This window comes from Pseudomonas poae RE*1-1-14, assembly GCF_000336465.1.
Classification (GTDB): Bacteria; Pseudomonadota; Gammaproteobacteria; order Pseudomonadales; family Pseudomonadaceae; genus Aquipseudomonas; species Aquipseudomonas poae.
Map to the genome: position 1 here is coordinate 3,271,852 of NC_020209.1, position 226,818 is coordinate 3,498,669.

Genomic DNA, 226,818 nt, shown 5'->3' on the forward strand with positions numbered 1-226,818 from the left:
CTATTCAGCCACGTCCCCAAGCGCGGGGGGATTTGATGGGAAGGTGTATGGCAACAAACATGACCTGCACCTGTTGTTCCGTCATAACAATGAGCCATGGCCTATAAAGGGGCTGCTGCTTACAGCGGCCTCCGGCGAGCTTTACGACCTGGTGCAGACCGCCCAAGTCATCAACGGCAGGGTCTACCCGGTCGTTAGCGATGCTGACACCTATCGGGCCCTAGTGGATTGCGCACAGGTGGCGTTGGAAGAACACGACTTTGAAAGCTACCAGAAGGCCCGGCCGCTGCTGGTATCCGCCAGATTCACTAAGTGCAGTGCCTGTCTTGATCGCTTTGAGCGGAGGGAGGATTGCCCAACATGCGCGGGCAGTGGCTTTGTCGCCAAAGAGGTCAATCAGCCAGCTGGTGCAGCACCTGCCCAATGACTGGTTGAACCCGGCAACGCTCAACGAGCGTGCCGAGCAGATAGTGCGGTATCAAGGCAAACCGGCGTTAAAAAAGTCCGCCAAAAGCGTTCGGCTCCCAGTTCATGATCACCAATTCGCCGCTGACTTCGGCTTTCGCCTGTCGTTGATTCGTCGTGCTGTATCGAATGTCCACCGTTTCGAAGTGAAACCCCTCAAACACACGTCGGATATCAGGGTGGTCATTGATACTCACCATCACCTTGCCCTTGCAACGCCGCATAAACTCGGCCATCCGTTCATAGTTTTCAAAGGGGAAGTCCACGCCATAACCTGCAGTTTGCCAGTACGGCGGATCCATGTAGTGGAAGGTATGCGGCCGGTCGTAGCGCTCGGCACATTCAAGCCACCCCAAATTCTCGACGTACGTGCCGGACAGGCGCTGCCAGGCGGCTGACAGGTTCTCCTCGATTCGTAGCAGGTTGATTGCCGGCCCCGTGGTAGCAGTCCCGAATGTCTGTCCGCTGACCTTCCCGGCAAAAGCGTGGTGCTGCAGGTAGAAGAATCGTGCCGCTCTCTGGATATCGGTCAGCGTTTCCGGCCTGGTCATCTTCTGCCATTCGAACACCTGACGTGAGCTGAGCGCCCACTTGAACTGTCGCACGAACTCTTCCAGGTGGTTCTGAACCACTCGATACAGAGTCACCAGGTCGCCGTTGATGTCGTTGAGAACTTCGACCGGAGCGGCCTGGGGCCGCATGAAGTAAAGCGCGGCGCCGCCGGCAAACACCTCGACATAGCATTCGTGGGGTGGGAAAAGCGGGATTAAGCGATCTGCCAGGCGGCGCTTGCCGCCCATCCAGGGGATTATTGGTGTGCTCATAAGTGATCCTTGTTTTGGAAATTGGATTCGCTTAGGCTTCGCACCCCCTGCGCAGTGGGGCGAGGCCTTGGTTGGAGCACTCGGCGTGTTCGAGTGATTCAGCGTCGAGCGGGTGTTAGCGCACCAGCTCGTCGCCTCGTTTGCTGCGCGGGGGTACTACTTCCCCCCCGTCGGAAGCTCAAATTCTTTGAAGCTGACGACTTCTTCACCAAGCCATTCATTGACCTGGGCCAGCCGAGCCTGAAGTGGCTCAAGTTCGTTCACAGCCCAAACCTCAGCGGCCTCCCGCAACGACCCGAATCCGCCCGCGTTCTGCGGCACGATGCCCATCAACTGCGGCGGAATGCGCAATGCCGCGAGCAGATCGTCGCGGCTGATGTTCTTGATTGAGCTGAATTCGTCTTTGGCAGCTACCTCACTGACCGGGATAAGCTGAATGCCATCCTTCTTCCCGGCCGGCGCGTAGACGAACAGGTTGCGGAAGTTGCCCGGCCCTTTCGAATTCTTCAGCGCGGTGCGCAGTGAGTCGATGTCTTCTTCCTTCTGCGCCGCGTCAGTCATGTACAGAATGAAACCGGCATGGCTGCCGTTGTTGTAGTACTTGCGGCGAAACAGGGTGGCGCTCTCGTTGAGCAACGCGCTCTGCAGGGCTGCCAGCCACTCGGGCAACCCGTATATTTCCTGGTTGATGTCAGCTTCGCGCAGGTGGCAGATCGAGCCTGGCGCAAACTCGTGTTCGTCCTTCCAGCCCCGCACTTGGTAATAGGTCTCCATGTCCACGCCTCGGCGTATGTACTTCGCCAGGGGTGGCAGCAAACCCATCGTGTTGCGCAGCATGTTGTTGCGCTTTTCCAGGTAGCAGTTGCCGCACCAGAGCCAATCGAGGGCGAACTGCTCGAAGGCCTGGCGGTTCAACAGCCGGTGGGGGACGAACGTGCGGGCCAGCATGTTGCGCTTGAAGTTGAGTCCGGACTGCAGGTACACGCTAGCGCGCGTTGTTTTCGCCAGGCCATCCATAGACATGGGCGTTTCGAACCAACGCCCATTGGCCCAGCATTCCAGGTAGTCAAGGATCTCGCGGCTGTCCAGCACTGGTGCGGGATCACCAAAGGTGAAGGCCTCAACAGGCCCGGACTCAGGTGGCAACAAGTCACCCTCGATCGGAGGGGGAGCGACGTTCAGTTGGGTTCCGCGCTTACGCTTGCTCATCAATAGGACTCCATAAATCCGGTATTCGCCGTGGTCTGCCCCTCAAGAGGCTCGTTGTGCAGGGCGTGGAAGGTCGCCCACGCCAAGTCGGCGTGGCCTGTCTCGTCGGTGCGACCCGCCGTATAAGTGAACTGACGCCCGGAGGCGGTGACTGTTTTGCGGATAGCCATCAACGATTGGGCCATGTCTGTCCAACCGGCATCGAACTCCAAACGACCGTTCTTGATTACGTCGTAGGCCTTCAGCACCAGGCGCGTTTTGACCTCGGGCGAGTAACTGAACGTGGTGATGTTCGGGAAGAACTGTTTCACCAGCTGCGCAACGCCGGACCCCATACCCGTGATGTCAATACCGATGTAAGTCACCCAGTAGCGTCTGGTGACCTGGCGGATCGATTCCGCCTGGGCGGCGAAGTCCATCCCCCGGAATTGGTGTCTCTCCAGCACGCGGAATTTGCCGCCGGCAACAGTCGGTGGAGCAATTACCACCAAAGCGGCGCTGTCGCCGCTTTCGGCCGGGTCGTAGCCAACCCAAACCTGACGATCCCCAAACGGACGCGCGGCAAAAGGTTTGTAGTCCTCGGCCCATAGATCCCAGCTGTCCACCATGCACGGCTGCAGCATCGCAAGCGGGAAAATGCTGGCCCCGTCGTCGATGAACTGGCACATCAGCAAGTTCTGGAAAGCCTCGGCATCGTATTCTTGGCGCAACTCGTCCAGGTCGAACAGGTCGCAGCCACGGTCTTCAGCATCGAGAATGGTGACGATCTGCCGCCAAACCCGGTCCTCGCAAAGCCGGCCCTGTTGCAAAGCATCGTGAGAGACGTCGATTTTGACCCGTTGCGCCGCAGGCTTGCCCTTGTTGAACCGCTCGCCGGTCCAGAACGTGTAGGCCTCGTGCGCCATGCTGGATGGCGTCGAAAAGTAGGTTCGGCGGTATTGCTTCTGCATCGCCATGCCGCTGGCGACCTTGTTCAGTTCCTTGAATTTGAAAGTCCAGAAGAATTCGTCGAAGTAGAAATTGCCGTGATAGCCCTGGGCAGTGCGAGCGTTGGTGCCGAGGAAGTGCAACTCAGCACCATTGCCCAGTATAATTGGGTCTCCCGTGAGCTCGACGCCAACCACCTCACGGGCGAAGGCCTGGATGTACGCTTTAAAGATATGTGCCTGGTTTTTCGAGGCCGACAGGAAGATTTGGTTACGGCCTGTTGTCAGCGCGTCAATCAACGCCTCACGGGCGAAATAGTAGGTCGCGCCGATCTGTCGTGACTTGAGAATCGCACGGGTCCGCTGACTGCCCGCCTTGTACCAATCCAGCTGATAGCCAAAGCACCCGTCAATGAACGCCTCAGTCAGCTTTTCAATGTGTTCTTCTTCGAACACGTTGCGTTTGGGCGCCTTCTTCGGCCCCTCATTGCGCTTGGAAAGGTTGGGATTTAGCTCGGTTTCGGTGCCGCCCTCGTTGAACCGCTGGATGCGAGCTTGCCGCTCCAGCTGCCGGTGCAACAGGTCAATTTCCTTGTAGTCGGACCCTGACTTGGGGTCTTTCAGGATCAACTGCACCAGGCGGGCTTCGGTCGCCGCCTGGATTCGCTCCAGCGGTGTCGCGCGGTCCCATTCGTCGCGGGCCTTCCAGCTGTGGAGCGTTTTCTCTTTCTCCCCGATCAGCTCAGCGATCTCGCACACACGATAGCCCTGCCAATACAGGTGCTTGGCGTGGCGGCGGTGATCGGTAGGTAGTTCGACGATGGCATTCATGGCGCAGATGCTGCCGCCCGCGCGCGAACAGTTCCCGCGCCGCCCCTTGTAAGCGCCCGCTCTACAAGAGCGCCTCGTTGCCCGTCGCGCCCGCGCTCAACAACATGCGCTCATCGCCAAGGCAGACTGCCACCGCACTGAGGGATCCACGCATGGCCGGCAAAACCGACAACCCAGCCAAGAAACAACGTTCCAAGTTTTTCCGTGTCGCCGTTGAAGGTGCCACTACCGATGGTCGCCAGATCGAACGCCAATGGCTGGTCGACGCTGCCGAAACCTATAGCCAAAACACGTACGGCGCACGGGTCTGGATTGAGCACATGCGCAGCCTAATGCCCGATAGCCCTTTCCGCGCCTACGGTGACGTGGTGGCGCTGAAGACTGAAGAAGTTGAAATTGCCGGCGCAAAAAAACTGGCCTTGTTCGCCCAAATCGAGCCGACCGCCGACCTGGTAGCGATGAACAAAGCACGGCAAAAAATGTTCACCAGCATCGAGATCCGGCCGAAGTTCGCCGACACCGGGCGCGCCTATCTGGACGGCATCGCGGTCACTGACACGCCCGCCAGCCTCGGCACCGAGATGCTGACGTTCAGTGCCCAGCACCCGGATATGAACCCGCTAGCCAACCGTAAACGCGATCCCGCCAACCTCTTTTCCGAGGCCATCGAGATCGAACTTGAATTCGAAGAAGTTGAGGACGAAAGCGGCAAGGTCGCAGGCCTGTTCAGCCGCGTTCTCGACCTCCTCGGCAAGAGCAAGGACAAGGAAGGCAAGGACGCCGCTCTTTTCACTGAACTCGGCGAGGCTGTTGAAGCCATGGCCGAGCACGTCGCCGGTCAGGGTGAGGCCTTTACCGCCGAAAAAACTGCACGCGAAAAGCTGCAGACCGCTCACGAAAAGCTGTCTGCCGACTTCACTGCGTTGGTTCAACAACTCGAAAAAACCCCGGACACCACCGGCCAGAAACCGCAGTACTCCGTTCGCCCGCCGGCTACGGGCGGTGACGGCGCACTCGTCACCGACTGCTAATCCAGATCACGGACAACACCCAGCCAAGGAACATCGGAGAACACCATGCGTAACGATACTCGCGTTCTTTTCAACGCTTACCTGCAACAACTCGCCCAATTACACGGCGTGAGCGACGTCACCACCAAATTCACAGCCGCTCCATCCGTTGCACAGACGTTGGAAACCCGGATGCAGGAGTCGAGCGCGTTTCTCAGCTCGATCAACGTCTACGGCGTGGCTGAGCAGTCGGGCGAAAAAATCGGCATCGGTATCGACGGTACTATTGCCGGCACCACCGATACCACCCAGCAAGACCGCGAGCCACGCGACCCTACCGGCCTCGACAACCGTAGTTACACCTGCACCCAAACCAACTTCGATACGGGCCTGCGTTACCAGAAGCTGGATCAATGGGCCAAGTTCAAAGACTTCCAGGCGCGTATCCGTGACGCCATCATCCGGGCCCAGGCGCTCAACCGGATCATGATTGGCTGGAACGGTACCAGCCGTGCGGCGACCTCTAAACCGGACATCAACAAGCTGCTGCAGGACGTTAACGTCGGATGGCTGCAAAAGATGCGCCTGGAGAACCCTGCACGCGTTATGAAAGAAGTGGTCGATGGCAGCGGCAAGATCCAGATCGGCGCGGGCAAAGACTTCGAAAACATCGACGCCCTGGTCGTCAGCATGGTCAACGAGTTCATCGAACCTTGGTACCAGGAAGACACTGACCTGGTGGTGATCTGCGGGCGCCAGCTGCTGGCCGACAAGTACTTCCCGATCATCAACAAGACCCAAGCGCCGACCGAAATGCTCGCGGCCGATATCGTCACTAGCCAGAAGCGCATCGGCAACCTGCCAGCGGTGCGAGTGCCTCACTTCCCGCCGAACGGCCTGCTGGTTACCCGCCTCGACAACCTGTCGATCTACTGGCAGGAAGGCACCCGCCGCCGCACGGTGGTGGATAACGCCAAACGCGACCGTATTGAAAATTACGAGTCAGTCAATGAAGCCTACGTGATCGAAGACCTTGGCTGCGCAGCCATGGCCGAAAACATCACCCTGAGCTAAGGCGAGCAACCATGACCAACCCTTGCCGTCGTCACTTCCAGCGCGTCACAGCAGCCGTTGCAGCGGCTGCTGTGGCCGGCCCAGCCATGACCATGGAAGGTTCCACTGTTTACGAACTGCACCTGGCGAAGCTCCAGCAGGACTACTTGCGCTTGAAACAGGTGCAGTCCACCGAGGGCAAAGCGGAACTGAAGAAGCAACTGCTGCCTGAGTACGTCCCGTACGTGGAAGGTGTTCTCGCCGAGGGCAAAGGCGCGCAGGACCAAGTGCTGACCACCTTGATGGTTTGGCGGATGGATGCCGGCGATTTTACCGGCGCCCTGGACATTGCCGAGTACGTCATTGCGCACTCATTGCTGATGCCTGACCGCTTCGAACGCACCACCGGCACCATTGTTGCCGAAGAAATTGCCGAAGTTGCCCTGAAGACGCAGAAGGCTGGCGGCACGTTCGATCTGTTGCTACTGCAACGCACCGAGGAAATCGCGGGCAGTGAGGACATGCCTGATCAGGCCAAAGCCAAGCTGCATTTGGCCCTGGGCAAAGCCTATGCCGAGAAGGTCTCTGACGATGACACCTCTGAAATCAAGACGGTTGCTCTGGTGATGTTGGAAGCAGCCAGAACTCACCTGGCCCGTGCCATTGAATTGCACACCAACTGCGGTGGCAAAAAGGATCTGGAGCGCGTCGAGCGTCTCCTCAAAAAATACGCTGCTCCAGCAGCTAACTGAGCGTCCCCACGCACCCCGCCGGCTCGGGGCGGATCGGCCAGGCCGCTCCTCCTGACCGTGAAGCCCCGACCACCGGCGATCTATTTTCGAGTGCAGTCATGAACACCGCCTTTGCCAACCTCTACCAGAGTGCTTTCACTCCTACGGAATCCGAACGGCGCATGTCTGCAGCAGCTGAACAGTACGTCGTAGAAACAGAAGCGTATGACCGCAGCGTCTGCACGGGCCCCGTCATACGCGGCGCCATCATGCCGGCCAACGCGCACCAACAGCGCCTTGTGAATCGCAACTCGATGCGGGCGTTTGACTACCTCTGCACGCAGCACCCTGAATTCGCTAGGCAGCACATCCGGCGTGAGATTTCCCGCACGGAAAGCCGGAGCCCTTCCCTATGAGCGCATTCGTAGCCAGCGGCACCGCACCTGGCGGCCACATCAACACTGACCCATTTTGGCCTTCGATCGATCTGGATGCCGTGCGCGCCACCCTTCGCATCGACTCCAGCGTCACCCAAGCCCGCCTGGAAACCGCCGTGATCTCCGCCGCTATCAACCTCAACCGCGAGCTGAGTGACTGGCGAGCAGCTCAACAGGCAGCTGGCTATGCCACGTTGGAAGCCGTACCAGGCGACCGGATCAAGGACGTCTCGGTAAAGGCTCACCTCTACCGCCGCGCGATCGAGGCCGGTACCGGCGCCGAGGTGTGTGAGCGTTTTCGCGACTACAGCGCCACCAACACCGGCAACAACAAGGCCGAAGAGGTTGCACCCACCATCGACGACTACCGCCGCGACCTGCGGTGGGCAGTGCGTGATTTTCTCGGCAAAAGCCGCACCACCGTGGAGCTGATCTGATGCCTGTGCAGATCCGCACCAATCAAAACGAAACCGTCGATGCCCTGTGCTGGCGGTTTTACGGCCGCACCGCAGGCGTCACAGAGGCCGTGCTCGAGGCTAACCCCGGCCTGGCCGATCACGGCCCGATTCTGCCGCAAGGCCTCACTGTCAGCATGCCCGAAGCCAAAACCAGCGCGCCCCAACGGCAGATGGTGAACCTATGGGACTGATCCTCTGCAACCAAGGAAATCCACACCATGGCTGATCCGACTTCCAGCGTTGTGACTGGCCTTCTTATTGGCTTGGGCCTGTCCACCGTTACGCCTGTTATCGACGACGGGGCGCTGTTCGGCGCCATCCTCGGTGCCTGGCTGGTGACCAGTCTTAAGCGCGACCTCAAGGTCTGGCAGCGCCTGGGCTCACTGTTCCTGTCCGCAGGGGTGGGCTACCTGTTCGCGCCTATCGCTTTGCAAGCAATCCCGTTCATCACCAGCGGTGGCAGCGCCTTTATCTGCGCCCTGGTGGTCATCCCGATCAGCATCAAACTGATGATGTGGGTGGAAAAAGCGGATATCTGGGACATCTGGCGTCGCATCAGAGGGGGCACCTGATATGCCGAACATGGAACTGGCCGTGCAGTTGATCGCGGCAATCGCCTACCTGCTGAGCGCCCTGCGCCTGGCCTGCTACACCCGAGGCGAAGCGCGGTACCGGCGCAGCATCTCGCTGCTTGCAAGCCTGTTTGGGGCTGTCCTGTGCATCTGCGGTCTGGAAATTCTTCTGGAGCGACAGCCCACCAGCCTCGGGCAGGCCGCGTCCATCGTGCTGCTCTGCATCCTGATTTTCCGTTCACGCGGCAATGTCGCCGCCCTATTGAGGCCCAGCGCATGACCACCACCCTTCGCCACGGCGACCGCTCGCAGGCAGTGCTTATCCTGCAGAAGAATCTCAACAGGCATGGTGCCACGCTGGTACCGGACGGCCACTACGGTGACGCTACCGAAGCGGCCGTGCGTGCGTACCAGGTGAAAGCCGGCCTGGTAGCCGATGGCATTGCCGGTGCCAAGACCCAGGCCAGTCTGGCGGGTGGTGACTGCGCGCAGCTGCTGCGCAATAACGATCTGGTGGTCGCTGCCCAGCGCCTCGACGTGCCGCTGGCCAGCATCTACGCGGTCAACGAAGTGGAGTCCAAGGGTAAAGGCTTCCTCGATAACGGCAAGCCGGTGATCCTGTTCGAACGGCACATCATGTTCCGCCAGCTCGCCAAAGTTCAACGCGTAGGCGATGACCCTGCGGAGCTCAAGCGCCACGCCGATGAATTGGCAGCGACCAACCCGGCCCTGGTCAACCCGAAGGCCGGCGGCTACATCGGCGGCACCGCCGAGCACCAGCGCCTGGCGATGGCCCGCTTGATTGATGACACGGCCGCACTGGAGTCTGCGTCCTGGGGCGCATTCCAGATCATGGGCTTCCACTGGCAACGCCTCGGCTACGCCAGCGTGCAGGAATTCGTCGCGGCAATGAGTGCCGGCGAATCCCAGCAATTCGACGCCTTCACCCGCTTCATCGAAACCGACCCGGTACTGCACAAGGCCCTGAAAGCCCGCAAATGGGCCGAGTTTGCCCGGCTCTATAACGGGCCGGACTACCTGCGCAACCTCTACGACACCAAGCTGCAGCGCGCGTACGAACGGCATGCCGGCTGCGAGTGTGGGCAAGGGGTGGCGGCATGATCGACTTCAAAGCGGTGAAGAAGCTGAAGGTGCAGGACGGCGATCTGCTGGTGGTGCCGGAATCGACTGAGCAGGACGACATGCTGCAGCTGGCCGAGTGCATCCAGTTGATGAACAACGCCAGAGCCGTAATCGTACGTGGGCCCATCCAACAGCTCGACACCGCGGCCATGAACAAGCTCGGCTGGTACCGGGCATGAGCACCGTGCGCCAGATCCTATTCGGCCTCGCCCTGCTCGGTGCCTTGGCGCTGCTGATATGGGCTCAGGAAACACGCATTGACGTCGCTAAAAGCAAAGCCGAGAGCGCCACTGCTGCAGCCAAAACGGCTCGCGCTGACGCTGACCGCAACCTGAACACCGCCAATACGCTCACCGAAACCCTCAAACAGGAACGCGAGGCGCAAAGCACCCTCCGCCTTCAGAAGGATCAACTGCGCCAGATCCTGGCAAACCGCGAACGAACCGTCGAGGAACTGAAACGTGAAAACGCCGAACTACGTGACTGGGCTGCTCAGCTTTTGCCTGACGCTGCTCGCAGGCTGCGGGACCGCCCCGCCATCACCGGCGCCGCCGCTTATCGTGACTGGCTGTCCGGCCGTGGTTCCGTGCCACCTGCCGGCGACCGGCCCGCTCAGCAACGGTGACCTGCTGACCGACCAAGACCGCGCCGAGGCCGCTTGGGCCGACTGCGCCAATCAGGTCGACATTGTCTACAAACACCAGCAGGCCACACCATGAACAAAGCAGAAAGTCTGCGCGCGCACCTGCTGGCCACCGTCGCCGAATTCAAGCACGACCCCGATCGGCTGCTGATCTTCATCGACAACGGCAAGGTACGGTGCACCGCCGCTCACACCCTGTCGTTTGAATACAGCTTTGATCTGCAGATCATCCTCACCGCGTTCGCCGGCCATCCTGATAGCGTGTTTCTCCCGATATTGGGTTGGCTCAGCGTCAACCAATCCGAACTGCTGGAAAACCTCGACAACGTGAAGAACGGCATTCAGTTCGAAGCCGACATCCTGGACAAGGACAAGGTCGACCTGAGCGTGACACTCCCACTGACAGAGCGGGTGGTCGTCGGCACCGATGATCAGGGGAATACCACCGTGAAGCACCCACACGAACCGCAGTACGTCGCAAGTTTCCTCGACCCGAACTGGAAGCCCGGAGTTCACGGCAATATCGGTGAGTGGAGGGTACCTGATGGCGAATAACCTTGAAGCGCTTGAGACCTGGGCATCGGTGCTGCTGGAGCGCCTGGAGCCAGGTGAACGCGTCAAGCTGGCCCGGAGCATTGGGCAGGAACTGCGCCGGAGCCAGCAAAAGCGGGTCATGGCCCAAGAAAACCCGGACGGGAGCAAGTATGCGCCCCGGAAAAAGCGTGACCTGCGCGGCAAGCAGGGCCGTATTCGCCGGCGGCTGGACATGTTCAAGAAGTTGCGGACCGCGTCCTATCTGAAGATTCGTGGCGACAGCAACGCCGTAACCGTGGGGTTCACCGGTCGCATAGCCAGGATTGCAAGGGTGCATCAATACGGTTTGAAAGACCGGGCAGAACGCGGGGCTCCCGACGTTCATTACGATCAACGGGAGTTGCTGGGCTACGACGAAGCGGATCTTAAATTGATCCGCGACGGGCTATTAAATTACTTAACCAAGTAATCTACTTTGATTTCGGAGCATCCCGATCAGTGATCGCCTCAAGCAGATTACTCGGCAACGAGTCGTATACTTCTTGAACATGCTTAGGATCGGAAATTGTTTTATCAACAATTAAATTAACAAGCCTAAACAATGACTCAGCGGTTGCGCGATCATCACGCATGTCAATTTTCCCGGGATGCACCGCGTAATTTCCGATTACTCGAACCACATCTAGCGACTGCTGCACACGCTTATCTAAACCTGCCGCAACAAGCGCCTTAATATCAGTATTGATATTTTCACCAGGCTGCCCAAGTTCTTTACAGAGTTTCTGTATGGCTAGCCTCAAAAGAGCAGCGGCACCTCTGGGAGACTGATTCAATATAGAGCCAGCCTCATTATAATCACGCTTGATATCTTCAGGCATATCTGCGTTAGCCGCAACGACATCACCGACCACCGGATACATTAACTTATTGTATACCCATATAGCAGTTTGATCACAGTTATAGCAACGACTAATATTGCAATTCATAAGCTGACTATTTAAGTATTTTGTTTCACTGCGCTTCTCTATCAGAGGATAACCCTGAATCATTTTGTTCAGCCAATCTACTGTACTTTTAACCTCAGGCGACCGAGCATCCTGACCAGCACAAAAATTATCTATATCCTCTTGAGTATAAATACCTGGCAAAGGGCTTTCATCACTATGCGGAGATAAATAAAGTGAATGCCAAAACTGTTTGGCAAGCGCTCCGCAGTGCGGGCAATTAAACGCTGTTTCCTTTACCGATGGCGGCACGTATTTCATAGCATTCCCTTGACTTGAGGTTGGTAAAAAGGGCGGCAATTTATGACCTGCGATCCAAGTATGTACTCTACTGAACTGTAAACCAGCCCGCTACAAGGTAAAGGAGCTGCGCCACCACGCGCGTGGCGCCACCATCGGCGCCATGAACGAATTCGCCGCCCTCTCCCGCATGCTGGAAAACCTCATCCGCTTCGGCGTCATCGCCGCAGTACAGATGGAGCCCCCGCGCGTGCAGGTTAAAACCGGCGCACTGACCACCGCCTGGCTGCCCTGGCTGACCCTGCGCGCGGGAGCTGACCGTGAGTGGGATCCGCCCACCGTCGACGAGCAAGTGATCCTGTTCAGCCCGTCTGGGCAGCTCGCCAACGGCGTCGTGATCACCGGGCTGCCCAGCGATCACATCCCGGCCAACGGCAACCGTCCGGGCCTGCACCGCCGCACCTATGCCGACGGCGCGGTGATCGAGTACGACAGTGTCGCTCATCACTTGAACGCCATCCTGCCCGACGGCGGCACCACCAACCTGGTCAGCAAGGGCGGTATCAATCTCGTCGGTGATATCACCCACCAGGGCGACTACATCCAAAAAGGCAACCAGACGATCTCCGGCAAAGTCTCCGTCTCGATTGACGTGGTTGCGGACGGCGTCAGTTTGGTCAAACACCCGCACACCGGCGTTAAATCCGGCGGAGATCAATCTGGGGGGCCTGTTCCAGCATGAACCGAGAAACTGGCGGCGCGATCGACAACCTCGCCCATATCAACCAATGCGTAGCCGACATCCTAAGCACTCGCATCGGCACACGCGTGATGCGCCGTGAATACGGCAGCCTGTTACCCGAGTTGGTGGACCATCCCTTCAACGACGTAACCCGGCTCCGCGTGTACGCGGCCACCGTCATGGCGCTGATGCGTTGGGAACCAAGGATCAGCCTTAGCCGCGTGCAATTCACTGGCGCGAACCTGCTGGGCCAAGCTTTGCTGGATCTGGAAGGCAGTGTGGTCGACACCAACCAGCCGCTGAGTCTCAGCGTACCGCTGCAACTGGGAGGTAGCGTATGAACAGCTTCGCGCCCATCGACCTCAGCCAGCTCCCGGCGCCGCAGATCGTCGAGCAGATCGACTTCGAAGTGATATTGGCAGAACGCCGGGCCTACATGATCAGCCTCTGGCCGGTCGATAAACAAGCGGAAATAGCTACCCGCCTCGGCATGGAATCTGAGCCGCTGACCAAGCTGCTGCAAGAGAACGCCTACCGCGAAACGGTCTGGCGGCAGCGGGTCAACGAAGCGTCTCTGGCCAACCTGCTCGCCACCGCACGCGGCACGGACCTGGAGCAGTTGGCCGCCAACTATAACGTCAAGCGTCTGGTCATTCAGGAAGGCAGGCCAACGGCGGTGCCACCTGTTCCAAAGTTGATGGAGAGCGACGACAGTTTACGTGAGCGGGCACAGATGGCCTGGGAGGGTCTGAGCACCGCCGGCCCACGAAACAGCTACATCTTTCACGCACGGGCAGCTGATGGCCGGGTGGCTGACGCGACAGCTGAAAGCCCATCCCCCGCAGTGGCAGTCGTCACCGTTCAATCATTACTCGGCGACGGCACCGCCCCGGACGACTTGCTCGCCACCGTCAAAACCTACCTCAGCGATGAAGATCGCCGGCCGGTGGGCGATCGCTTAACCGTCCAAGGTGCCGAAATTGTCCGGTACCAGGTCAAAGCCAAACTCTACCTGCTGTCCAGTGGACCTGAGTCCGAACCCATTCTTGCTGCAGCTGAGAGTCGCCTGCGAGCCTACGTCATCCAACGACGCCGCCTGGGTATGGAAGTTTCAGAGTCAGCCCTGCATGCGGCGCTGCACGTTGAGGGCGTGCGCAAAGTCGAGCTGGAAGGCTGGATGGACATTGTCGCCACAAAGGCCCAGGCCCCGTACTGCACCAATGTCACGGTGACCCGAGGTGTCGAGTAATGGGTGCCCAGCAGTTGCTGCCCGGGAATGCCACGCCGCTGGAGCGTCAGGCTGCTCAGGCGCTTGCGCAAATCCAACGTGTGCCAATCCCGCTCCGACAGCTTTGTAACCCCACCACATGCCCCCTAAATGTATTGCCATACCTGGCCTGGGCCTTTTCGGTTGACCGCTGGGACAGCAACTGGACCGAAGCCACGAAGCGAGCAGCCATTCGCTCATCCCATTACATCCACTCTCGTAAAGGCACCATCGGCGCACTGCGCCGAGTGGTCGAGCCGCTGGGGTACCTGATCGAGGTGCTGGAGTGGTGGCAGACGGTGCCGGAAGGCGTACCCGGAACATTCGCGTTGAAAGTAGGCGTGCTGGAAACCGGTATCACCGAAGAGATGTACCAGGAACTCACCTGGTTGATCGACGACGCCAAGCCCCTCACCCGCCACCTGACCGGCCTGGCCATCGGCCTGGAAAGTACCGGAACAGTGTTTATCGGGGTTAGCGTTTACGAAGGCGACGAACTCAGTGTTTATCCACCGACTCAGCGCGACATCGATGTCAGCGGCTACCTTGCCGTCGGTGGCCGCGACCATCACATCGACACAATGGACATCTACCCATGACCGACCAAAACAGCCAATTCTTCGCGATCCTGACCGCAGTCGGAGAGGCAAAGCAAGCCAACGCCGATGCGTTGGGTGTGCCGTGGACTTTTGCCCAGATGGCTGTCGGTGACGCCAATGGTGCAGACCCTATTCCCAGCCGTACGCAAACTAAGCTAATCAATGAGCGCCGACGTGCACCACTCAACCAGGTGAAGGTCGACCCGAAGAACGCCAGCGTCATCATCGCCGAGCAGATCATCCCCGAAAGCATCGGTGGCTGGTGGATTCGCGAAATCGGCCTTTACGATGCCGCTGGCGATCTGGTCGCCATCGCTAACTGCGCACCCACATTCAAACCCCTGCTGACCCAGGGTTCAGGACGCACCCAGGTGATTCGGATCAACCTGATCGTCAGCAGCACGTCGAACATTGAGCTGAAAATTGACCCCTCGGTTGTCCTGGCAACGCGTGAATATGTGGATAGCTGGTTTCTCAATGTACTGCCAGACACCCGCAAAGCGGGCCGATACACGCGGGTCGAAATCAACAAACGCGGCATCGTCGTTAGCGGCGATAGCCCTTCGACGTTTCAAGAGATGGGCCTCAATGGCGGGACCCTGGTGGATTCCATCAATATGGCCGATGCCAGGGCCATCTACATTCAGCAAGCAGATAAACAGTACTGGGTAACCGGGCTGATTGCTGGCAACAACGGCGGCGAAAAAGGCGGCGTAGGCTTTACCGGCAGTTACAGTGCTATCAACTCAGCGTTTATGGGGCTGGGCTCTGCGCCTTGGGCGACTGGTAACGGCGTTCGGGTCACATCCGACGGGGTGGACATTACCGGCCCTATCTCCGGCGTCGGCTCGGGTCTGACTGGGCTCAGGTTCTCGGCCTTAACGGGAACACCCAACTCATTGGCAGGATACGGTGTTCCGTTCGCCAGTCAGGTTGAGGCCGAAACCGGGGCTGACACGAACAAGCCGATGAGTGCTTTGCGAGTCTTTCAGGCCATTGCGGCAAAGGTCATTCAAGCCACCGAAAGCGCAATAGGCCTGGCACGTATTGCTCCGCTGAATTTGGTCAATGCCGGCGACGACGACAGCACCATAGTGACGCCAAAGAAACAACGCTGGGGATTCAGGATATTGATTGGTCGTGTCGGCTATATCGTATTTCCGACATGGCTGAAAGGCTGGATTGTTCAATGGAATGTGGGCTTGACGCTGAAGGGTTCGAGTATCAATACGACTTACTTTCCAATCCCATTCCCCAACGATGTTGGGGCTGTAGTCATTGGAGCCTATAACAACGATCCCTCAGGCGATTACAGCGTCCGTATTAGCGATGGCGTGCGCGGCACTACCGGTGCGGTGTTCCCCGACCACTTCACCACCTACAACAACGGTGTCACGGGGTCAGCAGGGTTGTCTTTTATCGCGGTAGGCACTTGAGGAAGAAGCATGAATTACGCAACGTTTCACCCTGACGGAACCCTTCACCTGCGCCTGATCAAAGGCACCCACCAAATTCCCAACGGAGCAGTCGAAGTCGATGACGCTCTATGGCTAAGGCTCGTGCGGGAAAACGACGGCGTTTGGTCTATCGATGCTGAAGGGAAGATCACCAAGCAATCGTTTCCCACAGTCCCTCAGACTCGTGAAGACGTCGAACGCTTGCGGCTTGCGGCTTATGCCGAGCCTGTGGTTGGATCTGACCGTTACTTCGCCGAAGCCAACCGCATGCAGGTCATGGGCGAGAACGGCTGGGAGGCGGTGAGGGACGCCGGCATTGCCCGCTTCAACGAAATCCAAACGCTCTATCCGTGGCCTGAAGATCCGGCCCCTAACTGACTTCCTCGCCTTGTATAGCCAAGTCCTACAATTGCCCGCGCTCGCTCAATCGGCGCGCGCGCGGCAGCCTGTGCACTGTCATTCCATCACAGCGCAGGCAACCACCCATGGCCGGTTCAGACTATCTCCACGGCGTGCGGGTCATCGAACTCAACGACGGCACCCGCCCCATTCGCACCATCGCTACCGCAGTCATCGGGCTGGTTTGTACGGCTGACGATGCAGACCCACTCGCTTTCCCGCTGGACACCCCCGTCCTACTGACCAACGTGCAAAGCGCCATCGCCAAGGCCGGCATCAAGGGCACCCTGGCGAGCAGCCTGCAGGCGATCGCAGACCAGACCAAGCCGTACGTCATCGTGGTGCGGGTCAAGGAAGGCGCGGACGCAGCCGCTACCACCACCGCGTTGATCGGCACTACCACCGCAACCGGCCAATACACCGGCATGAAAGCCCTACTCGCTGCCAAGGCCCGCGTGGGCATGACGCCGCGCATTCTCGGCGTGCCTGGCCTCGACAGCCAGCCGGTAGCTACGGCGCTGGTATCGATCGCTCAAAACCTGCGTGCCTTTGCTTACGTCAGTGCCTGGGACTGTAAAACCAAGGAAGAGGTGGTTGCTTACCGCGAGAACTTCGGCGCCCGCGAAGTCATGGTGATCTGGCCGGAGTTCCAGAACTGGGACACCGTCACCAGCAAGACCGTCACCGCGTCGGCCGTAGCCCGCGCCCTCGGCCTGCGAGCCAAAATCGACCAGGAAACCGGCTGGCACAAAACTCTCTCCAACGTCGCCGTCAACGGCGTCACCGGCATCAGCGCAGACGTGTTCTGGGATCTACAGAACCCGGCCACCGACGCCAACTACCTCAACAGCAACGAGATCACCACGCTGATCAATGAGGGAGGCTTCCGCTTTTGGGGCAGCCGCACCTGCAGCGAAGATCCGCTGTTCGCCTTCGAGAACTACACCCGCACCGCGCAGATCCTCGCCGACACTATGGCCGAGGCCCATATGTGGGCCGTGGACAAGCCCATGCACGCATCCCTGGTGCGGGACATCATCGAAGGCATCAACGCCAAGTTTCGCGAGCTGATTGCCCAGGGCTATCTGATCGGCGGCAAGTGCTGGTATCCCGAAGATATCAATGACAAAGACACCCTGAAGGCCGGCAAGCTGACGATCGATTACGACTACACGCCTGTGCCGCCCCTGGAAGATTTGACCCTGCGCCAGCGCATCACCGACAGCTACCTGATGCAGTTCGCCAGCCAGATCAATAGCTGAACCGGGCCTCCCCGCAAGGGGACCTAACCCCCTGTTAAACACCCGGAGAACGCCGCCATGGCAATGCCACGCAAACTCAAGAACCTCATGTTGTTCAACGACGCCAACATCTACAGGGGTGTCGTCAAGTCCGTCACCCTGCCCGCCCTCGGTCGCAAGATGGAAGCCTATCGCGGCGGCGGCATGAACGGCCCGGTCAAGGCTGATCTGGGCATGTCGGACGACGGCATCCAGCTGGAATGGAAAACCGGCGGGCTGGACCTGGTCAGCCTGAAGCAATTTGGCATGGTCAACGCGTCCGGCGTTGCCATGCGCTTTGCCGGTGCCTACGAACAGGACGACACCGGTGAAGTCAGCGCGGTGGAAATTGTCGTGCGCGGCCGTCACGAAACCATCGAAATGGGCGAAGCCAAGCCTGGTGAAGACACCGAGCATTCGATGAAAACCACCTGCACCTACTACAAGTTGACCGTCGACAACGAAGAAATCATCGAAATCGACCTGCTCAACTTCATCGAGAAGGTCGGAGGCGTCGACATGCTTGAAAAACAGCGTAACGCCCTGGGCTTCTGACCCTTTCCCCACCACGTAAACCGTTGACCCACAACCTGGAGCATTAACATGAACACCACCGATACCGACCAATCCGCCGCCACCGAAAAACCCGACATGCTGCAGTTGGTCGACGACAACAAGGTCGTGCTCGACACCCCGATCCGCCGTGGCGCCAGCACGATCGACGCCATCACCCTGCGCAAACCCAATTCGGGTGAACTGCGGGGCGTGAGTCTGTCCGAGCTGCTGCAAATGGACGTCAACAGCCTGGTGAAAGTGGTGCCGCGCATCTGCAGCCCTACCCTCACCGCCGTAGAGATCACTTCAATGGATCCCGCTGACCTGTTCGCGATCGGCGCCAAGGTGTCTGGTTTTTTGCTACAGAAGTCGATGAAGACGGACGCATCCCTCGTTGCGTAGAGGACGCCATGGCCGACCTGGCCGTGGTTTTTCACTGGGCACCAGCTGACATGGATCAGTTGGGCCTGCAAGACCTGATGGCATGGCGCGAGCGCGCCAGGGTGCGGAGCTCCACCGATGGCGAATGATCTGAGACTTCAGGTGCTGCTCGAGGCCCAGGCGCGTGCGGGCATTCAGGGCAAGGAAAACCTGCTGAACATGGCGAAGGTGTCAGCTACCGCTGCCGTGGCGTTCGATCTGCCGGCCGAACAGGTCGGTGAGGACATGGGCCGAATTGCCGGTTTGTACAAAGTGCCTATCAAAAATATCGCCGAATTGGGCGACGCGCTGAACTATCTGGATGACAACACCCGATCGAAGGGTGGCGACATCATCGAGACCTTGACGCGAATGAGCGACGTCGCGGACAAGCTGGATTACCGCAAGGCGGCGGCGCTGGGCAGCACCTTCCTATCGCTGGGGTCGGCACCAGAAGTTGCCGCCAGCGCGGCTCGGGCAATGGTGCGAGAGCTGGCGATTGCGAACATGCAGGGCAAGAAATTTCGGGAAGGCATGAAGATGGTGAAACTCGACCCCGCAGCTGTGCAGAAGGGTATGAGTAAAAACGCCATGGGCACAATGATGGGATTGCTTGAGCGCATTAAGAAGCTCACGCCCGAACAGCAGACTGAAGTATCGACGCGAATTTTCGGGAAGGAGTTCGGCAAGGATGCCGGCAAGCTGGTCAACAATCTGGAGGAGTTGCGCCGTCAGCTAAAACTGGTCGACGACGCCGCTGCAGCTGGCTCTATGCAGCGCGAAATGGATGTTCGGGCCGATGCGATCGCAGGGCGCTGGCAGGTCGTGCAGAACAAACTGTTCAACACCAAAAGCGGCGCGGGCGAAGCAGTTCGGGCCACCATGGTCGATGTTATGGATGCGATCGGCGGCGTACTTGATAAGGTCAATGGTTGGGTGAAGGCCAACCCCACATTGACGGCCAGCCTGCTGAAGATCGTAGCGAGCGTCGCATTAATGTCAGCCGTATTCGGCGGGCTTGCGCTCACGCTCGCAGGCATTCTGGGTCCGTTTCTCTTCTTGCGCTTCGGCCTGGCCATGTTTGGCATCCGCCTGCCGGGCATCATCGGAATATTCAAAGTGTTCGGAACGGTCCTGCGAGGGCTCGGCGCCATTCTCATAGGCCCGGTCGTTACTGCGCTTCGTACCGTTGGCATTGCGCTATGGGGCCTATCCGCAAACCCGATTGTGCTTATCATCGCAGCAGTCGTCGCCGCGCTCGCGCTAGGGGCCTATCTGATCTACCAAAACTGGGATGCGGTGAAAAGCTACTTTTCGAATGCATGGACCGAAATCAAAGCGGGCTTCGATGGCGGAATTGGCGGCATTACAGCCACCCTTATTAACTTCAGTCCCCTAGGCCTGCTGTACCAAGCCTTTGCCGGCGTCCTCAATTACTTGGGCATTGACCTGCCCAGCCGCTTCACCGAGTTCGGAGGGATGATCGTCGATGGCTTGGTCAATGGCCTCAAAGCAGGTCTCGGCTCCGTCAAAGACACCATCACCTCGATCGGCGACAGCAGCATTGGATGGTTCAAGGAAAAGCTAGGGATCCATAGCCCGTCGCGGGTGTTCGCAGAACTGGGTGGGTTCACGATGGCAGGTCTCACTCAAGGCCTGGAAGATGGACAGAAAGGTCCGCTCAGCGCACTCGCCGGCATGACAAAGCAGCTGACAGCAGCAAGCACGCTTGCCCTGGGCGTCACCGCCACGCCGACCTTCGCTGTGGATACCACGCCGCCAATAAGTAGCGCGCGCCAAGGGCCTGTCTATGATAGCCACGACACCTATGAACTGAGCATTACGGCGGGGCCTGGCACCGACCTGCAAAGCCTTGAAAAGACAGTGCGCGCCCTGATGGCCCGTATAGAAAACGAAAAGAAGGCGCGTCAGCGCAGCAAACTTTCTGATCAGGAATAACAACCATGATGATGGCCCTCGGCATGTTCGTGTTTAGCCTCAGCACCGCCGCCTACCAGGAACTGCAGCGACAAACCGATTGGCGTCATGCCAGCAACAACAGAGTAGGCGCCGCACCCGCGCGGCAGTTCGTTGGTCGTGGTGAAGACACCATTACCCTGCCCGGCATTATCTTTCCCGAACTGGCCGGCAGCGCCCTCAGCCTGGACGCGATACGGCTGATGGCAAACACCGGCAAGGCCTGGCCGATGGTTGAAGGCAGCGGCAGGATCTACGGCCTTTGGGTAATCGATAGCCTCAACGAGAACAAGACGATCTTTTTCGACGACGGTACGGCGCGGCGTATCGAATTCACACTCAGCCTCAAGCGCATCGACGATGACCGTATCGATCTGATCGGCGCCGGTACCAGCATGGGCGTCAACATTCTGCGAGGGCTGCTGTGATCGAATCAGTCATATCCAAGGTCACTGGCTATCTGCGGAGCACGGCAGAAGGGTACGCGCGGGACGCTGCCTATCCCGTTCCTGCCTTCCGTCTCACTGTTGATGGGCTCGATATCGCGTACATGGTGAGCCCTCGGCTGATGAGCTTGGCGCTGACCGACAACAGGGGTGTCGAGGCCGACCAGCTCAGTATCACGCTCAGTGACCATGATGGCCTTTTGTCGATCCCACCCAAGGGGGCGGTGCTTCGATTGTGGCTTGGGTGGAGCGATACAGGCCTGGTGGACAAAGGCACATACACCGTCGACGAGACCGAGCACAGTGGTGCGCCGGACGTGCTCAGCATTCGCGCTCGATCAGCAGACCTGCGTAAGGGCCTAAAAACCAAGCGTGAGCGCAGCTGGAGCAACACCACGCTGGGCAAAGTCATTGGCGATATCGCTATGGGTAACAACCTGACGTCGACCGTGGCGGGAGCACTGGGCGCACTGCCAATTCTGCAGCTCGACCAGGCCAATGAGTCTGATGCCAACCTGATCAGCCGACTGGGGGAAGAGTTCGATGCTGTGGCCAGCGTAAAAGCCGGTTGCCTGTTGTGCATGCCAGCAGGCGGCGGCAAGACCGCCAGCGGGCTGAATCTACCCCATATCACCCTAACCCGTGCAGACGGCGACCAGCACCGTTACCTGCAGGCCGACCGCGACAGCTACGACGGCGTGCGCGCCTACTATTACGACGTGAACAGCGCCAAGAAACAGAAGGCAATTGCCGGCGGCGGCGATAACCTCAAAGACCTGCGGCACACCTATAGCGACCAGCAGTCAGCGCTACGCGCTGCCAGATCGGAATTTCGGCGCCTGCAACGTGGTAGCGCGACGCTTAGCTATACCCTGGCAATGGGTCGGGCGGATTTGATCCCGGAGCTGACATACACGCTGCAGGGCGTGAAGGAGGAAATCGACGAGATCATTTGGTACGGGGGCAATGTGCAGCACAGCCTGACTGCGGATGGTGGATATACGGTCAGCCTGGAGCTGGAAAGCAAGCTGCCGGAGGACAATATCGAAGACCTGGCAGAAGAGAGCAACGGAAACTACACGGGGATCATCGCGTACTACCGCGATCAAAAAACCGGGAAGGAAAAGACAATAACGGCGGGTGATCAGACGAAGCCGAGGCGGTTGCGATGGCTCTACGCCAGTGAGAAAACGGCCAAGCGCGCCGTAGATCGGGAGTGGAAAAGGGCTCAGGCAGAAAAGTCGTGATAAACCCCGGAACGTGTCCGGGGCCTGCAGGATTACTGCTCTGATGCGTAAGCGAAAACCTCCAACATACGCAATACATCTCGTTGCCGCTGGGCGCTGATGGCCCTGAAAATTGAAAGCAACTTCAGTTCCTGATCGCTAAGGCAGTTCGCATCTACGACTGACACTTGGTTTTCTGACACACCGCTGTTCTCCATCATGCGAATACTCCTTTCACACGCAACGGGGACTCGTTGCCTACATGGCGCCGTTAAAGTTTCCCCGGGGAACAGCTAATTTCCACCACGTTTTGCTGTGTCATCGGGCCACATTGAAAAAATATGTGTGCCGTTACGTCACTGCGCTGGCTTGAAAGGAGGCAGCGTCATGTAAACACCGTTCTCACCCCAGCCTTGCAAGTTGCCGCTGGCATCAACGACGTAATACTCGTTGAAGCTGGTTTCTGGATCATCCAGGCGCAACCCACCATCCGGCAGCTTTTTGCCTACATAGAAGTCAGTATTCTTCCCACCGCTTGGGAAGATAGAGTCGATCACATACTTGTCGTTTAGCTTGAACAGCACCATCACATGACCCAGCGCACCGTCCCGCAGCCAGCTTCCGATTCTGTTGGGGTAGGCTTTCAGATCAAGGGCCGCAAGTGCTTGGTAATCCTTTGCACCCAGGCCGATCAATGAGGATCTGTAGTCAGGATCGAAACTAGCGCTGGCCCAATAAGCCTTATCGGTTTGCCCTGCAACACGAAAGCCGATAAAGGTTTTTTCGGCATCAAATTTCGTGTCGGCGCGGATGGCTTTTGAAACTTCAGCCAGCTCAGTGTCACTGAGACGCTTTGGCAGCGTGACCTCAACCTTGCGAGGCCTGCCTTCACGAAAATCGTCTTTCGTAATGGAATATGCAGAGGGGACAGCAGCATCTGATGAAGCTTTCTGTGCGACCTTCTGGACGTGTTTTTCCTTACTACCCCCCGAACACATCGACACGGTCACAACGATGATGACCAGCAGAATTACAAATCCGAAAACCTGCTGGATCACAGTAACGCCAGGGTTCTTTACACCACAGCTAGGGCAAACTTTCGCAGTGCTGTCCACTTCGTGCTTACAGGATTTACAAGGCTTCAGCGCCATTCTTTTACTCCATTAACTTCCATAAAAAACCGACCTTCATGGTCGGCTTGCTGTATCCATCCGCCTATAGCTACTTCGCTCAGTTGCCGCCTTTCGCAGCGATTGAAACCGCGACGCTGGCGAATGCTGAAGCCATCCGCAGCAGTACCTGACGATCGGGCTCACCCACAGCCTCATACAGCTTGAGTAACTCCATAGCATCGCCACCGATGCTATCAGTTGCCTGTGGCTTACGTTCCCCAGTCACCACATAAAGAATGTCCACGCCTTTCTCCGCTACCGCTGCGAGATAGTTTGCGTCCGGGCTTCGATCACCTTTTTCGTAGTTGTACTGGCTGTTTTTGGAGGCCCCAGCAACGGCCGAAAACTCAGTCTGGCTGAACCCCAAGCGCTCCCTTTCCTCTTTGAGGCGGTCACCAATGCCCACATTTGTCTCCATCAATACTTGACGATCACACGAACATGGGAAATACTCCGCACGTCATCACACGAAACCACACGAAACGAGACTATGCCGAACGCATCCCCCATCGAGCAAGCATGCCAACAGGCCCGTGACCGTCTCGCCCGTCTCGGGATATCCGCCAAAGACTGGGCTGAAGAACACGAATTCAACCCGTCGACGGTCTACGCGGTTTTGAACGGGCAGAAAAAGTGCCTGCGCGGCGAAGCTCACCGCGCCGCTGTATTGCTCGGAATCAAAGACGGCCAGATCACAAATTAGGGCCTCTGGCTCCAGGGGAAAACCAGAAGATGAAGCGCCCAGTTCTAGACAGCAGAAAGAGCGTCGTTATGGCCGTCATCGGCGCCTACCCAGGCGGTCGGATGTACGCCTCGGCAGACCTCGGAATGCCCCTCAAGAAGTTCGACAACCATGCCTACGAGAGCGCAGGCAGCCGTCCCCTGACCGATGAACACATTTATCGCTTGGAGCAGGTAGCCGGCACCACGTTCCTGCCGGACTACATCGCTTCGATGTACGGCGGCATGTTCGTACCACTGAGCCTCCCGGAGACGCTGGATAACGTCGAGCTGTACAGCCGCTCGCTCAAAGCCTCGGCCCAGCGCGGCATGGTCGACCAGATCATGTCTGCCGCCCTGGACGACGGCGTTATCGAAAAGCGTGAAGCGGACGCCATCACCACCGCGTTGATCGCCTATATGTCGGCCCGCTACGCCGAGGTGTTCGCGACCATCCAGCTTTACAGTCAAGGGGCCGTCCTGTGAGTACCTACAAGCTGGTGTGCCCTTGCTGCAACAACTCCATGCGCATCCGTACCTCGGAAGGCCAGACGCCCTGTTTCCGCTCGATGTACGCCGAATGCACCAACCTGCTGTGCGGCGCCACCTTCTCCGGCTCGTTGGTTTGGGAATATCAGCTCAGCCCCTCGGGCATCGAGCGCCCCCTCACGGTTTTGCCCATTGCGCCTACGAAAGTCCGGCTCCTTGCACGTCAGAACCTGATGCCGAAAAACAATCAACCCGACCTGCTGGAACAACTGGAAATGGAGCGCGCGTGATGAACCTCGATCAACAGACTCATGACTACCGCAGCAGCATGCAACAAGCTGCTTTCGCCTACCTGCAACGCCATGAGGCAGAACACCTTGTGGACTCCGATCTGCTGTTTGATCGCTGCATCCGCCACCTGACACTTGCACTTGAAGTGCCGGTGTTCATGGCGCCGCAGTTAGTCCACAACGCCTGGACGGAACTGCAGGTGATTAAAAAACGCCGCTGGATCGGCGTCGACTGGGCCAGCGGGTCGGACCGGGTTCACCTGGTCGACATACTCGCTGATCAACGCTTCCCCGTACCTGACCGGCGGGCACTACGGGGTGGTGGAGTACAACACTCCAGCCGGCGCCGTTTCCGCCAGCGCGTGTCATGACAACGGGCGATGGTCGGTTGCAGACCAGCGCATGCCGGCGCCCAACGACCGGATGACCTGCATGATCACCAGCCTGGACGGCACCTGGCATCGGCCGTTCACCACGCTGGAGCTGGCCGCGCTGCAATCGCTATTTGACCCGGAGGATCACTGGTCAGCAGATCCACAAACCGCCCATGAGATCGAGCGTATGCAGCGGGTTCGGAAGATCGAACAGGCGGGGGTATTCCGGCTCGACGGCATCAACGATGGCAACCACCGGGAACGGATCGGCAATGCTGTGCCCCGCGCGGCGGCAAGGGCTATGGCCGACGTGTTCGGCATGACGCTGCTGCTATCCGAGGCCGGTGAGACGTTCATGCTCAGCAACGTTTCGATTTGGGTACAGCCGGTGGCGATTGCGTTGAGCGTTGCTCAGCAGGAGGTCGGCGCGTGAGCGTATCCCTTCTGCTTTACCTCTGCGTAGACGCGACCCGGACCGATTGCCAGGTGGTGAAGGTTGATAGCTGGAGCGGATCGGGTGCCTACGAGCAGTGCATTGGCGTCGTCCCAAGCCTCACTGCAGAGCTGACTGCGCCCAACCGCAAGCTGCACCGGTTCGTCTGCGAGATCCAAGGCGAGGACGCAAAGCCCGCAGAACATAAGGCTCAGCCCGTGTTCATTCATCAGTCGTTTCGGATGTGATAGGACTTTCCAATGAATGCTGCAATTGAACGACAAATTTTTTTCACCGGCGCCATGGTGCGCGCAATCCTCTCCGGCCAGAAGACTGTCACGCGCCGCGAGGTGAAACGCGACTGGATTCAGTCGGCGCAAACACCTATTGAAACCTGCCCTGGCATTTTCCATTTCTGGTGCAGCGGGGAGCATGCCTGCCCTCATGGTCGCCGCGGTGACCGGCTGTGGGTCCGCGAGGCTTGGCAAGCTGACGCTCAAGTGAATGCAGTCGCACCGCGAGACCTGAGCCAAGGGGAGCCGATTCAGTACCTGGCGGATGGTGCTGTGCGGCAGACCGGATGTTCGATGATTACGCTAGGGAAAACGCGACCATCCATCCACATGCCTCGCTGGGCCAGCCGCATCCTGCTGGAGATTACCCATGTGCGTGTCGAGCGCCTGCAGGACATCAGCAACGAGCAAGCTCTTGCGGAAGGTGTGAAAAGCGCCGAGAGCGATATCGATCCTGACGGCAATGATTATTCGCCCTGCGAATTGTTCGGTGGATTGTGGACGATGATCAACGGAATGGATTCGTGGAATGCCAACCCGTGGGTTTGGGTGATCGAGTTCAAGCAGGTCACGCAAGGCCAACCAGCTGAGGGTGGTGGCGATGACGCATAAATGCTACCGACTCCAGCCAGACGTGCGTGCCGTCACTGATCTTGTGACCGATGAGCAGATGCAGGGCTCGTTCCAAGGTACCAACTTCGGGCACACCGACTTCCGGGGGCTTCTGGCCCAGGGCTGTATCAAGGCGTTGGCCGGATGGCACCAGGGCCACACGTTGACAACGATCCTCGACGAACTGCGCCTGATCAGTTGGAACAAGCAGACCGGCAAGATCAAGGTAACCGCCAAAGGTCGCCACTACATTTGGCTTGCCTTCAAAAACCGCCCCGGGGTGTAACCATGAACAACGGCAAATCCTTCCCCTGGAACCTGGACCTCACGGGCGTCTGTGACCAATGCAACAGATCCCGTGCCCACGGCAACCACCAGAAGTGCAGCAAGGCGCGCCAGGCAGCCAACGCCAAGCGCCGAGCCGAGGAGGCACAAGCCGGAATCACACCGGCACCTAGAAAAAGTGCCAGCCTGTTCTGGTTACTTCGTCAGCAGTGATCGGCAACACTTAAACCGCAATACATCAGGCCCGGCGACGGGCCTTTTTTCTTCCTACTGGGAGAATCTTTCGATACATCGCGTGGGGACGCATATGGCAGATGGCGTAGAGGCCCGTGGCAATTCGGTGCGGGTCTATTTTCGTTTCAATGGCGAGCTGTGCCGGGAGCTGGTGCCCGGTGGCAACACACCGGAAAACCGGGAACACGCAAAGCGCCTGGTCACGGTGATCGAGTATGAGATCCAAGCCGGCACCTTCGATTACCGCAGGCATTTTCCCGAGTCGACGAAGCTGGCCGAGAACACGTTCGGTCACTACCTGGATCTGTGGCTGACCATAAAGAGCAACAGCGTGGCAGCGACCTCATTCCGTGGGTACAAGAACAAGGCCGAGGTTCATGTGCGGCCACGATGGGGAGACGTTCAGATTGATCAGATCGACCACCTGGACCTGCAGGAGTGGATTCAGGGGCCGCTGTCGAAGCGGCTGAAGAACAAAACCATACGCGACATCATCAGCAATGTGCGCCAGGTGTTCAGGCTCTACCGCACCCGGAAGAAGGTCGCACACGACCCGACCGAGGGGTTATTCGTTCGTCTGCCCGATCCAGAGGCGCCGGACCCGTTCACCAGGGCGGAAATCAAGCAGATCCTTGGAACACACACCAGCCGCACCCAGGAACTGCTGATGGTGCAGTTCATGATTTGGGCAGGCCCTCGGGTGTCAGAGACCATCGCGCTGGCCTGGGAGGACGTCGATCTAAAACAGGGGACGGTCACTTTTCGCCGCTCCAAGGTTCGCGGGGCCTATCGCGTGACTAAAACCCGGCGCTCTACACGCAAGGTGCGTCTGCTGGAGCCGGCGTGGGATGCGTTGCGCAAACTGGACGCCATCAACCAGCTCAAGACTGTGGACACGGTCGACGTGGTCGAGCGGGACAACAAGACCATCCGCAAGCACAAGCTGCACTTTGTATTTCTGAACACCAAGAGTGGCCTGCCACACGTCAGCGACTTCGTCGTCAGGGACAGGTTCTTCAAAGCGCACTTGAAAGCGGCCGGCGTTCGTTATCGCGGTCCTGGCCAGTGCCGACACACGTACGCCAGCCAACTGCTTACCACCGGCGTGGCGTCGGTCGACTGGATCGCCGAACAGATGGGCCACACCAGCGCGAATATGATCCGCCAGCACTACGGCATGTGGATCAACGAGGACGGCCCGGACGTCATCGGCATGCTGCAGCACGCCCTGGGCATTCAGCCACCAGGTGGTGAAAAAGCCCCATAAATCGGGGTTCGAACGGATGCGCACCAGCAGCCCGTGTTCCCATGGATGTTCCCATATGGGCCTTTTTTGACCCTCTGAAAACACAAAACCCCTGAAAACTTTAACGTTTTCAGGGGTTTAGTCGTTTCGAATTTGGCGGTGAAGGAGAGATTCGAACTCTCGATACAATTTCTTGTATACACACTTTCCAGGCGTGCTCCTTAAGCCACTCGGACACTTCACCGTATCTCGGCAAACCAGTTCAGTCTGTCGAGGCGCGCTAATGTAGTCGAAAGCCTTTCTGATGGCAAAGGTTTTTTTCAGAATTTTCATGCGGTTAGACCGCTCCGCCAGCACACACCCGACGGGGGGTGGTGATTGTGCCATTCTCGGGCACTGACGGCGTGCGTCTGACTCGATTGTCACGCCCTGCTCCGGGCCGTCTACCCTTGCAGGTGCGGGGAAAAGCCTGACTGGGTAGTCAGTCACGGCGCTTTACCGGGGCGGGCGTGGTGGGTAACGTCTGCTGCATTCTTCTATAACAAGTCCTGCAAGGAAACGCGTCATGAGTGAGTTGATTGCCTACCACTGCGAAGAAGGTATCGCGACCCTGACCTTGAGCAACGGCAAGGTGAATGCCATTTCTCCGGCGGTGGTCAGCGCCTTTAATGAGGCGCTGGATCAGGCCGAGAAGGATCGGGCGGTGGTGGTCATCACCGGGACGCCGGGGATTCTGTCGGGTGGTTATGATTTGAAGGTGATGACCTCAGGCCCCCGCGAGGCCATCGGCCTGGTGACTTCCGGGTCGACACTGGCGCGGCGCCTGTTGTCGCATCCGTTCCCGGTGATTGTGGCGTGCCCCGGGCATGCGGTGGCCAAAGGCGCGTTCCTGCTGCTGTCGGCGGATTATCGGATCGGCGTGGAGGGCCCGTTCAGCATTGGCCTGAACGAAGTGGCGATCGGCATGACCATGCACCACGCAGGCATCGAGTTGGCGCGCGATCGCCTGCGCAAATCGGCATTCCACCGCTCGGTGATCAACGCCGAGATGTTTGACCCGCAGGGCGCGCTGCAAGCGGGCTTCCTCGACAAGGTGGTGGCACCGGAGGAACTGCACGCAGCGGCTCTGGAAGCGGCGCGGCAGTTGAAAAAGATCAATATGGCTGCGCACAAGCAGACCAAATTGAAGGTGCGCAAGGCACTGCTGGAGGCATTGGATGACGCAATCATCCAGGATCAGAGCCATGGCCTCAGTTAAGCTCCTGCACCGCGCCCACCGAAGTCCGACCTAGTGTCGGGCTTTTTCTTACAAGAAAATCCGAAACTTTACTGGCCGCTCTAGACAGGGTTTGTCAGCGCTTGTTGAAACATGCGCTTAAACATCGGCCATCTCCTACGTCCTTAGGGTCAATTGCCGAATACAGTGCACATCCGTACACTGCGCCACCTTTTGTCTCGATGGGCCGTGTCGATGCTGTTTCTGTTGCGTATGTTGTTGATGGGTCTGCACTTTATGGTCGCCGGCGTGCTGGGCGTGCTGTTGGGTATTTGCCGGCCGTTCAATCCGGACAACAGTCGCTTGTGTGCCCGCCTGTACGCAGTGCCGGCGATGTGGATTTTGCGCCTGAACGTGAAGGCCGATGTCGACTCGCTGCGTGATAAGCCGGGGACCTGCGTGATGATCGCCAATCACCAGTCAAACTATGACCTGTTTGTGCTGGGCACCGTGGTGCCCCACCGCACCGTGTGTATCGCCAAGAAAAGCCTGAAATGGGTGCCGCTGTTCGGCCAGCTGTTCTGGCTGGCGGGCAATGTGCTGATCGACCGGGGCAATGCGCACAAGGCGCGCCGCGCGATGCTGACCACTACGCGTACCCTGCAGCATGAAGACACGTCGATCTGGGTGTTCCCGGAGGGCACGCGAAATCTGGGCAAGGGCTTGTTGCCATTCAAGAAAGGCGCGTTTCATATGGCGATTGCGGCGGGTGTGCCCATCGTGCAGGTGTGTGTCAGCAATTACGTGACGCATATGCAGCTTAATCGCTGGAACAGTGGCGATGTGCTCATACGGTCGTTGGCGCCGATTCCGACGGCGGGCCTGACGGCGGATGACATTCCAGCGTTGATGCAAGTGTGCCAGGCGCAGATGGATGAATGCATCACCGCCTTGGACCGTGAAATTGCCGGAGCAACAACGGAACGTCAATCAGGCTAAGCTGCCCAACTCCTGTCCTCCCGACTAGAAGTGATCAGCATCATGGGTAGAGTTGTTGCGGCAGCCGTTTACAGCGATGGCAAGAAAGTCACGGATATCACCCTTGATGAAGGCGCGGCCTGGGCCGCCAAACCGAATCATTTTGTCTGGATCGGGCTGGAAGAGCCCAGCACCCTGGAGCTGACCAACCTGCAGCGCCAGTTCAATCTGCACGAACTGGCAATCGAAGACGCCATGGAAAAGCACAGCCGCCCGAAGCTCGAGACCTTCGGCGACGCGCTGTTTATCGTCACCTACTCGCCGGTGCGCGAGAACGGCAAGCTGGAGTTTATCGAAACCCATATCTTTGCCGGCAACGGCTACATCATCACCGCACGCAACGGTCACTCGGCGTCCTACGGCTTTGTGCGTCAGCGCTGTGAGGCACGGCCACTGTTACTGGAGCATGGGGAAGATTTCGTACTCTATGCGCTGCTGGATTTCGTCACCGAGAACTATCAGCCGGTGAGTGAAGCGATCCATGCCGAGATCGATGAGCTGGAGCGCAATGTGCTGTGCAGCTCGCTGAGCGAACGCGATATCCAGAAGATCCACGGCCTGCGCCGCGATGTGCTGCGGCTCAAGCGCCATGTGGCGCCGATGGTGGAGATCAGCCAGGAACTGCAGAAGCTGAGCTTCCCGTTTATCGACAAGAACATGCGCCCTTACTTCCGTGATGTGCAGATCCACGTGACGCGGCAGATGGAAGACCTCACCACTCTGCGCGATATCGCCAGCCAGACCATCGAGATCGGCGTCTTGCTGGAGGCGTCACGGCAGAGCGTGGTGCAGCGCAAGTTCGCCGCGTGGGCAGCGATCCTGGCATTCCCCACGGCGGTGGCGGGGATTTACGGGATGAATTTCCAGAACATGCCCGAGCTGCAATGGCACTACGGCTACTTCGCGGTGCTCGGGTTGATTGCCACCGGCTGCATCAGCCTGTGGGCCAGCTTCAAGCGGTCGGGCTGGCTTTAAGCCGACTCGGGTTTGTGCGCCACGAAGCGCATCATCCATTCCGCCACGGTGGCGCCGTGGTGGTCTCGCTCCAGGCTTGCGACGCCATGGGTGTAGACCTTTTCCCCAAGGGTTGTCTGAAGAATTTCCAGCAGCTCGCGGGAGTAATCAGCGACGAATTCAGGATGGCCCTGGAAGCACAATACTTGATCACCGATGTGGTAGGCGGCGATGGGGCAGAATTCACTCGAGGCGATAACCGTGGCGTTGGCCGGCAAGGTGGTGACCTGGTCCTGATGACTGATCAGCAGCGTCAGCTCCGGTACCTCCGGGCTCATCCACGGGGCCTTGGCATCAAGCGTGTAATCGTGAGTGCCCATGCCCCAGCCCTGGCTCGCGCGTTCGGTCTTGCCGCCGAGCAGCAATGCCAATAACTGGTGTCCGAAACAAATACCGAGCAATTTGTCGCCGCGCGCGTAACGCTCCATCACATACGTCTTGAGGGTCTGGATCCAGGGGTCGGTTCCAAAGGAGTCGGCCTTGCTGCCGGTGATCAGGTACGCATCGAAAGCTTCGTCATCCGGCGGGTATTCGCCCTGCACGACGTTGTAGACGACAAACTCGGCGGCAATCGGCTGCCGGGAAAACAGACGCTTGAACATCTGTCCGTAGCCTTGGTATTGATCAATCAAGCCAGGGCGCAGGATATCGGTTTCCAGAATGCAGACGCGTAGCGACATAAAAAATACCTGACACGGCGATGGGAATAATGAACACCCAGAGCCTGCCTTGAAACATGCCCATAACGCAAGCGCAGAACTGCTCGTTCACCCTCTAAGCCTTTATCCAGGCCCGATTGACACGGTTTCAATAACGGATGCGCTCGCCGCTTTGACCCCCTGCGCCCGGACGAACGGTAGGCATCTGAGGGAATGACCTGATTAATCGTTTTAGCTGTCTAGCCAAGGCATTGGCGCCAATATGGAGTTATGCCTCATGCCTTTTTAAGCTCGAATCACGCTTAGCTGATATGAAATGAATCTAAGCGTGCAAGAACGAGGGCTCTAAGGTTGAACTCAGTAAGAGGTTGCTGCCGGGTTTTGCTGGAGCAGCTGTAAGAAAGATGTCACGCCAGATCGCGATACTGGATTCAACGGCACGCATTTGACGCTCAGGAATAACAACAAAAGGCAGTCAGCCATGTTCAAGCATTCGAAAGTACGTCAGGCGGGACTTATTCTGTTCGCCACCACATTGATTTTGATCCTGCCCAATTTAACCAAGGTTATTGGGTAAGGATCCGATCCACTCGTTCTGTGCATCCAGCGCATCAGAATTGCAGTTTTTGACAGCACCTGCGAGGTATTGCGCATAGCGATCCCGTTGCAGGGGCTGTCTTTTTACAAGCTGATTTCCGCTATCTTGAAGGTCATTGCGACTTGAAAACGGGCTCACTGTTGAAAACATTCCTTGCGTTGTTCGCCCTGCTGCTCAGCGTGCCGGCCGGCGCCGCGCAATTGACTATCGAACTGGACCACACCAGCAGGACCTGGCAGACCGCCGACTTGCTCAAGCACCCGGATGCGCAGACGGTGCACATCGTTGATGACGTTTCCTACAAGCGCGATATGACGTATCGCGCAGTGCCGCTGGCGGTGCTGTTGCCGGGGCTTGCACCGCAGAGTCATCTGCAGGCGGTCGCCCTGGATGGGTTTGCGGCCGAACTCAACGCCGCGCCCTTGCTGGAAAAAACCGGTGCTCGCGCCTGGCTGGCAGTGGAGGACCCGGCCCACCCCTGGCCGTCCCTGACGCTTGGCAAACCAAGCGCCGGGCCGTTTTATCTGGTGTGGACCGACCCGCAGGCGGGGCCGATCAGCCCGGAGCAGTGGCCGTTTCAGGTTTCCCGAATCAAACAGCTAAAGACCGTGGCCGAGCGTTTTCCGGCGTTATTGCCCGCCCCTGAGCTGGCGGCGAATGATCCGGTCAACCAGGGCTTTGCACTGTTCCAGAAGAACTGTCTGGCCTGCCACCGGCTCAATGGCGCCGGGGATGCAGAGGTGGGGCCTGACCTGAATATCCCCTACAGCCCCACCGAGTATTTCAGCGGCGATTTTCTCAAGCGGTATATTCGCGACCCGCAGAACGTGCGGCACTGGCCACAGGCCAAGATGCCCGCGTTTGCCGCCAGTGTATTGCCCGACAGCGAACTGGATTTGCTGGTGGGGTATTTGAAGCACATGGCCGGGCGCAAAGCCCAACCGTGAGTCTTATGCTGCAGGAGCGGCGCAATCATTGCTGCTGCACCTCGATCACCGGTGTCGGCATCACCAACACTTTCGCGTGCATCTGCTCATGCCCGCCGCCCCGGCGCATGCCGCGCACGGGGCAGGCGTCGAGGTAGTCCAGGCCCACCGCCAACTTGAGGTGCCGCTGCGGCCGCGCCATCTGGTTGGTCACGTCAAAGCTGTACCACGCGTCCTCCAGCCAGGCTTCGGCCCAGGCGTGACTGGCCAGGTGCGTGCTGTCTTCGCTGTATAAATACCCCGACACATAGCGCGCCGGAATCCCCAGGCTTCGCGCGCAGGCAAGAAACGCATGGGTGTGATCCTGGCACACGCCCGCTCCGCCGGCGAAGGCCTGGGCCGCGCAGGTATCGACCTCGGTGGCTCCAGGCGTGTAGACCATGCTCTGGTTGAGCGCGTGCATCAGGTCGATCAACGCATTGCGGTCACGGCGTTGCTGACAGTGCTGGTCGGCAAAGCCGCGCAGCGCTTCGTCCGGCTCGGTCAGGCGGGTGCAGCGCAGAAAGGGAAACGCCGACTGGCCCTCATGCTCGGCTTCGCGCAGCTCGTCGATATCCACCTGGCCGCGAGCGCGGATAACGATTGCATCGTGGGGTTCATCCAGGGTCAGCACATGCAGGATGTTGCCGAACGGGTCCACTTGGGCGCGCACCGGACGTGGCAGATCGAGTTGCCAACTGATGACCTGCTGGCGTTCGCTGTCGTGGGGAGTGAGGCGCAGGTACTGGATGCTGGCGCGCACCGGGTCTTCGTAGTGGTATGTGGTTTCGTGACTGATAGAGAGTCTCATGGGGCCTCCGCGCAGGAACCGTGGATGGTGTCGCCCAACGTGCGCACCACGTAGATGAAGGAAGTTCGACTCAACATGGCCTCAATCCTCCACCACCCAAGTGTCCTTGGTGCCCCCACCCTGGGACGAGTTGACCACCAGCGAGCCTTCGCGCAGCGCCACACGCGTCAAACCGCCGGGCACCACGCGGGTTTCCTTGCCGGACAACACGAACGGGCGCAGGTCGATATGGCGCGGTGCAATGCCGTTGTCGACGAAAGTCGGGCACGTGGATAAACACAGGGTCGGTTGGGCGATATAAGCGTGGGGTTTGGCTTTGACGCGCGCGCGAAAGGCTTCGATTTCGGCTGCGCTGGATGCCGGCCCGACCAGCATGCCGTAGCCGCCGGAGCCCTGGGTTTCCTTGACCACCAGGTGCGGCAGGTTGGCCAGCACGTGGGACAATTCATCAGGCTTGCGGCACTGAAAGGTCGGTACGTTCTTCAGGATCGGTTCTTCGTCCAGGTAAAAGCGGATCATCTCGGTGACGAAGGGGTACACCGACTTGTCATCCGCCACGCCGGTGCCAATCGCATTCGCCAGCACTACATTGCCGCAGCGATAAGCCGCCAGCAGGCCGGGCACACCGAGCATGGAATCGGGGTTGAACGCCAACGGGTCGAGGAACGCGTCATCGAGGCGACGGTAGATCACATCCACGGCCTTGGGTCCGTCAGTGGTACGCATGAATACGTGGTCATCGCGCACGAACAGGTCGGCGCCTTCCACCAGCTCCACACCCATTTCTCTGGCCAGGAACGCGTGCTCGAAGAAGGCGCTGTTGAAGCGTCCCGGCGTCAATACCACGACGCAGGGGTTGTCGATGGGGCTGGCGCTCTTGAGGGTGTCGAGCAGCAGGCTGGGGTAGTGATCGATCGGCGCGATGCGCTGGGCGGCAAACAGTTCAGGGAACAGGCGCATCATCATTTTGCGGTCTTCGAGCATGTAGCTGACACCGCTGGGTGTACGCAGGTTGTCTTCCAGTACGTAGTAAGTGCCATCGCCATCGCGTACGAGATCGATCCCGGAGATGTGGGAATACAGGTTGCGGTGCAAATCCAGGCCCTGCATGGCCAGTTGGTATTGCTCGTTGGCCAGCACCTGCTCGGCGGGAATGATGCCCGCCTTGATGATGCGCTGTTCGTGATACAGGTCGGCAAGAAACAGGTTCAGCGCCTTGACCCGCTGAATGCAGCCGCGCTCGACAATCTGCCATTCACTGAGCGGTATGCTGCGGGGGATAATGTCGAAGGGAATCAGGCGTTCAGTGTCTTGCTCGTCGCCGTAGAGGGTGAAGGTGATACCCGCTCGGTGAAACAGCAAATCGGCCTCGCGCCTGCGCTGGGCCAGCAGTTCGGGCGGGGTCTGCGCCAACCAGCGGGCGAATTCACGGTAATGGGGACGAACCTGCCCTGCCCCGTCGTACATTTCGTCGAAACAAGTGCGGATCATGCCGAACTCCTTGTCACCCGGACATACGGACCTTCGCAAGGCCCGTACCATCGGCATAAACACTTAAAAATCAGTGAGTTGAATAACTACCCGGATATGTCCACACCGTCCTGGTGCGCATAACTCCCGGCGCATTGCTCGCCTGCGTCATCGCAAGGCGGCGTTTTACTATCAACAGCATAGTCAGACTTGATTTCACTGCGCAGCTGAAGCTGCGGATAATCGCCAACATCTGCTGAACAGGACGCGTCCTACAGTTTCAGCGCAACGATCTTCCCTTTAGGCCACCCAACTTGGGTGGCTTTTTTTTGCTGTCGAAAGATCCGCGCAGTGTTTTCCCACAGCACAAACAAAATCGGCCGACCCAAAGGTCAGCCGATACGCAGCGTTTGTGCAGACGGCTACATGGGTAACCCACGCACCTGATGCTTGACGCCCCACCCTTCAATGATCCCGCCCAACGGCTCGACCACCGCTTCAAAGTCTTGCTCGAAGTCTCCTATGCCGTCGTAGGTGGCTGACATGATCTTGCTCAATTCCAGGTACCAGGCGCCATCATCGCGTGCGCTGACCTGGGCATTCAGGGACTCCCCGCGAAACTCACCCGCAGCCCTGCGCGCCCGTTCTTCATCCGGGAAAATCGCGTAGAACTCGATGGGGTGAAACCGTGAAAAATCAAAACCGCCTTCTTTCATGCGGCGTAGAACGTGGGTGCTGATGTCTTCTTGATAGGCTGTGCTCATGAAACGTCCTCCTCAAACTGATGGATAGACTTTCCGTGCCTCCCGAAGCCCGCGCGCTGTTGGCGCGAGCACCACGGCAATGACTGCACCGCAGGGAAAACAAGCATGTAGCTGACAAGACCAGTACCTAGCGAATCATTCGCTGATCTCGCTTGCAGAGTAGCGCGAAGCTATCACCTCCACCAGAGGGGCTGCGCTGGCAAACAAGGAATGTTCAGGCGGCGGGCGAAATGTCGAGGATCTGGATACTGTTCTGATCCTTGAGGATCTTGACCGTAGGCTCGGGCTTGCGGCCTTCAAGGTCATTGAGGTCGAGTTCTGCGGCGACCGGCACGAGTTTGTTGCGAATCATGTGCGCCGCATCTTCGAGGCTGGGCTTGTGCTCGCAGTCGAACTGCTCCACGGACTGCACACCGTGATCGTCAACGAAGGTAATTTGCCACATTTGCATCGGTGCCTCCTCGATAAAACCCATGTGTGGGCTCACATCCATCTGGACCTTGAGGGCTCGTCAAACGTTCCGCTCAAGGCCGCAGGCACCTGATCGAGAGCAATTATTTCTCGGCGTGTTCCTTGAGGGCTTTCAAGGTGTTGAACGGCGCATCGACCACGAACTTGTTGGCCAGCCAGGACGGCACGCTGCCGCCAGGCTCCGTGTGTACCTGATAGGTGACCTCGGTCTGGTTATCACCCTTGGGCACCAGCTTCCAGAATCCTTCGACCTGCGCCACGCGTACGTAGCCTTTTTCTTCCGGCTTGTAGGTCGGCACGCCCTGCAATGTACGCGTTATGCCGCCATCGGCATTTTTGGTGGTGGTGATGTGGGTGTAGGAATCGCGATCAGTCACCGGGAAAGGTGCGTTGAACTGGGTGTAGGTCCAGGCTTCATTGCCCTTCTTGTCCACCAGCTTCTGGGATTTGCATTCGTGAATCCATGAACAGGCAGCGGCGACATCTTCCTGCAGCGCCTGAATCTTCGCCACGGGCGCCTTGATCAAGGTGACACCGCGATAGGCCTTGTACTTGGAGCCGGCAACCTCGCTCAGGGACACCTTGATGCCGTCTTCGTCCTTGGCCACCTGCCAGTCCTCGGCCTGCGCGGTGGCCGCAAACAACATCGTGAAACCGCACAACACAGCCATTCGTTTCAGCGAACCCATCGTTGTATTCCTTATTGTTGAAGTTCCTAGAGTAAAGCCCATCAAGCCGCCGTCATCTGCTCCCACCAGCCGATCAGCCGAATGGCATCAGCCTGGTCGGTGCCGCATACCTCCAGGTCCGCCTTGAAGTCACTGCACACAGCCGGCCGCTCGGGCTTGCCGAACAGCTGGCATAGCTGTTCGACCGACAGGTGCAGGCAGCGCTCGCCCGCCGGCTTGCCCTGGGGCATACCGGGTAACGGCGAACTGATGGAGGGGGCAATGCAGCAAGCGCCACAGCCTTCACGGCATTTCATGACCAACAGGTCCTCGACGACTCAATGGGATGGCGGGGCTAGGGTACGCCCTTGAACAACCGTTTTAAAATGGTCCAACAAGGGTTTTTCACGCAAAAAAACAAGTGACTGACCAGTCCGCGACAGATGGTCGAGCCAGGGCGTCACTTGCTCACAATAGTTATTGCTTGAATTCGAAATCCAGCGCGGCGCCTTCCACATCACGACGTTCTTCATTGCGCAGTTGCAGCTTCATCTCGTTGCTGAGCAAACGGCCGTTGATCTGGAACGCGCTGTTGTCGCTGGGCTTGTCGCCGAACATCGGCGGTAGCAGCGGCACGCTTTTGGGTTTGGGCATGGTACCGATCGGCTGTAAATGCCTGACCATGTCCGAAGGCAGTGACAGGTCCAGTTGTGCTGGTGGCAGTTTAGTCTGGGCGACCTCACGGGCTGACTTGGATTTTTTTCTGGCCGAGGCGCGCTTTTTCTTCGCGACCGTGGCTTTCTTCGCCTGCGCCGTTTTCTTGGTGGAGGCCGCCTGCGCGGCGCTTGCCGCAGATTTGGCGTCCGACACGGGCGCGGCCGCCATTGCGACGCCGACGTTGCACAGCGTTAACAGGCCAATCATTCCTACAACGCGAAAAATCGAATTCATATCGCCAACAGCATTAACGGCAGAAGGCCATATGCTCGCTTGTTGTGCGCGGCATGACAAGCACGACACGCACAGCCCTGTAGGAATTGTCCCGGTTCCGCACCTCAAAGGCCGGCGCTTGTCTCCTGACACAACTGGCTGGCCAGCATCCCCAGCGTCATCAGCGCCCGCTCTGCCTCGCGGTTCCACGGCGTGCCACAGTTGAGCCGAATGCAGTGGTTGAACTGCTCTGTATTGCTGAAAATCAGCCCCGGCGCAATGCTGATGCCCTGTTGCAGGGCACGCACATGCAACTCCTGCGTATTGACGCGCCCCGGCAAGCTGACCCACAGGATAAAACCGCCGGTGGGCCGGGTCATCTGCGTGCCTTCGGGGAAGTACTGCTGCACCGCCAGTTGGAAAGCGCTGAGGTTCTTGCGGTATTCCTGGCGAATGTAACGCAGGTGGCGATCATAGCCACCGTTCTCCAGGTAGGCAGCAACGCCCATCTGCGTCACGCTGCACGCCGAATGGGTGCTGAACATCTGCAGGCGCTGGATCTCCTGTTGATATTTGCCGGCGATCATCCAGCCAATGCGCACACCGGGCGACAGCGTCTTGGAGAAGCTCGAGCAGTAAATCACCCGATCCAGGCGGTCGTAGGCTTTCAGCGCCTTGGTGCGGCCCAGTTCGAACATCAGCTCGCCATAGATATCGTCTTCGACAATCTGGATATCGAAATCCGAGGCCAGACGCAGCAACTGCTTCTGCCGCTCTTCGGGCATGGTGCCGCCCAGCGGGTTGCTCAAGCGTGTGGTCAGCACCAGCGCCTTGATCGACCATTGGTTGGCCGCCAGCTGCAACGCTTCCAGGCTCATGCCGGTGGAGGGGTCGCTGGGAATCTCGATCACTTTGAGGCCGAGCAGGTCGGCCAGTTGCAGCAAACCGTAATAGGTCGGCGACTCGGCGGCGATCAGGTCGCCGGGGCGGGTCAGTACGCGCAGGGACATCTGCAACGCGTCGACGCAGCCGTGGGTGATCACCACTTCGGATGGATCGACCACCACGCCGGCATCACGCATGCGGATCGCCACCTGGCGGCGCAGCGGCTCGAAGCCGGGGCTGAACATATAGCTGAAGGCCCGAGGGCTCTGAAAGCGCGTAACCTTGGCCAACTGCTGATGCAGCGCCCGCACCGGCAGGTAGTCGACACTCGGCACAGCGGCGCCCAGTGGAAACACGCCTTCGCGGCGCGATTCGCCCAATACCTGTTGAATGATGCTGCTGCGGGTCACCAACCCCGGGCGCTCTACCCGAGCTATATCCGGCGTGGGCGCGGTGAGCGCGGGCGTCTGGTGCACGTAATAGCCGGACTGCGGCCGCGCCCGGATCAACCCCTGGTCTTCCAGGTTAGCGTAGGCTTGCAAAACCGTGGCGTGACTCACATTGAGCTGAGAGCTCATCTTGCGCACCGAAGGCACGCGCTCCCCCGGTTGATAGACACCGCGCCGGATGTCCTCAGCCAGTTGCTGGGCAATACGTTGGTAAAGCAACAGATTGGTCATGACGCAGCACTCGATTTCACGGGCGTTTTATTTTTGTGTGAAACATACCGGCACAGTTTAGAAGTGTACGGGGACAGTTGCCACAATAGTCGAGGGCGCGCGGCAGTGACAGCAAAAACTGTAACGGTTGCAGATAGCGTTTCCAGCGGTACAGAAACACATGTGGGAGGGGGCTTGCTCCAGATAGCGGAGTGTCAGTCAATGATGTTGTGACTGATCCACCGCTATCGGAAGCAACCCCCCTCCCACAGTTTGACCTGCGCCAGGCTCCTAGCGGGCGGCGCCCAGCTGGCCCTTGGCGTCGGAGAAGACGATTTCAACCCGGCGATTCTGCGCCCTGCCCCGCTCGGAAGCATTGGCCTCCACCGGGTACTGGTCGCCATACCCTTCAACTTGCACGCGCTTTTCGTCGATACCCAGGTCCACCAGCACATCGGCCACCGATTGCGCACGGTCGCGGGACAGCCTGAGGTTTTCCTGCTCGCCGCCGGTGTTGTCCGCATAACCCTCAATACGCACCACGCGCTTGGGGTTCAGTTGCAGGAACTGCACGATTTTCAGCACTGTGCGGTTGGCCGAGTTTTTAAGCTCAGCGTCCCCCGTGTCGAACAGCACGTCACCCAGGGTCATCACCAAACCGCGGTCGGTCTGAGTGGCGAGGCTGGTGATTTGCTCTTCGAGCCACTTGCCCTGCTGTTGCACGCTCGACAGCTTGCTTTCGCGCAGGGCCAGTTGCAGCCTCTGGCGCTCCAGTTCCAGCTTGGCGCCGCGTTCTGCATTGAGCCCCTGCTCGGTATGTTCACGGGCAATCGCGCTGTAGCGACGGCTCAGGTAGGCGTAATGCTCCACATCGGCACCGCTGCCCCAGTAACTGGACAGGCGGTCGGCACGGGCCAGTGACTCACCGGCGCGGATCACATCCTTGGGCGCGAAGCGCAGCACATTGGCGTCTTCCTTGACCTTCTGGAAATCGCCGCCCGCCTGCTGCAGAGCCAGCTCGCTGTTTGGATGGGTGGCGCAGCCGCCCAGCATGGCGCCGGCCAATAGCAAGGCGCTCACCCCATGAATCAGCCGGCTCATTGGGCTTCTCCCAACTGCAGTTGCTTGCGCAAGCGGGTGATGCGGGTGTTGAGCACGTTCAACTGCTCCTGGCTCTTGCGGGTCAGTACCTGGGCTTCGGCCAGGCGGGCATCCAGTTCGGCCTGCTCAGCCTGCATGCGCGCGCCCTTGTAGGACTGCTCGGCCATGTCGGCCTCGGCCCGGGCGAATTTGTCTTCGGCCCATTTCAATTCGGCCGACTCTTCGGCGACGGCACCGACCGCATTGGCTTGCTCAAGCGCTTGCCGGGTCAGGCGCAGCTGTTCATTCGGCGCAGGATCGGCTGCACATCCCGCCAGCGCGACAACGGCGAGGGCCGCTAAAAGAGGTCGAAAAGTCACTGAAAATCCCTACTGTGTTGAGGTGCCGACGGGTTGCTGCAATTGCGCCTTCCAGCGTTCCAGATTGCGCTGCAACGCAGCTTGCGCCACATCGGACGCGGGCAATTCTGTCATCTTTTTCGCCAGCTGTCCGCGCAGCCACGGATCATTGCAGGCCGAGTTGTGGGAAATGGCCAGGTACAGGCCGGGCTGATCGATGGGCACCTCGCGAGCCACCAGGTCGTTGCTCATGCCCAGGCTCTGGGCCATGGCCATGCCGGAATAGCGACTGGCGAGCACGTAGTCCACTTCCCCCAGCAACAGTTTCTGGAAGGCCGGGGTCAGCGTGGGCAGGCGTTGCAGGCTGAGCTGCTGACTGGCGAAGGTGTCGAAATCCGCACTCAAGCGTGCCCGCTCCGACACCGCGCCTGGGTGGCCGTGCAGATCGGCCGCAGTGCTGTAGACCAGGGCGGAATCCTTGCGGGTCCAGACGAGGTAGTCGAGTTGCATCAGCGCCGGGTGAATGTAGTCCAGAGTTTGCAACTCGCCGAGGTTCAGCGGCGCGTCGGCGAGGATGTCCATGCGCCCGCTGCGCACTTCATCCAGGGCGGCGGCGCGTTTGCCGCCGTAGAGCAGGTCGATTTTCAGACCGAGGTCCTTGGCCACCTGCTGCAGCACATCGGCGGTGGCGCCGATCAGGTGCGTGGGGTCTTGCGGGTCGCGCCAGAGCAGCGGCGGTGCATCCGGGCTGCCGGTGATGACCAGGCGATCACATTTGCCGGCGGCTTGCGCCAGGGTTGGCAGCAGCGTGAGGCCCAGCAATACGGTCCAGGGGCGCAATTGCATGGCGAAGCTCTCCGAAAGTCAAAAAAAAGCCCGGTCACAAGACCGGGCTCTTTATAAGTGAAGCGACTGGATTAGACCAGCTTCTCCAACTCGGGTACGGCTTCGAACAAGTCCGCCACCAGGCCATAATCAGCCACCTGGAAGATCGGAGCTTCTTCGTCCTTGTTGATCGCAACGATCACTTTGGAGTCCTTCATGCCAGCCAGATGCTGGATCGCGCCGGAGATACCGACGGCGATGTACAGCTGTGGCGCAACGATTTTGCCGGTCTGACCGACCTGCATGTCGTTGGGCACGAAACCCGCGTCGACGGCAGCGCGGGAGGCGCCGACCGCAGCGCCCAGCTTGTCGGCCAGGGCGTATAGGTGCTTGAAGTTGTCGCCATTCTGCATGCCACGCCCGCCGGAAACGACGATCTTGGCAGCGGTCAGCTCAGGGCGATCCGACTTGGCCAGCTCTTCGCCAACAAAGCTGGAAGTGCCCGCATTGTGGGCGGCGGAGACGGCTTCAACCGCGGCCGAACCACCCTCGGCGGCGACCGGGTCGAAACCGGTGGCGCGCACGGTGATGACCTTGATCGCGGCGCTCGATTGCACGGTGGCAATGGCGTTACCGGCGTAGATCGGGCGCTTGAAGGTGTCGGCGCTTTCGACCGAGATGATCTCGGAGATCTGGTCGACGTCCAGCTGTGCAGCCACCCGTGGAAGGATATTTTTGCCGTTGGAGGTGGCGGCGGCCAGGATGTGGCTGTAGCCCTTGCCCAGCTCTGCCACCAGCGGCGCAACGTTTTCCGGCAACTGATGCGCGTAGGCAGCGTTGTCGGCGTGCAGCACTTTGCTTACGCCAGCTATTTTTGTAGCAACCTCAGCCACCGGGCCTGCGCCCTCGCCGGCTACCAACAGGTGAATATCGCCACCGATTTTAACGGCAGCGGCCACGGTGTTCAGGGTGGCCGGGGCCAGCACCTTATTGTCGTGTTCAGCGATTACCAAGATAGTCATGATCAGATTACCTTCGCTTCATTCTTCAGTTTCTCGACCAGTTCAGCCACCGACTTGACCTTGATGCCCGCGCTGCGGGCAGCCGGCGCTTCAACCTTGACGGTCTGGTTGGTAGAGGCGGTGGAAACGCCCAGCGCTTGCGGCGTCAGCGACTCGAGCGGCTTCTTCTTGGCTTTCATGATGTTGGGCAGCGACGCGTAGCGCGGCTCATTCAAACGCAGGTCGGTGGTGACGATGGCTGGCAGTTTCAGGGAAACGGTCTGCGCGCCGCCGTCGATCTCGCGGGTCACTGCCACGCTGTCGCCGCTGACTTCAACCTTGGAAGCGAAGGTGCCCTGACCGTAACCGGTCAGCGCAGCCAGCATCTGGCCGGTCTGGTTGTTGTCGCTGTCGATGGCTTGCTTGCCGAGGATCACCAGCTGCGGCTGTTCCTTGTCGACAACGGCCTTGAGCAGCTTGGCCACGGCCAGGGAGGTCAGGTCTTCAGCGGACTCGACCAGGATGGCGCGGTCGGCGCCCAGAGCCAGGGCGGTGCGCAGTTGTTCCTGAGCGGTGGTGGGGCCGATGGAAACCACGACGATTTCGGTCGCAACGCCTTTCTCTTTCAGGCGTACGGCTTCTTCCACGGCGATTTCACAGAAAGGGTTCATCGACATCTTGACGTTAGCAAGGTCGACGCCGGAATTGTCCGCCTTGACGCGAACTTTCACGTTGTAATCGACAACGCGTTTGACAGCTACAAGAACCTTCATGGATTCCTCGTTACTCTCCGGTGAAAAGAAAGTCGCCTAGGCGAACCTGGCGGTTGATGCTCATCGGCACACAAGGGCACCTCCAAAAACCTCGGCGTGTGACCTCGATCACGGGCAGTGACCGTTCGTCAGGGGGGACTGACAGGTCATTCTTGTATGGCGGCATGTAAACTGCGCGCGCTTTGCTGAGCGCACCTGCCTTGGCCTGTTTTTGGACGTGCTCCTGGAACCCGCAGTCTGCCTACGGTAAGCGCAAAACCGACCGTATATTGACCGGAACGCCTATTCTGGTCAATACGGCAAAATAGCCAGTCATAAGCCGCGTTGCTTTGATTTACCTAGCCTGCGGGCGATTCAAACAAACGTTTGTATTGGACGCTCATGGTGGTGTAGATATAATGCGCGACCTAGAATGCGCCACCTAGAGAGAAAGGTGAGCCCTGCCATCGCCGCACGGCCGCACCGAACCTCCACCCATTAGAAAAAAGCCCGTTGAGCCTTGAGTAGGAGATAGCCTGTGGAACGCGAATACATGGAATTCGACGTGGTCATCGTCGGCGCCGGCCCTGCAGGCCTGTCCGCCGCCTGCCGCCTGAAACAGAAGGCCGCTGACGCCGGCAAGGAAATCAGCGTCTGCGTGGTCGAGAAAGGCTCCGAAGTCGGCGCTCACATCCTCTCCGGTGCGGTGTTTGAACCCCGCGCCCTGAACGAACTGTTCCCGGACTGGAAAGCCTTGGGCGCCCCGCTCCACACGCCCGTGGTGCGCGACGACATCTATGTACTGCGCAGCCCCGACGCCTCCACCAAGGTGCCCGACTTCTTTGTGCCCAAGACCATGCACAACGAAGGCAACTACATTATTTCCCTGGGCAATCTGTGCCGCTGGCTGGCCCAGCAGGCCGAGAACCTGGGCGTGGAAGTCTACCCAGGCTTCGCCGCCCAGGAAGCGCTGTTCGACGAGAACGGCGTAGTGCGCGGGATCATCACCGGCGACCTCGGCGTCGACCGCGAAGGCAAGCCCAAGGAAGGCGTGTACACCCCCGGCATGGAACTGCGCGGCAAGTACACGCTGTTCGCCGAAGGTTGCCGTGGGCATATCGGCAAGCAACTGATCCAGCGCTTCAACCTGGACAGCGACGCCGACGCCCAGCATTACGGCATCGGTCTCAAGGAAATCTGGGAAATCGACCCAGCCAAACACCAACCCGGCCTCGTAGTGCACACTGCCGGCTGGCCGCTGGACATCATGGGCACCGAGAACACCGGCGGCTCGTTCCTGTATCACCTGGAAAACAACCAGGTGGTGGTCGGCCTGATCGTCGACCTGTCCTACAGCAACACCTTCCTGTCGCCCTTCGATGAATTCCAGCGCCTCAAGCATCACCCGGTGCTGGCCCAGCACCTGGAAGGTGGCAAACGCATCAGCTACGGCGCCCGTGCCATCTGCAAAGGCGGCCTGAACTCGCTGCCGAAAATGGTATTCAAGGGCGGCGCGCTGATCGGTTGCGACCTCGGCACTCTGAACTTCGCCAAGATCAAAGGCAGCCACACCGCGATGAAATCCGGCATGCTCGCCGCCGACGCCGTGGCCGATCGTCTGTTTGCCGAGTCCGAAGGCGGTGATGAACTGACCGCTTACGTCGACAGCTTCAAGTCGAGCTGGCTGTACGAAGAACTGTTCGCCAGCCGCAACTTCGGCGCTGCCGTGCACAAGTTCGGCGCCATCCTCGGCGGCGGTTTCAACTGGCTGGACCAGAACATCTTTGCCGGCAAGCTGCCCTTCACCCTGCACGACAACAAGCCGGACTACGCCTGCCTGAAGCTGGCCAAGGACTGCAAGAAGATCGACTACCCCAAACCCGACGGCAAGCTGAGCTTCGACAAGCTGAGTTCGGTGTTCATCTCCGGCACCAACCACGAAGAAGAGCAGCCCTGCCACTTGAAGTTGAAAGACCCGAGCATCCCGATCGGCACCAACCTGCCGCTCTATGATGAACCGGCGCAACGCTACTGCCCGGCCGGCGTGTATGAGGTCGTGACGAAGGAAGACGGCGAGAAACGCTTCCAGATCAACGCCCAGAACTGCGTGCACTGCAAGACCTGTGACATCAAGGACCCTTCGCAGAACATCACCTGGGTATCGCCGGAAGGCGCGGGTGGGCCGACTTACCCGAATATGTAAACCAGCTGCTTGAGAAGAAGGCTCCCAGACGGGGGCCTTTTTTACGGTCGGAAAAGGCCAGTCGACTCGGTCAAGCCCGCTCCCACATTGACCGAGCTGCATCAACAGAATCTAGGCAGCCCGTTCTTCGCCGGGATTACGCTCAAAATAGCGCTTGTACTCGCGACTGAACTGCGACGTGCTCTGATACCCCACGCTGTGCGCCGCCTGCGCCACCCCCATGCCTTCCGCCAGCAGCAACTGCTGGGCCTTCAATAAACGCAGACGCTTGAGGTACTGCACCGGCGACAACAGGGTGCAACGCTTGAAGTGCTCATGAAAGGTCGACGCACTCATGTGCGCATACCCGGCCAGGGTCTCGATATTCAGCGGCTCGGCGTAATGGGCATGCAGGTGACTCAACGACGTGGCGATGCGCGAGAATTGCCCCTGTTGCTCGACCAGGGCGCGCAACACATCGGCCTGCGGGCCACGTAACGCAGTGAACAGCAATTCGCGTACCCGCGCCGGGCCCATGATGCGGCTTTCCAGCGGGTCGTACAGACATTGCAACAGCCGCTCCACGCAACCGCGCATGGCATCATCGAGCACCACAGAGCTCATCGACGCCAGGGTCTGCGCCGTCGGTGGCGGCCCGGCCTGCATGCCCATGGCCATCACCAGTTCGCCCAGCACCACCCGGTCGATGCCTACGGTCACGCCGTACAGCGGTGCATCGTCGGCCATGGCAAAGGTCTCGCATTCGAACGGCACCGGCATCGCCTGGATCAGGTAATGCCCGGCGCCGTATTCGAGGGTACGCGGGCCCAGGTACGCGACCTTGCTGCCCTGGGCGACGAACATCAGGCTTGGCTCATAAATCTGCGGCCCGCGCGCCACATCGCAACTGGCACGCAACACTTTTACGCCCGGCAGACAGGTCGGGGAAAAACCATCGCGGGGCGTCAGCCCCTCAATCAGGGAAACCAGCGTGGCGTTGGCGTCGAGATGGCGGGTCAACAACATGGCAAAAAACTTCGCAAAAAAGGGATGAGAGCATCATCGCAGGTCTGGCGGCCAATGCATCCAAACCAGGGGCACTCCCGGACGAATAGGCATAACACCCGGAGCAATCACCATGGCCGCACGCAGGCTTGGCGGGGAGAATGGCACGCCTCACTTGTTTATTGTTCCTGCGAGGTTTTCCCTATGTATACCGCTATCGGTTACGCCGCCCAGTCGGCCACCACTCCCCTCGCCCCCATGTCGTTTGAACGCCGCAGCCCGCGCGCCGATGACGTGGCCATCGAGATTCTCTACTGCGGCGTCTGCCACTCCGATATCCATCAGGCGCGCAACGAATGGGGCATCGCCGTGTACCCGTTGATGCCGGGCCACGAGATTGTCGGCAAGGTCACCGCCGTCGGTGCCAGCGTGACCGCGCATAAAGTCGGCGACCTGGTGGGCGTTGGCTGCATGGTCGATTCGTGCCGCACCTGCGCCGCGTGCACATCGGACCTGGAGCAATATTGCCTCGAAGGCCCGACCATGACCTACGCCACCCCCGATCGCGTGGACGGCAGCAACACCATGGGCGGTTACTCCGACAGCATCGTGGTCAGCGAGCATTTCGTGGTGAAGATTCCGGCCAAGCTCGACCTGGCCAGCGCCGCGCCGATCCTCTGCGCAGGCATCACCACCTATTCGCCGCTCAAGCACTACGGCGTCAAGGCCGGCGACAAGGTCGGCATCCTCGGCATGGGCGGCCTGGGCCACATGGGCATCAAGTTCGCCAAGGCCATGGGCGCCGAAGTCACGCTGTTCACCCGCTCCGCGAGCAAGGCCGAAGAAGGCCGTCGCCAGGGCGCCGACCATGTGATCGTGTCCACCGACGCCGAGCAAATGAAAGCCGCCGCCGGGCACTTCGACTTCCTGCTCGACACCATCCCGGTGCAGCACGACATCAACCCCTACCTGGATACCCTGCGCTTTGACGGCGTGCATATCCTGGTCGGTTTGATCGAGCCGGTGGACCCGCCGGTGAATGCCGCCAAGCTGGTGCTGGGCCGCAAAGTGCTGGCCGGATCGTTGATCGGTGGTATTGCCGAAACCCAGGAAGTCCTGGATTTCTGCGCCGAGCATGGCATCACCTGCGACATCGAAATGCTCGACATCCGCCAGATCAACGAGGCCTTCACCCGCATGATCGCCGGTGATGTGAAGTACCGCTTCGTCATCGACATGGCGACCCTCAAGGCCTGATCAGGCTTTGGCGCCCAACTCCGCGGACAGCCGGGCCGCCACCTGTTTGATCACAGGGATCAGCTCGGCCATTTTCTCCAGCGGCATATAGGGCACGGTACTGGCGATGCTGATGCCGGCGACGATTCGCCGGCTGGCATCGCGCACCGGTGCCGCCACGCAACGGATCGACGGTTCGTTGTCTTCCAGATCGAACGCGTAACCGCCCACCACGTATTCATGCATGCGCTGCTCGAACTGCGCCCAGGACTGTTCCGGGTGCTGCGGCCACTGCAGGTTTTTCCCACCCTCGGGCAGGCTGGCTTCGTACAAGCGCTGCCACTCCGCCACACTGTCATCGAGCAGCATCGCCTTGCCCACTCCGGTACGCGCCAGCGGCATGCGATGGCCGACCCGCGAGCGCATTTCCGGGCCATTGCGGCCAGGGTTCTTGTGCAGGTAGAGCACGTCGTCATACTCACGGATGGCCAGGTGGATGGTGTCGCCGGTCAACGCCGACAGCTCATCCAGGTACGGCACCGCCAGACTCACCAGCGGCAATTCCTCGCGCGCCTGAAAGCCCAGCTCGATCAGTTTTGGCCCCAGCAGATAGCCGACTTGCGGCACCACACGCAGATAACGTTCCTCCACCAGGCAACTGGCCAGGCGGTGTGTGGTGCTGCGGGTAGTGCCGATGCGCCGGGCGATCTCTTTCAGATCCCGTGCTCCGGCGGCCACCGCCTGCACCACGCCCAAGCCACGCAGCAGGGTCTGGGTGCCGGTGGGGGCGGCGTCTTTGCCGGGGGTGTCGGATGTTTCCTGCATATCGGGGCCTATAAGTGTGAACGCGGCAGCATTATGGCAAATACCCAACATCAAAACAGTGCAGATCCAATGTGGGAGGGGGCTTTCCCCCTCCCACATTGATTCCTCGCAGAGCTTGAGGTCAGCGTTGCTTCATGCGGTCTATCACCACCGCCAGCAACAGGATCGAGCCGCGGATCACGTATTGGTAAAACGTGTCGATGTTCTTCAGGTTCATCGCGTTTTCGATGATCGCCAAAATCAGTACCCCGGCAATCACATGGCGGATCATGCCGATGCCGCCGCTCAGCGATACCCCGCCCAGCACGCAGGCCGAAATCACTGTCAGCTCGAAACCCTGGCCGATCATCGGCTGGCCCGAGGTCATGCGCGAGGCGAGGATCACCCCGGCCAGTGCGCCGATCAGGCCGTGCACGGCGAAGATGATGATCTTGGTGCGGTCCACATTGACCCCGGCCAGCAGCGCCGCTTCCGGGTTGCCGCCGATGGCCATGGTGTTGCGCCCGTAGGTGGTGTAGTTGAGCAGCCAGCCGAAGAACACGAAGCACACGATGGTAATCAGGATCGGCACCGGCACGCCCAGCAACTGGCCGTTGCCGAAGATGAAGAACTGATCCTGGGACACGCCCACCGCCTTGCCGTCGGCAAAGATGTAGGCCAGGCCGCGCACGATCTGCATGGTCGCAAGCGTGGTGATCAACGCATTGACCCGCAGCTTGGCGATCACGATGCCGTTGATCAGCCCCACCAGCAGGCCCATGCCCAGGGCGGCGCCGATGCCCAGCATCACGCTGTCGGTGTCACGCATTACAATCGCCGCCACCACGCCTGCGCAGGCGATCACCGAGCCCACCGACAGGTCGAAGTGCCCCGACGCCAGGCAGAACAGCATGGTGCAGGCGGCGATGCCCACCGTGGAAATCGCCAGGCCCAGGCCGCGCATGTTCAGCGGCGAGAGGAAGTTGTCGATGAGCAAGGCGCACAGCACGAAGATGCTCACCGCCGCCATAAGCATCGCCCAGTTATCCAGCAGCGCGCGCAGGTCCAGGGGTTTGCGCGCTTTGGGCAACGCGTTGTCTTGGGTTGTCATAGTCGTCTCTCAGTGGGCCGGGCCGCGCGGCAAGGCCAGCTGCAGCAAGTTGGATTCAGTGGCGTGTTCACGCCGTTGTTCGCCGCGCAGAGCGCCTTCGCACAGCACCAGAATGCGGTCGGAAATCCCCATCACTTCCATCAGGTCGCTGGACACCACGATCACCGCAATGCCGCTGGCGGCCAGGTTGTGGATGATCTGGTAGATCTCCGACTTGGCGCCGATATCGATGCCCCGCGTCGGCTCATCGAGCAGCAGCACCTTCATCGGCATCGACAGCCAGCGACCCAGAATGGCCTTCTGCTGATTGCCGCCGGACAGGTACATGATTTTCTGCTCGGCGTTGGGCGTCTTCACCTTCATCGCCTGGATCTGCTGGCCGGCGTTGCCCTTTTCCCAGCTGTCGCGCAGCAGCCAGCCAAACGAGGCGTGGGCGCCACGGGCGCTGATATTGATGTTTTCCGCCACGCTGGACAGCGGGATGATGCCTTCCTTCTTGCGGTCTTCCGGGCACAGCAGCACGCCGGCGTCGATGGCATCGCGCGGGGAGCGCAGGTGCAGGGTTTCGCCGCACAGCTCCAGCTGCCCCGCCGTGCTGCGCTCCAGCCCGCAGAGCAGCCGAAACAGCTCGGTGCGCCCTGCCCCCACCAGCCCGAACAGCCCCAGAATCTCGCCCTTGCGCACCGCGAAGCTGACCGGCTCGCGCAGGCCCGGCCCGAGCAGCCCGTCGACCTTGAGCGCCACCTCGCCATGCTCGCGCGGGCGGTAGTCGTAGATGTCCTGGATATCGCGCCCGACCATGCAGGTCACCAACTGGTCGTGGGTCAGCGCGCTCATGTCCTCGAACGTGCGCACGTAGCGCCCGTCCTTGAACACCGTGACCGCGTCGCAGATGCGGAACACCTCTTCCATACGGTGCGACACGTAGAGCACCACTTTGCCCTCATCGCGCAGGCGCGCGATGATCGCCATCAGTCGGTCGATTTCCCGCGCCGAGAGGCTGCTGGTGGGTTCATCGAAGGCGATCACATGGGCGCCACGGGACAGCGCCTTGGCGATTTCCACCAATTGGCGCTGGCCCAGGGACAGGCGGCCGAGCTTTTCGTCCGGGTCGATCTCGTCGGCCAGGCCCTTGAGGCAGGCCAGCGCCTGCTTGCGCAACAGGCCGCCGTTGACCACGCCAAAACGCGACGGCAGGTGGCCGAGGAACAGGTTCTCCGCCACGCTCATTTCCGGCACCAGGTGCAGCTCCTGGTGGATCACCGCCACGCCGCTGGCAATGCTGTCAGCGGCGCATTTGAACGCCATGGTCTGCGCGCCGATCTGCACCGAGCCACTGCTGGGAATGTAGGCGCCGCCGAGGATTTTCAGCAGCGTCGACTTGCCCGCGCCGTTCTCGCCCATCAGCGCATGCACCTGCCCCGGGTGGGCGGTAAAACAGATGCCGTCCAGCGCCTTGACCCCGGGAAAGGTTTTGCCGATACCCTCAAAACGCAGGGCGGCCGCACTCATTTCCACAGCCCGATTTTGGTCAGTTCTTCCTTGAAGTTTTCCCGGGTGATCAGCGTCACTTCATCCATCGCCGTGTATTTGGGCGGTTCGGTGCCCTTGGTCACCCACTCGTACATCATCAGCGCGGTGTTGTAGCCCTCGATGTGCGGGCTGGGCAGCATCGAGCCGAAGAAACCGCTGTTGGCCTTCTTCAATTCGCCGATGGCGTCGGTGCCGTTGATGCCGATACCGATCACGTTGGCGGCGGCAAACCCGGCGCTTTCGGTGGCGCGCACGCCGCCGAGCACGGTGTTGTCGTTCATGCCGCCGATGATCAGGTTTTTCGCGCCACTGGGCAGCTTGACCAGCGCCGAGTTGGTGGCGTCCATGCTGCCCGGAACGTCCAGGGTTTTCAGCGCGGCGGTGAGGATGTGGTCCTTGGGAATGCCGGCTTCTTCAAGGGATTTGATCGAACCGTCGGTGCGTTTTTTACCGGTGTCGAGTTCGTTGAAGGTGTTGATCACCGCGTAGGTGTCCTTCCAGTCCCAGCCACGTTTTCTCGCTTCGGCGGCCATCGCGGCGCCCTGCTTCTGGCCCACTTCAAACGCAGCCATGCCCAGGTACGGCACGTCCTCCATGAACGCACCCTTGGCGTCGACGAAACGGTCGTCCACGGCAATCACCTTGAGGCCGTTGGCCTTGGCCTTGGCGACAATCGCCGGGCCGAGGGACACGTCTGGCGGGCAGATCACAAAGCCCTTGGCGCCGTTGGCGGCAAGGCTGTCGATGGCCGACAGGGTTTTCTCGCCATCGGGCACGGCGATCTTGATCACGGTGAAGCCGTGTTCCTTGCCGGCTTTTTCGGCGAAGGCCCATTCGGTCTGGAACCAGGGTTCTTCGGCCTGTTTGACGAGGAAGCCGATTTTTACTTCTTCAGCAGAAACAGCCCCACTGAAAGCCAATGCAAATGCCACGGCACCCAGGGTTTTCTTAAGCCTGTTTTTAACCAGCATGAACCACCTCATTCTTGTTATTGAGCAACGTTTCAGTCGTGGTACATCACAGACCGCCCGCCATCGATCATCAGGCAGGTGGCATTGATAAAGGGCGCCTCATCGGTAGCCAGAAACAGCGCGGTCATCGCCACCTCGATGGGCTGGCCGATGCGCTTGGGCGGGTGCAGGTCGAACGCGCGCTGGCGCTCGGCATGGGGGTCGGGGAAGGTATTCCAGTAATCGACGTTGAGCTGGGTTTCGATATAGCCCGGCGCAATCGCATTCACGCGGATGCCCTTGGGCGCGTACTCGATGCCCAGGGCGCGGGTCAGGCCGAGCAGGCCATGCTTGGCGACGGGGTACGGGAAGCAACCGGGAATGATGTGGCTGGAGTGGGTGGACGCGATGTTGATGATGTTGCCGATACCCTGCTCGATCATGTGCGGCAACACACTGCGGCAGCCGTACCAGGCGCCGTCAAGGTCGATGGCGAAGCAGCGGCGCCAGTCTTCGTCGGTCATCTCCAGCGGGTCACGGAACACATTGACCCCGGCGCAGTTGACCAGCACATCGACGCGACCAAAGCGCTCGATGGCCGTGTCGACCAGCGCCTGCCATTGCGCTTTTGAGGTGATGTCGACGGCTTGCGCATGAATCTCGGCGCCGCGTTCGCGCCAGTGGGCAGCGACCTTCTCGACTTTGTCAGCCTGGATATCGGCGATCACCAAGCGCGCCTGCTGCGCCTGGAAACAGGCCACGATGGCCTCGCCGATGCCTTGGGCGGCGCCGGTGATGATCACCACCTTGTTCTTCAGCCGCTCGCCATACACGGGCTCGGGCACGGAGGGGAGTGACAACGGTTGTGCCTGCATCGCTTCACCTGTTTTATTTTTGGCAGTGAGTGCTGATGCAGGCGACTATAAACCCGGAGACTGAAATATCTCAATATATAAATTTACATCCCACATAGTGAGAAAGCCCATTAGAAAAGAGTGGGAGCGGGCTTGCCCGCGAAAGCGGTGGGTCAGTCAACATTAATGTTTGCTGGGCCGACGCCATCGGGAGCAAGCCCCTCCCACATTGTGTAAAGGGTTCGGCAGACAATCTCGGTCGGCTCTCAGGCCGCCGCGCTCTTGATATGTACACCGAAAAACCGCCTTCGCAGGCAAGCCAGCTCCCACAGTTGATCCCAGCGTTTTCAGAGATGCATGTCAGCCAAGAGCAAAGTCGCGCAGCGCGTCGCCTTCCATGCGGTAGCGTACCCACTCTTCCTGGGGCTGGGCGCCGATGGACTTGTAGAACGCAATCGCCGGCTCGTTCCAGTCCAGCACGCTCCATTCGAAACGCCCGCAGCCATTGTCACAGGCGATTTTGGCCAGGTGGCGCAGCAACTTCTTGCCCGCGCCGCCGCCGCGCTGTTCCGGGTTGATGTACAGATCTTCCAGGTACAGGCAGTTGCTGCCCAGCCACGTGGAATAACTGAAAAAGAACACCGCAAACCCAATCGGCAAACCGTCACGCAGGCAGATCAAGCCATGGGCGGTGGCACCCTCGCTGAACAGGCTGCGTTCGATATCAACCACGCTGGCGATCACTTCATGCCGGGCCTTTTCATATTCGGCAAGCTCGGTGATGAAAGTCAGGATCTGCGCAGCATCGCTGGGCACGGCGGGGCGAATCTCAATGGTCATGGGGGCGCCTTGGCAGTTTCAAAGCACACATACTAAGGCGGTTTCATGACCGAATGCAGCGCAATTCATACCGGCAGCGCCAATGCGCCGACCAGCCCCGCCGGCAACGCCAGCTCCAGGGTGCGGGCCGAAGGCTGCGACTGTGGCGACCATTCGCTCAAGCCCAGCCCCGCACATTTGAGCCGCGCCTCGCGCTCGCACCAGGCCCGGGCAAACAAACGCGCCCGCTGCGCCTGGTTCGCGGCGCACAACCGCGCCAGCACCTGCGGGCCGAGGTAATCGCTGGCAACGCCGCGCCAGTCCGCCGTGTCCTGCACGGCCATCACATCCACGCCCACCGGGCCATGCAAATGCACCGCCGCTACCGAAAAATCGCCGTCGTGACTGATCGACAGCCCGGCACGCGCATGCCCCGGCACCTGAATCTGCGGCGCTTGCCCGGCCCCGGCGGACGCTTCGATGCTGCAGCCCGGCACTTCCAGCAGTTGCAGCAGCACCTGACGTACCCTCGTGCGTGCCGCATCGCGGGTGGTGCCGGCCGCGTGCCGCAGGCCAAGCAACAGGATGCCGGCCTGCCAACGCGGTGTCGCCTGCGGCCACATGCACACGGGCACCGGCATCAGGCGCGTGCCGGTGCCGCCGGGCAGCCCACCCAGCTGCTGCATGCCGGGATGCTCTCGCCCTTCATCACCAGGGTCAACGGCCCCAACCGCGCACCGTCGCCGACCTCGGCGCTGTAGAGCACCGCACTGCGCGGCCCCATGTAGACCCGCGCACCGATCAGCACGCGGTCGATTTTCATCACACGGTCTTCGAACAGGTGCGTCTGCGGGCAGGCGCCGGCGTTCAACTCGCTGTGGTCGCCGATGCTCACGCAGTCAAATTCGGTGATGTCGGTGGTGTCCATGTACACGCCACGGCCGATCCGGCAGCCCAGGCCGCGAAAGGCCAGCGGCAGCCACGGCGTGCCGCGCAGGTAGCTCATGAAATTGGGCGCGGCCATGCCTTCGTAAAGGCTGGTGATGCCTTCGGACAGCCACACAAAAGGCGTCCACATCGCTTCGCAACGCTTGCGATAGCGGCCCAGCACCAGCCATTTCAACGCCGCCACCAACAGGTAGTTGCCCAGGCTGTAGGCCAGGCCGATCAGCGCAAGGTAACCGAACACTGCGCCCCAGCGTTCGTCCTGCGCCACCGGCATCAGGTCGAGCATGACCGTGTAGCCCACGGCGATCACCGTGGCGTGAGGCAACACGATGCGCAGGCCCTCGATGCTGCCACGGGCCAGACGACGCCACGGCGTAGGGCGGAATGTCAGGTGGTCCGGGTAGCCACTGACCTGTTCGCGCGCCGGCAGGTTGATCGGCGGTGAGCCGAGCCAGGTGTCGCCGCTGGCGATGTCGGCGTTCAGCGGCGCACGGGAATGCACACCGATCAGCACGTTCTCGGGCAACGTCGTGCCGTCGGGAATATAGCTGCCATTGCCGACGAAGCTGCGGTGCGACACCACGGTTGGCTGAATGCGCATCCAGCCGCCGTCGACCTGTTCATCGCCAAGCATCACGGCGTCGGCGATAAAGGTTTCATCGCCCAGGGTAAGCATGTCGGGAATCACGCCCTGGGCGGTGGAGATTTCCGCATCGCGGCCCACCTTCGCGCCCAGCAGGCGATACCACAGCGGCGCGTAGACCGTCGCGTAAAGGCCGGACAACACGTTGAGACTGGCTTCCTGAATATGGCTCACCAGCCATTTGCTGCAATACACCCGGCTGTGCACCGGGTAGTTGCCCGGCTTGAGGCGCGGCAGCACGGCCCAGCGCAGCGCTGCCGAAATCAGCACCATCGCCACGATCAGCACGGCAGCGGCCGGCAGGGCCAGGGCAAAGTAGCGCAGCAGTTGCACGCCCACGTTTTGCGCCTGCAACCAGGGCAGGATCTGCTGCTCATCGAACCAGTCGATGAGGAAAAACGTCGGGAACACCGGGATGAAAAACAGCGTGGCGATCAGCAGGATGCCGAACCCGTAGAACAGGTTTTCCAGCAGCAATTGCCCACGCCCCACCACCGGCCGCGGCGGCAGGCTGGCCGGGTCGAATGCGCCGATATCGACGGCCGGTGACCCGCTCCAGATGCGCTCGGCCGGCACACTCGCACCGTCGGCCAGCGCCGATTGCCCTTGCAGGTGAGCGCTGCGACCGAGCACCGTGTTGCCTTCCAGAATCGTGTAGGAGCCCAGGCAGGCGTTGTCGTCGAGCGTGACCTGCCCAAGATGCAGTTGGCCGCGCTCGACGCGGGCGTTTTCCAGGCTTACGCCGTTGCCGATGCTGACCTCATGGCCGATGTGCAACAGGTCGGGAACGCGCACGCCGACGGAGCCGATATTGACCTCGCGCCCGACCCTGGCACCGAGCGCCCGCAGCCACACACTGTAGAGCGAAGAACCGCTGAGCAGGTAGACCGGCGCCGACTCGATCATGCGCGACGCGGCCCACCAGCGAAAATAGGTCAGGCCCCACAACGGGTAGACACCCGGTTTCAGGCGCCCGGCAATCAGCCATTTGCCGGCGATGGCCAGCACGAACTGCACCAGCGTCGCCAGCAGGAACACCCCAATGGACGCCGCCGTGGCCACGGCCACCGAGTCGCCGGGGCTGCCGGTGAGGTAGTGATAGGTGAAAAAGGGCGCCAGCCACTGGCTCATGCGCAGGCACACCATCGCCGGCAGCAGCGCGGCCTGGGCCAATCCACAACGCCAGCGCGCCAGCGCCGAAGGCGGGGTCCAGGCGGCTTGTTGCGCAGCCGGTTGCGGCATGGCTTGCAGCACCTGCGCAATCGCGCCGACGCGGCGCTGCTGATAGATATCGCGCACGGTGACATGGGCGAAACGTGGGTCGGCGCGCAACGCCGAGGCCAGCCGCGCGGCGAAAAACGAGTGGCCACCCAGGTCGCTGAAAAAATCGGCCTCGCGACGAATCGGCTGGCCGGGGAACAAGGTGTGCAAGGCGGCGAACAGCACGCTTTCGCCAGGGGTTTCGGGGCTGTCCGACTCCAGGTTCGCGCCGCTGGTGTCGACGCCAAGCGGCCGGGCCTTGAGGGTTTTGCGGTCGATCTTGCCGGAAGTCAGGCGCGGCATGCTGTCGAGCAGTTCGAAGCGGCTGGGCACCATGTAGGCCGGCAGGCGCGCCTGCAAGGCCTTGCGCAACTGCACCGGCAGGCCTTCGACCGGCACGCCGCCCTCCGCCACCAGGTAGGCAATCAACTGGTCCATGCCGGCGTCATTGCGCAACAGCACCGCCACCGTGCCCACGCCAGGCTGCTGGGCGAGCAAGGCTTCGATTTCGCCCAGCTCGACGCGAAATCCTCGGATCTTCACCTGATCATCGGCGCGCCCCAGGCACACCACTTGCCCGTCGGCGTCGATGCGCGCGAGGTCGCCGGTGCGGTACAGGCGTTCGTCGTGGTAGCCGCTGGCCCAGGGGTTGTCGATGAACTTTTCGCGGGTCAGGTCCGGGCGCCCCAGGTAGCCTGCGGCCAGGCCCGGGCCGATGATGCACAGCTCGCCGGTCTGCCCGCGCGCCAGCAACGTCGGCGCGGCGCCCGCGGCCAGGTCGGCTTCGATCACCAGCAAGCCGTAGTTGGGCAGCGGCGTGCCAATGGTCACCGCGACGCCAGGTTGCAGCCGTGCCAGGCTGGCGGAAACCGTGGCTTCGGTGGGGCCGTAGGTGTTGAAGATCTGCCGACCGGGGCGGCTCCAGCGCTCTACCAGCGATTCGGGGCACATTTCGCCGCCGAGGTTGATCAGGCGCAGGCTCGGCACGTCTTCGCTGAACAGCGCCAGCAAGGTGGGCACCGCGTGCAGCACGCTGATGCGTTGGCGGGTGAGCATGCGCGGCAGGGCTTCGGGGTCGCCGGTGATGTCCTTGGGGCCGAGCCACAGGGTCGCGCCCACCAGGTAGGCGATCCAGATCTCCTCGAACGACATGTCGAAGGCCACGGAAAAACCCTGGTAGACACGGTCGCTGGCCTGGATGCCGAGGACCGCGTTTTCGCTGCGTAGAAAGTGGCAGATGCTGCCCTGGGAAATCAGAATGCCCTTGGGTTTGCCGGTGGAACCCGAGGTATAGATGACGTAGGCCGGGTCTTCGGGCCGGGCACCGCTGCGGCGTTGCAGCGCGCCCTGCAGCGGCGCAAGCAGATCGTCTGCGCCCCAGGCAACAAGCCCCACCTCTGCCAATGCTGCTGCGCTGCTGCGCGCGCAGACCACGCCGACCGCCTGGGCGTCTTCCATGCACACTTGCAGGCGTCCGAGCGGCGTGTCCTCGTCCATCGGCAGCCAGGCGGCGCCGGCCTTGGCGATGCCGGCCTGCATCACCAATAACGGCATGCCGCGCGGCATCCACAGGCCGACGATCTGCCCCGGCCGCACCCCCGCCTCGATCAGGCGCGAGGCCACACAGGCGGCCTGCCGGTCCAGCTCGCCGTAGCTGAGCTGGCGCTCGCCGTCGATCAGCGCCACCTGCTGGGGGTCACGTTTGGCGGTGGCTTCGAGCAGGTCGGCGAGCACCTCGTCACGCAACAGTTCAGGCTGGAGGGGGCCGTATAACACCTCGCTCGGGCGCGTGTTCACGGGGTCTTTCAGCAAGCTCACGGTAGTCATGGCGGCAGTGTTCGCTGTGTGGGGGCCATCCGGCTAAGGCGCCGATACGTAATGTTGCGTATCCACTCCGTATCACCCTCGATACACATCCGGGCGAATGGATCCCCTAAGCTCTGCCTGGAAGGCGACAGATACCGAAGACCTGGATAACGCCAAAGGACTATCGCAAAGGCCAGCTGTACGGCGCTTGAACGACTGCACATGCGGTACACAAAATCTTACAGGTGCCTCAAGACCGTTCGTCGGCATCAAGGCACGAACCGCAAAGGGGGGCTGACCAATAAGAGGTAAGGACATTAATCATATGGAGACACCCTGATGAAGACTTCCAAGTTTGCTGCCCTCGCCCTCACCGGCCTGCTGTCCGCTGCCTCGCTGAGCGCCGTTGCGGCCAGCTCCACCACCGGCCCGACCAACCCGACACCGGACGCCACCACCGAGTCGCAAAAATCCATGGGCACGGGCATGGACACCAACGGTGGCGCGGTCATCGACAATACCAATGGCGCCGACCCGCACACCAAGGGCCACGACACCGACCGCAAGGCACCTGCTGCTGTCGGCAACGGCAAGATGGGCCCATCGGTCAACGAGCCGAAAATCAATACCGGTAACGACTCGAACGTGCCAGGCGCGCCAAAACAACCCGCGCCTTGATACATCGAAAGCAGGACGAACAGCCGATCATTTCCCCGTGAAGAGGTACGCATGAACGTCGATAGAAACCTTGAGAAAGAAGTCCTCACCCGCCTGTTGCACGCTCACCCGCAAGGGCTGGGCAAGGAGGTGCTGGACAACTACCGCGGTGAAAAGGAGGTGGCCAGTGTGCTGGCGTTTCTCCAGGACCGTGGATTGATCAAGGATGGACATGTGACCACCGACAACGACGGTGAATACTCGCTGAACCTGCCGATCAAGCTGACCGCCTCGGGTGTGGATGAGGCGCGCAAGCTTGATGGTGGAAGCACTCAGTAAATTCATTGCAGGTCCGGCCCCGCTCGCGGGGTCGGAAGGAGTTTTGACGATGCCTCGTGGAAGCAAAGCCAAATACACCAGCGAACAGAAACGCAAGGCCGCTCATATCGAAGACAGCTATGAGCAACAGGGTCTGCCCAAGGATGAAGCCGAAGCCCGTGCCTGGGCCACCGTCAACAAGCAGTCCGGCGGTGGCGAAAAGGCCGGCGGTTCGGGCCAGCGCAAGGCGCCGGCCAAGAAGACCCAGGACCGGAAGGATTCGGCCAGGCGCGCGGCAGCCAGTCGTGAAGGACATCCGCGCAGCAGCCGAACGTCGTTGGGCACGCAGACTAAGGAAAGCCTGATGCAGGAGGCGCGAGCCAAGGATATTCCGGGCCGCTCCACCATGCGCAAGGATCAATTGATCGAAGCGTTGCGCAAAGCGGGCTGAACCCCGGTTTAAACATGGGTGGGAGGGGGATTGCCCCCTCCCACCTTTTTGCGCGCGTGTTTAGTCGATAAGGAAGGCATTGAGTTCGGCGGTGCCGGGTGATGTGGCCGGGCCCCACCGTGTTACCGCCAGCGCGGCGGCGGCGTTGGCCTGGCGTGCGGCGTCTGCGGGTTGCAAGCCTTTGGCCAACCCGGCAATGAACACTCCCGCATGCGCATCTCCGGCGCCATTGCTGTCGACCGCCTGCACCTTGAAGCCCGCCACATGCTCGATGGCAGAGCCTCGCCCGACCCAGCAACCGTTCGGGCCGTCTCGCACTACCCACATTGTGTCGGCGTTCAGGTGCCGCTTGAGCGATGGCAACGCCGTGGCGATATCCGCCGCGCCGGTGAAGGCGAGGACTTCCGGGCCGTTGCTGGTCCACAAATCGATACGCGGCAGCAGTGCGCGCATCAGGGCCGACTCCGGCGCCTTGACCAATGGCCCCGGGTCGAACACCACCATGATTTGCCTTGGCAACGCCAGCAGCCAGTCGATCAACGGTTGCGCCTTGCCGTCGAGCAGCAGGCTGTAGCCGCTGACATACACGTAGTCGTCGGCAGCGGGCACCACGCCGGCCAGGTCCTCGGCGCTCAGTTCCCCTTCGGCGCCCATATGGGAAATGAACGTGCGCTCAGTGCTGGCTTCGGTCAGCGCCACGCACAAGCCGGTGTCCTTGCCGCTGCTGGCCGGCAGGGCCATTTCGATGCCCTCGGCCTGCATCGCTGCGCGGGCCAGGTCGCCAAAGCGGCCGTTACCGTGGCGGCCGAGGTACACCACCGGCAACCCATTGCGACGCGCGGCCGCCATGACGTTGAAACCGCCGCCGGTTTCGAAACTGGCGGTTTGCGCCAGCACGTCGCCGCCGCTGGCAGGCAGGGTGTCGAGGGCCATGACCAGGTCGACGATGACCTGCCCGGTGTGCAGCAATCTAGACATGGGCGTGCTCGACCCGCGCCGGGCGACGGTCAGCCGCGCCGCCCAATACCGCATATATCCCGCCAGCCACCAGGAAGGTGACGATCCAGCCGAGCCCGTTGTGGCCCAGCCAGGAGTCGGACAACGGGCCGGCGAACCAGATGTTTTCGGCGGTGGTGCCAATGGTGGTGAAACTGAAACCCAGCACGATGGCCACGGCCCAGGCGCCGAAGGCACGCCATTCCACACCGCCGCGATACCAGTAGGCGCTGCTTGGGCTCACGTCGAGCAAATCCTTGGGGCTGTAGTAATGACGGTGGATCAGGTCGACCACGAAGATCCCGACCCACGCAGTGATCGGCACCGCCAACAGCGAGATGAAGGTGATGAACGGACCGTAGACGCTGTCGGCGATCAGCATGAAATAGATAGAGCCGGCGAAGATTGCCACGATATCGACGATCACCGCGTGCACGCGCTTGACCTTCAAGCCCAGGGTCAAGGTAGTGAGGCCAGCCGAGTACACCGACAGGTTGTTCGATAGCAGCAGCCCGCCGAAGGCGGTGATCAGGTACGGCACGGCCATCCAGGTGGGCAGCATGTCGCGGATCGCGATGATCGGGTCGGTGGCCGAGGCCAGGTCGTTATTACCCACCGACAGCAGGCCGCCGAGGGTAATCAGCAACACCAGCGGGATGCCTGCACCGAAAGCGGCGGACGCCACCAGACGCACGGCCTTGACGCTGCGGTGCTGGTAGCGCGACATGTCGGCACCGGCGTTGGCCCACCCGATGCCAGTGCCGGCCGCCATGGTGCCGACGCCGATGATCATCGCGCTCAAGGGTGCCGGGGCGGCGTTGAACACTGCGCTCCAGTCGATGGTGGCACAGAGGAAGCCGCCCACCAGGATGTTCAAGGCGCCGAACACGTAGGTGGCCCACTTCTGGATCACCAGCAGGGTGGCATGGCCGAGGCCGGAGACCGCCAGGGTCAGCAGCACGAAGATGCCGATAAAGATCAGCGTAAGCACGGGTGCGCTTTTGGCCTCGACCGGCGAGCCGAACAGGATCGAACACAACGACAGCAGCACAAAGGCGGCCGTGGTGGTGTTGACGGTTTCCCAGCCCAGGCGCGACATCAGCGACACCAGCGTCGGGCCGATATTGCCGCGCACGCCGAAGATCGCGCGGGACAGCGTCAGGCTGGGCGCACGGCCACGACGGCCGGCGATGGAAATGATCCCCACCACCGCAAAGGAGCCTGCGGCGCCGAGGATCGCGACAATGATCGCCTGCCAGATGGCTAGGCCACGAAACGCCACCAGCGTGGCGCCAAGCGGCAGGCCGAGGATGCTGATATTGGCGGCGAACCACACCCAGAACAGCTGCAGCGGATGGCCGTTGCACTCGCCTTCCGGCACCGGTTCGATGCCGTGTGTTTCCAATTGCCCGGCGCTTTGGCCGGAAGAGGGGTTGCTCATGAGGGGGCTCCTGATGCCTGTATTGTTGTGGTTGTGGCAAATCTCTTCGATGTGGGCCCTGCGGCGCTTAGCGCAATGCGAGCAGGCCCTTCACCAGCGGCTGCAAATCCAGGCCATTGACCTGTTTGACCTGTTCAATCAATGCCGACGGCCAGCACTGCATGCCCAGGCAGGCACCGAGCATGGCGCCGAGCATCGCGGCGATGGTATCGGTGTCGCCGCCCAGGCTCGCGGCCAGGCACACAGCTTCAAACGCATTCATCGCGCCAACCGCTACCTGCTGAGCCAGGGCGAATGACACCACCACCGATTCCTGGGAAGCGACCGAAGTGCCGATCAATTCGTAGAGCAGGTCAGCGAACAGGGCTTTGTCGCCGCTTCCTACGCTCAAGGTGCGCGCCCAACTGATGCGTGTGGAAATACGTCCGCCGGCAATCCAGTGGCCGTGACCTTCGGACTTTTGCGCGATCTGCACGCCGATGTTCAGCGCTTCGCCCAGGTCCGCGCCATTGATGCCCGCCGATACCACCGCCGCCACCGCCGCCGCGCTGGAAATACCCAGGGTGGTGTTGTGGGTAACCTGGCACGCCTGGATCACCGCCTGGATGAACCGTGCGGGATCGCTGATATCGGCGGCGATTCCCACTGGCGTGATGCGCATCGCCGCGCCGTTGGTGGTGCCGTAGCGGCCTGACTCTTCCGGCGTGTGGCCGGCCAGGATCAGGTCGATGGCGCGTTTGGTGGACGGGCCCAGCAGGTCCTGGGAGCCCTTGGCGCGCATCGCCGCTTCCCAGTCGATCAGGCGCTGGGCGAGCACGGTGGGCTCGATGTTGCCCCGGCCCTCCACTAGCAATTGGCCCACCAGGATGGCCTGCTCGGTGTCATCGGTAATGGAGCCGGCGGGCATGTTCGGCGCGATGGGCTGGTCGGGCCCGGCGGCTTCAAGGGCGGTGATCGCGCCAAAGCGCTGCTGCACCTGCTCGCGGCTCAGGGACTGGGTGGGCATGCCGAGCGCATCGCCCAGGGCCAGGCCATGGAACGCACCGAGTGCGCGATTTTCAGGGGTCATTTTGAAGCTCCAAACTGCAGGTGCAGGCGAAAGTGCACGGGGTCGAGCAGGCTTTCGACGTACTCCATGAAACGCTCGCGCCGATCGTAGGTGGTGCGCGAAGCCTTGAGAAATACCGTGCCCGTGGGGCGGCCCAGCAAGCGGGCGTCTTCTTCATTCAGGGGCTCGGCGCCGATCCACTGGTCGCCGGTGTCGCCAATGAAACCGTAGGCGGCCAGGGTGATGGTCAGGGAATTGTCGATCAGGCCGACGCGGGGCAGGCTTTCCAGGCCACCGGACGCGGGCATCAGTGAGCGTTCCAGGGACACAGCAGTGCCTTCGGTGGTACGCCGACGCCGGTCGAGGGCGATGAATTGGTCACTGCCAAAGCGGCTGAGCAGATCGCTGCGGGTCACAGATTCAAGGCGCAGGATGTCGGTGTTGACCCGTGCGCCCGTGTCCGCCAGGGCCTGGGCCCAGCCGCTGTTCTGGTCCAGCACCATACCGTCAAAGGTGACAATGGAGCCGACGCCGCTTTGGGTCGCGATGTAATTGCGGCGTTTGAGTTCGGCCAGCGCCTCACGCAAGGTGCCGCGGCTGACCGCAAACTCTTCGGCCAACTGGTGCTCGCCTGGCAGCAGGAAACCGTCGACCATCACCCCGGCTTCGATACGGCGGATGAGTTCGTCGACGACGCGTTTTTTCTTATCAAATCGAACATGTCTAATCATGTACAAATTGATACCGAAAGCGCGGGTGTGCAGCAAGCGAATTATTTCAGGGAGATGAACATTCCGGCCTCAGGGCTCCAGGCCGATGGGAAAAAATACCCCGCCACTCCATACCCCGAGCCAGTGACTACCGTTTATCGGACGGCTTACCGCCAGTTCCACCAATTGGTAGAACACATTGCGATGGACCAGGGCTTCAAGGTTGGTGCGCACCCGCAGGTAAGGCGAAGGTTCCTGGGTGACGGGGTCGGTGACCACCCGCAGCGGGTGTTCAAGGCCGGCCTCGACAACGTCGTCGACGTGAGTGGTAAAGCGCAGCACCTGGCTTTCGCCCTGCCCTTGCACCTCCAGGGTAACGGCCACGAACGGCGCGTCATCCACGTGGATGCCGACTTTTTCCACGGGTGTAACCAGAAAATAATCATCGCCATCGCGGCGGATGATGTTGGAGAACAGCTTGACCATCGGCTTGCGCCCGATCGGCGTGCCTTGATAGAACCAGGTGCCGTCGCGGGCAATGCGCATGTCGATGTTGCCGCAGAAATCCGGGTTCCACAGATGCACCGGCGCCGGCCCCTTGCCCTTGGGCAGTTGCGCCAACAGATCGTTGGCCTTGGCGGAATCGGTCATGGGGGTCTCCTTGTTTTTACTGATTGCTCATGCCCAGCAGGCTGCGCGCGTATTGCGCGAGTGGGCGGGCAATCAGGTCCTGTGGCCTGTTGTCGTGGAACGTTAGTAAACCGCCACGACTGCGAATACGTGCAGTATCAATCAAATACTGGGTGCTGGTCTCGATCAGCATGATCTGGATCACTCCGCTGTCCAGTCCGACGCGGTCAAGCGCCTCCTGGTCCGACCACTCGTCGGCGTTGCCGATACGGTCATCGGCGGCGGCAAAACGGCAGTACAGGAGGTAATGAGCACCGGCCGCACGGGCCTCGGACATCGCCTGTTCGAGGCCTTCAGGTTTACGGGCGCGGCGCACCATGGGGAAATATTCAACGAAACCGTTGAAGGCTTCTTCGGCCACCACGTTCGGTCGCGGATAGGCGCTGCCCGGCGGCACAAAGCTGCCCTGGGCGATAAAGACAAAGGAATCGGGCTGTATGCGCACGGAGGCCGTTCGTCGCGTGTCGCTGTGGTCGAGCAACCCGGCATCGCTCATTTGATAGCGAGTGCCTTCGGCCATATCGCTGACGGTCATGCATCCACCCAGCGCCAACGACGCCAGCAACAAAACCAGACTACGCATCCCAACTCTCCAGAAGCCGGTGACGGAAAACCGGCGAATGGGCACGAGATGCAGATTCTGCGCCAGCTTGAGGGCTACTCAATCAAATGTGGGAGCAAGCCCCCTCCCCCATGGATGCTGTGAAATCACGGGATAGCGTCAGCCGCCGATGATTTTCATGATTGTTGCCCCGCCCGAAAAGGCGACTTCCTGTTTATCGCCCAACGCCTTCATCAACAGGCCCTGCAACGCAGGCAGCGCCTGATGACGTGGTTTGTCCAGAAGGTCGCCGACGTAGTGACGGTTACTCGACGACAGGCAACCGTGCAGCCACCCGGTGGACGACAGCCGCAATCGCGAACAGGTACGGCAAAACGGCACACTCTCGTTGGCGATCACCCCGAAGAAGCCCTTGCCCGGCACTTCATAACGTACCGCCGTGGCATCCACGGGGGCATTGGCCTGCAGGTATTCGTGATGCTCGCCGATCAGGCTGAGCAGTTGCTGCAGGCTGACGAACTGCTGCAGGAACGCGTTGGAGTCCCTGGCCAAGTGGCCCATGCGCATCAATTCGATAAAGCGCAATTCATAGCCGCGCTCCAGGCAGTAGTCGAGCAGCGGCATCACCTGGTCGAGGTTCTGCCCGCGCAGGGGCACCATGTTGACCTTGATTTTGATACCGGCGGCGCGGGCCTGGTCCATGCCGTCCAGCACCGTAGCCAGGTCGCCGCCACGGGCGATGCTGCGAAAAGCGTCGGCGTCCAGGGTGTCGAGAGAGACGTTGATGCGCCGAATACCGGCGTCCACCAGCAGCGCAAGTTTGCGCGCAAGCAACTGACCATTGGTGGTCAGGCTGATATCGCTGAGCCCCATTTGCCCCACTTCGCCCATGAAGGCTTCCAGCTTGGGGCTCACCAGCGGTTCGCCGCCGGTGATGCGCAGACGATCGATACCGGCCGCTTCGATCAGGTACGCCACGCCACGGGCCATGGCCTGGGCCGAGAGTTCATCCTGGGCAGCCACCAGCCGCTTGCCGTTGGGCACGCAGTAGGTACACGCGTAATTGCAGGCTGAGGTCAGGCTGATTCGCAAATTGCGAAAACGCCTGCCTTGACGATCAACGATCATGGATCACTCCGGCAGCGGATAATTCTGGCGCACTGAAAACTGACTTATAACTCAGCTTTTAGCAAGGTCCATGCCTGAGTATATTCCTGGGGTAATGCGCCCGGCAGTAAATCATCACGCCATCATTGTGGCGAATGACTCAGGTGGCCGGGGTCTCGCCGGTTTTCGGCTCCGCGCCTGGCAGCTCGCCGCTGTGCTTGCGCTTGTTGCCCATGCGCACACCAATGTCCATCAGGAACTGGAAAAAGCCTTCCTGGTCTTCCAGCACATTGCTCCAGAACGGCGAGTGGTACAGCGCCACGGCGCCATGCACCAAGGCCCAGGCCGCGCAGTAGTGGAAGTATGGCGGCACGTCTTCGAGCTTGCCTTCGCTGATGCGGCCTTTGATCAACAAGGTCAGACGTTCGAAGTTGGAGGCGCGGATCTTGTGCAGTTCCTCGACCATTTCCGGCACTTGATGGCCTTTGACCACCTTCTCTTCCAGGCGGTCGAACAGGCGGTAGCGCTGCGGGTCGCGCATGCGGAACTCGAAGTAGGCACGCGACAGGGCTTCCTTGTCCTTGTCGACATCGGCCGAGTGCAGCAGTTCGTTCAAGTCACGCTCATAGTCGAGCATCAGGCGCAGATAGATCTCGGCCTTGGACTTGAAGTGCTTGTAGATGGTGCCTTTGCCGATACCCACGGCATCCGCAATCATCTCGACGGTGACGCTGTCCTCACCCTGGTCGAGAAACAACTTGAGTGCGGTGTCGAGAATTTCCTGCTCACGGCGGCGAAACTCACGGACCTTACGGGGTTCTTTGTGCATGAGGAAGAGTTCTGCAGAGGTCGGAATGGGAAGGGTCACGCAGGGCCACGGATACGTGGCGATACGATTTACCCGATGCGAGGGATTATCCCGACTGAACGGTCGTTGAGCAACGCCTATGTGAACCCGTCCGGCACTTTACCTTCAATCCGCCAACGTTTTTGCCTGTATCAGTCAAAAACAAGACGCAGTGCCGGTGCCGGTGCCCGCCCAATGAGAACTCAAGGGAAGCGCGCGTATTCCAAATCTGTTTAAAAAACGACCAGCCGCGACTGGACTGAATCCGATACTGATCAATACTTCAACTGTCGGCGCGTCATCTCCCCCAAGTGACGCGGCGACCTGGGTACCGACGGACTGAGTGCCCTTGTTTACTCCTAATGGTCTTAACCCGGATTCATCCCCCCAGAACCCGGGTTTTTTTTGCCTGCGATTTGTGGGGGATCAATCGGCGACGTGTGCCAGGGGGAATAGACGCTTGAAGTTCTCGGTGGTCTGCTCGGCAAAACGCTCGCAGGACTCACCGCGCAACATCGCCAGGTAGTCCGCGACGTCGCGCACGTATTCCGGCAGATTAGGCTTGCCACGATGGGGGATCGGCGCCAGGTACGGCGAGTCAGTTTCCACCAGCAATCGGTCGGCGGGCACCTGACGGGCCACATCGCGCAGCGCATCGGCGTTGCGGAAGGTGACGATGCCCGACAGTGAAATGTAGAACCCCAGGTCCAGAGCGGCCTTGGCCATGTCCCAATCTTCGGTGAAGCAATGCAACACGCCCGCCTGGGGCAGCGCGGCTTCGCGCAGCAGGGTCAGGGTGTCGGCGCGGGCGCCACGGGTGTGGACGATCACCGGTTTGCCGGTGTGCGCGGCCGCCTGCAGGTGCAGGCGGAACGAGGCCTGCTGCACGTCTGCGGCTTCGGGCTCGTAGTGGTAGTCCAGGCCGGTTTCACCGATGGCCACCACGCGCGGGTGGTCGAGTTCGCCAAGCAGCCAGTCGAGGGCCGGGGTTTCACCAGGCTTGAGGTCCAGCGGGTGAATGCCCACCGAGCAATCCACATCGGCATAGCGTTCAGCCAGGGCTTTGACGCTGGCGGCGTTTTCGGCGCTGACGCCGATGCATAGAAAGTGTCCTACCCCGCGCTGGCGGGCTGCTTCCAGGGCGGCATCGAGGGAGCCGCCGTGCTGGGCGAGGTCAAGACGATCGAGGTGGCAATGGGAGTCTACAAGCATAGGAAATCACGACTTCAGGAGTGGCGGGCCAACGGTACACCCGTGGGCCGTGGAAATTAACGGCGCCCGAGCAGGCCGACCCACTGCACCAGCAGTGCTTCAAGCAACAGCACGCGGTTGAGGTTGGCCTTGCCGAGTACCTTCTGGCGCTGGGCGAGGATCCAATCCTGGATCGCCAGCACCTTGTCCTGCGCACTTTTCTGCGCAAGGTACTGCACCACTTTGCGCATATCCGGCAGACCCAGGCCGCTTTCGTCCTGGGTCAACTGATAGCGCAGAATCAGGCTCGACCAGTCGCAAAACCAGTCGAACAGCAGCAGCAGCGGAATATCCTTCCACGCGGTTTCGGCCAGTTGCGTGGCAGAGAGCTCTTGCTTGAGCAGCTTCTTCACGCCGTCCACCACCAGCGCGCGCTGTTCGCGAACGCCCTGAGCCTGCAGTTTCACCGCCGCCAATGGCGAGCCTGCGGCCAGGGTCAGCAGTTCCACGCGTTCTTCTTCGCCGCAGTCCGGCAGCGCCTGCGCCAGCCATTGCAGGCTCATCGCCTCACTGGGTAACGGGCACGCCTGCTGCACACAGCGGCTGCGAATGGTCGGTAGCAGGCGACTGGACTGATGGCTCACCAGCAGCAGTACGGTGTCGCCGGACGGTTCCTCCAGACTTTTGAGCAGAGCGTTGGCAGCGTTGATGTTCATCGCTTCCACCGGTTCGATCAGCACCACCTTGCGCCCGCCCATCTGCGCGGTTTGCACCACGAAGCTGACAAGATCGCGCACCTGGTCGACCTTGATCGCCTTGTCCGCTTCCTCAGGCTCCAAGAGATAGTTGTCCGGGTGGCTGCCGGCCTTGAGCAGCAGGCAGGACTTGCACTCACCGCAGGCATGCAGGTTGACCGGGCGCTGGCACAGCAGGCTGGCCATCAGACGCTCGGCGAGGGCGCGCTTGCCGATGCCAATCGGCCCGTGCAGCAAATAGGCATGGGCGTGCTGGGCACGGCCGGCCAGTTGCTGCCAGAGGCCGTCCTGCCACGGGTAGGCTTCAGCCACGGGCGCGCTCCAGCAAGGTTGGCAGCAAGGCATCGATATTCTGCTGCACCTGGGCCAGCGGCTGAGCGGCATCCAGCCGGTGATAACGCGCAGGCTCGGCCTCGGCACGGCGGATAAAGGCGCTGCGCACGGCATCGAAGAAGCCATGGCCTTCGAGCTCGAACCGGTCCAGACGACCACGGGCACTGGCGCGGGCCATGCCCACGTCCACCGGCAGGTCGAACAGCAGTGTCAGGTCGGGACGCAAATCGCCCTGCACGAAGGTTTCCAGGCTGGCGATGCGCTCAAGGCACAGGCCCCGGCCACCGCCCTGATAGGCGTAGGTGGAATCGGTAAAACGGTCGCAGATCACCACCGCGCCGCGCGCCAGGGCCGGGCGAATAACTTCGGCAAGGTGCTGGGCACGGGCGGCAAACACCAGCAGAAGCTCGGTGTCGGGGTTCATCGGCTCATCGGCCGGGGCCAGCAGCACGTCGCGAATGCGCTCGGCCAGGGGCGTACCGCCAGGTTCGCGGGTCAATACCACTTCGATACCCTGCGCACGCAGGCGCTCGGCCAGGTAATCGCGGTTGGTGCTCTTGCCGGCGCCTTCCGGGCCTTCCAGGGTAATAAACAGGCCAGTCACAGGGGGTCCTTAGTCAGAGTCATTGCGGGCTTTGCGGCGCGGCTGTATCCGGCGCGGACTCGACCGGTGCGTCGGCCGGTGCGTCGGCTGGCGGCGTCACGTCGTCCAGCGGCTTCACCGCTGGCGCCGGGCTGGAGCGGTAATCGGCGCGGCGCTTGAGTTGAAACTCGCGCACGGCGGCATTATGCGCATCCAGGTCGTCGGAGAAGATATGGCTGCCATCGCCACGGGCGACAAAATACAGACTGCTGCCCGGCGCCGGGTTCAGCGCGGCATGGATTGCCTCGCGCCCGACCATGGCAATCGGCGTCGGCGGCAGGCCGGCAATCATATAGGTGTTATAGGGGTTGGCTTCCTTGAGGTGAGCACGGGTCAACTTGCCGTTGTAGCGCTCACCCAGGCCGTAGATCACCGTGGGATCGGTCTGCAGCTGCATGCCGATCTTCAGGCGACGCACAAACACGCCGGCGATCTGCGCGCGTTCTTCCGGCACACCGGTTTCTTTTTCCACCAGGGACGCCATGATCAGCGCCTGATAAGGATCGGTATACGGCGCATCGGCGGCGCGCTTGCTCCATTCCTGGGCAAGTACGTCGTCCAGGCGGTTGTAGGCTTTTTTCAGGAATTCGACATCGGTCATGCCCCGCACGAAGCGGTAGGTATCCGGGAAAAAACGCCCCTCGGGGAATACACCGGGATGGCCAAGCTTGTCCATCACTTCACTGTCGCTGAGACCGGACAGGGATTGCACGATCTTGTCGTGCCTGGCCAGGGCGGACCGCACCTGACGGAAATTCCAGCCTTCCACCAGGGTCAGGCTGTACTGCACCACTTCGCCGCGCTGCCACAGGCCGATCAGGTCCTGGGCCGTCATGCCCGGGGTCATGCGGTATTCGCCGCTGTGCAGGGGCTGGCCGTCGAGATTGAAACGCCAGTACAAACGCAACCAGAAGGCACCGTCGATCACGCCTTCGTTTTCCAGGCGGTTGAACGTGCCGGTTGGCGTGGCCCCGGCCGGTACGTCGAGTAATTGCTCCTGGGTCAGTTTCAACGGCTGCTTCAAGGCAGACTCGTATTTCCAGGCGCCAATCCCCACCAGCAACGCTGCCGAGAACAGGCCGATCAGCAGCAGTACAATCAGTTTTCGTATCAACTCAAATTTCCAATAGCGCGCGAACGATGCCCTGCAGTTTACGGGTGAGCGGCCCAACCGACCAGCTCATCGCAGCACAGCCGCGCACCGGCCAAATGCCATAAACGCTGTTGCAGACGAAGACTTCATCGGCCTGCTGCAGGTGCTCCAGGCTGATGTCAGCCACGGCCACGGGGATGCCCAGCGCTTGTGCCTGGGCCAGGATCTCGGCGCGCATCACCCCGGCCACGCCGCAACGATTCAGATCAGCGGTCAGCAACCTGCCGTCGCGCACCAGAAACAGGTTGCTGAAGACGCCTTCGATGACGCGACCGGACCTGTCCAGCATCAGGCCTTCGGCATGCTCGGCGTCCTGCCATTCTGCGCGGGCGATCACTTGTTCGAGACGGTTGAGGTGCTTGAGGCCGGCCAGCAACGGCTGCTCGGCCAAACGGGTGGCGCACGGAAACAGGCGGATGCCGACAGTTTCATGGGCCGGGGGATAGGTCGCAGGCGCAGAGCCTTGCAGAATACGCCGCACCGGCGCGCCGGGGTTGATGCCGTAGCCGCGCAGGCTGTCGCCGCGGGTGAGGATCAGTTTGAGCACGCCGTCACCCAGGGCGGCGGCAAAGGCCTGTACTTCGCTGCGGATCAGCTCATGATCCGCCGCCAGAGCGAGGCGCCTGCAACCCTCTTCGAGACGTTGCAGGTGACGTTCAAGCAGCACCGGCCGCCCACCCTTGACCGCAAGGGTCTCGAACAGGCCGTCACCGTAAGCCAGGCCGCGATCTTTCAGGGGCACGCTGTCCGCTGGCTGACCGTCGACCCAGCTGTGCATCACTCGGCGAACCGGCGGAACACCAGGGAACCGTTGGTGCCACCAAAGCCGAACGAGTTGGAAATCGCCACATCGATCGGCATCGGCTGGGCTTCGTGGGGCACGAAGTTCAGGTCGCAGCCTTCGTCAGGTTCATCGAGGTTGATGGTCGGCGGAGCGACCTGGTCCTTGATGGCCATGACGCTGAAGATCGCTTCGACCGCGCCCGCCGCGCCCAACAAGTGGCCGGTCATGGACTTGGTGGAGCTGACCGCCAACTTGTAGGCGTGCTCACCGAACACCGATTTGATGGCTTCGGCTTCCGCCAGATCGCCGGTCGGGGTCGAGGTGCCATGAGCGTTGATGTACTGCACCTGGTCGGCGTTGACCTTGGCATCGCGCAGGGCATTGGTGATGCACCGCGCAGCACCGGCACCGTCGGACGGTGGGGAGGTCATGTGGAACGCGTCGCCGCTCATGCCAAAGCCGATCAACTCGGCGTAGATGGTGGCACCGCGCGCCTTGGCGTGCTCCAGCTCTTCGAGCACCAGCGCACCGGCGCCATCGGACAGCACGAAGCCATCACGGCCCTTGTCCCACGGACGGCTGGCACGGGTTGGCTCATCGTTGCGGGTCGACAGCGCACGGGAGGCACCGAAGCCGCCCATGCCCAGCCCGCAGGCGGCCATCTCGGCGCCACCAGCGATCATCACGTCAGCTTCATCGTAGGCGATATTGCGCGCCGCCATGCCGATGCAATGGGTGCCCGTGGTGCACGCCGTGGCAATAGCGTAGTTGGGTCCCTGCGCACCCAGGTGGATGGACAGGAAGCCGGAAATCATATTGATGATCGAGCCGGGCACGAAGAACGGTGAAATTCGACGCGGGCCGGAATCGTGCAGGATGCGGCTGGTTTCTTCGATATTGGTCAAACCGCCAATACCCGAACCCATGGCCACGCCGATGCGCTCACGGTTGGCGTCAGTGACTTCCAGACCTGCGTTACGCACTGCCTGAAAACCGGCGGCCAGACCGTATTGAATGAACAGGTCGAGCTTGCGGGACTCTTTGATCGAGAGATATTCCTCGACATTGAAGCCCTTTACCGAGCCGCCAAAACGGGTGGAATAGGCAGAAAGGTCCGTATGTTCGATCAGACCGATACCACTGCGGCCAGCCAGAATGCCCTGCCAACTGCTCGGCACATCCGTACCCAGTGGCGACAACATACCCATACCGGTGACTACGACGCGTCTACGCGACACAGCACTCTCCTTTTTCTTGATGACGACACTTTTCATCAGCGCTAAAGAAAAAACCGCACGCCGTTACAGCAGTGCGGTTTCTCCCTGACAGCAAGCGACGACTACAAACTATTACGCCTGGTGGCTGGTAACGTAGTCGATAGCAGCTTGAACAGTAGTGATTTTTTCAGCTTCTTCGTCCGGGATTTCGGTCTCGAATTCCTCTTCCAGAGCCATCACCAGCTCAACGGTGTCAAGGGAATCGGCACCCAGGTCTTCTACGAAGGAAGCAGTGTTGACCACTTCTTCTTCCTTAACGCCCAGTTGCTCGGCAACGATTTTCTTGACGCGCTCTTCGATGGTGCTCATACCTTGTTTAACTCCTAATGGACAAATTCAGGCAGCTGGCCAGTGGGTAAGTGTATAGAAAGCCATTTCAGCTTTTCAACTGAAAGCTTCACCCTGTACCCGGTCGGCCACCTGCCTATAAATTAAGTTGCAGCTTTATAACGGATTTTAGACAGCTCGTATGACATTTTTTTGAAGCGATCCGTCACAATTTAGCTCATGTACATCCCGCCGTTCACTGGGATTGTAGCCCCAGTCACGTATGCCGCACCGTCAGATGCCAGGAAAGTGACCACATTCGCGATCTCTTGAGCCTGGCCCAAACGGCCCAGCGGAATCTGCGCCAGCAAGGCTTCACGCTGTACATCCGGCAGTTCGCGGGTCATATCGGTGTCGATGAACCCTGGGGCCACCGAGTTGACCGTGATGGCACGCGAGCCGACTTCCCGCGCCAGTGCACGGCTGAAACCTTCCAGGCCGGCCTTGGCGGAGGCATAGTTTACTTGGCCTGCGTTGCCCATGGCACCCACTACGGAACCAATATTGATAATTCGCCCCCAACGCGCCTTGGTCATGCCACGCAAAACGCCCTTGGACAGGCGAAACAGACTGTTCAGGTTGGTATCGACCACGTCGTACCACTCGTCGTCTTTCATGCGCATCACCAGGTTATCGCGGGTGATGCCGGCATTGTTGACCAGAATAGCCGGTGCGCCGAATTGTGCCGTGATCTCGGTCAGTACCGCCGCAACGGATTCATCGCTGGTCACATTCAATTCAAGACCGGTGCCCTGAACGCCGTTTTCCTTCAAGGTCGCGGCAATACGCTCGGCGCCCGCGGCGGAAGTGGCGGTGCCGATCACAACGGCGCCTTGACGGCCCAGTTCCAGGGCGATCGCCTGGCCAATGCCACGGCTTGCGCCGGTGACCAGTGCAACTTTACCTTGCAGACTCATGCAGGCTTCTCCTAAAGGGTTTCAGGCCAGTGCCGCAAGCGCGGCAGCGAAGGCATCCGGGGTATTGAGGTTGGCAGTCGACACGCCGTCGGCGCAGCGCTTGTTCAGGCCGGCCAGGACTTTGCCCGGGCCGCACTCGACAAGCGTGGTCGCGCCATTGGCCGCCAGCGTCTGCACCGACTCAACCCAGCGTACCGGCTTGTAGAGCTGCTCCAGCAGGTCGCGCTTGAGGGTGTCGAGGTCGACGGCAACGGCCGCACTGACGTTCTGCACCAGCGGGATCTGCGGCGCCTGCCAGTCGATGGCGGCGATGGACTCGGCAAACCGCTCGGCTGCCGGACGCATCAGCTCGCAGTGCGATGGCACGCTCACCGGCAACGGCAAGGCACGTTTGGCGCCCAGAGCCTTGCAGCCTTCAATGGCGCGTTCGACCGCAGCCTTGGCCCCGGCGATGACCACCTGGCCAGGGGAGTTGAAGTTCACCGCACTGACCACTTCACCCTGGGCCGCTTCGGCACAGGCCTGGATCACCACCGCATCGTCCAGACCGAGGATCGCGGCCATGCCGCCCTGCCCGGCCGGGACGGCTTCCTGCATCAACTGTCCACGACGCTCGACCAGCTTGACCGCCTCGGCGAGGGTCAGGCTGCCGGCGGCTACCAGGGCGCTGTATTCGCCAAGGCTGTGACCGGCGACATAGGCCGGACGCGCGCCCCCTTCGGCCAGCCACACGCGCCACAAGGCAATCGAGGCGGTCAGGATGGCCGGCTGGGTTTTATCGGTTTGATTGAGTTGCTCTTCCGGCCCTTGCTGGGTCAGTGCCCAGAGGTCGTAACCCAGGGCGTCGGAAGCTTCCTTGAAGGTATCCAGGATCAGCGGGAATTGCGCGCCCAGCTCGGCCAACATGCCGAGAGACTGCGAACCCTGCCCTGGAAAGACGAATGCGAGGGATGTAGACATGTAACAAGCCCCTAATGATCTGGTCGTAGAAAATGCTCACCCCTACGATGGGAGCGCACGAAACTGACAGATTGGATGGTCAATTGAACTGGCCGGTCACATTTAAGCATCCCCGGGCCGATTCGCCTAAGGCAACAGGCCCTCGAGACGGCCATGCAGGCGTTGCGGCAGGTTTTCCTGGATCTCGATCACGGCCCGCGCAATCGCACTCTGAAAACCCTGCACACCCGCCGAGCCGTGGCTTTTGACCACAATGCCCTGCAAACCGAGAAAACTCGCACCGTTATGCCGGGCTGGCGCCAGGTCAGCCTGCAAGCGGCGCATCAAGGGCAACGCCAGCGCACCGACCATACGCGAAAGCAGGTTCTGCCTGAACAGCGCCTCGATACGCGCCGCAATCATGGTCGCCAAGCCTTCGCTCGACTTGAGCAGGATATTGCCGACAAACCCGTCGCACACCACTACATCGGCTTCGCCCCGATACAAGCCGTCACCCTCGACAAAACCGATGTAGTTCAAGCCGCGCGCACCTTGCAACAAAGCAGCGGCGAGCTTGACCTGCTGGTTGCCCTTGATGTCTTCAGTGCCGATATTCAGCAAGGCCACCCGTGGCCGGGAAACGCCCAGCGCTTCGGCGGCCACCGAGCCCATCACCGCGAACTGGAACAGGTGCTCGGCACTGCAATCGACGTTGGCCCCCAGGTCCAGCAGCTGGCAATAGCCTTTCTGCGTCGGAATTGCCGCCACCATCGCAGGTCGATCAATCCCCGGCAGCGTCTTGAGCACATGACGCGACAATGCCATCAACGCACCAGTGTTGCCGGCACTGACACAGGCCTGCACCTTGCCATCGCGCAGTAACTCAAGGGCCACCCGCATGGAAGAGTCAGGTTTGCCGCGCAGGGCCATCGACGGCTTTTCAGCCATACCGATGGCTTCGCTGGCCGGGGTAATCGTCAGGCGCGCGCGATCCACCGCCGGATGGCCGGCAATCAATTCTTCAAGTAGGGAGGGTTGACCGACAAGGGTCAGGTGCAGCGAGGGCGTGGCAGACAGGCTGGCAATGCAGGCCTGAACAATGCTGCGGGGACCGAAGTCCCCGCCCATTGCGTCAATCGCGATGACTTGAGCAGACAAGTGATTACTCGTCAGCGCCCTTGTCGATCACTTTACGGCCACGGTATACGCCTTCTGGCGATACGTGGTGACGCAGGTGAACTTCACCGGTGGTTTTTTCTACAGACAGGGTGCTAGCCTCGAGAGCATCGTGGGAACGACGCATGTCACGGGCGGAGCGGGATTTTTTGTTCTGCTGAACAGCCATAATTGATTAACTCCTAAACGTTTGGGTCACGCTTTAACTGCGCCAATACACTGAACGGGTTGGACCGCGTTACCTCGTCCTCGCTCGGTTCGGGCTCGTCATCGAGCCCCTCCGGCTGCTGGCATTCTTCCGGATGATGAGCAGGCACAATGGGCAAGGCGAGCAAAAGCTCTTCCTCGATCAGTGCATGCAGATCCAAAGGATCTTCGCCCAGTTCCAGCACGTCATAACCTTTCGGCAACGACTGGGTATTCGCACCCTCCTTCACCACGGCATAACTGCACTCGCTGTGGATCGGCAGGGTGACCAGCTCAAGACAACGCTGGCAAACCATTTTGACTTCGGTGTCGATAACGCTGTGAATGACCACAGCTTTACGTTCATCTCGTTCAAAAACGAATTTGGCCTGGACCGTACCGACAGTGTCGGAAAGCGGGTCGCAGAGTCTCTCCAAATCGGCCAGCAGTACTTCACCTTGAAGGGAAGTGCCACGATCAGCCAATTTGCGCGGGTCAACGTGAGGTGGAATCGGGTCATTCAACATAGGCGCAGCATTATAGGGATGCACCCGGCCATGTCAAAGGAAATTCAGCCCTGTGCGTCAGCCGGTCACGCCGCTAGAATCGGCCGCTGCCTTGAGGAGATGCCCATGCTGCCTTTATTACTCGCATCCAGCTCGGTTTACCGCCGGGAATTGCTCAGCCGCCTGCAACTGCCGTTCACCTGCGGCTCGCCGGATATCGATGAAAGCCACCGCCAGGATGAGTCAGCCATTGAACTGGTCAAGCGCCTGGCCGAACAAAAAGCGCGCGCCCTCGCCGCCAGCCATCCCGGCCATTTGATTATTGGTTCCGATCAGGTCGCTGCGCTTGAAGGCCGGATTATCGGCAAACCCCATACATTCGAAAACGCCCGTGAGCAACTACTGGCAGCCAGCGGCAAGCGTGTGAGCTTTCTTACAGGCTTGGCACTGCTCAACAGCGAGACGGGGCACTGCCAGGTCGACTGCGTGCCTTTTACCGTGCACATGCGCGAACTGGACGCGGAACGCATCGAGCGCTACCTGCGGATCGAACAGCCCTATGACTGCGCGGGCAGCTTCAAGGCGGAGGGACTGGGTGTGAGCCTGTTCCGGAGCACCGAAGGGCCGGATGCAACGAGCCTTGTTGGCCTGCCGCTGATTCGACTGGTGGATATGCTGCTGGCCGAAGGCGTACAAATCCCCTGAAGCCACACACAACCAAATGTGGGAGGGGGCTTGCTCCCGATTGCGGTGGGCCAGCTTGTAGATAAGCTGACTGATGCACCGCTATCGGGAGCAAGCCCCCTCCCCCTATGAATCACATCGGCCTTGAGAGATCAGCGCAGCGCCGGCCCCTGGAAGCCCATGTACAAAGCCAGCTTCTCCGCAACGCTGGCACCGAGCTTCTTGGAGAAGCGGTCAAACGGCGATTCCTCGACCGTGAAGTCCACCAACTCCTTCTCGCCGATCACATCCCGCGCCACCGAACTGGCACTGCCCAGGCCGTCGATCAAGCCCAACGGCAAGGCTTGCTCGCCCGACCACACCAGCCCGGAAAACAGCTCCGGATGGTCCTTGTCCTTCAGCCGATCACCGCGCCCCTGTTTCACGCTGGCGATGAACTGACGATGGGTGGTGTCGAGCACACTCTGCCAGAACTGGGTTTCATCGGCTTTCTGCGGCTGGAACGGATCCAGGAACGCCTTGTGCTCACCCGAGGTGTAGGTGCGCCGCTCCACACCGAGCTTCTCCATGGTGCCGACAAAGCCATAACCGGCCGCCGTCACACCAATGGAGCCCACCAGGCTGGCCTTGTCGGCGTAGATCTGGTCAGCCGCGCTGGCAATATAGTAGGCGCCCGAGGCGCCCAGGTCGGAAATCACCGCGTACAGCTTGGTGTCCGGGTGCAGGGCACGCAGGCGACGAATTTCGTCATAGACATAACCCGACTGCACCGGACTGCCGCCCGGGCTGTTGATGCGCAGGATTACGCCCTTGACCTTGGTGTCTTCAAACGCCGCACGCAGGCTACCGACAATATTGTCGGCGCTGGCAGGCTCCTTGTCGGCAATCACCCCGCGCACTTCGATCAGGGCGGTGTAGTGGGCGCCACGGGTGGCGCTCTTTTCCATGTCCATCAGCGGGCTGAACAATGCCAGCATCAGCAACAGGTAAGTGAACGTCAGCAGCTTGAAGAAAATCCCCCAACGCCGCGCACGGCGCTGCTCCTGAACGCCAGCCAGGAGGGTCTTCTCCAGCAGCTTCCAGCTTTTCTCATCACCGCTCTCGGCCTTTTCGGGCGCTTTCCACTCGTCACTCATACGCTTAACCCCAGCAAAACTTAGTGGGCCCGACCAAGCCAGGCCTGCAATTGCGAAAAATGATCAATGGTCAGCCTGGGCTCATATTGCTGCAAGGCCTGGGCGGACTGGGCGCCGTAGCTGACCGCCACACTGTCCATGCCGGCGTTGCGCGCCATTATCAGATCGAAGGAGGCATCGCCCACCATCAAGGCCTGACGCGGCGACACGCCACAATGGGCAAGGATCTGCTCGAGCATCAACGGATGGGGCTTGCTGGCGGTCTCGTCGGCGGCGCGGGTGATGTCAAAGTAATCTTCCCAGCCATGGGCCTTGAGCACGCGATCCAGGCCACGACGGGCTTTGCCGGTGGCAACCGCCAAGTGATAACCCTCGGCGCGAAACGCGTCCAGCGACTGCGCCACGCCTTCGAACAGCGGCGAAGGCGTGGCTTCCAGCGCGATGTAGTGGTCGGCGTAATGATTGCGGAACGCGATCAACTCGGCGTCGCCGATTTCCGGATACAAGGCGCGGATCGCTTCAGGCAGGCCCAGACCGATGATGCCCTTGACCGCAAAATCCGAACACTGCTCAAAGCCCGAGCGGGTCGATGCCATGTGCATCGACTCGACGATACGGCCAATGGAGTTGGCCAGCGTACCGTCCCAATCAAAAATCAGCAGTTTGTAGTCAAGGTGCGACACTCAGGCGCTCCACGGTCTTGGCCCACATTTCATCGACCGGCGCCTGCAGCTTCAGCTCGCCACCATCGGGCAACGGCACCGTGAGCATGTAGGCGTGCAGGAACAGGCGTTTGCCGCCCAGATCGCGAATCTCTTTGGAGAACCCCTCATCGCCATACTTGGTGTCGCCGGCAATGCAGTGGCCCGCATGCAGCGTGTGCACGCGAATCTGGTGGGTACGGCCGGTGACCGGCTTGGCTTCGACCATGGTCGCAAAATCGCCGAAACGACGCAGCACCTTGAACAGGGTCAGGGCCTCTTTGCCCTCCTCGTCCACTTCGACCATGCGCTCGCCGGAGCGCAGATTGCTCTTCTGCAACGGCGCACGCACGCTCTTGATCGAGCTGGCCCAGTTGCCACGCACCAGCGCCATGTAGCGTTTATCCACGCCGTCGCCACGCAGGGCGGTGTGCAGGTGGCGCAGCATGCTGCGCTTTTTGGCGATCATCAGCAGGCCGGACGTGTCTCGGTCCAGACGATGCACGAGTTCCAGCTCCTTGGCGTCCGGGCGCAACTGACGAAAAGCTTCGATCACACCGTAATTCAGGCCGCTACCGCCGTGCACCGCAATGCCACAGGGCTTGTTGATCACGATCAGTTTGTTATCTTCGAACACGATGGAGGCTTCGAGGCGCTGCAGCAGGCCTTGCGCCAACGGCACCGGCTCGTCACGCTCAGGCACGCGCACCGGCGGCACCCGCACGATATCGCCGGCCTGCAGCTTGTATTCGGGCTTGATGCGCCCCTTGTTCACGCGCACTTCGCCTTTACGCAAAATGCGGTAGATCAAGGTCTTGGGCACGCCCTTGAGCCTGGCCAGGAGAAAGTTGTCGATGCGTTGGCCGGCATATTCCGGCGAGACCTCAAGCAGCTGGACGCTGGGGGTCGGGGGGGCGGTAGTCGTCATGGCGGCGATGATAACAATTTTTTATGGAATTGAAGCACTTAATCATTGCTGCTATAGTCGCGAACGCCGCCAAAAGCGGCCTGGACAGAGGACTTGCGGCAAACTGCCGGCCCTGACCATCGCAATTCATCAGGACGCGAGGCCGTCCTACGGGGCGTTTGCCACCCTGGAAGGCTCAGGATTGTAACAAGCGCAGGTGACATGAGGCCTGAAGCGAGTGCGATGCGCAGAGTGAATACTCGCGTTTTGCGCCGATATTTACGGCCAGTTCACAAAGTGCAGTCAGTCTTGTGCCGGACCACGGCGAATGCTTCGGAAACAACGCCTGTTAAGAGCTGGATGTGAGCGCAGTCGCCCACATTGAGTCTTGTTTAGCCATGAGCGTGGACTCCCCATTGGAGCCCACGGTAAATGCCAACCCGCTGCGGATTCTGCGCGCGGCAGCACCCGAATTATCAGGGATACGTGTAGGGTGGAGATGCACAACCGTCGGACCGTGTAGCACTAGGCTTATATTTAGACGCTTCATCTCGTCCACAGTCGCCGGTTGATTCCTCCTCCTGACCTTAGCTTTTGTTGAAGTGGTGCCTTTGTCACCGCCGCTAACAAGCAGGACGCGTCCGTCGCGATGCTCGCCCAATTGGCAGGTATTGCTGGACACTGGAGTGGCCAACCACTCTTGACGCACCTGACACCGACCGTGAGAAGTCGTGTGTGCCGAACGCCGTTTCCGGCAGCCCGGAAACCGACGGTACAACATGAAAAGAATGCTGATTAACGCAACTCAACCCGAAGAGTTGCGTGTTGCACTGGTAGATGGCCAGCGCCTCTACGACCTGGACATCGAATCCGGTGCGCGCGAGCAAAAGAAGGCCAACATCTATAAAGGCCGTATTACTCGCATCGAACCCAGCCTCGAGGCTGCCTTTGTCGATTTCGGCTCCGAGCGCCACGGCTTCCTGCCCCTCAAAGAAATCTCCCGCGAATACTTCAAGAAAGCCCCCGAAGGCCGCGTAAACATCAAGGACGTCCTGAGCGAAGGCCAGGAAGTCATCGTTCAGGTCGAGAAAGAAGAACGTGGCAACAAGGGCGCCGCCCTGACCACTTTCATCTCCCTGGCCGGCCGTTACCTCGTGCTGATGCCGAACAACCCGCGTGCCGGCGGCATCTCCCGTCGCATCGAAGGCGAAGAACGCAACGAACTGCGTGAAGCGCTCAACGGCCTGATCGCTCCTGCCGACATGGGCCTGATCGTGCGCACCGCCGGTCTTGGCCGCAGCAGCGAAGAAATGCAGTGGGACCTCGACTACCTGCTGCAACTGTGGACCGCCATCAAAGAAGCCTCGCTGGATCGCTCCGCGCCGTTCCTGATCTACCAGGAAAGCAACGTGATCATCCGCGCCATCCGCGATTACCTGCGCCAGGACATCGGCGAAGTGCTGATCGACAGCGTTGAAGCCCAGGACGAAGCCCTGACCTTCATCCGCCAGGTGATGCCGCAGTACGCCAGCAAGATCAAGCTGTACGAAGACAGCGTTCCGCTGTTCAACCGTTTCCAGATCGAAAGCCAGATCGAGACCGCCTTCCAGCGCGTGGTCGAACTGCCTTCCGGCGGCTCCATCGTGATCGACCCGACCGAAGCCCTGGTGTCCATCGACATCAACTCGGCGCGTGCGACCAAAGGCAGCGACATCGAAGAAACCGCCCTGCAGACCAACCTGGAAGCGGCTGAAGAAATCGCCCGCCAACTGCGCCTGCGTGACATCGGCGGCCTGATCGTGATCGACTTCATCGACATGACCCCGGCCAAGAACCAGCGCGCCGTGGAAGAGAAAGTCCGCGAGTGCCTGGAAGCCGATCGTGCCCGCGTACAAGTGGGCCGCATCTCGCGCTTCGGCCTGCTGGAAATGTCCCGTCAGCGCCTGCGTCCATCCCTGGGCGAGAGCAGCGGCATCGTCTGCCCGCGCTGCAACGGCACCGGCATCATCCGTGACGTTGAATCGCTGTCCCTGGCGATCCTGCGCCTGATCGAAGAAGAAGCCCTGAAAGACCGCACCGCCGAAGTTCGCGCACAAGTGCCGATCCCTGTGGCCGCGTTCCTGCTCAACGAAAAACGCAACTCGATCACCAAGATCGAACTGCGCACCCGTGCCCGTATCGTCATCCTGCCGAACGATCACCTTGAGACGCCGCACTTCGAAGTGCAGCGCCTGCGTGATGACAGCCCGGAAGCCCACACCAACCAGTCCAGCTACGAAATCGCTGCGGCTGCCGCTGAAGTGGAAGAAGTCCAGCCAGCCGCTGCGACCCGCACCCTGGTGCGCCAGGAAGCGGCCGTCAAGACCGCCCCGGCACGCGCCAATGCACCGGTTCCGGTTGAAGCCGCTGCACCGGTTGCCGCACCGGCCGCCCTGCCTGAGCCAAGCCTGTTCAAGGGCCTGGTGAAGTCGTTGGTCAGCCTGTTCGCCACCAAGGAAGAGCCGGCTGCGCCGGTTGTGGCTGAAAAGCCAGCTGCCGAGCGCCCTGCGCGCAATGAAGAACGCCGTAACGGCCGTCAGCAGAGCCGTAACCGCAACGGCCGTCGCGACGAAGAACGCAAACCACGTGAAGAACGTGCCCCGCGCGAAGAACGCGCGCCACGTGAAGAGCGTGCTCCGCGCGAAGCCCGTGAGGACACCCCGACCGTAGCCCGTGAAGAGCGTGCACCCCGCGAAGAGCGCGCACCTCGTACCGCACGCGCACCGCGCGAAGATCGCAAGCCGCGTGGCGAGCGTGAAGAGCGTGTACGTGAACTGCGCGAGCCACTGGACGCCTCGCCAGCCGTTGCAGCCGTCGCTGCCGCCAGCACCGAAGAGCGCCCGGCTCGCCAGCCGCGTGAAGAACGCGCCCCACGTGAAGAGCGCCAACCGCGCCAGCCGCGTGAAGAGCGTCAGCCACGTGCCGAGCACGCTGAAGCCAGCAGTGAAGAAGAAGTGCTGACCGGCGAAGAGCAACTGCAGGAAGATGGCCAGGACAACGCCGAAGGCGATCGTCCACGTCGCCGCTCCCGTGGCCAGCGTCGTCGCAGCAACCGCCGTGAGCGTCAGCGTGATGCCAACGGCAATGTGATCGAAGGCTCGGAAGAGACCGGCGAAAACACCGAAAGCGCCAATAACGAAGCGACAGGCAACGAACTGGCCGCAGGCCTGGCCGTTACCGCTGCCGTGGCCAGTTCGGTCATCAGTGCACCGGCTGAAGCCCAGGCTCACGAGCAGGCTGAACGTGCCACCGCTGCTGTTGAAGAGACCCCTGCTGCAGAGGCGCCTGTCGCCGAAACCGCCGTGGTTGAAGCGCCAGTCGTCGAAGCGACCACCCCGATCGAAACCCCCGCGGTTCCGGAAGTGGAAGTTGCACTGGAGCGCGACGCCCAGCCGCAGACCGAAGTGGTTGCCGTAGAGCCTGCGCCAGTGGTCGAACCTCAGCCCCTGGTTGAAGCGGCGGTTGAGATGCCGACTGTCGAAGCACCGGTTTTCGAAGAAGCGGCCCCGGCAGTGCGTGAAGTTCGTGAAGTTCGTGAAGTTCGTGAAGAACAGACCGCCTTCCAGTGGACTGCCGAACCGGCCGCTGCGGTTGAAGCGCCAGCCCCGGTAGTGGAAGAAGCGCCAGCCCCGGTTGCCGAGGTCGTCGCTGCTGAACCTGCTCCGGTGGTTGAACCAACCCCGGTCATCGAGCCTGCGCCAGTGGTTGAAGCGCCGGTGGAAGCTGAAGTGGCAGCCCCTGCGGTTGAAGCTGCTCCTGCCAGCGCCCTGACTGAAAACGGCCGTGCGCCGAACGACCCACGTGAAGTGCGTCGCCGCCGCAAGGAAGCCGAGGCAGCCGCCGCTGCCCAGGCTTCAAAGGCAATGGAAGAAGAGCACGAGCCTAAACCTCTCGTCTGATTCCATCAGCTACTGAAAAGCCCCGCCTGAGTGATCAGGCGGGGCTTTTTTTGTCTGTCCAAAAGCCTTAACCAGCAGACGCTTATCAACTAAAAAGGTCGAAATTTCAGGCAACCACATCCCTGTGGCGAGCGGGCTTGCGCTAATGCCGTTCAGTCAAGCGCAGATTCCCTGTGGCGAGCAGGCTTGTCCTGCGTTGGGCTGCGCAGCAGCCCCAAAACCAGGCACTGGGCCGTATCAGGTACACCGCGTTTTGCTGGAGTGGGGGCGCTTCGCACCCCAACGCGGGGCAAGCCCGCTCGCCACAATAAGCCCACACATTTTGCTTAACTGAACGGAGGCTCCCCAATTTGCTGCGCGCCAGCGCTACGTCGAAGAGGTAATGGAGCCTCCCTCGTTTTAGTCTGCGTTGAAACTCAGCCCTTGAGGCACATCCACATCCCAGAGTACGCCGGCATCATCCACTACCACTTGCTTCACAACAGCCCGAGCAAACAAAGGCTTTGCGCCGCGATCCCCCGTCAGCGCCATTAACGAAGGGCCCAATGCGCGACCGAATGCAACCGGATGCCCACGCTGCCCAGCGTGCACCGGCACATTGATACTTTCCAGATCAGCGATCACACGCTCAATCGTCGCGGACTGGACAAACGGCATATCCCCCAGCACCACCAGCCAGCCATCGGCAGACGCACTGCCGGCAACCGCCGCCGCGATGCTGTCGCCCATACCCGCCGATTGCAGCAGCAAAACCTCGCAGCCATACGCCTTGGCCAATCGGATAACCTCTGTACGTTCCGGCGACGTCACCAACAGCCGCGAGACGACACGCTCAGGCAAGTTCAGCAAAACATGTTCGATCACCGGCCGCGTTATGCCGTCCCGGCCGACACATCGGGCCAGCAATTTATCCTGACCCGTTTCGGCGAGGAAGCGACTGCCCTGCCCCGCTGCCAGCACAATCGCGGTCAGCGTCACTCAGTCACCGCCGCCAGCGGTTTCTTCTGCATCGGGGCCACGCCATTTTTGATCGCGACGATTTCCGCCATCAGCGACAGCGCAATTTCCGCCGGGGTGTGACTGCCGATGTGCAAGCCGATCGGCCCATGCAAACGCGCAATGGCATCATTCGACAGGCCCAGCTCCGCGAGGTTTTCCCGGCGTTTCTGGCTGTTGACCCGCGAGCCCAGCGCGCCGATATAGAACGCACTGGAATTCAAGGCAGTCAGCAAGGCCATGTCGTCCAAGCGAGGGTCATGGGTCAGGCAGACGATCGCCGTGCGTTCGTCGGTCTGGATATTGAGCACCGCTTCGTCCGGCATGCCCGGCACAAAGCGACCGTGCTGCTCTTCCCAGCCGTAGACAAATTCCTCGCGCGGGTCGCAGATCAGCACTTCGAAATCCAGCAGCCGCGCCATCTCCGCCACGTACCGCGACAGCTGCCCGGCACCGATCAGCAACAGCCGCCAGCGCGGACCGTAGATGGCCCGCAGACGCTGGTCGTCAACGCTCACCACATCGCTCTTGCTGGCGTCGCTGAGCGTCACCTCACCCGTGGCCAGGTTCAGCTCGCGGGCAACGATCTGGTGATCCTCACAACGCGCCAATAGCTGCGCGACCCACGCCCACTCGACCACTCGCTCCTCGGTGAGGCGCAGGGTGCCGCCGCATGGCAGGCCAAAGCGCGCCGCCTCGTCGCGGGTAACGCCATAGGTCACCATCTGCACCGGCGGGCCGTCATCGGCCAGGCGGCCATCCTGCAGACGCGCGATCAGGTCATCTTCGATGCAACCGCCAGACACCGAACCTATCACCACGCCATCGCCACGCAGGGCCAGCATCGCCCCGGGTGGACGCGGCGCGCTGCCCCATGTCTGCACCACGCTGTACAGCACCACGCGATGCCCGGCCTGGCGCCACGCCAATACGCTACGCAGGACGTTCAGATCCACACTGTCCATCTATCCTCCTGTGAGCGTTTGTTGATGAGGTATCGATTGACTCTAAAGCAAAAAATTCCAAAAGGGAGCGTGCACAAACGCAAACGCCCCGAACAGGTCGGGGCGTTTGCGGGTTGATTGGTGTCAGTTCACGCCATCAGCGGTTTACTTGACCACTGGAGTCGGGCCTTCGGCCACGCCCAGATCGTCGACTTCGCGGGTTTCCGAGATACCGGTGCCGCCGGACGCCAGCTCGCTTTGCAGCTTGTCAGTGTCCAATTCCTTGACCCACTTGGCCACAACGATGGTGGCAACGGCGTTACCCACCAGGTTGGTCAGCGCGCGGGCTTCGGACATGAAGCGGTCGATACCCAGGATCAGCGCCAGGCCGGCAACCGGCAGGTGGCCGACGGCCGACAGGGTTGCAGCCAGTACGATGAAGCCCGACCCGGTCACGCCTGCAGCGCCTTTGGAGGACAGCAGCAGCACCAGCAGCAGGGTGATCTGGTGGGTGATGTCCATGTGAGTGTCAGTCGCCTGGGCGATGAACACGGCAGCCATGGTCAGGTAAATGGATGTACCGTCGAGGTTGAACGAGTAGCCAGTCGGGATAACCAGACCTACCACGGATTTCTTCGCGCCCAGACGCTCCATCTTGATCAACATGCGTGGCAGGGCGGACTCGGAAGAGGACGTACCCAGCACGATCAGCAGTTCTTCACGGATGTAGCGGATCAGCTTGAGTACGCTGAAACCGTGGGCGCGGCAGATACCACCCAGCACCACCAGCACGAACAGCAGGCAGGTGATGTAGAAGCAGATCATCAACTGGCCAAGTTGCACCAGCGAACCCACGCCGTAGGCACCGATGGTGAACGCCATGGCGCCCAGGGCACCGAGCGGCGCGAGCTTCATGATCATGTTGATGATATTGAACATCACATGGGCGAAGCGATCGATGAAGTCCAGCACCGGCTTGCCATAGGCACCCAGGCGATGCAGGGCGAAACCGAAGATCACCGAGAACATCAGCACTTGCAGGATATCGCCGTTGGCGAACGCGCCGACGATGGTGTTCGGGATCACATTGAGAATAAAGCCGACGATGCTCTGGTCTTTACCGGCGGTGACGTAAGCGGCGACTTTGGACGCATCCAGGGTCGCGACGTCGATGTGCATGCCGGCGCCCGGTTGCACGACGTTCACCACGATCAGGCCGATCAGCAGGGCGATGGTGGAAACGACTTCGAAGTACAGCAGCGCGTAGCCACCGGTTTTGCCCACCGATTTCATGCTTTGCATGCCAGCGATGCCGCTGACAACGGTGCAGAAGATGATCGGGGCAATGACCATTTTGATCAGCTTGATAAAGCCGTCACCCAGTGGCTTGAGGGCCACGCCGGTCTGCGGGTAGAAGTGGCCGAGCAAAATACCGATAACGATTGCGACGATCACCTGGAAATACAGGGATTTGTAGATTGGCTGACGAGTCGTCATTGCAAAGTTCCTCAATCGTCCCGTGTGGCAAATATCCGCCATTGCCCACGACACTTGAATTGCGAACCCTCCTGCACTGGAGGGATTTGTTGTTTGCGAGGTGTGTACGACACGCCTGCGCTACGATCCTGATCGCAAACCCCGTGCCACTTTGCGCAAACGTCCGTAAGGCCTTTGGACATCAGGCATCGAGACGGACAGACATGGTTTTCCGGGGCGGACAATGTGGCGGATTTCCGCCGACCAGCCCTCTATCGTCCTACAATTTGGCGGATATCCGCCTTGTCGAGATGATGGGGGAGATGTGGCGCGTTGGAGGACGCCATCGCAGGCAAGCCAGCTCCCACATTTGATTGTATTCACCAATCAAACTGTGGGAGCTGGCTTGCCTGCGATAGAGCCAGTGTAGCCAATGAAGATCAAACAGCCGGAAAATGAATCTTGAACGCCGCGCCACCCAATGGCGAATCGCCCAGAGTCAAGCGTGCGCCATAGCTTTCAATGATGTCCTTGACCACCGCCAGGCCAATCCCCTGCCCCGGATGCTGCCGGTCCAGCCGTTCGCCCCGCTGCAGAATCCTCGCGCGCTGGTCGGGGGGCACGCCAGGGCCGTCGTCCTCGATGCACAGCTCGGCGCCTTCGAGGCTTTCCAGCAGGCTGATACGCACCTCCCTCACGCACAGGCGGTAGGCGTTTTCCAGCAGGTTGCCGAGCAATTCGAGCAAGGCGCCCTTCTCGATCGGCACATAGCATTCATCCGGCAAGTTGAAGGACACGGCCACGCGCTTGTCGCGGTACACCTTGTCCAGCGTGTCGCACAGGCTTTGCAGCACAGGCTCAAGCCTTACCTGGTGGCGCACCAGACCGCTTTTGCGCAGGCTGGCGCGCTGCAACTGGTAGCCGATCTGCTGGCTCATGCGCTCGATCTGCGATTGCAGCACCCAGGCCTGATCGCGGTCGGCGGGGCGCTGCGCCATGTCCTCGCTCACGCCCTGCAACACCGCCAACGGGGTTTTCAGGCTGTGGGCCAGATCGTCGAGGGAGTCGCGGTAGCGTGCGCGTTGCTCGCGCTCACCGTGCAGCAGGCGGTTGAGAGAGCCGGTCAGGCGCAGCAATTCACGCGGGTGCTGCTCGCTGAGGCTTTCGCGGGTGCCGCCCTCGATCTGGTCGAGTTCCTGGCTCAGCCGCCGCAGGGCTTGCAGGCCCCAGGTCAGGCCCAGCCATAACAGGGTCAGCAGCACCAGCAACGCGGCGCCAAAGCCCAGATAGAGGTTTTCGCGCAGGCCTTCGAGGGTCAGCAGGTATTCGCGCACCGGTTGCAGGGCGACGATACTGAACGCGGCGCTCTTGCCGCCGAGCAGCTTGACCTCCACGTCGTACACGAAGAATTCCTGGCCATTGGCCTCGCGAATCCGCGCGAATTCATTGCCGCGCCCGTCATAGCGCGGCTTGTAGTTGATGTTTTCTTCCTGGGTCGCCCGCGAGCGCCACACCAGATGGCCTTCGCGGTCGTAGATATAGCCGAGCAGCCGGCTGTCGGTGAGGTTGAAGCGCTCATCCGGCAACTGCGCTGGCATCAGCAGGCGGTTGTTTTCAACCCGCGCCGCCGAGATCAGGGTGGTGACGTCCGAGGCCAGGCGCTGCTCGATGGAATCCTGCAACGCCAGACTGAACGCACCCTGCATGGCCGGCAGCAAGCCCAGCATGAACAGCACGGCCAGGGTAGCGGCCGCCAGCATCAGGCGCACACGAAGCGAGCGAATCAAAGGCAGCGCTCATTGAACAGGTAGCCCAGGCCACGCACGGTGTCGATCGGCTTGAACCCGGCCGGGCCTTCCAGCTTGCGGCGCAGGCGTCCGACCAGCACTTCGATGACGTTCGGATCGCGCTCGTCGTCGTCAGGGTAGAGTTGTTCCATCAAGCGGTCCTTCGCGACCACCTGCTGATGGTGACGCATCAGGTACTCGAGGATCCGGTATTCGTAGGCGGTCAGCGCCAGCGGTTGCTCGTCGAGCGAGGCTTGCTTGCGATTGAGGTCGAGCAGCAAGGGGCCGGCAACGATGGTCGACTGGGTGAACCCGCTGGAGCGGCGCAGCAAGGCGTTCATGCGCGCTTCCAGCTCTTCGAACTGGAACGGCTTGACCACATAGTCGTCGGCGCCGGAGGCCAGGCCTTCAACCTTGTCCTGCCAGTTGCCACGGGCGGTGAGGATCAGAATCGGGAATGTCTTGGCGTCGCTGCGCAGCTTGCGGATCAGGTCCAGACCGCCCATGCCGGGCAGGCCCAGGTCGATGATAGCCAGGTCGTGATTGAACTGCCCGGTCTGATACAGGGCCTCTTCGGCATTGGCCACGGCTTCGACCACGTGCCCGCTGTCGGTCAGGCGGGTCAACAGGTGATGGCGCAGCAGCGCCTCATCTTCCACCACCAGCAATTTCATAAAGCTCTCCAAGGCAATTCAACTGTCCGACAGAGGGATATCATAGCGGCCTTGCAAGGGTTGCTGGCGTATTTTAATCCCGTTGCACTGGCCACTGAGGCGCTAACCCGCCTGCACAGCCCAGCACCCGACGGCTGGTCCCATGCAGACTACGCACGCGCCCCTGAACTCCCCCTGAACAAGCTCTGAACCTGGCCTGAACCACCGCGGACTATCCACTGGCGCGCCAACTCGGCAGAATACCGCGCATGACGCCCCTACCCACCTGTTGCACCCCATTCGATAGCCACTGGCCGCTGCCCGATCCCTTGCCCGGCACAGTGTTCTTCAGCACCCGTTTTGACCCGGCGCGGTTGGACAACGGCGATTTTCAGCGCTGCGCAGTGCCGCCCCCGGCGAGCATCCAGCGCTCGGTAGCCAAGCGCCAGGCAGAATTCCTGGCCGGTCGCGTGTGTGCCCGCGCCGCCCTGCAACGCCTTGATAACCTGGACTGCACCCCGGCGATTGGCGAAGACCGCGCGCCGGTGTGGCCTGCGCATATCAGTGGCTCCATCACCCATAGCACCGGGCATGCGGCAGCGATTGTCGGCCACAAGGCGCAGTGGCGCGGGTTGGGGATGGATGTGGAGAACATGCTCACGCTGGAGCGGGCGGAGCGTCTGGCCGGGGAGATTCTGACGGCCGATGAGTTGCAGCGTATGGCGCTGGTACCACAGGAGCAGATTGCTCAACTGGTGACCCTGACGTTTTCGGCGAAAGAAAGCCTGTTCAAGGCCTTGTATCCGATTGTGCAAAAGCGCTTCTATTTTGAGCATGCCGAGGTGCTGGCGTGGTCGGACACAGGTCACGTGCAGCTGCGGTTGCTGACGGACCTTTCCAGCGAGTGGTGTGCTGGCAAGGAGCTGGAGGGGCAGTTCGCGGTGAGCGATGGACAATTGTTGAGCCTGGTGGCAATCAGCGGCTGATACACCGCTATCAGGGTCTACCTTGCTCCCTCGGCCAACTGAGGCTGAAACACGCCCCGCCCAGGTTATGGCTTTTGCCGATCAACGCCCGTCCGCCATGCCAGTAAATAATCCGCCGCACGATCGACAGGCCCAGGCCGTGCCCGCCGGAAGCACGTGTACGGCTGTCGTCCAGGCGCAGGAACGGCGTGAAGATGCGCTCCCAGGCGCTTTGCGGTATGCCCGGCCCGTCGTCCTCAACATCGATACGGCAATGCGCCTCGCCCACTTGATAGCTGATCAGCACGTGCGCCTGTGCGTGGCGCATGGCATTGCTCACCAGGTTTTGCAGGGCACGGTGCAGGTAGCGCGGTTCGGCGTCGACCCAGGCGTCGCCCCCTTGTGCTGATGACAGGCAGTCACCTCGACTGACGATGACTTCGCGGCGCAGTGGCGATAACTCGCCGATCACCTGGTCGAGCAGTGCATCGAGGTCGACCCGTTGAAAATTCAGCGCCGGTGCGCCCTGCTCCAAGCGCGCGTAGGTGAGCATTTCGTCGACCAGGCCATCGAGGTCCTGGATATCGCCGTCCATGCCGTCCAGGTATTTGCGCCGCGCCTCGGGCGTGGCTGCGTCGCCGAGCATCTCCAGGCCAAAACGCAGGCGCGCCACCGGCGTGCGCAACTCGTGGGACACCGCGCGCACCAGTTCGCGTTGGATCGCGAGCAATTGCTGCAGGTGCTCGGCCATGCCATTAAAGGCAGCGGCCAGGCGCCCCACCGAATCGGCGCCGCGAGCGGGTACGCGCACCTGCAGATCACCCTCGGCGATCCGCGTGGCCGCCGCTTCCAGGCCTTTGAGGCGACGCTCCAGCTGGCGCACCAGGAAATAGACGATCAAGCCGATCAGGGTCAGGCCTGCCAGCGCAATCAGAATCAGCCATTGCACCGGATACGGATTCATTTGATACAACGGACCGATTTCCAGCACCCAGGGTGTGCCAGCCATGCCGGCAAACACGCGGATTGCGTCACCGCCCTTACCCAGTGCCATCACCGTATCGCCCTCCGACACGCGACGGCGCTGGTCGTCGTCCATATCCGCCTGGTCAAGGGTCAACAGGTGCATGTCAAAGCCAAAACCCTTGGCCTCTTTCAGGTCGGCCAGGCGCTGCGGCTGCTCGGCCACGGGGAAACGTACCAATTCGTCGGCCAGCAGGTAAATCGTCGCACGGGCCAGTTGCTCGCTGATCTGCTGCACCTCGCCCGTCAGCACCCGTTGCTCCTGTTCGCTGACCAGGCGCAGCACGCGCGCGGCATGGGGGCCGGTCTGCTCCACCAGTACCTGGCCGCGCTGCAGGCGACTGCGCTGGCCGAGGTCCAGCCGGACGTCGGCCAGCGGACGCAGTTGCAGAGGGATGCCCAGCAGACGCTCCCACATGGCCAAAGCCCGCTGGCGCTCGATCGCGTTCATGGTCTGCAGGTTGTCGCCCATCAGCGCGAAGGTGCCGTGGGCCAGACGCTCGCGGTACTGGTCGCTGCGCACTTCGTTGAGCAGGTGCAGGGCCAGCACGCCGAGCAGCGCCACCAGCACCAGTGCGGCGCACATGCCGCCGTAGATGCGCAGGAAGATCGAGTTCACAGCGGCGTATCCGCAGCGGCTTCGGCGACAAACAGATAACCTTTGCTGCGGATGGTCTTGATCAGGCGCGGGTGGAGCGGATCGTCGCCGATCTTGGGGCGAATGCGTGAGATGCGCACATCGATGGAGCGGTCCTGACCGTCATAGCCGATGCCGCGCAGGGCGATGAAGATTTCCTCGCGGGACAGGATGCGCCCGGCATTCGCCACCAGCAGCCAGAGCAGGTCGAATTCGGCGCTGGTGAGGTCGATAGCATCGTTGTGCAGCCAGGCTTCGCGCAGCGCACTGTCGACCACCAGAGGGCCGAACTGCAGGCGACGCTGGTGGGCGGCGATGGTCGGTTCTGCCGGTTCGCTACGCCGCAACAGTGCCTGGATGCGCGCCAATAAAAGGCGCGGGCGCACCGGTTTGCACACATAATCGTCGGCGCCCAGGTCCAGGCCCTGTATCTGGTCCATGTCGTCGGTGCGCGCGGTGAGCATCAGGATCACGCCGTCATACCGCGCGCGCACCTTGCGGCAGATACTCAGGCCGTCCTCGCCGGGCAGCATCAGGTCGAGGATCACCAGGTCCGGCTGCTCGGCAATGATGCGCGCCGCTGCCAGCGCACCGTTACCTTCCACCGACACCCGCAGGCCGTTGCCTTGCAAGTATTCACGGGTCAGCTCGGCCAATCGCACATCGTCCTCGACGATCAACAGGTGCCAGGGTTCTTGCTCCACGGGTGATCCTCGTTGTCATGAAACGCCCTCCCGGCAGACACCAGCCCTTTCCCACATTTGAAGCTGCAGGCCATAGCGTCTTTGTCATATTTGGGGGGCATAAGTGAGGCCGATTGTAGCCATGGGCCAGCCCTCTGACACAAGCCAGGCAGTGCATTCGGTGATCGCGTTTTTTTATGGTAGGGTTCGCGCCCTTCGAAATTGCGCGGCCTGCGTTGCGAGCTGAATGTTCAACGACAAACGGTAAGATGCAGCAGTAATGCGGCCTACACCGGCACTGAACCTTTCTTACACATTTTACCCACGAGTTATCCACAGGTTACTGCGTTGCTAACCCCTCCAAAACGCATTATCTTGTAGCTCGGCGGCAAGGGAGACCCTACATGTGGGGTTTTTGCCAAATCCGCCCAACCACAGAAGCAGTCCCTGATTCAAGTTTTTTATGGCGTGTGCAGCGTAGAACAACCGATTTTTTTCAGTAGACCAAATCGCTTAAGCGGATGGCAGCTGTTCTCCATCCCGATATGGAAAACGGTACGGGTGTTGCAGGCAGAAGCCTGACACTCGCAATCAAATATAGAACGTGGAGACAACCCCCCCATGCAAACCGACACAACTCGCGAGAACCCGCAGGGCTCCGTGCCGCAGGCCGCTGATTCGAACCTGGATCTGTCCGCCACCGCACCTGGCCAACTGCGCGTGATCAAGCGCAATGGCACTGTCGTTCCTTACACCGATGACAAGATCACCGTCGCCATCACCAAAGCGTTTCTTGCAGTTGAAGGCGGCAATGCTGCCGCCTCGTCGCGCATCCACGACACCGTTGCCCGCCTGACCGAACAGGTCACTGCGACCTTCAAGCGTCGCATGCCCTCGGGCGGCACCATCCACATCGAAGAAATCCAGGACCAGGTTGAACTGGCCCTGATGCGTGCCGGTGAGCAGAAAGTCGCCCGCGACTACGTCATCTACCGTGATTCGCGCGCCAAGGAGCGTGCCGTGCGCGCCCCGGCCGAAGACGCCGCCGTGCAAGCGCACCCGTCGATCCGCATCACCCTGGCTGACGGTTCGTTTGCACCGCTGGACCTGGGCCGCCTGAACACCATCATCACCGAGGCCTGCGAAGGCCTGGAAGAAGTCGACGGTGAGCTGATCCAGCGCGAAACCCTGAAGAACCTGTACGATGGCGTGGCCCTGACCGACGTCAACACCGCGCTGGTGATGACCGCCCGTACCCTGGTTGAACGCGAGCCGAACTACTCGTTCGTGACCGCGCGCCTGCTGATGGACACCCTGCGTGCCGAAGGCCTGGGTTTCCTGGGCGTGGCCGACAGCGCCACTCACCACGAGATGGCCGACCTGTACGCCAAGGCCCTGCCGGCCTACATCGCCAAGGGTATCGAATTCGAATTGCTGAACCCGATCCTGGCCACTTTCGACCTGGAAAAACTCGGCAAGGCGATCAATCACGAGCGCGACCAGCAGTTCACCTACCTGGGCCTGCAGACCCTGTATGACCGTTACTTCATCCACAAGGACGGCATCCGCTTCGAGCTGCCACAGGTGTTCTTCATGCGCGTGGCCATGGGCCTGGCGATTGAAGAGAAGCACAAAGAAGACCGCGCCATCGAGTTCTACAACCTGTTGTCGTCCTTCGACTACATGTCGTCGACCCCGACCCTGTTCAACGCCGGCACCCTGCGTCCACAGCTGTCCAGCTGCTACCTGACCACCGTGCCGGATGACCTGTCGGGCATCTACCACGCGATCCACGACAACGCCATGCTGTCCAAATTCGCTGGCGGCCTGGGCAACGACTGGACCCCGGTACGTGCACTGGGTTCGTACATCAAGGGCACCAACGGCAAGTCTCAGGGTGTTGTGCCGTTCCTTAAAGTCGTGAACGACACCGCCGTAGCGGTCAACCAGGGTGGCAAGCGCAAAGGCGCTGTGTGTGCCTACCTGGAAACCTGGCACATGGACATTGAAGAGTTCATCGAGCTGCGCAAGAACACCGGTGATGACCGTCGTCGCACCCACGACATGAACACCGCCAACTGGATCCCTGACCTTTTCATGAAGCGCGTCTTCGATGACGGCCAGTGGACCCTGTTCTCGCCGTCCGAAGTACCAGACCTGCACGACCTGACCGGCAAGGCCTTCGAAGAGCGTTACGAGTACTACGAAGCCCTGTCCCAGTACCCTGGCAAGATCAAGCTGTTCAAGACCATCCAGGCCAAAGACCTGTGGCGCAAGATGCTGTCGATGCTGTTCGAAACCGGCCACCCATGGCTGACCTTCAAGGACCCGTGCAACCTGCGCAGCCCGCAGCAGCACGTGGGCGTGGTCCACAGCTCGAACCTGTGCACCGAGATCACCTTGAACACCAACAAGGACGAGATCGCCGTTTGCAACCTGGGCTCGATCAACCTGCCGAACCACATCGTCAACGGCAAGCTGGACACCGCCAAGCTGGAACGCACCGTCAACACCGCCGTTCGCATGCTCGATAACGTAATCGACATCAACTACTACTCGGTGCCACAGGCGCAGAACTCCAACTTCAAGCACCGTCCAGTGGGTCTGGGCATCATGGGCTTCCAGGACGCGCTGTACCTGCAGCACATTCCTTACGGTTCGGACGCTGCGGTCGAGTTCGCCGACAAGTCCATGGAAGCGGTCAGCTACTACGCGATCCAGGCTTCCTGCGACCTGGCCGACGAGCGCGGTGCCTACGAGACGTTCCAGGGTTCGCTGTGGTCCAAGGGCATCCTGCCGCTGGACTCGCAACAGATCCTGATCGAGCAACGTGGCCAGAAGTACATCGATGTTGACCTGAACGAATCCCTGGACTGGGCGCCGGTACGCGCCCGTGTGCAAAAAGGCATTCGCAACTCCAACATCATGGCCATCGCACCGACCGCGACCATCGCCAACATCACCGGCGTGTCGCAGTCGATCGAACCGACCTATCAGAACCTGTATGTGAAATCGAACCTGTCGGGCGAATTCACCGTGATCAACCCGTACCTGGTTCGCGACCTGAAAGCCCGCGGCCTGTGGGACTCGGTCATGATCAACGACCTCAAGTACTACGACGGTTCCGTGCAGCAGATCGAGCGCATCCCGCAAGAGCTCAAAGAGCTTTACGCGACAGCCTTCGAAGTGGACACCAAGTGGATCGTTGACGCCGCCAGCCGTCGTCAGAAGTGGATCGACCAGGCGCAGTCGCTGAACCTGTACATCGCTGGCGCATCGGGCAAGAAGCTCGACGTGACCTACCGCATGGCCTGGTACCGCGGCCTGAAAACCACGTACTACCTCCGTGCCCTGGCCGCGACCAGCACCGAGAAGTCGACCATCAACACCGGCAAGCTGAACGCTGTGTCCAGCGGCAACCACGGTGATGATTCGGTGCTGGCAGCCCCTGCCGGCCCGGCGCCAGTGCCAAAGGCCTGCGCGATTGACGAGCCGGATTGCGAAGCTTGCCAATAAGCTGAACCGATCTCGGGCCTGACGGCCCGGCTTCGAAAAAACCGATAAATCCGCGCAATGGGTTTATCGGTTTTTTGCTTTCGATAGTGAAGGGCCAGCCTCATCCCCCTCGGGAAACCATCCCCTCAGCAATAGCTTGAGAAACTCAAGAGATTTACGATCCGCATCCTCGATCAGCCTGTTGAGCATGCTCTTGAAAGGCTCATCGCCCATCTTCTCGCGCACAGCATTGAGCTTGTCCCGCGTCTCCCTGACCGTCTGGCCTTTGCGGTCCTGCTGCGCATCGAAAAGTTCGTTCAGTAACTGCCTGACCGCCGTCACCTCGACCACCGGCGCCACCGTCGGCGTCTCGCCACGAACCACCCCTGGGGTAACGCCCGCACGCGCGCCAGCAAACCCTGATACGCCTGAATTCCACATAATCCCCCCCTTTGATTGGTGAGCCTCGTGGGCCCTGGCTCATCAGTGGTAAAGCGGGCATGGCGCGTTCCCGTTGCCGGTATTTCAAGGCATCACCTGATAGGCGCCAGGCGCTTTTCCTGCGCCCACAAAAAAGCCCCTCTAAAAGAGGAGCTTTCTGTGGAGCGCTACCGCATCAGGTCATCTGGATGATGGTCTGCATAATGGTGCTCTGGGTGGAGATGGTCTTGGCGTTCGCCTGGTAGTTGCTCTGGGCCTTGATCAGGTCCACCAGCTCGTTGGTCAGGTTGACGTTGGAGTTTTCCAGGGAGTTGGACACGATCGAACCCAGGGTACCGGATTGCGGAGTGTCGTAGCCCGGCTGGCCCGAAGCGAAGGTTTCTCTCCAAGTGGTGCTGCCCGCCGGCTGCAAACCTTGTTCATTGTTGAAGCTGGCCAGGGAGAGTTGGCCCACGGCCTTGCTCTGTTGGTTGCTGAAGGTGGCGAACAACACGCCGTTACCGTCGATTTTCAGGCCTGTGATCTGGCCGGTGGCATAACCGTCGGTGACCGGCGGGTTGCGGTAGCTGGCCGAGTTGTACTGTGTGATCGTGGCCATGTTGACGGCCACACCACCGGCGTTGGCGGCGGCGCCGTTAGCCTTCCACACGCCGTCGGTCACAGTTCCCGGCACCCAGTTGGAGATGGTCAACGTGGTGTTGGACGCCGTGCTTGGCGGGGTCACGATTCCGGTGAGCTTGCCGGCGGTATCAAACGACAGCGTGGAGGCGACCGGAGCGACAGCGCCAGTGCCCGTCGGCGCGCTGCCATCAGGGTTGCGCCCGTCGATCAAGGTATAGGACTTCCACTGGTTGGAGTCCGACTTGACCATGTATTGCACCATGGCGTGGGAGTTGCCCTGGGTGTCATACAAGGTGGTGCTGTATTGGGTGGTGAAGGTGCTGGTGTCGTTCGGGTTGAACGGCTTGGCCACCTGGTCGATCACCGGTTCCGAGGAGTTCAGGTTACTGGCCGAATCGACCTTGCTGGAGGCCTTGGGTGGCAGGTTCGACAGGTTCAGTTGCAGGTCGGTCAGGCCGCCCTTGATGATCTTGCCGTTGTCATCCGCAGCATAACCTTGCAGGCGCGCGGTGCCGGTGTTGTTGGTGATGTAGCCGTCCTTGTCGGCACGGAAGGCGCCGCTGCGGGTGTATTGCAACGCACCGTCGCTGCCCTTCTGCACGAAGAAACCGCCACCCTGGATCGCCATGTCGAGGACGCCGCCGCTGCCGTTCACGTCACCCTGGGTGAACTGCTGGGATACGGCCGCCAGGTTCACACCGTTGCCGATGCTGTTCTGGCCGGTGCCCAGTTTGGACGCCGCGTAGATGTCGGCGAACTCCGCACGGGACGACTTGAAGCCGGTGGTCGCAACGTTGGCGATGTTGTTGCCGGTCACGTCCAGTTGTTTGTTGGCTGCATAGAGGCCGCTAAGGCCGATGTTAAAAGACATGTATTTCTCCTTGCACCGTAGTTAGCGGGCTCTATAAACCGATGGTCTGGATTTGCGACTGCTTGATACTGCTTCCGCCTGCCAGGTTGAGCAGCATTTCGCCGCCGGTCTGGCTCAGGGTCACGCTCGTTACCGTGGCCGGCAGCGAGGTGGCCAGGGCGACGGAATCGCCCGCGTCATTCTTGGTGGTGGCCGTGAACGTGTAAGTCCCCGACGTCGCAACCTCACCCTTGTCGTTCTTGCCGTCCCAGATAAAGCTCTGGGAGCCGGCGCTTTGCGCGCCCATGTCGAGGGTGCGCACGGTGTTGCCGTCCTTGTCGGTGATCTTGATCGAGACATTGCCCACTGACGCCGGCACATTCACAGAGCCGGTCATGCTCTTGCTCGTGTCGACCAGTGTCCTGTCGGTCTGGGTGATCACTGAGCGGCCCACCAGCGAGGACGCTTGCAGCGCCTGCGACGAGGTAACGTTGGTGGAAATCGACTTGACCGAGTCGTTCAGGTTATTGATGCCTTCAAGACTGCTGAACTGCGCCAACTGGGCCACGAACGCACCGTTGTCCTGAGGCGACAAGGGGTCCTGGTTTTTCAACTGGGTCACCAGCAGTTTCAGGAAAGCATCCTTGCCCATGGCCTGGCTGCCCGTCGCGCCTGCGGCGGCGTCAGTGAGGCTGGTATTGTCCTGGGCAGTCTTGACCTTCGAATTGAAAAGGTCCTGGACTGCCGAGTTGCTTGACGTATCAACGATGGCCATTAGTTGGCGCCCCTTATCACTGACCCAGGGTCAGGACCTTCTGCATCATGGTTTTGGCGGTATTCATCATTTCCGCGTTGGTCTGGAACGAGCGGCTGGCCGAGATCATGTCCGCCATTTCCTCGACCACGTTGACGTTGGGGTAGTAGACATAACCCTTTTCGTTCGCAGCAGGATGGTTGGGCTCGTAACGGGCTTCGAGGTTGCTCTGGTCCTCGACGACACCCAGCACCTGCACGCCGGAGCCTGCATTGCCCTGATCCTGGAACAACGAATCGCTGCCGCCGCTCTGTCCGCCCTGGAACATGGTGGCGAATACCGGATGACGCGCGCGGTAAGTCTGGTCAATGCTCGAAGACACGGTCTCGGCGTTGGCGATGTTACTGGCCACGGTGTTGAGGCGCGTGGTCTGGGCGCTCATGCCGCTACCGGCAATATTGAAAACACTGGACAGGGACATGGCTTACTCTCCACGCAGGGCTGACATCAGCCCTTTGAATTTGCTGTTGAGCAGGGTGAAGCTGGCCTGGAAGTTCACCGAGTTCTCGGCGTAGTTCGACTGTTCCAGCTGGGCATCGACGGTGTTCTGGTCGATCGACGGCTGCATCGGCGTGCGATACAGCAACGACTCATCACCACTGCTCAGGCCTTGCGCCTCGATATGACGGCTGTTGGTCATATTCAAGGCGAAGGTGCCGTTCTGGGTCTTGTCCTGCTGTGCGGCGAGCACGGCGGAGAAGTCCAGATCCCGAGCCTTGTAGTTCGGGGTATCGGCGTTGGCAATGTTGTTGGCCAGGACTTCGGCACGCTTGGCGCGAAAGCCCAGGGCTTGTTCGTGGATACCGAGCGCTTTATCGAAGCTGATGCTCATGGCGGAAACCTTTAGGCTGACCTGCTGTTCGTAACAAGCTCATAGCAAGGCGCATGCCAACGTGCTCAACCCCCTGAATTCAAGGGGTTGCCGGGGATCGATGCAGCGTCAATGCCAGAAAAGCGGCAACAGGCTTCCGCGTGGCGCCAGTAAAGCGGCAACAGTGCTTGCCGCTTTTACGCAGGGGCGGCAATCAGGCGATAACGTCAGTTGGACGGCGGGATGGGATCACCGCTAGTCTTGACTGTCATTTCTGACAGTTGTCGTGTCTGTGGTCTGAATGCCTTATTCGGCGGACACCCTTGATATATGCCGCAGAGGTTCGAAATGTTGATTATCCCGCCGCCAAGATTCAACGAACAAAACTCCGCGTCCACCCCGCCGGAACTGAACACCCGACTTATTATCGGTAACAGCGCAGGGCTGACCGCCGATTTCCCGGTCATGCCGAATGATCGGGTTTTTTTGACCCTGAGCAGCAGCGTACGCGGTGGCGAATTCAACCAAAGCTTTCTGATCGCCACGAACGCTCCCAAGCTCGAGTTTTTGATACCCAAAGGCTTTGTTGAAGCCAGCGCAGGCAAAGTCGTGCAATTGCTGCTGACCATCAACCGTGCAGGGAGCAACTCCGCTGCGCCACCCGCCAAAGTCCTTATCAACTCAAGCCCCGTCGTCGTGCCACTGCCTGCCGCCGTATGGGATTTCAGCGATGACACTTTCCAGGGCTGGGTGCCCCAGGGCCCCTACGTAGGCGGGTTATTGCATGTCATCAATGGCAACGTGGTCGTTGACCTGTTCATCAGCCAGGCCAGCAGTGCTCACCTCATCACCCGTGCCGTTCCGGTGATTGCGGGGCGCACCTATGATTGCAGCTTTGAGGTTATTGGCGGTTCGCCCGCAGCCGATAGCTCGGCCCTGTACCTGACGATAAACGGCAGCCGGATCGGCGCCACCGTACAAAACATTACCCAGGCTCAACCGCAAACCGGCACCGGATCATTCACCGCAGCGCTGACGGGCGATGTTCGGCTGGGCATTTTTAACCAGAGCGTGCCTCACGGCACTCATCGCTTGTCCTTGAGCAATATTCGGATGCAGCCCCGGTCCTGAATACCGCCAGCGGTAGGATCCGGTTTTGCTGCGCGCATAAAAAAGGAAGGCCTTTGCAGGGCCTCCCGTTTTTTTCAAGTGAGCATCACTTGGCCTGGTAAATGATCCCGGGACTGCATTGCACCATCTGGTAATGGTCCGGCAGACCATTGAGTGCCTCCGAGGCACCGAGGAACAGATAGCCACCACGCTTGAGGGTGCCGTGGATGCGCAACAGAATGTCTTTCTTCACCTCGGCCGAGAAGTAGATCAGCACGTTGCGGCAGAACACCATGTCGAACTTGCCCAGGCTGGCGTAGCTGTCGAGCAGGTTGAACGAGCGAAACTCCACCCGGCTCTTGATCGGTGCCTTCACCGCCCAGCGCCCTGCCCCTTTGGGGTCGAAGAACCGTTGCAGCCGCTCCGGCGACAAGCCGCGCCCCAAGGCCAGGCTATCGTACTCGCCGGTCTTGCAGTTGGTGAGCATGGTGCCAGACAGGTCGGTGGCAACAATCTGCGCGCCGGCCTTCAACTGACCGATATTGGTCCTTTCGAACTCATCGATGGCCATCGAGATCGAGTAAGGCTCCTGCCCCGACGAACACGCGGCTGACCAGATACGCAGGCGCTGACCCGGGCTGGCCTTGATAGCCTCCGGCAGCACTCTGTTCTTGAGCACCTCGAACGGGTAGGTGTCGCGAAACCACAGGGTTTCGTTGGTGGTCATGGCATCGACCACCATTTCCTTGAGCCCGCTGCGCGGCTGGCCCTGGATGCGCTGTACCAGCTCGCCCAGAGACTTGATGCCCTGCTGCTCCATCAATTTGTTGAGGCGGCTGGATACCAGATATTGCTTGTTTTCACCGAGCAATATGCCACAGGCCTTTTCCAGGAAGACCCGGAACTGTTCAAAATCCAAATTACCCGTAGACAAAGATACCGCCTCTTAAATCGTGTGACCGCCAGGGGAATCCCCTAGCCGTGATCTGCTGCCTTGATCCGGTCGACTACCCGGGATGCGAGGTCATCAGGGCGGAATTTGGCCAGGAAGTCATCGGCGCCGACCTTCTTGACCATTGCCTGATTGAAAACACCCGACAACGAAGTATGCAGGATGATATGCAATTTTTGCATGCGTGGATCGTTGCGTATCTCGGCGGTCAGGGTGTAGCCATCCATTTCCGGCATTTCGATGTCGGAAATCATCATCAGAAACTCTTCTTCCGGCTTCTTGCCCTCGTCCACCAGCTTGCGCAGGTAATCCAGGGCCTGGCGACCATCATTGAGGGCCACCACTTCCACACCGACGGTTTGCAGGCAACGGGTTACCTGCTTGCGCGCCACGGAAGAGTCATCCACCGTCAGCACGCGCAGCGAAATCGCCTTGTGCGCCGTGTCGGCATCCACCACGCCCACCGAGATGTTCTCCGAGGTCGGTGCCACTTCGGCGAGGATCTTCTCCACGTCGATGATTTCCACCAACTGGTTGTCGACCCGCGTCACTGCCGTGAGGTAGTGATCGCGGCCGGTGCCCTTGGGCGGCGGATGGATCTCTTCCCAGTTCATGTTGACGATGCGCTCCACCGAGCGCACCAGGAAACCCTGGGTCTTGGTGTTGTACTCAGTGATGATCACGAACGGGCTCTGGCGATCCTGCAGCCCGGCGGAACCGGTGGCCAGCGCCAGATCAAGAATCGGAATGGTCGCGCCCCGGATGTTGGCCACGCCACACACCACCGGGCTGGACTTGGGCATGATTGTCAGCTTGGGGCACTGCAGCACTTCCCGCACTTTAAACACGTTGATGCCATACAGCTGCTTGCCGTCCAGACGAAACAACAGCAACTCGAGGCGATTCTGCCCTACCAGCTGTGTGCGCTGGTTTACTGAATCCATTACACCTGCCATGCCCAGACTCCTACGCTAAAACCTTTGGGGGTGCGACGCGCACTCCACTCTAAACGGCACGAGCTTTGCTATTTATTGGTCATGGACCTTAAAACGACAGTTTCCCGACGCCTTCCAACGTACCGCAGATTGCTTTGCGTCACGCTGACATTGCTTGCCTTGGGCTCAGGCGCAGCGGCTCGCGCCGACAACGTCACCCTGCCTGATCTCCTTATCGGCGTCACTCAGGGCTTTCTTGAGTTCACTGTAGAAGATTATCTGGCCAGCACACAGACGCCGGGACGTTATGAGATTGAGGTCAAGCAGCTCGACCCACGTTTGCGCATGCCGATGTGCGACAAGGAATTGACAGCCAGCCTGGAAAGCCCGGCCCAGCCAATCGGGCGCGTGACGGTAAAAGTACGTTGCGAAGGTGCGTCGCCCTGGACCGTGTTCGTGCCGGCCCAGGTCAAATTGTTCCGCGACGTGGTGGTGGTGGCGCGCCCACTCAAGCGCACCGGCATCATCGGTTTCGAGGATGTGGTGCTGCGTGAACGCGACATCAGCCAGATCAGCCAGGGCTATCTGACCTCGGTCGACCAAGCCATCGGGCAGAAACTGACCCGACCAGTGGTTACCGACCAGGTAATAACCCTCGTCCACCTGGAACAGGCCGAGGTCATCCGCAAAGGCGATCAGGTGGTGATTTCCGCCAGCAGTGGCGGGCTGAACGTGAGAATGCCGGGGGAAGCGCTGTCCAACGGCGGTATGAGTGAACAGATTCGGGTGAAGAACCTCAACTCCAACCGCGTGATCAAGGCACGCGTGACGGCCCCTGGCCAAGTGGAGGTGGCTTTATAGAGCACTGGTATAGGACGCCAGGTTTTCCTACACTGTGGGCGAGACTTTCGTGCGCACAGTTTTATTGTCTATCGAGCCTAAAGTTTGTTTGGGTATGGCCGAAAACATGGCAAGCGTCCAAATACCCAGAGGTTTTTTATCATGGTCATCGATTTCAGCCGTTTAAATAACTCCCCGGCATTGCCAGGTACTACGCGCACCAGCGGCACCAAAGAAAGCGCAGAAGCCAAGGCCCAGCCAGCGCCTGCCGCCAAGACGGAACAGGCCAGCGCCAGCCAGAGCGGGGAATCCGTACACTTGAGCAATGAGGCTCAGCAGTTGCAGAAGGTCACTGACTCGCTGCGCGACCAACCGGTTGTCAACAAAGCCCGCGTGGCCGAATTGAAACAGGCGATCGCCGATGGCAGCTACAAAGTCGACAGCAACCGCGTAGCCAGCAAGCTGCTTAATTTCGAAGCCGAGCGCTAGGCACTGGCCTGCGCCGGGCTTTTGGACGCTTAAACCCCAAGGCCTGCCATGCACCACGACGAAACCTTGCTTGAACTGATCATCGATGATCTGGCGCCGACGCAACAATTGCTCGAGCTGCTCAAAGAAGAATCCCTGGCCCTCTACGGTCGGGACATGCCCTTGCTCGAAGAAATACTGGCGCGCAAACAATCGTTGATTGTCCTGCTCGAACAGCACGGCAAGAAGCGCAGCCAGATTCTGACCAGCCTCGGCCTGCCGGCCGACCACGACGGCCTCGCCCAGTTGGCCAGCCATTCCTCGGTTGGCGACCAATTGCTGGCACAGAGTAAAGCGCTCAACCAATTGCTCACCCAGTGCCAGGAAGCCAATTTGCTCAACGGCCAGTCGATCCAGCTGCAGCAAGCTACGACCGCCAATCAGTTGCGTATACTTCATGGCGGTGAGCCACCTGCGCTGTACAACGCTCAGGGTTCTACCTCCCGCCTGGTCAAACCCAGTACCCGCAGCCAAGCCTGAGTTTGGTTTGCAGCGTGGCCTATCCAAGGCGCGCCACATACTGGCAAAATGCCGGTTCTTGCGAGTAGTCGTATTTTGTCTGGAGATGGAAGAACCGTGTTCAACGCCCTTAATGCGGAAGATGCCCCGCAGCCACCCAAGGTGCTCACCACGCCTCTGGAAATCGCCAGCACATTGCGGATGCTGCAAGAAAGCCATGACCCGCTGATCATCACCTTCCACGAACGCACCCAGCGCTTCCAGAGTTACCTGGTGGACGTGGACCGCGACGGCAAGATCCTGATCATGGACGAAATGATCCCGCGCGATGGTGAACGTCACCTTGAGAGCGGCGAACCGTTTCGCATCGAGGGCTTCCACGACGGCGTGCGTGTCGCTTGGGAAAGCAACGGCACCCTCGCCATCAGCGAGAAAGATGGCCACCGTATCTATACCGGCAACATGCCGGATGAGGTGGTTTATCATCAGCGCCGCAATGCCTTCCGCGCCGCGCTGAAGCTGGCTCAACTGGTGAACATTGAGCTGGGTGGCGAAAGGCTCAAATTTCCGGCCAACGGAAAACTGCTCGATATCTCCGCCACTGGCTGCAAACTACGCTTTGAAGGCGATATCTCGGAGCGCCTGCAACTGGGCCAGGTTTACGACCGGTTTATCGCAGCCCTGCCTTTTGGCAACATGACCACCTCCGTCGAATTGCGTCACCTGCATTTCGAGGATCGCATCAATACCACCTTTGCCGGCGTGCGCTTTCATAACATGAGCGGTCTTGTGCAGCGTCAGGTCGAACGCTTCGTATACCAACTGCAACGCGAAGCGCGGCGGTTCGACAAGGACGATGATTTCTGACAGGGCGAATCGCGACAAAAAAACGGGTAGATCCTGACAGGATCTGCCCGTTTTTGCTTTCAGGGGCGCGCCCTGCTGAGGTCATGAGGGTGTTCTTCCGGGTCCATTGGGGTCGCAGCTGCTTCAGCGTCTGGTTCGTCAACCGGTGGCGGCGACTCGGATTCAGGTTCAGGTTCAGCGTCCGGGACCGGTGTCTGCATCTGTTCCTGCACCACTGCTTCATCCACACGCGGATCCAGCGCAGCCACCAGTGGCGAACTGGACATGCTGTCGGGCATCGCCACATGGTGCAACGGCGCATCGTCCACCTGATGCAGGTTAGTCACAGCCTTCGGCCGGATACGCCATACAAGGATCAGGGCACACAGGCTGAAAAACGCATACAGCATGTGGCTGCCAAACATCTTCATTACCACACCGGCCAACAGCGGTCCGATGCTGGCACCCACGCCGTAGGTCACCAGCAGCATGGCTGTCAGCGACACGCGGCGGTCACCTTCGACATGGTCATTGGAAAACGCCACGGCCAGCGGGTACAGACAGAACTGCACCAACGAACAGAAAAAGCCCGCAACGAACAATACTTCCAAAGGCACCCTGGTCATGATCGCCAATGGCAGTGCCGCTACCGCCAGGCACAAGGCGAAACAGCGGATCAGCAACGCGCGGTCATAACGATCCGACAACCAGCCCAACGGCCACTGCACCAACAACCCGGCAAAAATGCATGAGCCCATGAACAGGCCGACCTGTTCAGTGGTCAGCCCCTGCTGGGACGCATACAGCGGCGCCAAACCGTAGAACGAACCGACGATCAACCCGGCCCCCAGCACCGTACTCAGCGACTGCGGCACGCGCTTTATAAAGAAGCGCGGCTCCATCGGCGCCGGGTGCAGGGGCGCCGGGTGAATGCGGCGCGTCATGGCCACCGGTACCAGGCACAAGGCAAAGCACAAAGCCACCAGCATCAGCAGCTCCAACCCGAGCTGGGGATGCATCACCAGGATCAACTGACCCAGCACCAGACCCAGGTAGGAGGCGATCATGTAACCGCTGAATACCAGGCCACGCTGCTTGGCTTCGGCCTGCTCATTGAGCCAGCTCTCGATGACCATGTATTGGCACATCATCCCCAAGCCCACGATGACACGCAGTACGATCCAGGCCGGCAGCCAATTGATCAGACCATGGCCCAGCACGGCCGCACCGACGATGCCGGCACAGGTGGCATAGGCACGAATATGCCCGACGCGGGCGATCAGGCGGTGCCCGATCTTGCCGCCCAGCACTAGGCCGAAATAGTTGGCGGCCATCAAGGCACCCACCCACAGGCTGTCGACATGATCGGCCGCAAGGCGCAGTGCCAGGTAAGTACTGAGCAGGCCTGAGCCGATCAGCATCATTAATGAGGCGAAATAAAGGGCTCGAAAAGATTTCCAGATTTGGCGCATCGGCGTTCCGAGCGGCTCCTTGCAGTGGGGGTCAGGGCTAGCGGAATGATAGTCCCGTGTCGCCGAATCCGGACAGGCGATACGCGCTGTTTGCGGAGATTAATTTGTTCAAAATGATTAACTACAGCTCAGACGCCGCGCGAGCGCATGGAAGGTACACCTTCAAGAGAAATACAGGATGCCCCTGCTGTGAACCCGGATCAGTAGCAAGGTTCGACTGGATCCGCGCCAAACGCGCACAAAAAAGCCCCGGCAGCCAAATGAGCTGTGCGGGGCTCTGAATCTGGTGTCCCAGGGCCGGTTCGAACGGCCAACCTTCCCCTTAGGAGGGGGATGCTCTATCCAATTGAGCTACTGGGACAAATGACAGTCGCCCGGCCAAAGGCATGGCGACGGACGGCGAGCATGTTAACGGCCAAGGTCGGTTTTGTCATGTCGTCCGTTGGCTTTTTGCGTGTAGGCGATTCCTCGGCCGGCAGACGGCTACTTCGACCAGTAAAACCGGACATGCGCGGTATCGTGCAAAATGCACTCCCCCAAAATGCCAGCATTGCAAATTGCAATCAAAAGGCTCCGCAAAACAAGCTCAAGCTATTGATTTTATTGAAAATAAACATTGGCACGGCATCTGCAATATCTTCTCTAAGAAAAGTCCTACACGGACACCCCATCACCAACTGGCAGAGCAACCGGCGGAGAACATGACCATGAACAGTGCCCTTCTGTTAGCCCTCAATACCGTGGCACTCGCCGCTTTGGTGATGTTTCATTTTCAGTCGGGTACAAGTGATGATGTTGCGCAGCTTCGCCAGCCCGTTCCACACCACCTGCAACAGCGTCCACAGCTGGCAGTGATGACCGCAAATGCGCAAACGCCTCTGCGTGTCACACAGGATGCGCAGTCAGCGCCCGCATCTGAACACTGGATTTTCTAAGGAAGCTTTCATGTCCAAGTCTTCTTGGCTGTTTCTCTGCCTGACTCTGATCAGCACAGCTTTTGGCCTGCAAGCTTCTGCGCAGGAAGGACGAATTACAGCCTATGTCGCCAGCGCGGTGTTTGCTCTACTGCTGGTTATTACGCTCATCGTGGGCCGCCGTATCAAGTTCGATCCCGTACTGCGCTAAAGCCCGCCGCAACCCTCCTCCCCGCCTCACCTACCTTACGTCGTATAGACCTAGCAAATTGGCAGATTGCCACTAGTCTTAAAGCTAGGGGCAAAGGGCCATCTTGCTTTACGATGTGCGCCCTCCAGGCATTCGCGACCTCGATTTGCCTGGTGTACGGCCTTTTAAGCGCCCCCAGGTAAAAAATATTCAAACCAGTCCGCAAAAATGCAAATCAGTGCTGGCATAAAGCCTTTAGGCGGTTCAATATTTGTCACAGAATTGACGCCAAGGAAATGTCGAATCTCAGGCATGATGCGACCTCTTTGCAATTCGGGTTGAACTTTGGTCGTGAGTCTTGTCTTAACACTCATCCTTGCGGCCAATTCCAAAAACCGCTCCCCTGAACTAACCGGTTAAATATATGCGCCCATTGAAACAGGCAATTTATTCCAGCCGTACGGCTGACAAATTCGTCGTACGTCTGCCAGACGGTATGCGGGAACGCATTGCCGAGGTGGCTCGCAATCATCACCGCAGCATGAACTCTGAAATCATCGCGCGCCTGGAGCAGAGCCTTATTCAGGAAGGCGCGTTGGGCGAAGAGCTGAGCATGCGCCTGGACAGTCCGGAGCTTTCACTTCACGAACGCGAACTGCTGCAGCGTTTTCGGCAGCTCTCCCACCGTCAGCAAAATGCCCTCGTTTCGCTTATCGCGCACGACGTTGAGGCGGCCGCAGAAGCCAATTGATTTGCGCTTGAAAGCCGAAGCCAGCTGAATGCTGGCTTTTTTTTGCGCGAAATTTGATCGAGCAACAGGTGGGATTTTTGGTGAATGGCTTGTGCGGGAGGGGCTGCCCCCTCCCACAAAGGTCAAAGCAGGAAGATCGTCGCCAAGCCCAGGAAGATAAAAAAGCCGCCACTGTCCGTCATCGCGGTAATCATGACGCTGGCTCCCATTGCGGGGTCGCGCCCAAGGCGTGCAAGGGTCATGGGAATCAACACACCCATAAACGCAGCCAACAGCAGGTTGAGCGTCATGGCGGCAGTCATCACCACACCCAGCGACCAACTGCCATACAGCAAGTAGGCCACCACGCCGATCACCCCACCCCACACCAGACCATTGATAAGCCCGACGGCCAGCTCCTTGCGCAGCAAGCGGGAAGAATTGGCGGTGCTCACCTGATCCAGCGCCATCGCGCGCACGATCATGGTGATGGTCTGGTTACCGGAGTTGCCGCCTATGCCCGCCACAATCGGCATCAACGCCGCCAGTGCCACGAGTTTTTCGATGGAGCCTTCAAACAGCCCGATCACGCGGGAGGCGATAAACGCGGTGATCAGGTTAACCGCCAGCCACGCCCAGCGGTTATGCAGCGAGCGCCAGACCGAGGCAAAAATATCTTCCTCTTCACGCAAACCCGCCATGTTGAGGACTTCGGTTTCACTTTCTTCACGAATCAGATCGACAATTTCGTCGATGGTCAAACGGCCGATCAGCTTGCCGTTCTTGTCGACCACCGGCGCCGAGATCAAGTCATAACGCTCAAAGGCCTGGGCCGCGTCATACGCGTCCTCATCCGGGTGAAAGCTCACGGTATCGCTGGCCATCAAGTCCGCGACTTTCTTTTCCGGATCGTTCACCAGCAGGCGCTTGATTGGCAGCACGCCCTTGAGGATGCCTTCGTAGTCGACCACGAACAGCTTGTCGGTATGGCCTGGCAGTTCTTTGAGGCGGCGCAGGTAGCGCAAGACCACTTCGAGGCTGACGTCTTCGCGGATGGTGACCATCTCGAAGTCCATCAAGGCGCCGACCTGGTCCTCGTCGTACGACAGCGCAGAACGCACGCGCTCACGCTGCTGAGTGTCCAGCGCCTCCATCAGCTCGTGGACAACATCGCGCGGCAACTCGGGCGCAAGGTCAGCCAGTTCGTCGGCATCCATTTCCTTGGCGGCGGCCAGCAGCTCGTGATCGTCCATGTCGGCGATCAGGGTCTCACGTACCGAGTCGGATACTTCGAGCAGGATGTCGCCGTCGCGGTCAGCCTTGACCAACTGCCACAGGGTCAGTCGATCATCCAACGGCAAGGCTTCAAGGATATAGGCGACGTCGGCGGAGTGCAGATCGTCGAGCTTGCGCTGCAGCTCGACGAGGTTTTGCCGGTGGACCAGGTTTTCAACGCGGTCGTGATTCGGGCCTTCCTGGCGATGCGTAAGGTCTTCGACCACGCGCTGGCGCTGCAGCAGCTCAATGACTTGAGCCAGGCGATCCTGCAGGCTGTCTTGTGTTTTCTTAACTTCTACTTCGGTCATAGGCGAACTCCACTCCCAGCAGCGGGGCACGCCGGAAGGATCAATCAGTCAATTCATGATTGGTAAAACGGGGTACTGAGTTACTACTGGGTAAGTCCATGGAGGTATTCCACAAGCCCCGGCGGGGCTGACGGGCGCAATGATACACCGCTCGGCGGCTTTTAATCTTAAAAAACTGGAGAGAACAAGTGCTTGCGAGACAAAGTTGAGCCTGAGCCACACCTGGGAACTGCGACGCCGCAACCAGGCCATAAAACACATCGGGGCGATGGATCAGAGGAAAATCCTACACAAACTCCAGACGGCAAAAAGCCCGCACTTGGCGGGCTTTTTGTTTGTATGGTGCACTCGACAGGATTCGAACCTGTGACCGCTCGGTTCGTAGCCGAGTACTCTATCCAGCTGAGCTACGAGTGCAGATTGTGTTTTTAGACCAGATCACAACTGGTTGAAGCCGAGCAACTGCATTGCTGCAACTGTCTCTTAAATGGTGCACTCGACAGGATTCGAACCTGTGACCGCTCGGTTCGTAGCCGAGTACTCTATCCAGCTGAGCTACGAGTGCATTTGTTGCCGCGCATTATAGGCCGTTCAATCTCTATGTAAAGCGATTTTTTCGAGTAATTTCAACAACTTACCGATAAATCCAGACTGCAACGTACTAAGCAAATAATGGCGGAGAACGGGGGATTCGAACCCCCGACACCCTTTTGAGGTGTACTCCCTTAGCAGGGGAGCGCCTTCGGCCACTCGGCCAGCTCTCCGCAACACGGGGCGTATATTAACCACGTTCATCCCCGTTTGCAAACTTAAAAAGCGATAAAAATTAAAGGCTTGGTTCTTCGTCCTTCTCTTTCTTGATCCGCAGGAAAATTTCCTCGCGGTGGACCGCCACTTCTTTCGGAGCGTTAACCCCGATACGCACTTGATTGCCTTTGACGCCAAGCACCGTCACGGTGATTTCGCCATCACCGATAATCAGGCTTTCTGCGCAACGACGAGTCAGAATCAGCATACCTTTCACCTCACGCATTTCATTTCAGGAACAACAGTCTGCAAAAAACAAGGTTGTCGACCTGCACCCCGAAGGCCGCAGCCCTACCACCTGAGTATTGTCGAGCCCACGCAAAAGACCACGCCTCCCACAAAAAATGAAGGGCGCGGTAAACCGCGCCCTTCCGGCACTGTCTTACTCGCCCTGTCGGGCCGGTGCATCGAGCTCGAAAGCGGTATGCAACGCGCGCACCGCAAGCTCCAGGTACTTCTCTTCAATCACCACCGACACCTTGATTTCCGAGGTGGAAATCATCTGGATGTTGATGCTTTCCTTGGCCAGGGCCTCGAACATGCGGCTGGCAACACCGGCATGGGAGCGCATGCCCACACCCACGATCGACACCTTGGCAATCTTGGTATCGCCGACCACTTCACGGGCGCCAATTTCGCTCGCGGTGTTCTGCAGGATACGTTCGGCCGCATCGTACTCGTTGCGGTGCACGGTGAAGGTGAAATCGGTGGTGTTATCGTGCGAAACGTTCTGCACGATCATATCGACTTCAATATTCGCGCCACTGATCGGGCCGAGGATCTTGAACGCCACGCCCGGAGTATCCGGCACGCCACGGATCGTCAGCTTGGCTTCATCGCGGTTGAAAGCGATGCCGGAAATGATCGGCTGTTCCATGGATTCCTCTTCATCAATAGTAATGAGGGTGCCCGGACCCTCCTTGAAGCTGTGCAATACGCGCAGCGGAACGTTGTACTTGCCGGCGAACTCCACCGCGCGAATCTGCAGCACCTTGGAGCCGAGGCTGGCCATCTCCAGCATCTCTTCAAAGGTGATCTTGTCCAGGCGCTGAGCCACGGACACGACACGCGGGTCGGTGGTGTAGACACCATCCACATCGGTGTAGATCTGGCATTCATCCGCCTTGAGAGCCGCCGCCAGCGCAACGCCCGTGGTATCCGAACCGCCACGTCCGAGGGTGGTGATGTTGCCGTGCTCATCCACGCCCTGGAACCCTGCTACAACTACCACGCGACCGGCTTTCAGATCAGTACGAATTTTCTGATCATCAATCTGCAGGATTCGCGCCTTGGTATGCGCGCTGTCAGTCAGGATGCGCACCTGGCTACCGGTGTAGGACACCGCCGGCACGCCGCGCCTGTTCAGCGCCATCGCCAGCAAGCCGATGGTCACCTGCTCGCCCGTGGACACGATCACATCCAGCTCGCGCGGCAACGGTTGCTGGTCGCCACTGATGGCCTTGGCCAGTTCGATCAGGCGATTGGTTTCACCGCTCATGGCCGACAGCACCACCACCAGGTCATCGCCGGCGTCGCGGAACTTCTTAACCTTGTCGGCGACCTGCTCGATTCTTTCGACAGAGCCGACCGACGTGCCTCCAAATTTCTGTACGATCAAAGCCATTTCTAAGCCGCCTCAGCCCGTAAAGGGGCGCCTGATTTCCAATTCAACCAGCGCTCAACCGCCCGCGACCGAGTCGCGGGATGTTTAAGAGCGCCTTAAATAGCCGCTTCGACAAATGGCACGGTCAGGGCCAGGGCCGCATCCAGGGCACCGGCGTCCACACCACCGCCTTGCGCCATGTCCGGGCGACCACCGCCCTTCCCGCCCACTGCCGCAGCGGCCTGTTTCATCAAATCACCGGCTTTGAGTTGGCCAGTCAGGTCCTTGGTTACACCGGCAACCAGCACGACCTTATCCTCATGCACCCCGCCGAGCAGGATCACTGCGCGGCCGAGCTTGTTCTTCAACTGATCGACCAGGGCCAGCAACGCCTTGCCGTCCTGACCGTCCAGACGTGCCGCCAGCACTTTCACATCCTTGACGTCTACCGCAGCGGCCGACAGATCGTCGCCCGCTGCACTGGCCGCCTTGGCCTGCAACTGCTCCAACTGCTTCTCCAGCGCACGGTTGCGCTCGAGCACGGCGGACAGCTTGTCGATCAGATTGTCGCGGCTGCCCTTGACCAGGCTGGCCGCTTCCTTGAGTTGTTCTTCGGCCGCATTGAGGTAGGCCAGGGCCGCAGCACCGGTGACCGCCTCAATACGCCGCACGCCGGAAGCCACACCGCCTTCGCTGACGATTTTCAGCAGAGCGATGTCGCCGGTGCGGTTGGCGTGGATACCGCCACACAGCTCCACCGAAAAGGCGCCGCCCATGCTCAGCACGCGCACGCTGTCGCCATACTTCTCGCCGAACAGCGCCATCGCGCCCTTGGCCTTGGCGGTGTCGATATCGGTCTCTTCGGTCTCGACCGGAGTGTTGCGGCGAATCTCGGCGTTGACGATATCTTCAAGGGCCTTGATCTGCGCAGGCTTGATCGCTTCAAAGTGGCTGAAGTCGAAGCGCAGGCGCTGGCTGTCCACCAACGAACCTTTTTGCTGGACATGCTCGCCCAGCACCTGACGCAAGGCCGCGTGCAACAAGTGGGTAGCCGAGTGGTTCAGCGCGGTGGCATGGCGCACGTCCGCATCCACCTGAGTGTCGACCGGCGCGCCGACCGTCAGGTTGCCCAGCACCAGCACACCGTGATGCAGAAACGCACCGCCGGTCTTGGTGGTGTCACGCACGTCAAAACGCCCGGACGTGGAGCTGAGGAAACCACAGTCACCAATCTGGCCACCGGACTCAGCGTAGAACGGCGTCTGGTCGAGCACCACGACCGCCTCTTCGCCTTCGCTCAACACGTCGACCGACTTGCCGTCCTTGTAAATCGCAACAATTTTGGCGGCGCCAGCGGTCGCCTTGTAACCGACGAACTCGGTCGGCACATCGACCTTGACCAGCGTGTTGTAGTCCAGGCCGAAAGAGCTGGCGGACCGGGCGCGCACGCGCTGGGCCTCCATCTCACGCTCAAAGCCGGCTTCATCGATGGTCAGCTCGCGCTCACGGGCGATGTCGGCGGTCAGGTCCATCGGGAAGCCATAGGTGTCGTACAGCTTGAACACCACGTCGCCCGGCACGACCGTGCCTTTAAGCTCAGCCAGGTCCTGTTCGAGAATTTTCAGACCGTGTTCCAGGGTCTTGGAGAACTGCTCCTCCTCGGCCTTGAGCACGCGCTCGATGTTGGCCTGCTGCTGCTTGAGTTCCGGGAATGCCTCGCCCATCTCGGCCACCAGCGCGGCAACGATCTTGTAGAAGAAGCTGCCGGTCGCGCCCAGCTTGTTACCGTGGCGGCAGGCGCGACGGATGATGCGGCGCAGCACGTAGCCGCGGCCTTCGTTGGACGGCAGCACGCCGTCGGCGATCAGGAAGCCGCAGGAACGGATGTGGTCGGACACCACCTTGAGCGAAGACTGGCTTTCGTTGGCGCAACCAATGGCCGCCGCCGAGGCGCTCAGCAGATTGGTGAACAGGTCGATTTCATAGTTGGAGTGAACGTGCTGCATCACCGCACTGATCCGCTCCAGGCCCATGCCGGTGTCCACCGACGGTGCCGGCAGCGGATGCAACACGCCATCGGCGGTGCGGTTGAACTGCATGAACACGTTGTTCCAGATTTCGATGTAGCGGTCGCCGTCTTCTTCCGGCGAGCCCGGCGGGCCGCCCCAGATGTCGGCGCCGTGATCGTAGAAAATTTCGGTGCAAGGGCCGCACGGGCCGGTGTCGCCCATGGTCCAGAAGTTATCGGACGCGTAAGGCGCGCCCTTGTTGTCGCCGATGCGAATCATGCGCTCGGCGGGCACGCCGATCTGTTGGGTCCAGATGTCATAGGCTTCGTCGTCTGTCGCATAGACGGTGACCCACAGTTTTTCCTTGGGCAGCTTCAACACGCCAGTGAGGAAGGTCCAGGCGAAGGTGATCGCATCTTTCTTGAAATAGTCGCCGAAGCTGAAGTTGCCCAGCATTTCGAAGAAGGTGTGGTGACGAGCGGTATAGCCGACGTTTTCCAGGTCGCTGTTCTTGCCGCCGGCACGCACGCACTTCTGGCTGCTGGTGGCGCGGGTGTAGGCACGTTTTTCCTGGCCCAGGAAGCAGTCCTTGAACTGGTTCATCCCCGCGTTGGTGAACAGCAGGGTCGGATCGTTGCCGGGGATCAAGGAGCTGGAGGAGACACGGGTGTGACCTTGCTCTTCGAAGAAGCGAAGGAAGGCTTCACGGATTTCTGCGCTTTTCATTAGGTTCTTCCACGGAGGCTGCGGCCAAAGGCCAGTGCGCAACATCATCAGACGGAGCGACGGCAAAGGGCCGCATTATATCGGCCCTTTGCCGGTGGTACAGCGTGTTTATACGATAGAAACGTTCAATTAGACGGCCTGCACCTGTCATTTGCGCGAAAACTCGACAAATGCCTGCACCACCTGTTCGAGTTGCGCGCGGTTCACATCCATGTGAGTGACCATCCGCAGGCGTGGCGCCGTGCTCAAGGCGATCCCCCGTTCGCCGGCAAAGTCCTTGAACGCCTGATGCCGGTCACCCATTTGCACGTAGACCATGTTGGTCTGCACCGGCTCCACGGGGTAGCCGGCCTCGCGCAGCGCCTCGCCCAGCCACTGGGCGTTGGCGTGGTCGTCGGCCAGGCGCTGCACCTGGTGATCCAACGCATACAGCCCCGCCGCCGCCAGCGACCCCGCTTGGCGCATGCCGCCGCCGACCATCTTGCGCAGGCGTCGCGCCTTGGCGATCAACGCCGTAGAGCCACACAGCACAGAGCCCACCGGCGCGCCCAGGCCCTTGGACAGGCACACCGACACAGAATCGAAATGCCGGGCAATTTCCCGCGCCTCCACGCCCAGCTTGACTGCCGCGTTATAGAGCCGCGCGCCGTCCAGATGCAGTGCCAGGCCATGTTCGTGGGTAAACGCGCGGGCGCGGGCCAGGTAATCCAGCGAAAGGACCTTGCCCTGCATGGTGTTTTCCAACGCCAGCAGGCGGGTGGGCGCGAAGTGAAAGTCGTCGGGCTTGATCGCTTCCCTCACCTGATCCAGGTCCAGCGAACCGTCGGCCTGCGCCTCCAGCGGCTGAGGCTGGATCGAGCCAAGCACCGCCGCACCGCCGCCTTCGTATTTGTAGGTGTGCGCCTGCTGGCCGACGATGTACTCCTCGCCGCGCCCGCAGTGGGCCATCAACCCCAGCAGGTTGCTCATGGTGCCGGTGGGCACGAACAACGCGGCGGCAAACCCCAGGCGCCTGGCCAGCTCGGCCTCCAGGCGGTTGACGCTGGGGTCTTCGCCGTAGACGTCATCGCCGGTGGCGGCAGTGGCCATGGCATCGAGCATACCGGGCGTGGGTTGGGTCACGGTGTCGCTGCGCAAGTCTATGACGGTCATCAAGCAGGCCTCTGACGATGGGGGGGCGTAGTGACGATTACTGCGGGCAACGCCGCGTAATATCAAGTCCTGTGTGGTTTGAATCGAATACCCATCAAACAAACCGATCTAGGTGATCAACACGGCAACCGTGCAGTTTTGCAAAAACCATGTTAAAAACCCTTCGCCGTCAGGGTTCTGGCGGCAACGTTCTCAGGGCGGGGTGTAATTCCCCACCGGCGGTAATTGCACGCAATGTGCATAGCCCGCGAGCGCTTGGCGCCTCGAACTGCTCAAGCAGGACGGCGACAAGGTCAGCAGACCCGGTGTGATCCCGGGGCCGACGGTCATAGTCCGGATGAAGAGAGAACGGGATTGGCACCCAAGCGCCGCGCGTCGACCTCATGCCTGCATGACGCCGCTGTGCGTACCCTTGAAATCCCATTCGATTCATAACGCCCTGTTTTTTTCTTAAACAGGAGTCAGAACATGCAACCCACCGCTATCGACAGCAAAAGCAAAAACCATCACGGCGAGCGCGTCGCGTTTATCCAGGCCTGCTGGCACAAGGATATTGTCGACCAATCCCGCAAAGGCTTCCTCGCCGAAATGATCGCCCAGGGCTATCAGGAATCGGACATCGATTTCTTCGAAGTCGGCGGCGCCTTTGAAATGCCCCTGCACGCCAAGCTGCTGGCCAAGACCGGCCGCTACGCCGGCATCGTCGCCGCCGCGCTGGTGGTGGACGGCGGCATTTACCGTCACGAATTCGTCGCCCAATCGGTGGTCAGCGGCCTGATGCAGGTGCAGCTGGAAACCGAAGTGCCGGTGTTCTCGGTGTCCCTCACGCCGCACCACTTCCACGCCGGCAGCGAGCACCACACGTTCTTCTACGAGCACTTCGTGCACAAGGGCCAGGAAGCCGCGCGCACCTGCGCCGACACGCTGCACAAGGTGCGTGCGATCCGTCGTAGCGAACCGCGCGCGGTAGCGGTCTAAGCAACACTGCACGATCAACAGGGGGGGCAGACTTGGCGCTGCCCTGCAGCAAACCGGAGCCTCTGTGGCGAGCGGGCTTGCCCCGCGTTGGGGTGCGAAGCGCCCCCAATCCAGCAACACGCGGTGTACCTGATACGGCTCAGCGCCTGGTTTTGGGGCTGCTGCGCAGCCCAACGCAGGACAAGCCTGCTCGCCACAGGGGATTTACGCTTACCTGAACGGCATTAGGCTTACCACAGGGAATATGCGCTTAACTGAACGACCTTGAGGCAAGCACCCTCCCACAGTTGATTGGGGTTGACCGTCAGCTCAGACCAGGCCGGCATCCGTAGTCGGCACGATCAGGATCCCGGCGCGCAAACCATTCTTCACCTTCGGATTGGGAAAGATAATGCGCGCCCCCTCCTCCTCGATCACCCAGCGGGTCTTGGCCACGTCTTCGGCCAGCAGGTAGCCCTTCTCCAACTGCGAAAAGTTTTCCACGTCTGCCGGCAGATGCATCAGGAAGGCGTCGCTGTGCTTGATGACTTCACGAGCGACCGAGAAGAGTTGCAGGCCATCCAGGGTCTCGCTCGCAGGCTCCGTGCCCTCGATGATCTGCGTCAGGCGCGTCTCCAGGCGTGATACATCCACCCCCTGGTTGTGCCCGAACGGCCGCGCCTTGCCCAATTCCAGGGTAAACGCCTCGGCATCGAGCTGCTCATAGGTGAACGCGGTAAAGGTGATCGAGGCTTTATTCTGCAACAGCACCGCTTGCATGCCGGCGGCGCTCAAGCGCGCCAGCTCATGACGCGAATGCGCGCGGCCTTCCTTCCACGGGTACAGGGCGAACTGCTCGATCTTCGAACCGCGAATGGCGGTGTGCAGGTCGTAATGCAGGCGCCAGCGGCCCGGCGGGCTGAAAAAGCTGCGGGCCAGTTGCTCGAGCTCGGCGGCGCGGATGGCCTCCGGGCCGATGTTTTGTTCATGCCGGCCATTGAACAGCCGGTTGACGTCCAGTTCCAGGTAACGCTCGCCGCGACGCATGGCCTCGGGGTTACCGAACAGAAAAAGAATACGGTTACGCGCTTTGATCTCGCCCCGGGCGATGCCATGCAACAGGCGGTCGAGCAGTTCGATCGGCGCGGTTTCGTTGCCATGGATGCCGGACGACAGCAGCAGGTCGCCGCCAGCGTCCAGGGCCTGCGGCGGGCGCACTTCGAGCGCGCCCTCGCTGAGCCAGCGCATCTGCACGCCGTCGACAGTCAGTTGAATTTTTTGCGCCGGTTCACGACCGGCGAGGGTCAGTTCAAGCAGTTTGCCGAGGGCGAGCATACGCAGCTTCCTTAGTGGTTGCAGCCTGGGCCGTGGACGTGATCGTCGTCATCGCCTTCGACGTCGGCCGGTTCCATTTCCAGCTGCAGGCTCATCAGGTTGGTGGCCAGCGGGCGCATCAGCAGGTTGGCGTACTCGGCGTCGCCCTCTTCCACGTCCACACCGATCAGCAACTGGCCACGGCCATCGTGCTGGATCCAGATCTCCTTGCCCTGCCAGACCACGGCAACGCGTGTGCAGGAGGTTTCCAGCTGGGTGCCGTCGGTGTCTTCGAGGATCAGTTTCAGGGTGTCGGTCATAAATAAAATATCTCAGCCGTCAGGCATTAATTGATCTGGAACGGATAAACCGAGCCCAGTTTAAGGATTTGCGTCAGTTCATCCAGTGCCGTCCGGCACTCAAGCAGCAATTGCGGGTCGGCCAGGTCGCTTTCGCGCAGGCTGTCGCGGTAGTGCCTGCCCACCCATTGGGCGAGCGTCTCATACAGCGGCGCAGTCAGGATAACGCCCGGGTTCACCGCCGCCAGTTCAGTCTCGTTCAACGCCACGCGCAAGCGCAGGCATGCTGGGCCACCGCCGTTCTGCATGCTTTGCTTGAGGTCGAACACCTTGACTTCGCGGATCACTCCACCGGAAGTGGTGAGCGTTTGCAGGTAGCGCCACACACGCTCGTTGGCCCGGCATTCCTGCGGCACGATCAGCAGCATGGAGCCGTCCGGTCGGGTCAGCAATTGGCTGTTGAACAGGTAGGAACGCACCGCGTCCTCGACGCTCACCTCGGCACGCGGCACACACACCGGCTGGAAATTGCCGCCCTGCCTGGCCAGCTTGCCGTGCAGTTCGGCGAGCATCTGCTCAGTGTTGAGGAACGCATCCTCGTGATAGAACAGCACCTCGCCATTGCCCACCGCGATCACATCGTTGTGGAACACACCGGCATCGATCACCGCCGGGTTCTGCTGAGCGAATACCACGCCGTCATCCGCCAGGCCGTGCAGGCGCGCGACGGCCTGGGACGCTTCCAGCGTCTGGCGCGCCGGATACTTCTGCGGCGCCGGGTAGCGCGGGTCGAAGGCGCTGCGGCCGAACACGAAAAACTCCACGCCGGCCTCGCCATAGCTGCGGCAAAAACGCGTGTGGTTGGCCGCGCCCTCATCGCCGAACTGCGCCACCGCCGGCAAGGCGGCGTGGTGGGCGAAGCGTTGCGCGTCGGCGAACATCGCCCCCAGCACGCGGCTGGTGGTGGGGTGTTCGATGCTGCGGTGGTATTTGCAATTGAGGTTGGCGGCGGTGAAGTGCACGCGACCGTCCGCCGTGTCGGCACTCGGGCTGACGGTGGCGGCATTGGCCACCCACATGCTCGAAGCGGAGCAACTGGCAACCAGCAACGGCATGGCCTGTTTGGCGGCCTGCTCGATGACCTGGGCGTCGCTGCCGCTGAAACCGAGGCTGCGCAAGGCGGCCACGTCGGGGCGCTCCTGGGGCGCAAGCACGCCTTGCACAAAGCCCATGTCCATCAACGCCTTCATTTTCTGCAGGCCCTGCAACGCCGCTTCCCTGGGGTTGGAATGCTGCTGGCTGTTGCTCTGGGACGCGACGTTGCCGAAGGACAAGCCGCCGTAGTTATGGGTCGGCCCCACTAGACCGTCAAAATTGACTTCACAGGATTTCATCGGCGAGGCTCCACGAACATCTGTTTTTATAGGCTTCAAAAGTCTTCAGCACACCCCACAAGGGATCTCACACACGGTCAGATCAGTGTTATGCCTGGGGTGAGTGTGGCTGGCACAACCAGGCTCGCGGTCTCCAACGACGCCACCGGGTACGCGCAATAATCCGCCGCGTAATACGCACTGGCGCGATGATTGCCCGAGGCCCCTACCCCGCCGAACGGCGCGGTGCTGGCGGCGCCGGTGAGTTGTTTGTTCCAATTGACGATGCCTGCGCGGCTCTCCAGCCAGAACTGCTGGTAGCGCGCTTCTGAGTCCGACAACAAACCCGCGGCCAGCCCGTATTGAGTGTTGTTGGCCTCGACGATCGCCGCCTCGAAATCGGCGTAGCGAATCACCTGCAACAGCGGGCCAAACAGTTCCTCGTCCTCGCGCTCGCTCACATGCGTTACGTCGATAATCCCCGGGGTGAGCAACGCGGCCTGGTCCTTCGGTTGCGTCATCTCCAGCAGCGCGACCGCGCCATTGGCCAATAGCGATTGCTGCGCGTCCATCAACGCCTTGGCCGCCGCGAGGGAAATCACCGAGCCCATGAACGGTGGCGGTTGCTGGTCGAACGCGCCCACTTCGATGGTCGCGCAAACCGCCACCAGACGCGTCAGCAACGCATCGCCCCAGGCGCCTTGCGGCACCAGCAGGCGGCGCGCGCAGGTGCAGCGCTGGCCGGCCGAGATGAATGCCGACTGGATGATGGTGTACACCGCCGCGTCCACATCGGCCACTTCATCGACCACCAGCGGGTTATTGCCACCCATTTCCAGGGCCAGGATCTTGTCCGGGCGCCCGGAAAACTGCTGGTGCAGGTGATTGCCGGTGCGGCTGGAGCCGGTGAAGAACAACCCGTCAATGCCAGGGTTGGCGGCCAGCGCGATGCCGGTCTCGCGCGCGCCCTGCAGCAGGTTCAGCACACCCGCCGGCAGGCCGGCTTCAATCCAGCATTGCACGGTCAGCTCGGCGACTTTGGGGGTCAGCTCGCTCGGCTTGAACAGCACCGTATTGCCCGCCAGCAAGGCCGGGACGATATGCCCGTTGGGCAAGTGGCCCGGAAAGTTGTAAGGGCCGAATACAGCCACCACGCCGTGAGGCTTGTGACGCAGCACCGCGGTGGCGTCGCCCAGGGGGCCGCTTTTCTCACCGGTGCGCTCACGGTAGCTTTGCACCGAGATGGCAATCTTGTTGGCCATGCTGGTGACTTCGGTGACCGCTTCCCACAGGGGCTTGCCGGTTTCCTCACCGATGCAGCGGGCGATTTCATCGGCACGTTTTTTCAAGGTCGCCGCGAAGGCTTCGAGCACGCTGATGCGCTCTTCCAGGGGGCGCCGGGCCCAGGCCGGAAACGCCTGGCGCGCAGCCTGCACGGCGGACTCGACCTGTTCGACGGTAGCGCCGTGACCGGCCCACAGCACCTGCTGGGTCACCGGGTTGCGCGACTCGAACAACTCACCCTGGCCAGCCAGCCAGCTTCCTGCGATATACAGCGAATTCATTATTTCGACTCCCGGGCAGCAGACAACGGTACGGCGCGCACTTGATCACCCACCACCAGTTGCAGACGCTTGGCGGTCTGCGGGTCGACCACCAATGTGCCAGCGGCAAGGCGCGCCGGCGCGGCGGTGATGCGGCAGTCTTCGCGCTTGCGGTTATGAATCAGGAACGGCGTGGCGTCGTCCCCCGGCGTGCCGATGGCCAGCACCAGCGCCTGGCTGTCGCGCACCGCACGGATCCTCGCGGTTTCACACTCCACCGCCGGGCCGGCGTCAAAGATATCCACATAGCCCTGGTAGCTGAAACCCTCGCTCTTGAGCATGCTCAACGCCGGCTCGGTATCGGGATGCACCTTGCCGATCACCGTGCGCGCGTCTTCGGAAAGAAAGCAGCTGTACAGCGGAAACTTCGGCATCAGCTCGGCAATGAATGCCTTGTTGCCCACACCGGTGAGGTAGTCGGCCTGGCTGAATTCCATCTTGAAAAAGTGGCGGCCCAGGCTCTCCCAGAACGGCGAACGCCCAGCGTCGTTGGACACCCCGCGCATCTCGGCGATGATCTTGTTGCCAAATAGCTGCGGGAACTCGGCAATAAACAGCAGGCGTGCCTTGGCCAGCATGCGGCCGTTGAGGCCGTTGCGGTAATCGGCATGCAGAAACAGCGAGCACAGTTCGGAATTTCCGGTGAGGTCATTGGCCAGAAACAGCGTCGGGATCTCGCGGTAGATGTTCAACTCCTGAGAGGCGCTGACGGTCAGGCCAACACGGAAGTTGTACCAGGGCTCGCGCAGGCCGACGGCACCGGCAATGGCGGAAATGCCCACCACCCGGCCCTCATCGTTTTCCAGCACGAACAGGTAGTCGGCATCGCCGCGCCCGGCGTCGCCGCGAAAGGTTTTTTCGGCCCAGCCTACGCGGTGGGTCAGGCGTTCTTCGTTGGCCGGCAAGGTGGTGAGGCCGGTGCCGGTGCTGCGCGCCAGATCAATCAGGGCCGGTAAATCGCTGCTGCGTACGGGACGAACGATCATGCTATCTCCTCGAACGGGCCGCTGTGGTCAGCCACCCGCGAAACTCTCTCTTAAACCGCGACCAGACGCACGCTCGCGCCTTCGCCCACGCCCAACGCTTCAGCCGCCGCCAGGTCCAGGACCACCGGCTTGCCGGGCGCGTAGTCCAGCTCCAGCATCACCGCGCGGTAATCCTGCAACTGCGCGTTGCTCACCAGGTACTGGCGACCGGCGCCCTTGACCATCTCACCGATTTTCACCGGCACCACGCGGCTTTGGGCGATCGAGCGAATGCCCGAGACTCGCGCGTGCAGCGTCGGGCCGCCGTCGAAGATGTCGATGTAATGGTCGGTCTCGAAACCTTCGCGCATCAGGATGTCGAAGGTGATCTGCGCGCGCGGGTGCACCTGGCCCATCGCCTCCTGAGCGGCGTCCGGCAGCAGCGGCACGTAGATCGGGTAATGGGGCATCAGCTCAGCGAGGAAGGTACGGCTTTTCAGCCCGCACAGGCGCTCGGCGGCGGCGTAGTTGAGATCGAAGAAGTTGCGGCCGATCGCGTCCCAGAAGGGCGAATCACCGTTCTCGTCGCTATAGCCGACAATCTCGGTCACCACCGAGTCGGCAAAACGCTCGGGGTGGCTGGCGACGAACAGCAGGCGGCCACGGGAATTGAGTTCCGACCACGGCGAACCCACCAGTGCAGGCTGCACATAAAAACTGGTGAGCAGGCTGTTGCCGGTGAGGTCGTGGCACTGGGAAAGCACGTGGATCTTGTTGTGGATCTTCAACTCGCGGGAGGCGTGCACGAAGGTTTCATTGCGAAAGCTGTAGAACGGCTCGGAGTAACCGGCTGACGCGACGATGGCCGAGCAGCCGGCGAGCTTGCCGGTGGCGGTGTCTTCGAGCACGAAGAAATAGCTTTCTTCGCCGTTGAAACTCACCTCGGCCGCGAACGATGCTTCGCTGGCGGCAATCTTGTCGCTCAAGCGTTCCACATCGTCCGGCAGGGAAGTGACACCAATCGGGCTGTCCGCAGCCAGACGCTGTACCTCGCCCAGGTCAGCCATTTGCGCGGGGCGCATCACCAGCATGGTGTCACTCCTTAACTCGAAAACTCATAGGGAAAATACCGGAAAGCCCGGGCACAACTCAGTTCCAATGTGGGAGAGGGCTTGCTCCCGATAGCGGTGAATCAGTCTCTGATGCATCAACTGACAGACAGCCATCGGGAGCAAGCCCCCTCCCACATTGGATCGGTGTAGCTGTCAGGCCTGAGTCAGCGTTTTTACCGCACGCTCAAAACGATCCAGGCCTTCGTTGATATCCGCCTCTTCCACCACCAGGCTCGGCGCAAAACGCACCACGTCCGGGCCGGCTTGCAGGACCATCAGGTTTTCTTGCTCGGCCGCGTTGAACACGTCCTTGGCCTTGCCTTTGAACGCATCGCTGAGCACGCAACCGATCAACAGACCCAAGCCACGCACCTCGCTGAAAATGCCGTATTGCGTGCCGATCTGCTGCAGGCGCGCCTTGAACTGCGCGTGTTTGGCGCTCACACCCGCCAGCACCTGCGGGGTGTTGATCACGTCGATCACCGCCTCGGCCACCGCGCACGCCAGCGGGTTGCCGCCGTAGGTGGTGCCGTGGGTGCCGACCACCAGGTGCTTGGCCAGCGCTTGGGTGGTGAGCATCGCCGCAATCGGGAAACCGCCGCCCAGGCTCTTGGCGCTGGTGAGGATGTCCGGGGTCACGCCGTAGTGCTGGTAGGCGAACAGGTGGCCGCTGCGGCCCATGCCCGTTTGCACTTCGTCGAACACCAGCAGCGCGTCGTGCGCATCGCACAGTTCGCGCGCACCTTGCAGGTAAGCCAGCTCGGCCGGCAGCACGCCGCCCTCGCCCTGGATCGGCTCGAGCACCACCGCGCAGGTCTTGTCCGACACGGCAGCCTTCAGCGCGGCCAGGTCGTTATAAGGAACGTGGGTGATGCCGGTAATTTTAGGCCCGAAGCCATCGGAGTACTTGGACTGACCGCCGACATTGACGGTGAACAGGGTCCGGCCGTGAAAGCTGTTCAGCGCGGCGATGATCTCGTATTTCTCGCTGCCGAACCGGTCGAACGCCACGCGACGGGCGAGCTTGAACGCGGCCTCGTTGGCTTCGGCGCCGGAGTTGCAGAAGAACACACGCTCGGCAAAGGTGGCGTCGATCAGCTTGTGCGCCAGGCGCAGGGCCGGTTCGTTGGTGAATACGTTGGACACATGCCACAGCTTGTTGGCCTGCTCGGTCAGCGCGCCGACCAGCGCCGGGTGCGCATGGCCCAACACGTTGACCGCGATGCCGCCGGCAAAGTCGATCAGCTCGCGACCGGCCTGGTCCCACACGCGCGATCCTTGGCCGCGCACCGGGATAAAGGCGGCGGGTGCGTAATTGGGCACCATCACCTGGTCGAAATCGGCGCGTTGCACCGGGGCTTGCTCAACGGACATCGGAGTCTCCTGAAGAGGAACGCCCGCCTGGAACTGGCGGACGATGCAGGGATTGTAGGGACAGTTTCAAGCGCGGCCTTGCCGCCAAGCGACAACTTCTTATAGCGCAAACCCCGGTTTCAGGCGGGTTTACGCCAATGCGACATATAGCATCGCAATGGCGCAGTTTAAACGCTGGACCGGTTATGTATCTACCGCGAGGGGGCCTGTAAATATTGGTCTGCTGGTACGCATCATCCTCCAGTAAAGGCCTGATCCCGTGACACTTTCCACGCTGCCCATCCAACTCCCGGCCCCGTTCACCTACCGCGACCTGCACGAGGACATCCTCAAGCAGGCCATACCCGCCTGGCTGACAGACCTGTCGCCCAGCCACCGTGCCACGCTTGGCAAGGTGCAACTCGCCCTGCCCCCCTGGTACAAAAATGCCAGCCCCCAGGAGCACGAACGCCTGAAACACCGCGTGAGCGCGGCCTGGAAAGCCAGGATCCCCGTGGACCGCGCCATGGCCAGCCTGAAATCCCCGGAGGACTTCGGCGCCCCGCTGCTGCAACAGCGCCTCGGCATTGAGAACGACGTGCGGACCACCTTTCTAAGGCTTTACATTCCCCAGAGCGTCCCCTGGTTCCCCCTCCGCACCGGCGGCGCCAGAACCTGGACGGTCTCCCTGCTGGACGCCGCGCTGCACAACTTTGAGAAGGACGAACGCTACGAAGCGTCATCGGGCTTCATTACCCAGCCCACGCCCAGCGGTCAATTCGACAGCCTGCCCGCGCTCGATCGGCTGATGAGCGTGGCGCAGTTCACCGCGCTATGCCGAGAACTGGACCTCGGCGGTCAGTACCAGCGTTACCTGCAGGCGTACTTTGACGAAAAAAACCCGGTGGCCGCAGACACGCTGCAAAGGCACCTCAAGCAACATCACCTGGCAGACTTGAACGTCGCGCTGCAAATGGCGCGCATGAAGCTGGACCTGCTCGACGCCCAGACCTACCAACGGTTGCAAGCGCTGCTTGACGCCCAGGGCCGCCGCGACAGCTGCGCGCCATTGCTGGCGTATGAGCTCTCGATCATGTCCAGCCCCCTGAGCGGCATCGTGCTGTTCGCCGAAGACCTGGAGCGTCCTCACCCGGTCAGCGTCACCGCCTACATTCCGGATGATCCTCACGCACCGCTTAAACAATACCCGACACTCGTCGCCTTCATGACTGCCTTGGGCAACCACTTGCGCAGCACCGAGTATCAGCAATTCTTCAGTCGCTTCGTCAACCATGCCGAGCGTGGCGACTTCTTCGCCCACCTCAATCAGCGGCTGTCCAGGGTCACCTGGCACCCCCACACACGCGGTGACCCACGACCGTCCTGGCGCGAAACGCCGGTTGAGCGTCCACGCTTGATGTTCAGTGCCACGCCGATCAAGGGCGACCTGTTCAAGCATCTGTTCCAGAAAAAACTCAGCAAGGTCTACAACGATGGCCGCAGTCGCGCCGTACCCACCGCCCGCGTTGACCAAAAGGCACGCTGGGAACGCTGGGACATCCTCGAAAAAGTCGCCTCGCAGGTCCTGCAGATAGCGGCCTTCATCGCCGCGCCGTTCGTGCCGCCGGTGGGTTTGCTGATGCTTGCCTACAGCGCATACCAGATGCTCGACGAGGTCATCGAAGGCGTCATCGACTGGACCGCCGACCAAACGCGCGAGGGATTTGAACACCTGTTCTCGTTCGTCGAACAGGTGCTGCAACTGGGCACGTTCGCCGTGGGCGGGCACATCGCAACGAGCGTGCTGCGGACCGCGCTGCCCGCCACCAGCGTCAAGTTTTTTGACAGTCTCAAGCCCGTCACTCTCCCCGACGGCAAGGCACGGCTCTGGCAGCCTGACCTTGAGCCCTACGCCCACGACATCCGACTTGGCAAAACGGCCTATCCCGACGCCGAGGGCCTGCACAGCCACAGCGGCGTCAAGGTGCTGATGCTCGCCGACAAGCCCTATGTGGTGCAGACCGATCCGGTCACCGGGCAGCCCTACCTGCATCACCCCACCCGCCCCAATGCCTATCGCCCGCCGCTGATGAGCAACGGCAAGGGCGCCTGGCTGACCGAACTGGACACGCCGTGGAACTGGGACGAAACCACGCTCATGCGACGCCAGGGGCCCCATACCCATACGCTCAACGACCAGCAATTGGCCAATATTCGCCACATCAGCGACACCCACGAAGGCGCATTGCGCTCGATGCACCTCAACCAGCACAAGCCGCCACCGCTGCTGACTGACACACTTGAGCGCTTCAAGATCGACCAGGCGCTGCAGGATTTCATCGACCAGATGAACAGCGATGACGCGGCGGTATACGCCAAGGCCGATGCCCAGACCCAACTGCAACTGCTCACCGACCTGGGGCTGTGGCCGCAGACCAAGACCCTGCGGGTGATAGACGCCGAGGGCAAAACCGTCTGGGAAATGACCGGCAATGAAAACGCCAGCGTGGCGCAGCTGCATGAAGCCCAGCTCAAGAACGGCGACCTGCTCAACAACGTGCTGGAAGCCCTCGACGAACCGCAACGCAAGACCCTGCTGGGCGAAGCCTTCGGCGACCCGGTCACCTCCGTGCACACCCGCGCCGGCAAGCTGAGGAAAAAACTCGCGGGCCTGGCCGAACTGCATCGGCGCTCACTCTTCGACTCGCGCTACCAGAACGCGGGCGACCCCAGCAACGCGCGTCAACAGTTGCTGATCGACACCACCGTTGGCCTGCCGCGCAGCGCGAGCGAAGCCTTGCTCGACGGCGCAAGCGGCCTGGAACTCAAGGAAGTCGACCAGGGCACCGTGCCCGCGCGTCTGCGCGAGCTGGCCCAGGCGCTGCGCGACGAGGCACGGGTCACCCGTGCCTACGAAGGCTTGTACCTGCAGGCCACGGACAATCTGGACACGCACCGCCTGGCCCTGCACTCGCTGCAACGCTTGCCCGGCTGGCCCAAAAGGCTGCGCCTGGAGATCCGCCATCCCGACACCACGTTGATTGACGCTATCGGCAAACCCCGAGCGCGTCTTGCGCGAGTACTGGAGCGCTCACCCGAAGGCCGTTACACCCCGCGCGACGAAAAAGGCCCGGTGTTTGGCGAGACCGACTTCTATACCGCCGTTCTCCAGGCGCTGCCCGACGCCGAGCGCAATGCCGTGAACCTGCATATCGGCCAAGGCTCGCGCCTCAAGCAAACCTTGCGCACCCATGCTCTGGAACGTTCGTCCGCGCGCAAGCTCATCACTGCCCAGCCCGCCCCCAGACCCACCGATACGCGCACCCATCTGCGCCTGCTAGGCATGGAACGTTACCCGCCGGCAGACACTGGGGCCCCTGAGCACGCACGCTCAATGGCCCGACGGCTGTTTCCTGCCCAGAGCGAAGAACAGTTAGATAATCTGCTCACCGAACTGGAGCGCAGCCCGGGCGGGGCCAGGGTTCAATTGGCCGCGATGCGCGATCAGTACGCACAGCTCGGTTACGACCTGAACAGCTGGGTCGCCAGCACGCCGCGTCGTTACCCGGGCAGCGAGATCACGCTGAGCCGCCAGGACTATGCCGACGCCGTGCAAAGTCGCCGGCTGTTCATGCAGGAGATATTACGCGGCTGGCGACAGGAAACGCCCACGGACCGCTACTTTGAGCCACCGGCCCGCAACGGCCTGAAAATTATTGTGAACGCAGCGCAAAGCGGCGAGCTGCCGACACTGCGGGTGAGTTTCGAGCATGTCTCCTATCTGGAGCTCAAGGGCGACCTGTCAGCCCTGAACGCCGATGGCTTTTTGCGCAGCTTTCCCAGGCTTCGCCACCTCAGCATCACCGATGCCGCGCTGGGCCACTTGCCGCCAGCCGTCAGCCATATGCCCAACCTCAATGCCCTGATTTTGAGCAACTGCAGCATCACACTGAACGCCGAGAGCCTGAACACCCTGGCGGCGCTCAACCGGCTCAGAACCCTGGACTTGTTCCGTAATCCGCTGGAGCTTGCACCCAGCGTCGAAACCATGGTCGATCTGCAGTATCTGGAGTTATCGCAAACGCGCCTGTCGCAATTCCCCGCGGGCTTGATCAACCGCCCGGCACTGGAAATGGCGGGCCTGTCCAATAACCGGATTACTCAATTGCCTGCCGAGTTCTTTACCCTCCCTGAAGACACCCTGAAAAACTTCGATCTCTCGGGTAATCCACTGTCGCGCGATGTCCTTGAGCAGGCCAAGGCGTTCTACCAGCGTACGGGCTTGAACTGGCAGATAGACGCCCCGGCCACCGAAGTCCGTCAAGTCAAACAGCTATTTCCTGCGTTCACCGATGCGCAAGTCAACCGCTATATCTTCGGGCTTCCGGGCACGCTGGAAATGGGTCAGATTGAACTGGCACGGCTGGAGGCCGAATACGCAGACCTGTCCACCCGGCTCGACACCTGGGCCGGTCGAGCCGACACCACAGCGCAGCAGAGCCGCCGACAGCAATTGGTCGGGTCGCTCAAAGCCTGCTGGCGCCGGGAAGTGAACGTGAATCACAGCAGCTCGCGGATCCTGACCACTTATGCCCTGGAAATTCTGAGCCCCATCGGTGACGAATTCCCACCGCTCGAAGGGCAATTCGATCATGTGAGCCAACTGCGCCTGGTGGGGGCGGACGAACGTTTTCCGTTGCAGTCGTCATTGTTCTTCAAAGGTTTTCCGGCACTGAACGACCTGTCGATCGAAGGCTACAACGTCGGCGACATACCCGACGCGATCTTCGAACTGCCGCAACTGTCCTCCTTGAGCCTGCACCGTTGCAGCCTGACCCTGTCCGACCGAAGCACCCGGTTGCTGGCCACCTTGAACGACCTCAAGCAGTTGAACCTGAGCCAGAACCCGCTGGGTCAGCCCCCCGACTTTGGCGCGATGCCCACCCTCACCGAGATCAACCTGGCGGACACACAGCTCAAACAGTTTCCCGACGGCCTGCTGACGGCCATCGAGCGCCTGAGCGTCAACCTGAGTGGTAACCAGATCGTGAAGATCCCCGACAGTGCCTTCCAACTGTCCACAATTCTCACTGACGCATTCGATCTCTCTCGCAATCCGCTGTCGCGGGCAACGCTCATGCAGATCAAGGCTTACTGCCAGCGCACCGGCGAAGACTTTGGCGCCGATGCGCCTGCCGCGTTGCGCGACCGCATCAAGGCGCTGTACCCCACCTTCTCGGAGGCGCGCTCCAATCGCTTTTTCTTCGAGCTGCCCGGCGATCTGGACGCCGCCGAGCCGGCCATCGAGGCGCTTGAACAGGAATACGAGCAAATGCGCACCGACCTGCAGGAATGGGCCATCGATACGCCGGAACACCATCCTGTGCAGGATGAGCCACTGGACCTGCAGACGCGCGCGCAGGACCAGCTCAATCGCCAGGCGTTCAAGCAACTGCTCGAGCAAGCCTGGCGCCGCGAAACCGCGCCGGATGACGACAACCTCAGTGGGCGAAGCCATATCCTGACATTCAACCAGCCCATCATCGGCGAGCTGCCGCACGTGAATGCACGCCTTGAGCATGTGACGGTGATTGACCTTGAGGGTGCGGGCACTACAACCGGGGTCAACGGGCTACTCAAGTGCGTTCCCAAACTGCAGCAGTTGATCCTTTCCAAATTCAGGCTGGGCGATATTCCCACCCAGGCATTCAATCTGCCGGAGTTGAACACGCTCATCCTGATCGACTCACAGATCGTCTTGACGCCCGCCAGCAACAGCGCGTTGTCGGGTCTACAGCATCTGCAGTACCTGGACCTGAGCGGCAACCCGCTGGGCCGCACACCGGATGTCCGTCACGTGAGCCTTCTGGAATCGCTTTACCTGCAAGAAACCGGCATCAACCAGATACCTGAGGGCATGTTCAGCCTGCGTGAGCTGCGTGTGGTGGACCTGAGCGACAACCTGATCGAGGACATGCCAGCGGCGCTGTTCGAATTGCGCGGGCCGCTGGAGTCCACGTGCGACCTAAGCGGCAACCCCTGGTCGGCGCGCAGCCTCAATCACCTCAGGCAGTACTACCTGCAAACCGGTAATGACCTGAATGTCGAGGCGGTTCACCAGGATGCGGCAGGCAATCCGGTGCAGCGACCTGTCACGCCGGAGCCGATGGAGCAATAGCCCGCACGCTCGCCCATCAACCGCGTTCGGACGGCACCGACGACAACTCGAACGGGCTGCTGCTGCGCCGTTGGTTGCGGTCTTCGCGAGGGGTGGCGCCGAAGAAGTTGCGGTAGGCGCTGGAGAAGTGCGGCCCCGAGGAAAAGCCGCACGACAGGCCGATCTGGATGATCGACTTGCTGGTCTGCATGAGCATCTGGCGCGCCTTGTTCAGGCGCAATTCCAGGTAGTACTGGCTGGGAACACGGTTGAGGTACTGCTTGAAGATCCTTTCAAGCTGTCGTCGCGACACGCACACATGCTGGGCGATTTCATCGGTGGTCAAAGGCTCTTCGATGTTGGCTTCCATCAGCAATACGGCCTGGGTCAGCTTCGGATGGCTGGAGCCCAGGCGGTTTTGCAGCGGAATACGCTGGCGCTCGCCGCCTTCGCGGATGCGTTCCACCACCAGCTCTTCGGAGACCGCACCGGCCAGTTCGGCGCCGTGGTCGCGGGCCAACACCGCCAGCAGCAGGTCGAGCACCGACATGCCGCCGCAAGCCGTCAGGCGGTCGCGGTCCCAGTCGAACAGGTGGCTGGTGGCGATGACCTTGGGGAAGCGCTCGGCAAAGTCGTCCTGCCAGCGCCAGTGCACGGCGGCGCGGTAGCCGTCGAGCAAACCGAGCTGGGCCAGCGGGTACACACCGGCCGACAGGCCACCGATCACACAGCCGGCGCGCACCAGTTGCTTGAGCGCGCTGCTGAGCTGGGACGCGATGACGGTGGGCGGCTCGTCCGCCAGCAGGAACAGTTTCTGAAAGCCTTCAAGCCTGCCCGCCCACGGCTCGCCCGGCAATTGCCAAGCGCCTTCCATGGCCGGTTCGGCGAGCAGGAACGACAGCTCGTAGATCACTTCCGGATGCACCCGCTGAGCAACGCGCAAAGCCTCCTCAGCCAGCGCAAGCGTCAGTGCCTTGGTGCTGGGCCAGATGAGAAAACCAATTTTGTGGGCGGTCATTGAGGCTATCCGAAACGAAGAACGGTAATGAAGACAAGGGCCAATGCTAGCCCGTAAACCAACACAAATCTCAAAAACTGATGAAGATCCATGTGGGAGGTGGCTTGCCGCCGATGGCGGCATGGCAGCTACACACGTGTTGACTGACACACTGCTGCGGGGAGCAAGCCCCCTCCCACATAAAGCAAAGGCAATTCCCAGCGGTGAGGATTATTTCAAGCTGCCGGACAGGAACTGCTGCAAGCGCTCGGACTGCGGGTTCACCAGCACTTCGCGCGGGTTGCCGCGCTCTTCGACGATGCCTTTGTGCAGGAACACCAACTGGTTCGACACTTCACGGGCAAAGCCCATTTCGTGGGTCACCACCACCATGGTGCGGCCTTCCTGGGCCAGGTCCTGCATCACCTTGAGCACTTCGCCCACCAGCTCCGGGTCCAGCGCGGAGGTGGGTTCGTCGAACAGCATCACCTCCGGCTCCATCGCCAGGGCGCGGGCAATGGCCACGCGCTGCTGCTCGCCGCCGGACATGTGCCCGGGGAACGCGTCCTTGCGATGACCCACGCCGACCTTGGCCAGGTAGTGCTCGGCCTTTTCGCGGGCTTCTTTTTTCGATACGCCAAGCACGTGCACCGGGGCTTCCATCACGTTTTCCAGCGCGGTCATGTGCGACCACAGGTTGAAATGCTGGAACACCATGGACAGCCGCGAACGCATGCGCTGCAACTGTTTAGGGTCGGCGGCGCGCAGGGCGCCGTCCTTGTTGGCCACCAGGTTCAGCTCTTCGTTGTTGAGCAGAATCTTGCCGGCGTGGGGCTGCTCCAGCAGGTTGATGCAGCGCAAAAAGGTGCTTTTGCCTGAACCGCTGGAGCCGATGATGCTGATCACATCACCGGCCGCGGCGGCCAGGGACACGCCCTTGAGCACTTCATGACTGCCATAGCGTTTATGCAGGTCTTGGACTTCAAGCTTGTACATGCGGTCGGTTCTCACAAAAACAGGTGGTCAGTCGTTGAGCAGGCGCCCGTGACGCAGCGCGTCGCGCCCCGCCACCTTGGCCAGCCAGAAACCCGCTTGGGCATAACGCAGCCGTTCAACGGCGAACAACACCCCCGAGGTGCCCGCACAGACAGTGCTCACACGGTCGTTGACGGGGTCGATCACTTCAAAAATTTCATCGCCGGCGTCTACCCGCTCACCGGCTTTACGCAGGTAACTGATCACTCCGGCGTGGGGCGCGAACAGCAACTCGGTGCCTTCGAAGGGCACGCCCTCGCAGGCCTCGTACTGGGGCGCGGGCCATTCACCCTTGATCAGGCCCTGCTCGGCGAGAAACGCGAGAATGCCTTCGGCGTGGAAGATGGCTTCGTCACGCCCGGTATCGGCCTGTCCGCCCAACTCCAGGGTGGTCGCCAGGCACGCCAGCGGGATCTGCGCTTCGGGGAACGCCCGCGACAAACGCAGCCACGGTAACGAGCAGGCCTCGTCAAACGAGCTGCCACCGGAGTCTTCCGCCAGCAGGCCGACCTTCACGTTCAAATGCGCCGCCAGCGAACGCCACTGCGGCCAGTGCTGGGGCAGCGCATACATGTGCAGTGCGGCTTCGGCGTCGCAATGCAGGTCAAGGACGATGTCGGCGGTACAGGCATGGCTCAGCAGCACGCGCTGCATGCCCTGCAGCTGGCTGGCGGGTTCGGGCAAGGCGTTGAGCGCGTCGTTCATTGCCTGGCGGATCAGGCGCACATTGGCGTGGGGATCGTCGCCAAGCTTGCGGTGCAGCAACTGCGCAACCGGCTCGCTGAGTTCGACGAAATCACGGTTGAAATTCTTGCCGCTGCCCACTTCAAAACGGCCCTGGTGGCTGCCTTGCAACAGCTGGCCCAGGCCCATCGGATTGGCCACCGGCACCAGCTCGATCACCCCGTTGAGGGCACCTTGCTGTTCCAGTTCGGCAAGGCGTTTTTTCAGCTCCCAGGCGGCGCGCATGCCGGGCAGTTCATCGGCGTGCAGGCTGGCCTGGATATAGGCCTTGCGCTCGCCGCTGCCAAAGCGAAACACGCTCAGTTGGCGCTCGCAGCCCAGGTGACCCCAGGGCAACAGGTGGTCGATACGTTCCATATCAGTGCTTCCTTGGAGCCAGGTAGCTCAGCCAGCGGCGCTCGGCCAACTTGAACAGGCGCACCAGGATGAAGGTCAGGCACAGGTAGAACACGCCGGCGGTGATGTAGGCTTCGAACGGCAGGTAATACTGCGCGTTCACCGTGCGCGCGGCACCGGTGATGTCGATCAGCGTGACGATGGAGGCCAGGCTCGTGGTCTGCAGCATCATGATCACTTCGTTGCTGTACTGCGGCAGCGCGCGGCGCAGGGCCGACGGCAAGAGGATGCGGCGGTACAGCTTGTAGCGCGACATGCCCATGGCCTTGGCCGCTTCGATCTCGCCATTGGGCGTGGCCTTGAGGCTGCCGGCGATGATCTCGGCGGTGTAGGCGCTGGTGTTGATCGCAAAGGCCAGGCACGCGCAGAACGTGGCGCTCGACAGCCACGGCCACAGGAAGCTTTCGCGCACCGCCTCGAACTGGGCCAGGCCGTAGTAGATCAAAAACAGCTGCACCAGCATCGGCGTGCCGCGAATCACGTAGGTATAGAGCCAGGCGACGCCATTGACGATCGGCTGTTTGGACACGCGCATCAGGCCCAGGGGCAAGGCCGCGAGCAGGCCGAAGAACAGCGAAATGGCGAGCAGTTTGAGGGTGGTCAGCAGGCCGCCGAGGTACAGCGGCATGGCCTCCCAGATGACGTTGTAGTCGAAGATCATAGATCGGCCGCCCTTACGCCTACCGAGTAGCGCTTCTCGAGGTAACGCAAGGCCAGCAACGACACGCTGGTGATCACCAGGTACATCGCCGCCACTGCGAGGAAGAAGGTAAAAGGCTCACGGGTGGCGTCGGCCGCCTGTTTGGCCTTGAACATCATGTCTTGCAGGCCCACCACCGAAATCAGCGCGGTGGCCTTGGTGAGCACCAGCCAGTTGTTGGTAAACCCGGGGATCGCCAGCCTAATCATCTGCGGCACCATCACCCGGAAAAACACCTGGAAGCTGCTCATCCCATACGCCAGGCCGGCCTCGGCCTGGCCCTTGGGAATGGCCATGAAGGCGCCGCGGAAGGTTTCCGAGAGGTAGGCGCCAAAGATGAAACCCAGGGTGCCGATGCCGGCGGCCATGGGGTTCAAGTCAATATAGTCGTCAAAGCCGAGCATCGGCGCGACGCGGTTGAGCAGGTCCTGACCGCCGTAGAAAATCAGCAGGATCAGCACCAGGTCGGGGATCCCGCGGATCACCGTGGAATACAAGTCACCCAGCCAGGCCAGCCAGCGCACCGGCGACAGGCGCAGCGCGACCCCGATCAGACCCAGAACAATGGCCAAGGCCATCGACGACAAGGCGAGCTGAAGCGTCAACCATGCGCCATCGAGGATAACGGCCCCGTAGCCTTTCAACATGATTCAGGTCCTCGAAAAGGGGGGATGAAAAAATGGCGCAAACTTCAGAATGCTCTGTTGCTTGCGCCATTGGGGACTGACAGCTAAGACGGTTTACTTGGTTTCAGGACCGTAAATGTCGAAGTTGAAGTACTTTTTCTCGATGGCCTGGTACTTGCCGTTGGCACGAATCGCGGCGATCGCTGCGTTGATGCGGTCCAGGTTTTCCTTGTCGCCCTTGCGGACCGCGATACCTACGCCGTCGCCGAAGTATTTGACGTCGGTGAAAGCCGGGCCCACGAACGCGTAGCCTTTGCCGGCGTCGGTCTTGAGGAAACCGTCTTCGAGCAGGGTGGCGTCGGCCACGGTGCCGTCGAGGCGGCCAGCGGCCACGTCCAGGTAGATTTCGTTCTGGGTGCTGTAACCCTTGATGTCAGCACCTTTTGGCGCCAGCACTTCACGGGCGAAACGGTCGTGGATCGAGCCACGCTGTACGCCGATCTTCTTGCCCTTGAGTTCGTCCAGGCTGTCGCTGACGGTGGTGCCTTCCTTCAATACCAGGCGCGCCGGGGTCAGGTAGTAGCGGTTGGTGAAGTCCACCGACTTCTTGCGGTCGTCAGTGATGGACATGGACGACAGGATCGCGTCGATCTTGCGCACTTTCAGCGCGGGGATCAGGCCGTCGAACTCCTGCTCGACCCAGGTGCACTTGACCTGCATCTCTTCGCACAGGGCGTTGCCGATGTCGTAGTCAAAACCGACGATGCTGCCATCCGGCGCCTTGGAGGCAAACGGAGGGTAAGCCGCTTCGATACCAATTTTCAGAGGCTTGCCTTCAGCGAAAGCCTGCATCGACAACACGGACAGCGCCAGGGCGCCCAACAGCACGAGTTTCTTCATCATGGGACTCCATCGGTATAGGGCAAAACAGCAGTATGAGCCATGGCCCACGATGCGGCGAAGGTTGAAACCGAATAGCGGCGCTGCGTCCATGCCCAGGCACTGCCTGCGACGACGAGCGGGTGATCGGCATTCTAACGACAGGCCGGAAGCCGATATTTCCTCAATGCGACAACAATTTACAGAAGCACCGAGAAAGCGGTTCCAGCACGTTGACAGCCTCTGAGTTTTATGCAGAGACAAAAGATATTAAACCTGTTGATGCTGCAAATTGCGGGCCTATTATTCGCAAACCCTTATGGGACGGCAAGTGTGGTGTTAAATCTTATTTCCGAGGGGGATGAAGTGCGGCTTTTGCGCGCCAGGATGTAGGCGGATGCCTCAGGGTTGGGCGGCGGGTTACACATTTGCGCCGGGCGGTAACGCTTGTAAGTCTGAACCCGCAGAAGCGGATATTTATTGGCAAGACAGATCGGCCCGGGGAATGTGATTCAAAAAATGTGGGAGGGGGCTTGCTCCCGATGGCGGCGTGTCAGTCAAACAGGCTTCAACTGAACCACCGCTATCGGGAGCAAGCCCCCTCCCACCTTGGACCTTCTGTGTTTCCTGCGCTTTACGCGGCGTTCATGGTTTTGTGCGTCTCGATCAACTGCGCCACCACACCCGGATCAGCCAGGGTGGAGATATCCCCCAGCCCGTCGTATTCAGCCGTGGCAATCTTGCGCAGAATGCGCCGCATGATTTTCCCCGAGCGCGTCTTCGGCAAGCCCGGCGCCCACTGGATCACGTCCGGCGAGGCAATAGGGCCGATCTCCTTGCGCACCCAGTTCTTCAGTTCCAGGCGCAGCGCTTCGTTCGGTTCTTCGCCATTTTTAAGGGTGACGTACACATAGATGCCCTGCCCCTTGATGTCGTGCGGCACGCCCACCACCGCCGCTTCCGCGACTTTCGGGTGCGCCACCATGGCACTTTCGATTTCGGCCGTGCCCATGCGGTGGCCGGACACGTTCAGCACGTCATCCACCCGCCCGGTGATCCAGTAGTAACCGTCCTCGTCACGCCGCGCACCGTCACCGGTGAAGTACATGCCACGGAAGGTTTTGAAGTAGGTGTCCACAAACCGGTCATGGTCGCCAAACAGCGTACGCGCCTGGCCCGGCCAAGAATCGAGGATCACCAGGTTGCCTTCGGCCGCGCCTTCGATCAGGTTGCCCAGGTTGTCCACCAGGGCCGGCACCACGCCAAAGAACGGCCGCGCCGCCGAGCCCGGCTTGAGCGCATGGGCGCCCGGCAGAGGGCTCATCATGTTGCCGCCGGTTTCGGTTTGCCACCAAGTGTCGACAATCGGGCAACGGGATTGGCCGACGTTCTTGTAGTACCAGTCCCACGCTTCGGGGTTGATCGGCTCGCCCACCGAGCCAAGCAGACGCAGGCTGCTGCCATCGGCGCCTTCGCAGGCAGCGGTGCCCGAGGCCATCATTGCGCGGATCGCGGTCGGTGCCGTGTAGAGGATGTTGACCTTGTGCTTGTCGACGATTTTCGCCACCCGGGTGATGTCCGGGTAGTTGGGCACGCCTTCGAACAGCACGGTGGTCGCGCCATTGGCCAGCGGGCCGTAGACGATGTAAGTGTGGCCGGTGACCCAGCCCACGTCAGCGGTGCACCAGTAGATTTCGCCCGGGCGGTAGTCGAACACGCGCTCGTGGGTGAGCGCCGCGTACAACAGGTAGCCGCCGGTGGTGTGTTGCACGCCCTTGGGTTTGCCGGTGGAACCGGAGGTATAAAGGATGAACAGCGCTTCTTCAGCGCCCATCTCTTTGGGCGCACACACGGTGCCGGCCACTTTCATCAGGTCTTCGTACCAGATGTCGCGATGCTGGTTCCACTTGATCGCGCCATTGGTGCGCTTGCACACGATGACCTTCTGGATGCTGCTGGTTTCCGGGTTGGTCAGCGCGTCGTCGACGTTGGCCTTGAGCGGAATCTTCTTACCTGCACGGATGCCTTCGTCGGCGGTGATCACGACCTTCGACTTACAGTCGATGATGCGACCGGCCAGGGCTTCGGGGGAAAAACCGCCAAATACCACCGAGTGGATCGCGCCGATGCGGGTACAGGCCAGCATGGCGACCACGGCTTCGGGGATCATCGGCATGTAGATGGTTACCACGTCGCCACGGTGCACGTCCTGGCCACGCAGGGCGTTGGCGAACTTGCAGACCTGCTCATGCAGCTCGCGGTAGGTGATGTTGCGGCTCTCGGCAGGGTCATCGCCCTCCCAGATGATCGCGATCTGGTCGCCCCGCTCGGCGAGGTGACGGTCCAGGCAGTTGTAGGAAACGTTCAAGGTGCCATCGGCGAACCACTTGATGTCCACATGATGATCATCGAACGACGTCTGCTTCACCGTGGTGAAAGGCTTGATCCAGTCCAGACGCTGGGCTTGCTCGCGCCAGAAGCCATCGGGATTGACCACCGACTGCTGGTACATCGCCTTGTAGGTCGCCTCGTCGGTCAGCGTGTTGGCTGCTACTTCGGGGCGAACGGGGTACAGGGAAGCCGCACTCATCTTTCTTACCTCGGTGACATAGTTGTTGTTGTATGGCCCCGTTGTAGCCGGGCCAGACCTATAGAACCATTCGACGATGGTAGTAACAAGACCCTACAAATTGCCCCGCCATAGCGCTTGCCGCTCTGGCCCGCGCCCCATGGCGCTTTGCGACACGCTGAAAAAACCTTGATCGGCCGATTGTTACAAAAACCACCAAAAGTGTTTATCAAAAGCACGGGTATATGAACAGCGCCCGCACGCCTAAAATCGACTCCGCCAACAAGGCACCGAGATTAACAATGCAACAGCCCCCACCCAGGCCACGTTAATCCGAACTTCCCAACTCCCACGTTACACGCGTGGCCTCACAAGGGCCTCGTGACCCCTCTCGCCCTGAAAAAGGTAGACAGACCCGATGAAAGCTTTACTGGTAATGACCCTGAGCAGCCTGTGCGCCACCACCGCCCTGGCCGACGAGGCCCCCACCGAACTGGCCGGCCGCAATACGCCGATTGTTGAAGACTACAGCTACAGCACCCACTTGGATGTCGCGAAAGTTGTGCACATGAGCAATGTTCCAGAGGTATGCCGCGTAGTACCGGTGCAAATGGAATATGACGATTCCCAGGGTCAGCGGCATATTCTCAACTATCACGTGATGGGCGGCGGTTGCTCCAACGGATAACCGGTCTCTTGCGCGCCGCAGGACAGCGCTCTTGCGGCCAAGAGCCTCTTGACTTGGAACACGAGTCAACTGTGGGCGCTGGCTTGCCTGCGATAGCGATCCAAGCCATCACCCTGCTCCCGAGCCCACCGCAATCACGCCAAATGCCCTCCCCCAGCATCAACAAACCACCCCCACCACGCCTCAAAAATTTCCTGCCTCGCTAACCCCCTGTAAATCCTCGCCTTAGCCCAAATACCCACCTTGCTGCGCCCACACCGTGACCATCCGCCACAACACAAAGCCGATTTTTTCCCTATAATGCGCGGGTAAATCGGGCCTGCAATATCCCTTTACACAGGGACGAAGAGCCAGACCTGAGGCATCGCCAGGGCAAGCACCTGCACCTGCGCCCCTCAAGCCTCACGCAGCACCCGTTAGCCCATTCCGTTTTTTTGCCTGCGCGAGCTGCTGCAACAAACGATTCCTTAAGATCCACCGCGGCCCTGGGGCCGTGTGAACACCCAACCATCCGGTTTCACACGGGCACCTTTGCGCCCTCACGCAGGAGACGACACGTCATGCTGAGCTGGGACGAATTCGATAAAGAAGAAGACGGCGAAGTCGCCATCAAAGGCGCCAATGCCGGCCATGCCACCGAAGCCAACATGGACCGCCTCGACGGTGCCGGCGCCGCGGCTGCCATCGAAGCCCGCGCCGTCACCGCCAGTGACTCCGCCGCCATCGTGCGCGCCAAGGCAGCGCTGGACAAACTCGACGTCGCCGAAGGCCTCGCCGAACTCGAAGGCTCCGCCGCCCGCGTGGCCGTCGACGAAAAGCGCATGATCAACTGCCGCGCCGACCTCAACCAACTCGTGCCCTTCAAATACGACTGGGCCTGGCAAAAGTACCTCGACGGCTGCGCCAACCACTGGATGCCGCAAGAGGTCAACATGACCGCCGACATCGCCCTGTGGAAGACCCCCGAAGGCCTCACCGATGACGAACGCCGCATCGTCATGCGCAACCTGGGCTTCTTCTCCACCGCCGATTCGCTGGTCGCCAACAACCTGGTGCTGGCCGTGTACCGCCTGATCACCAACCCGGAATGCCGCCAGTACATCCTGCGCCAGGCCTTCGAAGAAGCGATCCACACCCACGCCTACCAGTACTGCATCGAATCCTTGGCCATGGATGAAGGCGAAATCTTCAACATGTACCACGAGATTCCATCGGTCGCCAAAAAGGCCGCCTGGGGCTTGAAGTACACCCGCTCGATCTCCGATCCGAAGTTCGAAACCGGCACCGTAGACACCGACAAAGAGCTGCTGCGCAACCTCGTCGCCTATTACTGCGTACTGGAAGGCATCTTCTTTTATTGCGGCTTCACCCAGATCCTGTCCATGGGCCGCCGCAACAAAATGACCGGCGTGGCCGAGCAGTTCCAGTACATCCTGCGCGATGAGTCGATGCACCTGAACTTCGGTATCGACGTGATCAACCAGATCAAAATCGAAAACCCGCACTTGTGGGATGCCGAGATGAAAGAAGAAGCGACGCAGATGATTCTCCAGGGCACTCAACTTGAGATCGAATATGCGCGCGACACCATGCCGCGCGGTGTACTCGGCATGAATGCGGCAATGATGGAGGACTACCTCAAGTTCATTGCAAACCGTCGTCTGTCGCAGATTGGGTTGAAGGAAGAGTATCCAGGGACGACTAACCCGTTCCCGTGGATGAGCGAAATCATGGATTTGAAAAAAGAGAAAAACTTCTTCGAAACCCGCGTGATCGAGTACCAGACCGGCGGCGCGCTGAGCTGGGATTGACTCTTTAGCCAAGTAACGCAGAAAGCCCTGACTACTTCAGGGCTTTTTTATGCCAGATCAATTAAGAAGATCTTCTTACAACAACATCATCCCCGACAGGTTGATGCAAACCGCCTTTCGAGGTCGACGGTTTGCCATTTCTTGAAGTACATCACGTCAAGCACCTCGCCCAGAAGGGTTCGGATCGCATCGCCAATGCTGTAGCCTTGTGCCCCAATTGCCATCAGCGTTGTCACCGGTCGAGCGATCGGGATGCTTTCACTGAAGCGCTTTACGCCAACGTCGGAAGATTGGCACGGGAGTAAACTCCTGCGGTCACACCTGATGCAGTTCAAACATATTCGATAGGACCGAGGCCAACCCGTGAACCCAGACATGCTCGAAGCCGGCCCCGCTGACGCCAAAGTACTCTCTGTCTTTGACTTCGACGGCACCCTCACCCACCACGACAGTTTCGTGCCCTTCCTCAAGTTTGCTTTCGGCACTGGCGCGTTCTATGGCCGCATCGTGAAGTTGGCGGTGCCGGGGCTGCGTTTTCTGGTGCGGCAGATCAGTCGGGATGAGTTGAAGGCGCAGTTGATCCGTACCTTTATGGCCGGGGTGGAGAAGACGTGGGTGCAGCGCAAGGCCGAGGAGTATTGCCAGCGTAATTGGGCGCGGTTGATGCGTCCGGCGGGCGTGTTGTCGGTGGAGCAGGAATTGGGGTCGGGGGCGGTGGTCACGCTGTGTTCGGCGTCGCCGGCGCTGGTGTTGCAGCCGTTTGCCGATCGGCTGGGGATTCGCTTGATCGGGACCGAGCTTGAGGTGGTGGACGGCGTGCTGACCGGCAAGCTCACGGGGAATAATTGCCGCTGCGAGAACAAGGTTCTGCGCCTTGAAGCGGTGTATGGGGACCTGGGAGCCTATCGGCTCAGAGCCTGGGGCGATACGCGCGGGGATCGGGAGTTGCTGGCGGCGGCGCAGGATGCGCATTTTCGGCATTTTCATGCGAAGAAGAAGCGGCGGCCGCGGTTGCAGCGTTGATGCGCGAGGGTGGGGGCTGGCGGTGTACCGAGGCGATCCCATCGCTGCCTCGCCGGGGCTCGACAGCTCTTATCAAACACAAAATAACTTTTTGATTTAAAACCTGAAATTCCAGGCAGCCACATTCCTGTGGCGAGCAGGCTTGTCCTGCGTTGGGCTGCGCAGCAGCCCCAAAACCGTGCTCCGGGCAGTGTCAGGTACACCGTGTTTCCCTTCATTGGGGGCTGCTGCGCACCCCAACGCGGGGCAAGCCCGCTCGCCACATAGGCTCCAGTTTGCTGCGCGACAGCGTTAAGTCGAAGACTTGGCGGAGCCTCCCACATTTTTGCTCTGCGTCAGTCTGATAGTTGCGTAGTATCGGGCTATGCCTCTCACGGACCCGAGCCCCATGAAATTCGATACGGCCTATAGCCTGAGTCTCGATGACAAGCTGTCGATCTACGACGTGCGGGACCTGAATTTCGACGAAACCACCGCTTACGACTCCGACACGGACAGCTTCCTGTGCCCCAACGATGCCTGCCGGACGGCGTTCGAGGCGGGCAATACGCTGGCCACGTTCAACGCGAAAAACGTCAATTACCTGCGCACGCCCCACTTCAAGAACAGGACCGGCACGCAGCATATCGATGGCTGCCGCTATGCCAGCCTGCATAAGGCCGCGAGCGGAGAAAGTGACGACGCGCGCGAGGATAATTTCCCTTCGGAATTTGTGTTGACGCGCCGCAGCTACCCACGCAAAACACCCGCCGCCGGCAGCGAGGGGCAGGCCTTGCCGACGCCTGCGAACCCGCCCGCCAACCGCGTCAGCTTGCCGGTGAGTTCAAGTGACACCACCCCGGACAAAACCAGCGTGTTCGCCCACCCGGTGGAATGCTACGTATCGAACATCGACGACAAGGACCGGCTCAAGGCCATGCCGCTGAAGATTGGCGAACACACCGCGACCTATTGGACGTTTTTCAAGAAGATCGAATACCTGCAGGACAACAAGGGCCTGATCTATTGGGGCAAGGTCAAGGCCATCAAGGACTACACCAGCAGCTTTCGCATCGACTTTGAAAAGAAGGTATGGCTCGACAAAAAGCCTTACTCGGTCAACGTGTACCTGAGCAAAAAACTCATCGAGAACTACCGCAAGCGCATGGCGTTTCTGGAGCAGATCAAGGCGGCGGCGAGCAGTGAGCGGGAACTGTATTGTTTCTTTTACGGTGTGACGCCGGAGCTGAAACAGGTGCCGAGCAAGAAGAACCCCGAGCAGACGTTCGGGGTGTTCAGCGCGAATATCGAGAACCTGGATCATCTGATTATTCGGGAAGCGCCGGGGCTGCAGACGCTTTAAGCAGTAGCGTGCGGCGCACGCCACATTTGCCGATACTGTTCACGTGACTGCTGAACCTTCGCCGCATCCAGCATGCAGTAGCGTGTTTTCAAATGAATGGCCAACAGGATGTGCTTGCGTTTAACCGATGCGGGCATTAATTCACGGGGGCGCAGGTTCTCCAACCCTTGCGTCGCAGCGCGGCCCCCACGCGAAAAACACAAAGTCAAAACACTGTTTAAAAGCCCAGTAGATGAACGGCACAAACACCTGTACAAAAAAACAGTATAGTTTGCGCTCCCGTCACTTCCTGGAGAAACCTCATGTCCTCTCTGGCAATGAGCTCGTTCGTAGACCAGCAGATCGTCCTGCACCAATTCACCGCCCAACACAGCGTGCAGGCCCGTGCCATGCTGGGCTGGAGCCACGAAGACCTGGCCCGTCAGGCCGGTGTATCGGTGGCGTCGGTACAACAGTTTGAAAGCCGCGCGCAGGTGGACGATGAGGTCCGCCTGGCACTGGCGTTTCGCTTGGAGGCTGAAGGCCTGGTGTTCTTCCCGGGGTTTGCGCCGGGGTGGGGGATGAGTGTGCGCCGCTTTGATACCGTTGCGACCGAGCCGGCCGCTCCAGGCATTCTCTCGCGCTTCATGGGTTCAACAGCGGCATCACTTGACTCATCAAGCCCTCAAACGAATGGTGCGTAATATCCAATCGAATATCCGGACACTTCTGCGGCTTCAACACGCGTTCATGCCGACGCAAACTGCGCAGGCTGTGGTTGCCGCCATCGTGGCACGCGGTCCTGGCAAGGAATGCCGCCCTGTCAGCATGGCGGCTGCCGCCTTCCAGTATCTGGTCACCGTGGCCCTGCACTTCCCGCAGGCACAGGTGGTGCAGTCGGATTTACGGGCTCAGGCTCAGGAATATCACATGGTTAAACGGCGGGGTCATTCCATGGCCCCAGCTACAGACTGAGCCGAACAACCCCAACCTTGTATGGCCGCGCTGTGACTAGGTCGCACGCCCCTGCCGAAAGGCCCGTACGAGCAGGCTGAGCGAAGCCCGCGACCTGCGTGAGCCAAAAAACCAGAGCTGCGAACCATCTTCCAGCACTTCGCAGACACGGGGGTAATCGCTGGGGCTATCGCCATGAAACGCTGCACGCCGGTCGTCCGACACCACGGCATCAAGCCGAGAGTCCGCCAGCAACTGATCAATTTCATTGCGATTGCGCAGGCTGAAGTGAAGGCTGTCATCCGTTCGTTGCGCGTCCACCGCCACCAGTTGCGCGCCCGCCTGGCGCAGGGTGTCGAACGCTCTACGCAGGGCTGGGCTGCGTGGCGCGGGTTCTTTATGCTCGCCGCGTACATAGTGTTCGACATAGCCAAGGCGCCAGCCGGCCAACGGCGGAGTCGCCGTGAACGTGGTGTTGTTCAGCACCAGGGGCACCTCCACCATCACCGGGTCGGAAGGGTCGATACCGCTCAGCGCGATCAACGACAACGAAGGATCGCGTACTGGCCTGATCATCGGAGCCACGGCGTTGTAGCCCGGTATGAACACCTTGCCCTTGGCGTGTTCGTCACCAAAAACGATACCGCTCAGGCAACCTTCGTCAGCATGGAAGTGGCGCTTGGACGCCGCCAGATCGACAGGCTCCGCCGATGCGGAGGACGAGGTCGGCACCGTACGAAAATGCATACCCAGTTGAACGTTTTTCCTACCGCCATCATCCATCGAAGCAGTCCCACAGAGGCTAAAATTCCGGGCGATCATGCACTGTCTTCCGACGCTTGTGCCGCGCTGAAACACCTTGAAAAGTCATTTCCCGTAGCTGCTCTTTGCCTCAGCTCGAGGCGCGCGCCTGTGCACCTTGAGCCTCCACCTCCAGCCACCATGCGTGCCCACGCTCCGGCTGGTTCAGATTGAATGCCTGTCCCATTGCCGGCGTGGTAATCAACACGTTGCGCTCCCACGCCAGGGCCATGATGCGGTCGAAGGGTTCGTGCCAGGCGTGGAACGCCAGGTCGAATGTGCCGTTGTGAATCGGCAGCAGCCAACGGCCCTTGAGGTCGATGTGGGCCTGCAGGGTTTGCTCCGGTTGCATGTGCACATGGGGCCAGTCGACGTTGTAGGCGCCGGTTTCCATCAGCGTCAAGTCGAACGGGCCGTACTGCTCGCCGATACGTTTGAAGCCATCGAAATAGCCAGTGTCGCCGCTGAAGAAAATGCGCCGCGCCGCGTCGATCATCACCCAGGAACACCACAGGGTCTGGTTGCCATCAAACAGCCCGCGTCCGGAAAAGTGCTGGGCGGGCGTGGCAACGAAACGAATGCCTTCCACTTCGGTATCTTCCCACCAGTCCAGCTGCCTCACTTTGCTGGCGTCCACTCCCCATTTAATCAAGGTGTCGCCCACACCCAGCGGGGCCAGAAAGCAGCGGGTCTTGCCGGCCAACTGGATGACCGCCTTGCGGTCCAGATGGTCGTAATGGTTATGGGACACAATCACCGCCTCCAGCGGCGGCAGCGCTGCAAGGCTGATGGGCGGCTGGTGAAACCGCTTGGGCCCGGCCCAACTGAAAGGTGATGCGCGCTCGGCAAACACCGGGTCGGTGAGCCAGAACTTGCCGCGCATCTTCAGCAACACGGTGGAATGCCCCAGACGAAACACGCTGTGATCGGGTGCGGCCAGCAGTTGCTCACGCGTCAGGGACTGTACCGGAACCTCCCCCACCGGCCGGGTGTTGCGCGGTTTGTGGAACAACATCTTCCAGAAGATGCCCAGGGTTTTACCAAATCCGCCGTGCGGCACCCGAGTGCCATTGTTGAATTGCCGCTGTGCCTGCTCGGCAGGCTTGAGCGCGACAGACGCGGTGTCTTGGGATGGGGTGGTGGCCATTACAACAAAGCTCCTGCGAACTGCGGGAAAATTACACTGCACAGTGTAGTTTCAAGATTGCAACAAAATCCGGAACAAGTAAACTGCCGAGTGTAATTTCTCTCGGAGCCGATCGCCCGCCATGACTGCCCCCCAACGCCTCACCGACCGCAAGCGCGAAGCCATCGTGGCGGCGGCCATCGCCGAGTTTCGCGCCAATGGGTTCGAGGTCACCAGCATGGACAGGATCGCCGCCACCGCCGGCGTCTCCAAGCGCACGGTGTACAACCACTTCCCCAGCAAGGAGGAGTTGTTCGCCGAGATTCTCCATCAACTCTGGGCCAGCAGCGTCGCGCAACTCGACATCAGCTACGCCAGCGAGCGCCCGCTGCGTGAGCAATTGCGCGGTTTGCTCGCCGCCAAGATGCAGATGATGGCGGACGCCAACTTCCTCGACCTGGCACGCGTGGCCATCGCTGCCACCATTCATTCGCCGGAGCGCGCGCAAGACATGGTCAACCGCCTGAGCAAGCGCGAAGAAGGCTTCACCCAATGGGTGCGCGCCGCCCGCGACGATGGACGGCTCAGTTGCTCCGACCCGGCCTTTGCCGCGCACCAGATCCAGAGCCTGCTCAAGGCCTTCGCGTTCTGGCCACAGATCACCCTCGGCCAGCCCACCCTGGACGCGGCCGAACAGGCCCGCGTGATTGAGTCGGCCATCGACCTGTTCCTCGCGGGCTACGAAGTCCGCCCCGCTGACCCCGCAGGCGCTATCGCATAAGCGACACGGAAAGTCGCTTTTGGCGCATTTGGCACCCGATTTGCGCAAATGGCCTCCAAGGCCACTGATTATTCCGTTACGAATAACTGACAATGTTCCCGGCATTATCCGATCAACGGTTGATCCAGTGACCGCGCATCGCCGTACCTGTAAAAAAATCAGCTGGGCCAGGAATTTATGGAAAACAGACGAGGCAAAGGACTTTCATTTGCCAGGCGTATCTACCAGCCAAGGATTATCGGCCTGGGTGTTGGCAGCATCAGTGTCACTGGCGCCTTGTATCCGTTGGTTATGCCGGGTTGGGTGTGGGCGTTTCTGCTGCTCAACGGATTCATCTGGGCGCACGCCGCGTACCTGTTGTCGACCCGCTCGCCATTTCCCTACCAGGCCGAACAGCGCAACTTCCTGTATGACTCGGTGTTCGCTGGCTTCTGGGTCGCCGCCGCGCAATTCACACCGCTGACCACCGCGACCCTGCTGTCGATGGTCACCATGAACAACGTCGCCGCCGGTGGCACACGCCTGTTCGTGCGTGGCCTGCTGGCTCAGGGCGTCGGCATCGTCGTGGCCTGGGCACTGTTCGGCATACGCTTTAACCCCGATGTCAGCCTCCTCCAGGTCTACACCTGCCTGCCGATGCTGACGCTTTACCCCATGGCCATCGGCATGGTCTGTTACCAATTGGCGATCAAACTGTCGGAGCACAAACGCGCCCTCGGCGCCCTGAGCCGCACCGACAGCCTCACGGGCCTGCTCAACCACGGCTCCTGGAAAGATCTGCTGCACCTCAAGTTCCACGAGTGCCAGCAGCAGAGCAGTCACGCCACCATTGCGCTGATCGATATCGACCACTTCAAGCAGATCAATGACACCCACGGCCATATCGTCGGCGATACGGTGCTGCGCGAGCTGAGCCTGGAGCTGCGACGCAAGCTGCGGGAAAACGACCTGGCCGGGCGTTACGGTGGCGATGAGTTCTGTGTGATTCTTCCGCAAATGCCCTTGGCCGAAGCCGCGCGGATCATGGAGCACATGCGCGAGACCTTCAGCGATTACCGTCACCCGCAGATCCCCGAATTAAGGGTCAGCCTGAGCATCGGCCTGGCGACTTTTCAGCCCTTCTTCACCGACGCCTCCCTATGGCTGAACGCGGCGGACCGGGCGCTGTACGACGCCAAGGACACCGGACGCAACCGGGTCAAGGTCAGCGATCAGGTGATTGCCCATTTCGCCTGAAGTTGTCGTACGACACCTCGTCAGAATTTTCTTCCACCCCACCTGAGTGAAAGCATAATGCCACCACCGATCACCTGCCCAAAAAAGGTCCTGCCCTTGAGGCGAACTTGTTGTCAGGCTGATCACTCATAGACCCGTTCCACCTTCTGTCGGCATCAGGAAGTCGACAATGAGCACGTCCGCCGTAGGCCAAGCGCCAAACGGGGCAAGCGCCAATCCATGGATAACTCCCGACGTTGCTTGTCCGAGCACTGCACATGCTATTCAACGCCTACAAAAAAACCATCAACGCCCTGCAACACACTGTCGCCCAGCAAGCCAGTCTGCTCGACGCCATCGAGCGCTCAATGGCCGTGATCGAATTCGACCTGCAAGGCACCGTACTGCGGGCCAATGACAATTTTCTGCACACCATGGGCTATCGCGCCGAGCAAGTCATCGGCCAGTCGCACCGCCTGTTTTGCGCCCCCGAATTTGCCCGCAGCGCGCAATACAGCCAGCTGTGGACCCAACTGCGCAATGGCCAGTTTCAGTCTGGCACCGTCGAGCGGCTGGGCAGCAATGGCCAGTCGGTATGGCTGGAAGCCAGCTACAACCCGGTGCGCGACGACACGGGCACGGTGATCAAGGTGGTGAAGTACGCCCTGGACGTGACCCCGCGCTTGCAGGCTGAAAGCGAGGCCAATGCCAAACTGGAAGCCATCGGCCGCGCCATGGCAGTGATCGAGTTCAACCTCGACGGCACCATCATCACCGCCAACGAAAACTTCCTCTCGCGCATGGGCTACAGCCTGGCGCAGATTCAGGGCAAGCATCACCGCCTGTTCTGCACGCCGGAATCGGCCAACAGTGCGGCCTATGCCGACTTCTGGAAGCGCCTGAACCAGGGCGAACTGTTCAGCGGCCAGTTCGAGCGCATCGACAGGAACGGCCAGGCCGTGTGGCTCGAAGCCAACTACAACCCGGTGTACGACGCCGGCGGGCGCCTGTGCAAGGTGGTGAAATTCGCCTCCGACATCACCGCCCGCGTGCAACAACATGCCACCGACGCCGCAAGTGCGACGCAGGCGTATCACATCTCCCTGAGTACGCGCGACATCGCGGAAAAAGGCGCCGAAGTGATTCAACAATCGGCCACTGGCATGCGCGAAATTGCCGCGAACATCGACGGCTCGTCGCAATTGATCGCCAAACTGGGCGAGCGTTCGCAGCAGATCACGGCCATCGTCAACACCATTCGCGCGATTGCCGACCAGACCAACCTGCTGGCGCTCAATGCGGCCATCGAAGCAGCACGGGCCGGCGAACAGGGTCGCGGCTTTGCGGTGGTGGCCGATGAAGTGCGACAACTGGCGTCCCGCACCAGCGGCTCGACGACGGAAATTTCCAGCATGATCGCCATGATCCAGGAAGAGACCCGTCAGGCCATCGACAGCATGGACGGCACCCGCGACCGCGCAGCCGTCGGCGTGGACCTGGCCAACCGGGCCGGCACGGTGATCCTGCAGATTCGCCAGGGCACCAGCGAGGCGGTGCAGGCGGTGAGCGCGTTTGCCGGTGAGCGGGTCAGCCACTGACCCCCATCTGCCAAAGGGTGGCTGATGTGGGAGGGGCTTGCTCCCTCATTTGAGCTTGCTCTCACATTGGGAATTGCTGCACTGCATACCTCAACTGGGCCTCGCTCCGGGCACATGCAGTCCCAACTGCTCGAACAACGTCACCACCGAACGCAACGCCCGGCAATCCGGGCGCGTCAGCAGCCACAGCGCGGTATCGTGCCCCGCCAGCGCAGGGCCCAGCGGTTGCAGGTGCGCGTCCAGTAAAAAGTCTGGCAAGGCCGCCACCCCCAACCCCGCCCGCACCAGTTCGGTCACCGAAAGCATGCTGTTGCAGCGGTAACTGAGGCGCACGCCTGGCAGGTGCTCACGACGCCAGACTACGGTGGGGTGATCGGGCAGGAAATCATCCGGCGCGATCCAGTCCAGCTCAGCCAACGCGCGGCCCGCGTGCCGGCGCGCATAATCGACGCTGGCACATACCCGATACGCCACGCTGCCCAGGTTGCGTCCTACAAGGTGCTGCGGCGGCGTGCGGGTCAGGCGCAGGGCAATGTCGGCATCGCGGCGGCTGAGGTTGGCAAAATCATTCGACGTGCTCAGCTCCAGCGTCAGCGCCGGGTAAGCCGGCATGAACTGCGCCAGCGCCGGCAGCAGCAAGCTTTGCAGCACGGAGTCGGTGCAGGTCAGGCGCACCGTGCCGGTGATCACCTCGCCGCCCTGCTCCACGCCGATGCGCGCGGCTTCCAGGGCCTGTTCGGCACACTCGGCCTGTTGCGCCAGGTGGCTCGCCAGGCTGGTGGGCAGGTAACCGGCGCGGCTTTTTTCAAACAGGGTCTGCCCCAGGGCCGCCTCCAGCCGCCGCACCGCGCGGAACACCGTGGACACATCCACCCGCAACAACGCTGCCGCCCGCGCCAGGCTGCCGCCGCGCACCAGGGCCAGGATCAGAGACAGGTCGGTGTAATCGATTTGATAGTGCGTGACTGCATTGAGCATGTGGGCAAATGCCAATATTGATTGCGTGAGCGCCAATCTATAGTGGGCATCAGGACACAACAAGCCATGGGATGCCTCTGATGAAAACCACCGCTCTGCACATCGCCCTGATCGGCGACTACAACCCGGATGTGATCGCGCACCAGGCGATCCCGCTCGCGCTGCAACAGGCCGCGCAAACCCTGGGCCTGACGGTGCACGTCAAATGGCTCGCCACCGACACGCTCACCTCCACGACGCTGTTGCAGGGTTTCGACGGGTTCTGGTGCGTCCCGGCCAGCCCCTACCGCGACACTCAGGGCGCCTTGCGCGCGGTGCGTTTTGCCCGCGAACAGCGGCGCCCTTTCCTCGGCACCTGCGGCGGTTTTCAGCACGCCGTGCTCGAATATGCCCGCCATGCAATGGGCTGGGCCGATGCCGAACACGGCGAACTGGTGCCGGATGCCCAGCGTGCGGTGATCACCCCGCTTGGCTGCGCGTTGGTGGAGGCGATCGACACGATACGTTTAGTCCCCGGCACCCGCATCGCCGATGCCTACGGCCAGCTGGATCTCGAAGAAGGCTACCGCTGCCGCTACGGCATCAACCCCGCCTTCGAAAGCGCTCTGCTGGAAGGCGACCTGATTGCCAGCGGCCACGACGCCGCCGGCGAGCCACGCGCCGTCGAACTGCTGAACCACCCGTTCTTCGTCGCCACGCTGTTCCAGCCCGAGCGCGCGGCGCTCAAAGGCACGACGCCGCCCCTGGCGCTGGCGCTGCTCAAGGCCTGCCAGGCGCTTTCGGCATGATTGCCAACACACCCGCGCCGCCTTACTACGCGGTGATCTTCAGCTCGCTGCGCAGCGATGGGGACCTGGGTTACGGCCAGGCAGCCCTGCGCATGCTGGAACTGGCCCGCGAACAACCGGGGTTCCTGGGCGTGGAATCAGCGCGGGAGGACGGGCTGGGGATTACGGTTTCATATTGGCGCAGCGAAGCGGCAATTCTGGCGTGGAAGCACAATGCCGAGCACACACAGGTACGCGAGCAAGGACGCGCCAGCTGGTACTCGGCGTTTCATACCCGCGTGTGCAAGGTCGAAAGGGCCTACGCCTTTCCAATCTGAAATGCATACCTCTGTGGGAGGGGGCTTGCTCCCTCCCACAATTTGATCTTCACCTGGCTGAAAAGGCCCCTAAAACACCCCCCGCGCACGTTAATGTCGGTTTGGTGATAGCGCCGTTCACAATCACTTGTTAAAAAGGAAGCCTTCTCAAGTTCACTCCACGAAAGGACTTCGCTTATGCCTGTCACGTTTACCAAGAGCGCTCTGCTGCTCGCACTGATGCTCGGTCTTGGCCAGGCGCAGGCAGCCGACTCGATCAGCCCGGCCGAGTTGGCGACCAACGAAGGCATCCCCTACCCGGCCGTCATCGCCCACCGCGGTGCGTCCTACGATGCTCCCGAATCCACCGCCGCAGCCTACAAAGTCGCGCGCGACCTGGGCGCCGACTACCTGGAAATGGACCTGCAGCGCAGCAAGGACGGTGTGCTGTTCGCTCTGCACGACAACAACCTGCAGCGCACCACCGACGTGGCCACCAAGTTCCCCGAGCGCAAAGACGCGCCGGCCAACGAGTTCACCTGGAAAGAACTGCAAACCCTCGACGCCGGCAGCTGGTTCAACGCCGCCTACCCGGACCGCGCCCGCCCGGGCTTCGTCGGCCTGAAGATCCAGAGCCTGGACGACATCATCAAGATCGCCGAAGGCAACCCGCAGCACAAACCCGGCCTGTACATCGAGACCAAGGAGCCCAAGCAATTCCCGGGCATCGAAGCCGACCTCAAAACCAAACTGCTGGACAAGGGCTGGCTGAGTTCCGCCGGTTCCAAGCTGGGCAAGAGCAACACCGGCGTCGGCCAGGGCAAGGGCCGCGTGGTGCTGCAAACCTTCGAGGTGTCCAGCCTGAAAGAGCTGCAAAAGGAGATGCCCAACACGCCGAAGATCCTGCTGCTGTGGGTGGGTGAAGGCAGTATCGAGCCAAAATCCAAACAGACCTTCGCCGAGTCCGGCGAGTCGACCAAGGCCGCCTACTACGCCAAGCAAGAACCGAAAGACGCCGCCGAGTTCGAAAAATGGGTCGACCAGGCCAAGGACCTTGGCGCCATCGGCACCGGCCCTTCGGCCGAGCTGACCCATCACGGTGACCAGAGCTACACCGACTTGGTCAAACCGGAAATGAACAAGCTGACCCACGACAAAGGCCTGCTGGTGCACGTCTACACCGTCGATGAGCCGGTGGATTTCGAAAAAGTGATGAACGCCGGCGTCGATGGCATCTTCACCAACCGCGCGGCCGAACTGCTGAAGTTCTACAAGCGCTGGCCGTCGTCCAGCGTGCAGGACCTGCTCAACGACTATAAATACTGAAGCATTGGTGTCAGTGAGCCATTAAGGATGAATTAAGTTGCGCTGGTTAATCTGGCGCCACTTAAACAGTTCATCCAAGAGGACACACCATGAAAACTTTGACTGCCCTGTTCGCTGCCACCGCTCTGACCCTGACTGCCGGTTTGGCTCAGGCGGATGTTCGTCCGGATCATATTGAAGGCCTGGTCAAGTCCGGCGCCGTGATGCCTTTCGACAAACTCAACGCAGCGGCCGTGGCAACTCACCCTGGTGCTTCGATTACCGACACGGAGCTGGACAACAAACACGGCGTCGCCGACCAGTATGTCTATGAAGTCGACCTGACCGATACCGCCGGCAAGCGCTTTGAAGTCAAGCTCGATGCCAAGACCGGCGCAGTGCTGGAAAACAAGCAAGACACTTGAGTTGAACCCCAAAAAGCCGCGCCACCTTCGGGTGGCGCGGTTTTTTTATGAGCGCAGGAAAATTCGTACATAAATTACCGCTGCAGCACTTAAGGTCGTTAAAATTCCCTACATCGGGCGGCGAACTTCGCCCACCACGTTGCGCACAGAGGCTGCTGCATGGACCAAAAAGCTGCCGACATCGCCACCATTGGCCGGATCAGCGCCGTGCCTGCGATGCTTCAGGTGATCAGCGACATCACCGGCCTGCGCTTCGCTGCCGTGGCCAGGGTGACCGACGACACCTGGACCGCCTGCGCGGTGCGCGATGAGCTGGAATTCGGCCTCGGGGTCGGCGGTGAGCTGGACCTGACCACCACCATCTGCCATGAGATCCGCGGCTCCCATGTGTCCGTGGTGATCGACAAGGCCAGCGAAGACCCGCTTTATCACGACCACCACACGCCGCGTATCTACCAGTTCGAAAGCTATATTTCGGTGCCGGTGTTCCGCACCGACGGGCGTTTTTTCGGCACGATCTGCGCCCTCGACCCCAACCCCGCCAACCTGCGCAGCAGCGCGATCCAATCCACCATGGAGTCGTTCGCGCGGGTGCTGGCGCTGCAGATCGAAGCTGAAGAAACCCTGCAACATACCGAAGCGCAACTGTACGAAGAACGCGGCACAGCAGAATTGCGCGAGCAGTTTATCGCCGTGCTGGGCCATGACCTGCGCAACCCCTTGTTCGCCATCAATTTCAGTGCCGAACGCCTGCGCAAGCATTCGGCACCGGCCACCGACCCGCTGGTGCGGCACATTCTCAGCAGCGGCCAGCGTGCCGCGCAGTTGGTCGAAGACGTGCTGGATTTCGCCCGTGGCCGCATGGGCAGTGGCATTCCGCTGCACCTGAGCGATTGCGACGGATTGCAGAGCGCCCTGCACCACGTGGTGTCCGAGGTGCAGAGCGTGAACCCCACGCGGGTGATTCGCGCCGATATCGGCGATTTGCGGGGCGTATACGGCGACCGCGAGCGTTTGGCGCAGTTGCTGTCGAACCTGGTGGCCAACGCCATCCATCATGGTCTCCATGATGGCCCGGTGGAGGTCACGGCGAAGATCGAGCATGGCCTCTTCATGCTCACGGTGAAAAATCCCGGGCAGATCAGTCGGGAGGCAGTGCCTCGCCTGTTCGAGCCGTATGCGCGCCCTGTCACCGACACCCCACAAGCCGGCTTGGGCCTGGGGTTGTATATCGTCAAGCAGATTGCCGACGCACACGGCGGGGATCTGGAGGTATCGACCTGCGAGCATTCGGGGACGCGCTTTACCTTTATGCTGAAAACGCGCTGAGCAAGCGTTCAAAGTGTCACAAAATCGTCATCCCGCCTTGCAATGATTCGCGCATGCGAACCTGTGAAACGTCCTACAGGCGCTTTCCCTGCGAGACTCCATGAACCACAGCATTGACCACAGCCACCAGGATCCCGATCTGTTTGGCCTGCTTTACGGTTTCCGTTTTCGCCCCGGTGAAAAGGGCGAGCAGATCGACTCCGCCACCGCCCTGCAGGCTCTGCAACAACCGGCCGACCCGGACGAGTTCTTGTGGCTGCACCTGAACCTGGCTCACGCCGCGTGCGAACGCTGGATGCAAACGCACCTGGATTTGCCCGAGGAATTTTTCGAAGCCCTGCACGAAGGCTCGCGCTCCACGCGTATCGAACATGTGGACTCGGCCTTGCTGGCGGTGGTCAACGACGTGGTGTTCAACTTCAGCAGCCTGGTGTCGTCGGACATTTCTACCTTGTGGGTGTGCGCCCGCAGCCGCCTGCTGGTGAGCGCGCGCCTGCAACCGCTGCACTCGGTGGACAAGTTGCGCTCATCGGTAAAGGCCGGTGAGGGCTTTCGCTCGCCGCTGGCGCTGCTGGTGCATTTGCTGCGCGACCAGGGCGAAGTGCTGACGCAGATCGTGCGCAAGACCAGCATCAGCGTCGACCATATCGAAGACCAGCTACTGTCCTCGCAACTGGCCACCAACCGCGCCGAACTCGGTGCCGCGCGCCGTGTGCTGGTACGCCTGCAACGCCTGCTGGCGCTGGAACCGGGCTCGCTGCTGCGCCTGCTCAACCGCCCACCGCAATGGCTGCAAAAGGAAGACGTGAAGGAGTTGCGCAAATCCACCGAGGAGTTCGCACTGATCATCAACGACCTCACGGCGCTGGGCGAACGCATCAAGTTGTTGCAGGAAGAAATCGCCGCCAACCTCAACGAGCAGAGCAACCGCACGCTGTTCACCCTCACCGTGGTCACGGTGCTGGCGCTGCCGATCAACATCATCGCCGGTTTCTTCGGCATGAACGTGGGCGGCGTACCGCTCTCACAGGACCCGGAAGGCTTCTGGATCCTGGTGGCGCTGGTGGCCACCTTCACCTTGATCGCCGGGCGCTGGGCCTTCCGCAAACGCAAAGACTACTGATTGCACTGCAATCGACTGTGGGAGGGGGCTTGCTCCCTCCCGCATGGGTTTGGCGGTGAGTTCTGGACAAGTGGCACTTTCATTCGCGTGAACACTGAGCTGTTGCAGTCTCTCTGTAACATTTTGTAATGATCATGGGCGACATCCTTCCCCACACAGGATGCTCCGGCATGGCCACCCCGTCACTGACAGCCCCTAGCACCGCCGCACACACCGACCCCAAACCCCGACTGGACAAGAAACCCGGCCTGATCACCGTGATCATGTTCTTCGCCGTCCTTGCCATGGGCCTGTTGTTCACCGCCTACAGCCTGATGCACGACATGAAGGAGATGGGCGCCGTCGTTACCACCTGGACGCCGTTCCTGCTGCTGGGCGTGGCGTTGTTGATCGCGCTGGGTTTCGAGTTCGTCAACGGCTTCCACGACACCGCCAACGCGGTCGCAACGGTGATTTACACCAACTCGCTGCCGCCGCACTTTGCGGTGGTGTGGTCGGGTTTCTTCAACTTTCTCGGCGTGTTGCTTTCCAGCGGCGCGGTAGCGTTCGGCATCATTGCCCTGCTGCCGGTCGAGCTGATTCTGCAGGTGGGTTCCTCGGCCGGCTTTGCGATGATCTTCGCCCTGCTGATCGCCGCCATCCTGTGGAACCTCGGCACTTGGTGGCTGGGTTTGCCGGCGTCCTCTTCCCACACCCTGATTGGCTCGATCATCGGCGTCGGCGTGGCGAATGCATTGATGCACGGGCGTGACGGCAGCAGCGGCGTGGATTGGGGCCAGGCGATCAAGATCGGTTATGCGCTGCTGCTTTCGCCACTGATCGGCTTTGGCTTTGCCGCCCTGCTGTTGCTGGCCCTGCGCGCCTTCGTCAAGAATCGCGCGCTGTACAAGGCGCCCAAGGGCGACGCCCCGCCGCCGTGGTGGATTCGCGGCCTGCTGATCGTCACCTGCACCGGCGTGTCGTTTGCCCACGGCTCCAACGACGGGCAGAAAGGCATGGGCCTGATCATGTTGATCCTGGTCGGTACCCTGCCGATGGCCTATGCCCTCAACCGCGCCATGCCCGTCGAACAGTCGTTGCAGTTCGCAGCGGTGGCCGAGGTGACCCAGGTGGCGCTGATGAAAAGCGCGCCGCAGACATTGCCCGGCGACCCGCGCCCGATCCTCTCCACCTACGTGCGCACCAAGGAGCCCACCGCAGACCTCGTGCCGGCACTGGCCGCCCTCACCGGCCACATCGGCGACGAAGTAAAAGGTTACGGTTCCCTCGCCAAAGTCCCCGCTGAAGCCGTCGGCAACGTGCGTAACGACATGTACCTGACCAGCGAAACCATTCGCCTGATGGACAAGGACAAGGTCGGCCACTTCGACGCCGACACCCAGGGCAAGCTGCAACTGTTCAAGCAGCAACTGGACAATTCCACGCGCTTTATTCCGCTGTGGGTGAAGATCGCCGTGGCCATCGCGCTGGGGCTGGGCACCATGGTCGGCTGGAAGCGCATCGTGGTGACAGTGGGCGAGAAGATCGGCAAGACCCACCTGACTTACGCCCAGGGTGCGTCGGCGGAAATGGTGGCGATGCTGACCATCGGCGCGGCGGATATGTACGGGTTGCCGGTGTCGACCACCCATGTGCTGTCATCGGGCGTGGCCGGTACGATGGTGGCCAACGGCGGCGGGTTGCAGATGCGCACCATCCGTAACCTGCTGATGGCCTGGGTGCTGACATTACCGGCGGCGATTCTGCTGTCGGGCAGCCTGTACTGGCTGTTCACCCAATTGTTCTGACCCGACACTGTTGAAACTGTGGGAGGGGGCTTGCTCCCTCCCACAGGGGTCTTCTGTTTTTCAGGACGTGAATAACGCGGCCATTATTTTGCGGCGCTTCTTGTAGACTCGCCGCGCCTCCAGCGCCTCTTCCAGGCTGACCGCCACAAACCCCGCCCGCTGGTTCGGCTGCATCTGCCCGATCAAATCCAGATCGGCACTGATCACGGTGCCGATCATGGCGTAGCCGCCGCCCGACACCGCGTCGCGGTGCAGCACAATCGGCTCCAGCCCCGCCGGTACCTGGATCGAGCCGATCGGGTAGCAGCTGTCGACAATGTTCGACGGATCGGAACCGGCGCCAAACGGCTGCTCGCGTGGTTGAAAGCTCAACGCGCTGCCGCCCTTGAAGCGATAGCCGATGCGGTCGGCCTCGGAGCCTACCGTCCAGGGTTCGGCAAAAAAGCTGCTTTTCGCGCCCGTGGTCAAACGGTCGTAATACAGCCCCGGCACCACGCGCAGGGTCACGTCGCCGCCCACCGAACGGCGCAGGGCCATCGGCAGGCTGTTGCCGGCACGGCCCGCGCCGCTGGGCTCGCCGATCGACAACACATCACCCTCCTGCAAGCGCCGACCCTGGAACCCGCCCAGTGCGCCCAGGGCGTAAGTGGAGCGGCTGCCGAGCACCACCGGCACATCAATGCCACCCGCCACGGCTAGGTACGTGCGCGCGCCGGCCACCGGAAACGCGAAGCGCAGCACCTGCCCGGCACGCACCGCGAAGGCGGTGTCCTGATGCACCACTTCGCCGTCCAGGCGCGGTGACATCAATGCACCGCTGAGTGCCACCAACGCGTCCTGCGTAAACTCAAGCTCAGGCCCGACCAGCGTGCATTCCAGCCCCGCCGCCCCCAGCGGGTTACCCACCAGATGGTTGGCCGCGCTCAGCGCGTATTGGTCCAGCGCACCCGAAGGTGGAATGCCCAGGTGGTAATAGCCTTCGCGGCCCAGGTCCTGCACAGAGGTGGCCAGGCCAGGTTTGAGCACCTTGATCATGCCAGCGCCTCCTGCAGGGTTTTCGGATAGCCGACGGGGTCGGCGAGAAACGCGTCGAGGGAAAACTCCACCGGACGGATGCGCAGATCGAAGCGCCCGGCGTCCACTTCAGCCACCGCCAGGTCGTAGGCGTCACGGTCAATCGGCTTGAACTGCACGATGTCGCCGGGCCGAAAGAACACCATGTGTTCCTTGAGGTAGGCCAGCTGCTGCGCCGGGTCGTAGATCGGTGCCGGGGTCACGCCGAACATCTGGTAACCGCCGGCGCCGCGCACCGAGTAGATGCAGCCGAAGCAGCCGCCATGACCGAGGGTCAGTTTGGGCGTATCGGTGCGCGGGCGCAGGTACTTGGGCACCTGCAACTGCCGCGCACGCTCGACCATCTGGAACATGAACGGCAAGCCCGCCACAAAGCCGACCATCGACACAAACCACGGCGCACCGCTGTGGGCGTCGATGAACGCGTCCACATCGGCCAGGCCGTTGATGCGCGCGGCGTATTCCAGGTCGGTGCCGCCGGGGTCCTGGTGACGGTCGCGAAAACGCATCAGGGTTTCATGGGTCCAGGGGTCGTTGTAGAGCACCGGAATTTCGATGATGCGCGTGTGCAGTGTGCGCTCGGCCACCGCCTGGGCCTCAGCGCTTTGCACGGCATCGAGCAATACGTGGGGCGCGATGCGGTCGGGGTCGAAGCGGATCTGGAACGAGGCGTTGGCCAGGCAGATATCCAGCACGCCGTCCAACGCCAGGCGCTCCACCGCGCGGGTCACGGCCATGCCTGTGAAGAAGGCTTCCAGCGACATGCTGTCGCTGACCTCGGCGAACAGGTGTTCATCAGCGCCGAAGCTGTAGCGGATGGGCGACGTTTCAGCCATGTCTGTTCCTCTTGGAATCATTGTAGAAAGGCAGGCAAAAAAGTAAGGGGTCGATCTTATTGAGGGGTCCTGACGTCGATACCGGCGCGGTCCAGGGCTTCACGGGTGGCTTCCACCAGTTCCAGGGCGCCGGGGGTGTCGCTGTGCAGGCAGATGGAATCGAATTCGATGGACAGGTCTTCGCCTTCCACCGTGCGCACCAACCCGCTCTGGCACGCTCGCAGCACCCGCGCCGCCACGGTGGCCGGGTCCAGTGCGCGCACGTTGCGGGTGAACACGATGGAGCCGCTCAGATCGTACTCACGGTCGGCGTAAAACTCGCGCACCACGGGCTGCCCCAGCTCCCTGGCGACGTGCCAGATCACCGAGTTGGGCATGCAGTACAGCAACAGTGTCGGCTCGATGATTTGCAGGTTTTGTACCAGCAGGCGCGCGGCTTCTTCATCGCGGGCCAGGTGCATGTACAGCGCGCCATGGGGCTTGATGTGTTGCAGGGTCACGCCCTGGGCACGGGCGATTTCGCGCAGGGCGCCGAGTTGGTAGAGCATGTCGTCCACCAGTTCCTGGGCCGGCGCGTTGATGTGGCGGCGGCCGAAACCGACCAGGTCGCGAAAGCCCGGATGCGCGCCGATGGCGACGCCCAGCTGTTTGGCACGCGCCACGGTACGGCGCATGGTGCCCGGGTCGCCGGCGTGAAAGCCGGTGGCGATATTGGCCGAGCTGATATAGGCCATCAACTCCGCGTCGACACCATCGCCGATGGTCCAGGGACCGAAGCCTTCGCCCATGTCTGAATTGAAATCCACTGCCTGCATCGCGTGCGCTCCGTCAAAGGGGATGCAGGGAAAGTAGGCTGCCCCTTGACCCCTTGGGAAGATCTATTATCAGATGAGGCATCTTCTGAAAATCAGATAAAGCCATGTCCCTTACCTTGCGCCAGGTTCGCTACTTCGTCGCCACCGCCGAAATCGGTCAGATTTCCCAGGCGGCGATTCACTTGAACATCTCTCAATCGGCGGTCACCACCGCGATCAAGGAACTCGAAGCCATGCTCGGCGTGCAGTTGTTCATGCGCTCGGCTCAGGGCATGAACCTCACCGACGCAGGCCGACACTTTCTCAACCGCGCCTACGTGATCGTGCGCAGTGTCGACGACGCGCTGAACAGCCCCTTGCCGGACCACCGCGCCAGCGGCGTGCTGCGCGTGGCCGCCAGCTACACCGTGCTGGGCTATTTTTTACCGCACCACCTGCAGCGCATGGAGCACTGGCACCCGGACGTGACCATCGAGGTCTTCGAACAGGAGCGCCAGGCCATCGAACAGGGCCTGCTCGACGGCGGCTTCGACATGGCCGTGGTGCTCACCGCCAACCTCACACACCCGGCCATCGTCTCGGAAATCCTGTTCAATTCCGAACGCCGCCTGTGGCTGCCCAGCCATCACCCACTGTGCGAACGGGGTGCGGTGAGCCTGGCGGACGTGGCGCAGGAGCCGTACATACTGCTCACCGTCGACGAGGCCGAACACAGCGCCATGCGCTATTGGGAACAGGCCGGGCAGACCCCCAACGTGCGACTGCGCACCAGTTCGGTGGAAGCGGTGCGCAGCATGGTCGCCAATGGCAGCGGCGTGGCGATCCTGTCCGACCTGGTGCACCGGCCCTGGTCCCTGGAAGGCAAGCGCATCGAAACCCTGACCGTCACCGATCCGGTAACGCCCATGAGCGTGGGCCTGGCCTGGCACCGCGAGCGCGCATTCACCCCGGCGATGCAGGCATTCCGGGATTACTTCCACGACGCGTTCCTGGCGCCGCAGCAGTTGTCGGCGCGGCGTTAGAGCTGCGCTTGCAGCACACCGGCCAGCCAGTCCATGAACACCCGCACGCGCAACGGTAAATGCCGCTGCCCGGCGTACAGCAGCGACACGTCCAACGGCGGTGCCGGGTAGTCCGGCAAAACCGCCACCAGTTCACCGCTGGCCAGTTCAGCGCTGAGGCCCAGAGCCGGCACCTGGATAATCCCGAAACCGCCCAGGCATGCCGCCTTGTACGCATCGGTGCTGTTGACCGTGACCCGCCCGGCCATGGGCAGGCGCTGCACCTTGTTGCCCTGCAGGTATTCGAAGCCCGCCGAGCGTGAGCCCAGTGGACGCACGTAATGCACCAGATGGTGGTTGGCCAAATCGGCGAGTGTGTGCGGCGTGCCAAAGCGTTGCAGGTAGGTGGCGCTCACGCAGTTAAGCATCGGCAGGCTGCACAGCCAGCGGGCCACCACGCTCTGGTCCGGCTGCGCGCCCACGCGCAGCACGCAGTCGAACCCTTCGGCGAGCAGGTCGACCTGGCGGTCGGTGGTGCTGATTTCCAGCTCGATCAGCGGGTGCGCGTGCATGAAGTCGGGCAGGCGCGGCAGGATCAGGTCCCGCGCCATCACGTTGGGCATGTCCACCCGAATGCGTCCCGCCAGTTTCGCTTCGTCCTGACGAAACAGCCCTTCGAGTTCTTCCATGTGCGCCAGCAGATCCTTGCTGCGCTCATACAGCACAAGGCCGTCCTGGGTCGCCTGCACCTTGCGCGTGGTGCGCTGCAACAAATGCGCGCCGAGCAGTTCCTCCAGCGCCTGCACGTGCTCGGACACGGTGGAGCGCGGCAGGCCAAGGCGTTCGCCCGCCTGGGTAAAACTCGACAGCTCAGTGACCCGTACAAAGGTGCGCAGCAGTTCAAGCTTGTTCATGGATTGTTCGCCTTATCCGGCCAGTGATTCCGGTATAGCGCTGTTTATCACGTTACGGTCGGACAAATACACTCATTCCACACCCACACGCAGAGGTACTCACCATGACCCGTAAAATCGCATTGATCACCGGCACCAGCCGTGGCCTGGGCAAAAACGCCGCCCTGCACCTGGCTGCGCAGGGCGTCGATATCATCGGCACCTATCACAGCAAGGCCGACGAGGCGCAGGCCTTGGTGACGCAGATTGAGCAACTGGGCGGCCGCGCGGCGATGCTGCAGCTGGATGTGGGCCAGAGCGCCACCTTCGACGCGTTCGCTGGCGACGTTGCCCGCGTGCTCAAGGATGTTTTCGCACAGGACCACTTCGATTTTCTGGTCAACAACGCAGGGATCGGCATTCACGCAAGCTTTACCGAGACCACCGAAGCGCAGTTCGATCAGTTGCTGGCGATTCAATTCAAGGGGCCATTTTTTCTGACCCAGAAGCTGTTGCCGTTGATCCGCGACGGCGGACGCATCCTCAATGTGTCCAGCGGACTGGCGCGCTTCAGCCTGCCCGGTTACGCCGCCTACGCCGCGATGAAAGGCGCGATGGAAGTGCTCACGCGCTACCAGGCCAAGGAACTCGGCGCCCGTGGCATCAGCGTCAACATCCTTGCCCCCGGTGCCATTGAGACCGACTTCGGCGGCGGCGCCGTGCGCGACAACGCCGACCTCAATGCCATGGTCGCCAGCAACACCGCCCTGGGCCGCGTCGGCTTACCGGATGATATCGGCGGCGCCATCGCCAGCCTGCTGGCCGACGGCAGCGCATGGATCACCGGGCAACGTATCGAGGCGTCGGGCGGCATGTTTTTGTAGAAACCTGTCGCGCAGCACGTCGTAGCCCCAGTGATAGACATAGGTGTACGGCAGAAAAAACAGCAGCACGCCAATGTCGAGCATCAGGGCCTGCAGCAGGCTGATCTGCATCCACGCGGCAATCAAAGGCACGGCGACGATGATCAGCCCGCCTTCGAACATCAGCGCGTGCAGCACCCGTGTCCAGGCGCCGCCGCAGAGTTGCAGGCGCACCGTGAGACGGTCGAACAGGCTGTTGAAAATGACGTTCCAGGTCAGCGCCAGCAGGCTCATGCCCAGGGTCACCGCGCCCATTTCCAGGGCCGGCCTGCCGGTGATCCACACCAGTAACGGCGTGCAGATCAACAAGGCCAGGCCCTCGAAACCGAGGGCCTGGCAAACGCGTTCAGAGATCGACTTGGTAGGGTTCATGCCCTGGCTCCGTGATGGCGACGGTTGCCATGCTCACCCCTCACACCGATACTTCATAATCAATAACCATCGACCAGGGCGATACTTATGGCGTCTCACGAAGTGCTGCAGGCATTTGTCCAGGCCGCCACCCAAGGCTCGTTCTCGGCGGCGGCGCGCAAGCTGGGCAAAAGCCAGTCGACCATCAGTGCGGCGGTGGCAAGCCTTGAGATTGACCTGGATGTGGTGCTGTTCGACCGCAGTAGCCGCAAGCCGACGCTGACCCCTGCCGGGCATGTGCTGCTGCAACGGGCAGAACAGGTACTGGAGGCCAGCAGCCGCCTGGAGCTGGCGGCGAGCCAGTTGGCACAGGGCCTGGAGCCAAGGGTGACGATTGCCATGTCGGACACCTACCAGTCGCCGCGCTTCGAAACCGCGATCCTCGCCTTTTCCCAACGTTACCCGGACCTGGAGCTGGAATGGCTGATTGCCGAATGCGATGACCTGGTCGACCTGGTGCAAAGCGGCCGGGCGCACATGGCGTTTATCGAGCAGCAGGACGTCTACCCGCCCGACCTCACCAGTTCGCCGGTGCAGGAGCGCACCGAAACCGCGTTGTTCGTGTCACCGCAGCATGCCTTGGCAAGCCTTGCGCAGGTAGACCCACAGCACTTGAAACTACACCGCGAATTGCGCCTGGCGAGCATCGTCAAACCCTACGACAACCGCGCGGCCGGGCGCGTATGGTCGGCCGCCAGTTACCTGATGCTGATGGAAATGGCGCAACTGGGCTTCGGCTGGGCGCCCCTGCCCCGTTGGCTGGTGGAGCGCTTCGGCAATGCCAGCCTGATTGAACTCAAGGCGCGCGGCTGGCCACGTTCGGTGGCGATGGATGCGCTGTGGTCGCGACAACGACCACCGGGGCCGGCGGGGAGCTGGTTACTGGGGCAGATGCTTGACTGAGCGCTTGCGTGTGACCAGCAGGCTTGTTGTGGTTGTGGCGAGCAGGTTTGTCCTAATGCCGTTCAGTTAAAGCGCAGATTCCCTGTGGCGAGCAGGCTTGTCCTGCGTTGGGCTGCGCAGCAGCCCCTAAACCAGGCGCTGAGCCATATCAGGTACACCGCGTTTTGCTGGATTGGGGGCGCTTCGCTCCCCAACGCGGGGCAAGCCCGCTCGCCACAATAAGCCCACACATTTCTTTAACTGAACGGCATTAGGGTTTGTCCTAATGCCGTTCAGTTAAAGCGCAGATTCCCTGTGGCGAGCAGGCTTGTCCTGCGTTGGGCTGCGCAGCAGCCCCAAAACCAGGCGCTGAGCCGTGTCAGGTGTACCGCGCTTTCCTTGATTGGGGGCGCTTCGCACCCCAACGCGGGGCAAGCCCGCTCGCCACAACAAGCCCACTTGCCACAGGGCGTGGGATGCCTGAAGCGATCTTCGTTGTCTGGGTGATCGGGGAAGGCGTTAAACTGCTTTCTCCACTGCGCCGTTCGGTTTTCCCTATGCAAACCCGCCTTGTTTCCTACGAAGCGCTGAGCGCTGTTCAACAACAGCAACTGAGCGCCATCGAAGTTCATCCCGAGCAACTGCCGTTTTCCGGCGACATGTACTGCGCCCTCAATACACTGCTCGCCAAACCCAGCCCTGGGGTGAAGGGCTTTGCCCTGCTGGCCGATGAGATTCCGGTCGCCTTCCTGCTGCTCAAGCGCCCGCCCTGCCTGCCCCACTGGGCTGACGAGCACAGCGCGACCCTGCACGCGTTGCAGGTGGACCGGCGCCAGCAAGGGCGAGGGTTTGGCAAGGCTTGCCTGCTGGCGCTGCCCGCCGTGGCCATTGAAACCTGGCCGCAGATAAAGGCGCTTGAATTATCGGTGGACAGTGACAACGCGGCCGCAATGGGCCTGTACCTGCGGGCGGGTTGGGTCGACAGCGGGGAGGCGTACAAAGGGCGGATCGGGTATGAGCGCAGGTTGCGCCGGGCGTTTGATTGATGACGGTAAATGTCACATAAACATGACGTTCAGAGACGAATGTCATGTTTACGTGACGTCGGCTGCTGGCTCAGGCCTTCTGCCCAACCGGCAACCAGATCTCCACCGTGCCGGTGCCCTTGCGCCCGTCAAAGTCCGCGCTGTAGCGCTCGAAATTGGCCCCCACAACCTTGTAGCCCGAGCGCGGCAGCCATTCGAACATGATGCGCTCGAAGGTCTGCTCCATCGCCTGCACCGGCCCGTGATGGGTGAACACGGCGTAGTTGAGCGGGGCGATGTCGATGGATTCGAAGTTGCCCGGCACGTCGCTTCGGGACGGGACTTCGACGCCCGCCAGGTAGTCGAACTCATCCTGTTTGGGGTTATGGCAAACCCCATAGGTCACCCCACCGATGCGCTGTTTGATGTCCTTGATGCAGGTGTCGAACAATTCCCACAGGCGGGGAATATCGCCGACGGTAGCTTTTGAATAACGGCCCTTGACGCCTGCAATCACCATGGCCCTGCCCGCCTCCATGCGTGGCGCCAACGGTTGTCTTGTCTGCTGATCCATACGAACAGTCTCCTTCTTATGAGGGAACAAACCCGCGTCGAGTATAGGGGCATATCGGCGCCCTACTCCACGCAGAATTTTTTCCCACGCGTATGGACAACTGGCCATCATCGACCGTATCGTCTGTCGCAGGCCACCGCAGTGGCCAACGTCGCTCGGACGGTTCCGGGCGCTTACGTACTTCGAGGCAACAATGGCCGACCAAGGTTTGCCGCGCCGCTTTGCGCGCATCGATCGACTCCCCCCTTACGTGTTCAATATCACTGCCGAGCTGAAGATGGCTGCGCGTCGGCGCGGCGAAGACATCATCGACTTGAGCATGGGTAATCCCGACGGCCCCACTCCACTGCACATCGTGGAAAAAATGGTCACCGTCGCCCAGCGTGAAGACACCCACGGCTACTCCACTTCCAAAGGTATTCCGCGCCTGCGCCGGGCGATTTCGCGCTGGTACAAAGACCGCTATGAAGTGGACATCGACCCCGAGTCGGAAGCCATCGTCACCATCGGCTCCAAGGAGGGGCTGGCGCACCTGATGCTGGCCACCCTGGATCAGGGCGACACCGTACTGGTGCCCAACCCGAGCTACCCGATTCACATCTACGGTGCCGTGATTGCCGGCGCCCAGGTGCGTTCGGTGCCGCTGATTCCGGGCGTGGATTTTTTCGACGAGCTGGAGCGGGCAATCCGTGGCTCGATCCCCAAGCCGAAAATGATGATCCTCGGCTTTCCGTCCAACCCGACCGCGCAATGCGTGGAGCTGGACTTCTTCGAACGGGTGATCGCCCTGGCCAAGCAATACGACGTGCTGGTGGTGCATGACCTGGCCTACGCCGATATCGTCTACGACGGCTGGAAAGCCCCGTCGATCATGCAGGTGCCCGGCGCCAAGGACATTGCGGTGGAGTTTTTCACCCTGTCCAAGAGCTACAACATGGCCGGCTGGCGCATCGGTTTCATGGTGGGCAATCCGGAACTGGTCAACGCCCTGGCGCGGATCAAGAGTTACCACGACTACGGCACCTTCACCCCGCTGCAAGTGGCGGCGATTGCCGCGCTCGAAGGCGACCAGCAGTGCGTGAAGGACATCGCCGAGCAGTACCGCCAGCGCCGCAATGTGCTGGTCAAGGGCCTGCACGAACTGGGCTGGATGGTCGAGAATCCCAAGGCATCGATGTACGTGTGGGCGAAGATCCCCGAAGCGTACGCCGCAATGGGCTCGCTGGAATTTGCCAAGAAAATGCTGCTGGAGGCCAAGGTGTGCGTGTCGCCGGGCATCGGCTTTGGCGAGTATGGCGATGACCATGTGCGCTTTGCGCTGATCGAGAACCAGGACCGGATCCGTCAGGCGGTGCGCGGGATTCGCGGGATGTTCCGGGCGGATGGGTTGGTTGCCAAGGCCTGAATTCAATGCCGTAACAACTGTGGGAGGGGGCTTGCTCCCTCCCACATCGGATTGGGTTCACACCGTTGTTTTGCGGTGTGGCTTACACCACCAGCGACAGCAACATGATGAAGATCAACGCCACCACCGAGAGGATGGTCTCCATCGCCGTCCAGGTCTTGAACGTCTCGACCACGGTCATGTTGAAGTACTGCTTGACCAGCCAGAACCCCGCATCGTTGACGTGAGACAAAATCAACGAACCCGCCCCCGTTGCCAACACCAGCAGTTCACGGTTGACCCCGGGGATCATGCCCACCACCGGCACCACGATGCCCGCGCCAGTAATGGTCGCCACGGTCGCAGAACCTGTGGCCACACGAATCACCGCCGCCACTAGCCACGCCAGCAGGATCGGGTTGATCTGCGCGCTCACCGCCATATGACCGATCACATCGCCCACGCCGCTGGTCACCAGCATCTGTTTGAAGCCGCCGCCAGCGCCGATGATCAGGATGATCGCGGCGGTCGGTGCAAGGCTGGCGTCGAGCAGCTTGAGGATCTGTTTGGCGTGGATGCCCTGGCGATGGCCAAAGGTGTACAGCGACAGCAGCAACGCCAGCAGCAGTGCGGTGATCGGGTGACCGATCATGTCCATCCAGTTGCGCACCACGTGGCCGTCCGGCAAGCCAATGTCGGCGAAGGTCTTGAGCAGCATCAGGAACACCGGCAGCAGTACGGTGACCAGCGTGATGCCGAAGCTCGGCAGGGCTTTCGCTTCCGGCTCGCGGGCCAGTTGGTCCACCAGTTCCTGGGACGGGTTGCCCGGAATGTATTTGGAAATGAACGTACCGAAGATCGGCCCGGCGATGATGGCCGTTGGCAGCGCGACGATCAGGCCGTACAGGATGGTCTTGCCGATGTCCGCACCGAACACGCCAATGGCCAGCAGCGGGCCGGGGTGCGGAGGCACCAGGCCGTGCACCGCCGAGAGGCCGGCGAGCAGCGGGATACCGATTTTGATCAGCGAAACACCGGTGCGCCGCGCGACAATGAAGACCAGCGGGATCAGCAGCACAAAGCCGATCTCGAAAAATAGCGGGATGCCCACCAGGAACGCGGCGAACATCATTGCCCATTGCACCTTCTCCTTGCCGAAGGCGCGGATCAGGGTCTGGGCGATCTGATCGGCGCCGCCGGATTCGGCCATCATCTTGCCGAGCATGGTGCCCAGCGCAAGGATGATGCCGACAAAGCCGAGCACCCCGCCGAAACCATCCTGGAAGGCCTTGATGATCTTGTCCACGGGCATGCCCGAGGTCAGGCCGAGAAAGCCGGCCGCAATGATCAGTGCAATGAACGGGTGCACCTTGAATTGGGTGATCAGCACGATCAACCCGATGATAGTGACCACTGCATCGAGCAGCAGGTAGGACTCGTGGGACATGCCAAACATGGGGGTCTCTCCTGTTTGTTGTTGTTATTGAAGCGGGTGTTTAATTTTCTGCCGGGGATAGCGCTATCTCTTCCGGCAAAAAATCAGTGAGTAGGTTCAAAACCGTGCTTGAGCCACCAGGCATTGGTTTGCTCGGCCAGGTCCTCGACGCTGTCTTCGCTGGCGTTGAGGGCCAGGGTCAGCGGCTCGCCTTCGGGCGATTCAAGGGTGGCGAACTGGCTGTCGATCAGGCTGGCCGGCATGAAATGACCGGGGCGATGGGACACGCGGTCGGCGGCCACTGCACGGGTCAGCTCCAGAAACACGAAACCCAGGCCCGGCGCGACTTCGCGCAGGTGGTCGCGGTATTTTTTCTTGAGGGCCGAACAGGTGAGCACGGGATGCTCGCCGGCCTCGAGCGAACGGCGCAGTTCATCACAGAGGATGTCGAGCCAGCCGGCGCGGTCGTCGTCGTTGAGGGGGTGGCCGGCGCTCATCTTTTCGATGTTCGCGGCAGGGTGAAAGCTGTCGCCTTCGATGGCGGTGGCGCCGTTCAGGCGGCACAGGGCCTCGCTGACACTGGACTTGCCACAGCCGGAAACACCCATGATGACCAGGGCGGTAACAGGTTGACTCATGAAACACCTCAGGACGCAGATAGCGCTACCTTTGCACGCCGTAAGGTTAGTGCAAAAACAGGCTTTTCCCGCGCCGTCTTGTCTTCTTTTATGGAGTGACGCGTGCATCCGTTCCAACTGGCTTGCTTCACGAACTGAACCGGATCAGGCAACCCTAAGTTCTTCATTTGCAGCCCTTTGGAGACAGCGCTACCTTAGTGCCTCGATTTTTGTTTGGCAAGCCGCCTGATGACCTCCAAGAACGATAAGAATACGCGCACCACGGGTCGCCCGACCCTCAACGAAGTCGCCCGCCTGGCCGGCGTCAGCCCAATCACCGCCTCGCGTGCCTTGCGCGGCATCAGCAGCGTGGCCGCAGAACTGGCCGAAAAAGTGCGGCAGGCCGCCGCCGAGCTCAACTACGTGGTCAACCCTGCCGCCCGCGCACTGGCGTCGGCCCAGAGCCACTCAGTGGTGGTGCTTGTGCCGTCGCTGTCCAACCTTCTGTTTATCGAAACCCTCGAGGCCATCCACCAGGTGCTGCGGCCCAAGGGCTTCGAAGTGCTGATCGGCAACTCCCACTACTCGCGCGACGAAGAAGAAAACCTGCTGCGCAACTACATGGCCTACCAGCCGCGTGGCCTGCTGCTGACAGGTTTTGACCGCACCGAAAGCGCGCGAAGAATGGTCGAGTCGAGCAACGTGCCTTGCGTATACATGATGGACCTGGACCCCAACGCCGGGGTGAACTGCGTGGGGTTCTCGCAACTGGCGGCGGGCGAGACGGCTGCCGCACACCTACTCTCTCGTGGGCGCAAACGCCTGGCCTATATCGGCGCACAGCTGGACCAGCGCACCCTGCTGCGCGGCGAAGGTTTTCGCCGCGCCCTGCAACAGGCTGGCCTGTACGACCCGGCGCTGGAAGTGCTGACACCGCGCCCCTCTTCCGTGGGCCTGGGTGGCGAACTGTTCCTGCAGTTGCTGGCAGCGCATCCCGACGTGGACGCGGTGTTCTTCGGCAACGACGACCTGGCCCACGGCGCACTGCTCGAAGCCATGCGCCACGGCATCCAGGTACCGGAGCGAGTGGCGGTGCTGGGGTTCAACGATTTGCCCGCGTCCTCGTTCATGGTGCCGCGCCTGAGCAGCATCAGCACGCCACGCGAAGCCATTGGCCGAAGGGCAGCGGAGCATTTGTTGACGATCATGGCGGGTAACCGGATTGCCAAACCGGTGGTGGATATGGGGTTTGAGTTGCAGGTGAGGGAGAGTACGTAGGAGGTCCGTAGGAAGAGACTGACATTGCGGTAAGCGTCTTGCTCCGTTGCCTACGCTTACGTCAGAATCCGCCGGCTTGTGCGCCAAGGTCGGTCTCTCTAAGGTTTGTCGGTCGCCGAATTTCTCGGTGATCGGGTTTAGTAGCCTGACTTCTGGCCACTCCTAGTGCATGAGCCTCATCTGTGTTCGATGGCGGTTGTGCGCAGGGCATCTTCGGGTGCGCCGGCGTTGAGTGTCCACCGGTCTACTAACCTGCGTACAGCTGCCACCCTTGTTTACTAGCGATACGGCGGCTCATTTGCAGGATGCTCAAATGATCAAAGCAATAGAAAAAACGCCAACCACCCTCTTCACCGTTGTACCCGATACTCCCCTTGAATCCCTGCTGACCAACAGTTACGAAACCGTTTGCTCCGTCAGCACCCTGCTGCTCGACCTGTCCGATAACCTCACCGGCAAACATCGCGATGTAGCGCTCGCCATTCATCAATTAAGTGAGCTGAGCGTCTTGCTGGTAGGCAAAGCGATGGACCAACACACGCCCCGCACTTGAAAAACCGGCCCCAACTCATGCTTATTGTGGCGAGCCCTAACGCCGTTCAGTTAAGCGCAGACTCCCTGTGGCGAGCAGGCTTGTCCTGCGTTGGGCTGCGCAGCAGCCCCAAAACCAGGCGCTGAGCCGTATCAGGTACACCGCGTTTTGCTGGAGTGGGGGCGCTTCGCACCCCAACGCGGGGCAAGCCCGCTCGCCACAAATTACCGACGGGCTCGCCATTCATCAATTAAGTGAGCTGAGCGTCTTGCTGGTAGGCAAAGCAATGGACCAACACACGCCCCGCACTTGAAAAGCCGGCCCCAACTCATGCTTATTGTGGCGAGCCCTAACGCCGTTCAGTTAAGCGCAGACTCCCTGTGGCGAGCAGGCTTGTCCTGCGTTGGGCTGCGCAGCAGCCCCAAAACCAGGCGCTGAGCCGTATCAGGTACACCGCGTTTTGCTGGAGTGGGGGCGCTTCGCACCCCAACGCGGGGCAAGCCCGCTCGCCACAAATTACCGACGGGGCTCGCCCGGAATTCCAATGCGCAGGTACCGGTGATGATCGACGACCACGGCGTGCTGTGGGAGAGGCTGTCCCAGCAAGCGGGCTTCCACACCTTTGCTCTGGAAGGTCACAACTGAAAAAACAGAGCGGCACGCGTTAAGCTGTAAGCAAATGTGTTTAGCTTGACGCTGAACGCTATTCCTTACTGCTGACCAGAAGGTCTCTCATGTCGACACTCACCGCCTCTGCTACCGATAGCATCGATCCGGTCCGGGCCGCCCATATCAGTGCGCGCATCGACCGCCTTCCTCCCGTTGCGACTATCTGGCGCCTGGTGGCGTTGCTGTCGATTGGCGGCTTTTTCGAGCTGTATGACCTGTTCCAGACCGCCTACATCAGCCCGGGCCTGATCAGCGCCGGGCTGTTCCACATCGGCAGTGAAGGCGTGTTCGGTTTCTCCGACCAGGCCGCCTTCGCTGCGGCGACCTTTCTCGGCCTGTTTTTCGGCGCCAGCCTGCTCAGCCCCATCGCCGACCGCTTCGGGCGCCGCGCGATCTTTACCTTCGCGCTGGTCTGGTACACCGTCGCCACGGTGTTGATGGGCCTGCAGACTTCCGCTTTGGGCATCATCTGCATGCGCTTTCTGGTGGGCATCGGCCTGGGAATCGAGCTGGTGACCATCGACGCCTACCTCTCGGAGCTGGTGCCCAAGCGCATGCGCAGCTCGGCGTTTGCCTTTGCGTTTTTCATCCAGTTCCTGTCGGTGCCGACCGTGGCGCTGATGTCGTGGTGGCTGGTGCCCCAGGCGCCGTTCGGCATTGCCGGGTGGCGCTGGGTGGTGCTGAGCAGTGCGGTGTTTGCGCTGTTTATCTGGCAACTGCGCAAGCGCCTGCCGGAGTCGCCGCGCTGGCTGGCGCAGCAAGGTCGTTTCGACGAAGCCGGCGCCATCATGGACACCCTTGAAGCACGCTGCCGCAAGGATCACGGTAAACCGCTGGATGAACCGCAACCGGAGGCGGTCAGTGTGCAGGGCAATGGCCGGTTCGCCGATATCTGGCAACCGCCCTATCGCCGCCGCGCGCTGATGCTGATCGTGTTTCATGTGTTCCAGGCCATCGGGTTCTTCGGTTTTGGCAACTGGCTGCCGGCGCTGCTGTCGGGCCAGGGCGTCAGTGTGACCCACAGTTTGCTGTACGCGTTCGTCATCACCCTCGCCTACCCGCTGGGGCCGCTGCTGTTCGTGAAGGTGGCCAACCGCTTTGAAAACAAGTGGCAGATCGTCGGATCGGCCATGGGCGCGATGATCTTCGGCAGCCTGTTCGCTTTGCAGACCACCGCGGTGGGGCTGATCTTTTGCGGCGTGATGATCACCTTCTGCAACGCCTGGCTGAGCTACAGCTACCACTCCTATCAGGCCGAACTGTTCCCGACCAATATTCGCGCGCGGGCGGTCGGCTTCTGCTATTCGTTCAGCCGTTTGTCGACGGTGTTCAGCAGCCTGTTGATCGGTTTTATCCTTGAACAGCTGGGCACGCCGGGAGTGCTGGCATTTATCGCCAGCAGCATGCTGATCGTGATGATCACCATCAGCTGGTTCGGGCCGCGCACCCGCAACCTGGCACTGGAAAACATCGCCCATTGACGGCAAGGGTTGGCCGTCGACTGGCCATCGGTTGCCGCGACGGCGACCCGTGGCCCAATAAAACCGGGCACGGCGCACGCGGCACGCTATTTGCTCCAGTGCTTGCACTGAACATTTGCGCAGGTGACCGATCATGCTGGTTAACAACAACACCCAGGCCGTATCGAACGTCCAACAGGTCAACCGGCCCGACATGGACCCGGCCAATGCTGCCGCCAGTACGCTCTACAGCGGCGTGCTGGCGGCAGCACAACCTACCCTGACCCTGCCGGCCGCGCAGAAGGATCTGGACAAGGCGAGCGGGCGTATTGACGAGGCGTTTGCCAAGACCCGTGTGCAACTTCAGGCCTCCGCGCCCGCCTCTGGCACGCGTGCGGAGCTCACCGAGTACATGAGCAAATCCCCGGGCGAGCGCATTCGTGAGCAGTTGCTCAAGGAGCAGGGTTTGACCGAGGAGCAGGCGCAGGCGCTGCCGCAGGAAAAACAGGATGCGATTGCCAGGGAAGTGGCTGCACGGTTGAAGGAACAGCAGCAGGTGGCGGCGACGACCGCGCCGAAGGCTGAACCGGTACAACAGGCGCTGGCGGCCATCTAACCAGGCCTTGACGCCATTCAACTGTGGGAGGGGGCTTGCTGCCGATTGCAGTGTGTCAGTCAATTGATCGGTGACTGACACACCGCTACCGGGAGCAGCCCCCTCCCACATTGGAGTCTGTTTCACACAGGATCGCCGTTCACACAGGTTTTCATGTGTGGGTGAGTTACTGCAGTTGCAACGTCGAGTTGAACTGACTGATCGCGTCCACCACATGCCGTGAGCCTTCCTGGATTTCCAGGATCACCTGCCCCGCTTCGTTGGCCAGTTCCACCCCGAGCCCCGTGCGGCTCAAGCTCGACTGCATGCTCGATACCGCGCTCGCCGACAGGTCGTGGTTCTTGCGCACCACCTCGACAATTTCCAGCGTCGCCTGGCTGGTGCGCGCGGCGAGGCTGCGCACTTCGTCGGCCACCACCGCAAAACCGCGTCCATGCTCACCGGCACGGGCGGCCTCGATGGCAGCGTTGAGCGCCAGCATATTGGTTTGCTCGGCGATGCTGCGGATGGTCTGCACGATGGTGCCGATGATCTCCGACTGCTTGTTCACCGCGTCGATGCTCACGGCGGCCTGGTTCAGGTCGTGGGAAATGTCTTCGATGATCTGCACCGTTTGCTGCACCACCTGCGAGCCCTTGCGCGCGCAGACGTCGTTTTGCACCGAGGTGGCGTGAGCCGAATCGGCAGCGGTGCGCAGGCTGGTGACCTGGTCGGTAATGTCGCTGGCGAATTTCACCACTTTGTACAGCCGGCCGCTGGTGTCGAAGATCGGGTTGTAGGAGGCCTCCAGAAACAGCGTCTTGCCGTACTTGTTTTTGCGCTCAAAACGGTGCGAGTGATATTCGCCACGGTTGAGCGAGGCCCAGAACGCCTTGTAGGCCGGCGACTCGACCTCCTCGCGGTGACAAAACAGGCTGTGGTGCTGGCCGACGATTTCATCCAGCGAGTACTGCACCGTTCGCAGGAAGTTCGCATTGGCGTTGAGGATCTGCCCTTGGGGCGTGAACTCGATTACCGCCATGGAGCGGCCAATCGCATCGATCAGGCTCTGGTTTTCGTGTTCGTGGTGGACTCGCGCGGAAATATCCGACGCCACTTTGATCACGCTGAGCACCCGCTGCTCCTCGTCCAGCACCGGCATGTAGCTGGCCTCCAGCCAAACCTCCTCGCCGCGTTTGTTCAGGCGCATGAAGGTGCCGCTGATGGCTTCGCCCCGCGCCAGGTCGCGCCAGAGCGTGGCGTAGGCCTCGGTGTGGGTGTAGGCCTCCTCGCAGAACAGCCGGTGATGCTGGCCGCGGATATCTTCCACGCTGTAGCCCATGACTTTGCAGAAGTTGTCATTGGCATCGAGGATCACCCCCGCAGGATCGAACTCGATCATGGCCATGGAGCGACCGATAGCGGCGAGTTTGGCGTTGGATTCGGTGAGGGCGCAGGAGAAACGCTGGATCTCGAGCAGGTCGGCTTTGTGATGGAGGCTGAACATGGTCGGATCTCCCTGATGCCCGGCGCTGAGCGCGCATTCCATTGGCATGAGCATAGCCACGGCGCGGCGCTATGCAAGGCGACAGTGCCGGGAGGAGCTCTCAGGGCGCTTTGAAGACTGCCTGCTGAACGTCGACCTTTTTCGGAATCAGTCGGTTGGCGAAAAACAGATCGGCAGTGCCTTGCTGAGTGGCAATGTCGGCGGCTGTCAGCGCACGGATCGGCGTGGGTGAGCGGTGCTCGAAGTAACTTTTCACCACGGCAGGCGGCAGGCCCAGAGTCTTGGCCATCAGCGCGATACTCTCCTGGGGCTGGTCCAGGGACAGGCGCTGCGCTTTACCCAGCGTCTGAATGATCGTGGCAATGGCGTGCGGGTGCTGTTTGGCGAACCGGCTGCTGACCACGAAGAAACTGCCCGCCGGGTTGAGCCCCTGCCCGTCGCCCAGTACTCGGGCAGAACCGTCGACCACGGCGGCCGAGTAGTACGGGTCCCACACCACCCAGGCATCCACCTTGCCTTGTTCAAACGCCGCACGTCCGTCTGACGGCGACAGGTACACCACGTTCACGTCCTGCCATTGCAACCCGGCCCGCAAGATACTCTTGAGGAACAGGTTGTGGGCACTGGAGCCCTTGAGCAATGCAACGCGCTTGCCCTTGAGCTCGGCCACGCTGTGCAGCGTGCTGGCCTTGGGCACCAGAATCGCTTCGGTCTTGCCGTCATTGGGCTCGACCGCGATGTATTGCAGGTCGATGCCGGCGGCCTGGGCGAAGATCGGGGGGATGTCGCCGATATTGCCAATATCCAGGCTGCCGGCATTGAGCGCTTCCATCAGTGGCGGGCCACCGAGGAATTCGACCCATTGCACCTGGGTGCCCGGCAGCGCCGCCTCAAAAAGCCTGTGCTCGCGGGCCAGCACCATGCTCACCGAGCCTTTTTGATAGCCGACACGCAAGGTCTCGGGTTCGCCAGCCAGCGCCGTCCGGGCCAGCAACGTCAGCGCCAGCAACGAGCCCGCCAGCAGGTATTTGAGTGGTTTCATGGGTAGCCTCTTGATGATCCGTTGAAGCGATCCTAACAAGCAGGTTTATTCTTTAATAATATTTAAAACTCACCGATATATGATAAAAAAGAATATATAAGCCCCGGCTGATTAATCAGTCACCAAGCGTGCTTATAATCCTCGCCCCCTGGTCACATGCACCTGAACACCATGCCCGAATTATCCATCCAATTGCTGAGCGAGCCGCTCTGGCCGCTGCTGAACAAGTTTTACCGCGCCCACGGTTCCTCGATGAAAGCACTCAAGGGCGGTCGTTTGTGGGTGGCGCGTGACGCCGAGATCGTGGCCGGGCTGTGCCTGACACCGGTGCTGGGCGGGCAGTGGCTGACGGGGCTGTTCGTCGACCCGGCCTATCGTGGGCAAGGATTGGCGGCGCGGTTGGTGTCCTGTGGAGTGCAACAGGTTGAGGGCACCGTTTGGCTGTTTTGCCACCCGGACCTGCAAGGCTTGTATGAACGGATGGGCTTCACGCAGGAAACGCACTTGCCGCAGTCGCTCAGCGAGCGGCTGGTGCGCTATAAACGCAACAAGCCGCTGATCGCGATGGGCTTGGAAATTTGAAATGCAGGCCTATGTGGGAGGGAGCAAGCCCCCTCCCATCGTTTCAAGCGGTGTGGTGTCAGAGGGCTATTCTTCTACCGCCGGCTCCAGCGCAGGGAACAGCACATCGGTAAACCCGAATTTGCTGAAGTCGGTAATGCGCGAGGGGTACAGCCGGCCAATCAGGTGATCGCACTCATGCTGCACCACCCGCGCATGGAAGCCGTCAGCAAAACGCACAATCGGTTCGCCCTTGGGGTCGAAACCTTCGTAGCGAATCTGCTGGTAACGGTTGACCGCCCCGCGCAGGCCAGGCACCGACAGGCAGCCTTCGTAGTCCTCTTCCACCACCGGGCTGAGTGGCGTGATGAGCGGGTTGATCAGGATGGTCTGCGGCACCGGCGGTGCGTCCGGGTAGCGTTCGCTGGCCTCGAAACCGAAGATCACCAGTTGCAGGTCGACGCCTATCTGCGGCGCGGCCAGGCCGACACCGCCGACGTGTTCCATGGTCTGGAACATGTCATCGATCAATTGCCACAGCTCGGGGCTGTCGAACATTTCCGGCGGTACGGGCGCGGCGATGCGCAGCAGGCGCTCGTCGCCCATTTTCAGGATGTCACGGATCATCGATCAGGCTCTACGGGAGTGGGCTTGGAATGGTCTCGGCCTAAGCCTGAGACATGCTGTTTCTCATCAGTGTGGCCGGGCTCATCAAACTCCTTTGCGCCCGCGTCCTTGCCCTCGGCCGACATGTGTTCGATCACGGCGTTCATCTCCGCACCGAGCAGCAGCACGGCGGCAGAAATATAGAAATACAGAAGCAGCACGATGATCGCACCGATACTGCCATACATGGCGTTGTAGTCGGCGAAGGTTTTAACGTAGTAACCAAAGCCCAGGGACGCGACGATCCACACCACCACGGCCAGCACGGAGCCCGGGGTGATGAAGCGAAACTTCTGTTCCACGTCCGGCATCACGTAATACATGAGGGCCACGGCAAACATCAGCAGGATGACGATCAATGGCCAGCGCACGATGGTCCACAGCGTAACGACGAATTCCTGCATTCCGATCTGCCCCGCCAGCCACTCCATCACTTGCGGGCCCAGCACCATCAGTGCCGCGGCGGCCAGCAGCATGCCGGCGATGCCGATGGTGTAGAAAATCGACAGCGGGAAACGCTTCCAGATCGGCCGGCCTTCCACCACGTCGTAGGCGGCGTTCATCGCACTCATCATCAAACGCACGCCGGCCGAGGCCGTCCACAGCGCGATGACGATACCGACCGAAAGCAGCCCGCCTTTGGATTGCTGCAACTGGTCGATCACCGGGTTGACCTGTTCCAGCGCCTGAGGCGGCAACACCAGCTCGGATTGCAGGCGCAACCAGCTGAAGAAGTCCGGCAGGTGCAGGAAACCGATCAGGGCAATGAGGAACAGCAGGAAGGGAAACAGCGAAAACAGCATCTGATAGGCCAGTGCCGAGGCGTAGGTGGGCATCTCATCATCGATGAACTCGGTGACGGTGCGCATCAGCACCTTATGCAGCTTGAGGCCTTGTAGTACCGGAAAGATCATAGCGTCTCCTTTCGCCGCAATAAGGTCATATTCATGGGCGACTCAGGGGCCGTTTTCTACATCAAAGTAGCCCATTTGGCGACTTTGAAACAATTTCCAAAGTTTAGTTGCAACAGCTGACACAAAAACGGCCATCCGTGGATGGCCGCAGGTCTGCGCAAACGCAATGCCGGGTCAGGCTTTGTCGACGGTATTCTTGACCGCGTCCTTGGTTTTGCCAACCGCTTGCTGAGCTTCACCCTTCAGTTCCTGAGCCTTGCCTTCAGCACGCAGTTTGTCGTTATCCGTGGCTTTGCCGACGCCTTGCTTGACGTTGCCGACGGCTTCGTTAGCCATGCCTTTTACCTTATCGGAAGTGCTGCCCATGGTATTACTCCTGATAACAATCAAATGGTTTTTAATGACTACGTAAAGATTGACCCGGGGCCGTTCCGTAGAGTTTCAATTATTTTCAGCCGGCATTTGATCGCCCTATAAAGGTTTGGCTTTATGTTTTGCAGCCAACCCACGAGAATGCCGGGCAGATTCAGGCTCAAATGCTGAATAACAGATCCCGTAGGAAGGTTATGAAACTCGATAAGACACAGGCCATCGCCCGCAGAAACCAGGCCTTGGGCGGCGCCGTACTCGGCGTCAACAACTGCCACTTCACCGACCTGGACCGCAAGCGCAACATCTGGTGGTTCGACCTGCCGCTGGTGCGCATTGGCGTGGGCCAATACGAGTGGATCCACTTGTTGATGCACAACGCCGAGACCGACCAGTTGCTGCACCTGAAGGTGCCCACGCTGTTCCTGCGTGAGAACGTCGAAGGGCTGGTGGTGCGCAATGCGGGCAAGCGCAAGCCCGAGATCACCCTGGAGTTGAGTGCGGACAAGGATTCGTACCTCAAGGACGTGCGCCCGGCGGGTGCTGGGATCAGCTTCGCGCAATTCGCCCTGTAAAAAATGTGCAGGCCATAAAAAACCCCGCATTGGCGGGGTTTTTTATTGAGTTACTTTTTCAGGCCCAGCTTCTTCAGTTCTTCATCGCGCAATTCACGCCGCAGGATCTTGCCTACATTGGTGGTGGGCAACACATCGCGGAACTCCACCGCCTTGGGCACTTTGTAGGCGGTGACGTTGGCGCGCATGTGCTCCATCACCTGATCCTTGGTCAGGGTTGCGCCTGGCTTGACCACGATGAACAGCTTGATGATTTCCCCGGATTTTTCGTCCGGTACGCCGATGGCGGCGCACTGCAGCACACCCGGCAGGCCGGCCAGCACGTCTTCCAGTTCGTTGGGATAGACGTTGAAGCCGGACACCAGAATCATGTCCTTCTTGCGGTCGACAATGCGCAGGTAGCCGTCAGGCTGGATGATCGCGATGTCACCGGTCTTCAACCAGCCTTCGCTGTCGAGCATCTCGGCGGTGGCGTCCTCGCGCTGCCAGTAGCCCTTCATTACTTGCGGGCCTTTCACGCACAGCTCGCCGGTCTCGCCCAGCGCCAGTTCGGTGCCGTCGTCGGCGATGACCTTGCACACCGTGGACGGCACCGGGATGCCGATGGTGCCAATCTGGATGTGCTGGATCGGGTTGACCGTGGCCACCGGGCTGGTCTCGGTCATGCCGTAACCTTCACAGATACCGCAACCGGTCACGGCCTTCCAACGCTCGGCCGCCGCCAGTTGCAGGGCCATGCCACCGGACAGGGTGACCTTGAGCGCCGAGAAGTCCAGCTTGCGGAAACCCTCGTTATTGCACAGCGCCACGAACAGGGTGTTGAGGCCGACAAAACCGCTGAACTTCCACTTCGACAGTTCCTTGACCATCGCCGGCAAGTCGCGCGGGTTGCTGATCAGGATGTTGTGGTTGCCGATCAGCATCATCGCCATGCAATGAAAGGTGAACGCGTAGATGTGGTACAGCGGCAACGGCGTGATGAGGATCTCGCAGCCTTCATTGAGGTTGGAGCCCATCAGCGCCTTGCACTGCAGCATGTTGGCGACGAGGTTGCGGTGGGTGAGCATCGCGCCCTTGGCCACGCCAGTGGTGCCGCCGGTGTATTGCAGCACCGCCACATCATCGCTGGCCGGACTCACTTCGTTGACGGTCCGGCCATGGCCCCTGGCAAGCACGTCGTTGAACTTGATCGCCTTGGGCAGGTGGTAGGCCGGGACCATTTTCTTGACGTACTTGATGACGCTGTTGATCAGCAGACGCTTGAGCGGCGGCAGCAGGTCGGCCACTTCGGTGACGATCACGTGCTTGATGGCGGTCTTGGGCACGACCTTTTCCGCCAGATGGGCCATGTTGGCCAGGCACACCAGGGCCTTGGCCCCGGAGTCGTTGAATTGGTGTTCCATTTCCCGCGCGGTGTACAGCGGGTTGGTGTTGACCACGATCAGCCCGGCACGGATGGCGCCGAACACGGCGACCGGGTATTGCAGGACGTTGGGCAGTTGCACCGCAATGCGGTCGCCGGGCTGCAGGTCGGTGTGCTGCTGAAGGTAGGCGGCGAAGGCGCCGGACAATTCGTACAGCTCACCGTAGGTGAGGGTCTTGCCCAGGTTGCTGAAAGCCGGCTTGTTGGCGAAGCGCTGGCAGGACTGCTTCAATACCGCCTGAATATTCGGATACTCGTCTGGATTGATTTGTGCAGCAATCCCGGCGGGGTACTTATCCTTCCAAAAGTCTTCATTCATGGAAGCCCACTCCTCAGCGACGCGAATTCATCATCGCATTTGATGCGATTATTATTGGTGTATGTCTTTTGTACGGTGAATCCGGCGCTTCAAAGCATGCCGAGACGTCACAAAGCGCGCCGAGAGTAGCAGCTTTGCCAAGGGCCGCCTAGAGCCAAACGAGGGCCCCACAGTCATAATCACGACTGTCCTACAATATCTGGTCACACTTTAAACGCTTGTTGAATACCCCAGCAAAGCGCTCTGGAACAGGCTCTCCAGCGCAACACGAGACAAATGTGGGAGGGGGCCTGCTCCCGATGGCGGTGTATCAGTCACCGGATAAGTGACTGAACCGCTGCCATCGGGAGCAAGCCCCCTCCCACACTTTTAGTCGCTGGCAATTCAAGGGTCAGGCGATGTCGCGCAGCTCCCGTCGCAGGATTTTCCCTACCGGCGTCATCGGCAACGAGTCGCGCAGCACGATCTGCTTGGGCACCTTGTACCCGGTGAAGTTGGCCTTGCAGTACGCCTTCAGCTCCTCAACGCTCACGCCCTGGGCACGCGCCACCACGAACAGCTTTACCGCCTCCCCCGTGCGCTCGTCCGGCACGCCGATGACTGCGCAATTGGCCACGGCCGGGTGCGCCATCACCACGTCTTCGATCTCGTTGGGGTACACGTTGAAACCCGAGACGATGATCAGGTCTTTCTTGCGATCGACAATTCGTATGAAACCGTCCTCGTCGATCACGGCGATATCGCCGGTCTTGAACCAGCCTTCGGTGTCCAGCGCTTCGGCGGTGGCTGCCGGTTGCTGCCAATAGCCCTTCATCACCTGCGGGCCCTTGATGCACAGCTCGCCACGCTCGCCCAGCGGCAGCTCGACACCTTCGTCGTCGATCACCTTCATTGCCGTGGCTGGCACGGGAATGCCCACGGTACCCAGCCGCGACTTATCGCCGTATGGGTTTGCACTGGCAACCGGAGAGGTTTCGGTCAGGCCGTACCCCTCGCCGATCGCGCAGCCGGTGAGCTGCTGCCAGCGTTCCGCGGTGGCCTTGATCAGCGCGGTGCCGCCCGAGTTGGTGGTTTTGAGGTGAGAGAAATCCAGCTGCTTGAACTCCGGATGATCCATCAGCGCGACAAACAGCGTGTTGAGCCCCAACAGCCCGGTGAAGCGCCACTTTTTCAGCTCCTTGATGAAGCCGCCAATGTCCCGTGGGTTGGTGATCAGCACGTTGTGGTTGCCCGAGACCATCATGCACATGCAGTTCGCGGTGAAGGCATAGATGTGGTACAGCGGCAGCGGCGCGATCATCACCTCTTGCCCTTCCTTGATCAGCGGCTGGCCGTCGTCGCCGGTCTGCGACATGCAGGCGCGCACCTGCTGCATGTTCGCCACCAGGTTGCGGTGGGTGAGCATCGCGCCCTTGGCCAGCCCGGTAGTGCCGCCGGTGTATTGCAACACAGCGATATCATCCAGGCTCACGGGATGGCGTGTCACCCCCAGCCCTGCCCCCATGCGCAGGGCGCGCTTGAATGGCACCGCGCGTGGCAGATGGTAGGCCGGCACCATTTTCTTCACCTTGTCGACCAGGGTATTGACAAGCCAGCCCTTGGCGGCGGGCATGAAGTCGCCCATTCGGGCTTCTATCAGGTAGTCGATGGCCGTGTCGGTGCACACCTCCTGCACACGCGAACCGAACAGGTTGAGGTAGACCAGCGCACGCACGCCGGCATCCTTGAACTGGTGGCGCATTTCACGCGGGGTATAAAGGGGGTTGGTGTTGACCACGATGAGCCCGGCGCGCAGGGCGCCGAACACGGCGATCGGGTAATGCAGCACATTGGGCATCTGCACCGCGATGCGCTCGCCGGGCTTGAGGTCGGTGTGCTGCTGCAGGTAACCGGCGAACGCCGCACTTTGGCGCTCAAGCTCGGCGTAGGTCAGGGTGATCCCCATGTTGCTGAATGCCGGACGGTCGGCGAAAGTCTTGCACGAGCGCTCGAATACTTCGATCACCGAGCTGTAGGTGGTGAGGTCGATGGTGTTGGGAACGCCGGGCGCGCGTTTGTCATTCCAGAAATCAGGTTGCATTATTCTTGTCCTCTTACCTGAGTGTGTCCGGCCGCTGCTGTAAAAAGCGGAGCTTGGGGGACGTTAGCAGCTATGGCCAAACTGGCAAATACGCTAAATCGTGTCATTGATTGTATGAATCTTGCCGCTGAGGCGTCGGCAGATACCTGGTGCGCGATACACTGCACCCATCCCGAGCAAAGGAAGCGCCATGAACCACAGCACCTTCTGGCTGACCGCGACCGACCACAGCCGCCTGTACGTCAATCAATGGCTGCCGGAGGGCCCCGCCAGGGCCGTGGTGATGCTGTCCCATGGCATGGCCGAGCACAGCGGGCGCTATGGGCGCCTGGCCGCGGCCTTGTGTGCCGGCGGCTATGGCGTGTATGCGCTGGACCAGCGTGGCCACGGCCGTACCGCCGACTCAGGCGACCTGGGCCTGTACGCCGAGCAGGACGGCTGGAACAAGGTGGTAGGCGACCTCGCCAGCCTCCACCAACACATCGGCCAGCATCAGCCGGGGTTACCGATCATTCTGCTGGGTCACAGCATGGGCAGCTACATTGCTCAGGCCTACCTGCTGCACCACAGCGCCAGCCTGCATGGGGCGATTCTCAGCGGTTCGAACTTCCAGCCGGTGGCCCTGTATCGCGCCGCACGGGTGATAGCGCGTGTCGAACGCGCTCGACAGGGCCTGCGCGGGCGCAGCGCGTTGATCGAGTGGCTGTCGTTCGGCTCATTCAACAAGGCGTTCAAACCGACGCGCACGGCGTTTGACTGGCTCAGCCGCGACCCCGACGAAGTCGACCGCTACATCAACGACCCGCTCTGTGGTTTTCGTTGCACCAACCAGCTGTGGATCGACCTGCTGGGCGGCTTGCAGCACATCAGCAAGGCGTCCAATCTCGCGCAGATCGATCCCGGACTGCCGATTCTGGTGGTGGGCGGCGAATGTGATCCGGTAAGCGACGGCAAGCGTCTCAACAGCCTGGCCCAGGCTATACGCGAGGCCGGCTGCCAACACGTTCAGCTGACTGTCTACCCGCAGGCGCGGCATGAAGTGTTCAACGAAACCAACCGTGACGATGTGACGGCGGATCTACTGCACTGGCTCGACCAGGCCCTGACCCTGCGCAGGCCGGCGCACTGCGAATAACGCTTGCAGAACCGGCCATTAAATTACCGACCAGCCACAGGATGCATTTTTAGATGACCCAGGTAACCAACACCCCTTACGAAACCCTTGAAGTCGGCCAGACCGCCAGCTACAGCAAGACCGTCGAAGAGCGCGATATCCAGCTGTTCGCCGCCATGTCCGGCGACCACAACCCGGTGCACCTGGATGCCGAATACGCCAAGACCACCATGTTCAAGGAGCGCATCGCCCATGGCATGTTCAGCGGCGCACTGATCAGCGCGGCCGTGGCCTGCGAGTTGCCTGGGCCGGGCACCATCTATGTGGGCCAGCAAATGAGTTTTCAAAAGCCGGTAAAGATCGGCGACACGCTGACGGTGCGCCTGGAGATTCTGGAGAAACTGCCGAAGTTTCGCGTGCGCATAGCCACCCGCGTATTCAACCAGCACGACGAACTGGTGGTGGATGGCGAAGCGGAGATCATTGCGCCTCGCAAGCAGCTTGAATTAACACTGACCCCATTGCCGCCGATCAGCATTGGCTGAGTGCAAATCCAACGCAAAAAAATGCGGAAGGGGGCAAGCCCCTCCCGCATCGGGTTACAGCGCAGTGCTTACGACTGGGCGCGAGCCTGGTTACGCAGGGCTTTCACTTGGTCGTGGTTGCGTTGCACGCCATGGTACTGACGCTCAACCAGGTCACGAATGCCCAGCAGGTTGTGCTTGTTGATCTTCTCGATCGCTTCGCGGTAGGCCTTCAGGGCGTGGTCTTCACCGCGCTCGGCTTCGTTCAGTACCGCTTCTTCGTCTTTACCAGTGACCATCGACTTCACGTCGACCCAGCCACGGTGCAGAGCGCCAGCGACGCTGCCGGAATCTTCCGGATCACCGCCCAGAGCACGTACGGCGGTTTTCAGTTCTGCGGCAGAGGTGGCGCAATCAGCGGAACGCTTGGCGAACAGCGCCTTCAGCTCCGGGTGCTTGATGTCTTCAGCGCACTCTTTAAAACCTTTCTGACCGTCAATGCTGGTCTCGATCAGGTCGTTCAGTACGGAGATGGATTCTTTATTGATGTCAGTCATTTTTCAATTCCTTATGGCAGGTTTAAAAGGATGCAAGGGTAATTGCAGTGTCCGTGCCAGCTTTTTGAAAAATATATTTCACTTTAAAATCAAGGCGTTATGAATTATTGAACCATCTGTGTCTATGTTATTTGCATGATCTGTCCTTTGGCCTTCATGCAGAATGCCTGTATTTTCACTGTCATTGTCTGGACCGTCCAAGATCGCCATGAACCCGGAAAAACTCGAACTGCTGATCACCCGTCAAATGCCCTTCGGCAAATACAAGGGCCGGATCATCGCCGACCTCCCTGGCCCCTATCTCAACTGGTTCGCCCGCGAAGGCTTCCCCCATGGCGAGCTGGGCGGCCTGCTGGCATTGATGCAGGAAATCGACAGCAACGGCCTGGCCGACCTGCTGGAACCGCTACGCGCCAAACACGGCAAACCCGCCCCTCGCCATTAGGAGTTTCGCCATGCCAGGGAATGCAAACAACGAACAGTACTGGCGCAGCATTGCCCAGCGCTATGAGCAGGAGCCCGGCCCCATCAATCTGGAAAACGGCTACTTCGGGCGCATGAGCCGCGCAGTGCAGGCGCAGTATCTGGAGCATGTGGCGTTCATCAACCGCAGCAACTCGCTGCATGTGCGCCAACGCTTCGAGCGCGGTGACAACGACGCCATCCGCCGCCAATTGGCCGACTCGATCAACGCCGACCCGCAGGCGATAGCGTTTACCCGCAACGCCACCGAAGCGCTGCAATCTCTGATCCGCAATTACAACCGCCTGCAACCGGGCGATCAGGTGCTGATCAGCGACCTTGAATACGACACGGTCAAGGGTGCGATGCGCTGGCTGGCGGGCTACCGGGGCGTGGAGGTGATCGAAATCACCCACTTTCATCCGGCCAGTTTCGACAGTTTGGTGCACACCTATGGCGAGGCATTTGTGCAGTATCCGCGCGTAAAGCTCATGGCGCTGACCCATGTCACCCACCGTACCGGCCTGGTGATGCCCGTCGAAACCATCGCCAGGGCCGCGCAGGCGCACGGCGTGGATGTAATCCTGGACGGTGCCCACGCACTGGGCCAGATCGACTTCAACCTCGCCGAACTGGGCATCAGCTTTGCCGGCTTCAACCTGCACAAGTGGATCGGCGCGCCACTGACCCTGGGCTTCCTCTATATCGCCCCCGAGCGCCTGGCCGATATCGACCCGGACATGGGCGAGTGTCACTACCCCGCCACTGACGTGCGTGCACGCACGCCCTACAGCACACCCAACTTTCCTGCGCTGATGACCCTGCCGCTGGTGCTGGAAGAACATCACGGGCTGGGTGGCGCGGCGGCCAAAGGTGCGCGGGTCAATTACCTGAGGGACATGTGGGTGAGTCAGGTGCGGTCGCTGCCCGGAATCGAGGTGCTCACGCCGGACGATCCGCGTCTGTATTGCGGTATTACCGCGTTCAAGTTTATCGGGCGAGATCAACAGGTGATGGTGGAGCGTCTGCTCAAGGAGCACGGCCTGTTTACCACGACCCGCGTAGGTACGGCGTTTGGCACGTGTATTCGGGTGACGCCGGGGGTGGTGACCTGCGCTGAAGACATCACTGTCCTGATCAACGCGATCACTCAACTAGCCACGGACTGAAATGTGGGAGGGAGCAAGCCCCTCCCACACTAGCCCTCTTGCACATCAGGCATGTGTGACCTTGAGGTTTTTTACAGGCAAAAAAAAGCGGCACACCGACCAAGTGCGCCGCAAAAATGCCGTTAAGCACAGCAACAACGATTCTTTACATCCGATCAGTCCAGCAGGGCCAGCGCTTGTGCGGTGACTTCCTGAATACGTGCCCAGTCGCCGTTCCTGATCCACTCCGGGTCAAGCATCCAGCTACCGCCCACGCACATCACGTTTTTCAACGCCATGTAGCTCTTGATATTGGCCGGCCCCACACCGCCGGTAGGGCAGAACTTCACTTCGCCGAACGGACCGCCCAGCGCCTTGATTGCCGCCACACCGCCGCTGACTTCGGCGGGGAACAGCTTGAAGCGGCGATAACCCAGGGCATAGCCTTCCATGATGCCGGACGCATTGCTGATGCCTGGCAGCAGCGGGATCGGACTGTGCACCGAGGCTTCCAACAGATCACGGGTGATGCCGGGGGTGACGATGAATTGCGAACCGGCCACCTCGGCCGCGTCGAGCATCTGACGGTCAAGCACAGTGCCAGCACCGGTGCACAGTTCAGGACGTTGCTCGCGCAGCACCTGAATGGCCTTGAGGCCGAACTCGGAACGCAGGGTCACTTCCAGCGCGGTCAAACCACCGGCTGCCAAGGCATCGGCCAGCGGCAGGATGTCCTGCTCGCGGGCGATGGTGATCACCGGCAGGATCCGCGCCTTGGCGCAGAGGCTGTCGATCAGGGCAACTTTGTCCGCCATGGAAACGGTCGGTTGAGGGCTTTTCATAGCGGCTGATCCTTGGCTCATGGGCACCAGTAAATCTCTAATGTAGGTTGCAAAAACGCGCGAATCGGCATGGCAGCAACGTCGTCACTGGCCAGCGCGGCGCTCAAGGTGGTCAATTTGGAGCTGCCGGAAATCGACAGCACGGTGTAGTTCGCCGTGGCAAGCAGCGCGCGACTCATGGTCAGGCGCTGATGGGGCACGGTCGGCGCCAGCATTGGCCAGCAACGGCGGGTACCGTCCGGCGCCAGCGCGTCGTGCAGGTTCGGACTGTCGGGGAACAGCGAGGCGGTGTGACCGTCATCGCCCATGCCGAGCACCAGCACATCAATGCCGGGCAATTCGCCCAACAGACGGTCGGCCTGCTCGGCAGCGTCTTCAAGATTGGCCGCAGCGCTGTAGAGGCTCAGAAACTTGGCCTTGGCGGCCGGGCCCTGCAACAGGTGCTGCTTGAGCAGGCCGGCGTTACTGTCGGCATGCTCCACCGGCACCCAGCGTTCGTCCGCCAGGGTGATGGTAACCCTGGACCAGTCCAGCCCCTGCTTGGCCAACTGCTGGAAAAACGCCACCGGGCTGCGGCCACCGGACACCACCAGGGTGGCCTCGCCACGGGCACTGATGGCCGTGCGCAGTTGTTCGGCCACGTCATTGGCCAGGCCGTCCGCCAGCAGCGCCGGCGTGCGGTACTCATGGGCCGTTACGCCCTGAGGCAGTTTCAATTCAGATATCGCCATACCACGACCTCCCATCCCGCGTGATCAGTGCAATCGAGCTCATCGGCCCCCAGGAACCCGCCGCGTACGGCTTGGGCGCATCACCGGATTTTTTCCACCCGGCGATCAACTGGTCACACCACGTCCACGCGGCTTCGATTTCATCTTTACGGACAAACAGGTTCTGATTGCCGTTCATCACTTCCAGCAGCAACCGCTCGTAGGCATCGGGAATCCGTGCGCTGCGGTAGGTGTCGGAAAAATTCAGCTGCAGCGGGCCGCTGCGCAGTTGCATGCCCTTGTCCAGGCCCTGCTCCTTGGTCATCACGCGCAAGGAAATGCCCTCGTCCGGCTGCAGGCGGATGATCAACTTGTTGCTGATCTGCAGGCGCTGCTCGGGGGCGAAGATGTAGTGGGACGGCTCCTTGAAGTGGATGACGATCTGCGACAACTTTTGCGGCATGCGCTTGCCGGTGCGCAGGTAGAACGGCACCCCGGCCCAACGCCAGTTACGGATATCGGCACGCAGGGCGACGAAGGTTTCGGTGTCACTCTGGGTGTTGGAGTTCTCTTCTTCCAGGTAACCCGGTACTGGCTTGCCGGCGCTGTAGCCGGCGATGTATTGGCCGCGCACCACCTGAGTGGTCAGGCCTTCCGGGCTGATCGGCGCCAGGGCCTTGAGCACCTTGACCTTCTCGTCGCGGATGCTGTCGGCGGACAGGTCGGCCGGCGGGTCCATGGCGATCAGGCACAGCAGCTGCAGCAGGTGGTTCTGGATCATGTCGCGCAGTTGGCCGGCCTTGTCGAAATAGCCCCAGCGCCCCTCGATACCGACCTGCTCGGCCACGGTGATTTCCACGTGGGAGATGTAGTTCTGGTTCCACTGGGTTTCAAACAGGCTGTTGGCGAACCGCAGCGCGATCAGGTTCTGGACGGTCTCTTTGCCCAGGTAGTGGTCGATGCGGTAAGTGCGGTTCTCCGGAAAGAACTGCGCCACGGCATCGTTGACCTTGCGCGAGGATTCCAGGTCCGAACCGATGGGTTTTTCCAGGACCACGCGGGTGTTGTCCGCCAGGCCGACCCTGGACAGGTTCTCGCAGATCGCGCCATACACCGCCGCAGGGGTGGCGAAGTAGGCGATCAGGCGTTGCTCGCTGCCGACCTTTTCGGCCAGGGCCACGTAGTCGTCGGCCTTCATGAAGTCGACATGCAGGTAGGTCAGGCGCGCCAGGAAACGCTGGGCCACGTTCTCATCCAGCGCCTTGCCGACGTACTTGCGCAATTCTGCTTCGATATGGGCCAGATGCTGCTGCTCGGAACCGGCCTCACGGGCCAGGGCCAGGATGCGCGTGTCGTCGTGCAGCAGATCGGCGCCGTCGAGGTGATAGAGGGCAGGAAATAACTTGCGAAGCGCCAGATCACCCAAGGCGCCAAACAGGGCAAAGGTGCAGGGTTCTACGGTTATCGAAGGCATGATGTTTGTTCTTTTATCAAGTTAAGCTACAAATACCTTTTTTCAAGGTATCACTCAAGGAAAAATGTAGTAATAACCACAACATTTTCCCGAATTACGCATTCCGAGTGGTGGTGTTCAGCTACCCTCAGTAGGATAGGCCACCGCGAAAAGCCACTCATCGATTGGTTACCGCTTTTTTATTTGCATCGTCGCCCGAAGGAAAGACTGAATGGACCGCGTGCGAAATCTTCTGGAACAGATCCGGAACCGCCTCGAAGAATTGAACAAGGCCGAGAAAAAAGTCGCCGAGGTCATCCTGCTCAACCCGCAGCAGGCGACCCGCTTCTCCATCGCCGCCCTTGCCCAGGCCGCCTCGGTCAGTGAACCGACGGTCAACCGCTTCTGCCGTTCGTTCGGCGTCAGTGGTTACCCTGAACTTAAATTGCAGCTGGCGCAAAGCCTGGCCAGCGGCGCGGCCTATGTCAGCCGCGCCGTGGAAGCCGATGATAACCCGGAGGCCTACACGCAGAAGATTTTTGGCAGCGCCATTGCGTCGCTGGACAGCGCCTGTCAGGCGCTGGACCCGGCCCTGATCAGCAAGGCCGTGGATTTGCTGATTCAGGCTCGGCAGATTCACTTCTTTGGCCTGGGCGCTTCGGCACCAGTGGCCATGGATGCCCTGCACAAGTTTTTCCGTTTCAATCTGTCGGTCACCGCCCACGCCGACGTGCTGATGCAGCGCATGATCGCGTCGGTGGCGCACACGGGCGAGCTGTTCGTGATTATTTCCTACACCGGGCGTACCCGCGAGCTGGTGGAAGTGGCGCGTATCGCTCGCGGAAACGGCGCTTCGGTGCTGGGAGTGACCGCCGAGAACTCGCCGCTGGCCAAGGCCAGCACGGTGAGCCTGAACATCCCGTTGCCGGAAGACACGGACATCTACATGCCGATGACGTCGCGGATCATCCAGTTGACGGTACTGGATGTGCTGGCGACCGGCATGACGTTACGGCGCGGGGTGGATTTTCAGCCGCATCTGCGCAAGATCAAAGAGAGTTTGAATGACAGTCGGTATCCGGTGGGGGATGAGTTCAACTAAGCAGAGATCTCTACCGGCAGTACCGGCGTCATCGCAGGCAAGCCAGCTCCCACAAGGGAGATGCATTCCAACTGTGGGAGCTGGCTTGCGATGGCGTCATAAGAAACAACGCTAAACCCCCGCCCGAGCCTGCAAACTCAAATGCGCCCTCTCCCCCGGCGCCAGGCAGGCTGCCGCCATCGCTGACTCCACACACACAAACCCGGAAGCCTCGTTAAAACTGACGCCCAGCAGCGGCCGGTTGCCCGGGTGCCACACCACCGTATTGGCGCTCTCGCCCGTGTCTATGCACAACTCGCGTTGCCAGGCGTGGTCCTTGAGCTGCAATTCACCCTCGTGCTGGAACACCCGCTGACAGCCGCCGTCCACCCGCAGCTCACCTTCCTGCTGGCAAACCTGACGATTGAGCTGGTCATAGCCTTGCGCGCCATCGAGCCCAGACAGCGCTACCTCATCAACGTGACCAATACGCCAGTAAGCGTGCAACGCATGGCTCAACTGGCACGGCAACTCGTCCTGATGCTCGGTGCTCAGGCGCAGTTCCAGGGTATCGCCCAGATGGGCGTGCAGGTCCACCTGCCAGTCGCACAGCTGTAATTGCCAGTGCAGGCGCACGCCATCTTCGGCGCTGCTGCTGTCGAGCAGTTTCCAGTCGATCAGCCGCGCCCAGCCATGGGACGGCCACGCGTTTTCACTCGGATGCCGGCCATACCACGGCCAACACACCGGCACGCCGCCACGAATGGCGCCGACCTGCGGCCACTTGGCCGCGCACCACAGCCAGGGCTTTTGCCCGGCGGGTTGAAAATGCAGCAATTGCGCGCCCTGACGACTGAACACTGCCTGGAACAGCGGATGGTCGATCACCAATACATCGCGCATCTGAAAGCGCTCCCAGGCGAACACCGGACGTTCGCGCAGGGATTTGAAAAAGCGTTGCAGCGGATGCTCATGCATGTGCCACGGTCCTGAATTTCACAGTGCAACCCAAAAAAAAGCGGATAGCCATGGCTACCCGCAAAATGCGCACAGAGAGAGGAGCTTATCGCAGCAGGGTTAGAACACCGACTGAATTTTCAGGCCGGCGACTACCGCGTTGTCGACTTTATCCACGCCACCTGGGTGAGTGACGTATTGCAGGTTGGGACGCACGGTCAGCCAGTTGGTAACGTGGAAGCCGTAGTTGATTTCGTAGTTGTATTCGGTAGAACGCAGTGGCGCGAAGCCTGCCTGGTCGTAGTCAGTGAAACCGTTGGAGGCGTTGACCAGTTCAGCGTTCTTGCGCACGTCGTCGTTGACGTGCAGACGCGCAGCGCCGATGCCGATGTCGTCTTTAGGACGTGCATCGAATGGGCCCTTGTACACCAGCATGATCGACTGATAGTTGTCGACCAGGTTGGTTTCCTTGTCGTGGAACGTGGCGTTGGCCGCGATGTTCAGACCACGGGAAGCGTCACCGTTGTGGGTAGTCAGTTGCTGTTGCGCAACGAACCAGTAGCCCTTCTTGCTGCTGTGGGTACGGAAGGCAGCGCCGGTGGTGCCCGCGTCATTGCCGTTCACGTCTTCACGAACGTCGGCTGCATCGGCCGCGCTCTTGTAGTAGCCCACACGGTATTCGCCCGGCAGGTTGTTGACCTTCGGCGACCAGACCAATTCCACCGGAATCACGGTGCCCTTGGTGCCGCTGCCGCTGAGTTTGAAGCCGTTGCCGTGCTCCAGCTGCGACGGGTTCTGATTGTAAGCGCCGATCTGCGCATACAGCTCAGGCGTGATGTTGTATTTCACTCGGATGGCCGCCTGGCTGACTGGCCAGTTGTACCAGGTGTTCACGTAGTTACCCACTTGCGAGCCGCAGAACGACAGGTTCTGGAAGTCGCACGGGAAGGTGTTGAAGTCTTCGCCTTCGCCGAAGTAACCAAGTTTTACGTCCAGCTTGTTGTCGAACATCTGGTGCTGGATCCAGAACTGGGTCAGACGCACCATGTGGCCACGGCCGTAGACTTCCATGGACGAACTCAGCGTGCCGGCACGCGGGTCACCAATGCGGTCGTTGGAGATGTTCTGGCCATTACGGTTGGTCAGCTGGATCTTGGCCTGGGTGTTATCCCAGCCCCACAGCTTTTGCAGATCCAGCGCAACGCCCAGACCGAACTGGTCGGAGTAGCGACCGGTCTTGTCGTCGTTGAAGCCGCCGTGGGCGTTGTAGCCCATCTCGCCCACGTAGTCAGCCTTGATGTCGATACCTTGCTCGATCAGCTTGGTACGCTCGCCACCCCAATCGCCGGTCATCCACTTGGAATCGGCACTGAATGCATCGGCCGCCATCGCATTGGCGGACAATACCAGGGCTGCTGCTGCGGACAGTTGGCAGAGCAGTCGAGTGTTGTTGTGTTGCTTTTTCATCCCTACATCCTCGTCTTTATTGTTATTAAACTGTTTTTATCTAACGCGGGTTACATTTTTTCAATCAAAACAACAGGTTAACCGCTTCAGCGACCTTTGAATTGGGCCACATTGTCGGCATGCCCCTGTGCGGGCAATGAAGAAGCGGTGCCCAAGCGCTCGCCGGTGTTGGCGTCGAACAACAAGACCTTGGCCGGATCGAATTGCAGGGTCAGCGTCTCCCCAACTTGGGGTGCCACGTCCGGTGCAAGACGGCAGCACACCTTGGTGTCATTGAGCTGCACGAACACCAGGGTGTCCGGGCCAGTGGGCTCGGTGACCTGGACTTCGGCACGAATGCTCGACACTCCATTGCCCTCACCCGTCGCCAGCACGATTTGCTCCGGGCGCAGGCCCAGGATCACATCGCGGTCTTCCAGACCCGTGTCGTTCATGCTCAGCGGCAATTCGCAGCGGGCCTGGCCGCTGTCGAGCAGCGCAACCAAGTGACCGTCTTTGCGTTTTAGGCGCATGGGAACGAAGTTCATGGGTGGTGAACCGATAAAGCTTGCCACAAATAGGTTAGCAGGGTCGTTGTAAATTTCTTTCGGCGTGCCGAATTGTTGGATGATGCCGTCCTTCATCACCGCCACCTTGTCGCCCAGGGTCATCGCTTCGATCTGGTCGTGGGTGACGTACACGGTGGTGGTTTTCAGGCGCTGGTGCATCAGCTTCATTTCGGTACGCATCTCGACGCGCAGCTTGGCGTCGAGGTTGGACAGCGGTTCGTCGAACAGGTAGATCTTCGGGCGACGCGCCAGCGCACGGCCCATGGCCACACGCTGTTGCTGACCACCGGAGAGCTGGCCCGGCTTGCGGTTGAGCAAGTGCTCAATCTGCAGCAGCTTGGCCACGCGCGCCACTTCGGCGTCGATATCGGCCTGGGGCATCTTGCGGATCTTGAGGCCGAACTCGATGTTCTCGCGCACGCTCATGGTCGGGTACAGCGCGTAGGACTGAAACACCATGGCGATGTCGCGGTCCTTGGGGCTCATGCCGCTGACGTCCTGGTCACCGATCATGATCGCGCCGCCGGTGATGGTCTCTAGGCCCGCGATGCAGTTCATCAGGGTGGATTTACCGCACCCTGAAGGGCCGACCAGAATCAGGAATTCGCCTTCCTTGATCGACAGTTCGATGTTCTTCAAGGTGTCGGGCAGGCCGGCGCCATAGGTCTTGTTTACATTGCGAAGTTCAAGCGTAGCCATGATTACCCCTTGACCGCGCCGGCCGTGAGGCCGCGCACGAAATACTTGCCTGCGATCACATAGACCAGCAGGGTCGGCAGCCCGGCGATCATCGCCGCCGCCATATCCACGTTATATTCCTTGGCCCCGGTGCTCGTGTTGACCAGGTTGTTCAACGCCACCGTGATGGGCTGGGAGTCACCGCTGGAGAACACCACACCGAACAGGAAGTCGTTCCAGATTTGGGTGAACTGCCAGATCAGACAGACCATGATGATCGGCGTCGACATTGGCAGAATGATCTGACGGAAGATAGTGAAGAAACCGGCACCATCCAGGCGGGCGGCCTTGATCAGCGCGTCCGGAATGCTCACGTAGTAGTTACGGAAGAACAGGGTGGTAAACGCCAGGCCGTAGACCACGTGCACGAACACCAGGCCCGTGGTGGTGCTGGCCAGGCCCATCTTGCCGAGGGTGAACGACGCCGGCAGCAGCACGGTCTGGAACGGCAGGAAGCAGCCGAACAGCAGCAGGCCGAAAAACAACTGCGAGCCTTTGAAGCGCCAGAACGACAGCACATAGCCGTTCAGTGCGCCAATCGCCGTGGAGATCAGTACGGCCGGAACGGTGATCTTCAGCGAGTTCCAGAAGTAGCCATCCACCGTGGCCCAGGCCTTGACCCAGCCGATGCCGGTGACCACGGTGGGCCAGCTCAGCAGGTTGCCGGTGCTGATGTCTTCCGGGGTCTTGAAGCTGGTCAGCAGCATCACCACCAACGGCACCAGGTAGAGCAATACAGCGAGGATCAACACCGCATAGATGGCGATGCGACTCAGGCTGATCGCCGGTTTGTTAGCGAGACTAGTCATTACGCTTGGTCCTCAGCTCGGAGTAGAGGTAAGGCACGATGATCGCGAGGATCGCACCGAGCATCAGGATTGCACTGGCAGAGCCCATGCCCATCTGGCCACGGCTGAAGGTGAACGAATACATGAACATCGCGGGCAGGTCGGACGAGTAGCCGGGACCGCCGGCGGTCATGGCCGCGACCAGGTCGAAGCTCTTGATCGCGATGTGCGCGAGAATCATCACGGCACTGAAGAACACTGGGCGCAGGCTGGGCAGCACCACGCTCCAGTAGATGCGCGGCAAACTGGCGCCGTCAATCTGCGCGGCGCGGATGATCGACTGGTCGACACCCCGCAGGCCCGCGAGGAACATCGCCATGATAAAGCCCGAGGCTTGCCACACGGCGGCGATCACCAGGCAATAGACCACGCGGTCGGGGTCGATCAGCCAGTCCAGGCGGAAGCCTTCCCAGCCCCAGTCACGCAGCAGTTTGTCCAGGCCCATGCCCGGGTTGAGCAGCCATTTCCAGGCAGTACCGGTGACGATCATCGAGAGCGCCATCGGGTACAGATAAATAGTGCGGATGAACCCTTCGCGGCGGATTTTCTGGTCGAGAAAAATCGCCAGGGTCACGCCGATTACCAGGGTGATACCGATGAACATGCCACCAAACAGCGCCAGGTTCTTGCTTGCGACCCACCAGCGATCGTTGTCGAACAACCGCTCGTACTGCGCAAGACCCGCCCATTTGTAGTTGGGCAGAAACGTGGACGTGGTGAACGAAAGAACAAACGTCCACAGGATATAGCCGTAGAAGCCCACCAGAACGATGAACATGCTCGGCGCCAGCACCAGTTTGGGTAGCCAGCGCTGCAGAGCATCGAACGGCGAGGCCTTGCTGAACACAGCAACAGAACTCATGGGAAAATCCAATAGAAGAATAAAGGCAGCTGCAAGTTAGAAGCTACAAGCGGCAAGACACCACGTGCAGCTGTTAACTTGCAGCGTGCAGCTTACTTGGCCGACTTGATCGCAGCACCCAGCTTCTTGGCCGTGTCGGCCGGATCAGCTTTCGGGTCGTTGATGTAGTTGGTCACGACGTCAAAGAACGCACCCTGCACCGCGAGCGTGGTCGCCATGTTGTGCGCCATGCTTGGCTGCAGGCCGCCGGACTTGGCGTCTGTCAGGAAGTCCTTGGCGGCGGTCTGGGCGCAGGAGTCGAAGCCCAGCTTGTCCATTTGCGTCAGCATGTCGGTGCGCACAGGGATCGAACCCTTGTTGATGCTGAACACTTTCTGGAAGTTTTCACCCAGTACGACTTTGGCGATGTCCTGCTGACCAGCCGCAGTGCCTTTGTCTTTCTGTTTGAACACCGCCAGGGAGTCGATGTTGTAAGTGAAGGCCTTGTCGGTGCCCGGGAAGGCTACGCACTCGTAGTCCTTGCCGGCGACTTTCTTGGCGGCGGTCCATTCGGACTTGGCCCAGTCACCCATGATCTGCATGCCAGCCTTGCCGTTGATGACCTTGCCTGCTTCCAGGTTCCAGTCCTGGCCTTTGCCGTCGACGTCCATGTAGGTCGCGACTTTCTTCAGCTCGGTAAGCGACTTGATCATTTCCGGACCAGTCAGCGCCGCGTTGTCGAGGTCAACCAAAGCCTTCTTGTAGCCGTCGGCGCCCATCACCGACAGGACCACGGCTTCGAATACGGTGCTGTCCTGCCAAGGCTGGCCACCGTGGGCGAGCGGAATGAAGCCCGCAGCTTTCAGCTTGTCGCCGGCTGCGTAGAATTCTTCGAGAGTGGTAGGGTTTTTGGTGATGCCGGCTTTCTTGAAGACTTCCGGGTTGATCCACAGCCAGTTCACACGGTGGATATTCACCGGGACGGCCACGTAGTCACCGTCGTACTTCACGGTATCGGAGACTTTCTTGTCGAGCAGGGAATCCCACTTCTCTTCCTTGGCCACGTCCTTGAGGACGTCGGTGTCGAGCAAGCCGGTGGATGCCCATTCCTGGATGTCTGGGCCTTTGATCTGGGCAACGCCTGGCGGGTTGCCGGCTACCGCGCGGCTTTTCAGCACGGTCATGGCAGTGGCGCCACCGCCACCCGCGACGGCGCCGTCTTTCCAGGTGAAGCCGTCTTTCTCGACTTGGGCCTTCAAGACATCCACAGCCGCTTTTTCACCACCCGAGGTCCACCAATGCACGACTTCAACCGTACCTTTGGAGTCGGCGGCAAATGCACTGAGGGGAAACAACGAGGCAACGGAAATAGCTAGGGCGAGGCGATTAATCGCGTTCATCTGAATACCTTTTCTTGTTGTTATGCATGCAAGTCTAGAGCTTGCGCTGCACGGAGTTTAAACATCGATTTTGCAAGCGCAGGTAACAAAGGGATGCACAAATGTCACCACCTGGTGACATAGCACCCGGTGTTCAATGCGGTCGTCATGCTCGGTGCCAACGGCAGTGCAGGCAGCACCACCGCTTGCCAGGCATGGTAGAGGTCCGGTTTGCCACCCCAGATCCTGCTGCTGGGCTGGTTATGCGGGCTCAATTCATGGTGCCAGCTGCCGTGGACACGGTCGATGAACTGAGTTTCGCAGAACTCCCAAAGGCGTCTATACCAAATTTCGTAATGCAACTCACCGGTACGCTTGAGCAGGGCCTGGGCAGCGGCACTGGCTTCGGCATGGGTCCAGTGCAGGCGCTCGCGCACTACCGGACGGTGGTTCCAATCCAACGTGTAGACGATGCCGGGCGCACCATCCACGGCCCAGGCGTATTCGCAGGCGCTGGCGAACAGACCTTTAGCGTCGCTCACCAGCCAGTCCGGCGTGGCCAGCCCGGCCTGCAGGCGCGCGGCCTCCAGATGCAACAGCAGCCGCGCCCACTCGAACCCGTGGCCCGGCGTGATGCCGTAGGGACGAAAGCCGTCGGCGGGGTTGTCTTCGTTATAGGCAGGCAGTGGTTTCCAGTGAGCGTCGAAATGCTCGATCACCATGAACTGTTTACCGGCCGCAAAGGTGTGGATCAGCCGTTCGACAATGCGCAGCGCGCGGTCCAGCCAGCGCGTGTCGCCGGTGACATCGGCCAGGGCGAGAAAGGCTTCGGTAGCGTGCATGTTGCTGTTGGCGCCGCGATAGGCTTCAACGCCGCTCCAGTCCCGGGCGAAGGACTCGAGCATCACGCCCTCCTCTTCACTCCAGAAGAACTGATCGATGATGTGGATCGCGTCGTTGAGCAGGTTCTGCGCGCCGGGCGCGCCGACCACGGTGGCCGAGCTGGCTGCGAGCGCGACGAAGGCGTGCAGATAGGCAGCCTTGCCGCTATCGCCATCGCAGGCATCGGGCGCAGCAAACCAGCCACCGTGCTCGCTGTCGCGCAGCGGGCCACTCAGAGCGGCCACGCCGTGAGCCACCAGCTCTGCATAGCCTGGCAACCCCATGGCATGGGCCATGGCGAAGCTGTGGGTCATGCGGGCGGTGTTCATGGTTTCGGCGCGGGCGTCGGCCGGCAGTTGGCCTTTGTCATCGAGGTTGCCAAAACCGTCAGGCAGGCGTGAGGCCTTGGCGAATGAAAGCAGGCGCTGAGCTTCGGCGGCAAGCCAGGCGTGATGGGCAGGCGCGTTCAGCCAACTGCTGGCAGGCAGTGGTTGCGTGGTCATGGGTGGCCCTTATTATTTTTTGTGGGATAACCGGAGTCTAAACAAGGGTGCGAAAGGGGCAAGTAACGAAGCGGAAGGTAAATGTCACAGGCTGGTGACATTTATGAATCTGGCCGCAATCCAGAGAAGGAGCAAGCCTACTCCCACAGTGTGTACAGCGTCCGGCAAACCATACCGGCCGGCTCCAAGGCCGCCGCGCTCTTGATCTCGATCTGGGGCGCCCCGTCAAACACGCTGCAGAGCCGGAGTGGGCATGCCGAGCCTAGGCGAGGCACCGAGTGTTGGGGCGAGGACCTTTTGATTACTTTTGGCTGGGCCGACGCCTTCGCAGGCAAGCCCTAAAGCGCAGATTCCCTGTGGCGAGCAGGCTTGTCCTGCGTTGGGCTGCGCAGCAGCCCCAAAACCAGGTGCTGAGCCGTATCAGGTACACCGCGTTTCGCTGGAGTGGGGGCGCTTCGCACCCCAACGCAAGGCAAGCCCGCTCGCCACAACAGGCCAGTTGATCCGGTTCAGGTCACTGGCCGGCTCGCGGCGCGTTGAGCTGCTGACTCAGGGTCTGCACCTGGCTCTGCAGGGTGGTGATATTGCGCGTGGTCTGGATACGGAATACGTCGAACTCTTTATTGGTCGGCGCATCCACGTTGGCAGGCTGGGTTTCCTGTGCGCTTTTGAGCACCACCATGTCCTGCTCAAGGCGGGCAATGGCGGCCGTCGGGTTGCCCTGCTTTTTCAACGCAGCCACATCGGCAGCCAGTTCCTTGAGCTCGGCATCGCGCTTGCCGGCATCACCCTGCGCCGCCTTGAGGGTCGCCACAGCATCCGTGAGCGCCTGAACCTGACCCTGCAAGGCGGCATTGGCGCTGGACAGTTCAGTCGCGCTGGCAGTCATCTGCGCCAGGCGCTTGTCCAGCTCGGTGGCTTGGCCCGCCACACCAACCTGTTGCTTGCCCTGCTCCAGCAGTTGGGTTTCCAGCTGCTTGATCTGCTGTTTCAGCGCTTCGCTGCCGGTGTTGACGTTGGCTTCACTGGCCACCACCTTGCCGGAAATATCCTGCAGACGCCCCGCCGCTTCTTCGCTGATGCGCGCGAAACTTTCCTGGGTTGCCACCAGTTGCTGGCCCATCAGAGAGATCTGTTGGAAACTCCACCAGGCAAGGCCGGCAAACGCGATCAGCAGCGCGCCGACCAGCGCCCACAAAGGACCGGTGCTGGCGCTCCTGACCTTGACCACGGGGGTTGGCCGCGAGCGTACGGATGTGGCGGGCGTCGGCACGAAATCATCGTCGTCCCCGGCGTCGGCCCGCAGGCTGGGAACATTGTCGAAATCGTCGTTGGCATCGTTACGCATGAATCAACCCTGAATCGGTGAGATGGCTGGCAAGCCGAGCGACGCGAGTATAAACCGTGCGCCCGCCGCACTGATCGACCCGGAACCGTAAATTCGGTTCCCGATGTGTTGCTGGTTGTGAGCTTATTTGAGCCCCGGATCCTGGGCTTTCCACCAACTGCAGAACTCGTCGAGGGCGGTCCACAGGCTGACCTTGGGCTCATAGTCGAGATAATGCCTCGCCCGGCTGATGTCCAGCGTGAAATCTTTGTTCATCACTTGCATGCCCAAGCGCGACAGCGCCGGCTCCGGGCGCCCTGGCCACATCGCGCAGAAGGCTTCGTTGAGTGCCGCCACGCTGTAGGACAAGCCGTAGGACCGATACCGGGTCACCTGGGGCATTTCCATCTGGCGCATCACGTAGTTGACCACATCCCATACCGGCACCGGCGTGCCGTTGCTGATGTTGTAGGCCTTGCCCAGCGCGGAACCGGTAGCCAGCAAACTGCTGAGCAAGGCTTCATTGAGGTTGTGAATACTGGTGAAGTCGACCTTGTTCAGGCCATCGCCCACGATCGCCAGGCGGTTCTTGCGCTGCATTTTCAGCAGACGCGGGAAGATGCTCATGTCGCCCGCGCCGGTGACGAATCGCGGACGCAGAGCCAGCACTTCGAGGCCAAATTCCTGGGCGCCGAAGACTTTCTGCTCGGCCAGGTACTTGGTGGCAGCGTACGGATGCTTGAAGCGCTTGGGCACCTGCTCTTCGGTAAGGCCCAGGTGGTCGCGCCCGTCAAAATAGATCGATGGCGAAGACAGGTGCACCAGGCGCCCGACCCGCTGCTTGAGGCAGGCTTCGACGACATTTTCGGTCACCAGCACATTGCCTTGATGAAATGCCTGGTACTTGCCCCACACGCCCACGGCGCCGGCGCAATGCACCACGGCTTCGACGTCACGGCACAGATGGCGTACCAGTTCGGCATCACTCAGATCGCCCTGGATAAACTCGGCGCCGCGCCGTACGAGGTGCTCCACGCTTTCGGCGCGCCGCCCGTTAACCCGCACGTCCAGGCCCTGCTCCAGGGCGAAGCGTGCAAAACGCCCGCCGATGAAGCCGCTTGCGCCGGTGACCAGAATCTTCATGTATTACTCCGTGTTCTTTCGTTTTTCATCGCTGCTACCTTGACGCCCGTCATCCCTCCAACGACACCAGCCATTGCCCGCACGACCGGGCCAGATGCTCGGTCAACAAGCCCAACAGTTGCCCGCCGCTGCGCCAATGATGCCAGTACAACGGCACATCGATGGGCTTATCAGGCAACAACTCGACCAACTGGCCACGCTGCAACTGGTCGCGCACCTGCAGTTCCGGCACCAGGCCCCAGCCCAGGCCGGCTTCGGTGAGACGGATAAACCCTTCAGACGACGGGCATAAATGATGTTCGAAACCGCCATCCACCCCGAGGGATGCCAGGTAACGGTGTTGCAGGAAATCATCCGGACCAAACACCAGGGCCGGTGTGCGCGCCAGTTGCTCGGCCTTTACCCCGGCGGGAAAGTGTCGAGCGATAAAGGCAGGGCTGGCCAGCGCGCGATAGCGCATGGCGCCGAGCAACAGGCTACGCGCGCCGGCCACCGGGCGCTCACTCGCGCAGATGCAGGCCGCCACCTCACCGGCGCGCATGCGCTTGAGGCCCACGTTCTGGTCTTCCACCACCAGGTCGAGCAACAGATGCTGTTCGGCGCAAAAATCGCTGATGGCCTCGGCCCACCACGTGGCCAGGCTGTCGGCATTCAGGGCGATACGCAGGCGCTCGGGCATGCCCTCCTCGTCCAGGACGGGCACCTGGCCCTGAAGGTCGCGTTCCAGCAGCCGCACCTGCTGCACATGGTTGAGCAGTCTTCGGCCAATCTCGGTAGGTGTAGGCGGCGTGGCCCGCACCAGCACCGGCTGGCCGACGCGTGCTTCGAGCAGCTTGATGCGCTGGGAAATGGCCGACTGCGACAGCCCCAACACCTGAGCGGCACGCTCGAAGCCGGCCTGCTCTACCACAGCCGCGAGGGCGGACAGCAATTTATAGTCGAACATCAGTTTCTCTAATGAGTGATCAGCAATATTGGTTTTTCTTATATAACCCATCCGATGAAAATAGCCAGCATTGCCTCTCTATAAAGGACCTTCAAATGGCTGGCGAAACCGCCCTCACGACCCTGCTGCGCAGCATGAGCCCTCATCTGAATGATGGCGAATACGTGTTCTGCACAGTCCCCGATAACCACATCCCTGCCGGCTGCGAACTGATCGGCAGCTTTCGCGAGCAGGAAGGCCTGACCCTGATCGTGGAGCGCCAGCAAGCCGAACGGGCCGGGCTGGCCTTCGACTACGTGGCCGCGTGGATCACCCTGAACGTGCACTCGGCGCTCGAAGCGGTGGGCTTGACCGCCGCCTTCGCCAGCGCATTGGGCCGGGCCGGGATCAGCTGCAATGTAATCGCCGGTTATTACCACGACCACCTGTTCGTCGGATGCGCCGATGCGCAACGCGCCCTGCAGGTACTGCGGCAATTGGCGGCGGACGCGGAGTAAATCCTATGTGGCAAAGCTATGTGAACGGGCTGTTGATCGCCCTCGGCCTGATCATGGCCATCGGCACCCAGAACGCTTTCGTGCTGGCGCAAAGCCTGCGCCGTGAACATCACCTGCCGGTGGCGGCGCTGTGCATCGTGTGCGATGCGATTCTGGTTGCGGCCGGGGTGTTCGGCCTGGCCACGGTGCTGGCACAGAACCCGCTGCTGCTGGCGATTGCACGCTGGGGCGGCGCGGCGTTTCTGTTGTGGTACGGCGCCCTCGCCTTGCGTCGCACGTTTTCGAAGCAGAGCCTGGACCAGGACGAAGGCTTCAAGGCGCGCTCATTGCGCGCGGTGATGCTCAGCGCGTTGGCGGTCACGCTGCTCAACCCCCACGTCTACCTCGACACGGTGTTGCTGATCGGCTCATTGGGCGCACAACAGGCTGCACCCGCAGCGTTTGTGGCCGGGGCCGCGAGCGCGTCATTCCTGTGGTTCGCCGCCCTGGCGCTAGGTGCCGCGTGGCTGGCGCCCTGGCTTGCACGCCCGGCAACCTGGCGGCTGCTGGACCTCTTGGTGGCGGTGATGATGTTCAGCGTGGCCTACCAATTAATAAGCACGCCCTGAACTTATTCCAAAAGGCTTTGGAACCTCTATCCCACACAGTTGTTGCGTGGTTTTGCCGCACCCCCGGTGCTATGATCCTGCCCCTGCGCCGCAAAGAGTACAAACTCCCCGGCGCTTGTTTGGCCGCCCGTGATCGGCCTTGCGCTCACCGCAACTGACCTGATTAGGAGAATCATCATGGCTTTCGAATTGCCGCCGCTGCCCTACGCACACGATGCCCTGCAGCCGCATATCTCCAAGGAAACCCTGGAGTACCACCACGACAAGCACCACAACACCTATGTCGTGAACCTGAACAACTTGGTGCCTGGCACCGAGTTCGAAGGCAAGACCCTGGAAGAAATCGTCACTTCTTCTTCGGGCGGCATCTTCAACAACGCCGCTCAGGTCTGGAACCACACCTTCTACTGGAACTGCCTGGCGCCAAACGCCGGCGGCCAACCGACCGGCGCACTGGCTGAAGCCATCAACGCAGCCTTCGGTTCCTTCGACAAATTCAAGGAAGAGTTTACCAAGACCTCCGTCGGCACCTTCGGTTCCGGTTGGGGCTGGCTGGTGAAAAAGGCTGACGGTTCCCTGGCCCTGGCCAGCACCATCGGCGCCGGCAACCCGCTGACCAGCGGCGATACCCCGCTGCTGACCTGCGACGTGTGGGAACACGCCTACTACATCGACTACCGCAACGTGCGTCCAAAGTATGTGGAAGCGTTCTGGAACCTGGTCAACTGGAAGTTCGTGGCCGAGCAGTTCGAAGGCAAGACCTTCACTGCCTGAGTAACGCTTGCAGGATAAAGAGCCCGGCGATTGCCGGGCTTTTTTGTGGGCGACACCCGGAGCATGATGCAGGAAGGATGGAGCTCGGCAGGAGGCATTTGCCACACAGGCAGAGAGAGAAATAACTCTTTCATTTCATGCAGGAGCGTTCGCAATGGATCCTATCTCGATGGGTATGTCGGCTATGTCAGCAATCATGCCGATGCTGGAAAAAGGCATGGACATGATGAGCAAAATGATGGACCAGCAAAACCAGGATCAGGAGCAAGGCAAAATCGGCGCAGACACGCACAAGGCCAACTCCGTGCAGATTACGTAATCGTAACAAGCACTCGTCTCACGCCCAAGCGCAGTATCAGAGAGCGGCGGATGCCATCCGCCCTCTTCCCCTCCCCCCTCCTTCTAACACTTCCGCTTATCCCGGCCCGAATGTTCCTTTGACTGCCATGCGTGGATTGCCAATACTCATGGCATATTGAAGGCCACCCGCATGAGACAAGGAATGCCCCTTTGAAGCTGGAACTCAAAAACAGCTTGTCGGTGAAGTTGCTACGGGTAGTGCTGCTGTCGGCGTTGATCGTGGGCGTGGCGCTGAGCGTGGCGCAAATCGTTTTCGATGCCTACAAGACGCGCCAGGCCGTCGCCGGCGATGCCCAGCGCATCCTCGACATGTTTCGCGACCCCTCCACCCAGGCCGTCTACAGCCTGGACCGCGAGATGGGCATGCAGGTGATCGAAGGACTCTTTCAGGACGAAGCGGTGCGCACAGCCTCCATCGGCCACCCCAACGAGACCATGCTCGCGGAAAAAAGCCGCCCCCTGGAGCAATCCGCCAGCCGCTGGTTGACCGACCTGATTCTGGGTCAGGAACGCTCATTCACCACATCACTGGTCGGCAAAGGCCCCTACAGCGAGTATTACGGTGACCTGAGTATCACCCTCGACACCGCCACCTATGGCGAAGGGTTTCTGGTCAGCTCGGTGATCATCTTCATTTCCGGCGTGCTGCGTGCGCTGGCCATGGGGCTGGTGCTGTACCTGGTGTATCACTGGATGCTGACCCGACCGCTGTCACGGATCATCGAGCACCTGACCTCGATCAACCCCGACCGGCCCAGCGAGCACAAGATCCCGCAACTCAAGGGCCATGAACGCAACGAACTGGGGCTATGGATCACCACCGCCAACCAGTTGCTCGAATCCATCGAGCGCAACACCCACCTGCGCCACGAAGCCGAGTCCAGCTTGCTGCGCATGGCCCAGTACGACTTTCTCACCGGCCTGCCCAACCGCCAGAAGCTGCAGGAGCAACTGGACAAGATCCTGATCGATGCCGGCCGCCGGCAGCGCTGCGTGGCCGTGTTGTGCGTAGGGCTGGACGACTTTAAAAGTGTCAACGAGCAGTTCACCTACCAGACCGGCGACCGCTTGCTGCTCGCCCTGGCCGACCGCCTGCGTGCCCACAGCGGTCGGCTCGGCACCCTGGCGCGCCTGGGCGGTGACCAGTTTGCGCTGGTGCAGGCCGATATCGAACAACCCTACGAAGCCGCCGAACTGGCGCAGAGCATCCTTGACGACCTGGAAGCGGAGTTTGCCCTCGAACACGAACACATCCGCCTGCGCGCAACCATCGGCATCACCCTGTTCCCGGAAGACGGGGACAGCACCGAGAAGCTGTTGCAGAAAGCCGAACAGACCATGACCCTGGCCAAAAGCCGCTCGCGCAACCGCTACCAGTTCTATATCGCCAGCGTCGACAGCGAAATTCGTCGCCGCCGCGAGCTGGAAAAGGACCTGCGCGAGGCCCTGGGCCGCGAGCAGTTTCACCTGGTGTATCAGCCACAGATCAGCTATCGCGACCACCGCGTGGTTGGCGTTGAAGCGCTGATCCGCTGGCAGCATCCGGAACACGGCATGGTACCGCCGGACCTGTTTATCCCGCTGGCGGAGCAGAACGGCACCATTATTGCGATTGGCGAGTGGGTGCTGGACCAGGCGTGCCGGCAACTGCGCGAATGGCATGACCTGGGCTTCACCGCGCTACGCATGGCGGTCAACCTGTCCACTGTGCAGTTGCACCACAGCGAGTTGCCGCGAATGGTCAACAACCTGATGCAGGTCTACCGTCTGCCGCCGGGCAGCCTTGAGCTGGAAGTGACCGAAACCGGCCTGATGGAAGACATCAGCACCGCTGCCCAGCACCTGCTGAGCCTGCGCCGCTCCGGCGCACTGATCGCCATCGATGACTTCGGCACCGGCTATTCATCCTTGAGTTACCTCAAGAGCCTGCCGCTGGACAAGATCAAGATCGACAAGAGTTTCGTGCAGGACCTGCTGGACGACGATGACGACGCCACCATCGTGCGCGCCATTATCCAACTGGGCAAAAGCCTGGGCATGCAGGTGATCGCCGAAGGTGTGGAAACCTTGGAACAGGAGACTTACATCATTTCCGAAGGTTGCCATGAAGGTCAGGGCTACCACTACAGCAAGCCGCTGCAGGCGCGGGAGCTGGTGGCGTACCTGAAGCAATCGGAGCGCGATCACGCCACGATTCTTTAAATCGACACGGCGATACTTGATATTTCCCGCGTATAACCCTTTACACAAAATGCAAATCTTTCGCATTATGTCGCAGTTTTTGCGCGCCCCCGCGCGCCCTATCAACACTCGAAGCAGGATGTTCGCCATGATTCGTATGCCCCTGGCCACCGCCAGTCTGCTGGCCATTGCCATTTCTCTCGCCGGTTGCGGAGAAGGTAAAGACAAGGCCGCAGCACCCCAGGCGCCGACCCCGGCTGCCAGCACCACCGCTCCAGCGGCTGCCACACCGGCAGGCAACGTCGACGAAGCTGCCGCCAAAGCGGTGGTCGCGCATTACGCTGACATGGTGTTCGCGGTGTACAGCGATGCCGAGTCCACTGCAAAAACCCTGCAGACCGCCGTCGACACCTTCCTCGCCAACCCGAACGAGCAAACCCTGAAAGCCGCACGCACCGCCTGGATCGCCGCGCGCGTGCCGTACCTGCAGAGTGAAGTGTTCCGCTTTGGCAACACCATCATCGACGACTGGGAAGGCCAGGTGAACGCCTGGCCCCTGGACGAAGGCCTGATCGACTACACCGACAAATCCTACGAGCACGCGCTGGGCAACCCGGGCGCTACCGCCAACATCATCGCCAACAACGAGATCCAGGTCGGCGAAGACAAGGTCGACGTCAAAGACATCACCCCGGAAAAACTTGCCAGCCTCAATGAGCTGGGCGGTTCCGAAGCCAACGTCGCCACCGGCTACCACGCCATCGAATTCCTGCTGTGGGGCCAGGACCTCAACGGCACCGGCCCGGGCGCGGGCAACCGCCCTGCTTCGGACTACCTGACCGGTGACGGTGCCACCGGCGGCCACAACGAGCGCCGTCGCACCTACCTGCGTTCGGTGACGCAACTGCTGGTCAGCGACCTTGAAGAAATGGTCGGCAACTGGAAACCCAACGTCGAAGACAACTACCGCGCCACCCTGGAGAGCGAACCCGCCACCGACGGTCTGCGCAAAATGCTGTTCGGCATGGGCAGCCTGTCCCTGGGCGAGCTGGCCGGTGAGCGCATGAAGGTGTCCCTGGAGGCCAACTCGCCGGAAGACGAGCAGGACTGCTTCAGCGACAACACCCACAACTCGCACTTCTACGACGCCAAGGGCATCCGTAACGTCTACCTGGGCGAATACACCCGCGTCGACGGCACTCAGATGACCGGTGCCAGCCTCTCGTCCCTGGTGGCCAAGGCCGACCCCGCTGCCGACGCGGCACTTAAGGCAGACCTGGCGGCGACCGAAGCCAAGATCCAGGTCATGGTCGACCACGCAGGCAAAGGTGAGCATTACGACCAGTTGATCGCCGCCGGCAACGACGCGGGCAACCAGATCGTGCGTGACGCCATTGCCGCACTGGTCAAGCAGACCGGCTCGATCGAAACCGCAGCGGGCAAGTTGGGCATCAGCGACCTGAACCCCGACAGCGCCGATCACGAGTTCTGATCAAGGCGGGATGATGGTTGCACCGCACTGAAAATGCCCCGACTGGTTCGGGGCATTTTTTTGCGCGCGAGCCTGTCGAGTCAGATGCGGATCACGTAGATGAGCGTGGCACCGCCCTCGAAGCTCAACTGAATGCCGCCAATCAACGGCACCAGCGGGGCGCTGCGCGTCTGCGCACTCATGAGCGAAGCTCTGGGCGCGACCTGGCTTGCGCGGTTGCCCACGGCGTGTCCAAACGCACTGTGCACCTGCATCCAGTACACCGTGGCATGCCCTGGATGCTTGAACAGCAGCTCGCCGACCTGATCGTAACCGGGGACAAGTTGATAACGATTGCGGCGAAGCACGTCGGCCATCAATGCCTTGAGTGCTTCCTGGCTGCGGTTGGTCACCGCGTCCTGGAACAGGCTGTGAACCTGATCCGTACGGAAGGTAAGTTGTGTGTACTGCCCTGGCTGGCGAGATAGAGGCCATTCGCCGCTAACCGATCGCGGGGTCACAGGCAGCAACAGCAGCGGGTCGCCCAGCGTCGCCTCGACCACCGTGCGCTCTCGGCGCCAATGCCTCAGGATTCTCTGCAGTGTGGCGACGCCTACGACGTTAAGGCCATTCCTGTTGACCCTGTTGAACAGGCTGCGGGCGACGTCAGCCTGGCTGGAGACTGACAACATCGGCCAGGCGTCACCTACATAAGCGGCCAGGGTTTTCTGGAACGGCAGGTCGATATCGTTGACCCAGCGACCGTCTGCTCTTGCGAAGGTAGCGGCACGCGGCTGGTTATAGAGGTCCGTCCTGAGCATCGTTTCAAATTGGTCGTAGGTGCCGATCGGGATGTCAGGGTCGTGCATCAGAACAGTGGCGGCCCGCGTGGTCGCGGCTCTGCCATCAGGCAGGATGGGAAAGTAGCGCTCGTCGATTTTAAGGTATTCGGTGCCCCGCAGCGCAGGATCCCCACCCACTCGCTGATAAACCCCATAGTTCGCATCTTTCAACAGCATCTCGCCCGCATCGATGGATCGCCCCCAATCGGCAATGCGTTCAGACGCCGGCCTGGCTGGTCGCGCCTGGCTGGTACTTGGTACCGGCTCGACGGACGTGAGCGACAGACCCGGGACTTCGCCCCCCCGCACACGCACCGAAAACCGCTGAGGGGTCACGCTTAAATATTGATAGAAGGCGTCAAGTAACGTGCCCGACCTGAGGTGGTGAACCACGCTCAATTGAAGTTCCAGTTCGCGCCCGCGCGGAAAATTGAACGACTCGAACACCAGGCGAGCCTGGCCTTCGCTGAGGTTCGGATAGAGCGCCCTTAACGCCTCAACCGGTGAAAGACCTCCACGCAATCCTCGATCGGGATGCGAGCCCACTTCCCAGCGCCCCTTGGCGTCCAGGCGGATCGGATCATGGTGATAACGGTAAGGCTTGCGCGCATCCTTGACGCGCCAGGCCTTTTCGCCGCCCTCGTCGAGGATCGAAAACCAGCGGTTCTGCTCATTGAGGAAATAGTGACGGCGGCCCTCAGCGCCGGCAGCCTTGTAATAAATGCCCTTGCCTTCCCAACCGTCGAGTACCTGCACGTCGCCAGGCTTTTTCTTCAGAGCCATCAAAGGGTTCAGCCCACCGGACGCGGATGCAGAGGTGCGCACGCCAGCCAGGCCGGCGACGGCACCGTCGATCAAAGCGCCGGTAAACTCGCCCAGCGCACGCACCAGGTGATGAGCCGTCTCGGCGCGGTCGCCCAGCGTGGCGGCGTCTACCGCCCTGAACACCGAGAACAGACTGCGGGCCAAGCCAATGGGCAGCATGATTTTGATCGGTAACACCAGGGTGATGAGATCGAACGCTGCCGTGCCCACCGATATTGCGGTCTCAAGGTCGGTTTCGCCGGTTGTGGTCGATTTCGCCCCTGCATCGTTGATGGCGAAGCTGGCCTCGATCTCGTAGGCCTCCTCGAACAGGTTGTCGGCAATCCTGGGCATGTACACCATGGTCGCGGAGCCGCGGCCGCGTAAAATGCTGCGGATCCTTTTGCGCTGGGCCAGTTCGACGCGGCTCACCAGATAGTCACGCCAGGAACTGTTGAAGACGAAGTCGTTCAACAAACGCTCATCGTGAAACTCATGAAACATCCGACCGCCTGGCGCTTGCGGTGTGTAGACCACGGTGGAGGCGACCGCCGAGGAGGTCGTGCGAAACAGCCACACGCCTCGCACCCGCGCGCCGCGCAGCATCAAGCTTTGCACCATGATCCGATGGGCTTCGACGGTCTGGCGGCGGTCACTGTCTACAGGCTCATCCAGTACCACCTGTACCCAGTTGAAGCCGCGACTGGCGTGATCCGGCAGAAAATCACCGGCGATTTTTGCCTCGATGGCGTCCATCCGTACCTGCAACGCCAGGTACCGGGCGAAATTGCTTTTGCGGGCGATGGCCTCGGGCGAGGTGATCAGCCGATCCTTTAAAAACGCGTCATAGCGGTTACCGATATTGGCCGTGCGCACCAGGTCCTTCACCTGCTCGACGGTCAGGGCGGTGTAGGCCTGCTTCTTTTTATCGGTCAGATGGGAAAAGTTGGTGAAGTTGAAATCCAGGCCGCCCACGTTTTCAAGCGCCAACTCACTGAGGCTGCGTTGGCGATACGTGTACAGCGGCGCGCCGGGTTCTCGCGGTGACGATGCGGGAGCCCCCGGCACGAAAGGCACGGTGGGCACATCAGGCGCTCGCGTATGCACCTGAATCTCATCCGGGTCGACCTGCAAGCCCCATTGCGACTCGATCAACGCAGTCAGTTGAGCCTTGCTGTAAGCGCTCATGGCGGTTTTATCACTGAACTGGGCAAGCGAGGGCAGCCCCTCGGACTCAGGCAGGCTTTTGAGCCCATCGCAGTAAGACTGCATGGCTGCTCGCCAGGCCTGCTTGTCGGCGTCGGTCGCCCCCTCAAGAAAGATTTTAAGCTGAGCCTGCGCACGTTTTTGAATGCGCGCCACCAGCACCCGCTGCGCATCCAGAGCGCGCGCACTGTCCGTGACACGATCCAGGCTTTCGGCCAACCGAGCGCTCTCGGTCTGCGTAGCAGGCGCCTGATAGAGGGCCACGGTGGCGGTGAAGTCCTCATGAAGCTTGAGGCGTTGATCTTCGAGTGAACGGCTGAAGGGAGAGTCAAGCCACTCGAGGTACGCCAGTTGACCGCTCGTCTTGGCCTCGCGGTGCAGGGCCAGGCCGTGGGGCTGGTGTTTTTCCGCCATCAAGGCCAACAAATGGGTGAATTGCACCGGGTGGTTCAGGCGCTGGTGCAGTTCGTGATCAAGACTGGACAGGGAGTCGAATTCTTCCAGGCCGTTGCCCGGGCTGTACAGCAGAACAAGGCCAAGATTGCTGGAAGGGTCGACAGGACGTACCTGCGGGGCCGCTTGCGTGTCCGTCTCCCAGCCCACCTCGGCGTCCTGCGGGTCACGGGCGGTCAGGATAAACGCTCCGTGGAGCAGCGGATTGACAGCGTCCTTGCCCTTGAGCGCCACACCATACACGCACGGTTTGTAGGCCTTGAGCGTACGACGCGACAGCGCATCGGGCAGGCGCACCACCGTCTCGAACAACGCCTCGCCCGCCGTGCTAAGCACGCCATCATTTTTTAGCAGGGCCACTTCGCTGCGCAGTTGCGCGATTCGACCGTCAAGCACCCGTAGCCAGCGGCTGCGTGCATCGGTCGCGCGTTGCTCGTCCCAATAGCGCTGGATGAAGGTTTGGTAGTGGCCGTCCAGCCCCGTGGCCAGGTCTTCAAGAAATTCATCGACGGCCTGGCCCGTCAACTCGGGGATACGTTGCGGTTCGCCGCCCTCCTCGGACGCGCGCAAAAACTCGGTGTCACGGCTGGCAAAGGTCGATGCCTGGCCCGTCACGATGCGCTGTATCACCGCATCCATCAACGTGGGCAGCGGGGCCTTGAGCTCCAGCGTTTCATCCACCGTGGTTGGCGCGGGTACCAAGGAGGCTGGCTGGCGGTCGCGGCTCTGCACAAACACACTGTGCACCTGCGCCGTGGGCTTGATGCTCAAGCGCTGTTCGAAGCGCCGTTGTACAAAGTCGCCAAACCTGGGCTGAGGCGCCAGATCCTGCATGAGTTGGGTATTGAGCGCGGACAGCTTTTTTACCAGGGCCATCTGCGAGGGGGTGTCATTGGCATTCAAGCGCCGTATCAACGGCGTGTCGGTTAACGATTCGTACGGCATGGAAAATCTCTGGAAACACTGAAGAAGCCCTCATGCTGAACAAGCGCACCGCCACGCGTGCTTTATACATGTGTCGGTTTACATGCCCTGCACCGCAGGTAGAATGGCGCCTTCCGCGACCATCCGAGCAGACTTCATGGCGTTGCCGACCCTACGCATCATCGGTTTCATCATCGGCATCTTCCTGATCACCCTGGCGATCGCGATGGTCGTGCCAATGGCCACTCTGGTGATCTTCGACCGCACCGGCGATCTGCCCTCGTTCCTCTGGGCCAGCCTGATCACCTTTATCGCCGGCCTGGCCCTGGTGATTCCGGGCCGCCCCGAGCATGTGCACCTGCGTCCGCGGGACATGTACCTGCTCACCGTCACAAGCTGGGTGGTGGTGTGTGTATTCGCCGCGCTGCCGTTTTTGCTGACCCAGCACATCAGCTACACCGACTCGTTTTTCGAAAGCATGTCCGGCATAACCGCCACCGGCTCCACGGTGCTGAGCGGGCTGGACAGCATGTCGCCGGGCATCCTGATGTGGCGCTCGCTGCTGCACTGGCTCGGCGGTATCGGCTTTATCGGCATGGCGGTGGCGATCCTGCCATTGCTGCGCATTGGTGGCATGCGCCTGTTCCAGACCGAATCCTCGGACCGCTCGGAAAAGGTCATGCCGCGCTCGCACATGGTGGCGCGCCTGATCGTGGCGGCCTACGTCGGCATCACCATCCTCGGCAGTCTGGCGTTCTGGTGGGCCGGCATGGGCCTGTTCGATGCGATCAACCACGCGATGTCGGCGATTTCCACCGGCGGGTTCTCCACTTCCGATGAGTCCCTGGCGCACTGGAAACAACCGGCCGTGCACTGGGTGGCGGTGGTGGTGATGATCCTCGGCAGCTTGCCGTTCACCCTGTATGTGGCCACGTTGCGCGGCAACCGCCGGGCACTGCTCAAGGATCAGCAGGTACAGGGCCTGCTCGGTTTGCTGGTGGTCACCTGGCTGGTGCTGGGCACCTGGTACTGGTGGACCACCAACCTGCATTGGCTGGAGGCGCTGCGCCATGTGGCGTTGAACGTCACCTCGGTGGTGACCACTACCGGCTTTGCCCTGGGGGACTACAGCCTGTGGGGCAATTTCTCACTGATGCTGTTTTTCTACCTGGGCTTTATCGGCGGCTGCTCGGGCTCGACTGCCGGCGGGATCAAGATTTTCCGCTTCCAGGTCGCCTACATCCTGCTCAAGGCCAACTTGAACCAGTTGATTCACCCGCGCGCAGTGATCAAGCAGAAGTACAACGGCCACCGCCTCGACGAAGAAATCGTGCGGTCGATCCTGACCTTCTCGTTTTTCTTCGCCATCACCATCTGCGCCATCGCTCTGGCCTTGTCGTTGCTGGGCCTGGACTGGATGACCGCGCTGACCGGCGCCGCCAGTACCGTGTCCGGTGTAGGCCCAGGCCTTGGCGAAACCATTGGGCCGGCCGGCAACTTTTCCAGCCTGCCGGATGCGGCCAAGTGGATCCTGTCGCTGGGGATGCTGCTGGGCCGGCTGGAAATCATTACGGTCTTTGTTCTATGCATTCCGGCGTTCTGGCGTCACTGACCGTCGACGTCTGCAGCAGCCGCGCCCGGTACTCGCCGGGGGTGGCATCGAACCAGCGGCGAAACGCGCGAAAGAAGTTGCTCGGGTCGGCAAAGCCCAGCAGGTAGGCGATCTCCAGCAAGGTCATGCTCGGCTGCGCCAGATACTGCTCGGCCAGTTCACGGCGGGTGTCGTCGAGCAGCGCCTGGAAACTGGTGCCCTCCTCCCGCAAGCGGCGTTGCAAGGTGCGCTGTGACAAATGCAGGGTCTGGGCCACTATTTCGCGCTTGGGTTCGCCCTGGGGCAACAGGCGACACAGCACCTGGCGTGCCTTGTGGGTCACGCGGCTCTCGGAAAACCGCGCCAGGTACTCACCGGCAAAGCGGTCGTGCAGCAGTGCCATGGCCTCGTTGGCCGTGGGCAGCGGCGCGTCCATGTCGGCGCGTTCAAAGATCAGCGCGTCATAGGGCGCATCGAATTCCAGGGGGGCGTGGAACGCTTGCCGGTAGGGCGCAAGGTCCGCTGGCTGCGCGCCCTGCAACAGCACCTTGCGCGGTTGCAGGGTGCGCCCGGTCAACCAGCCGCACAGCGCCAATGCACTGGCCAGTGACGCTTCGGCGCTTTGCCGGGTGGGAGGGAGGTGGTCGCCATGCACGGTCAGAATCAGCGCATACCCTTCGGGTAAAAGCCTGAAACTCAAGTCGGCGCTTTCGGCGATGATGCGCTGGTAACGCACCAGGCGCATGAAGCCTTCGGCCAGGGTGTTGCTGGACATCAGCGCATACCCGGCCACATGAAATGACGCCGGGCGCACGACTTTACCCATGTTCAGGCCAATCGCCGGGTTGCCCGACAGTTCCACCGCGCGCTGCCAAAGGCGGGTCATCGAATCCTGTGGGAAACGTGCGTCGGGGTCGCTGAGCGCGGCGTAGTCCAGACCCAGTTGCCTGAACAAGGCACGGCAGTCCAGACCGTCCATTTCCAATGCCTTCACTATCCCCATCGCCCAGCTTGCAGAAGTTGTTCGTTCGCTCATGGCGTCTTCTTAATTAGGCTGGCTTGAACGGCAGCCAGGAAGCCAAGGATACTAAAGTGGCATCTATTGTCACTGGCTGTTACCACTGATCACTCTAGACTCAATTAAGCTCCCCGCCGAACATGTGTTGGGCGGCACAACAATCAAAGGGCCGCCAATCTTGGAAAATGTCAGGAAATTCAATAGCTTCGCCGAATTTTATCCGTATTATCTGAGTGAGCATGGCAACAGCACCTGTCGGCGCCTGCATTTTATCGGCACCACGCTGGTGATCGGAGTTCTGGCGTATGCCATCGCGAGAGGCTCATTGCCGCTACTGATCGCCGTGCCGATTGCTGGATACGGCTTCGCCTGGATTGGCCACTTCTTCTTCGAAAAGAACCGTCCGGCGACCTTCCAGCATCCGTTCTACAGCTTGCTGGGGGACTTTGTGATGTACCGCGACATGATTCTGGGCAAGGTGCCCTTCTAGCAGCACGCCGATTTAATAGTCTGTTTGTCATTTACAGTGCTGTATCCTGCCAAGGCTTTTTGAGCGCGCGCAATTACCTGCGATTGAACAAACAGACTTTGCAAGGAGCGACGACGATGCACGAGATACCTAATCTCCCCTTCCCAAGCCTGCACGAAACTGAGCAGCCAACCCCGCAACAGGCCAGCGAGAAGCAGCCTGAACCCCAACAAGCACAACCAGTCGCCAGCGAAAGCCAGGACTGACGCCGCACCAGACCGTGTGGAAAGCGCAATGTGAGCGCTTTCCACACTGCCTGAACCGTGAGATATCCGCCATGTCCGACCAGTCCACCACTACCGCCCCCGACGACGCCGTACTCGACGCTGCCTTGCAGATGGTCGAGGTGTGGAACCGCCTCAGCGAACACAAGCAAGCGCTATTGCTCAAGCGTTTCGGCACCCAGGAAAACGCACTCGCTGCCCTGGTCACCACGCAACTGCTGGCCCCTGCCCAGCCCTGATCCCGGATTTTTTCTTTTTGCCGCCCTGCACAGGCGCAAGCATCGGTATCATTAGCAGCCTATCTTTACCTGCTGCGACAGTGGATCCTCTCCCATGCCTGATACCCAGCGCCCCATGGCGGTTACGCTGCAAGTTGTTTCCATCGTGCTGTTCACCTTTATCGGCTACCTGAACATCGGCATTCCTCTGGCCGTGCTGCCAGGCTATGTCCACAGCGAACTGGGGTATGGCGCGGTCATCGCAGGGCTGGTGATCAGTGTGCAATACCTGGCTACCCTGCTGAGCCGACCCTATGCCGGACGCATGATCGACACCCTGGGCTGCAAGCGCGCCGTGCTGATCGGCATGGCCGGTTGTGGCCTGAGCGGTGTGTTCATGCTGCTCGCGGCGTGGCTCGCGAGCTTTCCGGCGCTCAGTCTGACCAGCCTGTTTATCGGCAGACTCGTGCTGGGCAGCGCCGAGAGCCTGGTAGGCTCGGGCGCCATCGGCTGGGGCATCGGCCGTGTGGGTGCGGCGAACACCGCCAAAGTCATCTCGTGGAACGGCATCGCCAGCTACGGCGCACTGGCCATCGGCGCGCCACTGGGTGTGGTGCTGGTCAGCCAGTTGGGGTTGTGGAGCATGGGCGTGAGCATCATTTTGCTGGCGGTGATGGGCGTGGCGCTCGGCTGGCGCAAAGAGGCGGTGCCGATTGTGGCCGGTGTGCGACTGCCGTTCATGAATGTGTTGGGCCGGGTTTTCCCCCATGGGTGCGCACTGGCGTTGGGCTCAATCGGCTTTGGCACCATCGCCACCTTTATCACCTTGTATTACACCACCCAGCACTGGGATAACGCGGTGTGGGCCCTGAGCCTGTTCGGTGCCAGCTTTATCGGCGCGCGATTGTTGTTCGGTAACCTGATCAACCGCATCGGCGGCTTTCGGGTAGCCATCGCCTGCCTGTCGGTGGAAATACTCGGCCTGCTGCTGTTATGGCTGGCGCCGGACGCTCACCTGGCACTGGCCGGCGCGGCGTTGAGCGGCTTCGGATTCTCCCTGGTGTTTCCAGCGCTGGGCGTGGAAGCGGTCAACCTGGTGCCGGCCTCCAGCCGTGGCTCGGCGGTGGGGGCCTACTCGCTCTTTATCGACTTGTCACTGGGGGTCACCGGGCCATTGGCCGGGGCGGTGGCGGCGGGGTTCGGTTTTGCGTCGATCTTCCTGTTCGCCGCGCTTGCAGCCTTGGGTGGCATGCTGCTCTGCCTGTACCTTTACCGCCAGGCACCCAAGGCCCGCGAAACGCGCAACGCCTAGAAGTCGACTTTGCCGCGCCCAGCCTTGATGCTGCCGCGCTTGGTCTTGGATTCCAGCCGACGCTTTTTCGAACCCAGCGTGGGCTTGGTGGGCCGGCGCTTCTTCTCGACCTTGGTGGCGCTCTGGATCAACTCAACGAGACGCTCCAGCGCATCGGCACGGTTCTGTTCCTGGGTCCGGTATTGCTGGGCCTTGAGCACCAGCACACCATCACTGGTAATCCGACTGTCGCGCAGCGCCAGCAGGCGCTCCTTGTAGAACTCAGGCAACGACGACCCTGGAATATCAAAGCGCAGGTGCACCGCACTCGACACCTTGTTGACGTTCTGCCCCCCCGCGCCCTGCGCGCGAATGGCGGTCAGCTCGATCTCGGCGTCGGGGAGGTGGACGGTGTTGGAAATGACCAGCATTACTCGAAAACCTTAGGAAAACGGATAGGTCAGGTAGCTTACGGAATCGGAGCCTGGGCTCTGCAGACCGCGCCCCTACCGAACAGTTTGGCATCGTTGACGCGAAACCCGTTCAACTCTGTAGCGCGCGGGATCGTAGCAGGCTAGGGATTATTACGTGGAATATGGCGAAGTGCAGAAAATATGCAGCTACTTTCAATATTAGCTATATTTAGCGCCTACAAGCATCCTCAACTGCGGGTTTTCTGCATGTTAATCGAATTTTCTGTCAGTAATTTTCGTTCCTTTCGGGAGAAGCAGACCCTGTCGATGGTCGCTTCGCCTCGTTTGGGGAAGAAACAAAATGTTTTTGATCCAGAGGTGGCTGGAGAGGATTTTCCAAAGCTTCTGAAAGTGGCCGCTATTTATGGGCCAAACGCGTCGGGCAAATCGAATCTTGTAAAGGCCATTAACTTAATATCCGATCTGTTACATAAAAAGCCAGGTGACAGCCATTTAATCCCCGCTGATCCATTCCGCTTTGATCGAGAGCTTGTAGACAAACCCAGCGAATTTGAAATTAACTTCATCCATGAAGGCACTCGTTTTCAATTCATATTAAAAACGACAGCCGAACGCATATTTGAAGAAACACTTTTCTTTTTCCCTAAAGGAAAAGAAAATCTACTTTACTCAAGAAAATTTAGTCCCGAGACCGTTGAAAACTATACTTTTGGGTCATTGCTTGAAGGAGGCACCATCGTTCATGAAGCATGGAGAAGGTTAACCCCGCCTAACTCTTTATTCTTGGCGCAGGCGGTACTTAACAGCAGCGAAGACTTACAACAACTAAAGTCACCTTATGAGTGGCTTAAAAACTCAAACATGTGTATTGGCCAAAATGGTATAACCACTTGGTCGATAGCGTCTCGCTCAATGATGATGCATAGTCCGGTGACAAAAAGTGCGCTACAAGACTTTCTTCAGCACCTAGATGTACCCATTACAGGGATACGTTTCGAAGAGAGTGAAAAATTTAAATCCGAAATAGGGCCAGCGTCTAAAATCAACGACTATGTAAAGCTAGTAGAAAGCGAAGCGAAAACAAAGCTCACGCACACCACAGCACTAGGCGACGCGGAGTTCGACTTCACCGAGGAGTCCGGAGGCACCCAAAACCTAATGGGCTTCTGGATTCCATGGCTTCACCTTCATGCAAAAAGTAGTGAAAAAGTAGTTGTCGTTGATGAACTCGACAGCAGTATCCATCCGAAAATTGTAGAACTATTAGTTGAAAATCACTTGGTCGCAGATAAAAAATCTCAATTAATATTCACCACCCACGACACGCACCTCATGAACACTAAACTTCTGCGACGAGACCAATTCTGGCTTACCGAACGCGACGCAAATGGCGCAACCCAAGTATTTTCCATACACGACTTTCAAGGAAGAGGCAGTGAAGATATTGAAAAGCGTTATTACGAAGGTCGCTATCGCGGTTTGCCGATCTTGAGCAGGAGCTAATAATGGCTCGTACAGCTGACTCTTTCAGGAGAAGAGAGCCCAGGTTTCAACAGCAACCTACTGTGTTGGTCATCTGTGAGGACTTGCAGTCCAGCAAGGTTTATCTGGAAGATGCAGCCATGCACTTTCGATCCCACGCAGAGATAGAAATCATGCACTGTGGCGTCACCCATCCAAAGGGAATTGTGGAGTACGCCATTGAACGTCAGCGCAAGTTCGACAAGGTCTTTTGTGCCATCGACCGTGACACGCATGAGTCCTTTGATGAGGCTATACGGCTGTCCAAAGCACACGACAAGATAACCGTCATCGCCTCTTACCCCTGCTTTGAATATTGGCTACTGCTGCACTTTGGCTACACCCGGAAACCCTATTCGCGGTCAGGAAAGCACTCTGCAGGCGATCTGGTCGGCGCAGATCTGAGAGACAAACCAGGAATGGCTGATTACGCCAAATCAGGCCTGAAAGGCTATTTTAAGATGCTTGCAGGCGAGAAATTCGAAAGCGCGCGAAAGCACTCACCGAGAAGCCTGGCGGACGCTATGAAGAGCGGCGACAGAAACCCAAGCACCGAAATTCACTTGCTGATGGATGAGTTCGAAGCCCTCTCAAAACCAAAAGCCTTATAAAAAACCCGACTTAGCGTCGGGTTTTTCCAAGACCAGCTATTTCACTTTACAACCGAAGCTGCCGCCATTCGTTGCTCCCGCGCCGCCCGCTTGTTCTTGATGCCATAGCACAGCCCCATAAATGCCACCCACACCGGAATCGCATACACCGACACCTGAATCCCCGGAATCATCAGCATGATCACCAGGATAAACACCACAAACGCCAGGCAGATGTAATTGCCGTACGGATACCACAGTGCCTTGAACAACGGCACCTGGCCAATGCGATCCATATGCTGGCGGAACTTGAGGTGGGAATAGCTGATCATCGCCCAGTTGATCACCAACGTGGCAACCACCAGCGACATCAGCAATTCCAGGGCGTGTTGCGGGATGAAGTAGTTCATCAGCACCGCCACCAGGGTGACCGCCGCCGAGGCGAGGATGGCGCGCACCGGCACGCCGCGTTTGTCGATCTTCGCCAGGGCCTTGGGCGCGTCGCCCTGTTCGGCCATGCCCAACAACATGCGGCTGTTGCAGTAGGTGCCGCTGTTGTACACCGACAACGCGGCGGTCAGCACCACGAAGTTAAGAATGTGCGCCGCCGTATTGCTGCCCAGCATCGAGAACACCTGCACGAACGGGCTGCCGCTGTAGGGGTCGCCGGACGCGTTGAGGGTTGCGAGCAGGCTGTCCCAGGGTGTCAGCGACAACAGCACCACCAGCGCGCCAATGTAGAAAATCAGAATGCGGTAAATCACCTGGTTGATGGCCTTGGGGATTACGGTGCGCGGCTGGTCGGCTTCGGCGGCGGTAAAGCCGAGCATTTCCAGGCCACCAAAAGAGAACATGATGATCGCCATCGCCATCACCAGCCCGCCCACGCCATGGGGGAAGAAACCGCCGTGTTCCCACAGGTTGCTCACCGAGGCTTGCGGGCCGCCGCTGCCGCTGACCAGCAGGTAGCTGCCCAGGGCGATCATGCCGACAATCGCCACCACCTTGATGATCGCGAACCAGAACTCGGCCTCTCCAAAGACTTTGACGTTGGCCAGGTTGATCAGGTTGATCAGCACGAAGAACGCCGCCGCCGAGACCCAGGTCGGGATCTCCGGCCACCAGTAGTGCACGTACTTGCCAACGGCCGTCAGCTCCGACATGCCCACCAGAATGTACAGAATCCAGCAGTTCCAGCCCGACAGGAAACCGGCAAAACCGCCCCAGTACGTGTGGGCAAAGTGGCTGAAGGAGCCGGCGACCGGCTCTTCGACGATCATTTCGCCCAGTTGGCGCATGATCATGAAGGCGATGAAGCCGCAGATGGCATAACCCAGGATCATCGACGGGCCAGCGGACTTGAGCACGCCGGCCGAGCCCAGGAACAGCCCGGTGCCGATGGCGCCACCGAGGGCAATCAACTGGATATGGCGATTTTTCAGGCCGCGTTTCAGCTCGCCTGAAGGGGAATGGGGTTCACTCATGAATAGGCTCTCACGCAAGGTTTGATGATGTTGAATGCAGGTTGCTGCCTTGAATTACCGACTCAAGCAGCGCCGCTCAAACCCCAGCGCAGGCACCAGGAGTACAGCGTCGTTCTAACGGTCATGCGTCACCTGTTTGTTTTTATCTGTGACGAAATCGAACCCGCCTGGCTCGTGGCCGGGCGGAGTGATCGAGGTGGGTGAACCCCGGTTCTGGGCCTTGTGCGTGATATACGCGAGGCGGTCACAGTAAAACGCGGGGCATTGTACACCGCTCGACCGCTTCGGCACGCCCCAGGACGGTGCGCGCGACAATCTGTCAGCCAATCCTTACAGCTCAGGCACACGCCTGAAAGACCGGCCACAACCGTAAAACTATCGTTACAAGCCGGAAAGTGTGCGTTACGGCGGGGTTTTTCGGCAGTTTACGAAAAATTGTCGGTGGCAAACTTCTGAAGAATCGGTTCAGCCAATTGACTGTTTTCTCTGCATAAATTTTTTTTCGAAAAAAACCGAAGAAAAAATCCAAATGAAACCGTGTCAATAAATATTTTGCATTTTGAAACACTCTCTCCTAGGTTCATCCCACTTGCCAGCGAAGCCCGTTGGCAAGCGTTCTCAAACAACGTCCTCTAGGAGATACACCATGCAAGCACTGGAAAAAGACCTGGAAACTGAACTGCAACTTGACG

Annotated in this window: 226 protein-coding genes, 5 tRNA genes, 8 pseudogenes and 1 riboswitch (2 of these 240 cut by a window edge); of the genes and pseudogenes, 109 read left to right on the forward strand and 130 right to left on the reverse strand. The window is 60.6% G+C overall.

Going from position 1 to position 226,818, the window contains the following annotated elements; all coding sequences use genetic code 11:
* Positions 1-427, forward strand: the 3' portion of a protein-coding gene (locus H045_RS14070; RefSeq protein ID WP_015372697.1) for a hypothetical protein. The gene continues 308 nt to the left of window position 1, outside the view; only the last 427 of its 735 coding nucleotides appear in the window; the start codon falls outside the window, past its left edge; its stop codon occupies positions 425-427.
* Positions 428-494: 67 nt separating this feature from the next.
* Here the strand turns inward: H045_RS14070 and H045_RS14075 are convergent, their stop codons facing one another.
* The 3 genes from H045_RS14075 to H045_RS14085 all read right to left on the reverse strand — a co-directional run bounded on the left by H045_RS14075 (position 495) and on the right by H045_RS14085 (position 4,255).
* A complete protein-coding gene (locus H045_RS14075; RefSeq protein WP_015372698.1) occupies positions 495-1,289 on the reverse strand; it encodes a DNA adenine methylase in 795 nt (264 codons plus the stop codon).
* A 156-nt stretch (positions 1,290-1,445) separates the two neighbouring features.
* On the reverse strand, positions 1,446-2,498 hold the full coding sequence (locus H045_RS14080) for a phage portal protein (RefSeq protein WP_015372699.1): 1,053 nt from the start codon (positions 2,496-2,498) through the stop codon (positions 1,446-1,448).
* Positions 2,498-4,255 carry a terminase ATPase subunit family protein gene (locus H045_RS14085; RefSeq protein WP_015372700.1) on the reverse strand — a complete coding sequence of 586 codons (1,758 nt, stop codon included), beginning with the start codon at positions 4,253-4,255 and terminating at the stop codon, positions 2,498-2,500. The genes H045_RS14080 and H045_RS14085 overlap by 1 nt, the downstream gene beginning before the upstream one ends.
* A 152-nt stretch (positions 4,256-4,407) precedes the next feature.
* Here H045_RS14085 and H045_RS14090 point away from each other — a divergent pair, with 152 nt between their 5' ends.
* The 14 genes and pseudogenes from H045_RS14090 to H045_RS14150 all read left to right on the forward strand — a co-directional run bounded on the left by H045_RS14090 (position 4,408) and on the right by H045_RS14150 (position 11,305).
* Positions 4,408-5,286, forward strand: coding sequence for a GPO family capsid scaffolding protein (locus tag H045_RS14090; RefSeq protein ID WP_015372701.1), 879 nt, complete (start codon positions 4,408-4,410; stop codon positions 5,284-5,286).
* Between the two features lie 45 nt (positions 5,287-5,331).
* Positions 5,332-6,339, forward strand: a complete 1,008-nt coding sequence (locus H045_RS14095) for a phage major capsid protein, P2 family (RefSeq protein ID WP_015372702.1) — start codon at positions 5,332-5,334, stop codon at positions 6,337-6,339.
* Positions 6,340-6,350: 11 nt separating this feature from the next.
* Positions 6,351-7,070 carry a phage terminase small subunit gene (gene gpM / locus H045_RS14100; protein WP_015372703.1) on the forward strand — a complete coding sequence of 240 codons (720 nt, stop codon included), beginning with the start codon at positions 6,351-6,353 and terminating at the stop codon, positions 7,068-7,070.
* Positions 7,071-7,168: 98 nt separating this feature from the next.
* Complete coding sequence (locus H045_RS14105; protein WP_015372704.1) at positions 7,169-7,465, forward strand: hypothetical protein; 297 nt, start codon at positions 7,169-7,171, stop codon at positions 7,463-7,465.
* Positions 7,462-7,923, forward strand: coding sequence for a head completion/stabilization protein (locus H045_RS14110; RefSeq protein WP_015372705.1), 462 nt, complete (start codon positions 7,462-7,464; stop codon positions 7,921-7,923). Before H045_RS14105 ends, H045_RS14110 begins: the two co-directional genes overlap by 4 nt.
* On the forward strand, positions 7,923-8,135 hold the full coding sequence (locus H045_RS14115) for a tail protein X (RefSeq protein ID WP_041931514.1): 213 nt from the start codon (positions 7,923-7,925) through the stop codon (positions 8,133-8,135). Before H045_RS14110 ends, H045_RS14115 begins: the two co-directional genes overlap by 1 nt.
* 27 nt (positions 8,136-8,162) lie before the next feature.
* Entirely contained in the window at positions 8,163-8,516 is a 354-nt protein-coding gene (locus tag H045_RS14120) for a putative holin (RefSeq protein WP_015372707.1), read from the forward strand.
* Between the two features lies 1 nt (position 8,517).
* Positions 8,518-8,796 carry a phage holin family protein gene (locus H045_RS14125; protein WP_015372708.1) on the forward strand — a complete coding sequence of 93 codons (279 nt, stop codon included), beginning with the start codon at positions 8,518-8,520 and terminating at the stop codon, positions 8,794-8,796.
* Positions 8,793-9,638 (forward strand): N-acetylmuramidase domain-containing protein, encoded by an 846-nt coding sequence (locus H045_RS14130; protein ID WP_015372709.1) that lies wholly within the window; start codon positions 8,793-8,795, stop codon positions 9,636-9,638. Before H045_RS14125 ends, H045_RS14130 begins: the two co-directional genes overlap by 4 nt.
* On the forward strand, positions 9,635-9,838 hold the full coding sequence (locus tag H045_RS14135) for a hypothetical protein (RefSeq protein WP_015372710.1): 204 nt from the start codon (positions 9,635-9,637) through the stop codon (positions 9,836-9,838). The genes H045_RS14130 and H045_RS14135 overlap by 4 nt, the downstream gene beginning before the upstream one ends.
* Positions 9,835-10,275: pseudogene (gene lysB, locus H045_RS14140) on the forward strand (Rz-like lysis system protein LysB); the annotation flags it as partial. The gene H045_RS14135 and the pseudogene lysB, both read left to right, overlap by 4 nt.
* Positions 10,193-10,378, forward strand: a pseudogene (gene lysC / locus H045_RS25505) (Rz1-like lysis system protein LysC); the annotation flags it as partial. The pseudogenes lysB and lysC, both read left to right, overlap by 83 nt.
* Positions 10,375-10,857 (forward strand): phage tail protein, encoded by a 483-nt coding sequence (locus tag H045_RS14145; RefSeq protein WP_015372713.1) that lies wholly within the window; start codon positions 10,375-10,377, stop codon positions 10,855-10,857. The pseudogene lysC and the gene H045_RS14145, both read left to right, overlap by 4 nt.
* Positions 10,847-11,305 carry a phage virion morphogenesis protein gene (locus H045_RS14150; protein WP_015372714.1) on the forward strand — a complete coding sequence of 153 codons (459 nt, stop codon included), beginning with the start codon at positions 10,847-10,849 and terminating at the stop codon, positions 11,303-11,305. The genes H045_RS14145 and H045_RS14150 overlap by 11 nt, the downstream gene beginning before the upstream one ends.
* 1 nt (position 11,306) lies before the next feature.
* On the opposite strand, the gene H045_RS25510 is transcribed toward H045_RS14150, so the two are convergent.
* Positions 11,307-12,101 carry a DUF4145 domain-containing protein gene (locus tag H045_RS25510; protein ID WP_041931515.1) on the reverse strand — a complete coding sequence of 265 codons (795 nt, stop codon included), beginning with the start codon at positions 12,099-12,101 and terminating at the stop codon, positions 11,307-11,309.
* 142 nt (positions 12,102-12,243) lie between these two features.
* Here H045_RS25510 and H045_RS14160 point away from each other — a divergent pair, with 142 nt between their 5' ends.
* The 13 genes from H045_RS14160 to H045_RS14220 all read left to right on the forward strand — a co-directional run bounded on the left by H045_RS14160 (position 12,244) and on the right by H045_RS14220 (position 22,469).
* Positions 12,244-12,822, forward strand: coding sequence for a phage baseplate assembly protein V (locus H045_RS14160; RefSeq protein ID WP_015372716.1), 579 nt, complete (start codon positions 12,244-12,246; stop codon positions 12,820-12,822).
* A complete protein-coding gene (locus H045_RS14165) occupies positions 12,819-13,163 on the forward strand; it encodes a GPW/gp25 family protein (protein ID WP_015372717.1) in 345 nt (114 codons plus the stop codon). Before H045_RS14160 ends, H045_RS14165 begins: the two co-directional genes overlap by 4 nt.
* Positions 13,160-14,071 (forward strand): baseplate assembly protein, encoded by a 912-nt coding sequence (locus H045_RS14170; protein ID WP_015372718.1) that lies wholly within the window; start codon positions 13,160-13,162, stop codon positions 14,069-14,071. The genes H045_RS14165 and H045_RS14170 overlap by 4 nt, the downstream gene beginning before the upstream one ends.
* Positions 14,071-14,688, forward strand: coding sequence for a phage tail protein I (locus tag H045_RS14175; RefSeq protein WP_015372719.1), 618 nt, complete (start codon positions 14,071-14,073; stop codon positions 14,686-14,688). Before H045_RS14170 ends, H045_RS14175 begins: the two co-directional genes overlap by 1 nt.
* A complete protein-coding gene (locus tag H045_RS25515; RefSeq protein WP_015372720.1) occupies positions 14,685-16,124 on the forward strand; it encodes a phage tail protein in 1,440 nt (479 codons plus the stop codon). The genes H045_RS14175 and H045_RS25515 overlap by 4 nt, the downstream gene beginning before the upstream one ends.
* Before the next feature lie 9 nt (positions 16,125-16,133).
* Positions 16,134-16,523 carry a hypothetical protein gene (locus H045_RS14185; protein ID WP_015372721.1) on the forward strand — a complete coding sequence of 130 codons (390 nt, stop codon included), beginning with the start codon at positions 16,134-16,136 and terminating at the stop codon, positions 16,521-16,523.
* Between the two features lie 107 nt (positions 16,524-16,630).
* Positions 16,631-17,806, forward strand: coding sequence for a phage tail sheath protein (locus tag H045_RS14190; RefSeq protein WP_015372722.1), 1,176 nt, complete (start codon positions 16,631-16,633; stop codon positions 17,804-17,806).
* Positions 17,807-17,863: 57 nt separating this feature from the next.
* Positions 17,864-18,379 (forward strand): phage major tail tube protein, encoded by a 516-nt coding sequence (locus tag H045_RS14195; RefSeq protein WP_015372723.1) that lies wholly within the window; start codon positions 17,864-17,866, stop codon positions 18,377-18,379.
* Positions 18,380-18,427: 48 nt separating this feature from the next.
* Positions 18,428-18,781 (forward strand): phage tail assembly protein, encoded by a 354-nt coding sequence (locus H045_RS14200; RefSeq protein ID WP_015372724.1) that lies wholly within the window; start codon positions 18,428-18,430, stop codon positions 18,779-18,781.
* Positions 18,782-18,789: 8 nt separating this feature from the next.
* The gene (locus tag H045_RS24590; protein ID WP_015372725.1) at positions 18,790-18,909 is read left to right on the forward strand and encodes a GpE family phage tail protein; all 120 of its coding nucleotides are present in this window, start codon (positions 18,790-18,792) and stop codon (positions 18,907-18,909) included.
* Complete coding sequence (locus H045_RS14210; protein WP_015372726.1) at positions 18,899-20,758, forward strand: phage tail tape measure protein; 1,860 nt, start codon at positions 18,899-18,901, stop codon at positions 20,756-20,758. The genes H045_RS24590 and H045_RS14210 overlap by 11 nt, the downstream gene beginning before the upstream one ends.
* A gap of 5 nt (positions 20,759-20,763) precedes the next feature.
* Positions 20,764-21,204, forward strand: a complete 441-nt coding sequence (locus tag H045_RS14215; protein WP_015372727.1) for a phage tail protein — start codon at positions 20,764-20,766, stop codon at positions 21,202-21,204.
* On the forward strand, positions 21,201-22,469 hold the full coding sequence (locus H045_RS14220) for a phage late control D family protein (RefSeq protein ID WP_015372728.1): 1,269 nt from the start codon (positions 21,201-21,203) through the stop codon (positions 22,467-22,469). The genes H045_RS14215 and H045_RS14220 overlap by 4 nt, the downstream gene beginning before the upstream one ends.
* Positions 22,470-22,501: 32 nt before the next feature.
* Here H045_RS14220 and H045_RS25095 read toward each other — a convergent pair whose 3' ends face one another.
* The 3 genes from H045_RS25095 to H045_RS14230 all read right to left on the reverse strand — a co-directional run bounded on the left by H045_RS25095 (position 22,502) and on the right by H045_RS14230 (position 24,026).
* Complete coding sequence (locus H045_RS25095) at positions 22,502-22,669, reverse strand: hypothetical protein (protein WP_157225361.1); 168 nt, start codon at positions 22,667-22,669, stop codon at positions 22,502-22,504.
* Positions 22,670-22,804: 135 nt separating this feature from the next.
* Positions 22,805-23,599, reverse strand: coding sequence for a zinc ribbon domain-containing protein (locus H045_RS14225; RefSeq protein ID WP_015372729.1), 795 nt, complete (start codon positions 23,597-23,599; stop codon positions 22,805-22,807).
* A 79-nt stretch (positions 23,600-23,678) separates the two neighbouring features.
* The gene (locus tag H045_RS14230; RefSeq protein ID WP_015372730.1) at positions 23,679-24,026 is read right to left on the reverse strand and encodes a helix-turn-helix domain-containing protein; all 348 of its coding nucleotides are present in this window, start codon (positions 24,024-24,026) and stop codon (positions 23,679-23,681) included.
* An 84-nt stretch (positions 24,027-24,110) separates the two neighbouring features.
* Here H045_RS14230 and H045_RS14235 point away from each other — a divergent pair, with 84 nt between their 5' ends.
* The 10 genes and pseudogenes from H045_RS14235 (at position 24,111) to H045_RS14280 (ending at position 28,617) form a co-directional block, all read left to right on the forward strand.
* The gene (locus H045_RS14235; RefSeq protein WP_015372731.1) at positions 24,111-24,323 is read left to right on the forward strand and encodes a DNA-binding protein; all 213 of its coding nucleotides are present in this window, start codon (positions 24,111-24,113) and stop codon (positions 24,321-24,323) included.
* 29 nt (positions 24,324-24,352) lie between these two features.
* Positions 24,353-24,826: a YmfL family putative regulatory protein gene (locus H045_RS14240; protein ID WP_049818588.1), complete on the forward strand. Its 474-nt coding sequence runs from the start codon at positions 24,353-24,355 to the stop codon at positions 24,824-24,826.
* Positions 24,823-25,119, forward strand: a complete 297-nt coding sequence (locus H045_RS14245) for an ogr/Delta-like zinc finger family protein (protein ID WP_015372733.1) — start codon at positions 24,823-24,825, stop codon at positions 25,117-25,119. The genes H045_RS14240 and H045_RS14245 overlap by 4 nt, the downstream gene beginning before the upstream one ends.
* Positions 25,119-25,490, forward strand: a complete 372-nt coding sequence (locus H045_RS14250) for a hypothetical protein (RefSeq protein WP_015372734.1) — start codon at positions 25,119-25,121, stop codon at positions 25,488-25,490. The genes H045_RS14245 and H045_RS14250 overlap by 1 nt, the downstream gene beginning before the upstream one ends.
* A pseudogene (locus H045_RS14255) lies at positions 25,414-25,926 on the forward strand (DNA cytosine methyltransferase); the annotation flags it as partial. The gene H045_RS14250 and the pseudogene H045_RS14255, both read left to right, overlap by 77 nt.
* A complete protein-coding gene (locus tag H045_RS14260; RefSeq protein ID WP_015372736.1) occupies positions 25,923-26,174 on the forward strand; it encodes a hypothetical protein in 252 nt (83 codons plus the stop codon). The pseudogene H045_RS14255 and the gene H045_RS14260, both read left to right, overlap by 4 nt.
* Positions 26,175-26,186: 12 nt before the next feature.
* Positions 26,187-26,831, forward strand: a complete 645-nt coding sequence (locus H045_RS14265; protein ID WP_049818589.1) for a hypothetical protein — start codon at positions 26,187-26,189, stop codon at positions 26,829-26,831.
* The gene (locus H045_RS14270) at positions 26,821-27,117 is read left to right on the forward strand and encodes a hypothetical protein (RefSeq protein WP_015372738.1); all 297 of its coding nucleotides are present in this window, start codon (positions 26,821-26,823) and stop codon (positions 27,115-27,117) included. The genes H045_RS14265 and H045_RS14270 overlap by 11 nt, the downstream gene beginning before the upstream one ends.
* Before the next feature lie 2 nt (positions 27,118-27,119).
* Entirely contained in the window at positions 27,120-27,329 is a 210-nt protein-coding gene (locus H045_RS24595; RefSeq protein WP_041931516.1) for a hypothetical protein, read from the forward strand.
* Between the two features lie 94 nt (positions 27,330-27,423).
* Positions 27,424-28,617: an Arm DNA-binding domain-containing protein gene (locus tag H045_RS14280; protein ID WP_015372739.1), complete on the forward strand. Its 1,194-nt coding sequence runs from the start codon at positions 27,424-27,426 to the stop codon at positions 28,615-28,617.
* 133 nt (positions 28,618-28,750) lie between these two features.
* Here the strand turns inward: H045_RS14280 and H045_RS14285 are convergent.
* Positions 28,751-28,840: transfer RNA gene (locus H045_RS14285), tRNA-Ser, on the reverse strand.
* A 321-nt stretch (positions 28,841-29,161) separates the two neighbouring features.
* Here H045_RS14285 and H045_RS14290 point away from each other — a divergent pair.
* The 3 genes from H045_RS14290 (at position 29,162) to H045_RS14300 (ending at position 31,825) form a co-directional block, all read left to right on the forward strand.
* Positions 29,162-29,854 (forward strand): crotonase/enoyl-CoA hydratase family protein, encoded by a 693-nt coding sequence (locus tag H045_RS14290; RefSeq protein ID WP_003230260.1) that lies wholly within the window; start codon positions 29,162-29,164, stop codon positions 29,852-29,854.
* 213 nt (positions 29,855-30,067) lie between these two features.
* Entirely contained in the window at positions 30,068-30,811 is a 744-nt protein-coding gene (locus H045_RS14295) for a lysophospholipid acyltransferase family protein (RefSeq protein ID WP_015372740.1), read from the forward strand.
* Between the two features lie 42 nt (positions 30,812-30,853).
* Positions 30,854-31,825 (forward strand): magnesium and cobalt transport protein CorA, encoded by a 972-nt coding sequence (locus H045_RS14300; protein WP_003230257.1) that lies wholly within the window; start codon positions 30,854-30,856, stop codon positions 31,823-31,825.
* Here the strand turns inward: H045_RS14300 and H045_RS14305 are convergent.
* Positions 31,822-32,544 (reverse strand): amidotransferase, encoded by a 723-nt coding sequence (locus H045_RS14305; RefSeq protein WP_015372741.1) that lies wholly within the window; start codon positions 32,542-32,544, stop codon positions 31,822-31,824. The two genes, H045_RS14300 and H045_RS14305, sit on opposite strands and share 4 nt — an antisense overlap.
* Positions 32,545-33,261: 717 nt before the next feature.
* Here H045_RS14305 and H045_RS14310 point away from each other — a divergent pair.
* A complete protein-coding gene (locus H045_RS14310) occupies positions 33,262-34,068 on the forward strand; it encodes a c-type cytochrome (protein ID WP_041931637.1) in 807 nt (268 codons plus the stop codon).
* 25 nt (positions 34,069-34,093) lie between these two features.
* Here H045_RS14310 and H045_RS14315 read toward each other — a convergent pair whose 3' ends face one another.
* The 13 genes from H045_RS14315 to H045_RS14375 all read right to left on the reverse strand — a co-directional run bounded on the left by H045_RS14315 (position 34,094) and on the right by H045_RS14375 (position 44,782).
* Entirely contained in the window at positions 34,094-34,897 is an 804-nt protein-coding gene (locus H045_RS14315; protein WP_003230249.1) for a transglutaminase family protein, read from the reverse strand.
* Between the two features lie 81 nt (positions 34,898-34,978).
* Positions 34,979-36,388 (reverse strand): circularly permuted type 2 ATP-grasp protein, encoded by a 1,410-nt coding sequence (locus tag H045_RS14320; RefSeq protein ID WP_015372743.1) that lies wholly within the window; start codon positions 36,386-36,388, stop codon positions 34,979-34,981.
* Between the two features lie 401 nt (positions 36,389-36,789).
* Positions 36,790-37,131, reverse strand: a complete 342-nt coding sequence (locus H045_RS14325; protein WP_003230246.1) for a ribonuclease E inhibitor RraB — start codon at positions 37,129-37,131, stop codon at positions 36,790-36,792.
* A gap of 214 nt (positions 37,132-37,345) precedes the next feature.
* A complete protein-coding gene (locus H045_RS14330; RefSeq protein ID WP_003230245.1) occupies positions 37,346-37,582 on the reverse strand; it encodes a hypothetical protein in 237 nt (78 codons plus the stop codon).
* Between the two features lie 103 nt (positions 37,583-37,685).
* The gene (locus H045_RS14335; protein WP_015372745.1) at positions 37,686-38,291 is read right to left on the reverse strand and encodes an START domain-containing protein; all 606 of its coding nucleotides are present in this window, start codon (positions 38,289-38,291) and stop codon (positions 37,686-37,688) included.
* A 41-nt stretch (positions 38,292-38,332) separates the two neighbouring features.
* Entirely contained in the window at positions 38,333-38,587 is a 255-nt protein-coding gene (locus H045_RS14340) for a YkgJ family cysteine cluster protein (RefSeq protein ID WP_003230243.1), read from the reverse strand.
* Positions 38,588-38,747: 160 nt separating this feature from the next.
* Positions 38,748-39,221 carry a hypothetical protein gene (locus tag H045_RS14345; RefSeq protein ID WP_032869678.1) on the reverse strand — a complete coding sequence of 158 codons (474 nt, stop codon included), beginning with the start codon at positions 39,219-39,221 and terminating at the stop codon, positions 38,748-38,750.
* 104 nt (positions 39,222-39,325) lie between these two features.
* Positions 39,326-40,765: an aminotransferase-like domain-containing protein gene (locus H045_RS14350; protein ID WP_003230241.1), complete on the reverse strand. Its 1,440-nt coding sequence runs from the start codon at positions 40,763-40,765 to the stop codon at positions 39,326-39,328.
* A 270-nt stretch (positions 40,766-41,035) separates the two neighbouring features.
* On the reverse strand, positions 41,036-41,845 hold the full coding sequence (locus H045_RS14355; RefSeq protein WP_003230240.1) for an OmpA family protein: 810 nt from the start codon (positions 41,843-41,845) through the stop codon (positions 41,036-41,038).
* The gene (locus H045_RS14360) at positions 41,842-42,204 is read right to left on the reverse strand and encodes a DUF4398 domain-containing protein (RefSeq protein ID WP_015372746.1); all 363 of its coding nucleotides are present in this window, start codon (positions 42,202-42,204) and stop codon (positions 41,842-41,844) included. Before H045_RS14360 ends, H045_RS14355 begins: the two co-directional genes overlap by 4 nt.
* A gap of 9 nt (positions 42,205-42,213) precedes the next feature.
* Complete coding sequence (locus H045_RS14365; RefSeq protein ID WP_015372747.1) at positions 42,214-43,029, reverse strand: substrate-binding periplasmic protein; 816 nt, start codon at positions 43,027-43,029, stop codon at positions 42,214-42,216.
* 71 nt (positions 43,030-43,100) lie between these two features.
* Positions 43,101-44,030 (reverse strand): electron transfer flavoprotein subunit alpha/FixB family protein, encoded by a 930-nt coding sequence (locus tag H045_RS14370; RefSeq protein ID WP_015372748.1) that lies wholly within the window; start codon positions 44,028-44,030, stop codon positions 43,101-43,103.
* A 2-nt stretch (positions 44,031-44,032) separates the two neighbouring features.
* Positions 44,033-44,782: an electron transfer flavoprotein subunit beta/FixA family protein gene (locus H045_RS14375; protein WP_003230236.1), complete on the reverse strand. Its 750-nt coding sequence runs from the start codon at positions 44,780-44,782 to the stop codon at positions 44,033-44,035.
* Between the two features lie 517 nt (positions 44,783-45,299).
* Here H045_RS14375 and H045_RS14380 point away from each other — a divergent pair.
* Positions 45,300-46,964, forward strand: coding sequence for an electron transfer flavoprotein-ubiquinone oxidoreductase (locus tag H045_RS14380; protein WP_003230235.1), 1,665 nt, complete (start codon positions 45,300-45,302; stop codon positions 46,962-46,964).
* 111 nt (positions 46,965-47,075) lie between these two features.
* On the opposite strand, the gene H045_RS14385 is transcribed toward H045_RS14380, so the two are convergent.
* Positions 47,076-47,969 carry an AraC family transcriptional regulator gene (locus H045_RS14385; protein ID WP_003230234.1) on the reverse strand — a complete coding sequence of 298 codons (894 nt, stop codon included), beginning with the start codon at positions 47,967-47,969 and terminating at the stop codon, positions 47,076-47,078.
* Positions 47,970-48,152: 183 nt separating this feature from the next.
* On the opposite strand from H045_RS14385, the gene H045_RS14390 reads away from it, so the two are divergent.
* The gene (locus tag H045_RS14390; RefSeq protein WP_003230232.1) at positions 48,153-49,205 is read left to right on the forward strand and encodes an NAD(P)-dependent alcohol dehydrogenase; all 1,053 of its coding nucleotides are present in this window, start codon (positions 48,153-48,155) and stop codon (positions 49,203-49,205) included.
* Here the strand turns inward: H045_RS14390 and H045_RS14395 are convergent, their stop codons facing one another.
* The 8 genes from H045_RS14395 to H045_RS14430 form a co-directional block, all read right to left on the reverse strand.
* A complete protein-coding gene (locus tag H045_RS14395) occupies positions 49,206-50,009 on the reverse strand; it encodes an IclR family transcriptional regulator (protein WP_015372749.1) in 804 nt (267 codons plus the stop codon).
* A gap of 121 nt (positions 50,010-50,130) precedes the next feature.
* Entirely contained in the window at positions 50,131-51,099 is a 969-nt protein-coding gene (gene araH, locus H045_RS14400) for an L-arabinose ABC transporter permease AraH (protein WP_015372306.1), read from the reverse strand.
* Positions 51,100-51,108: 9 nt separating this feature from the next.
* The gene (gene araG, locus H045_RS14405; RefSeq protein ID WP_041931491.1) at positions 51,109-52,611 is read right to left on the reverse strand and encodes an L-arabinose ABC transporter ATP-binding protein AraG; all 1,503 of its coding nucleotides are present in this window, start codon (positions 52,609-52,611) and stop codon (positions 51,109-51,111) included.
* Positions 52,608-53,603, reverse strand: a complete 996-nt coding sequence (locus H045_RS14410; RefSeq protein WP_015372750.1) for a substrate-binding domain-containing protein — start codon at positions 53,601-53,603, stop codon at positions 52,608-52,610. The genes araG and H045_RS14410 overlap by 4 nt, the downstream gene beginning before the upstream one ends.
* Positions 53,604-53,635: 32 nt before the next feature.
* The gene (locus H045_RS14415; RefSeq protein ID WP_015372751.1) at positions 53,636-54,457 is read right to left on the reverse strand and encodes an SDR family oxidoreductase; all 822 of its coding nucleotides are present in this window, start codon (positions 54,455-54,457) and stop codon (positions 53,636-53,638) included.
* A 339-nt stretch (positions 54,458-54,796) separates the two neighbouring features.
* A complete protein-coding gene (locus H045_RS14420; protein WP_003193496.1) occupies positions 54,797-55,276 on the reverse strand; it encodes a GNAT family N-acetyltransferase in 480 nt (159 codons plus the stop codon).
* Positions 55,277-55,341: 65 nt separating this feature from the next.
* Entirely contained in the window at positions 55,342-55,941 is a 600-nt protein-coding gene (locus H045_RS14425; protein ID WP_015372752.1) for a 4'-phosphopantetheinyl transferase family protein, read from the reverse strand.
* Positions 55,896-59,933, reverse strand: coding sequence for a Pls/PosA family non-ribosomal peptide synthetase (locus tag H045_RS14430; protein WP_015372753.1), 4,038 nt, complete (start codon positions 59,931-59,933; stop codon positions 55,896-55,898). The genes H045_RS14425 and H045_RS14430 overlap by 46 nt, the downstream gene beginning before the upstream one ends.
* A gap of 318 nt (positions 59,934-60,251) precedes the next feature.
* Here H045_RS14430 and H045_RS14435 point away from each other — a divergent pair, with 318 nt between their 5' ends.
* Genes H045_RS14435 through H045_RS14445 form a run of 3 tightly spaced genes read left to right on the forward strand, consistent with a single transcriptional unit; the run spans position 60,252 to position 61,338 of the window.
* Positions 60,252-60,590, forward strand: coding sequence for a hypothetical protein (locus H045_RS14435; protein ID WP_003233441.1), 339 nt, complete (start codon positions 60,252-60,254; stop codon positions 60,588-60,590).
* A 51-nt stretch (positions 60,591-60,641) separates the two neighbouring features.
* On the forward strand, positions 60,642-60,908 hold the full coding sequence (locus tag H045_RS14440) for a hypothetical protein (RefSeq protein WP_003233443.1): 267 nt from the start codon (positions 60,642-60,644) through the stop codon (positions 60,906-60,908).
* Positions 60,909-60,957: 49 nt separating this feature from the next.
* Positions 60,958-61,338, forward strand: a complete 381-nt coding sequence (locus H045_RS14445) for a Rho termination factor N-terminal domain-containing protein (protein WP_003233445.1) — start codon at positions 60,958-60,960, stop codon at positions 61,336-61,338.
* Between the two features lie 60 nt (positions 61,339-61,398).
* Here H045_RS14445 and H045_RS14450 read toward each other — a convergent pair whose 3' ends face one another.
* The 20 genes from H045_RS14450 to H045_RS14545 form a co-directional block, all read right to left on the reverse strand.
* Entirely contained in the window at positions 61,399-62,316 is a 918-nt protein-coding gene (locus tag H045_RS14450) for a PfkB family carbohydrate kinase (protein WP_041931517.1), read from the reverse strand.
* Complete coding sequence (locus H045_RS14455; protein WP_015372755.1) at positions 62,309-63,775, reverse strand: purine-cytosine permease family protein; 1,467 nt, start codon at positions 63,773-63,775, stop codon at positions 62,309-62,311. Before H045_RS14455 ends, H045_RS14450 begins: the two co-directional genes overlap by 8 nt.
* A gap of 67 nt (positions 63,776-63,842) precedes the next feature.
* A complete protein-coding gene (locus H045_RS14460) occupies positions 63,843-64,844 on the reverse strand; it encodes an ADP-ribosylglycohydrolase family protein (RefSeq protein ID WP_015372756.1) in 1,002 nt (333 codons plus the stop codon).
* Entirely contained in the window at positions 64,841-65,554 is a 714-nt protein-coding gene (locus tag H045_RS14465) for a GntR family transcriptional regulator (protein WP_041931640.1), read from the reverse strand. The genes H045_RS14460 and H045_RS14465 overlap by 4 nt, the downstream gene beginning before the upstream one ends.
* Positions 65,555-65,623: 69 nt before the next feature.
* Positions 65,624-66,184: a DUF1285 domain-containing protein gene (locus tag H045_RS14470; protein WP_003233454.1), complete on the reverse strand. Its 561-nt coding sequence runs from the start codon at positions 66,182-66,184 to the stop codon at positions 65,624-65,626.
* 16 nt (positions 66,185-66,200) lie between these two features.
* Positions 66,201-66,806, reverse strand: a complete 606-nt coding sequence (locus H045_RS14475) for a DUF4823 domain-containing protein (protein ID WP_003233456.1) — start codon at positions 66,804-66,806, stop codon at positions 66,201-66,203.
* A gap of 138 nt (positions 66,807-66,944) precedes the next feature.
* Positions 66,945-67,913: a GTP 3',8-cyclase MoaA gene (locus H045_RS14480; protein WP_015372758.1), complete on the reverse strand. Its 969-nt coding sequence runs from the start codon at positions 67,911-67,913 to the stop codon at positions 66,945-66,947.
* 139 nt (positions 67,914-68,052) lie between these two features.
* A complete protein-coding gene (locus tag H045_RS14485) occupies positions 68,053-68,721 on the reverse strand; it encodes a TetR/AcrR family transcriptional regulator (protein WP_003233460.1) in 669 nt (222 codons plus the stop codon).
* Between the two features lie 444 nt (positions 68,722-69,165).
* Positions 69,166-69,951, reverse strand: a complete 786-nt coding sequence (locus H045_RS14490) for a TatD family hydrolase (protein WP_015372759.1) — start codon at positions 69,949-69,951, stop codon at positions 69,166-69,168.
* Positions 69,952-70,007: 56 nt separating this feature from the next.
* The gene (locus tag H045_RS14495) at positions 70,008-70,997 is read right to left on the reverse strand and encodes a DNA polymerase III subunit delta' (protein ID WP_015372760.1); all 990 of its coding nucleotides are present in this window, start codon (positions 70,995-70,997) and stop codon (positions 70,008-70,010) included.
* A complete protein-coding gene (tmk, locus tag H045_RS14500) occupies positions 70,990-71,622 on the reverse strand; it encodes a dTMP kinase (protein ID WP_015372761.1) in 633 nt (210 codons plus the stop codon). The genes H045_RS14495 and tmk overlap by 8 nt, the downstream gene beginning before the upstream one ends.
* A gap of 19 nt (positions 71,623-71,641) precedes the next feature.
* Entirely contained in the window at positions 71,642-72,775 is a 1,134-nt protein-coding gene (gene mltG / locus H045_RS14505) for an endolytic transglycosylase MltG (protein WP_003233468.1), read from the reverse strand.
* A 1-nt stretch (position 72,776) separates the two neighbouring features.
* Positions 72,777-73,592: an aminodeoxychorismate lyase gene (gene pabC / locus H045_RS14510; protein ID WP_003233471.1), complete on the reverse strand. Its 816-nt coding sequence runs from the start codon at positions 73,590-73,592 to the stop codon at positions 72,777-72,779.
* Positions 73,592-74,836 carry a beta-ketoacyl-ACP synthase II gene (gene fabF / locus H045_RS14515; protein ID WP_003233472.1) on the reverse strand — a complete coding sequence of 415 codons (1,245 nt, stop codon included), beginning with the start codon at positions 74,834-74,836 and terminating at the stop codon, positions 73,592-73,594. The genes pabC and fabF overlap by 1 nt, the downstream gene beginning before the upstream one ends.
* A gap of 111 nt (positions 74,837-74,947) precedes the next feature.
* On the reverse strand, positions 74,948-75,184 hold the full coding sequence (gene acpP / locus H045_RS14520; RefSeq protein ID WP_003175607.1) for an acyl carrier protein: 237 nt from the start codon (positions 75,182-75,184) through the stop codon (positions 74,948-74,950).
* Positions 75,185-75,375: 191 nt separating this feature from the next.
* Complete coding sequence (gene fabG / locus H045_RS14525; protein ID WP_003233474.1) at positions 75,376-76,119, reverse strand: 3-oxoacyl-ACP reductase FabG; 744 nt, start codon at positions 76,117-76,119, stop codon at positions 75,376-75,378.
* Positions 76,120-76,140: 21 nt separating this feature from the next.
* Complete coding sequence (gene fabD / locus H045_RS14530; RefSeq protein ID WP_041931518.1) at positions 76,141-77,079, reverse strand: ACP S-malonyltransferase; 939 nt, start codon at positions 77,077-77,079, stop codon at positions 76,141-76,143.
* A 126-nt stretch (positions 77,080-77,205) separates the two neighbouring features.
* The gene (plsX, locus tag H045_RS14535; protein ID WP_080627519.1) at positions 77,206-78,216 is read right to left on the reverse strand and encodes a phosphate acyltransferase PlsX; all 1,011 of its coding nucleotides are present in this window, start codon (positions 78,214-78,216) and stop codon (positions 77,206-77,208) included.
* Between the two features lie 4 nt (positions 78,217-78,220).
* A complete protein-coding gene (rpmF, locus tag H045_RS14540) occupies positions 78,221-78,403 on the reverse strand; it encodes a 50S ribosomal protein L32 (protein ID WP_003179396.1) in 183 nt (60 codons plus the stop codon).
* Positions 78,404-78,416: 13 nt separating this feature from the next.
* The gene (locus H045_RS14545; RefSeq protein WP_003233480.1) at positions 78,417-78,947 is read right to left on the reverse strand and encodes a YceD family protein; all 531 of its coding nucleotides are present in this window, start codon (positions 78,945-78,947) and stop codon (positions 78,417-78,419) included.
* Between the two features lie 105 nt (positions 78,948-79,052).
* On the opposite strand from H045_RS14545, the gene H045_RS14550 reads away from it, so the two are divergent.
* On the forward strand, positions 79,053-79,631 hold the full coding sequence (locus H045_RS14550) for a Maf family protein (RefSeq protein WP_015372763.1): 579 nt from the start codon (positions 79,053-79,055) through the stop codon (positions 79,629-79,631).
* A 131-nt stretch (positions 79,632-79,762) separates the two neighbouring features.
* Here H045_RS14550 and H045_RS14555 read toward each other — a convergent pair whose 3' ends face one another.
* The 3 genes from H045_RS14555 to rluC are packed head-to-tail and all read right to left on the reverse strand — an operon-like array spanning position 79,763 to position 82,375.
* Positions 79,763-80,746: a S49 family peptidase gene (locus H045_RS14555; RefSeq protein WP_003233483.1), complete on the reverse strand. Its 984-nt coding sequence runs from the start codon at positions 80,744-80,746 to the stop codon at positions 79,763-79,765.
* A gap of 20 nt (positions 80,747-80,766) precedes the next feature.
* Positions 80,767-81,429, reverse strand: coding sequence for an HAD-IA family hydrolase (locus tag H045_RS14560; protein ID WP_003233484.1), 663 nt, complete (start codon positions 81,427-81,429; stop codon positions 80,767-80,769).
* Entirely contained in the window at positions 81,416-82,375 is a 960-nt protein-coding gene (gene rluC, locus H045_RS14565) for a 23S rRNA pseudouridine(955/2504/2580) synthase RluC (RefSeq protein WP_003233485.1), read from the reverse strand. Before rluC ends, H045_RS14560 begins: the two co-directional genes overlap by 14 nt.
* 758 nt (positions 82,376-83,133) lie before the next feature.
* Between rluC and rne the strand changes: the two genes are divergently transcribed.
* On the forward strand, positions 83,134-86,292 hold the full coding sequence (gene rne, locus H045_RS14570) for a ribonuclease E (RefSeq protein WP_176717670.1): 3,159 nt from the start codon (positions 83,134-83,136) through the stop codon (positions 86,290-86,292).
* A 399-nt stretch (positions 86,293-86,691) separates the two neighbouring features.
* Here rne and H045_RS14575 read toward each other — a convergent pair whose 3' ends face one another.
* The 5 genes from H045_RS14575 to H045_RS14595 all read right to left on the reverse strand — a co-directional run bounded on the left by H045_RS14575 (position 86,692) and on the right by H045_RS14595 (position 92,169).
* The gene (locus H045_RS14575; RefSeq protein ID WP_003233487.1) at positions 86,692-87,270 is read right to left on the reverse strand and encodes a nucleotidyltransferase family protein; all 579 of its coding nucleotides are present in this window, start codon (positions 87,268-87,270) and stop codon (positions 86,692-86,694) included.
* The gene (locus H045_RS14580; RefSeq protein ID WP_003233488.1) at positions 87,267-88,253 is read right to left on the reverse strand and encodes an XdhC family protein; all 987 of its coding nucleotides are present in this window, start codon (positions 88,251-88,253) and stop codon (positions 87,267-87,269) included. The genes H045_RS14575 and H045_RS14580 overlap by 4 nt, the downstream gene beginning before the upstream one ends.
* 144 nt (positions 88,254-88,397) lie before the next feature.
* Complete coding sequence (locus H045_RS14585) at positions 88,398-89,729, reverse strand: dicarboxylate/amino acid:cation symporter (RefSeq protein WP_003233489.1); 1,332 nt, start codon at positions 89,727-89,729, stop codon at positions 88,398-88,400.
* A 419-nt stretch (positions 89,730-90,148) separates the two neighbouring features.
* Positions 90,149-91,495: an ATP-binding protein gene (locus tag H045_RS14590; protein ID WP_003233490.1), complete on the reverse strand. Its 1,347-nt coding sequence runs from the start codon at positions 91,493-91,495 to the stop codon at positions 90,149-90,151.
* A complete protein-coding gene (locus tag H045_RS14595; RefSeq protein WP_003233491.1) occupies positions 91,492-92,169 on the reverse strand; it encodes a response regulator in 678 nt (225 codons plus the stop codon). The genes H045_RS14590 and H045_RS14595 overlap by 4 nt, the downstream gene beginning before the upstream one ends.
* 248 nt (positions 92,170-92,417) lie before the next feature.
* On the opposite strand from H045_RS14595, the gene H045_RS14600 reads away from it, so the two are divergent.
* A complete protein-coding gene (locus tag H045_RS14600; protein ID WP_015372765.1) occupies positions 92,418-93,134 on the forward strand; it encodes a 4'-phosphopantetheinyl transferase family protein in 717 nt (238 codons plus the stop codon).
* 10 nt (positions 93,135-93,144) lie between these two features.
* Here H045_RS14600 and H045_RS14605 read toward each other — a convergent pair whose 3' ends face one another.
* Complete coding sequence (locus tag H045_RS14605; RefSeq protein ID WP_015372766.1) at positions 93,145-94,755, reverse strand: ATP-binding protein; 1,611 nt, start codon at positions 94,753-94,755, stop codon at positions 93,145-93,147.
* Positions 94,752-95,477, reverse strand: a complete 726-nt coding sequence (locus tag H045_RS14610) for a response regulator (RefSeq protein ID WP_015372767.1) — start codon at positions 95,475-95,477, stop codon at positions 94,752-94,754. Before H045_RS14610 ends, H045_RS14605 begins: the two co-directional genes overlap by 4 nt.
* 600 nt (positions 95,478-96,077) lie before the next feature.
* Between H045_RS14610 and H045_RS14615 the strand changes: the two genes are divergently transcribed.
* Positions 96,078-98,972, forward strand: a complete 2,895-nt coding sequence (locus H045_RS14615; protein WP_003233496.1) for a ribonucleoside-diphosphate reductase subunit alpha — start codon at positions 96,078-96,080, stop codon at positions 98,970-98,972.
* A gap of 63 nt (positions 98,973-99,035) precedes the next feature.
* On the opposite strand, the gene H045_RS14620 is transcribed toward H045_RS14615, so the two are convergent.
* From H045_RS14620 to flgB, 5 genes are all read right to left on the reverse strand, one after another.
* On the reverse strand, positions 99,036-99,392 hold the full coding sequence (locus H045_RS14620) for a hypothetical protein (RefSeq protein WP_015372768.1): 357 nt from the start codon (positions 99,390-99,392) through the stop codon (positions 99,036-99,038).
* Between the two features lie 175 nt (positions 99,393-99,567).
* Positions 99,568-100,884 (reverse strand): flagellar hook protein FlgE, encoded by a 1,317-nt coding sequence (flgE, locus tag H045_RS14625; RefSeq protein WP_003233498.1) that lies wholly within the window; start codon positions 100,882-100,884, stop codon positions 99,568-99,570.
* 31 nt (positions 100,885-100,915) lie between these two features.
* The gene (gene flgD, locus H045_RS14630) at positions 100,916-101,638 is read right to left on the reverse strand and encodes a flagellar hook assembly protein FlgD (protein ID WP_003233499.1); all 723 of its coding nucleotides are present in this window, start codon (positions 101,636-101,638) and stop codon (positions 100,916-100,918) included.
* 16 nt (positions 101,639-101,654) lie between these two features.
* Positions 101,655-102,098, reverse strand: coding sequence for a flagellar basal body rod protein FlgC (gene flgC, locus H045_RS14635; protein WP_003233500.1), 444 nt, complete (start codon positions 102,096-102,098; stop codon positions 101,655-101,657).
* Between the two features lie 3 nt (positions 102,099-102,101).
* The gene (gene flgB, locus H045_RS14640; RefSeq protein WP_003233501.1) at positions 102,102-102,509 is read right to left on the reverse strand and encodes a flagellar basal body rod protein FlgB; all 408 of its coding nucleotides are present in this window, start codon (positions 102,507-102,509) and stop codon (positions 102,102-102,104) included.
* Positions 102,510-102,836: 327 nt separating this feature from the next.
* On the opposite strand from flgB, the gene H045_RS14645 reads away from it, so the two are divergent.
* Entirely contained in the window at positions 102,837-103,619 is a 783-nt protein-coding gene (locus H045_RS14645) for a hypothetical protein (RefSeq protein WP_015372769.1), read from the forward strand.
* A gap of 85 nt (positions 103,620-103,704) precedes the next feature.
* On the opposite strand, the gene cheR is transcribed toward H045_RS14645, so the two are convergent.
* Both cheR and H045_RS14655 read right to left on the reverse strand, forming a co-directional pair.
* On the reverse strand, positions 103,705-104,532 hold the full coding sequence (gene cheR / locus H045_RS14650) for a protein-glutamate O-methyltransferase CheR (RefSeq protein WP_015372770.1): 828 nt from the start codon (positions 104,530-104,532) through the stop codon (positions 103,705-103,707).
* A gap of 41 nt (positions 104,533-104,573) precedes the next feature.
* Complete coding sequence (locus tag H045_RS14655) at positions 104,574-105,506, reverse strand: chemotaxis protein CheV (protein ID WP_003233504.1); 933 nt, start codon at positions 105,504-105,506, stop codon at positions 104,574-104,576.
* A gap of 81 nt (positions 105,507-105,587) precedes the next feature.
* On the opposite strand from H045_RS14655, the gene flgA reads away from it, so the two are divergent.
* From flgA to H045_RS14675, 4 genes are all read left to right on the forward strand, one after another.
* Positions 105,588-106,346, forward strand: coding sequence for a flagellar basal body P-ring formation chaperone FlgA (flgA, locus tag H045_RS14660; protein WP_032870414.1), 759 nt, complete (start codon positions 105,588-105,590; stop codon positions 106,344-106,346).
* Positions 106,347-106,487: 141 nt separating this feature from the next.
* The gene (flgM, locus tag H045_RS14665) at positions 106,488-106,814 is read left to right on the forward strand and encodes a flagellar biosynthesis anti-sigma factor FlgM (RefSeq protein ID WP_003233506.1); all 327 of its coding nucleotides are present in this window, start codon (positions 106,488-106,490) and stop codon (positions 106,812-106,814) included.
* A 48-nt stretch (positions 106,815-106,862) separates the two neighbouring features.
* Positions 106,863-107,333 (forward strand): flagella synthesis protein FlgN, encoded by a 471-nt coding sequence (locus tag H045_RS14670; protein WP_015372772.1) that lies wholly within the window; start codon positions 106,863-106,865, stop codon positions 107,331-107,333.
* Positions 107,334-107,429: 96 nt separating this feature from the next.
* On the forward strand, positions 107,430-108,179 hold the full coding sequence (locus H045_RS14675) for a flagellar brake protein (protein WP_015372773.1): 750 nt from the start codon (positions 107,430-107,432) through the stop codon (positions 108,177-108,179).
* Between the two features lie 59 nt (positions 108,180-108,238).
* Here the strand turns inward: H045_RS14675 and H045_RS14680 are convergent, their stop codons facing one another.
* Positions 108,239-109,630, reverse strand: a complete 1,392-nt coding sequence (locus H045_RS14680) for an MFS transporter (protein WP_003233509.1) — start codon at positions 109,628-109,630, stop codon at positions 108,239-108,241.
* 284 nt (positions 109,631-109,914) lie between these two features.
* A tRNA-Arg gene (locus H045_RS14685) sits at positions 109,915-109,991 on the reverse strand.
* A gap of 44 nt (positions 109,992-110,035) precedes the next feature.
* On the opposite strand from H045_RS14685, the gene H045_RS25100 reads away from it, so the two are divergent.
* From H045_RS25100 to H045_RS14695, 3 genes are read left to right on the forward strand one after another with little or no spacing between them, the layout of a single operon-like run.
* Complete coding sequence (locus H045_RS25100; RefSeq protein WP_141687578.1) at positions 110,036-110,335, forward strand: hypothetical protein; 300 nt, start codon at positions 110,036-110,038, stop codon at positions 110,333-110,335.
* Between the two features lie 2 nt (positions 110,336-110,337).
* On the forward strand, positions 110,338-110,565 hold the full coding sequence (locus tag H045_RS14690; protein WP_015372774.1) for a hypothetical protein: 228 nt from the start codon (positions 110,338-110,340) through the stop codon (positions 110,563-110,565).
* A gap of 10 nt (positions 110,566-110,575) precedes the next feature.
* Positions 110,576-110,755, forward strand: coding sequence for a PA3371 family protein (locus tag H045_RS14695; RefSeq protein WP_003233510.1), 180 nt, complete (start codon positions 110,576-110,578; stop codon positions 110,753-110,755).
* A gap of 164 nt (positions 110,756-110,919) precedes the next feature.
* On the opposite strand, the gene H045_RS25640 is transcribed toward H045_RS14695, so the two are convergent.
* Positions 110,920-111,048: a hypothetical protein gene (locus H045_RS25640; protein WP_256094233.1), complete on the reverse strand. Its 129-nt coding sequence runs from the start codon at positions 111,046-111,048 to the stop codon at positions 110,920-110,922.
* 110 nt (positions 111,049-111,158) lie between these two features.
* On the opposite strand from H045_RS25640, the gene H045_RS14700 reads away from it, so the two are divergent.
* Positions 111,159-111,485 carry an Arc family DNA-binding protein gene (locus H045_RS14700; protein WP_003193592.1) on the forward strand — a complete coding sequence of 109 codons (327 nt, stop codon included), beginning with the start codon at positions 111,159-111,161 and terminating at the stop codon, positions 111,483-111,485.
* A 122-nt stretch (positions 111,486-111,607) separates the two neighbouring features.
* On the opposite strand, the gene mgtE is transcribed toward H045_RS14700, so the two are convergent.
* The 8 genes from mgtE to ltaE all read right to left on the reverse strand — a co-directional run bounded on the left by mgtE (position 111,608) and on the right by ltaE (position 119,347).
* Positions 111,608-113,050 (reverse strand): magnesium transporter, encoded by a 1,443-nt coding sequence (gene mgtE, locus H045_RS14705; RefSeq protein WP_003233511.1) that lies wholly within the window; start codon positions 113,048-113,050, stop codon positions 111,608-111,610.
* Positions 113,051-113,390: 340 nt separating this feature from the next.
* Positions 113,391-113,467: transfer RNA gene (locus H045_RS14710), tRNA-Arg, on the reverse strand.
* Between the two features lie 71 nt (positions 113,468-113,538).
* Positions 113,539-113,615 (reverse strand) — tRNA-Arg (locus H045_RS14715).
* Positions 113,616-113,723: 108 nt separating this feature from the next.
* Positions 113,724-113,814 (reverse strand) — tRNA-Ser (locus tag H045_RS14720).
* A 62-nt stretch (positions 113,815-113,876) separates the two neighbouring features.
* On the reverse strand, positions 113,877-114,065 hold the full coding sequence (csrA, locus tag H045_RS14725; protein ID WP_003233512.1) for a carbon storage regulator CsrA: 189 nt from the start codon (positions 114,063-114,065) through the stop codon (positions 113,877-113,879).
* Between the two features lie 174 nt (positions 114,066-114,239).
* Entirely contained in the window at positions 114,240-115,481 is a 1,242-nt protein-coding gene (locus H045_RS14730) for an aspartate kinase (RefSeq protein ID WP_003233513.1), read from the reverse strand.
* A gap of 95 nt (positions 115,482-115,576) precedes the next feature.
* The gene (gene alaS / locus H045_RS14735; RefSeq protein ID WP_003233514.1) at positions 115,577-118,195 is read right to left on the reverse strand and encodes an alanine--tRNA ligase; all 2,619 of its coding nucleotides are present in this window, start codon (positions 118,193-118,195) and stop codon (positions 115,577-115,579) included.
* 147 nt (positions 118,196-118,342) lie between these two features.
* Positions 118,343-119,347 carry a low-specificity L-threonine aldolase gene (ltaE, locus tag H045_RS14740; protein ID WP_003233515.1) on the reverse strand — a complete coding sequence of 335 codons (1,005 nt, stop codon included), beginning with the start codon at positions 119,345-119,347 and terminating at the stop codon, positions 118,343-118,345.
* A gap of 184 nt (positions 119,348-119,531) precedes the next feature.
* A riboswitch (FMN riboswitch) is annotated at positions 119,532-119,701 on the forward strand.
* Positions 119,702-119,815: 114 nt separating this feature from the next.
* Between ltaE and H045_RS14745 the strand changes: the two genes are divergently transcribed.
* Positions 119,816-120,325 carry a 6,7-dimethyl-8-ribityllumazine synthase gene (locus H045_RS14745; protein ID WP_003233516.1) on the forward strand — a complete coding sequence of 170 codons (510 nt, stop codon included), beginning with the start codon at positions 119,816-119,818 and terminating at the stop codon, positions 120,323-120,325.
* A 309-nt stretch (positions 120,326-120,634) separates the two neighbouring features.
* On the opposite strand, the gene astE is transcribed toward H045_RS14745, so the two are convergent.
* The 7 genes from astE to H045_RS14780 form a co-directional block, all read right to left on the reverse strand.
* The gene (gene astE, locus H045_RS14750) at positions 120,635-121,639 is read right to left on the reverse strand and encodes a succinylglutamate desuccinylase (RefSeq protein ID WP_015372775.1); all 1,005 of its coding nucleotides are present in this window, start codon (positions 121,637-121,639) and stop codon (positions 120,635-120,637) included.
* 11 nt (positions 121,640-121,650) lie between these two features.
* Positions 121,651-121,938 (reverse strand): hypothetical protein, encoded by a 288-nt coding sequence (locus tag H045_RS14755; RefSeq protein WP_003175651.1) that lies wholly within the window; start codon positions 121,936-121,938, stop codon positions 121,651-121,653.
* A gap of 26 nt (positions 121,939-121,964) precedes the next feature.
* Entirely contained in the window at positions 121,965-123,311 is a 1,347-nt protein-coding gene (gene astB / locus H045_RS14760; protein ID WP_015372776.1) for an N-succinylarginine dihydrolase, read from the reverse strand.
* Between the two features lie 77 nt (positions 123,312-123,388).
* Positions 123,389-124,858, reverse strand: a complete 1,470-nt coding sequence (gene astD, locus H045_RS14765; protein ID WP_167325127.1) for a succinylglutamate-semialdehyde dehydrogenase — start codon at positions 124,856-124,858, stop codon at positions 123,389-123,391.
* On the reverse strand, positions 124,855-125,880 hold the full coding sequence (astA, locus tag H045_RS14770; protein ID WP_003233520.1) for an arginine N-succinyltransferase: 1,026 nt from the start codon (positions 125,878-125,880) through the stop codon (positions 124,855-124,857). Before astA ends, astD begins: the two co-directional genes overlap by 4 nt.
* A 50-nt stretch (positions 125,881-125,930) precedes the next feature.
* Positions 125,931-126,950, reverse strand: a complete 1,020-nt coding sequence (gene aruF, locus H045_RS14775; protein WP_003233521.1) for an arginine/ornithine succinyltransferase subunit alpha — start codon at positions 126,948-126,950, stop codon at positions 125,931-125,933.
* A gap of 174 nt (positions 126,951-127,124) precedes the next feature.
* Positions 127,125-128,345 (reverse strand): aspartate aminotransferase family protein, encoded by a 1,221-nt coding sequence (locus tag H045_RS14780; protein WP_015372778.1) that lies wholly within the window; start codon positions 128,343-128,345, stop codon positions 127,125-127,127.
* Between the two features lie 259 nt (positions 128,346-128,604).
* On the opposite strand from H045_RS14780, the gene H045_RS14785 reads away from it, so the two are divergent.
* On the forward strand, positions 128,605-134,502 hold the full coding sequence (locus H045_RS14785; protein ID WP_015372779.1) for a leucine-rich repeat domain-containing protein: 5,898 nt from the start codon (positions 128,605-128,607) through the stop codon (positions 134,500-134,502).
* Positions 134,503-134,518: 16 nt separating this feature from the next.
* On the opposite strand, the gene argR is transcribed toward H045_RS14785, so the two are convergent.
* The 7 genes from argR to acs form a co-directional block, all read right to left on the reverse strand.
* Positions 134,519-135,499: a transcriptional regulator ArgR gene (gene argR, locus H045_RS14790; protein ID WP_003233524.1), complete on the reverse strand. Its 981-nt coding sequence runs from the start codon at positions 135,497-135,499 to the stop codon at positions 134,519-134,521.
* A 210-nt stretch (positions 135,500-135,709) separates the two neighbouring features.
* The gene (locus H045_RS14795; RefSeq protein WP_003233525.1) at positions 135,710-136,474 is read right to left on the reverse strand and encodes an ABC transporter ATP-binding protein; all 765 of its coding nucleotides are present in this window, start codon (positions 136,472-136,474) and stop codon (positions 135,710-135,712) included.
* Positions 136,475-136,501: 27 nt separating this feature from the next.
* Positions 136,502-137,614, reverse strand: coding sequence for a succinylglutamate desuccinylase/aspartoacylase family protein (locus H045_RS14800; RefSeq protein ID WP_015372780.1), 1,113 nt, complete (start codon positions 137,612-137,614; stop codon positions 136,502-136,504).
* Between the two features lies 1 nt (position 137,615).
* On the reverse strand, positions 137,616-138,314 hold the full coding sequence (locus tag H045_RS14805; RefSeq protein WP_003233528.1) for an ABC transporter permease: 699 nt from the start codon (positions 138,312-138,314) through the stop codon (positions 137,616-137,618).
* Positions 138,311-139,000 carry an ABC transporter permease gene (locus H045_RS14810; protein WP_003233531.1) on the reverse strand — a complete coding sequence of 230 codons (690 nt, stop codon included), beginning with the start codon at positions 138,998-139,000 and terminating at the stop codon, positions 138,311-138,313. The genes H045_RS14805 and H045_RS14810 overlap by 4 nt, the downstream gene beginning before the upstream one ends.
* Positions 139,001-139,093: 93 nt before the next feature.
* Entirely contained in the window at positions 139,094-139,879 is a 786-nt protein-coding gene (locus H045_RS14815) for an ABC transporter substrate-binding protein (RefSeq protein ID WP_003233533.1), read from the reverse strand.
* Between the two features lie 613 nt (positions 139,880-140,492).
* A complete protein-coding gene (gene acs / locus H045_RS14820) occupies positions 140,493-142,448 on the reverse strand; it encodes an acetate--CoA ligase (protein WP_003233534.1) in 1,956 nt (651 codons plus the stop codon).
* A 397-nt stretch (positions 142,449-142,845) separates the two neighbouring features.
* Between acs and H045_RS14825 the strand changes: the two genes are divergently transcribed.
* From H045_RS14825 to H045_RS14845, 6 genes and pseudogenes are all read left to right on the forward strand, one after another.
* Positions 142,846-143,115: a DUF2790 domain-containing protein gene (locus tag H045_RS14825; protein ID WP_015372781.1), complete on the forward strand. Its 270-nt coding sequence runs from the start codon at positions 142,846-142,848 to the stop codon at positions 143,113-143,115.
* 560 nt (positions 143,116-143,675) lie between these two features.
* Entirely contained in the window at positions 143,676-144,926 is a 1,251-nt protein-coding gene (locus H045_RS14830; RefSeq protein WP_015372782.1) for a ribonucleotide-diphosphate reductase subunit beta, read from the forward strand.
* 113 nt (positions 144,927-145,039) lie between these two features.
* A pseudogene (locus H045_RS24605) lies at positions 145,040-145,231 on the forward strand (HNH endonuclease); the annotation flags it as partial.
* A 70-nt stretch (positions 145,232-145,301) separates the two neighbouring features.
* Positions 145,302-145,949 (forward strand): HAD-IB family hydrolase, encoded by a 648-nt coding sequence (locus H045_RS14835; protein WP_003237904.1) that lies wholly within the window; start codon positions 145,302-145,304, stop codon positions 145,947-145,949.
* Between the two features lie 388 nt (positions 145,950-146,337).
* Positions 146,338-147,291 carry a hypothetical protein gene (locus H045_RS14840; protein WP_015372783.1) on the forward strand — a complete coding sequence of 318 codons (954 nt, stop codon included), beginning with the start codon at positions 146,338-146,340 and terminating at the stop codon, positions 147,289-147,291.
* Positions 147,292-147,593: 302 nt separating this feature from the next.
* Entirely contained in the window at positions 147,594-147,974 is a 381-nt protein-coding gene (locus tag H045_RS14845) for a helix-turn-helix domain-containing protein (protein WP_015372784.1), read from the forward strand.
* A 307-nt stretch (positions 147,975-148,281) separates the two neighbouring features.
* Here H045_RS14845 and H045_RS14855 read toward each other — a convergent pair whose 3' ends face one another.
* Positions 148,282-148,971, reverse strand: a complete 690-nt coding sequence (locus tag H045_RS14855; protein WP_015372786.1) for a hypothetical protein — start codon at positions 148,969-148,971, stop codon at positions 148,282-148,284.
* Positions 148,972-149,116: 145 nt separating this feature from the next.
* Complete coding sequence (locus H045_RS14860; protein ID WP_015372787.1) at positions 149,117-150,172, reverse strand: MBL fold metallo-hydrolase; 1,056 nt, start codon at positions 150,170-150,172, stop codon at positions 149,117-149,119.
* Positions 150,173-150,293: 121 nt separating this feature from the next.
* Here H045_RS14860 and H045_RS14865 point away from each other — a divergent pair, with 121 nt between their 5' ends.
* The 4 genes and pseudogenes from H045_RS14865 to H045_RS25865 all read left to right on the forward strand — a co-directional run.
* On the forward strand, positions 150,294-150,932 hold the full coding sequence (locus H045_RS14865; RefSeq protein ID WP_015372788.1) for a TetR/AcrR family transcriptional regulator: 639 nt from the start codon (positions 150,294-150,296) through the stop codon (positions 150,930-150,932).
* A 177-nt stretch (positions 150,933-151,109) separates the two neighbouring features.
* The gene (locus H045_RS14870) at positions 151,110-152,168 is read left to right on the forward strand and encodes a diguanylate cyclase (protein WP_015372789.1); all 1,059 of its coding nucleotides are present in this window, start codon (positions 151,110-151,112) and stop codon (positions 152,166-152,168) included.
* A 347-nt stretch (positions 152,169-152,515) separates the two neighbouring features.
* Positions 152,516-153,145: pseudogene (locus H045_RS25860) on the forward strand (PAS domain-containing protein); the annotation flags it as partial.
* Between the two features lie 165 nt (positions 153,146-153,310).
* A pseudogene (locus H045_RS25865) lies at positions 153,311-153,745 on the forward strand (methyl-accepting chemotaxis protein); the annotation flags it as partial.
* Positions 153,746-153,835: 90 nt separating this feature from the next.
* Here H045_RS25865 and H045_RS14880 read toward each other — a convergent pair.
* Positions 153,836-154,723, reverse strand: a complete 888-nt coding sequence (locus H045_RS14880) for a LysR family transcriptional regulator (RefSeq protein WP_015372790.1) — start codon at positions 154,721-154,723, stop codon at positions 153,836-153,838.
* 80 nt (positions 154,724-154,803) lie between these two features.
* On the opposite strand from H045_RS14880, the gene H045_RS14885 reads away from it, so the two are divergent.
* The 7 genes from H045_RS14885 (at position 154,804) to H045_RS14915 (ending at position 161,776) form a co-directional block, all read left to right on the forward strand.
* Positions 154,804-155,511 (forward strand): CTP synthase C-terminal region-related (seleno)protein, encoded by a 708-nt coding sequence (locus H045_RS14885; protein ID WP_015372791.1) that lies wholly within the window; start codon positions 154,804-154,806, stop codon positions 155,509-155,511.
* A complete protein-coding gene (locus H045_RS14890) occupies positions 155,508-155,828 on the forward strand; it encodes an antibiotic biosynthesis monooxygenase family protein (RefSeq protein WP_003237883.1) in 321 nt (106 codons plus the stop codon). The genes H045_RS14885 and H045_RS14890 overlap by 4 nt, the downstream gene beginning before the upstream one ends.
* 177 nt (positions 155,829-156,005) lie before the next feature.
* Positions 156,006-157,133 carry a glycerophosphodiester phosphodiesterase family protein gene (locus H045_RS14895; protein WP_015372792.1) on the forward strand — a complete coding sequence of 376 codons (1,128 nt, stop codon included), beginning with the start codon at positions 156,006-156,008 and terminating at the stop codon, positions 157,131-157,133.
* Positions 157,134-157,222: 89 nt separating this feature from the next.
* Positions 157,223-157,537: a PepSY domain-containing protein gene (locus tag H045_RS14900; protein WP_003237880.1), complete on the forward strand. Its 315-nt coding sequence runs from the start codon at positions 157,223-157,225 to the stop codon at positions 157,535-157,537.
* Between the two features lie 159 nt (positions 157,538-157,696).
* A complete protein-coding gene (locus H045_RS14905) occupies positions 157,697-158,866 on the forward strand; it encodes a GAF domain-containing sensor histidine kinase (protein WP_015372793.1) in 1,170 nt (389 codons plus the stop codon).
* 100 nt (positions 158,867-158,966) lie between these two features.
* Complete coding sequence (locus H045_RS14910; protein ID WP_003237876.1) at positions 158,967-159,989, forward strand: transporter; 1,023 nt, start codon at positions 158,967-158,969, stop codon at positions 159,987-159,989.
* Positions 159,990-160,159: 170 nt separating this feature from the next.
* Entirely contained in the window at positions 160,160-161,776 is a 1,617-nt protein-coding gene (locus H045_RS14915) for an inorganic phosphate transporter (protein ID WP_003237874.1), read from the forward strand.
* Between the two features lie 60 nt (positions 161,777-161,836).
* Here the strand turns inward: H045_RS14915 and H045_RS14920 are convergent, their stop codons facing one another.
* The 3 genes from H045_RS14920 to H045_RS14930 are packed head-to-tail and all read right to left on the reverse strand — an operon-like array spanning position 161,837 to position 164,501.
* The gene (locus H045_RS14920) at positions 161,837-162,811 is read right to left on the reverse strand and encodes a 5-oxoprolinase subunit C family protein (protein ID WP_015372794.1); all 975 of its coding nucleotides are present in this window, start codon (positions 162,809-162,811) and stop codon (positions 161,837-161,839) included.
* On the reverse strand, positions 162,808-163,686 hold the full coding sequence (locus H045_RS14925; RefSeq protein WP_015372795.1) for a 5-oxoprolinase subunit B family protein: 879 nt from the start codon (positions 163,684-163,686) through the stop codon (positions 162,808-162,810). Before H045_RS14925 ends, H045_RS14920 begins: the two co-directional genes overlap by 4 nt.
* Before the next feature lie 56 nt (positions 163,687-163,742).
* Positions 163,743-164,501 (reverse strand): 5-oxoprolinase subunit PxpA, encoded by a 759-nt coding sequence (locus tag H045_RS14930; RefSeq protein ID WP_015372796.1) that lies wholly within the window; start codon positions 164,499-164,501, stop codon positions 163,743-163,745.
* A gap of 104 nt (positions 164,502-164,605) precedes the next feature.
* Here H045_RS14930 and H045_RS14935 point away from each other — a divergent pair, with 104 nt between their 5' ends.
* Positions 164,606-165,523 (forward strand): LysR family transcriptional regulator, encoded by a 918-nt coding sequence (locus tag H045_RS14935; RefSeq protein WP_003237864.1) that lies wholly within the window; start codon positions 164,606-164,608, stop codon positions 165,521-165,523.
* On the opposite strand, the gene H045_RS14940 is transcribed toward H045_RS14935, so the two are convergent.
* On the reverse strand, positions 165,520-166,416 hold the full coding sequence (locus tag H045_RS14940) for a LysR family transcriptional regulator (RefSeq protein WP_015372797.1): 897 nt from the start codon (positions 166,414-166,416) through the stop codon (positions 165,520-165,522). The two genes, H045_RS14935 and H045_RS14940, sit on opposite strands and share 4 nt — an antisense overlap.
* A 104-nt stretch (positions 166,417-166,520) precedes the next feature.
* Between H045_RS14940 and H045_RS14945 the strand changes: the two genes are divergently transcribed.
* Positions 166,521-167,279: an SDR family NAD(P)-dependent oxidoreductase gene (locus H045_RS14945; protein WP_003237860.1), complete on the forward strand. Its 759-nt coding sequence runs from the start codon at positions 166,521-166,523 to the stop codon at positions 167,277-167,279.
* On the opposite strand, the gene H045_RS14950 is transcribed toward H045_RS14945, so the two are convergent.
* Entirely contained in the window at positions 167,178-167,690 is a 513-nt protein-coding gene (locus H045_RS14950) for a multidrug/biocide efflux PACE transporter (RefSeq protein ID WP_041931520.1), read from the reverse strand. The two genes, H045_RS14945 and H045_RS14950, sit on opposite strands and share 102 nt — an antisense overlap.
* An 87-nt stretch (positions 167,691-167,777) precedes the next feature.
* On the opposite strand from H045_RS14950, the gene H045_RS14955 reads away from it, so the two are divergent.
* Together H045_RS14955 and H045_RS14960 are read left to right on the forward strand one after the other, a co-directional pair.
* A complete protein-coding gene (locus H045_RS14955; protein WP_015372799.1) occupies positions 167,778-168,632 on the forward strand; it encodes a LysR family transcriptional regulator in 855 nt (284 codons plus the stop codon).
* A 536-nt stretch (positions 168,633-169,168) separates the two neighbouring features.
* On the forward strand, positions 169,169-169,657 hold the full coding sequence (locus H045_RS14960) for a GNAT family N-acetyltransferase (RefSeq protein ID WP_003237854.1): 489 nt from the start codon (positions 169,169-169,171) through the stop codon (positions 169,655-169,657).
* Between the two features lie 70 nt (positions 169,658-169,727).
* Here H045_RS14960 and H045_RS14965 read toward each other — a convergent pair whose 3' ends face one another.
* Positions 169,728-170,210: a GyrI-like domain-containing protein gene (locus tag H045_RS14965; RefSeq protein WP_003237852.1), complete on the reverse strand. Its 483-nt coding sequence runs from the start codon at positions 170,208-170,210 to the stop codon at positions 169,728-169,730.
* A 193-nt stretch (positions 170,211-170,403) separates the two neighbouring features.
* On the opposite strand from H045_RS14965, the gene alaC reads away from it, so the two are divergent.
* A complete protein-coding gene (gene alaC / locus H045_RS14970; RefSeq protein WP_015372801.1) occupies positions 170,404-171,615 on the forward strand; it encodes an alanine transaminase in 1,212 nt (403 codons plus the stop codon).
* Between the two features lie 82 nt (positions 171,616-171,697).
* On the opposite strand, the gene H045_RS14975 is transcribed toward alaC, so the two are convergent.
* Together H045_RS14975 and H045_RS14980 are read right to left on the reverse strand one after the other, a co-directional pair.
* On the reverse strand, positions 171,698-173,050 hold the full coding sequence (locus H045_RS14975; protein WP_015372802.1) for a GntP family permease: 1,353 nt from the start codon (positions 173,048-173,050) through the stop codon (positions 171,698-171,700).
* A gap of 83 nt (positions 173,051-173,133) precedes the next feature.
* Positions 173,134-173,667 (reverse strand): gluconokinase, encoded by a 534-nt coding sequence (locus H045_RS14980; protein ID WP_015372803.1) that lies wholly within the window; start codon positions 173,665-173,667, stop codon positions 173,134-173,136.
* Positions 173,668-173,892: 225 nt separating this feature from the next.
* Between H045_RS14980 and gntR the strand changes: the two genes are divergently transcribed.
* From gntR to H045_RS15000, 5 genes and pseudogenes are all read left to right on the forward strand, one after another.
* Positions 173,893-174,924, forward strand: coding sequence for an HTH-type transcriptional regulator GntR (gene gntR, locus H045_RS14985; RefSeq protein WP_162276130.1), 1,032 nt, complete (start codon positions 173,893-173,895; stop codon positions 174,922-174,924).
* A gap of 313 nt (positions 174,925-175,237) precedes the next feature.
* Positions 175,238-175,477: a DUF6124 family protein gene (locus H045_RS14990; protein WP_003237843.1), complete on the forward strand. Its 240-nt coding sequence runs from the start codon at positions 175,238-175,240 to the stop codon at positions 175,475-175,477.
* A 214-nt stretch (positions 175,478-175,691) separates the two neighbouring features.
* Positions 175,692-175,769: pseudogene (locus H045_RS25870) on the forward strand (DUF6124 family protein); the annotation flags it as partial.
* Between the two features lie 421 nt (positions 175,770-176,190).
* Complete coding sequence (locus H045_RS14995) at positions 176,191-177,606, forward strand: MFS transporter (RefSeq protein WP_003237841.1); 1,416 nt, start codon at positions 176,191-176,193, stop codon at positions 177,604-177,606.
* 133 nt (positions 177,607-177,739) lie between these two features.
* Positions 177,740-178,201, forward strand: a complete 462-nt coding sequence (locus tag H045_RS15000; protein WP_015372804.1) for a hypothetical protein — start codon at positions 177,740-177,742, stop codon at positions 178,199-178,201.
* A 166-nt stretch (positions 178,202-178,367) separates the two neighbouring features.
* Here the strand turns inward: H045_RS15000 and H045_RS25875 are convergent, their stop codons facing one another.
* From H045_RS25875 to H045_RS15010, 3 genes and pseudogenes are all read right to left on the reverse strand, one after another.
* Complete coding sequence (locus tag H045_RS25875) at positions 178,368-178,940, reverse strand: methyl-accepting chemotaxis protein (RefSeq protein WP_413469898.1); 573 nt, start codon at positions 178,938-178,940, stop codon at positions 178,368-178,370.
* A gap of 21 nt (positions 178,941-178,961) precedes the next feature.
* A pseudogene (locus H045_RS25880) lies at positions 178,962-179,741 on the reverse strand (PAS domain-containing protein); the annotation flags it as partial.
* A gap of 46 nt (positions 179,742-179,787) precedes the next feature.
* Positions 179,788-180,729 (reverse strand): aliphatic sulfonate ABC transporter substrate-binding protein, encoded by a 942-nt coding sequence (locus H045_RS15010; RefSeq protein WP_015372806.1) that lies wholly within the window; start codon positions 180,727-180,729, stop codon positions 179,788-179,790.
* Between the two features lie 171 nt (positions 180,730-180,900).
* Between H045_RS15010 and H045_RS15015 the strand changes: the two genes are divergently transcribed.
* Positions 180,901-181,311, forward strand: a complete 411-nt coding sequence (locus H045_RS15015) for a GNAT family N-acetyltransferase (RefSeq protein ID WP_041931642.1) — start codon at positions 180,901-180,903, stop codon at positions 181,309-181,311.
* Between the two features lie 66 nt (positions 181,312-181,377).
* Here H045_RS15015 and def read toward each other — a convergent pair whose 3' ends face one another.
* The 3 genes from def to H045_RS15030 all read right to left on the reverse strand — a co-directional run bounded on the left by def (position 181,378) and on the right by H045_RS15030 (position 183,236).
* Positions 181,378-181,917: a peptide deformylase gene (def, locus tag H045_RS15020; protein WP_003237830.1), complete on the reverse strand. Its 540-nt coding sequence runs from the start codon at positions 181,915-181,917 to the stop codon at positions 181,378-181,380.
* The gene (locus H045_RS15025) at positions 181,914-182,870 is read right to left on the reverse strand and encodes a YihY/virulence factor BrkB family protein (protein WP_003237827.1); all 957 of its coding nucleotides are present in this window, start codon (positions 182,868-182,870) and stop codon (positions 181,914-181,916) included. Before H045_RS15025 ends, def begins: the two co-directional genes overlap by 4 nt.
* 174 nt (positions 182,871-183,044) lie before the next feature.
* Positions 183,045-183,236, reverse strand: coding sequence for a CsbD family protein (locus tag H045_RS15030; RefSeq protein WP_003237824.1), 192 nt, complete (start codon positions 183,234-183,236; stop codon positions 183,045-183,047).
* A gap of 200 nt (positions 183,237-183,436) precedes the next feature.
* Between H045_RS15030 and H045_RS15035 the strand changes: the two genes are divergently transcribed.
* A complete protein-coding gene (locus H045_RS15035; protein ID WP_003237821.1) occupies positions 183,437-183,814 on the forward strand; it encodes a hypothetical protein in 378 nt (125 codons plus the stop codon).
* A gap of 50 nt (positions 183,815-183,864) precedes the next feature.
* Here H045_RS15035 and fadD1 read toward each other — a convergent pair whose 3' ends face one another.
* Together fadD1 and fadD2 are read right to left on the reverse strand one after the other, a co-directional pair.
* The gene (fadD1, locus tag H045_RS15040; RefSeq protein WP_015372808.1) at positions 183,865-185,556 is read right to left on the reverse strand and encodes a long-chain-fatty-acid--CoA ligase FadD1; all 1,692 of its coding nucleotides are present in this window, start codon (positions 185,554-185,556) and stop codon (positions 183,865-183,867) included.
* A 391-nt stretch (positions 185,557-185,947) separates the two neighbouring features.
* On the reverse strand, positions 185,948-187,636 hold the full coding sequence (gene fadD2, locus H045_RS15045; RefSeq protein ID WP_003237817.1) for a long-chain-fatty-acid--CoA ligase FadD2: 1,689 nt from the start codon (positions 187,634-187,636) through the stop codon (positions 185,948-185,950).
* A 190-nt stretch (positions 187,637-187,826) separates the two neighbouring features.
* Between fadD2 and H045_RS15050 the strand changes: the two genes are divergently transcribed.
* Together H045_RS15050 and H045_RS15055 are read left to right on the forward strand one after the other, a co-directional pair.
* Entirely contained in the window at positions 187,827-188,771 is a 945-nt protein-coding gene (locus H045_RS15050; RefSeq protein ID WP_015372809.1) for an alpha/beta hydrolase, read from the forward strand.
* Positions 188,772-188,824: 53 nt separating this feature from the next.
* A complete protein-coding gene (locus H045_RS15055) occupies positions 188,825-189,295 on the forward strand; it encodes a MaoC family dehydratase (protein WP_015372810.1) in 471 nt (156 codons plus the stop codon).
* 68 nt (positions 189,296-189,363) lie between these two features.
* On the opposite strand, the gene H045_RS15060 is transcribed toward H045_RS15055, so the two are convergent.
* Complete coding sequence (locus H045_RS15060; RefSeq protein WP_003237812.1) at positions 189,364-189,831, reverse strand: ferritin-like domain-containing protein; 468 nt, start codon at positions 189,829-189,831, stop codon at positions 189,364-189,366.
* A 208-nt stretch (positions 189,832-190,039) separates the two neighbouring features.
* On the opposite strand from H045_RS15060, the gene H045_RS15065 reads away from it, so the two are divergent.
* The gene (locus H045_RS15065; protein WP_003237810.1) at positions 190,040-190,276 is read left to right on the forward strand and encodes a DUF3820 family protein; all 237 of its coding nucleotides are present in this window, start codon (positions 190,040-190,042) and stop codon (positions 190,274-190,276) included.
* A 10-nt stretch (positions 190,277-190,286) separates the two neighbouring features.
* Positions 190,287-191,462: an aminotransferase class V-fold PLP-dependent enzyme gene (locus tag H045_RS15070; RefSeq protein ID WP_015372811.1), complete on the forward strand. Its 1,176-nt coding sequence runs from the start codon at positions 190,287-190,289 to the stop codon at positions 191,460-191,462.
* Between the two features lie 155 nt (positions 191,463-191,617).
* On the opposite strand, the gene H045_RS15075 is transcribed toward H045_RS15070, so the two are convergent.
* The 3 genes from H045_RS15075 to zwf are packed head-to-tail and all read right to left on the reverse strand — an operon-like array spanning position 191,618 to position 194,467.
* Positions 191,618-192,283 (reverse strand): bifunctional 4-hydroxy-2-oxoglutarate aldolase/2-dehydro-3-deoxy-phosphogluconate aldolase, encoded by a 666-nt coding sequence (locus H045_RS15075; RefSeq protein WP_003237806.1) that lies wholly within the window; start codon positions 192,281-192,283, stop codon positions 191,618-191,620.
* 17 nt (positions 192,284-192,300) lie between these two features.
* The gene (pgl, locus tag H045_RS15080; protein WP_003237804.1) at positions 192,301-193,014 is read right to left on the reverse strand and encodes a 6-phosphogluconolactonase; all 714 of its coding nucleotides are present in this window, start codon (positions 193,012-193,014) and stop codon (positions 192,301-192,303) included.
* Complete coding sequence (gene zwf, locus H045_RS15085; protein WP_003237802.1) at positions 193,001-194,467, reverse strand: glucose-6-phosphate dehydrogenase; 1,467 nt, start codon at positions 194,465-194,467, stop codon at positions 193,001-193,003. The genes pgl and zwf overlap by 14 nt, the downstream gene beginning before the upstream one ends.
* A 220-nt stretch (positions 194,468-194,687) precedes the next feature.
* Here zwf and H045_RS15090 point away from each other — a divergent pair, with 220 nt between their 5' ends.
* On the forward strand, positions 194,688-195,548 hold the full coding sequence (locus H045_RS15090; RefSeq protein WP_169895723.1) for a MurR/RpiR family transcriptional regulator: 861 nt from the start codon (positions 194,688-194,690) through the stop codon (positions 195,546-195,548).
* Positions 195,549-195,659: 111 nt separating this feature from the next.
* Here the strand turns inward: H045_RS15090 and H045_RS15095 are convergent, their stop codons facing one another.
* The 10 genes from H045_RS15095 to H045_RS15145 form a co-directional block, all read right to left on the reverse strand.
* Positions 195,660-196,505 (reverse strand): D-hexose-6-phosphate mutarotase, encoded by an 846-nt coding sequence (locus H045_RS15095; protein WP_015372812.1) that lies wholly within the window; start codon positions 196,503-196,505, stop codon positions 195,660-195,662.
* A gap of 99 nt (positions 196,506-196,604) precedes the next feature.
* Complete coding sequence (locus H045_RS15100; protein WP_003237795.1) at positions 196,605-197,951, reverse strand: carbohydrate porin; 1,347 nt, start codon at positions 197,949-197,951, stop codon at positions 196,605-196,607.
* 86 nt (positions 197,952-198,037) lie between these two features.
* Positions 198,038-199,198, reverse strand: a complete 1,161-nt coding sequence (locus tag H045_RS15105; protein ID WP_003237793.1) for an ABC transporter ATP-binding protein — start codon at positions 199,196-199,198, stop codon at positions 198,038-198,040.
* Between the two features lie 2 nt (positions 199,199-199,200).
* Positions 199,201-200,046, reverse strand: coding sequence for a carbohydrate ABC transporter permease (locus H045_RS15110; RefSeq protein WP_003237791.1), 846 nt, complete (start codon positions 200,044-200,046; stop codon positions 199,201-199,203).
* Positions 200,039-200,947: a carbohydrate ABC transporter permease gene (locus H045_RS15115; RefSeq protein ID WP_003237790.1), complete on the reverse strand. Its 909-nt coding sequence runs from the start codon at positions 200,945-200,947 to the stop codon at positions 200,039-200,041. The genes H045_RS15110 and H045_RS15115 overlap by 8 nt, the downstream gene beginning before the upstream one ends.
* Positions 200,948-201,039: 92 nt before the next feature.
* Positions 201,040-202,326 (reverse strand): ABC transporter substrate-binding protein, encoded by a 1,287-nt coding sequence (locus H045_RS15120; RefSeq protein ID WP_003237789.1) that lies wholly within the window; start codon positions 202,324-202,326, stop codon positions 201,040-201,042.
* Between the two features lie 104 nt (positions 202,327-202,430).
* Complete coding sequence (locus tag H045_RS15125; RefSeq protein WP_015372813.1) at positions 202,431-203,690, reverse strand: D-mannose isomerase; 1,260 nt, start codon at positions 203,688-203,690, stop codon at positions 202,431-202,433.
* Between the two features lie 514 nt (positions 203,691-204,204).
* The gene (locus H045_RS15135) at positions 204,205-205,038 is read right to left on the reverse strand and encodes a hypothetical protein (RefSeq protein WP_015372815.1); all 834 of its coding nucleotides are present in this window, start codon (positions 205,036-205,038) and stop codon (positions 204,205-204,207) included.
* A gap of 123 nt (positions 205,039-205,161) precedes the next feature.
* The gene (locus tag H045_RS15140) at positions 205,162-206,160 is read right to left on the reverse strand and encodes an NAD-dependent epimerase/dehydratase family protein (protein WP_003237783.1); all 999 of its coding nucleotides are present in this window, start codon (positions 206,158-206,160) and stop codon (positions 205,162-205,164) included.
* Positions 206,161-206,209: 49 nt separating this feature from the next.
* A complete protein-coding gene (locus H045_RS15145) occupies positions 206,210-207,106 on the reverse strand; it encodes a LysR family transcriptional regulator ArgP (protein ID WP_015372816.1) in 897 nt (298 codons plus the stop codon).
* A 95-nt stretch (positions 207,107-207,201) separates the two neighbouring features.
* Between H045_RS15145 and H045_RS15150 the strand changes: the two genes are divergently transcribed.
* From H045_RS15150 to H045_RS15170, 6 genes are all read left to right on the forward strand, one after another.
* Positions 207,202-207,603: an ACT domain-containing protein gene (locus H045_RS15150; RefSeq protein WP_015372817.1), complete on the forward strand. Its 402-nt coding sequence runs from the start codon at positions 207,202-207,204 to the stop codon at positions 207,601-207,603.
* Positions 207,604-207,608: 5 nt separating this feature from the next.
* Positions 207,609-208,211, forward strand: a complete 603-nt coding sequence (locus H045_RS15155; protein ID WP_015372818.1) for a LysE/ArgO family amino acid transporter — start codon at positions 207,609-207,611, stop codon at positions 208,209-208,211.
* A gap of 177 nt (positions 208,212-208,388) precedes the next feature.
* Positions 208,389-208,985: a superoxide dismutase gene (locus H045_RS15160; RefSeq protein ID WP_003237774.1), complete on the forward strand. Its 597-nt coding sequence runs from the start codon at positions 208,389-208,391 to the stop codon at positions 208,983-208,985.
* 154 nt (positions 208,986-209,139) lie between these two features.
* On the forward strand, positions 209,140-209,304 hold the full coding sequence (locus H045_RS25280) for a hypothetical protein (RefSeq protein ID WP_167325117.1): 165 nt from the start codon (positions 209,140-209,142) through the stop codon (positions 209,302-209,304).
* Between the two features lie 191 nt (positions 209,305-209,495).
* Entirely contained in the window at positions 209,496-211,547 is a 2,052-nt protein-coding gene (locus H045_RS15165; RefSeq protein WP_015372819.1) for a putative bifunctional diguanylate cyclase/phosphodiesterase, read from the forward strand.
* Positions 211,548-211,674: 127 nt separating this feature from the next.
* The gene (locus H045_RS15170) at positions 211,675-213,018 is read left to right on the forward strand and encodes an imelysin family protein (protein ID WP_003237769.1); all 1,344 of its coding nucleotides are present in this window, start codon (positions 211,675-211,677) and stop codon (positions 213,016-213,018) included.
* An 80-nt stretch (positions 213,019-213,098) separates the two neighbouring features.
* On the opposite strand, the gene H045_RS15175 is transcribed toward H045_RS15170, so the two are convergent.
* The gene (locus H045_RS15175) at positions 213,099-217,247 is read right to left on the reverse strand and encodes a dermonecrotic toxin domain-containing protein (protein WP_015372820.1); all 4,149 of its coding nucleotides are present in this window, start codon (positions 217,245-217,247) and stop codon (positions 213,099-213,101) included.
* 136 nt (positions 217,248-217,383) lie between these two features.
* On the opposite strand from H045_RS15175, the gene H045_RS15180 reads away from it, so the two are divergent.
* Complete coding sequence (locus H045_RS15180) at positions 217,384-218,838, forward strand: TrkH family potassium uptake protein (protein ID WP_015372821.1); 1,455 nt, start codon at positions 217,384-217,386, stop codon at positions 218,836-218,838.
* Here H045_RS15180 and H045_RS15185 read toward each other — a convergent pair.
* Positions 218,795-219,853 (reverse strand): AraC family transcriptional regulator, encoded by a 1,059-nt coding sequence (locus tag H045_RS15185; protein WP_015372822.1) that lies wholly within the window; start codon positions 219,851-219,853, stop codon positions 218,795-218,797. The genes H045_RS15180 and H045_RS15185 overlap by 44 nt on opposite strands.
* Positions 219,854-220,013: 160 nt before the next feature.
* Between H045_RS15185 and H045_RS15190 the strand changes: the two genes are divergently transcribed.
* The 3 genes from H045_RS15190 to H045_RS15200 all read left to right on the forward strand — a co-directional run bounded on the left by H045_RS15190 (position 220,014) and on the right by H045_RS15200 (position 222,118).
* Positions 220,014-220,325, forward strand: coding sequence for an Mpo1-like protein (locus H045_RS15190; RefSeq protein WP_003237761.1), 312 nt, complete (start codon positions 220,014-220,016; stop codon positions 220,323-220,325).
* A 316-nt stretch (positions 220,326-220,641) separates the two neighbouring features.
* The gene (locus tag H045_RS15195; protein ID WP_015372824.1) at positions 220,642-220,827 is read left to right on the forward strand and encodes a hypothetical protein; all 186 of its coding nucleotides are present in this window, start codon (positions 220,642-220,644) and stop codon (positions 220,825-220,827) included.
* Positions 220,828-220,921: 94 nt separating this feature from the next.
* Entirely contained in the window at positions 220,922-222,118 is a 1,197-nt protein-coding gene (locus tag H045_RS15200) for an MFS transporter (protein ID WP_003237757.1), read from the forward strand.
* Here the strand turns inward: H045_RS15200 and arfB are convergent.
* Positions 222,115-222,528 (reverse strand): alternative ribosome rescue aminoacyl-tRNA hydrolase ArfB, encoded by a 414-nt coding sequence (gene arfB, locus H045_RS15205; RefSeq protein WP_015372825.1) that lies wholly within the window; start codon positions 222,526-222,528, stop codon positions 222,115-222,117. The two genes, H045_RS15200 and arfB, sit on opposite strands and share 4 nt — an antisense overlap.
* A gap of 249 nt (positions 222,529-222,777) precedes the next feature.
* On the opposite strand from arfB, the gene H045_RS15210 reads away from it, so the two are divergent.
* A complete protein-coding gene (locus H045_RS15210) occupies positions 222,778-224,034 on the forward strand; it encodes an AAA family ATPase (protein ID WP_041931643.1) in 1,257 nt (418 codons plus the stop codon).
* Positions 224,035-224,036: 2 nt separating this feature from the next.
* Entirely contained in the window at positions 224,037-224,663 is a 627-nt protein-coding gene (locus H045_RS15215) for an RloB family protein (protein WP_015372827.1), read from the forward strand.
* Positions 224,664-224,704: 41 nt separating this feature from the next.
* Here H045_RS15215 and H045_RS15220 read toward each other — a convergent pair whose 3' ends face one another.
* Entirely contained in the window at positions 224,705-226,126 is a 1,422-nt protein-coding gene (locus H045_RS15220) for an amino acid permease (RefSeq protein WP_015372828.1), read from the reverse strand.
* Between the two features lie 646 nt (positions 226,127-226,772).
* Here H045_RS15220 and H045_RS25285 point away from each other — a divergent pair.
* Positions 226,773-226,818 carry the start of a hypothetical protein gene (locus H045_RS25285; protein WP_003237751.1) on the forward strand. The gene runs 92 nt beyond the window's last position, so the window shows 46 of its 138 coding nt (coding positions 1-46); it begins with the start codon at positions 226,773-226,775; its stop codon lies beyond the right edge, outside the window.

Coding starts and splice junctions, on each gene's coding strand:
- H045_RS14075 (WP_015372698.1), bottom strand. CDS start 1,289: ATGAGCACACCAATAATCCCCTGGATGGGCGGCAAGCGCCGCCTGGCA.
- H045_RS14080 (WP_015372699.1), bottom strand. CDS start 2,498: ATGAGCAAGCGTAAGCGCGGAACCCAACTGAACGTCGCTCCCCCTCCG.
- H045_RS14085 (WP_015372700.1), bottom strand. CDS start 4,255: ATGAATGCCATCGTCGAACTACCTACCGATCACCGCCGCCACGCCAAG.
- H045_RS14090 (WP_015372701.1), top strand. CDS start 4,408: ATGGCCGGCAAAACCGACAACCCAGCCAAGAAACAACGTTCCAAGTTT.
- H045_RS14095 (WP_015372702.1), top strand. CDS start 5,332: ATGCGTAACGATACTCGCGTTCTTTTCAACGCTTACCTGCAACAACTC.
- gpM (WP_015372703.1), top strand. CDS start 6,351: ATGACCAACCCTTGCCGTCGTCACTTCCAGCGCGTCACAGCAGCCGTT.
- H045_RS14105 (WP_015372704.1), top strand. CDS start 7,169: ATGAACACCGCCTTTGCCAACCTCTACCAGAGTGCTTTCACTCCTACG.
- H045_RS14110 (WP_015372705.1), top strand. CDS start 7,462: ATGAGCGCATTCGTAGCCAGCGGCACCGCACCTGGCGGCCACATCAAC.
- H045_RS14115 (WP_041931514.1), top strand. CDS start 7,923: ATGCCTGTGCAGATCCGCACCAATCAAAACGAAACCGTCGATGCCCTG.
- H045_RS14120 (WP_015372707.1), top strand. CDS start 8,163: ATGGCTGATCCGACTTCCAGCGTTGTGACTGGCCTTCTTATTGGCTTG.
- H045_RS14125 (WP_015372708.1), top strand. CDS start 8,518: ATGCCGAACATGGAACTGGCCGTGCAGTTGATCGCGGCAATCGCCTAC.
- H045_RS14130 (WP_015372709.1), top strand. CDS start 8,793: ATGACCACCACCCTTCGCCACGGCGACCGCTCGCAGGCAGTGCTTATC.
- H045_RS14135 (WP_015372710.1), top strand. CDS start 9,635: ATGATCGACTTCAAAGCGGTGAAGAAGCTGAAGGTGCAGGACGGCGAT.
- H045_RS14145 (WP_015372713.1), top strand. CDS start 10,375: ATGAACAAAGCAGAAAGTCTGCGCGCGCACCTGCTGGCCACCGTCGCC.
- H045_RS14150 (WP_015372714.1), top strand. CDS start 10,847: ATGGCGAATAACCTTGAAGCGCTTGAGACCTGGGCATCGGTGCTGCTG.
- H045_RS25510 (WP_041931515.1), bottom strand. CDS start 12,101: ATGAAATACGTGCCGCCATCGGTAAAGGAAACAGCGTTTAATTGCCCG.
- H045_RS14160 (WP_015372716.1), top strand. CDS start 12,244: ATGAACGAATTCGCCGCCCTCTCCCGCATGCTGGAAAACCTCATCCGC.
- H045_RS14165 (WP_015372717.1), top strand. CDS start 12,819: ATGAACCGAGAAACTGGCGGCGCGATCGACAACCTCGCCCATATCAAC.
- H045_RS14170 (WP_015372718.1), top strand. CDS start 13,160: ATGAACAGCTTCGCGCCCATCGACCTCAGCCAGCTCCCGGCGCCGCAG.
- H045_RS14175 (WP_015372719.1), top strand. CDS start 14,071: ATGGGTGCCCAGCAGTTGCTGCCCGGGAATGCCACGCCGCTGGAGCGT.
- H045_RS25515 (WP_015372720.1), top strand. CDS start 14,685: ATGACCGACCAAAACAGCCAATTCTTCGCGATCCTGACCGCAGTCGGA.
- H045_RS14185 (WP_015372721.1), top strand. CDS start 16,134: ATGAATTACGCAACGTTTCACCCTGACGGAACCCTTCACCTGCGCCTG.
- H045_RS14190 (WP_015372722.1), top strand. CDS start 16,631: ATGGCCGGTTCAGACTATCTCCACGGCGTGCGGGTCATCGAACTCAAC.
- H045_RS14195 (WP_015372723.1), top strand. CDS start 17,864: ATGGCAATGCCACGCAAACTCAAGAACCTCATGTTGTTCAACGACGCC.
- H045_RS14200 (WP_015372724.1), top strand. CDS start 18,428: ATGAACACCACCGATACCGACCAATCCGCCGCCACCGAAAAACCCGAC.
- H045_RS24590 (WP_015372725.1), top strand. CDS start 18,790: ATGGCCGACCTGGCCGTGGTTTTTCACTGGGCACCAGCTGACATGGAT.
- H045_RS14210 (WP_015372726.1), top strand. CDS start 18,899: ATGGCGAATGATCTGAGACTTCAGGTGCTGCTCGAGGCCCAGGCGCGT.
- H045_RS14215 (WP_015372727.1), top strand. CDS start 20,764: ATGATGATGGCCCTCGGCATGTTCGTGTTTAGCCTCAGCACCGCCGCC.
- H045_RS25095 (WP_157225361.1), bottom strand. CDS start 22,669: ATGATGGAGAACAGCGGTGTGTCAGAAAACCAAGTGTCAGTCGTAGAT.
- H045_RS14225 (WP_015372729.1), bottom strand. CDS start 23,599: ATGGCGCTGAAGCCTTGTAAATCCTGTAAGCACGAAGTGGACAGCACT.
- H045_RS14235 (WP_015372731.1), top strand. CDS start 24,111: ATGCCGAACGCATCCCCCATCGAGCAAGCATGCCAACAGGCCCGTGAC.
- H045_RS14240 (WP_049818588.1), top strand. CDS start 24,353: ATGAAGCGCCCAGTTCTAGACAGCAGAAAGAGCGTCGTTATGGCCGTC.
- H045_RS14250 (WP_015372734.1), top strand. CDS start 25,119: ATGAACCTCGATCAACAGACTCATGACTACCGCAGCAGCATGCAACAA.
- H045_RS14265 (WP_049818589.1), top strand. CDS start 26,187: ATGAATGCTGCAATTGAACGACAAATTTTTTTCACCGGCGCCATGGTG.
- H045_RS14270 (WP_015372738.1), top strand. CDS start 26,821: ATGACGCATAAATGCTACCGACTCCAGCCAGACGTGCGTGCCGTCACT.
- H045_RS24595 (WP_041931516.1), top strand. CDS start 27,120: ATGAACAACGGCAAATCCTTCCCCTGGAACCTGGACCTCACGGGCGTC.
- H045_RS14280 (WP_015372739.1), top strand. CDS start 27,424: ATGGCAGATGGCGTAGAGGCCCGTGGCAATTCGGTGCGGGTCTATTTT.
- H045_RS14290 (WP_003230260.1), top strand. CDS start 29,162: ATGAGTGAGTTGATTGCCTACCACTGCGAAGAAGGTATCGCGACCCTG.
- H045_RS14295 (WP_015372740.1), top strand. CDS start 30,068: ATGCTGTTTCTGTTGCGTATGTTGTTGATGGGTCTGCACTTTATGGTC.
- H045_RS14300 (WP_003230257.1), top strand. CDS start 30,854: ATGGGTAGAGTTGTTGCGGCAGCCGTTTACAGCGATGGCAAGAAAGTC.
- H045_RS14305 (WP_015372741.1), bottom strand. CDS start 32,544: ATGTCGCTACGCGTCTGCATTCTGGAAACCGATATCCTGCGCCCTGGC.
- H045_RS14315 (WP_003230249.1), bottom strand. CDS start 34,897: ATGAGACTCTCTATCAGTCACGAAACCACATACCACTACGAAGACCCG.
- H045_RS14320 (WP_015372743.1), bottom strand. CDS start 36,388: ATGATCCGCACTTGTTTCGACGAAATGTACGACGGGGCAGGGCAGGTT.
- H045_RS14325 (WP_003230246.1), bottom strand. CDS start 37,131: ATGAGCACAGCCTATCAAGAAGACATCAGCACCCACGTTCTACGCCGC.
- H045_RS14330 (WP_003230245.1), bottom strand. CDS start 37,582: ATGCAAATGTGGCAAATTACCTTCGTTGACGATCACGGTGTGCAGTCC.
- H045_RS14335 (WP_015372745.1), bottom strand. CDS start 38,291: ATGGGTTCGCTGAAACGAATGGCTGTGTTGTGCGGTTTCACGATGTTG.
- H045_RS14340 (WP_003230243.1), bottom strand. CDS start 38,587: ATGAAATGCCGTGAAGGCTGTGGCGCTTGCTGCATTGCCCCCTCCATC.
- H045_RS14345 (WP_032869678.1), bottom strand. CDS start 39,221: ATGAATTCGATTTTTCGCGTTGTAGGAATGATTGGCCTGTTAACGCTG.
- H045_RS14350 (WP_003230241.1), bottom strand. CDS start 40,765: ATGACCAATCTGTTGCTTTACCAACGTATTGCCCAGCAACTGGCTGAG.
- H045_RS14355 (WP_003230240.1), bottom strand. CDS start 41,845: ATGAGCCGGCTGATTCATGGGGTGAGCGCCTTGCTATTGGCCGGCGCC.
- H045_RS14365 (WP_015372747.1), bottom strand. CDS start 43,029: ATGCAATTGCGCCCCTGGACCGTATTGCTGGGCCTCACGCTGCTGCCA.
- H045_RS14370 (WP_015372748.1), bottom strand. CDS start 44,030: ATGACTATCTTGGTAATCGCTGAACACGACAATAAGGTGCTGGCCCCG.
- H045_RS14375 (WP_003230236.1), bottom strand. CDS start 44,782: ATGAAGGTTCTTGTAGCTGTCAAACGCGTTGTCGATTACAACGTGAAA.
- H045_RS14385 (WP_003230234.1), bottom strand. CDS start 47,969: ATGTTGTTGACCCGCCATCTCGACGCCAACGCCACGCTGGTTTCCCTG.
- H045_RS14390 (WP_003230232.1), top strand. CDS start 48,153: ATGTATACCGCTATCGGTTACGCCGCCCAGTCGGCCACCACTCCCCTC.
- H045_RS14395 (WP_015372749.1), bottom strand. CDS start 50,009: ATGCAGGAAACATCCGACACCCCCGGCAAAGACGCCGCCCCCACCGGC.
- araH (WP_015372306.1), bottom strand. CDS start 51,099: ATGACAACCCAAGACAACGCGTTGCCCAAAGCGCGCAAACCCCTGGAC.
- araG (WP_041931491.1), bottom strand. CDS start 52,611: ATGAGTGCGGCCGCCCTGCGTTTTGAGGGTATCGGCAAAACCTTTCCC.
- H045_RS14410 (WP_015372750.1), bottom strand. CDS start 53,603: ATGCTGGTTAAAAACAGGCTTAAGAAAACCCTGGGTGCCGTGGCATTT.
- H045_RS14415 (WP_015372751.1), bottom strand. CDS start 54,457: ATGCAGGCACAACCGTTGTCACTCCCCTCCGTGCCCGAGCCCGTGTAT.
- H045_RS14420 (WP_003193496.1), bottom strand. CDS start 55,276: ATGACCATTGAGATTCGCCCCGCCGTGCCCAGCGATGCTGCGCAGATC.
- H045_RS14425 (WP_015372752.1), bottom strand. CDS start 55,941: ATGCAGCAGCTGGGTGGGCTGCCCGGCGGCACCGGCACGCGCCTGATG.
- H045_RS14430 (WP_015372753.1), bottom strand. CDS start 59,933: ATGACTACCGTGAGCTTGCTGAAAGACCCCGTGAACACGCGCCCGAGC.
- H045_RS14435 (WP_003233441.1), top strand. CDS start 60,252: ATGAAGACTTCCAAGTTTGCTGCCCTCGCCCTCACCGGCCTGCTGTCC.
- H045_RS14440 (WP_003233443.1), top strand. CDS start 60,642: ATGAACGTCGATAGAAACCTTGAGAAAGAAGTCCTCACCCGCCTGTTG.
- H045_RS14445 (WP_003233445.1), top strand. CDS start 60,958: ATGCCTCGTGGAAGCAAAGCCAAATACACCAGCGAACAGAAACGCAAG.
- H045_RS14450 (WP_041931517.1), bottom strand. CDS start 62,316: ATGTCTAGATTGCTGCACACCGGGCAGGTCATCGTCGACCTGGTCATG.
- H045_RS14455 (WP_015372755.1), bottom strand. CDS start 63,775: ATGAGCAACCCCTCTTCCGGCCAAAGCGCCGGGCAATTGGAAACACAC.
- H045_RS14460 (WP_015372756.1), bottom strand. CDS start 64,844: ATGACCCCTGAAAATCGCGCACTCGGTGCGTTCCATGGCCTGGCCCTG.
- H045_RS14465 (WP_041931640.1), bottom strand. CDS start 65,554: ATGATTAGACATGTTCGATTTGATAAGAAAAAACGCGTCGTCGACGAA.
- H045_RS14470 (WP_003233454.1), bottom strand. CDS start 66,184: ATGACCGATTCCGCCAAGGCCAACGATCTGTTGGCGCAACTGCCCAAG.
- H045_RS14475 (WP_003233456.1), bottom strand. CDS start 66,806: ATGCGTAGTCTGGTTTTGTTGCTGGCGTCGTTGGCGCTGGGTGGATGC.
- H045_RS14480 (WP_015372758.1), bottom strand. CDS start 67,913: ATGATCGTTGATCGTCAAGGCAGGCGTTTTCGCAATTTGCGAATCAGC.
- H045_RS14485 (WP_003233460.1), bottom strand. CDS start 68,721: ATGCACAAAGAACCCCGTAAGGTCCGTGAGTTTCGCCGCCGTGAGCAG.
- H045_RS14490 (WP_015372759.1), bottom strand. CDS start 69,951: ATGCTTGTAGACTCCCATTGCCACCTCGATCGTCTTGACCTCGCCCAG.
- pabC (WP_003233471.1), bottom strand. CDS start 73,592: ATGCACAGCTGGGTCGACGGTCAGCCAGCGGACAGCGTGCCCCTGAAA.
- acpP (WP_003175607.1), bottom strand. CDS start 75,184: ATGAGCACCATCGAAGAGCGCGTCAAGAAAATCGTTGCCGAGCAACTG.
- fabG (WP_003233474.1), bottom strand. CDS start 76,119: ATGAGTCTGCAAGGTAAAGTTGCACTGGTCACCGGCGCAAGCCGTGGC.
- fabD (WP_041931518.1), bottom strand. CDS start 77,079: ATGTCTACATCCCTCGCATTCGTCTTTCCAGGGCAGGGTTCGCAGTCT.
- rpmF (WP_003179396.1), bottom strand. CDS start 78,403: ATGGCTGTTCAGCAGAACAAAAAATCCCGCTCCGCCCGTGACATGCGT.
- H045_RS14545 (WP_003233480.1), bottom strand. CDS start 78,947: ATGTTGAATGACCCGATTCCACCTCACGTTGACCCGCGCAAATTGGCT.
- H045_RS14550 (WP_015372763.1), top strand. CDS start 79,053: ATGCTGCCTTTATTACTCGCATCCAGCTCGGTTTACCGCCGGGAATTG.
- H045_RS14555 (WP_003233483.1), bottom strand. CDS start 80,746: ATGAGTGACGAGTGGAAAGCGCCCGAAAAGGCCGAGAGCGGTGATGAG.
- rluC (WP_003233485.1), bottom strand. CDS start 82,375: ATGACGACTACCGCCCCCCCGACCCCCAGCGTCCAGCTGCTTGAGGTC.
- rne (WP_176717670.1), top strand. CDS start 83,134: ATGAAAAGAATGCTGATTAACGCAACTCAACCCGAAGAGTTGCGTGTT.
- H045_RS14580 (WP_003233488.1), bottom strand. CDS start 88,253: ATGGACAGTGTGGATCTGAACGTCCTGCGTAGCGTATTGGCGTGGCGC.
- H045_RS14585 (WP_003233489.1), bottom strand. CDS start 89,729: ATGACGACTCGTCAGCCAATCTACAAATCCCTGTATTTCCAGGTGATC.
- H045_RS14595 (WP_003233491.1), bottom strand. CDS start 92,169: ATGAAATTGCTGGTGGTGGAAGATGAGGCGCTGCTGCGCCATCACCTG.
- H045_RS14600 (WP_015372765.1), top strand. CDS start 92,418: ATGACGCCCCTACCCACCTGTTGCACCCCATTCGATAGCCACTGGCCG.
- H045_RS14615 (WP_003233496.1), top strand. CDS start 96,078: ATGCAAACCGACACAACTCGCGAGAACCCGCAGGGCTCCGTGCCGCAG.
- H045_RS14620 (WP_015372768.1), bottom strand. CDS start 99,392: ATGTGGAATTCAGGCGTATCAGGGTTTGCTGGCGCGCGTGCGGGCGTT.
- flgE (WP_003233498.1), bottom strand. CDS start 100,884: ATGTCTTTTAACATCGGCCTTAGCGGCCTCTATGCAGCCAACAAACAA.
- flgD (WP_003233499.1), bottom strand. CDS start 101,638: ATGGCCATCGTTGATACGTCAAGCAACTCGGCAGTCCAGGACCTTTTC.
- flgC (WP_003233500.1), bottom strand. CDS start 102,098: ATGTCCCTGTCCAGTGTTTTCAATATTGCCGGTAGCGGCATGAGCGCC.
- flgB (WP_003233501.1), bottom strand. CDS start 102,509: ATGAGCATCAGCTTCGATAAAGCGCTCGGTATCCACGAACAAGCCCTG.
- H045_RS14645 (WP_015372769.1), top strand. CDS start 102,837: ATGTTGATTATCCCGCCGCCAAGATTCAACGAACAAAACTCCGCGTCC.
- H045_RS14655 (WP_003233504.1), bottom strand. CDS start 105,506: ATGGCAGGTGTAATGGATTCAGTAAACCAGCGCACACAGCTGGTAGGG.
- flgA (WP_032870414.1), top strand. CDS start 105,588: ATGGACCTTAAAACGACAGTTTCCCGACGCCTTCCAACGTACCGCAGA.
- flgM (WP_003233506.1), top strand. CDS start 106,488: ATGGTCATCGATTTCAGCCGTTTAAATAACTCCCCGGCATTGCCAGGT.
- H045_RS14670 (WP_015372772.1), top strand. CDS start 106,863: ATGCACCACGACGAAACCTTGCTTGAACTGATCATCGATGATCTGGCG.
- H045_RS14680 (WP_003233509.1), bottom strand. CDS start 109,630: ATGCGCCAAATCTGGAAATCTTTTCGAGCCCTTTATTTCGCCTCATTA.
- H045_RS25100 (WP_141687578.1), top strand. CDS start 110,036: ATGTTAACGGCCAAGGTCGGTTTTGTCATGTCGTCCGTTGGCTTTTTG.
- H045_RS14690 (WP_015372774.1), top strand. CDS start 110,338: ATGAACAGTGCCCTTCTGTTAGCCCTCAATACCGTGGCACTCGCCGCT.
- H045_RS14695 (WP_003233510.1), top strand. CDS start 110,576: ATGTCCAAGTCTTCTTGGCTGTTTCTCTGCCTGACTCTGATCAGCACA.
- H045_RS25640 (WP_256094233.1), bottom strand. CDS start 111,048: ATGCCTGAGATTCGACATTTCCTTGGCGTCAATTCTGTGACAAATATT.
- H045_RS14700 (WP_003193592.1), top strand. CDS start 111,159: ATGCGCCCATTGAAACAGGCAATTTATTCCAGCCGTACGGCTGACAAA.
- mgtE (WP_003233511.1), bottom strand. CDS start 113,050: ATGACCGAAGTAGAAGTTAAGAAAACACAAGACAGCCTGCAGGATCGC.
- csrA (WP_003233512.1), bottom strand. CDS start 114,065: ATGCTGATTCTGACTCGTCGTTGCGCAGAAAGCCTGATTATCGGTGAT.
- H045_RS14730 (WP_003233513.1), bottom strand. CDS start 115,481: ATGGCTTTGATCGTACAGAAATTTGGAGGCACGTCGGTCGGCTCTGTC.
- alaS (WP_003233514.1), bottom strand. CDS start 118,195: ATGAAAAGCGCAGAAATCCGTGAAGCCTTCCTTCGCTTCTTCGAAGAG.
- ltaE (WP_003233515.1), bottom strand. CDS start 119,347: ATGACCGTCATAGACTTGCGCAGCGACACCGTGACCCAACCCACGCCC.
- H045_RS14745 (WP_003233516.1), top strand. CDS start 119,816: ATGCAACCCACCGCTATCGACAGCAAAAGCAAAAACCATCACGGCGAG.
- astE (WP_015372775.1), bottom strand. CDS start 121,639: ATGCTCGCCCTCGGCAAACTGCTTGAACTGACCCTCGCCGGTCGTGAA.
- H045_RS14755 (WP_003175651.1), bottom strand. CDS start 121,938: ATGACCGACACCCTGAAACTGATCCTCGAAGACACCGACGGCACCCAG.
- astB (WP_015372776.1), bottom strand. CDS start 123,311: ATGAAATCCTGTGAAGTCAATTTTGACGGTCTAGTGGGGCCGACCCAT.
- astA (WP_003233520.1), bottom strand. CDS start 125,880: ATGATCGTTCGTCCCGTACGCAGCAGCGATTTACCGGCCCTGATTGAT.
- aruF (WP_003233521.1), bottom strand. CDS start 126,950: ATGCTGGTGATGCGCCCCGCGCAAATGGCTGACCTGGGCGAGGTACAG.
- H045_RS14780 (WP_015372778.1), bottom strand. CDS start 128,345: ATGTCCGTTGAGCAAGCCCCGGTGCAACGCGCCGATTTCGACCAGGTG.
- argR (WP_003233524.1), bottom strand. CDS start 135,499: ATGACCGCCCACAAAATTGGTTTTCTCATCTGGCCCAGCACCAAGGCA.
- H045_RS14795 (WP_003233525.1), bottom strand. CDS start 136,474: ATGTACAAGCTTGAAGTCCAAGACCTGCATAAACGCTATGGCAGTCAT.
- H045_RS14800 (WP_015372780.1), bottom strand. CDS start 137,614: ATGGAACGTATCGACCACCTGTTGCCCTGGGGTCACCTGGGCTGCGAG.
- H045_RS14805 (WP_003233528.1), bottom strand. CDS start 138,314: ATGATCTTCGACTACAACGTCATCTGGGAGGCCATGCCGCTGTACCTC.
- H045_RS14810 (WP_003233531.1), bottom strand. CDS start 139,000: ATGTTGAAAGGCTACGGGGCCGTTATCCTCGATGGCGCATGGTTGACG.
- H045_RS14815 (WP_003233533.1), bottom strand. CDS start 139,879: ATGAAGAAACTCGTGCTGTTGGGCGCCCTGGCGCTGTCCGTGTTGTCG.
- acs (WP_003233534.1), bottom strand. CDS start 142,448: ATGAGTGCGGCTTCCCTGTACCCCGTTCGCCCCGAAGTAGCAGCCAAC.
- H045_RS14825 (WP_015372781.1), top strand. CDS start 142,846: ATGAAAGCTTTACTGGTAATGACCCTGAGCAGCCTGTGCGCCACCACC.
- H045_RS14830 (WP_015372782.1), top strand. CDS start 143,676: ATGCTGAGCTGGGACGAATTCGATAAAGAAGAAGACGGCGAAGTCGCC.
- H045_RS14835 (WP_003237904.1), top strand. CDS start 145,302: ATGCTCGAAGCCGGCCCCGCTGACGCCAAAGTACTCTCTGTCTTTGAC.
- H045_RS14840 (WP_015372783.1), top strand. CDS start 146,338: ATGAAATTCGATACGGCCTATAGCCTGAGTCTCGATGACAAGCTGTCG.
- H045_RS14845 (WP_015372784.1), top strand. CDS start 147,594: ATGTCCTCTCTGGCAATGAGCTCGTTCGTAGACCAGCAGATCGTCCTG.
- H045_RS14855 (WP_015372786.1), bottom strand. CDS start 148,971: ATGCATTTTCGTACGGTGCCGACCTCGTCCTCCGCATCGGCGGAGCCT.
- H045_RS14860 (WP_015372787.1), bottom strand. CDS start 150,172: ATGGCCACCACCCCATCCCAAGACACCGCGTCTGTCGCGCTCAAGCCT.
- H045_RS14865 (WP_015372788.1), top strand. CDS start 150,294: ATGACTGCCCCCCAACGCCTCACCGACCGCAAGCGCGAAGCCATCGTG.
- H045_RS14870 (WP_015372789.1), top strand. CDS start 151,110: ATGGAAAACAGACGAGGCAAAGGACTTTCATTTGCCAGGCGTATCTAC.
- H045_RS14880 (WP_015372790.1), bottom strand. CDS start 154,723: ATGCTCAATGCAGTCACGCACTATCAAATCGATTACACCGACCTGTCT.
- H045_RS14885 (WP_015372791.1), top strand. CDS start 154,804: ATGAAAACCACCGCTCTGCACATCGCCCTGATCGGCGACTACAACCCG.
- H045_RS14890 (WP_003237883.1), top strand. CDS start 155,508: ATGATTGCCAACACACCCGCGCCGCCTTACTACGCGGTGATCTTCAGC.
- H045_RS14895 (WP_015372792.1), top strand. CDS start 156,006: ATGCCTGTCACGTTTACCAAGAGCGCTCTGCTGCTCGCACTGATGCTC.
- H045_RS14900 (WP_003237880.1), top strand. CDS start 157,223: ATGAAAACTTTGACTGCCCTGTTCGCTGCCACCGCTCTGACCCTGACT.
- H045_RS14905 (WP_015372793.1), top strand. CDS start 157,697: ATGGACCAAAAAGCTGCCGACATCGCCACCATTGGCCGGATCAGCGCC.
- H045_RS14910 (WP_003237876.1), top strand. CDS start 158,967: ATGAACCACAGCATTGACCACAGCCACCAGGATCCCGATCTGTTTGGC.
- H045_RS14915 (WP_003237874.1), top strand. CDS start 160,160: ATGGCCACCCCGTCACTGACAGCCCCTAGCACCGCCGCACACACCGAC.
- H045_RS14920 (WP_015372794.1), bottom strand. CDS start 162,811: ATGATCAAGGTGCTCAAACCTGGCCTGGCCACCTCTGTGCAGGACCTG.
- H045_RS14925 (WP_015372795.1), bottom strand. CDS start 163,686: ATGGCTGAAACGTCGCCCATCCGCTACAGCTTCGGCGCTGATGAACAC.
- H045_RS14930 (WP_015372796.1), bottom strand. CDS start 164,501: ATGCAGGCAGTGGATTTCAATTCAGACATGGGCGAAGGCTTCGGTCCC.
- H045_RS14935 (WP_003237864.1), top strand. CDS start 164,606: ATGTCCCTTACCTTGCGCCAGGTTCGCTACTTCGTCGCCACCGCCGAA.
- H045_RS14940 (WP_015372797.1), bottom strand. CDS start 166,416: ATGAACAAGCTTGAACTGCTGCGCACCTTTGTACGGGTCACTGAGCTG.
- H045_RS14945 (WP_003237860.1), top strand. CDS start 166,521: ATGACCCGTAAAATCGCATTGATCACCGGCACCAGCCGTGGCCTGGGC.
- H045_RS14950 (WP_041931520.1), bottom strand. CDS start 167,690: ATGAACCCTACCAAGTCGATCTCTGAACGCGTTTGCCAGGCCCTCGGT.
- H045_RS14955 (WP_015372799.1), top strand. CDS start 167,778: ATGGCGTCTCACGAAGTGCTGCAGGCATTTGTCCAGGCCGCCACCCAA.
- H045_RS14960 (WP_003237854.1), top strand. CDS start 169,169: ATGCAAACCCGCCTTGTTTCCTACGAAGCGCTGAGCGCTGTTCAACAA.
- H045_RS14965 (WP_003237852.1), bottom strand. CDS start 170,210: ATGGATCAGCAGACAAGACAACCGTTGGCGCCACGCATGGAGGCGGGC.
- alaC (WP_015372801.1), top strand. CDS start 170,404: ATGGCCGACCAAGGTTTGCCGCGCCGCTTTGCGCGCATCGATCGACTC.
- H045_RS14975 (WP_015372802.1), bottom strand. CDS start 173,050: ATGTTTGGCATGTCCCACGAGTCCTACCTGCTGCTCGATGCAGTGGTC.
- H045_RS14980 (WP_015372803.1), bottom strand. CDS start 173,667: ATGAGTCAACCTGTTACCGCCCTGGTCATCATGGGTGTTTCCGGCTGT.
- H045_RS14990 (WP_003237843.1), top strand. CDS start 175,238: ATGATCAAAGCAATAGAAAAAACGCCAACCACCCTCTTCACCGTTGTA.
- H045_RS14995 (WP_003237841.1), top strand. CDS start 176,191: ATGTCGACACTCACCGCCTCTGCTACCGATAGCATCGATCCGGTCCGG.
- H045_RS15000 (WP_015372804.1), top strand. CDS start 177,740: ATGCTGGTTAACAACAACACCCAGGCCGTATCGAACGTCCAACAGGTC.
- H045_RS15010 (WP_015372806.1), bottom strand. CDS start 180,729: ATGAAACCACTCAAATACCTGCTGGCGGGCTCGTTGCTGGCGCTGACG.
- H045_RS15015 (WP_041931642.1), top strand. CDS start 180,901: ATGCCCGAATTATCCATCCAATTGCTGAGCGAGCCGCTCTGGCCGCTG.
- def (WP_003237830.1), bottom strand. CDS start 181,917: ATGATCCGTGACATCCTGAAAATGGGCGACGAGCGCCTGCTGCGCATC.
- H045_RS15025 (WP_003237827.1), bottom strand. CDS start 182,870: ATGATCTTTCCGGTACTACAAGGCCTCAAGCTGCATAAGGTGCTGATG.
- H045_RS15030 (WP_003237824.1), bottom strand. CDS start 183,236: ATGGGCAGCACTTCCGATAAGGTAAAAGGCATGGCTAACGAAGCCGTC.
- H045_RS15035 (WP_003237821.1), top strand. CDS start 183,437: ATGAAACTCGATAAGACACAGGCCATCGCCCGCAGAAACCAGGCCTTG.
- fadD1 (WP_015372808.1), bottom strand. CDS start 185,556: ATGAATGAAGACTTTTGGAAGGATAAGTACCCCGCCGGGATTGCTGCA.
- fadD2 (WP_003237817.1), bottom strand. CDS start 187,636: ATGCAACCTGATTTCTGGAATGACAAACGCGCGCCCGGCGTTCCCAAC.
- H045_RS15050 (WP_015372809.1), top strand. CDS start 187,827: ATGAACCACAGCACCTTCTGGCTGACCGCGACCGACCACAGCCGCCTG.
- H045_RS15055 (WP_015372810.1), top strand. CDS start 188,825: ATGACCCAGGTAACCAACACCCCTTACGAAACCCTTGAAGTCGGCCAG.
- H045_RS15060 (WP_003237812.1), bottom strand. CDS start 189,831: ATGACTGACATCAATAAAGAATCCATCTCCGTACTGAACGACCTGATC.
- H045_RS15065 (WP_003237810.1), top strand. CDS start 190,040: ATGAACCCGGAAAAACTCGAACTGCTGATCACCCGTCAAATGCCCTTC.
- H045_RS15070 (WP_015372811.1), top strand. CDS start 190,287: ATGCCAGGGAATGCAAACAACGAACAGTACTGGCGCAGCATTGCCCAG.
- H045_RS15075 (WP_003237806.1), bottom strand. CDS start 192,283: ATGAAAAGCCCTCAACCGACCGTTTCCATGGCGGACAAAGTTGCCCTG.
- pgl (WP_003237804.1), bottom strand. CDS start 193,014: ATGGCGATATCTGAATTGAAACTGCCTCAGGGCGTAACGGCCCATGAG.
- zwf (WP_003237802.1), bottom strand. CDS start 194,467: ATGCCTTCGATAACCGTAGAACCCTGCACCTTTGCCCTGTTTGGCGCC.
- H045_RS15095 (WP_015372812.1), bottom strand. CDS start 196,505: ATGCATGAGCATCCGCTGCAACGCTTTTTCAAATCCCTGCGCGAACGT.
- H045_RS15100 (WP_003237795.1), bottom strand. CDS start 197,951: ATGAAAAAGCAACACAACAACACTCGACTGCTCTGCCAACTGTCCGCA.
- H045_RS15105 (WP_003237793.1), bottom strand. CDS start 199,198: ATGGCTACGCTTGAACTTCGCAATGTAAACAAGACCTATGGCGCCGGC.
- H045_RS15110 (WP_003237791.1), bottom strand. CDS start 200,046: ATGACTAGTCTCGCTAACAAACCGGCGATCAGCCTGAGTCGCATCGCC.
- H045_RS15115 (WP_003237790.1), bottom strand. CDS start 200,947: ATGAGTTCTGTTGCTGTGTTCAGCAAGGCCTCGCCGTTCGATGCTCTG.
- H045_RS15120 (WP_003237789.1), bottom strand. CDS start 202,326: ATGAACGCGATTAATCGCCTCGCCCTAGCTATTTCCGTTGCCTCGTTG.
- H045_RS15125 (WP_015372813.1), bottom strand. CDS start 203,690: ATGACCACGCAACCACTGCCTGCCAGCAGTTGGCTGAACGCGCCTGCC.
- H045_RS15135 (WP_015372815.1), bottom strand. CDS start 205,038: ATGCGTAACGATGCCAACGACGATTTCGACAATGTTCCCAGCCTGCGG.
- H045_RS15140 (WP_003237783.1), bottom strand. CDS start 206,160: ATGAAGATTCTGGTCACCGGCGCAAGCGGCTTCATCGGCGGGCGTTTT.
- H045_RS15145 (WP_015372816.1), bottom strand. CDS start 207,106: ATGTTCGACTATAAATTGCTGTCCGCCCTCGCGGCTGTGGTAGAGCAG.
- H045_RS15150 (WP_015372817.1), top strand. CDS start 207,202: ATGGCTGGCGAAACCGCCCTCACGACCCTGCTGCGCAGCATGAGCCCT.
- H045_RS15155 (WP_015372818.1), top strand. CDS start 207,609: ATGTGGCAAAGCTATGTGAACGGGCTGTTGATCGCCCTCGGCCTGATC.
- H045_RS15160 (WP_003237774.1), top strand. CDS start 208,389: ATGGCTTTCGAATTGCCGCCGCTGCCCTACGCACACGATGCCCTGCAG.
- H045_RS25280 (WP_167325117.1), top strand. CDS start 209,140: ATGGATCCTATCTCGATGGGTATGTCGGCTATGTCAGCAATCATGCCG.
- H045_RS15170 (WP_003237769.1), top strand. CDS start 211,675: ATGATTCGTATGCCCCTGGCCACCGCCAGTCTGCTGGCCATTGCCATT.
- H045_RS15175 (WP_015372820.1), bottom strand. CDS start 217,247: ATGCCGTACGAATCGTTAACCGACACGCCGTTGATACGGCGCTTGAAT.
- H045_RS15180 (WP_015372821.1), top strand. CDS start 217,384: ATGGCGTTGCCGACCCTACGCATCATCGGTTTCATCATCGGCATCTTC.
- H045_RS15185 (WP_015372822.1), bottom strand. CDS start 219,853: ATGAGCGAACGAACAACTTCTGCAAGCTGGGCGATGGGGATAGTGAAG.
- H045_RS15195 (WP_015372824.1), top strand. CDS start 220,642: ATGTCCGACCAGTCCACCACTACCGCCCCCGACGACGCCGTACTCGAC.
- H045_RS15200 (WP_003237757.1), top strand. CDS start 220,922: ATGCCTGATACCCAGCGCCCCATGGCGGTTACGCTGCAAGTTGTTTCC.
- arfB (WP_015372825.1), bottom strand. CDS start 222,528: ATGCTGGTCATTTCCAACACCGTCCACCTCCCCGACGCCGAGATCGAG.
- H045_RS15210 (WP_041931643.1), top strand. CDS start 222,778: ATGTTAATCGAATTTTCTGTCAGTAATTTTCGTTCCTTTCGGGAGAAG.
- H045_RS15215 (WP_015372827.1), top strand. CDS start 224,037: ATGGCTCGTACAGCTGACTCTTTCAGGAGAAGAGAGCCCAGGTTTCAA.
- H045_RS15220 (WP_015372828.1), bottom strand. CDS start 226,126: ATGAGTGAACCCCATTCCCCTTCAGGCGAGCTGAAACGCGGCCTGAAA.